Consider the following 228,423-nt stretch of genomic DNA (forward strand, 5'->3'; position numbering starts at 1 on the left):
AGCAGCACGTCGAGGATGAGCCTCTCATAGGCTTCCGGGCTCGCCTCGGTGAAGGCGTGACCGTAGCCAAAGTCCATCGTCACGTCACGCACCTGCATGCCCGCTCCTGGCACTTTGGACCCGAAGCGGATGGTGACGCCTTCATCTGGTTGCACGCGGATTACGAGGGCGTTCTGCCCGAGGGCTGCGGTCTGATCGGCCGCGAAAAGATTTTGCGGCGCCCTCTTGAAGACGACGGCGATTTCGGTGACGCGGCGACCGAGGCGCTTGCCCGCTCGCAAGTAGAAGGGCACCCCTGCCCAGCGGCGTGTGCCGATGTCAAGTCGGATGGCCGCATACGTCTCGGTCGTCGACTCCGGGTTCATCCCGTCCTCTTCGAGGAAACCCTCGACTTTCTGGCCGCCCTGCCACCCTGAGCTGTACTGGCCCCGCGCGGTTGCACTCGCGAGGTCGTCGGGGAGCGTCACCGCAGAGAGGATTTTCTCTTTCTCGGCGCGGAGGTCGCTCGCGTTGAACGACACGGGCTCTTCCATCGCGGTGAGGGCGAGGAGTTGCAGAAGATGATTCTGTATGACGTCACGGGCGGCACCGATGCCGTCGTAGTATCCCGCGCGACCGCCGACCCCGATGTCCTCGGCCATCGTGATCTGCACGTGGTCGACGAAGTGTGCGTTCCACAGCGGCTCATAGAGCTGGTTCGCGAATCGCAACGCAAGGATGTTTTGCACCGTCTCTTTGCCGAGATAGTGATCGATACGGAATACCGAGTCGGCTGGGAAGACGGACTCCACGACGGCATTGAGTTTACGCGCGGTGGTGAGGTCACTGCCGAACGGTTTCTCGATAACCACCCTGCGCCATTTGCCATCGCGCTGCTCTGCGAGGCCGGAGCGGCGAAGCTGCTCCGTGACGACGGGGAACGACTTCGGCGGGATTGAAAGGTAAAAGGCGTGATTGCCCATCGTGCCCCGCTCGCTATCGAGCTCGTCGAGTGTCTGCTTGAGCGTTTCGAACGCGGCGTCGTCATCGAACTCGCCCTGCACGAAGCGGATGCCCTGCGCCAACTGCTTCCAGACGTCCTCGTCGAACGGTGTGCGTGCGTACTGTTTGACCGCGTCGTGCACTTCTTTCTCGAAGTCTTGATCGTCCCACTCCCGACGCGCGAACCCCACGAGGCCGAATCCTGGTGGCAGGAGACCGCGGTTCGCGAGGTCGTACACGGCCGGCATGAGCTTCTTGCGGGAGAGGTCACCCGTGACACCGAAGATGATCAGCGCACTGGGACCGGCGATTCGGTTGAGACGTCGATCGTTGGGGAGGCGAAGCGGATTGAAATCTGGAGTGATCTCGACGGGCATCAGCTGATTGCGTCCACGAGCGTGGCAACGCCGCGCCTCGCATCGGTGAGTGAGAGCGTCAGCACCGGGCGCCCGTGTGATTCGAGCACGGCGGCATCGCCCGCGGCCTGTGCCTGCAGAAGCTGTCCGAATGTGAACGGGCGGTCGGGTATTGCGAGATCCTGCTCACCGGTGGCGACAATCTGAAGGAACACACCGTTCGCCGGGCCACCCTTGTGGTACTGGCCGGTGGAGTGGAGGAAGCGCGGGCCCCAGCCGAAGGTGGTCGGCCGTCCCGTGCGCTCGGCAATAGCGTCGCGCAACGACTCGAGTTCAGCGTGGGCGAATCGGTTGAGGTAGGCCTGGATTGCGATGTACCCGTCACCGGGGACGAGCCGTAAGAGAGCCGACACGACGTCCGGTACGGTCGATCCCACGAGGGCTTCGCTCGATCCACGAACTTCGATGCCGTCGGCCACGAAGGCGGGGGCGCTCGGTTCGGGTCGATCGTCGAGCAACCCGCGAGTGGCGATCTTCGCGGACTCGACGTCAGGCTGGTCGAAGGGGTTGATGCCAAGCAAGCGACCCGCAACCGCAGTCGCATACTCCCAGACGAGCAGTTGCGCGCCGAGGGTGCCGCTGATTTCAATCTCGCCCTCGACCACGTCACGCGTCTCACGGGCGCCCTCGACGAGCCGCACGATCTGCACGTCGTCGGCCCTGGTGGAGAGCTCGGGGGAGTCAATGCCGAGCACGACGGGGAGGATGCCCTTCCCGTCCTTGCCCGTTGATTCTGCGATGAGTTGCTCGGCCCAGTCGGCGAACCCGACAATGTAGGTGCCGTCGGGCACGATCGCGAGCTTGTCGCGGAGCGGGCGGGTTGCGGCCATCGCGGCACCGAGGATGAGCCCGGGGTTGTCTGGGTGGTCGACCGCGAGTCGACCGGCGACGGAGGATGCCTCATCGAGCAGGGCCGCGATGTCGACACCGGCGAGACCGGATGGGACGAGGCCGAACGCCGTGAGTGCCGAGTACCGACCTCCCACGTTTGGGTCAGCATTGAACACGCGATACCCATCGGCGCGCGCGGACTCATCGAGCGGTGACCCTGGGTCGGTGACGATCACGATCCGGCCGACGGGGTCGATACCTGCCTCACGGAATGCGTGCTCGTAGATTCGCTTTTGACTGTCGGTCTCGACGGTCGAGCCCGACTTCGAAGAGATCACGACAGCGGTCGACGAGAGACGGTGCTGCAGCGCGTCGGCGATCTGCGTTGGGTCGGTCGCGTCAAGCACCGTGAGGGGCACCCCGGCCGTTCGCGTGATGACCTCCGGCGCGAGTGACGAGCCCCCCATGCCGCCGAGCACGATGTGGTCGACGCCATTGCCGCGAAGGTGATCGCGGAGGGCGATGATGTCATCGACGAGTCCTTCGGAGACGACGACGGCCTCCGTCCACCCGAGACGGCGTTCGGCTTCCTCTTCAGCGCTCTGTCCCCACAGCGTCGGATCCTGCGCCGTGATGCGTGAGGCGACGAGGTCGCTCACGAGCTGAGGCACAACCCTGGCGACCGCCTCAGCGGCGGCCCCGCTCACGGTGATGTCGAAACTCACCGTGCAGCCTCGAGTGCTGCGCTCACGGTGTCGAGAAGTTCGTTCCACGACACGATGAACTTGTCGACGCCCTCGGATTCGAGCAGCGCCGTGACCTCGTCGTACGAGATGCCGAGCGCGTCGATCTCGTCGAGAACTTCGTTCGCTTCGTGGTAGGCCCCCGTAATGGTGTCGCCTCGAATGACGCCGTGATCGAACGTCGCCTCCATGGTCTTCTCCGGCATGGTGTTCACCACGTTCGGCGCAACAAGTTCGACAACATAAGCGGTGTCCGGCACAGCTGGGTCTTTCACGCCCGTCGATGCCCAGAGAGGACGCTGGATGTTCGCACCGGCAGCGAGAAGGCCCTTCGCGCGCTCGGTGTCAAACGACTGCTCGAACACTTGATAGGCGAGGCGCGCGTTGGCGATGCCGGCTTTGCTCTTGAGCGCGAGCGCCTTTTCCGTGCCGATCTCCTCGAGTCGTCGGTCGATCTCGGTATCGACCCGCGAGACGAAGAATGACGCCACAGAGCGGATGCTCGAAAGGTCGACGCCATTCGCGCGCGCCTGCTCAAGCCCCGTGAGGTAGGCGTTGATGACCTCACGGTAGCGCTCCAGGCTGAAAATGAGGGTGACGTTGACGCTGATTCCGGAGGCGGTGAGCGCCGTGATGGCCTCGAGGCCTTCGACGGTCGCCGGCACTTTGATCATCGCGTTCGGGCGATCGACCTTCTCCCACAGCTCGCGACCCTGAGTGATCGTGCCTGCCGCGTCGTGCGCGAGGCCGGGTTCGACCTCAATCGACACTCGGCCGTCCTGTCCATCAGTGGCGTCGTAGACGGGGCGCAGGATGTCACAGCCGGAGGCGACGTCGTGCGTCGTGATCTCGAAGACGGATGCAGTGACATCCGAACCGCCACGGGAGAGGATGGCGACCTGCTCGTCGTACGCCGCGCCCTTCGCGAGCGCGCTCGCGAAGATTGTGGGGTTCGTTGTCACCCCCACAACGTGACGGTCATCGAGCAGTCGGAGCAGCGCTCCCGACGTGATCCGTTCACGCGAGAGGTCGTCGAGCCAGATGCTCACGCCGGCGGCGGAGAGTTCGGCAAGGGGGCTATTCGTCATGGATTCATCTTCCGCTTGGCTTCTGTACGGGGGGTGGGAACGGCCAGGTTCATATCGTGACCGCTCTGGCGATCAGACTGCGCTGAGTGAGTCGTGCGCGGCGGCGACGGCGTGTTCGGTCGTCATGCCGAACTCGCGGAACAGCGTCTGGTAGTCGGCGGAAGCGCCGAAGTGTTCGATCGAAACGCTGCGGCCTGCATCGCCAAGGTACTGACGCCAGGTCAAGTTGATTCCAGCTTCGATCGACACGCGGGCGCGAACCGACGACGGGAGCACCGACTCGCGGTACTCAGCATCCTGCTCTTCGAACCATTCGAGGCACGGCACCGACACGACACGAGCGTTCACGCCGTCCTTGCGAAGCACCTCGCGAGCCTCGACCGCGATCTGGACCTCGGATCCCGTGGCGATGAAGATGACGTCGGGCGTGCCGCCCGGTGCCTCCGCAAGCACATAGGCACCCTTAGCAACGTTGCGTGCCGAAGCGAAGGTGTCGCCGTCGGCATCGCCGTCACCACGTTCGAACACCGGGATGTTCTGACGAGTGAGCGCGATGCCTGCTGGCCCTTCGCGACGCTGCAGGATCGACTTCCACGCCCAGGCAACCTCGTTGGCGTCGGCGGGACGAACGATGTCAAGGCCCGGGATCGCGCGGAGGGTTGAGAGCTGCTCGATCGGCTGGTGGGTCGGTCCGTCTTCGCCAAGCGCGACTGAGTCGTGTGTCCAGACATAGATGGCCGGTGCCTTCATGAGGGCAGCGAGTCGAACCGCCGGACGCATGTAGTCGCTGAAGATGAGGAACGTGCCACCGAAGGGCCGCGTGTTGCCGTGCAGCACGATGCCGTTCAAGATCGCCGCCATCGCGTGTTCACGGATCCCGAAGTGCAGGACGCGCCCGTAGGGGTTGCCTGTCCATTCTTCGGTCGAGCGGTGCGCTGGCACGAATGATGCGCCGCCGGCGATCGTCGTGAGGTTGGATTCCGCGAGGTCGGCAGACCCGCCCCACAACTCCGGGATGACGGCTCCGAGGGCGCCGAGCACCTTGCCCGATGCCGCGCGGGTCGACACGGCCTTGCCTGCTTCGAAGACGGGCAGAGCATCATCGATACCGTCGGGCAGTTCACCCTTGAGCACTCGGTCGAGCAGCGCTTTGCGCTCGGGGTTCGCGGCGGACCACGCGTCGAAACCGATCTTCCACTCTGCGTGCTGCGCCTGGCCGCGTTCAACGGCCTTGCGGGTGTGCGTGATGACCTCATCGGAGACCTCAAACGTCTTCTCGGGGTCGAAGCCGAGGATCACCTTGGTCGCGGCGAGCTCCTCGGCGCCAAGCGCCGATCCGTGAATCTTGCCGGTGTCTTTCTTGTTCGGTGCCGGCCATCCGATGATGGTGCGCAAGATGATGAGCGACGGCTTCGACCTCTCGGCCTTCGCCGCCTCAATCGCGGCGTTGAGCTCCTCGATGTCCTCGTGGTAGTCGCCGGTCTTCTTCCAATCGACGACCAGCACTTGCCAGCCGTATGACTCGTAGCGCGCGTGGACGTCTTCCGTGAAGGCGATGTCGGTGTCGTCTTCGATCGAGATCTGGTTGCTGTCATAGATCACGACGAGATTGCCGAGCTCCTGGTGGCCGGCGAGCGAGGATGCTTCGCTCGTAATGCCTTCCTGCAGGTCGCCGTCACTCGCGACGACGTAGACGAAGTGATCGAAGGGGCTCTCGCCCGGTGCCGCGTCAGGGTCAAACAGTCCGCGCTCGAAACGCGAGGCGTAGGCGAATCCGACGGCGGATGCGAGGCCCTGCCCGAGAGGCCCAGTTGTGATCTCAACACCGTCGGTGTGGCCGTATTCTGGATGGCCTGGCGTCTTGGAACCCCACGTTCGGAGCGCCTTGAGGTCATCGAGTTCGAGTCCGTAGCCGCCGAGGTAGAACTGCACGTACTGGGTAAGCGATGAGTGGCCCGCCGACAGAATGAAGCGGTCGCGTCCGATCCACTCGTTGTCGCTCGGATCACGGCGCATGACCTTCTGGAACAGCAGGTAGGCGGCGGGCGCGAGCGACATCGCCGTTCCTGGGTGGCCGTTGCCCACCTTTTCGACGGCGTCAGCTGCGAGGATCCTCGCTGTGTCAACTGCAAGGTTGTCAATGGGATCCCATTGGAGAGCTGCCACGTGAATTTGACCCTTCTAACGCAGGTTGCGTGCGCAGTCGAACGATGCGCATCGGTTGTGCAGCCACCCGACAACACCGGGGCTCCGAGCGCGCTGTCTGCCACGTTGCTTCGGAACGATTGGAGTCATTTCGCAGTGGGGGGAGGCTTCACCAAGTATAGGGACAGCGGGTGTATCGACGATGTTGCCAAGACCTCTCTCGCGACGAGCCGCAGTGTGAGTGAACTAGACTGGGGAGTTGGAGACAGCACAGCCGTTAGAGGAGCGATGGACGCAGTCGTAGACACCCCCGTTCGGCAAGAACGGGCCACGGGCATCGCCAAGGTCCGTGCGTACTTCGCTCTCACCAAACCGCGGGTGATCGAGTTGCTGCTTGTGACAACGGCCCCCGTCATGATTCTCGCGGCAGGCGGCATTCCCAACCTGTGGCTCCTCTTCTGGACACTCGTCGGTGGTGCGCTCAGCGCTGGTGCGGCCGGAGCGTTCAACTGCTACATCGATCGTGACATCGATCGCGTCATGGCTCGCACGAGCTCGCGGCCGCTTGTCACGGGTGCGCTCTCCGATCGCGAGGCCCTGGTCTTCTCGTGGGCGCTCACGGTGCTCTCTGTCGCCGTGCTGTGGATTGCTACGAACTGGCTCGCTGCCGCGCTTTCGGCAGCGGCGGTCTTTTTCTATGTCGTTGTCTACACACTGATCCTCAAACGGCGAACCTCGCAGAACATCATCTGGGGCGGTATCGCCGGATGCTTCCCGGTGCTCATCGGATGGGCTGCCGTCACCGAGTCGCTGAGCTGGTCGGCCGCCATTTTGTTTCTCGTGATCTTCCTGTGGACGCCACCGCACTACTGGCCGTTCTCGATGCGCTTCCGCACTGATTACGCGGCGGCGAATGTGCCGATGCTGTCAGTCGTGCGCGGACGGGCGCAGGTCGGCCTCCAGACCATCCTGTACGCGTGGGCCACCGTCGCATGTTCGCTCTTGCTCATCCCCGTACATCCGATGGGCATCACCTATTCGGTCGTTGCCATTGCCTCTGGCGCGTGGTTCATCATCGAGTCACACCGACTCTACGGTCGCGCGATCCGGGGCGAGGAGACAAAGCCAATGCGGCTGTTCCATGCCTCGATTACGTATCTCACCCTCGTGTTCGTCGCCGTCGGCGTCGACCCACTGCTGCCGTTCTAGCGCGTCGAGCCGGGAGCTGCGAGGGCAGACTCGTCGATCGCGGTTGACCGCTTGAGTCGCAGCACTACGACGGTGAGCACCGCCGCCATGACGGCGGCGAGCACCATATGCACGCCAACCGCGATGGGGGGAAGGCCGCTTCTGGCCTGGTACAGCCCAACGGCGATCTGCACGAGCTCAATCAGGAGAAGCCCGACCACCCAGCGGGCGCCGGGCACACGCAGCCGACGTCCTGTGACGACAAGCACAAGCGTGATGGTGAACAGCGCGTAGCTCGGCCACGCATGCACGTGCTGCAGCAGCTCCGCGTCGAACCCGGTGCGGCCTGCGGCCGCGTCGCCGGAATGCGGGCCTGATGCCGTTGTGAGCACACCGAAGACGATCGTCACTGCGGCGGCGAAGCTTGCTGAGTGTGTCACTGCGGCATACCAACGGGGCACGGCGAGTTTCCGAGGTCCTGGTGTCTCGTCGAGCCGCACAAGGAACGCGGCGGTGATGCAGACAAGGCCAATGGACGCGACGTAGTGGAACCCGACTATGAAGGGGTTGAGGCCGGTGAGCACCGTGATGCCGCCGACGATGGCCTGGGCAATCACGCCGAACACGACAATGAGAGCGAGTCGGAAGAGATCGCGGCGCTCGTGACGCAGCTTCCAAACCCTCAGCAAGACAATGAGGGCGAGGATGCCGACGAGCCCCGTGAGGGTGCGGTTGCCGAACTCGATCACCCCGTGAATGCCCATCTCAGGAGTGGAGATGAGGGAGTCGGCAGTGCACTTCGGCCAGGTGGGGCAGCCGAGCCCTGAGCCGGTGAGCCTCACGGCACCACCCGTTGCGATGATGAGCACTTCGGCCGCGAACGAGAGCCATGCGAAGACTCTGGTGGTGCGATCGATGGTGCTCGGGAGCCTCCACCTCGAGCCCGCGATCGTGGTACCTTCGGCGGTCTTCTGGCGGTTCACTGGCAACCTTCCCCAATCAGCAGCCGCACCCTATAGAATTGTCTGGTTCAGGAACACAGCCAATGCCGGGGTGTCAGCGTAGACATTCGGGGGAGTGACCCCCGTTTCCCTGTTCATTCTAGGCAGGCTGCACAGGCATCCGATGCCGGTCAGTCTTCCGAGCGAACGCACCTCGAGCATTGAATTGCGCCTCACCGCGCATCGCGAATCACAGCACAGCAGATCGGGAATGAACGTCCACGCCCATCCGTTGTGGCAAGTGAGGAATAAGAGGTAAGCCATGTCAGAAGTTCTGATCGACCGCCCGGAACTCTCGAGCCTCGGTATCTATGAATTCGGCTGGTCCGATTCCGATATCGCCGGGGCCTCTGCTCGGAGAGGCATCTCACCGGAGGTCGTCGCAGACATCTCCGCGCTCAAGGATGAACCGGAGTGGATGCTCAAGAACCGCCTGAAGGCGCTCTCGCTCTTCTACAAGAAGCCCATGCCGTCGTGGGGAGCCGATCTTTCCGGCATTGACTTTGACAACATCAAGTACTTCGTGCGCTCCACCGAGCAGCAGGCCGCCACCTGGGAGGATCTGCCTGAGGAGATCAAGAACACGTACGAGAAGCTCGGCATCCCAGAAGCAGAGCGCCAGCGCCTCGTCTCCGGCGTGGCTGCGCAGTACGAGTCCGAGGTTGTCTATCACCAGATCAATGAGCAGCTCGAGGCGCAGGGTGTCATTTTCATGGACACTGACACGGCGCTTCGTGAGCACCCGGAGTTCTTCGAAGAGTACTTCGGCACCGTCATCCCCTCCGGCGACAACAAGTTCGCCGCGCTGAACACGTCGGTGTGGTCTGGCGGATCGTTCGTCTATGTCCCTCCGGGAGTCCACGTTGAGATCCCGCTGCAGGCCTACTTTCGCATCAACACCGAGAACATGGGCCAGTTCGAACGCACGCTGATCATCGCCGACGAGGGCAGCTACGTGCACTACATCGAGGGCTGCACGGCGCCGATCTACAAGTCGGATTCACTGCACTCCGCTGTGGTCGAAATCATCGTCAAGAAGAACGCACGGGTTCGCTACACCACCATTCAGAACTGGTCGAACAACGTCTACAACCTCGTAACGAAGCGCGCCGTCGCACACGAGGGCGCAACGATGGAGTGGGTCGACGGCAACATCGGCTCGAAGGTCACCATGAAGTACCCATCGGTCTACCTGGTGGGGGAGCGCGCCAAGGGCGAAACCCTCTCGGTGGCATTCGCCGGCCCCGGCCAGCACCAGGATGCCGGCGCAAAGATGGTGCACATGGCCCCGTACACGCAGTCGTCTATCGTGTCGAAATCCATCGCGCGCGGTGGTGGCCGCACTGGCTACCGGGGGGAGATCCGCATTGCGGCTGGCGCCCATCATTCCGCGAACACCGTGCGATGCGATGCGCTGCTCGTCGACACGATTTCGCGCTCCGACACCTACCCCGTCACCGACATTCGTGAAGACAATGTCACGATGGGCCACGAAGCTACCGTCTCCCGCGTGAGCGAGGAGCAGCTGTTCTACCTCATGTCACGCGGCATGCCCGAGGACGAGGCCATGGCTATGATCGTCCGCGGCTTCATCGAGCCCATCGCTCGAGAACTTCCCATGGAGTACGCCATGGAACTGAACAAGCTCATCGAAATGGGCATGGAAGGATCTGTCGGATAGATGTCAGTTCCCGTAGCATCCGTCCAGACCCCGAGCGCTGCGCCGCTCGAACATTCCAAGATTGGCTCGAGGCAGCACAGCGCTGGCGGCCTCGGTCTCGCCCCGGTGCAGTCGCGCGCTGAGCGGTTCGCATCGTTCGACGTTGCCGACTTTCAGCCCGCAGCGTCGAGCGACATCGAATGGAAGTACACGCCGCTGGCCAAGGTCTCCGCGCTCACCAGCGGTGTGCTCGACGGCAGCGAGTACGAACATGTCGTGCAGTCCGACGGCGTCGCCTCAGTCGACTGGCGCGGTCGCAATGACCCGTCAATCGGCACCGCTGGCACGCCAGAAGATCGCGCAGCTGCCAATGCATGGAGCTCCTTCGACAAAGCCCTCGCGATCACCCTGCAGGGTGAGGATGCATCGGTGACGATCACCCGCGCGGCTTTCGGCACCGCCGCTCGCGCCGCGCACACCGTCATCACCGCGAAGGCCAACACCCGCGGTGTCGTGGTGATCGAGAATACTGGCGATGCACAGCTCGTCGAGAACATCGAGATCATCGTCGAGGACTCTGCGGAGCTGACCGTCGTGACTCTGCAGGAATGGAATGATCAGGCTCTGCACCTCGCAAGCCTGTTCGCGACGATCGGCCGTCAGGCGAAGCTCAAGCACGTGACGGTGACCCTTGGTGGCGACGTCGTGCGCGTCAATCCGACGGCGCTCCTCGGCGCAGAACGCGGTGAGGTCGAGCTCTACGGGCTCTACTTCGCAGATGCAGGCCAGCACATCGAACACCAGGTCTTTGTGAACCACGATGGCCCGCATACGAAGTCGACCGTGACCTACAAGGGCGCACTGCAGGGCGACGGAGCGCACACCGTGTGGATTGGCGACGTGCTCATCGGGCAGCGCGGCACGGGCACCGAGAGCTACGAACAAAACCGGAACCTCCTCCTCTCTGAGGGCGCGCGCGCCGATTCGGTGCCGAACCTCGAGATTGAGACGGGCGACATCCTCGGTGCAGGCCACGCCAGCGCGAGCGGACGATTCGACGACGAGCAGCTCTTCTACCTCCAGGCTCGGGGGATTGCAGAAGAGGAGGCGCGCAGGCTCGTCGTGCGCGGCTTCCTCGGCGAAGTCATCCAGAAGATCGGCATCCCAGAGATCGAGTCACGGCTCGACGCCGCCATTGAAGCCGAACTGGCGGTGAGCTGAGTGACCGTTAGAATTTGTGCGCTCGACGACCTGTCGGTGAGCGCTGCGGTCCGAGTCCTCATCGGCGACACGCCAATCGCCGTTGTCAAGGACTCGTCAGGGGCCGTGCACGCAATCGGCGACACCTGCACTCACGGTGATATCTCACTGGCCGAGGGCTTCGTCGAGGATCAAACCCTCGAGTGCTGGGCACATGGCTCGCAGTTCTCGCTTGCGACCGGCAAGCCGATCACCCTTCCGGCCTACGAGCCCGTCCCCGTCTTCGCCGTCACGATTGTCGATGGCGACGTGTTCATCGACCCGACTCCGACCTTCCCCTCCTGAGCATCCGGTCGGCAACGCCGACCGAAGAGAAAGTAGCGTTGACACAATGTCAGTATTGACCATCACCGATCTCCACGTCAGTGTCGAGACAGAACAAGGCGACAAGCAGATCCTCAAGGGCGTCGACCTGACGATCAAGTCCGACGAGATCCACGCGATCATGGGGCCGAACGGCTCCGGCAAGTCGACCCTGGCATACACCCTTGCCGGTCACCCGAAGTACCGCGTCGACAGCGGTTCGATCAGCCTCGACGGTGAAGACGTTCTCGCGATGAGCGTGGATGAGCGCGCCCGCGCCGGGCTCTTCTTGGCGATGCAGTACCCGGTCGAGATCCCAGGAGTTACCGTCACGAACTTTCTCCGCACGGCAAAGACCGCCATTGACGGCGAAGCTCCCGCCATCCGCGGCTGGATCAAAGACGTGCGTGCCTCGATGTCGAATCTCCGCATGGATACCTCCTTCGCAGAGCGCAATGTCAACGAGGGCTTCTCCGGTGGAGAAAAGAAGCGTCACGAGATTCTCCAGCTCGAGCTGCTGAAGCCGCGCTTCGCCGTTCTTGACGAGACCGACTCGGGTCTCGACGTCGATGCGCTCAAGGTTGTGTCGGAGGGTGTGAACCGGGCGAAAGCCGACAGTGGGCTCGGACTTCTCCTCATCACCCACTACACGCGCATTCTCCGCTACATCACACCCGACTTCGTTCATGTCTTCGTCGACGGCCGCGTGGCCGAGCAGGGCGGTCCCGAGCTCGCGGATCGTCTCGAGAACGAGGGCTACGATCGCTTTCTCACCGGGTCGAACGGAGGCTAGAAGCATGCCTGTCGCACTCGAGCCGAAGCTCTTCGATCAGGTCGAAGAGGCGCTCAAAGAGGTCATGGACCCAGAACTCGGCATCAACATCGTTGATCTCGGGCTCATCTACGACCTGACGTGGGATGAGGAACACGACGCCCTCATCATCAGCATGACGTTGACCTCCGCTGGCTGCCCGCTGACGGACGTCATCGAGGATGAGACGGCGCAGGCCCTCGATGGCGTCGTCGAGCAGTTCCGCATCAACTGGGTTTGGATGCCGCCGTGGGGCCCAGAGAAAATCACGGATGATGGTCGCGACATGATGCGAGCGCTCGGCTTCTCGATCTAGCAAGCCTCAGGCGCCCCGCGCGGGCACCCTAGCCTCGCAGGCTGGTCGTAGTGGGTCTCGGGCCGGCTTCGGCGGCCTTTCGGTGAAGCCTGATGTCGACATGCCACGCTGCTGAGACGAGCGCGGCGGTGACGATCACCTTGACGCCGCCCGCAAACACGAGGGGCGTGACACCATCCTGAAGCGCCCGAAAAAGATCGAAGCCGTTGAGTGTCAGCAGGCGCGCGACGCCGAAGATGTAGACGAGCACTGTGATGAGAGCTGAACAGGCAAGGTTGCTCCAAAAGCGACGGTCCCACCGTCGCCCCGCACACAGTCCGGCAAGAATAGCCGCCGCAACAAAGCCGACAAGATACCCGCCGGTCGGCCCGGCGAAGTGCTCCCAGCCCGACGCACCCTGGTTGAACACGGGCAGACCCGAGAGCCCCATTCCGATATAGAGGATCAGTGCCAAGCCCCCGCGAACCGCACCGAGGGTGTACCCAACAATCAGGACGCCGATGATCTGACCGGTTGACGGTACCGGCCACAGCGGCACCACAAACTGGCCCGCCTGCGCCACGACCGCGGCGCCGCAGAGGATGAGCACAAGATCCATGAATAGGGCGGGGGTGAAGACCCGGTCGGCCAGCGTCTGCGGGCCGACATGGATGCGACGCCGATTCAGCTCGTTGAGGATGCGTCGCACACCGGAGCCCCGTGGGTCGCGTGGGTCACGCATCGTCACCTCTCATCACCCCTGAGAGTCGAGGTGCCAGAACGCAAATATACTAGTGCTTTCCCCTTTAACCATCGCTTCTCTCTTGAAGACATTGAACGGACTCTGCCTGTGCTCAGCGTGCTAGACCTCGAGATCCGCGTAGGAGCTCGCACGCTCATGGAGGGCGTCACCTTCCGTGTCGACCGTGGAGACAAGATTGGCCTTGTCGGCCGCAACGGCGCGGGCAAGACGACCCTCACGAAAACGCTTGCCGGCGAAACCGTTCCGACGAGCGGACGCATCGATCGCACGGGTGAGGTCGGCTACCTGCCACAGGATCCGCGATCAGGAAACCCCGAAGACCTCGCGCGCACGCGCATCCTCGATGCGAGAGGGCTCGGCCAGCTTGTCGTCGGAATGCAGCAGACGAGCGCTGACATGGGCTCAGACGACCCAGCGATCGCCGCCGCAGCGATGAAGAAGTACTCGAGCCTCACCGACCGCTTCGATGCGCTTGGCGGATACGCCGCCGAGGCAGAAGCCGCATCCATTGCGAGCAATCTCAACCTGCCTGACCGCATTCTCGATCAACCGCTCAAGACGCTCTCCGGTGGCCAACGCCGTCGCATCGAACTGGCGCGCATCCTTTTCTCCGACGCCGAGACGATGATTCTTGACGAACCCACGAACCACCTCGATGCCGACTCTGTCGTGTGGCTCCGCGAGTTCCTCAAGGGCTACAGCGGCGGCTTTATTGTCATCAGTCACGATATCGACCTCGTCGGCGAGACCGTCAACAAGGTCTTCTACCTCGACGCGAATCGTCAGATGATCGACGTCTACAACATGGGGTGGAAGCACTATCTGCGCCAACGCGAGGCCGATGAGGAGCGTCGCAAGAAAGAGCGCAGCAACGTCGAGAAGAAGGCGACCGTGCTGCAGCAGCAAGCGGCTCGCTTCGGTGCCAAAGCGAGCAAGGCTGCGGCCGCGCACCAAATGGTGCGTCGCGCCGAGAAGATGCTCTCAGGGCTCGAAGAGGTGCGCACGGCTGACCGCGTCGCAAAACTCCGGTTCCCTGACCCTGCACCCTGTGGCCGCACACCACTCACCGCGAACAACCTCAGCAAGAGCTACGGCTCGCTCGAGATCTTCACGGCGGTCGACCTCGCGATCGATCGCGGGTCAAAAGTCGTCGTCCTCGGCTTCAACGGGGCCGGCAAGACGACGCTGCTTCGGATGCTCGCTGGCGTGGATGCTCCAGACACAGGGCAGGTCGTGCCTGGCCACGGCCTTCGCATCGGCTATTACGCTCAAGAGCACGAGACCATCGATGTGAAGCGCTCGGTGCTTGAGAACATGGTGTCGTCGTCGCCGAATCTCACCGAGACGGAGGCGCGCAGGGTGCTCGGTTCGTTCCTCTTCACCGGGGATGACTCGTACAAGCTGGCGGGGGTGCTCTCCGGCGGTGAGAAGACACGTCTCGCACTCGCCATGATTGTCGTGTCGGGCGCGAACGTGCTCCTACTCGATGAGCCCACAAACAACCTCGACCCGGCAAGCCGAATCGAGATCCTCGATGCTCTCGCGAACTATGCGGGCGCGGTCGTGCTCGTGAGCCACGATGAGGGCGCCGTCGAAGCCCTCAACCCGGAGCGGGTGCTGATCTTGCCCGACGGGGTCGAAGACCACTGGAGCCCCGACTACGCAGAACTCATCTCGCTCGCCTGAGTACACTCGCGTGCACCCAGCGCTGGGTTATCGAACCTCGCAGCGCTATTGAACTTCGCAGCGCTATCGAACTTCGTCGAGCAGTGCATCCTCTTCTTCTGCGTCACTCGGAGCCCGAAGGGCCTTCTTTGCCTCGCGTCGCTCGATCTCGCGCCGCACCCGCTCGTCTTCGGAGTTCACGACGAGATACTCCTGCCTGAGCGCCCAGCCGAGCCCGATGAACGCGAGCAGTGCAAAGACGTACCACTGCAGCGCATAAGAGAGATGCGGGCCCTCATCGGGTTCTGGCTTCGCTTCGACGATCGGCGTCTCGGCAGGTTCCGGTGCCTGTTCCGCCACGAGGCCGTACGCGGCGGTATACGTCGGCAGATCGAGCCTCTCGGCGATCTCCGGCAAATGGATCGTGGCGACCTGGTTGGTGCCGACCGGGGAGCTGCGACCAGGGAGCGTTGGTTCTCCTGCTGTCAGTCTGGCGACGACGGTCACCCTGCCGCTCGGTGCTGCGGGAACGGCATCGGGAGCGTCTTGCTCCGAACCCGTCGGCACCCACCCGCGGTTGACAATGAAGACGGTGCCATCGTCGAGGAGCAGGGGAGTTAGCACCTCGAAGCCTGGGCTGCCCCCGTAGGGGCGGTTGCGCACGAGCATCTCCTCGTCGACCAGATAGGTGCCCTCGAGCACGACGGGCGTCCATTCTTGCGATTCGCTGTAGGCGTCGAGGGAGTCGAGCGCGCGCTGCAGCTCGACCGGTTCACGATCGTAATTAGCTTCAACGAGTGCGATCTCTTGCTGCGACACCGCGCGACGATCGAACTGCCAGTTGCCAAAGCCGACGCTCATGATCGCGAAAACAATCACGAGCGCAAAGTAGCCCGCCCAGCGCCACGTGAGGATAAACCGCCAACCACTCACGACCCGACCCCCGAGGCTTCCCCTTGATCAAATGGCGTCACCACGACGGGGAACTCGCGGGCCTCAAGGTAGTCGCGGAGATAGTCATCGTGGTCGTCACACGCGAGCCAAATCTTGGTGCGGTCGCTGGCGTGAATCTTTGGGTTTCTCCACTGCACGGCACGCGTCGCGGTTTCACGACAGCCAGCCCGCGAGCACGACGGCGGCGCGGTGTCATCAAAACCGATCACGTCGGCGTACCGCCCTCTGGCTCGCGCACGACGAGTGCTCGTGCATCTGGCGCCTCCACGGAGCCGCCGCTCGTCGCCGAAACATTCGCAGCAACGACGGCGACATACGGAAGCACGATGGCACCGATTGCAGGAATGACGAGCCACCATCCCGGCGTGAAGAAGCACGCGATGATGCAGACAAGCCGGATGCTCATAGCGACGCTGTACCGGATCATACGTTCGCGCCGGTCGTCGTCCGGCGACCGGGGGAGCGAGGTGATGGGTTGGGGCTTTGCCATGAGGGATCTGCTTCTAGCCTACGACTAAGATCGTATGAGTTTGCCGGAACCAGGTGGTCCCGCAGATTCGACGACAGGCTGGCCTTCGATCGGCCATGACACGGCAGGAACACGACACGATGACGACAACGAGAACAGTGCTCGTGACCGGGGGCAATCGCGGCATCGGCTTTGCCATCGCCGAAGAGTTCATCGCGCAGGGGCATCGGGTGGCCGTCACGGCACGCTCCGGCGAAGGGCCTGCGGGCGCGCTGACCGTTCGCGCCGATGTCACCGACCCTTCCTCGATCGATGCCGCCTTCACGCAGGTGGAGGCCGAGCTCGGACCGGTCGAAGTGGTTGTTGCGAATGCGGGGATTACAAAAGACACCCTGCTCATGCGCATGAGCGACGAGGACTTCACCTCGGTGGTGGAAACCAACCTCACGGGCGCTTTCCGCGTCGTGAAGCGTGCGTCAAAGGGGATGCTCAAGGCTCGCTTCGGCCGTATAGTGCTCGTCTCGAGCGTCGTTGGGTTGTATGGCGGTCCCGGCCAGGCGAACTACGCGGCGTCGAAGGCAGGACTCGTGGGCTTTGCCCGATCGATCACACGGGAGCTCGGCTCCCGCGGAATCACGGCGAATGTCGTGGCCCCCGGCTTCATCGAGACGGACATGACCGCCGAACTGCCGGCAGAGACACAGGCGCAGTACAAGGCGACAATTCCCGCAGCTCGTTTCGCATCGCCGCAGGAGGTCGCACGAGTTATCGCCTGGGTTGCTGGCGACGATGCTGCCTACATCAGTGGCGCGGTCATCCCAGTGGATGGCGGACTCGGAATGGGCCACTAGCCAGGCCAGTTGCCGACGAGACCTGTCGTCAGCGGGTGGGGGCGAGGCCGATCGCCGGGAGCACCATGGCGAGGTCGCGAATGTCGAGCACGACATCAGCAGCACCTCGGACTGGCGCCTTCGCATCGAATGCGATTGACAGACCGGCGATCTCCATCATTTTGAGGTCGTTCGCACCATCCCCGATCGACACGGTCGCGCGAAGGGGAACCCCGGCATCTGCAGCCCACTCCGCGAGTGTCGCGGCTTTTGCCTCTGCGTCGATGATGACACCCTCGACTCGCCCGGTGAGAACGCCATCGGCGATCTCGAGGCGGTTTGCCCGACAGTAGTCGAGCCCGAGATCCGCAGCGAAGGGGTCGATCACCTCATGGAAGCCGCCGGAGACGACCCCAATCCGGCCACCTGCTGCATGCACCCCCGCGACAAGCTCTGGCACCCCTTTCGTCACCACGACGCGCGACCGCACTGCGGCGATGGCTGCGACAGGGAGGCCCGCAAGCGTCGCGACGCGCTCCCGCAGGCTCTCCTCAAAGTCGATTTCGCCATTCATGGCGCTGAGGGTGACCTCGGCGACGCGATCGAGGCTGCCGGCCTCAGCCGCAAGCAATTCGATCACCTCGTTCTCGATGAGTGTCGAGTCGACATCGAGCACGACGAGAAGTGACATGGCTTGCATCCAAACGGGAGGCCGGAGCGCCACGGGCGCACGGGGATCAGTTGACGACGTGAATGCCCTTGCCAACGACCGTGATGCCGGATTCTGTAACGGTATAGCCGCGGGCCCGATCGGCTGCAGCGTCAACCCCCACCGTCGCACCGGCGTCGACAACGACTTCTTTGTCAAGGATAGCCCGCTGCACGACGGCACCCTGGCCGATCCGCACACCGTCGAAGACGATAGAGTCCACCACTCTGGCCCCGGCATCGATCGTCGCCCAAGGTCCGAGCACGCTGCGCTCAACGTGAGCGCCAGAGAGGAGCGAACCGAGCGAAACGATCGAATCGATCGTCGTGCCGAGGTTGCCGGTCGCATCACGCACAAACTTCGCCGGGGGAGCGTTGAACTGCTGATTGAAGATCGGCCACGTACGGTTATAGAGGTTGAACACCGGCAGCGCCGAAATGAGGTCCCGGTGCGCGTCGTAGTAGGAGTCGATGGTGCCGACATCGCGCCAGTAATACCGGTCGCGATCCGTTGCTCCAGGGACCTCGTTCCGGTTGAGATCGTAGACCGCGGCATCTCCCCGTGACACGAAGTCGGGCACGATGTCCCCGCCCATGTCGTGGTTCGATGACGGTAGCTCCCCGTCACGCAGCACAGCATCCATCAGCACATCGGCGTCGAAAACGTAGTTGCCCATTGAGGCAAGCACCTCCTCGGGAGAATCCGGCAGCCCGATCGGATGCTGCGGCTTCTCATGGAAGGCGTGGATGCGAGTTGGATCCTCCGAGTCGACCTCGATGACCCCGAACTGGTCGGCGAGCGAGATGGGCTGACGGATCGCCGCCACGGTGACACCGGCTCCCGAGGCGATGTGCGCCTCGATCATCTGGCTGAAGTCCATGCGGTAGACGTGGTCGGCACCGACCACAACGACGATGTCGGGCTTCTCGTCGCGCAGGAGGTTGAGGCTCTGGAGGATGGCATCAGCAGATCCCGCGAACCAGCGCTTGCCGAGTCGCTGTTGCGCCGGCACTGACGCGACATAGGAGTTTGTGAGGCCAGAGAGCCGCCAGGTCTGCGAAACATGCCGGTCGAGGCTGTGTGACTTGTATTGCGTGAGCACGACGATCTGCCGAAGGCCTGAGTTGATCAGGTTCGAGAGAGCGAAGTCGATAAGGCGGTAGTTCCCCGCGAACGGGACGGCGGGCTTCGCTCGGTCTGCAGTCAAGGGCATGAGTCGCTTGCCCTCGCCACCGGCGAGCACGATTCCGAATATCTTCTGGGAGGCCATGGCTCCACAGTATGCGCGAACCCCCGGCTGTACTACCGTTCAATCTGTGAGAGTCGACGTGGTCACCCGTGAATATCCGCCAGAGGTCTACGGCGGTGCCGGAGTCCATGTCGCCGAACTCGTTCGTGAGCTCCGCTCGAGTGTCGATGTGCACGTCCGATGCTTCGGTGCCGACCGTGACGAAGGCGGTGTGACCGCGTATCGAGTGCCCGAAACTCTCGTGGCCGCCAATCCCGCGCTCAGCACGCTGGGCGTCGACCTTGCCATCGCCCAAGACATTGCGGGCTCCGACGTCGTGCACTCCCACACCTGGTATGCAAACGGCGCCGGCCATCTTGCATCACTGCTCCACGGCATCCCACATGTCGTGACGGCGCACAGCCTCGAGCCGCTGCGTCCGTGGAAGGCCGAACAGCTCGGGGGCGGCTACCGCGTCTCAAGCTGGATCGAAGAGACCGCCTTCACCGGTGCCGATGCAGTGATCGCCGTGAGCGATGGCATGCGCCGTGACATCCTGCGCAGCTATCCGACGATCGACGCCGAACGGGTGCACGTCGTGCACAACGGCATCGATCTCGAATCGTGGCAGCCCCGGCACGACCCCGATGCACTCCGCGCCCTCGGAATCGACCCCGATCGGCCATCGGTCGTGTTCGTCGGCCGAATCACCCGACAAAAGGGGCTGCCGTATCTCTTGAAAGCCGCCGCGCAGCTCCCGAGCGAAGTGCAGCTCATCCTGTGTGCCGGTGCGCCAGACACACCGGCGTTGATGGCAGAGGTGCGCGCGGCGGTGCAGTCGCTTCAGGATGCTCGCAGCGGGGTGGTCTGGATCGACCGCCAGCTTCCGCGGCCCGAGCTCTGTGCCGTGCTCACCGCGGCGACGACATTCGTCTGCCCTTCGATCTATGAACCGCTCGGTATCGTCAACCTCGAGGCCATGGCGTGTGGCGCACCAGTGGTGGGCACGGCAACCGGGGGCATTCCGGAAGTCATCGATGATGGCGTCACCGGTCGACTCGTCCCCATCGAGCAGGTCGATGACGGCACAGGCACGCCGATCAACCCTGAGCGCTTCATCGAGGATCTCGCGAGAGCCCTGATCGAGACGGTGTCAGACCCCGAGGCGGCGGCGCGAATGGGCGCTGCTGGGCGCCGACGGGCCGAAGAGGAGTTCGGCTGGGATCGCATTGCACGACGCACAGAAGAGATCTACCGAAGCCTGCTCTGAACGCACGCTGTGTCACGGCCTTCGGCGGCACTCCTGAGGGTAGGGTTGATTCATGGCCAGCGTCCTCCAGCTTTCTGATGTTTCCGTGGTGCGCGACGGCAACACAATCCTCGACTCCATCGACTGGACAGTCGAGAGCGACGAACGGTGGGTCATTCTTGGACCGAACGGCGCAGGCAAGACGACGCTCCTGCTCCTCGCCTCAGCCCTGATCCACCCGACATCGGGCGACGCGCAACTTCTCGATGCACGCCTCGGCAGCGTTGACGTATTCGAGCTCCGGCCGAGAATCGGTTTTGCCTCCACCGCGATGGCCCGGCGCCTGCCCCGCAACGAACGGGTGATCGACGTCGTCATGACGGCGGCCTACTCGGTGACGGGTCGCTGGACTGAGAGCTATGAGGAGCTCGATTCGCGTAGGGCCGAGCGCGTGCTTTCTGAATGGAAGCTCAGCCACCTCGCCGAACGCCGCTTCGGCGACCTGAGCGACGGCGAGCAGAAGCGAGTGCAGATCGCACGATCGGTCATGACCGACCCAGAGCTTCTCCTCCTCGACGAACCAGCTGCAAGCCTCGACGTGGGCTCGCGCGAAGAACTGCTGCAACTCCTCAGTGGCTACGCGTCGTCATCCGAAGCTCCAGCGATCGTCATGGTCACGCATCACGTCGAGGAGATCCCTGTGGGCTTCACGCACGCCATGCTGCTCGCCGATGGCGGTGTCCGCGCGACCGGGCCCATCAATGAGGTCGTGACATCAGAGCTTCTCAGCGACACCTTCGGGCTTCCACTCGAGGTGCGCAACGACGGTGGGCGCTTCACCGCGCGGGCCGCCGAGTTTCTGGTATCGTAGACAGCTGGCCGTCGCGACGTCGACGTTTCCACAGTCTTAGATCCTGTTCAACGAAATCCACTCAAGGAATCACCTCATGAAGTCTGGCATTCACCCCGAGTACGCACCCGTCGTCTTCCGTGACCTCGCGTCGGGCGCCACGTTCCTGACGCGCTCCACCGTCGGCAGCGACAAGACGATGGAGTGGGAAGACGGCAACACCTACCCGGTCATTGACGTCGAGATCTCGTCGGAGTCGCACCCGTTCTACACGGGCAAGCAGCGCATCATGGACTCGGCCGGTCGTGTCGAGAAGTTCAAGAACCGCTACAAGGGCTTCGGCAACTAAACAGCTTCACATCGGACCGTGAGTCCGATGGCAACGGGCGGGTGGCTTCGGCCACCCGCCCGTTTTGCGTTCAGCCCGACCGCGCTATCGATGTCTACCGCTGCGGCCAGGCGGTTGACGTCACAAACGACGGGTCCTTCGTGCGTCGCATGTAGTCCTGAAAGCTCTCTGCCTGCTGGGCGTACCATCCGATCTGGGCCTGATGCAGCCCAGCGGCGTCTTCCGGAAGGTCGCTCGCGAAGCGGCGCACAATCGCTTGCGCCACGCGGCCGGCGGCGACCGCGTCGGCGCCAGCATCGTGCGCATCTGTGAGGTCGACTCCGTAGTGCGCGGCCGAGACCTCGAGCGTGCGCTTGCCACGCCGATAGCGGTCGACTGCCTTATCGATGACGAGCGGGTCGACGACGGGAAACGGCTCACCGAGCGGTTCGAGGCCGTAGCGTATCGCCTCGCGGTGCAGCAGAGAGAGATCATAGGGCGCGTTGAACACCGTGACCGGAATGCCGCGAGAGAGCAGCCCTCGAAGGGCCTCAAGAATCTCACTCACGACGTCGACGGCGGGTCTGCCCAGTCGCCGCGCTCGCTCGGTCGTGATGCCGTGCACCGCGGAGGCCCCTGCCGGGATCTCGACCCCTGGGTCTGCCAACCAGAGGTGCTGCTCGACGCTGCCACCGGCCCCGTCGATCACGCCAACGTGGGCGGAGACGATGCGGCTGGTGTCGATGTCGATCCCAGTTGTCTCGAGATCGAATACCCCCAGCACATCAACCCACGAAGTGTTCACTCTTTCACCCTAGAGGTGGCCTCCGACATGCGAACCCACATGCAACCAGTAGAAACTCTGGGTGCCGAGCGTGAGTGTCAGGCTGCCGTCGTCGGTGAACGCCGGGAAGTCTCCGCCGCCGAACAAGTCGACGAGGCCCGCCCCGGCGAGTTCCTCCGCCGTGATGGTCACCGAGACCGGATTGTGGGCGAAGCTGAACACGCAGAGCACCTCTTCTGCCGCGTCACCAAACTGGGTGCCTGAGCCCTCGTACGACCGCACGAATGCGAGCACGGACTCGTGGCTTGTCTGCAGCACGCGAATGCCTCCGAGCCCGAAGACGGGGTGAGCCTTGCGTACGTGGATGACATTTCGCACCCAGTGGAGCAGCGAGCGCGACTGGGCGAGCTGCGACTCCACATTGGTCTGCGTGTAGTGGTACACGAGCGACTGCACCACGGGGAGGAAGAGCTTGCCGGGGTCGGCCGAGGAGAACCCCGCGTTGCGATCGGGCGTCCACTGCATCGGGGTTCTCGACGCATCGCGGTCTGGAAGCCAAATGTTGTCGCCCATGCCGATCTCGTCGCCGTAATAGAGAAACGGGCTTCCGGGCAATGAGAAGAGCAGTGCGTGCGCCAGCTCCAACTCGTCACGGGAGTTGTCGAGCAGGGGAGCGAGGCGACGTCGGATGCCGACATTCACGCGCATCCGGGGGTCGTAGGCGTACCAGCCGTACATCGCCTGGCGATACTCCTCCGAGACCATTTCGAGCGTCAGCTCGTCGTGGTTGCGAAGGAATACGCCCCAGCCGGCGCCGTCAGGAATGTCGGTGGTCTCGCTGAGCACCTGAACGAGTTCGCTCGCATTCTGCGACCGCAGCGAGTAAAAAATGCGCGGCATGACGGGGAAGTCGAATGCCATGTGACACTCCGGCTCTTCTTCAGTGCCGAAGAATGCGGCGACCTCACGCGGCCACTGGTTCGCCTCCGCGATCATGACGCGGCCGGGGTAGTCATGGTCGACCATTGCGCGGAGTCGCTTGATGAACTCGTGGGTTGGCGGCTCACCCTCGCCGTTGCCCTCCTCGGATTCGTAGAGGTAGGGAATTGCGTCGAGCCTGAAGCCGTCGACGCCGAGATCAAGCCAGAACCGCACGACATCGAAAACAGCGTCGTGCACGGCCGGGTTCTCGTAGTTGAGGTCGGGCTGGTGTGAGAAGAAGCGGTGGAAGTAGAACTGACGGCGCTCGGAGTCGAACGCCCAGTTCGAATCTTCGGTGTCGGTGAAGATGATGCGGATGTTCTCAAACTTCTCGTCAGTGTCGCTCCAGACGTAGAAGTCACCGAAGGGGCCGTCTGGGTCTGAGCGCGACTGCTGGAACCAGTCGTGCGCATCCGAAGTGTGGTTCAGCGGGAGGTCGATGATGACCCGCATGTTGCGCTCGTGCGCCTTCGTCACGAGCTCGCGGAACTCGTCGAGTGTGCCGAACTCAGGAAGGATCGCCTTGTAGTCGGCGACGTCATAGCCACCGTCGCGGAGCGGTGAGGTGAAGAACGGCGGAATCCAGAGCGCGTCGACGCCCAGCCACTGCAGGTAGTCGAGCCTGGAGATGAGCCCGCCGAGGTCGCCGGTGCCGTCGCCATTGCTGTCGACAAACGATCGCACCATCACCTGGTAAAAAACGGAACGGCGGTACCACCGGGGGTCGAGGGTCAGCCCTGGCAGCTGGATTGGGGCGGTAAAGCTCACGGGGCTCCTCTCGGGGGCAGAAAACAGACGTGATGAGTCTAAGACGCCAGCGGCACCACCGAGGTGTGAAAGGGCTGACGCACACCGCGCGTTGCCTAGACTGAGCAGGATGAACGTCCAATCCCCGTACGCCGGTTCCCTCGCGCGACTCCCGATCAGCGAATCGACTATTGTCGTGCTCGGCAGCGAGACAAAGTACTGGGTGTATGGCGATCCGGATGCCGCGACCACCGTCGTGCTCACGCACGGCTACCGCGGCGAGCACCACGGCCTCGAGCCTGTCGTCGCCCACCTGCCTGGCGTGCGATTCATCGCCCCCGACCTGCCAGGGTTCGGGGAGTCGACACCAATGCATGGGGTGACACACGACGTTGAAGGGTACGCGCGCTGGCTCGCCGCCTTCATCGCGGCCATCGAGCTCGGGGGTCGTGCCGTCGTCCTCGGCCACTCCTTCGGTTCCATCATCGCCTCCGCCGCGGTCGCCGGCGGGCTCTCGACCCCCGCACTCATCCTGATCAATCCGATCGCTATCGCTGGGCTCAAGGGGCCGCGACCGATTGCCACCGCGGTCACAGTGGCGTTCTACCGCTCGGCACGCTGGCTTCCCGAACGCGCAGCGCGCGCCGCACTTGGGTCCCCGATCATCGTGCAGTTCATGAGTTCTGCACTCGTCAAGACGAAGGATGCGGCGCTGCGGCGCTGGATCCACTCACAGCACCACACCTACTTCAGTCGATTCGCCAGCAAGCGCACCGTCCTTGAGGGCTTCGAGGCATCCGTCACGCGGAGCGTGGGAGAGTTCGCCGCCGACATCTCGATTCCGACACTGCTCGTTGCCGCCGAACTCGACGACATCACGCCGCTCTCGGCCGTCAAGGCCCTCCACACCGCCATCGCGGATTCGACGCTCGTCGTGATCCCGGAGGTCGGGCATCTCATCCACTACGAGACGCCCGCGGCAGCAGCATCCGCCATTGAGGCGTTCCTGGCCACCGTCCGTTCGTGAAGATCGTCTTCGACTGTCGCTACACGCGACTCGAACGCCACGATGGCATCAGCCGCTATACGGCCGAGCTCGTTACTGAACTCGCACGACTCACCCCCGTTACGATGCTCATCAGCGATGAGCGGCAGTTGTCGATGCTGCCAGACCTCCCCTGGATCATGGGCACAGATCCAACGAGCGTGCGTGAGCCGTGGGTCTCGAGAATCGTGAATCGCGCTGCACCGGATGTCGTCTTCACCCCCATGCAGATGATGGGCTCTCTCGGTCGGCGCTACCGCTTCATCCTCACCCTGCACGACCTCATCTACTACCGGAGCCCCACCCCACCGCGGGACCTCTCGTGGCCTGTGCGCGCCGGTTGGCGGATCTACCACCTCACCTATCTCCCGGCGCGGATGCTGCTGCGTCGGGCCGACGCCATCGTCACCGGTTCGTTCACGACCCGCGACGAAATCACGGAGGCCGGCATTACGAAGCAGCCCATGACGGTCGTCCGCAGTGCCGTGAGGCAAGCACCAATCGAACCCAGAGTTGCTCCAACAACACGAACGCTCGTCTACATGGGCTCGTTCATGCCGTACAAGAACGTCGAGACAATCGCCACCGCGATGCAGTCACTGCCCGGATACACGCTCCACCTGCTGAGTCGAATCGGCGCGTCCGATCGCCGCAGGCTCGAGGCACTCGCCCCGAGCGGCACCATCGTGTTCCGCGACGGAGTCAGCGACGAGGACTACCGCGCCGCACTGCTCAGTGCGACAGCGCTCATCTCCGCGTCGCGCGACGAGGGATTCGGAATCCCCCTCGTCGAAGCGATGGCCGTCGGCACACCGATCGTCGTGAGTGACATCCCCGTCTTTCACGAGATCGGAGGTCGCACCGCCGGATACTTCGACCCCGACGACCCTGCCGGACTCGCGGCAGAAGTTCGCAAACTCGAGGCACCGGGGGAGTGGGAGCGACGGTCGGCGCTCGCCCTCGAACAGGCGGCCGAATTCACCTGGGAGCGCTCAGCACGAACGCTCTATGAGCTCGCCACACGGGTCGCATCACAACCGCGTGCTAGCGGGCGGCCTCGCGACGCTCGACGGCGTTCTGCTCGCTGATGTCAGCGGCGCCATCACCGGCAGACTCGAGCTCCTCGTTGAACGAAACAAGCCGCAACGAGCCCTCGACATAATCCAGCATATGCACCGAGCCGTTCGGGATCAGTTCAGTGTGGTGATCACCCTCCCCGGGCTCGATTCGCTTGAGCACCGAGCGAATGAGGCCGCCGTGGCTCACCACGAGGAGCCTGCCACCCTGGTGGGTTTCTGCGAGGTCGATGAGTGCTGGAATGGCGCGCGCCGCAGCATCCGAACGCCGTTCACGGCCCGGCACGGGGCTCAGACCGGGGAATCGCTCCTCGAGGTCAGCGGCCGACAGGCCCTCGGCCTCGCCGTAATGGCGCTCGATCACCGCATCGATAGTCGCCGGCGCCGTGAGACCAAGCCGTCGGGCAACGATCTCGGCCGTCTCGAACGCACGGGAGAGCGGGCTCGAGAACACACGATCCCACGCAACGCCCGAAGCGAGGGCATCGGCAGTCTGCCGGGCCTGTCGTCGGCCGGTCTCATTGAGAGGAATATCGGAGCGACCCTGGATGCGGCGCTCGCGATTCCACTCCGTTTCGCCGTGGCGGATAAAGGCGATTCGGGTCACGCCAGCAGCCTGGTCTCGAGCTCTTGCAGCGTCGGCGATGTCCCCGCGTCAATCTTCAGTGTCGCCCGACCGTCGGCCTTCGTGACCCCACGATTCACGACGATGACGGGGGCCTTGCGCCGAAGCGCCACCTCAAGCAGGCGAATGCCGGAGTTCACGATGAGCGACGACCCCGCCACGAGAAAGACGTCGGCAGCGTGCACGAGCGCGCGCGCCTCTGCGAACCGCTCGACCGGCACAAACTCGCCGAAGAAGACCACGTCAGGTTTGAGTACGCCGCCACAGACCGAGCACGCCGGGACGACGAAGTCGGAGAGACGCTCCGGCGTGACGTCACCATCGGGGCCGAGCTCGACGGGCTCGGCATGATCGAGCCATGGGTTTGACGCCGAGATAGATTCGGCGATCGCCCCGCGAGCGAAGTACTGGCCGCAGTCGAGACAGCGCACGCGGTCCATCGAGCCGTGGAGATCCACCACGCGAGAAGAGCCTGCCCCGAGATGCAAACCATCGACATTCTGGGTCACAACACCGTTGGTGACCCCGGCCGCCTCAAGCGAGGCGAGCGCGCGATGGCCTGCATTGGGGCGTGCTCGAGAGAACGCATGCCACCCGAGATGGCTGCCTGCCCAATACCGTCTGCGATATGGCTCACTCTCGATGAACTGGGAGAAGGTCATGGGCGAGCGCAGGGGTGCGCCTTCGCCTCGATAGTCAGGGATGCCGGAGTCGGTGCTGATTCCGGCCCCGGTGAGCACTGCAAGCGTGCGGCCGCGGATCAAACGCTCGGCGGCGTCGATCATTTCGGGCGGCGCAGCATCCGCGGCGGCCGGCCGCAGGGCGGTGTCTTCTGGCATGCAGCTTCCTCATCGAGAGAACGGGGGAGAAAACCCCTCTCACACCTTAAGCGTTCGCAGCATCCGATATGTTTCACCAGGCCACGAGAATGCGCCGCGACACTGCGAATGGAGTTCGACGATGCCAACGATCAGGGTCGATGATCTCTCCGCGCCAGGGCTCGACGACTTCGCCCGTCTGACCGACGTGGTGCTGAGGCGTCTGCAGGAACCCGCGGGTGGCCTCTACATCGCCGAATCCTCAAAAGTCATTGCGCGTGCCATCGAGGCGGGTCACACGCCGCGTTCATTTCTCGTGCTCGAAAAGTGGCTCGGAGAGGTCGAACACTACGGCGAACGCTTCGACGTGCCGGTCTATGTCGGCGACGACGAAATGCTCACCTCGCTCACCGGATTCAGCCTCCACCGCGGAGCACTCGCATCCATGCGACGGCCACCCCTCGCCGCCGTCGAAGACATCATTGCCAACGCCAGGCGCATCGTTGTGCTCGAAGACCTCACCGACCACACCAACGTCGGCGCAATCTTCCGCGCCGCGGCCGGGCTCGGGGCGGATGCAGTGCTCGTCACCCCTCGATGCGCCGACCCGTTCTACCGCCGAAGCGTGCGCGTGAGCATGGGGAGCGTGCTGCAGGTGCCTTGGACTCGGTTGCCCGAGTGGCCGGCGGCGCGCGACATCCTCAGTGCTGCTGGATTCCATATCGCCGCGCTTGCCCTCACCGACGGCGCAGTCGCGCTCGACACCTTCGCAACCGATCCGCCGGAGCGAATCGCCCTCGTGATGGGGACAGAAGGCGATGGTCTGAGTCGGGCGGCGATTGACGCCGCCGACACCGTTGTGACCATCCCAATGGCGCGCGGGGTCGATTCGCTCAATGTCGCGGCAGCGAGTGCCGTTGCGATGTGGGAGCTTCGCGTGCGCGACTGACCCACCGCGCACGATGCGCGGGACGGAGCCACGCGTCTCCTAGGATTGATCTCGTGCCACCCACCCGAGCCCAGGTCTATCGGCGTCGTCGGCTCGTCGTGTTCGGTGCCGCAGGGGCGCTTCTTGTCGCTGGTTCGTACCTGCCGATGACTCTCTTCGCACCTCTCGATGCAACCACCGCGGCGGTCGCCGAGGTCGAGGCGCCGGCGACCGTCGCGGCCGAACTCGCGTGGCCATCAAGCACCGCCATCGGCATCGGCGCCATCGGTGTAGAGGGTGTGCTCGCATCAACCGGCAGCACCGAGGTGTTGCCGATGGCGAGCATCAGCAAGATCGTCACCGCTCTCACGGTGATTGAACACCACCCGATCACACTCGACGACCACGGGCCCTCCATTGAGCTCACGGCCGAGGATGTCTCGTACTACGCAATGTTCCAAGCGCGGGGTGCCACGGTGAAACCCGTGACTGCAGGCGCGGTGCTGTCCCAATATCAGGCGATGCAGGCAATGCTGCTGCCATCTGCGAGCAACTACACGTACTCGCTCATCAACTGGGCATTTGGCTCTGAGGCGGCGTTCGTCGAGGCCGCGAATACCTGGCTCATCGACAACGGATTCACGCAGACGACGCTGGTTGAGCCGACCGGACTCGACCCCCGCAACAGCAGCACGGTTGCCGAACTGATCGAACTCGGCAAACTCGCGCTGGCCGATCCAGTGATTGCCGAGATCGTCGCGACGCCAACCGTGGACTTGCCGGGCGCTGGCATCCTCGAGAATTCGAATGAGATCCTCGGCACCTACGGTATCGACGGAATCAAGACGGGCACGCTCCCGGAGGCTGGCGCGTGTCTGCTCTTCTCGTCGGACTTCGAGGTCGGCGGTCACACGGTTACGATCGTGGGCGTGGCCCTTGGCGGAGTGCTCCACGACGTGCAATATCCGCAGATCCAATCGCTCGTGCAGACTGTGCAGTCGGGCTTCCGCGACGTCACCCTCGTTGAGCAGGGACAGGTGTTCGCGGAGTACACAACCGAATGGGGCGACTCTGCCTCTGCGGTTGCCGGCGAAGGCGCCTCGGCGCTCGTGTGGAGCGACACGGCGATCTCGCTTGAGGTCGCCACCGATGAGGTCACAACCGCCGCAGAGGGAGAGCGCGTCGGCACCCTGAGCTACTCGGTCGGCACTCAGCGCATTGAGGTAGCCCTCCTGCTCGATGAGAGCATCGATGATCCTGGCGCTCTGTGGCGTCTCGGCAATCCGTCGCTCGTATTCGGATAGACGTTGAATATGCTCGATTGTGCATATTCAACTCTGGGAATATGCCATACTCGCCGTGTAATACTCGCCCGTGTCATAATCACCGCGTAGTCTGATGGGTATCCGTTGTAGCAAGGCGCTTCATCTTTACCCGACTGGGAAGTCAACTGATCGAGGAGATGAATGACAGCCTCAGCCGAGCCCCAGCCCACTGTGACATTCACCAAAACCCGTCCTGGTGGAGATCGCAAGAGCCCGACGACCGAGTACTCATCACTCCTCAATACCGTGCGCGATGCCGGACTTCTTCGCCGCGCACAGTGGTTCTACATCGCCATGTTTGCGGGTATCACGCTCGCCCTCGGCGGTCTGATCACGGGCTTCATACTTCTCGGTGACAGCTGGTTCCAACTCCTTATCGCTGCCGGGCTTGGCATCGTCCTCACGCAGTATGCGTTCCTCGCTCATGAGGCATCGCATCGGCAGATCTTCACCTCTGGCAAGCTCAACGACATCGTGGGCCGCACGCTCGCGAATCTCTTTGTCGGCATCAGCTACCAGTGGTGGATGACGAAGCACTCGCGTCATCACGCGAACCCCAACATCGTTGGCAAAGACCCTGACATCGAGCCCGACTTTGTCGTGTTCCAGGAGGTTGACGCGGCAAAGGCGAAAGGCTTGTACGCCTGGGCGCTCAAGCGACAGGGCTACCTTTTCTTTCCCGCGCTCACACTTGAGGGCCTGAATCTTCACATGCACGGTCTGAAGACCGTGTTCGGCAAAGGCAAGGTTCAAGGCCGTTGGATTGAGATCACGATGATCCTGACCCGCCTTGGCAGCTACCTCGCCGTGCTCTTCATCATGTTGCCGGTTGGCATGGCGTTCGCCTTCCTCGGCGTGCAGCTCGCGGTTTTCGGCGTGTACATGGGCGCTTCCTTCGCGCCGAACCACAAGGGAATGCCGATTCTGCCTCACGACTCGAAGGTCGACTTCTTGCGCCGCCAGGTGCTCACCTCGCGGAACATTCGCGGCGGCTGGTTGATGGACACCTTCATGGGCGGCCTCAACTACCAGATCGAGCACCACCTCTTTCCCAACATGCCGCGCCCGCACCTCAGGAAGGCGAACGAGATCGCCAAGGAATACTGCGCGACGAACAACATTCCGTTCACCGAGACCTCACTTTTGCAGTCCTACGGAATCGTCATCCAGTACCTCAACCGCGTCGGGCTCTCAGCCGGAGGCGACCCGTTCGATTGCCCGGCGTCGACGCAGTTCGGCCGCTAAATTCTTCAACGATTGAGCACCACCCCGTAGCGACCCGGTCAGAACCCGGGTCGCTTCGGCGTTATGCCGTCACCAGACGACTGATGGCGCACGCGCCGCACGACCCAGGGCACAAGATGCTCGCGCGCCCACACCATGTCGTCGGCGCGAGCCTCACGCCATGGCCGAGGCGGCAGCGGTTCCGGACTGAACGGCACGAGCCCATGGTCGACCCCGAGCGCCTCGAGCACCTCGATTGCGATCACATGGTGGCCCATGGGAGAGAAGTGCAGGCGGTCCGAGGCCCACATTCGAGCATCCTGCAGCTCGCGGAGCGACCACATGTCGATGACGACCGCCTCGTGACGCCTCGCAATCCCGCGAATGTTCTCGTTGTAGATGGCGACCTTGCCCCTCAGCCGACGCATGACCGGTGTCATACCGATGTCAGGGCCGTTGAACAGTGCAACGGTCGCGCCGCCGGAGCGAAGGCGCTCAACAGCGCTCTCGAGCCGTACGGCGACCTCATCGGGGTCGGTGTTTGGTCGGATGATGTCGTTGCCGCCAGCAGAAATCGACACGAGGTCTGGCGTGAGCTCGAGCGCTGGCTCAAGCTGTTCATCGATGATCTGCTGCAGCAGCCTGCCACGGATCGCGAGGTTTGCGTACGAGAACGGCTGATGGTCGATCGCGAGAACCTCGGCCACGCGATCAGCCCACCCGCGGTGCCCGCCTGGGCTTTTCGACTCCGGGTCTCCGATGCCTTCAGTGAATGAGTCGCCGAGGGCGACGTAGCGGGACCAAGGGTGGTGCGGTGTCATACCTCAATGCTGTCCCACGGGTGCCCTGGCGGCAAACCGCCCTTACCCCACAAAGCTTGAGATCGCATGGGTTGTCCCCAAATGGGGGTGGTGCCACCATTGTCTCGTGCTCTGCAGTGGAGCACGAAAACTATTTGCAGGAGTGTGAAAGACCATGGGAATCATCGCTTGGATTATTCTGGGGCTGATTGCGGGCGCGATCGCCAAGGCCATTCTTCCCGGCAAGAATGGTGGCGGCTGGATCGCCACCCTGATCATCGGAGTCGTCGGCGCCCTGCTCGGCGGCTGGATCGGCAGCGCCGTCTTCGGCGTCGGTCTTGAGGACTTCTGGTCGATTCAGACGTGGCTCGTCGCCATTCTCGGCGCGCTGCTCGTTCTGGTCATCTGGGGCTTCATCACCCGCGGCAGCCGCAGGGCATAACCTGCGCCGTAGCGCACCGAGACCCCCGTCCCGCTCTCAGCGGCGCGGGGGTCTCGGCGTGTGGTCGCCTGTCGGTGGCGACAGCTACCATTGGATCCAGTGAACACCTCAGCGAACTTCGGCCGGCCAGTCGGCACGTTCGCCGCGGAGCACCTTTCTCCCGCCTTCCCCGAGCGGGCAGCCCGCGGCACAGCCGACAAGCTCAGAGCTTGGCAGCAGGAGGCACTCGATGCCTACCTGTCGGCGAGTCCGCGAGACTTTCTCGCGGCCGCGACGCCAGGCGCCGGCAAGACCACGTTCGCGCTCCGCATTGCGACCGAACTCCTTGCAAGCGGCGCCATCAATCGCATCACCGTTGTCGCGCCAACCGAGCATCTGAAGAGTCAGTGGGCCGAAGCGGCACATCGCGTTGGCATCCGTCTCGATCCAGGGTTCAAGAATGCTGACGGGCATCACGGTCGACACTTCCACGGTGTCGCCGTTACCTACGCGCAGGTGGCAACGAGGGCAGCGCTTCACCGTTCAATGACCGAGAGCGGGCGTTCGCTCGTCATCCTCGACGAAGTGCATCACGGTGGTGATGCACTGAGCTGGGGCGATGCCATCCGCGAAGCATTCGAGCCGGCAGTGCGTCGACTCTCGCTCACCGGGACGCCCTTTCGCAGCGACACATCGCCGATTCCCTTCGTCTCGTATCACCCCGACGAGCACGGCATCCGAACCTCAAGAGCGGACTACAGCTATGGCTATGGACGCGCCCTTGCCGACGGTGTGGTGCGCCCAGTCATCTTTCTCTCGTATGCGGGCAAGATGCGCTGGCGCACCCGCTCCGGCGACGAGATGGAGGCCCGGCTTGGAGAGGGCGACACCAAAGATGTCACGGCGCAAGCATGGCGCACGGCCCTCGACCCGGAGGGCGACTGGATTCCCTCCGTGCTCAAGGCCGCAAATCGGCGACTCACCGAGGTGCGCAACGGGGTTCCGGATGCCGGGGGCCTCGTGATTGCGACAGACCACTACGCCGCTCGGGCGTACGCCGAAATCCTCAAGCAGATCACGGGTGAGGACCCGACCGTGGTGCTTTCCGACGAGAAGGCCGCGAGCGATCGGATCGCCACGTTCGCCGCCGGAACCTCGCGGTGGATGGTGGCGGTGCGGATGGTCTCTGAGGGCGTTGACGTGCCGAGGCTCGGCATCGGCGTCTACGCGACATCCGCCTCAACGCCCCTGTTTTTCGCGCAGGCAATCGGGCGATTCGTGCGCACCAGACGGCGCGGCGAAACGGCCTCGATTTTTCTCCCCAACGTGCCGGCGCTCATGGCCCTCGCGCAGACAATGGAACTCGAGCGCGATCACGCACTCGACCGCGAAGATCGTGATGGCCTCGAAGAGATCGAGCTCGACGATGATGCACTCGACGAAGCGAACCGCACAGAGTCTGCCTCGGCCGACGCTGACCTTTTCGACTTCAAGGCGCTCGCGTCTGAGGCCCAATTCGACCGTGTGCTCTATGACGGGGGCGAGTTCGGCTTTTCTGCCGAAGTCGGCAGCCTCGAAGAGCTCGACTTTCTCGGCCTTCCGGGCCTGCTCGACCCGGATCAGGTGCGGGACCTGCTGCAATCACGCCAGGCGCGGCAGTCGCGCCGCAGTGAGGGGCGCAAGCGCATTGCAGAGGCGTTTGACGCCGAACTTGACGAGGGCCAGCCCCTGCACCGCACGCTCAAGGAGCAGCGCAAGCTTCTCAACAGCCTCGTCGGGATGCGAGCGAAGCGCACAGGCGAGGCACACGCTCTCATCCACGCCGAACTGCGCCGCCGAGCGGGCGGCCCGGCAGTGCCGCAGGCGAGCGTGACGCAGCTTCAGGCACGCATCGACCTGCTGCGGCGCGGAGCCATGCGCACGTAGCGACACCTCACGCGTGCGAAACGGGCAGCGCACGGAGTGGCGACCTGCGCTGCGTTCGGGACGGCGACGGACTCAGGCGGGGAGCTCGTCGGCCGCGGCATCCGGCTCGACCATGCGACGGTGGGTGAGCTCATCGACCGGGCCAAAGAGGGTCGTCACGGCGTCGAAGACGCCGTCGGCCTCGCCCTCGCGGGCGGCAAGACGTGCACGCTCCGATGGGGCGTGGAGCAGCACACCGACAAGATGGCGCATGTCAGCCTCTGATTGGGCGCTCCACGTGCCGCGGCTCTTCGCTCGCTCAATCTCGGATTCGAGCACCGAAAACACCTGTCGACGCATCGTCGCGATCGCGGGCGCCGCGCGACGCTCGGCCTCGCGCGCGTGGAACTCGGTTGCGGCGTCGAGCACGATCTCGTGGGCATCGCTTGTCGCGGTGAGCTCCTCTAGCGGAGCGTGAAGGCGGATGGTCTCGAGGTCGAGCAGTTCGACGCCGTCGACGGTGGCGACAGCCGGGTCGACGTTGCGGGGGAGACCGAGATCGACGATGAGGCGTCGCGAACCAGACCCGACGACCTCGGGAGTCACGACTGGATCTGGACGGCTCGTGCAGGTCACGACAACTCGAGCGTCGGCGAGAGCGTCGGCGAGATCATCCGCCGCTGTGAGGCCAAGTCGCGCAGCGAAACGCGCTGCGCGCCCCGACGGCGAGTAGACGACGATGTCGCGTACCCCGCGATCACGGAGCGCCGCAACGCTTGTCGCCGCGTACGCGCCCGTGCCAATAAGAAGCACCGAGGTCGTTGCCCAATCGGTGATGCGGCTGGAGGCGAGCTGCAGCGCGAGTCGCACAACCGATCGCCCGGCGTGGCCGATCGCGGTGCGGGTTTTGACCCCCCGCGAAGCGGACGATGCCGTCTGAAAGAGTCGCTCGAGATTTGACGTGGCCGTGCCGACCTGGCGTGCAGAATCGAGCGAGCGTCGCACCTGGCCAGCAATCTCATCTTCGCCGATGACGACCGACTTGAGCCCTGCCGACACCGCAAACAGGTGGTGCACGACATCGTCGCCACCGAGTGCTTCGATGGCCGTCTCGAGATCGTCACTCCGGATGCCGGTGGAATCGGCGAGCGCACTCAGGATGTGGGCAGCTGCGGCCTCACGATCGCCGACCTTGTTCTCATCGACGTCAAGATATGCCTCGAAGCGATTGCAGGTCGCGAGCACGACAGCGCCCTGCACAAAATCGTTGTCGCGGACGAAGCGGGGCCCGATGTCTGCGCCACCGGCAGAAAGCCGTTCGAGTACGTCGAAACTCGCACTGGTGTGGTTAGCGGAGAGACAGACGAGCACACATCAATGCTACCTGTCAATAGTGACAGACTTGACGCGTGACCCTTCCTGACCAGCATCCACTCTCGACCGGCCGCACGAGCGATTCGGCCCTCATCCGCAGCTACCGGGGTGAGCGCACCACGCCGCTGCCCGTGTGGTTCATGCGACAGGCGGGGCGTTCGCTGCCCGAGTACCGCGCCCTCCGCGAGGGGACGGCCATGCTCGACTCGTGCCTCACCCCGTCCCTTGCGAGCGAGATCACCCTCCAGCCCGTTCGCCGCCACGGGGTAGATGCCGCAATCTTCTTCAGCGACATCGTGATTCCGCTGCGGCTCGCGGGCGTTGCAGTCGAGATCGTCTCCGGCCGCGGGCCTGTGCTCGATTCGCCCGTGCGCACAGCGGCGGATGTCGCCAACCTGCCAGAACTCGACCCAGAATCGCTCGCCCCCATCACCGAGGCGATCGGCATCACGGTGGCGGAGCTCGGCTCGACCCCCCTCATCGGTTTCGCGGGCGCGCCATTCACGCTCGCGTCGTACCTCGTCGAGGGTGGGCCCTCACGCGAGCAGTTGCGCACGCGTGCGCTCATGCATTCGGAGCCGGAGGTTTGGGCGCGCTTGCTCGACTGGACCGCGGATGTCACCGGTGCGTTCCTCCGCGCCCAGGTGCTCGCCGGCGCGAGCGCTGCGCAGCTCTTCGACTCGTGGGCGGGCTCGCTCTCCCTCACCGACTATGAGACTCGGGTGGCGCCGCATTCGCGTCGTGCGCTCTCGCACATCGCCGATCTCGCGGTGCCGAAGGTGCACTTCGGTGTCGGCACGGGCGAGCTCCTCGCGGCGATGCGCGATGTCGGCGCGGATGTCGTCGGAGTTGACCACCGCATCCCGCTCGATGAGGCGAACCGTCGGCTCGGTGGCGCTGTTCCGCTGCAGGGCAATATCGACCCTGCCCTCCTCGCGGCGCCGTGGCCGATTCTCGAGGCGCACGTGCGCGATGTGATCACCCGAGGCAGCGAGGCGCCAGCGCATGTCGTGAATCTCGGCCACGGGGTTCCCCCCGAGACCGACCCGACCGTGCTCACCCGTCTCGTCGAGTTCATCCACGAGTTCTCGGCCCCGACGGCATGACGACGGTATGACAGCGCACGAGCACGAGGGTGAGCACGAGAATCGCCTCGAGGCTGACGCGTCGGCTCCCCAGACGGTGCCCGATGTCGACTGCATCGTCGTCGGCGGCGGGGTGGCCGGGCTCGTTGCGGCGCGCGTTCTCGTGCTCGCGGGTCTCTCTGTCACGCTGCTGGAGGCATCCGATCGGCTCGGTGGCAAAGTGCGCTCGCATGTGGTCGATGGCTTGACGCTCGATGCGGGCGCTGAAAGTTTCGCGACGCGCCGCGGCACGGTCGCCGAGTTCGCCGAGCGGCTCGGGCTCGCGCACGATGTCGTGCTGCCGAACCCGGTGGGCGCCTGGCTGCAACCGGATGACGCCACAGCCGTGCCCCTGCCGAAGGCAGGCCTGTACGGGATCCCCTCTGTGCCGCTTGCCGCCGACGTCATCGACGTCGTCGGTTTCTTCGGTGCATTGCGGGCGCAACTCGATTCGCTGCTGCCAGGGTTTATTGGCTCGCGCGAGCAGACCCTCGGCGCGTTTGTGCGCCGACGCATGGGCCGACGCGTGGTGGAACGCCTTGTCGCTCCCGTGACGATGGGCGTGCATTCGCGGCATCCTGATGCGCTCGATCTCGACACCGTCGCACCCGGCCTGCGCGCCGGGCTCAAGAGTGAAGAGTCGCTCGCGAGTGCCGTGCGGGCCATGCGAGCGGCAGCCCCAGCCGGGTCTGCCGTAGCGGGATTCACGGGCGGTGTTGCGCAACTCGTCGTGACCCTCGAGGCGGCACTCGATCGCTTCGGCGTCGATGTGCGGCGGTCGACGGCCGCGGTGGCGGTGGATGCGACGGGCGTGACGCTCGGCGACGGGACAAGGATCACGGCCCGCGCCGTGGTGCTCGCAGCCCCGGATGTCGGGCTCACGGAGCGCACGCAGACAGCCGAGCTGAGCCGGGCCGACGTCGTGCTCGCGACACTCGTCGTGCGATCGGCCGCACTCGACGCGGCGCCACGCGGTACGGGGGTGCTCGTGGGTGCGGCGTGCACCGCCGTCACGGCGAAGGCGCTCACGCATGCGACAGCGAAGTGGCCATGGCTCGCAGAGAGAGCGGGGGATCACCGACATGTCCTCCGGCTCTCGTACGATGCCGCCCGCGTCGCCGAGATGGATGACACGGCGCTGCGGGGCCGTGCCCTCGCCGACGCGGCTCGTCTGCTCGAAACACCGCTGCGCGACAGCGATGTCCTCGGGTTCGGGAGAGTGGAGTGGGCGGCAGCAACGATCGACGACCGGCCGGCGATCGACGGCGTGACCCATCTCGGTGAGACCGCCTCCGGCACAGGGCTCGCCGCCGTGATCGCGCACGCCCAGCGGGAGGCGACACGTCTCGCCGCCGAGCTTGCCCCCGCCGCTCCGTGAATGGCGAAGAACCAACCGCTCCGCCCCTGAAGGATTTCGATTCTCAGCGCGCTGAGGGGATGATTGGAGCATGACCTCGAGCCCCCAAGCCCCCATCGTTACCCCCGTCACAGGCGAGACCGAATACACGCTCTGGGCGGTCTTCCGCCGCAACCCCGCAGCGGGGGAGAGCACGGGCGACACTGCGGAGCTCGCAGCGGCGATCGAGCGGGTCGCGGCATCCGGTGTCACGGTGCGCGGCATCTACGACGTGTCGTCGATCCGTGCCGACTCTGACGTCATGCTGTGGCTGCACGGCGTCTCGCCTGAGGGCGTGCAGGCGGGTCTGCGCGAACTTCGGCGCACAAGCATCCTGCGCCCGCTGCTCCCAACCTGGAACACCCTCGGGGTGCACCGCGACGCCGAGTTCAGCGCCAACCACATCCCCGCATTCATGCGCGGCAAAGAGCCGGCCGACTGGCTCACCGTCTACCCGTTCGTGCGCAGCTATGAGTGGTACCTCATCGACCCCGATGAGCGCCGCGCCATGCTCGGCAACCACGGACGGCTCGGCGCACAGTTTCCCAACGTGCTCGCGAACACCGTCGCCTCATTCGCCCTCGGCGACTACGAGTGGATCCTCGCTCTTGAGGCCGACGACCTGCTCGAACTCGTCGACCTCATGCGACACCTGCGGGCCACGGATGCTCGCATGCACGTGCGCGAGGAGGTGCCGTTCTACACGGGTCGCCGCATCGAGCTGAGCGAACTCGCGGACGTGCTCGCGTGAGTGACGTGCGTGGAGCGAGCCCGGCCGCAGCATCCGGTGCACCGCACGTTACCGAACCTGTCACATACGACGCCATCCTGCTCGCCTCGTTCGGCGGGCCGGAGGGTCAGGACGATGTCATTCCGTTCTTGCGAAATGTCACCCGCGGACGCGGCATCCCCGACGAGCGGCTCGAAGAGGTGGCCCACCACTACCGTGCGTTCGGCGGCGTGAGCCCCATCAATGACCAGAATCGCGAACTCAAGGCGGCCATTGAGGCCGAGCTCGCACGGCGCGGGATCGACCTCCCCGTGTATTGGGGCAACCGCAACTGGGCGCCCTTCGTGACGGAGGCGCTGCAGGCGGCCCACGATGACGGCCACCGCACGATCATCGCGATCGGCACGAGCGCGTACAGCTCGTATTCGAGCTGCCGCCAGTACCGCGAAGACTTCGCGCGTGCCCTCGACGAGACGGGCCTCGAGGGCGTCGTCACGATCGACAAGGTGCGTCAGTTCTTCGACCACCCCGGCTTCGTCGAGCCGTTCATGGAGGGCGTGAATGGCGCGCTTGCCGCGCTCACAGAGCAGGGGTTCGCCGACCACGAGATCCAGGTGCTCTTTTCGACGCATTCGATCCCCTCGACGGATGCCGAACGAAGCGGGCCAGCCGAGCGCGGCTTCGGTGAGGGTGGCGCTTACGCCGCCCAGCACCTCGCGGTCGCCGAAGCCATCATGGCCGGCCGGCCGGTGGACTGGACGCTCGTGTACCAGTCGCGCAGCGGGCCGCCCACCCAGCCGTGGCTCGAGCCCGACATCAACGACGAGCTCGAGGCACTCGCCGCGAAGGGCACCCGTGCCGTCGTCATCGTGCCGCTCGGCTTCGTGAGCGACCACATGGAGGTCAAGTGGGACCTCGACACCGAGGCGATGGAAACCTCCGAAGAGCACGGCGTCACGGCGATTCGGGTGCCGACCCCTGGTGTGCACGCCGCATTCGTCTCCGGGCTCGTCGACCTTGTGCTCGAGCGTCGTGACGGTGTCGCCGTCGAGGATCGACCGGCCGTGACCTCCCTCGGCCCCTGGTACGACGTGTGCCGACCGGGATGCTGTGAGAACGTCCGCCTCGGCTTCAAACCTGCCCTTGCGGGGATCGCCCCATGAGCTCAGTGATCCGCATCGGCACCAGGGGGAGCGCGCTCGCCCTCGCCCAGACCGGCCAGATCGCAGAACGCATCACGACCGCATCCGGCCAGGAGGTCGAGATCGTTCGTGTCACGACCGAGGGCGACACCTCCCGCGCGTCACTCTCGAGCCTCGGCGGCACGGGGGTCTTCGCGAGTGCCCTGCGCGAGGCGTTGCTCGCCGAGGAGTGTGACCTCGTCGTGCACTCACTCAAAGACCTCCCGACGACGCCCGCCGACGGGCTGCGGATCGGCGCCGTGCCGAAGCGCGCCGACGCCCGCGACGCCGTTGTCGCCCGCGACGGCGCCCTGCTCTCAGCCCTGCCCGAGGGCGCGAGCGTCGGCACCGGTTCACCCAGACGCGTCGCGCAACTGCTCGCTCGCCGTCCCGATCTTGACGTCCGTGACATTCGCGGCAATATCGACACCCGGCTCGGCTTTGTCGAATCCGGCGAGCTCGATGCTGTCGTGCTCGCCGCCGCAGGGCTCGGCCGGCTCGGCCGCCTCGAAGCCGTGAGCGAGTTCTTCGAGCTGAGCGAGCATCCGTCGGCGCCCGGACAGGGTGCCCTCGCGATCGAAGCGCGAGCGGATGTCACGAAGGAACTCGCCCGCGTGCTCAGCGCGCTCGACCACGCGTCGAGCCGCCACACGACTGCGGCGGAGCGCGCCGTGCTCGCTCGCCTGGAGGCCGGATGCGCGGCCCCCGTCGGCGCCACCGCCCTTATCGACACCGACCTGCTGTTGCTCACGGCAACCGTGTACAGCCCGGACGGCACGCAGTCGCTCACGGCCTCGCACGGCCTCGTACTTGAGGGAACACCTGGCGATCGCGAGCGCCTCGCCGTCGAGCTTGGGGAGCGCGCTGCCGACGAACTGCTCGATCTCGGTGCCGCCGAGTTCGCGCCGCTCAGCTGAGACTGGGCGACCATGACGGGGCTTCCGCTCGCAGGCCGGCGCGTGCTCGTGCCGCGGGGGGGCGAGTTCGGCGAGCGACTCGCGACGCGGCTTCGCTCGCTTGGTGCGGAGCCCATCGTTGCGCCCCTCATCGAGTTCATGCCTCCTGACGACACTGCAGCGCTCACCGCCGCGCTGCAGCGGCTGCGGGATGGCGCGTACGACTGGCTCGCTGTCACCAGCGCGACGACGGTCGATGCACTCGGAGGCGTGGCAGGTGACGCGCTCGCGCACGTCCCGGCGTCGACGCGCGTCGCGGCAGTGGGACCAGCGACGGCGGCGGCGCTGCAGGCCCGCGGCGTGAGCGTCGAGTTTGTGCCCGCGGGCGATCACTCCGCTGCTGGACTGCTCGCAGAGTGGCCTGAGGGCGGCACAACCGTATTGCTCCCGCAATCCGAGATTGCCGCAGCGACGCTCGTCGAAGGCCTGATCGACCGCGGCCTCACGGTCGATATCGTCACGGCCTACCGCACACGAGGGGTCGCTATCGATGAGCGAGTTCGCGACAGCATCTGGGCGGGCGCGGTCGATGCGATACTGCTCACCTCTGGAAGCACGGCGCGGCAGCTCAAGGCGCAGTGTGCGCCGATCCCCACCACGACGGCGATCGTCTGCATCGGCGCGTCGACCGCCGACGCCGCGGCATCCGCCGGCCTGCAGGTTGGCGCCATCGCCGAGCGCAGTGACGGGGAGTCACTCATCGACGCGCTCGTAGACTTGATCGCATGACCTCCGGCCCCGGCATCCGCCCCCGTCGACTCCGCACCAGCCCGGCCATGCGCCGCCTCGTGGCCGAGACCCGATTCCACCCGGCGCAGCTTGTGCTGCCCGTCTTCGTGCGCGAGGGCGCGAGGACGCCGACCCCGATCGGCTCGATGCCAGGGGTGTTCCAGCACTCACTCGAGAGTCTCAAGGGAGTCATCGCTGACGCCGCGGCTGCTGGGCTCGGCGGCGTCATGCTCTTCGGCGTGCCTGAGACGAAGGATGCACTCGGGAGCGGCGCGACGGATGATGACGGCATCCTCAACCAGGCGACGCGCGTCGCCGTGGGGGAGGCTGGCGACGCCCTCGTCGTGCAAACCGACCTCTGCCTCGACGAGTTCACGGATCACGGCCACTGCGGCGTGCTCGACGACCACGGTGCGGTCGACAACGACGCGACCCTCGAACGCTACCGCGACATGGCCCTCGCACAGGCACGAAACGGCTCACAGCTGCTCGGGCTCAGCGGCATGATGGATGGCCAGGTCGCCGCCGTGCGCGACGCCCTCGATGGCGAAGGATTCACCGACACTGCGATTTTGGCCTACAGCGCCAAGTACGCCTCCGCGTTCTACGGGCCATTCCGCGAGGCCGTCGACTCCAGCCTCCAGGGTGACCGCAAGACCTACCAGCAAGACCCGGCGAACCGTCGCGAGGGGCTCCGCGAAGCCATGCTCGACCTCGCCGAGGGTGCCGACATTGTCATGGTGAAGCCCGCCATGAGCTACCTCGATGTGCTCGCGGATGTCGCGGCCGTGAGCGATGTGCCCGTGTGGGCGTATCAGGTCTCGGGGGAGTACGCCATGATCGAGGCCGCCGCGGCGAACGGCTGGATCGACCGTGACCGCGCGATCCAGGAGTCCGTGCTCAGCATCTTCCGCGCCGGAGCCGATGTCACGCTCACCTATTGGGCGCTCGAACTCGCTCGCGGCGCACGCTGACCGCCCTCCGCTCGCGCACCACCGACCTCAACGAACAGGACCGCGAATGCCCTCGAACCTCGAATCCTTTGATCGCGCGAAGTCCCTCATCCCCGGCGGGGTGAACTCTCCCGTCCGCGCGTTCGGTTCGGTCGGGGGCACTCCGCGGTTCCTCGTCTCAGCAACGGGCGCCTATGTGACGGATGTCGAGGGCCGCGAATATGTGGACCTCGTGGCGTCATGGGGCCCTGCGCTGCTCGGCCACGCGCATCCGGAGACCGTCGATGCCGTGCAGCAGGCGGCCGCGCGCGGACTCTCGTTCGGTGCCTCAACGCCGGGGGAGACGGAGCTGGCGGAGCTCGTCATTGCTCGGCTCGCACCAGCGGTCGAGAAGTTGCGGCTCGTCTCGACCGGCACTGAGGCCACCATGACCGCGATCAGGCTCGCACGCGGCGCGACCGGCCGCGATCTGCTGGTGAAGTTCGCCGGCCACTACCACGGGCATTCCGACGGACTGCTTGCGGAGGGTGGCTCCGGCATTGCGACGCTCGCGCTGCCCGGCTCTGCCGGCGTGCCAGCGGCAATCGCCGCGCAGACGCTCGTCGTGCCCTACAACGACCTCGGCGCGATCCGCGCGGTCTTCGCCGAGCACGGACACAACATTGCCGCGGTCATCACCGAGGCGGCCGCGGCGAACATGGGCGTTGTCGCGCCAGAGCCCGGATTCAATGCAGAGCTCATCCGCATCGCCCACGAGCACGGCGCGCTCGTCATCCTCGACGAGGTGCTCACGGGGTTCCGCGTGAGTGACGCCGGCTGGTGGGGCCTCGACGGCAGGCAAGGAGATCATTCCTACACGCCCGACCTGTTCACCTTTGGCAAAGTCATCGGCGGTGGCATGCCGATCGCGGCGATCGGCGGCCCAGCGGCGATCATGGACCACCTCGCCCCCGTCGGCCCCGTCTATCAGGCGGGCACCCTGAGCGGCAATCCGCTCGCGGTCGCCGCCGGCATCGCCACCATGCGCGGTGCGGATGCCACGGTCTACAAGACCCTCGACCGCGCGGCCGACACCATCGCGGCCGCCGTATCGAGTGCGCTCAGCACCGAGGGCGTCGTGCACTCGGTGCAGCGGGCGGGCAACCTTTTCTCCTTCGCCTTCACGGAGTCATCGCCCCGAAACTATGCCGAGGTGAAAGCACAGGAGGCGTTCCGCTACGCGCCCTTCTTCCACTCCATGCTCGACTCCGGCATTTCGCTGCCGCCATCGGTGTTCGAAGCGTGGTTCGTCACCGCCGCACACGACGACGCCGTGCTCGAGCGGATCATCGACGCGCTGCCCGCCGCGGCGCGCGCCGCAGCATCCGCCACCGCGTAGTGCACCTGACGCGGGTTCAGCGAGCGGCAGCGTTGTCGGGTTCAGCGAACTGCACGATCGCCTGCACAGGCTCGTGATCTGAGGGCGCACGCCCGTCGAACCGTGCCGCGTTGATGGCGGCGACAGGCACCTTCACATCGCCCGTCGCGAGGAGCCAGTCGATGCGATGGCCGCCGGCACTTGGCGCTTTGAACCCCGAAAACGTGCCGCCGTTGCGACCGCGTCGCTCGTCGGCGACCAGCCAGGTGTCGCGAAGCCCGGCACTCAGGAGCACGCGATATGGCGGAGTGCCCGGGGCCGTGTTGAAGTCGCCCATGACAATCGTCGGTCGCTCGGACGCCATCACGAGTTGTGTCAGCATCTCGGCCGAGCGGGTGCGGGAGCGCTTCGACAGGTGATCGAAGTGGGTGTTGATCACGGTGAACGAGTCGCCAGTCTCGCGGTCCATGAGGTCGGCAACCACCGCAATGCGCGGCACCATGTTGCCCCAGCCTCGCGAGCCAGGCCGCGACGGTGATGGGGAGAGGGCGAGCTGTGACCAGCGCTCGAGCCGAACGCGGGCCGGGTCGTAGAAGAGCGGGCATCCCTCTCCACGACCGTCGGCGTTGCGGCCGTGGCCGACCCGGTGATACTCCGGCAGCATGGCGCTGATCGCAGTAGCCTGCGACGCCATCGCCTCCTGCACCCCGAGAACGCTCGGCGATTCGGCCCGGAGCAGGCGGCTGACGAGGTCTCGCCGCCCCGGCCAGAAATCCGGGCTCCCGTGACGCACGCCGCGGATGATGCGGCGCACGTTATACGACATGACGTGCAGCCCCGGCGCGGCGGTCGACCCGATGAGCCCCCTCGGCGGTGTGGCCGGGGAATCTGGCGTGGTGCCGAGCGTCATCGCTAGCGACGGCCTCGGCGTCCGGCGCTGCGTGACCCGGTCGAGGCACCGTGGGCGCCGCCGCGACCGGCGGCCGGGCCACCACGTCGTCCGCGCTCGGGGCCGTTCGCCCCCGTGTGCGGGGCTCCGCGCGAGCTCGATGCGGTGCGACCACGCACGATGCCGACGAAGAACTCGACGGGCTCTGTCGTGGATTCGCTCGGCCAGGCGATCGCGATTTCGGTCTCTGCGGCATCCGAAATCGGCACGGCTGTGACGTCTTTGCGGGCGTGGAGCCGCGCGATGGAATGCGGCATGCGTGCGGCACCGGCACCGGCACCGGTCGTGACGATCTCAATCGCGTCGGCCGGAGCCTCTGTGCGCAGCGTCTCACCCTCGAGGTCTGCGAGGGTCACCGATTCGAAGAGGGCAATCGGGTGCTCTTGTGCGACCACGACCACGGGCACCTCGGCATAGAGACGGATGGCCTCAAGCCCGTCGCGGTCGATCGGCAGCCGCACGAAACACGCATCGACCACCCCGTCCGTGAGCGCCGATCGCGCCTCACCCTCCGTCAGCGGCACAACCATGATGGGGGTTTTCGGCCGACGGTCTTTCCACGCCTTGACCCACTTGGTGACGGTGACCCCTGGCACGATGCCGACGCGGAATGGTTCGGTGGGGGAGGTCATGCCTTCAGGTTACGCTGGATGCATGACCGAGCAGACCATGAAACCAGCCACCGCGGCGCAGAAGCTCGGCGTCTACCTCCCTGCGACCCCCGAAGCGTTCCAGTCGACGCCGGTGACGCGAACGCAGCTCAACGAGATGCTCGAGACCCCGCCGGAGTGGCTGGTCGAACTCCGCAGCACCGGTCCGCACCCCCGTTCGGTCGTCGCAGGAAAGCTCGGGGTGTCGAATGCCGGCCTTGCACGCGGGGGCATCGAAGACCCGCTCACGGCCGCCGAAATCGCCGCGCTGCTGCAGTCCCCGCCGGAGTGGCTCGTCCGTGAACGCGCAACTCAGGCCGCCGTGCGCGAGGAAAAGGAGCGGCTGCGCGAGCAGGCGCGCGCCGCGAAGCCTTCCTGACGATGGCGACAGCCCGACAATGACAACAGCGCCACGCATCAGCGTCATCATCCCGTCGCTCAACGACGCGGGCTTTCTCACGAACTGCCTTGCCGCACTCCAGGCGCAAACCCGAGCGGCCGACGAGATCATCGTTGTCGACAACGGCAGCACGGATGCCACGGCACAGGTCGCTCGCGACGCCGGCGCCACCGTGGTGCACGAGGCGGTGCGGGGGCCGCTCAGCGCTACCGCAGCAGGCTTTGATGCCGCGACGGGCAGCATCCTGGCTCGGCTCGATGCCGATTCTGTTCCGGCCCCGGACTGGCTCGAGCGGGTGGAGGCATCCCTCGCGGCAGCAGGCACGCCGGCTGCCGTCACGGGGTTTGGCGAGTTCTACGGTGCGTCAGCCCCCGTGCGCTGGTTCGGCCGACACGTCTACCTCGCCGCCTACTTTCGCCTCATGGAGTTGCTGCTCGGGCATCCGCCGCTGTTTTGCTCGAATCTCGCGATGCACGCCGACGTGTGGTTGGGCATCCGCGAGCGCATGGATCGCAGCGTTCGCACGCTGCACGATGACATGGCGATGAGCATCCAGCTCGAACCCGACGTGCTCGTCGTGGTCGATCGTGGCCTCACGGTGGGAATCTCTGCCAGGCCACTGTCGTCGCCGGCGGCGATGGCCCGTCGGGTCTGGTGGGGCTGCGTCACGGTCGTGCATGGGTACCGCGGCGAGCCGCTACATCGACGGCGCGCACGGTGGCGTGCGGCCGAACGAGTGGCCCGTCGACCGTTGCGTCGTCCCATCCTCGACGCGGGCTGAACCGCGCCGCTGCACGCTGTCAGGGGCGCTGCAAGCTGTGAGGCCGCCGGATGCCGGGTGCCACGGGGAGTGGTTTCGTGGAGTGCAACGGCGCAACAGTGTCGTCTGACGCACGCGAGGGAGCCAGCATGAGCGCACGACACGATGACGACCGCATCGAAAGTGACAGCACCGAAGTCGACGGCAACTCGACCGACAGCCCCCGCAGTGAACGGGAGACCGAAGAGCTGCAGCGGTCTCCGCTGGGCGAGAGCACGGCGGTGGGTAATGACGATGGCGCCGTCGATGAGAGCAAGGTGAACGTGCTTCCCGGCACGGGCGGCCAAGATGACGAGGGCGATGTTGACGTCGATCGCGATGAGATCGACATCCCCAGGATGTCCGGAGCTCGCGAAGACTGACCGGAGGCTACGACTCGAGCGACCCCACGCACTGTCGCAAGAACTTCGCACCGGCCTCATCGTGGATCACATCGCCCATCTCAATGATCGGGTAGGGCCGATCGAGCACGCCGTCTGAGGGGCGCACGTCGACGTGCGCGGTGTCATATCCCGCCGCGTGGGTGTGATCGGCCATGCGGTAGTCGCTGCGCGAGTCTCCAACCGAGCGCCACGCCGGCGGCAGTGGGCCCCTCGCGCTGAAGAATGCGAGGGCCCGCTCTGCCGCATGGTCTTTGTCGAGCCGCACTGACTCGATGTCGGTCGAGATGATGGTGCTGTCGATGCGATAGGGCACGGCACCGTCGGCGTCGCTCGTGCTGCGATCGCCGTAGCGAACCCCCAGGCCGAGGCCGGTGAGCGCATGGTAGGCGGCCAACTCGAACTCCGTCTGCCGCGGCCGGTAGGTGTCTGCTTCGACGTCGGTTCGCTGCTCGACCGAGATCATGGCGCGCTTTGTCTCGTCGAAGAACATCGCGTCGGCGTAGTGCTCGGTGATGCCGCGCACCGCATCGACAGCTGACTGTGCAAACGCGAGTGCGGCATCCGTCTCACTCTCCGACGTTGTCTCGGCGCCGATCTCGAACCACACCGCGCCCTTCTCACAGACGGCGAACATCACGGCATCGGGGTCGAGACCGGCCGCATGGATGGGGGCGACGACCTGCTCCCGCACGAACACATCGGAGCGGCCAGTGATGAAGGCGACCGGGATGCCCGCGTTTGCCAGCGTCACAAGGTCCGTCACGATCTGCGGAATGGCGATCGTGCGGGTCACCGGGCTCGCGATGGGCCCGTCAACATCGAGGAGCAGTCCGAACGGCGGGGGAGTGATGGGCATCGGGCTATTCTCGCATCGGCACCGCCCCAGCAGCACTGCCGGTAACCTTGGCTCGATGATTACGCGACACGAGGCTGCACTCCGGCTCGACATTCCGCTCGAGATGGCCCGGCGCCATGCCCTCCCCACCCGGATGACCGAGGAGGAGTTCGCCAGGTTCGAGTCAGACCCGCCGGCGTGGCTCGTGCAGTCTCGCAGCAACCGACCGTCAGGGGGGCGACCCGTTTGGGTGCAGCTGCGCTGTGACGTGTGCGGATTTGAGGAGTCGGCGCGACCCAAAAAGTGGTGGCCGGCGTTCTCGTACCTCTCGTGTGCCGAGCATTCACCTCTCGATCTACCAACGCCGGGCGACGGTCTCGCTCGCAGCGAGATCGACGGCATCGGCTCGCGCTTCGTCGGCATCGTGGACGGGCGCCCGTAGGTCATCGACCTGCCTAGGATCGGTCATTCTGACCGTCGTGGTCGTGGCCGCGATGGTTGCCCTTGCCCTTGTCGTGTCCCTTGCCGTTGCCCCAGCCCTTGCCATTGCCCGGTGTCTTCTTGACATCGGCGTAGGTGGCCGTGGAGTGTGCGATCGCGTCGGCAAACTGATCGAGGCCCTCCTCATTGATGTTCTCGCGCGTGTCACACGCGCTGTGATAGCAGGCGTCGTACGCCTCCCCGGCGGTCCCTCCAAAGAGGGCTGCCTCCTCTTCGGTCTTGATGCCCTCGGCACCGGAGAACAGCCCACCCGCGGGGATCCCGGCGTCGATGAACGCCTTGTAGTCCGAGCGACCACTGAACTCGGTCGGCGCAGACGCGAGCCCCTGCGACGCAAACCAGTCGGTGAAGAGGGCTTCAATCTCGGCTGAACCGTCTGGCCCGGCCGTGCCGAAAGCATCCCCGTCACCGTCGTAGACGAAGCGCACGAAGTTGGTCGAGCCGACCATATCGAAGTTGAGGTTCGCGGCATGCTGCTCGATCTCGGCGTCAGTCAACTGCGACACATAGTGGGTCGAGCCGAGAAGCCCGTCCTCCTCGCCGCCCCAGAAGGCGAACCGCACGGTGTTCTTTGGCTTGCCCTTTGATTGGGCGAGCTGAATCGCGGTCTCGAGGATTGCGGCGATACCGCTCGCATTGTCGTTGATGCCGGGACCTTCGCCCACGCTGTCGAGGTGTCCGCCGACGACCACCGTCTTGTCGGGGTTGCCGTGCTTGGTGTCGGCGATCACATTGAAGGTCTCAACCGTGCGCACGGATGCTTCGACCTGCAGCCGCACGACAACCTCACCGTCGACGGCCGCGAGCGCGAGTGCCTCGCCGACCGCGAAACTCGTGCCGACCGCTGGTGCCGCCGACTGCGGCGCCGCAAGGGTGCCGGCGAACACCGGGAGGTTCTCCTCAGTGTTGCCCTGGTTGAAGATGATGACGCCGCTCGCACCGGCTGCAACGGCATTCGCCGCCTTCTGGCCAAAAGCACAGGCGCCGCGCTGCATGAGGGCGATGCTTCCGGCGGTGAAGTCAGCGAAGTCCTCGACCTCACACCCGCTTGTGGAGGCACGATCGCCGTCGAGCGCGAGATCGACCGGATCGATCGCCGCAGTGGCGTCCCCAGCGCCCGAGTACTCCATGACGTCGTAATCGCTCTGGTCGACGTAGGTGGTGGGGTTTGGGCTGACCTGCTCGAATGCCGAAGTCCCCTCCACGAACTGGTCGTAGCTGAAGGGCTGACGCACGGGGTCGTACCCCGCGTTGCGCAGCTCTTCTTCGACGTATTCGGCTGCCGCGGTGTATCCGGCGGTGCCGGACTGGCGGTTGCCGCCATTGGCATCCGCGATCGATTGGAAGGCGTCGAGATGCTCAAGGACACGATCGACTGTGACCGCTTCGACAAGACTCTTGTTCTTGCCGTTGCTGTGGCCGCCGCCTTTGCCCCCGGCCGGGAGCGCCCCGGCGGTGAGTCCGACACTCGCGATGAGCCCGACACCGGTCACGATTGCGACCCGGCGCAGCGTTGTGGTTGTTCTCATTCGAATCCCCTTTGATCCACTCGTGACGCCACTCGTCATGCCACACGAAATGCCGTTCGTGATGATCGACGCTAGCCGGGACATCCGTTGCCTGGGCGGTATGTGAGAGCACTCTCATGCGCCCGTCACCTCGGCCGCGTTGCTAGGCTCGCGAGGTGCGCTCAATCATCACTCTGCTCTTCGTCGCATGAGCGCGCCGGATGATGCATCGCCTGGAGCGATGGAAGGAGCGGCCCTCACGGTGCGACCGCACCGCCCGACCGAAGACGGCATCGCCCTCGTCGTTGGTGCAGTGCTTCTCTCGTTTGGCGTCGTGTTGTTGCAGGCCGTCGGCGCCGTCACTGGTGGCCTTGCCGGTGCATCGTTTCTCATCAGCTATGCGAGCGGCTGGCCGTTCGGGCTCGCCTTCTTCGTTGTGAACATCCCGTTCTATGTGCTCTCACTCGTGCGCATGGGGTGGGCGTTCACGGTGAAGACGATCATCGTGGTCGTGCTCGTGTCGGTGTTCACCGAGCTGCACGCCGTGTTCTTCTCGATCGAGCGCATCGAGCCGCTGTACGCGTGCGTGCTCGCGGGTGTGCTCATGGGCATGGGCATGCTCATCTTGTTCCGGCATCGCGCGAGTGCGGGCGGGCTCGGCATCCTCGTCGTGTACCTGCACCAGCGTTTCGGCTGGAGTGCCGGGCTCGTGCAGCTCGCGTTCGACGCAGCGATCGTGCTCGCCGCGCTGCTGGTTGCCGACGTCGCGATTGTGCTCGCCTCCGTCGTCGGCGTCGTCGTGCTCAATCTCATCCTCGCGATGAACCACCGACCCGGCCGTTACCTGGGCTGAGCCATGGACCTCGTGCAGACGCTCTCTCTCCTCGCGGAGGTGCTCACCTATCTCGGCCTCATCGGCGGTGGCATCATGCTTGCGTTCGGTCTCGCGCTGCAAGCCTGGTCTCGACGCTGGATCGCTGCCGATGGGCTCATTGTGCACACCCCAGACGGCGCGGTAGCGCGCTGGTATGACCGGGCCGGCGAAATCCGGGAGGCTGAGCTGCACCCCGATGACGCCGGTTGGCCAGCGGGGGACGTGCCGCTGTGGTTCCACGCGCGTCGACTCAACAGATTTCGCCTGGACTCTCCCGAGCACGACGGCAAGGGTCTTCGCATCCTTGGGCTCACCCTCTGCAGCGTCGGCCTCGCCGCCGCCATCGCCGGAATCGTGCTGATGTTCCTCTAGCCGAGGCAGATCCTCCGCTCGATCGCCACCCCTTCGTCGAATATTTCTCCGCGTATCGCCGCGTTACGAACGTGGTCGTCCGCTCGTGCATGCCTCCGTGATGCCGCCTTAGGCTCCGATGCATCCCCGCCGGGGGTCTTCGCTCGCCGCATCACGAGAGGCACATCCCATGTCCCGAATTTCGTCACCACGTTCCATCGTCGCCCTCAGTGTGGTGGGCATGCTGGTGATGACCGGATGCTCAAACAGCGTTGTCGCGCAACCCGACGCCGACGCACAGCGCGTCGATGGTGGCACAATCATCTACGGCCACCAGCAGGAGCCGGCGTGCGTATATGGGGGCTGGATCGAGCAGGCCTACCTCTCATATCAGGTGCTCGACAACCTCGTGTCGCTCGACGAAAACCATGAGATCGTGTCGTGGCTCGCTGAAACGTGGGAGGTCTCCGATGATCAACTCTCGTGGACCTTCACCCTGAAGGAGGGGGTGTCATTTACGGACGGCTCTCCGGTCGATGCCGAAGCGATCGTCTACAACTTCGAGTACTGGAGTGCGGGTGGCAACGGCACCGCAGCGGTCTGGCTCGACGGGTACTACGATTCGGCGGTCGCCCTTGACGATCTCACCGTGCAGGTTTCGCTCGCGAAGCCGTACCCTCTCTTTGCCCAGAATCTCACGCAGGCGTATTTCGGCATCCAGTCGCAGGTCGCGCTTGAGACCCGCACTGACGAGGAGAACTGCGCGAGCCCGATCGGCTCAGGGGCGTTCACGGTCGGCGAGTGGAACCGGGGCGAGAACATTCTCTTGCACCGCAACGACGACTACACATCGCCGCCGGCGAACGCACAGCACGATGGCCCCGCCTATGTCGAGACGGTCGACTGGAAGTTCATCGGCGACGCCACCACACGGGTTTCGGCGCTTCGCGCAGGCGAGACCGACGCGATCTACGACGTGCCTGCCATCGAGTGGGCCGGGCTCGACGAGAGCGAGTACGAGCTCCACAAGTACATCACCCCCGGTCGACCGCAGCAGATCACGTTCAACACGGCGAAGGGCGTCTTTGTCGATGAGGACCTGCGCAAGGCTTTCGTCTACAGCCTCGACCGCGAGACGATCGTCGAGACGATCGGCAAGGGGGTCATCCCGTACGAGGGGAATGGTGCTGTGAGCCAGGCGACCCCCGGCTACAGCCAGGAGGCTGCCGACACCTACGAGTATGACCTCGACCGCGCCAATGAACTCCTCGACGACGCCGGGTGGACTGAGCGCAACGAGGAGGGGTACCGCGTGAAGGACGGTGCGGTGCTCGAGGTCCGGTTCCCGTATGCCGCTGGGCGCACGATCAACGCCGACGGCGCCGCCATCCTGCAGGGGGTGCAGGAGCAGGCGAAAGACGCTGGATTCAAGGTCGACCTCATCCCGATTCCGGCGAGCGCGGCAGCATCCGGCGAATACTCGGGGGTCGATGGCTATGACATCTCGGTGGGCTACTGGACCTCGGTCAATGCCGGCATCCAGTACATCAACTGGCGACAGGATCTGCCGGATTCCCCGAACCTGTGGAACCAGGCGTTCTACAACGACCCCGAGCTCGAGTCGCTCATCGTGGAGGCGAACTCCGCGGTCGACCTCGATGAGCAGAATGCGCTCTATGGGGAGGCGCAGGAGTACATCGCTGACCGTGCGCTCTCCGTCGGCATCTATGCGCGGCTCAGCACTCTCGCTGTGAACCCGAGCCTGAAGGGCGTCTGGCAGGAGCACTCGCAGGGAGGGCCGGTCTTCCATGACGCGTATTTTGTCGAATAGACGGCTACTCGTTGACAAGATCGTTGGCGCTGCGGTCGTGCTCTTCGGGGCTGCGACTGTCACGTTCCTCGCGCAGATCGCGCTCCCGGGCGACCGTGCCACCGCGATCCTCAATGTGCGCACCGGCAATACGCAGCTGAGAACCGAAGAGGAGCTTGCGCCCATCAATGCGGAGTACGGCCTGGAGAATCCGATCGTGGTGCAATACCTCGACTACATCGCTGGGCTTGTGCGAGGCGACCTCGGCACCTCCTACCAGCAGCACCGGCCGGTGCTCGCGATCATCGCGGAACAGCTCGGGGCGACCCTCACCCTGACCGTCGCCGCGATCGCGATCGCCTGGCTGCTCATGGTGGTCTGGGTGACGCTCACGGCCGGGCGATCACCACGCGTGAGCGCCCTTGGTTCGGCTGTCGACACGATCACGGCGGGGCTGCCGCCCTACTGGCTGGGCATCATCCTGCTGCTCGTGTTCGCGCTCGGTGCTGGCTGGTTTCCCGTGATCGGGGGGACGGGGCTCAACGGTCTCGTGCTCCCGGCACTCACCCTCGCGATTCCGCTCGCCGGGTTCATGGGGCAGGCCACCCGCACCGAGTTCGAACGTTCACTCGCGCAGCCGTTCGTCGTATCGGCGCGGATGCGCGGCATGGGTGACCTCGCAATCCGCGTACGTCACGTGTTGCGCCATGCCGTGCTGCCAGCGGTGACGCTCTCGGGATGGGCGATCGGCGCAACGATCTCTGGTGCCGTCATCGTGGAGACCGTCTTCACCCGTCCAGGGATCGGCCGGGTGCTCATCACTGCGGTCGACTCACAAGACCTCCCGGTGGTCACCGGCGTGGTGGTCATCGTGGCGGCGCTCTATGTCGTCGCGAACCTCCTCGTCGACGCCGCCTACATCGTCATCGACCCGAGGTTGAAGCGCGCATGAGTGTCATCGATACACCAACGACAGCTGTCACGACGCGGACCCGTCGCACCGCGCCCGTCGGGCTCATCGCGGCGGTCACGACGCTCACGGTGTTCGCGATCGCCGCGATCGCCCCCGGCCTGCTCGCCACCCACGACCCGCTTGCGATGGACTATGCCAGCTCGCTCCAGTCCCCGTCGCTCTCGCACTGGTTCGGCACCGACGAATCGGGGCGTGACCTCTATAGCCGCGTCGTGTACGGCACGAGAGAGTCTCTGGCGATCGGCCTGGGTGCTGCGGGGGTGAGCCTTGTGCTCGCGGTGATTCTCGGCGCACTCGCGAGCCTTGGTGGTCGGTTCGTCGCCGGCACCGTAAACCGGGTTATCGAGGTGCTCTTCGCGTTCCCCACGCTGCTGCTCGCCCTGCTGCTCGTCTCCATCCTCGGCGCGTCTGCGACGACCCTCATCCTCGCGGTCGGGGTCGGCAGCGCGCCGGGCTACGCCCGCATGGTGCGCGGTCAGATCCTTGCGGCAAAAGGTTCCGGTTATGTCGAGGCGGCCCTCGCGCTCGGCCACTCGCGTGGCGTCATCCTCAAACAGCACATCCTGCCCAATGCGTTCCGCCCACTCGTCGCCCTCTTCACGATGCTCATAGGGCAGTCAATCGTGTGGGCATCTGGGATGGCGTTCATCGGGCTCGGCGTCGCACCGCCGTCATCGGAGTGGGGCGCCCTGCTCGACGCCGGTCGCAGCTATGTGACGCAGGCGGGGTGGCTCATCGTTATTCCCGGCCTCGTCATCGTGTCGCTTGCTCTGGCGGCGACCACCCTCGGCAAGATCCTGCAACTCAGACTCGAGAAAGGTTCGGCATGACACTCCTCGAACTCGATGCCCCCGGCATCCGCATCCAACGGCCGACACCGGCGGTGCGACTATCGGTCGACTCGCTCAGCGTCGGCTTCCGCGGCCAACACGGCGTCACGCCGGTGGTGCGCGATGTGTCGTTCGACCTCCTGGAGGGCCAGTGCGTCGCCATCGTGGGAGAGTCAGGGTCTGGCAAGAGCGTCACCGCACGCACCCTTGTCGGGCTCACCGGCGCCAATGCGGTGGTGGATGCTGCGGGCCTCCGCCTCGGCAACGATGACCTCAGCACGGTGACACCCAGACAGTGGCGGGCAATCCGTGGCCGCCGCATCGGCTTCGTGCTGCAGGATGCGCTCGTCTCCCTCGACCCGCTCCGGCCCGTCGGCAAGGAGATCGAAGAGTCGCTCGCGCTGCACGGATGGGGTGACCGCACCTCCCGCCGGCGCAAAGTGATCGACCTGCTGCGCAGTGTGGGGGTCCCGTCGCCGGAGAATCGCGCGCGGCAGCGCCCGGACGAACTCTCGGGCGGTCTGCGGCAGCGGGCCCTCATCGCCTCGGCGATCGCGCTCGACCCCGAAATTGTGATCGCGGACGAGCCGACGACGGCGCTCGATGTGACGGTGCAGGCACAGGTACTGACGCTGCTTGAGCAGATGAAGGAGCGCGGGGTTTCGATCGTGCTTATCAGCCACGACCTCTCGGTCGTTGCGCAGCTCGCCGACCACATCCTCGTCATGAGCGGGGGAGTCGTCGTCGAGCAGGGCCGTGCCGAGCAGATTCTCACCGCCCCGCAGCATCCGTATACGAAGCGGCTCATCAGTGCGGTGCCGGGGGCCGACACGAGAGGACAGCGGCTCGCGCCGGAGCCCGCCGTGCGGCCAACCACGGCGGCGCCAGCGACGCCGACCACCACAGAGGGGCCGGTGCTCGAAGCGCGCAACCTTGTGAAGCGGTTCGCGACACCAGACGGTTCTGCCACGGTTGCGGTCGACAACGTATCGTTCACCCTCCAACGCGGGGAGACGCTCGGCATTGTCGGCGAGTCAGGCTCAGGCAAGAGCACCACCGCTCGCATCGCGGCCGCGCTAGAAACCGCAGATGCTGGCGACGTTTCGCTCCTCGGACACGACTGGCTGCGGCTGCCCGAATCGAAGCGACGCCGACTCCGCAACACCGTCTCAGTCGTCTACCAAGACCCCCTGAGCTCGTTCGACCCACGCTGGAACACCGAGCGCATCCTCCTCGACGCCGTCCCAGCCTCGCAGTACCGCACGTCCGCCCTCCGACGCGCCCGGGTGCAGGAGCTCGTCGCGCAGGTCGGGTTGCCATCGACCGTGCTTCAGCGCTTTCCTCTCCACCTGTCGGGCGGGCAACGCCAGCGCATCGCGATCGCGAGAGCCCTCGCATCGTCACCACAGATCATCGTGCTCGACGAAGCAGTGTCGGCCCTCGACGTGTCGATCCAGGCACAAATCCTCGATCTGCTCGTCGACCTGCAACGCGAACACGGGCTGAGCTACCTCTTCATCTCGCACGACCTTGGCGTCATCAGCCACATGAGCGACCGCGTGCTCGTCATGAAAGACGGCCGGGTGGTCGAGCACGGCCCGGCCGAGTCAGTGTTCTCGCACCCTCAGCATCCGTACACGCAGCAGCTGCTCAGCTCACTACCCACCATCGGCGCCCTTCCCACCGGCGCGCTCCCCACCATCAACGACGTCACGAACGATCTCACGAACGAAGGAATCGCATGAGCACCTCACGCCGCCCCCTCCACTTCAACGCGTTCGTCATGAACACGAACTCGCATATCCAGCACGGACAGTGGCGCAGGCCCGACGCCGGTCAGACCGAGTTCAACGACGTGAACACGTGGATCGAACTCGCGCGCATCCTCGAGGCAGCCAAGTTCGACGCCATGTTCTTCGCCGACGTCTCCGGCGTGTACGGCGATTCGGATGCCGACTTCGAGACGTATGTGCGCCACGGTCTCCAAATCCCCAGCAACGACCCCACCGTGCTGCTCGGCGCCCTCGCCGTCTCCACGACGAACATCGGGCTCGCCCTCACGTCGAACGTGATGCAGAATCATCCGTTCAACTTCGCCCGGCAGGTGTCGACGCTCGACCACATCTCGAAAGGGCGCGTGGCCTGGAACATCGTGACGGGCACGCAGGACAACGGCGCCCGCAACTATGGGCTGCCGCGACTCACCGACCACGCCGAACGCTACCGCTGGGCCGAAGAGTATGTGGACGTCACCTACAAGCTGTGGGAGGGCTCGTGGGATGAGGGTGCCCTGCTGAAAGACAAAGAGGCGGGGGTGTATGCCGACGCGTCGAAGGTGCACAAGATCTATCACGAGGGGCCGCGCTACCGGGTGGAGGGCCCGCACCTGCCGTCGCCGTCGCCGCAGCGTACCCCGCTGCTGTTCCAGGCCGGCTCCTCGGGTGCGGGGGCTGACTTCGCGGCGCGCAATGCCGAAGCCGTATTCATCATCGCGGCGAACCCAGGCATTGCGGCAAAGCAGATCGCGGCGACACGCGCGCTTGCGAAGCAGTACGGTCGACGCCCCGAAGACATCAAGTTCTTTCCCGGCCTCAGCTTCATCATCGGCGACACCGAGGAGGAGGCCCAGGCAAAGGCCGCCGAATATGACAAGCACGTGAGCATCGAAGGGTTTCTCGCACACTCGGCGTTCGTCGACAAAACGGGCCGGGTCTACGACGAGAACACGCTGCTCAAAGATCTCGACACCAACACCGCGAAAGGGTTCATCGACTGGGCACCCCTCGCGTTCCCCGACCACGAACCCACCCTCGGTGACCTCGTGCGACTGCGGGCAAACGTGAACCGCGTTGTTGGCACACCCGAGCAGATCGCCGACCACCTCGAAGAGTGGCAGGATGCGGGGGTCGACGGCATCAATGTCATCAACTGGGTGCTGCCCGGCTCCTTCGTCGAGTTCGCCGAGAAGGTGCTGCCGGTGCTTCGGGAGCGCGGCCTCGCGCAGAGCGACTACGCACCTGGCACGCTCCGCGAGAAGCTCTTCGGCAGCGCGCACCTCAACGAGCGGCATCCGGCGGCAGCGTACCGCGGCGCCTTCGCCGACGGGCCAACAACGTGGGAGGAGGCGGATGCGCTGCGCTTGAACGCAGCGACGCCAGCCTAGGGAGGTGGCCAGCGCGACTGGTGCTGCGCCATTCACTCGACGCCAACGCTTCGCGCGCTACCGAGCGGCGATTGCCCCCTGACCATTCGGCGGCCGTCGTCATACGCTGCACGCATGCGCCCTTTTCGAACACCGCTCACGGCGCTGCGCCGGTTCACGATCCTGCCGCGTTGGGTGCGTCGGCTCGACTCTCGCGTTTCTCGCAAGGTCAACGGCCACCGTCATCTGCCGAGCCTGGACCGCGGTTTCGCGCGGCTCTCCCGCAGCGCAGACCGCAGCGTGCTGTGGATCGCAATCGCATTCGTGCTGTACGTCGTCGGCGGTTCGGGTCGCCGTGGCGCTGTCCGCGGTGTGGCGTCGCTCATTGTCGGGAGCGCGCTCGCGAATCTTGTCGGCAAGAAGATCTTCGGCGGCGACCGCCCCCTCCTCAAGGATGTGCCGGTCCCGCGGCGCCTCAAGCGCTTTCCGACTTCCGCATCGTTCCCGTCCGGCCATTCCGCCTCCGCCGCCGCGTTCGTCACGGGGGTCGCGCTCGAGTCCGGCCGGACGGGCGCCGCCCTCGCCCCGCTCGGCGCGGCGGTGGCCTATTCGCGCCTCCACACGGGCGCGCACTGGTTCTCCGATGTGATCGGCGGCGCGGCACTCGGGTCTGCGGTCGCCGTCGTCGGGCGGACGCTCGTGCCCGCCCGCCCCCGCGAGGAGCCCGAGCATTCGGCTCCGGCCGTTGAACTGCCCGCCCTCAGCGATGGCGCGGGCGCGTTTATCCTCGTCAATCCCTCGTCTGGCATTGACCCGCGCCGCCCCGACCCGGTCGAGCTGCTCTCCGAGGAGTTGCCGGGTGCCCATCTGCACATCCTCAGCAAGGGGGACGACATCGCCGAGCTCGTGGGTGAGGCTCTGGCATCGCCGACACCACCACGGGTGATTGGCGTCTGCGGCGGCGACGGATCCGTGTCCGCGACCGCCGATGTCGCACGGCGCGTCGGCCTGCCACTGCTCGTCCTCCCCGGCGGCACGTTCAATCACTTCGCGCGCACCGCCGGCATCCCGACGATCGAGCACGGCATCGAGGCGCTGCGTGCCGGTGCCGGACGGCGAGTGGATGTTGCCGAGCTCGCCATCGACGACGAGGATGCGATCACCGTGCTGAACGTGGCATCCGTCGGCGTCTACCCGGCGTTCGTTGCGGAGCGGGAGACGATGGAGAAGCGCCTCGGCAAGCCCATTGCCGCCGTAATCGCTGGCGTGCGCGTGCTCGCACGGGCTGAGACGATCGAGGTGACGATCGACGGACGGCAGGCGAGGGTGTGGTCGGTCGCGGTCGCAGCGGGGGAGAACTCCTCGGCCTCAATGGTGCCGCTGCAGCGTCGCCGCCTCGACGATGGCGTGCTCGACGTGCGGGTGTTGCACGCGTTCGGCCGGATGTCGCGGCTTCGCGGGCTCGTCGCGCTGGTCTTCGGCCAGCGAGCATCCGCCCTGCTCGACAGGCTGCCCTGGCGTGTGAAGTTCGAGACCATCGAGTCATTCACGAGCGACAGTGTGCACTTCGAGATGCGCCCAAGCGACGGTGACACACCACGCTTCGGCCATGACGGCGAAGTGTCGGAGGCCGAACCGCCACGGCCAGACGGCAGCACGGTGTCGGTGAAGGTTGTCCCGGGAGGGCTCCACATCTACAGTCGCGGGCCGATCACTGCCCTCACGGTGTGTCGTTGCGGTGCGCGAACCGACGGACGGCCTTCTCTGCCTCCACGATGACGAGCACGGTCGAGCCAACCCCAACGCAGATGAGCCATTCGACGGGACTGATCGGCGTGAGGCCGAGCACTGCGGCGCTGGGCGGCCACGTCATGGCACCCCAGTGCACTGCAACTGCGCCCAATGCGGTGAACAGCAGAAGCTTGTTGCTCAGGAGCCGAAGCTGGAACACCGACTTGTATTCCGCGCGTGAGCTAAACACCTGAAAGAAGTTCGACATCACGAACAGTGTGAGCGCGAAGCTTCTCGCATGATCGAGGTCATAGTCGAGCCGCAGTGCCACGACGAAGCCGAGCAACACCCACAGTGCCATCCAAAGCCCGGTGATGCCTGCCCGGAACCACAGGGTGCGCGAGAGCAGCCCCTCGGTGCGGTCTCGTGGCGGTCGTTCGAGTTCGTCGCCCTCACCGGGCTCGAACGCGAGCGCGATGTCTTGCACACCGCTGGTGACTACGTTCACCCAGAGCAGTTGCACCGGCAAGAACAGCAGCGGGGTGCCGGCGAACACGCTGAGCGCGACGGCGACGAGGGCCGCGGCACCGGTCGAAAGGAGATAGTAGGTGGTCTTGCGGATGGCCGAGAACGTCACCCGCCCCTCCCTGACAGCACTCACGATGGTGACGAAGTTGTCGTCCGTGAGCACCAGATCGGAGGCTTCACGGGCAACATCGGTGCCGGAGCGCCCCATTGCGACACCGATCGATGCGGCCTTCAGCGCCGGCGCATCGTTGACCCCGTCTCCCGTGACGGCGACGACGTGCCCCGCCCGCATGAGGCACTCCACGATGCGGAGCTTGTCGTGCGGTGACACGCGCGCGGCGACACTCGTCTGCCGCAGACGCGCGGTCAGAAGATCGTCGTCGAGTTTGCCCATCTCGACACCTGTCAGGGCGGCCTTGCTGGTGTCGAGCCCAAGCCTCTCGGCGATGGCCATCGCCGTCACCGGATGATCACCCGTGATCATCATGACCTTGAGCCCAGCGCGGCGGCACGCGGCGATCGACTCGGCAACGCCCTCACGAGGTGGGTCGGTGAGCCCCTCCAGCCCGACAAAGGTGAGTCCGGATGGTGGCGGAAGCGTGCCCTCGAGGGTCTCGTCGGGCGCGAGCTCGCGGCATCCGGTCGCGATAACCCTGAGGCCTTCTCTGCCCAGATGCTCATTCGCCGCGTGTACGAGGTCGCGGTCGAGTGGCACGTCACCGTGGGGGCCGGCCATGATGATGGATGCTTCGAGCAGTGTTTCGGGCGAACCTTTCACCGAGAGGATGCGTCGCCCCTGCGCGTCGAGATGCACCGTCTGTGAGCAGCGCAGCGCTGGCTCGTAGGGCTGGTGGGCGAGCGGTTCGGCAGACCGCTCCTGCTCGGTGATGGCACCGCACAGCACCGCGACCCGCGCCATCGCGGCGTCGACCGCGTCGCCCGAATACTCGTTCTCTAACTCTGCCGAGGGCGTGGCCTCGTTTGTAAGCGCCCCCACGCGTAGCACCCATTCGGCGAGCTCGCCGTGGTCTCGTTCGTGTGCGCCACGCCCGGTGAGGTCGGTCTCGCCCGCGACCGTCCAAAGCCGTTCGACGGTGAGCCGGTTTTGCGTGAGCGTTCCGGTCTTGTCTGAGCCGATCACATCCGTCGACCCGAGGGTCTCGACGGCCGGGAGCGTGCGGATGATCGCATTGCGCTTCGCCATCCTCGACACCCCAAGACTCATCGCGACCGTGAGCACGATGGGGAGCGACTCCGGGACGGTGGCGACCGCGAGCCCGACCGCCGTGCGGAACATCGTGGACAGGTCGTTGCCGAGCACGAGACCCGCGATGAAAACGAACACGACGGCGGCGAGCACGATGAGGCCAATGCGTCGCTCGAGGGCGTGCGTGAGCGTCTGCAGCGGCGTGACCGTGGCCGGCCCTTGCACAAGGGCATTGATCTTGCCGAGGGCCGTACGCGGGCCCGTCTCGACCACAACACCCCGGCCGCGACCGCTCGAAACGAAGGTGCCCGCAAACGCGATGTTCGTCGCCTCGCTGTCTGGTGTTCCGGCCGGCAGCACGCCGCTGTGTTTCGTAACTGTGAACGACTCGCCAGTCAGCATCGACTCATCGACCTGCAGCGCGTTCGCCACCACCAGGCGCAGATCGGCTGGCACCCGTTCGCCGCTCTCGAGCAGCACCAGGTCGCCCTGCACCAGGTCACGCGTATCGCGCACCTCATCTCGACCATCGCGAAGCACGCGGCAGTGCGGAGTGGTGAGGGTCTGCAGTGCCCGCACGTCTCGCTCCGCCTTGCGCTCCTGCACAAACCCGAGGGAGGCGTTGATGACGAGCACCAGCACGATCGCGACCGAATCCACCCAGTGCTGCTGGAGCAGTGTGATGAGGGCCGCAACCGAAAGGATGCCGATCAGCGGGCTGGCAAACTGGCGCGCGAGCACCTTCCACCACGGGTTCGCCTCGCTGAACGCGAGTTCATTGGGGCCCTGCACCTCGACACGCGCCCTCGCGTCGGCATCTGTCAGGCCGTCAGGCCCCGATTCGGTGCGCTCGAAGGTGTCTGCTTCGTCGAGCAGGTGCCAACCGACAGCATCCGATGGTAGTTCGTCCCCTGCGCGTGCAGTCTCCATACTCGTCAACGCTATCGTCACCGCCTGCTGGGCCGGCTCGATGCTCAGGTCGCGCTCGAGCGAGAGCAGGCCAGAGCCGCGCCGCTGTCAGCCTGCCACTTCGTCGACCCAGGAGTGCGCGGGCCTAAACCCGAGCATCCGCCGCGCCTTCTCGATCGAGAACAGTGACGCGCGTCCCTCCACGGGCGTCTTGCGCTCCAGGTCTGCGAGCGCACCGGTGATGAGTTCCTCGCTCGACCGGCGCATCACGGTGTCGGCGGCAGCGATGATGAATGCCTCGAACCCTTTGAGGTCGCTCTCGATGGCGAGGCGCACTGCCTCGGCGCCGTCGCGCGCGTCGATGTAGCTCCAGAGGTTCCAGGCTCGCTGCGAGGGGTCATCCTGCCACGAGTCAAACGTCGCGTACTCCTCGGGCAGCATGACGTTTGAGAAGCGAAGCCCGATGAGCGAGAGTTCGGGGTCCCAGCGGGTGAAGTGCGCCGCGAGCTCCTCCTCGGCGGCTTTGCCGAGCGAATACGAGGTCTCCGGGCGCACCCGGTACTCCTCATCAACCGGCAGGTACGGGGGAGGGGTCTCGAACGGGAGCCCGAGCACCGTCTCGCTCGATGCCCACACGATCTTCTTGATGCCGACGACGCGCGCCGCCTCAAATACGTTGTGGGTCGAGACGACGTTGTTCGCGAACAGGTGCGCGTTGGTGGTGAGCCCAGGCGCCGGGATCGCGCCGAGATGCACCACGGCGTCGGGCCGACTCCAGCGGTCGTGCACGCCGGTCAGGGCGGCGATGACCTGGCCGAAGTCGGTGAGATCCACGATCGTGCTCGGCACCCCGAGATCGGCAGGCACGCGATCGATCGCGGCGACCTCATGCCCACTCGCATGGAGATGGGAGACGACGACGCGCCCAAGTTTTCCGGCGGCACCGGTGACGACGATTCTCATGCGAGCAACGCTATCCCGCCGGATGCCGCACATCCCTGTGAAGATCCAGGCCCAAAGGACGACCACAGCCCTGGGATCACGCTCTGTGCGCCGTTCCCAAGCGGCTCGGACTGCCTCTTGTGGGACCGGCGACTGGTCGGATACTATCGAACCGGTTCGACGCTTCGAACCGGTTCGATGGAGAATCTGGAGGATGCTGTGGTCAACATCGGCGACGTTGCGCGGATTGCCGGAGTATCCCGGAGCACGGTCTCCTACGCCCTGTCTGGCAAGCGGGCGATCTCGGACGCCGTGCGTCACAAGGTGGAGGACGCGGTCCGCGAACTCGGGTACACGCCGAACGCCGGGGCCCGAGCCCTCGCCACGTCCCAGACCAAGGTGCTGGGCCTACTCGCCCGCTTCCTGGACGATGAGTTCGCACCCGCCATGCTCCAATACATCCTCGGTGTGACCAACATGGCTCGGGAGCTCGGCTACGACACGCTGCTCGTCTCCGAGGAGGATGGCGTACGAGCGCTCAAGCGCCTCTCCGGTTCTCGCATGGTCGACGGGTTCGTACTGCTGAACGTGGCAGAGCATGACGACCGCCTCCAGTCTCTCCGTCACGCCCAGCATCCGGGAGCCCTCGTAGGCCTCCCGAGCGACACCAGCGGCGTCGATGTATTCGACCTCGACTTCACGGCGACCGGGCGCCTCATGGTTGACCGTCTGCACCAGCTGGGGCATCGCGAACTCATCCTGGTGTCACAGCCCGAACACGTGGTCGAACGCGGCGGTGCCTACGTGTGGCGCCTCGCCAATGCGGCCACCGAGCGCGCGGCGGAGCTCGGCGTGACACTCCACACGTACTTCGGCTCGTCGAACCAACCTGAGATCGGCCGGGAAATCAACGCATTCCTCGATGCTCACCCCGCGGCATCCGGGCTGCTCCTCAACAATGAAGCGGCCGCGGCGGCCCTGCCCAGCGTGCTTCAGGCTCGCGGGCTCACGACGCCCGACGACATCTCGGTGATCGGACGCTACTCGGACGACTTCGCCCGCACCTTCTCGCTGCCGTTCTCGGCAATTGACAGCGCGGCCGACCAACTCGGTCGACGCGCCGTCAAACAACTCGTCGACCGCATAGAGGGCCGCGTTCCCGCCGACGGTCCCTACGTCGTCTCCCTCATATCCCCCGTCATCAACGAAAGAGGCAGCACCGCTCCACCATCGCCCGGTCGCTGACCGGATGATCCGTCAGGCCCGTACCCATCGAGCCACTGTTCAAGGAGGAACTATGATCACGAAATCCCTGCGAGGTTCGCTCGCAATCGCCACCGCGGCCGTCGCCGTCGGTGCTCTCGTCGGCTGTTCGACCGGGGGAGACTCCGACGGCGCAGCCTCCAGCACATTCACATGGTGGGACCCATACCCCCAGCACGAGAAGGGATCCGCGTGGGAGGAGCGCGTACAGGCCTGCGCCACTGATGCCGGGGTAACGATCGAGCGCACCGCCTACGACACCACCTCGCTGACCAACCAGGCGCTGCTGGCCGCCCAGGAGGGGACGTCGCCCGACATCATCCTGCTCGACAATCCCGCCGTCTCGACACTCGCGGAGACCGGCATGCTTTCCACTGTCGAGGAGCTCGGCCTCGACACATCCGACATCGACGCAAACTTGCTGGCCGCCGGCGAGCTCGACGGCGAGACATACGGAATCCCCATCGGGGCGAACACGCTCGCCCTCTACTACAACGCCGATATCCTCGCAGCGGCGGGCGTCGACCCCGAGTCGATCACCGACTGGGCCTCGCTGACCTCGGCGCTTGAAGCGGTGTCTGCGGCGGGCAGCCGCGGCATCACCTTCGCCGGCATCAACACGGAAGAGGGGTCCTTCCAGTTCCTCCCCTGGTTCTGGGGAGCAGGGGCCGAACTGACCGACCTCGCATCGCCCGAGGCCGTCGAGGCGCTCGAACTGTGGAAGGGCTGGCTCGACGCGGGCCTCGCACCGAACTCGGTCATCGGGAACTCGCAGAACACCACGTGGGAGGAGTTCCTCACGGGGGAATTCGCCTTCGTCGAAAACGGAACCTGGCAGGTCAACAGTGCCGCGGATGCCCCCTTTGAGACTGGCGTGATCGAGATTCCCGCCCGTGACGGTGGCCCTGCACCGGCGCCGACTGGCGGCGAGTTCATTGTCACCCCAGTGCAGGAGGACGCCGAGCGGTACGACACGACCGTGAAGATCGTGGAGTGCATGACGACGGCGGAGGGCTTCGTGGAGACCGCGACGACGTTCGCGTACTACATCCCGCCAACCGCAGACGGCCAGGACGCACTGCTGGAGCAGAACCCCGAGCTGGAGACGTGGGTCACCGCTGTGCAAGCCGCGAAGGGCCGTACGAGCGACAACCTCGGGACGGACTACCCGCTCATCTCGGAGCAGCTCTGGACGGCAGTGCAGAGTGCCCTCTCCGGGGCGCAGACCCCGCAGGAGGCACTCGAGGCTGCTCAGGCGGCTGCCGAAGCCGAAACCGGCGACTAGCCCGGCAGTGGGGGCGGGCCCATCGGCTCGTCCCCACCGCCAGCACAGGAAGGAAATGATGTCGATCTCGTCCACGCAGGCCATGGTCCCGCCCGCGACCGACACGATGTCCGTCGTGGTTCCGCCCGGCCAGCGTCGCCGCTCGAGCCGGCACGGTTCCCGGTGGGTCGCCGTCGGCTTCGCGGCTCCGCTCATCGCCTACCTTCTCGCTTTCTATGCCTACCCGCTGGTGCGCAGCATCGACCTGAGCCTGCATGACTACACCATCAGGGCGTTCGTGCAGGGGAATGCCGAGTTCGTCGGGCTCAGCAACTACGTCGACGTCATCAGCTCGCCCCTTTTCGGCCAGGCATCGTGGAACACCGCCGTGTTCGTCTTCGGGTCGCTGACCTTCCAGTACGTGATCGGCCTCGCCCTTGCCGTCTTCTTCCGCAGTAGTTTCAGGCTTTCCGGAGTGCTTCGCGCCCTGTTCCTCGTGCCATGGCTTCTCCCGCTCATTGTGTCGGGCTCAATGTGGTCGTGGATGCTCAACAGCGACAGCGGAATCGTCAACTCCTTTCTCCAGGCCTTCGGCATCGGCCAGATCAACTGGCTGACCTCACCAGACACCGCCCTCATCGCGGTGGTCATCGCGAACATCTGGTTGGGCATCCCGTTCAACCTGGTGATCCTCTATTCGGGGCTACAAGGCATCTCGGCCGATCTCTATGAGGCCGCGTCCCTTGACGGTGCCGGAGCGTGGCGTCAGTTCTGGAGTATCACGCTCCCTCTCCTCCGCCCCGTCTCCGCCATTACCCTCCTGCTCGGCCTCGTGTACACGCTTAAGGTGGTCGACATCATCTGGATCATGACCGGCGGCGGACCCGCCAACTCCACGACCACCCTCGCCATCTGGTCCTACCGAGAGGCCTTCGGCACCGGCCAGCCCGATCTGTCGCCCGCCGCAGCCGTGGGGAATCTGCTCATCGTGGTCGCGCTGGTGTTCGGTGTTATCTACCTCCGCATCCAGCGTCGACAGGCGAACTCATGACCACCCGACGCTCCTGGTGGAAGACCGCCCTCGGCATACTTTTCACGGCCATCATGCTGTTCCCGGTCTACTGGATGATCAATGTCTCTCTCACGCGCACCGGGGACCTGCGCGCCAATCCGCCGAGCATCCTGCCGCTTGACCCGACTTTCGACGGGTACGCGGCAGTGTTTCGGCAGCAACTTCCCGCGCTCGGCACAAGCCTGTTGATCGGCCTCGGATGCGTCGTGCTCACGGTGGCGATCGCGGCTCCCGCGGCTTACGCGATCTCGCTGCTCCGCTTGCGCGGCGGGGGAGGTCTCAACTTCATCCTCCTCGTCGCCCAGATGATTCCGGCGGTCGTGATGGCGATGGGCTTCTATGCGATTTATGTGCGTCTCGGCCTGCTCAACTCAGTCTGGGGGCTAATCCTCGCCGACACTACGATCGCCGTGCCCTTCGGGGTCCTCCTGCTCACGGCATTCATGAGCGGACTGCCCAAGGAGCTTCTCCAAGCGGCACGCATCGACGGCGCGGGTGCGTGGCGTAGCTTCATCTCCATAGTGCTGCCCTTGAGCCGCAATTCGGTACTGACAGTGTCGCTCTTCGCGTTCCTCTGGGCGTGGTCGGACTTCATCTTCGCGTCGACGCTCAACCGCAACGGCGACATGACACCGGTGACACTCAGCATCTACGCCTACATCGGCAATAACACGACACAGTGGAACGCCATCATGGCCACCGCCGTCGTCGCATCCATCCCGGCCGCGATCCTCCTTGTGATCGCCCAACGATACGTCGCTGCCGGGGTCACCGCCGGCGCAGTGAAGGACTGAACCGTGACACCCTCTCGTCACCCGGCGCCGGTCGAACCGTCGTCGTCCGCGCGCCGCGGCGCCTCCGTCACCGAGGTGAGCCTCCACCGTGATGGATTCTGGGGCTCCCGCCAAACCGTCAACGCCGACGCCACGATCGGCCACTGTCTCGAATGGATGGAACGCCTAGGCTGGCTCGCCAACTTCGACCGCGTCGCCCAAGATGAGGCGATCACCTGGCATGACGGATGGGAGTTCTCCGATTCGGAGGTCTACAAGCTTCTCGAAGCGATGGCGTGGGAGCTGGCCAGGGAAGACAACCCGACGCTCCGCGCCACCTATGACAGCCTCGTGTCCCGAGTGGCCGCGGCGCAGGATGCCGACGGCTATCTGAACACGGCCTTCGGGCACCCGGGCCTGCCCCCTCGCTACTCCGACATGTCGATGGGACACGAGCTGTATTGCGCCGGACACCTGCTCCAGGCCGCCGTCGCCCGCGCACGCACGTCGGGCGACGACCCCTTAGTGGCGATCGCGCGGCGGGTGGCGGATCACATCTGCTCAGTCTTCGCGCCGGGGGGCACGGAGGCGATCTGCGGTCACCCTGAGGTTGAGGTCGCCCTGGCCGAGTTCGGGCGTGCCGTCGCTGAGCCGCGATACGTGGAGCAGGCGAACGTCTTCATTGAGCGCCGCGGGCACGGGTCCCTCGCGGTGCGGCCCCTCCTCTCTGCCGCCTACTTTCAAGACGATGTTCCCGTCCGCGATGCTGAAGCGCTGAGGGGCCACGCCGTGCGAGCGCTCTACCTTTCGGCAGGCGCCGTGGACGTGGCCGTCGAACGGGGCGACACCGAACTGCTGCAGGTGCTCGAACGGCAGTGGGCTCGCACGGTCGAGCGGCGCACCTATCTGACGGGCGGCATGGGCTCCCGGCACCAGGACGAGGGCTTCGGCGACGACTGGGAGCTGCCCGCCGACCGGGCATACTGCGAGACCTGCGCGGGCGTGGCATCCGTCATGCTGTCGTGGCGTCTCTATCTGGCGACGGGCGATGTCCGTTACTGCGACCTCATCGAGCGAACGCTCTTCAACGTGGTGGCGACATCGCCCCGCACCGATGGCCGTGCCTTTTTCTACGCTAACCCGCTGCAGCAGCGCACGGTGGGCGAGGACGTCTCGCAGGAGGATGTGCACATGCGCGCCGAGGGCGGTATTCGAGCGCCATGGTTTGACGTCTCATGCTGCCCCACCAACGTGGCTCGTACGCTGGCCTCACTTCAGGCGTACACTGCCGCCGTCGAGGACGACGTGCTCTCTATCCTGCAGTACGGCTCCGGTGAAGTGCGCGCTGTGCTGGGCTCGGGGGAGTGCCTCCTGCGAGTCGCAACTGAGTATCCGCATGATGGCACGATTCGCTTCGAGGTGGTCGAGGCCCTGGATACTGCGATGACTCTCCGCCTGCGGGTGCCGCACTGGGCGACCGGCGCCGAAATCGTGACGGCGGACGGCACCCACGCCGTCGAGCCCGGCTGGGCTGACGTCGAGCGGGTGTTCACGCCGGGCGAGACCGTGACCCTGCACCTGGCATTGCAACCCCGGCTGACCTGGCCGGACCACCGCATCGACGCGCTCCGCGGAACGGTTGCGGTCGAGAGAGGACCGCTCGTGCTGTGCCTCGAGTCGACCGACCTCGGCGGCGACATCGAACTCGAGGACGTGGCGATCGATACCGCCTGCGACCCCGTGACGGCGGGCGACGGAGCCACGGTTCGGCTCGCGCTCCGACCTCCCGCCCAGCGCGACGTCGGGCAGCTGCCCTTTGGCGCGGATGCGGCGCCAGCGAATGAGCTCGAGACCCGCACGGTCGCCCTCGTTCCCTATTACCGCTGGGCCGAACGCGGCCCCAGCGCGATGCGCGTCTTCCTCCCCGTCGCGGGATGATCGTCCGCCGGGGTCTCCGGCGGCGTGCGACAAAGCGAGACAAGCAGCGAGGTGACTCAACCATGCCACTGGCCGGACCGCACCCGAGCAACGAAAAAGGCCGGATCCACAGGATCCGGCCTTCAACTGTCTCAACCAGTTGTATTGCGTGTCCGAAGGGGGACTTGAACCCCCACGCCCTATACGGGCACTAGCACCTCAAGCTAGCGCGTCTACCAATTCCGCCATCCGGACAGGATGAATGTTGCTTGCGCAACGAGGTACGACTTTAGCATGACCGGCGACCCTGTTTCGTCCACCTGCACACTCCAGCGGCGGCCAGCATCCGGCCTAGTAGCGTGGTCGCATGACCTCCGATGCCGACCTCGACGAAACAGCCATCATCGCGCGGGATCTCATCCGCTTCGATACGAGCAATTTCGGTGAGGGGCGCTCCAACGGCGAAGCGGATGCCGCGGAGTATGTCGCCCAAAAACTGGTCGCCCTCGGCCTTGAGCCGCAAATGTTCGAGAGCGCGCCGGGGCGCGTGAGTGTTGTGGCGCCGGTGAAGGGGCGCGAGGTTTCGACAAGCTCAACCGACAAACCGAAGGGCAAGCTTGTCGTCCACGGCCACCTCGATGTGGTGCCGGCAATTGCAGACAACTGGTCGGTCGACCCCTTCGAGGGCGTCATCAAAGACGGCATGCTGTGGGGTCGTGGCGCGGTCGACATGAAGAACATGGATGCCATGATCCTCACCGCCCTCGGCGACGTCCTCGGTGCGGGGGAGCGGCCCGCCCGCGACCTTGTGGTGGCGTTCTTCGCCGATGAGGAGGCGGGCGGGGTGCACGGTTCCGGCTACCTGGTGCGCGAGCATCCGGAACTCTTCGACGGCGCCACCGACGCCATCAGCGAGGTCGGCGGCTACTCGATCATGGTCGGCGACCAGCGCGCCTACCTGCTGCAGACGGGGGAGAAGGCGCTCATCTGGGCGAAGCTCGTCGCGCGCGGCACCGCCGGGCACGGCTCCCGCATCCACCCCGACAACGCCATCACCCGACTCGCGGAGGCCGTCGCACAGGTCGGTCGCCTCGAGTGGCCCGTGCGGCTCACCGACACGACCGAGCAGTTGCTCGGCGAAATCGCCCGCATCCTCGGCGTCGACCCGCAGCAGGTCGGCCCAGACGAGCTCGCCCTCGCCACCGGCACCGCCTCAAGCTGGATCCAGGCGTCCCTCCGCAACACCGCGAACCCCACCCAGCTCGCCGCCGGGTACAAGCACAACGTCATCCCCGACACGGCGGAGGCGAGCCTCGACATCCGCGCCTTCCCGGGAGAAGAGGATGCCGTCATCCAGGCGATTCAGGATGCCGTCGGGCCGGGCATCGAGGTCGTCACCTCGTTCCGCGATATCGGCACCGAGACGAGTTTCGACGGTGACCTCGTCGAGGCCGTCAAGGCCACCCTCGAACGCCACGACCCCGGTGCGCCCGTGCTGCCGTACTTCCTCGCCGCCGGCACCGACAACAAGGCGCTGAGCAAACTCGGCATCCGCGGCTACGGCTTCGCGCCGCTCAAGCTGCCGCCCGAGCTCGACTTCCCCGGCATGTTCCACGGGGTCGACGAACGGGTGCCGCTCGACTCGCTCGTCTTCGGTCGGCGCGTACTCAGGGACCTACTGCTGGGATACTGAGTCGACCGGTAGGTTTCGATACGGCCCTGGCGAGATTGCGGTGCCGGGTTTCGATACGGCCCTGACGGGCCTACTCAACCAGCGATCACACAGGGAGTTCCATGAGTTTCATCGAGGCGATCATCCTCGGCCTGGTGCAGGGGCTCACCGAGTTTTTGCCCATCTCCTCGAGCGCGCACCTCCGCATCGTGGGCGAGTTCTTGCCATCGGCGACCGACCCTGGGGCCACCTTCACCGCCATCACGCAGCTCGGCACCGAGACCGCCGTCATCATCTACTTCTGGAAGGACATCACCCGCATCATCGGGCGATGGTTCCGCCACTTCCGCCCCGCCGAGGGCATCGCAAAGAACGACCCCGACGTGCGGCTCGGCTGGCTCATCATCATCGGCACCGTGCCGATCGTGCTCCTCGGGTTCTTCGGCCAGGAATACATCCGTTCGGCGTTCCGATCGCTGTGGCTCGTCGCGATCGTGCTCATCGTGTTCGGGCTCATCCTGGGCCTCGCCGACTGGCTGGGCCGGCGCACCCGCGAGATGAACGAGATGCGCTACAGCCACGGCATCACGATCGGTATCGCACAGGCCCTCGCGCTCATCCCGGGGGTCTCCCGCTCCGGGGCAACCACCACAACCGGGCTCGCCCTCGGTTACACCCGACCGGCGGCCTCCCGCTTCGCGTTTCTGCTCGCGGTGCCCGCCGTCTTCGGCAGTGGGCTTTACGAGCTCTACCACGGTGTCACCTGCGACTCGGCAGTCGAAACCTGCTTCGAGGTGTACGGGCCGCTCGAAACCCTCGTCGCCACCGTCGTCGCGTTTGGGGTGGGTCTCGCCGTCATCGCCTTCCTCATGAACTACATCTCAAAGCACTCGTTCCTTCCATTTGTCCTCTACCGACTGCTGCTCGGGGGCGCTCTCCTCGTGCTGCTGTCCATGGGCGTGCTGCAGCCCACCTAGGCTGGCAGGGTGAAGTCCTGGAGCCACCCCGCCGTTCCCGCCCTGCCCGGCACCGGCCCCATCCCGCAGCTGTTCGACACCGCAACGGGCACCATCAAGCGGGCCTGCTCCACCTCCCACGCCTCGCTCTACGTCTGCGGCATCACGCCCTACGACGCCACGCACCTCGGTCACGCCGCCACCTACCTCGCCTACGACACCCTCGTGCGACTCTGGCTCGACGCCGGCCGCGACGTGCGCTACGTGCAGAACGTGACCGACATCGACGACCCTCTTCTTGAGCGCGCGGCCGCGACGGGGGTCGACTGGCGTGAGCTCGCAGCATCGCAGGTCGAACTGTTTCGCTCCGACATGGAGCGGCTCAGCATCATCCCCCCGCAGCACTATGTCGGCGTCACCGAGGTGATTCCGGATGTCGCAGACGCGGTCGCGACGCTGCTGCAGCGTGGCACGGCCTACCGTGTGCCGAGCGACGATGCCGACGACGACATCTACTTCGACAGTGCGGCCGCCGCCGGTACGGTGTGGACCCTCGGCGACGAAAGCAACCTCGATCGCGAGACGATGCTCGCGCTGTCGGCTGAGCGCGGGGGAGACCCCGAGCGGCCAGGCAAACGTGACCCGCTCGACCCGCTGCTGTGGCGTGCCGAGCGTCTCGGCGAGCCGGCCTGGGAGTCGGTGCTCGGTCGCGGGCGCCCCGGCTGGCACATCGAATGCGCCGTCATCGCACTCGACCGGCACGACGAAACCATCACGGTCAACGGCGGCGGCTCCGACCTCATTTTTCCCCACCACGAGTTCAGCGCCGGGCATGTCGCCGCCCTTATGGGTGCGCCGCTCGCCGAGATCTACTCGCACACCGGCATGGTCGCCTACCAGGGGCAGAAGATGAGCAAGTCGCTCGGCAATCTTGTGCTCGTGTCGCGACTCGTCACCGCCGGGGCTGACCCCCGCGCCATCCGTCTCGCCCTGCTCTCAGAGCACTACCGCAGCGACTGGGAGTGGACCGACGCCCACCTCACCCGCGCCAAGACGAGACTCGCGTCGTGGGTCGCATGGGCTTCGGATGCTGCCCCAGTCGATGCAGACCCACTCATCTCTGTGCTGCGCTCAACCCTGAGCCACGACCTTGCAACGCCGCAGGCGCTCACCATCATCGACGCCCACATCGCCGCGGGGCACGCGGCAACCCACGCGAGCGTCAGCGCGATCGACGCGCTGCTCGGAGTCCGACTGCAGTAGCGCCAGCGTGCCGGTGGTGCGGTGCTAGCCTCGGCCGCCAGCGCCGCCGCGTCCGTCGGCTTTGCCACCGTCGCCGCGACGGCGCAGGTACTTCTCGAACTCTTCCGCGATCGCGTCACCGCTCGCTTCGGGGGAGTCCACTGTGTCGCGCGCCTGCTCAAGCTGGGCGATGTACGAGGCCATGTCGTCGTCTTCACCCGCGAGCGTGTCGATGCTGTCCTCCCACGCCGCCGCTTCAGCAACGAGAGTCTCGCGTGCTGGCTCGACGCCGATAAACTCCTGCAGCTTGTCGAGCAGGGCGAGGGTCGCTTTGGGCGATGGCACACTGTGCACGTAGTGCGGCACGGAGGCCCAGATCGAGAGGGTGCGCACGCCGGCACGCTCACACGCGTCGGCGATGATGCTGAGGATGCCGACCGGCCCCTCATATGTGCTCCGCTCGAGTTCGAGCGCCTGGCGCACGCCGTCGTTCTCGCTCGTGACGAACACGGAGATGGGCCGGGTGTGCGGCACATCGGCGAGCATCGCGCCAAGCAGCACGACGGTCTCGATGTCGCGATCCTCGATGGTTTCGAGCATCTCGGCGGCGAAGGTCTTCCAGTTGCGCGATGGTTCGGTGCCGAGCAGCAGGTAGAGGTTGCTGTCGTCGCTGGGGGCGAAAACGGTGGCGCCCGGCCACTCGATCGACCGTGACCCGTCATCGTCGGTGGCGATCGTGGGTCGGTTGAACTGATAGTCGAAGTAGTCTTCGGGGTCGACGGCGGCGATCGGCTCGACCTCGAGCATGTCCCGCAGCGCCGTGACGGCACCGCTCGCCGCATCACCGGCATCGTTCCAGCCGGCGAAGGCGACGACGAGGGTGCGCCCACTGAGCAATTCGTGCTGCATGCGTGCCCCTTCCTGTCGATGGCGTCCATCAAGGATAGAACGCACGACCGGCCGCGCCGTGCAGGCCGAATAGACTCGACCGATGACCTCTCACCTCCCCGCCGGCGTGTTCTGGGATATGGACGGCACAATCGTCGATACCGAGCCGTACTGGATGCGCGCAGAAGAGGATCTCTTCAGCGAGTTCGGCATCACGTGGACTCATGAAGAGTCGCTTGAGGTCGTCGGCGCCTCACTTTCCTCCGCGGCCCAGCTCTTCCAGCGCCGCGGCGTTGACCTTTCAGAAGACGAGATCATCCAACGCGTGAGCTCGCGCGTTGTCGCGCAAATCCGCACCGCCGTGCCGTGGCGGCCCGGCGCCCGCGAACTGCTCCTCGCCCTCCGCGAGCGAGGGGTCAAGACCGCGCTCGTCACGATGTCGTATCGCGAGATGGCGGAGCTCGTCGCCGACTCGATCGGGTTCCCAGCGTTCGACGCGGTCGTCAGCGGCGATCTGGTGACCCACGGCAAGCCGCATCCGGAGCCCTACCTGCACGCGGCAGCTCTTCTCGGTCTCGACCCGAGCGACTGTGTCGCGATCGAAGACTCCGTCACGGGCGTCACCTCGGCCGTCGCCTCGGGCATGGCCACCATCGGCGTGCCAGCGCACGTCACCCTCCACCCCAGCGACGACTACACCCTGTGGGCGACCCTTGAGGGCCGCAGCGTCGACGACCTCGCCGAGGTGCTTGCCGCCGCCCGCGCGGCCGCGTCAACGAAAGAGACCACCCCATGAGCTTCAGTGGTCCGTTTCGCAGCGGCGACAAAGTGCAGCTCACCGGACCCAAAGCCCGGCTGCACACGATCATTCTCGAGCCCGGCAAAGAGTTCCACTCCCACCGAGGCACCATCAAACACGACGTGCTCATCGACCTGCCCGACGGCTCCGTCGTCACAAACTCCTCCGGCGACGAATACCTCGCCCTTCGCCCGCTCCTCAACGACTTCGTCATGTCGATGCCGCGAGGCGCCGCCATCATCTACCCCAAGGATGCGGCGCAGATCCTTGCGCTCGGCGACATCTTTCCCGGGGCGACGGTCGTCGAGGCGGGTGTCGGCTCCGGCGCCCTGAGCCTCTGGCTCCTCCGCGGCCTCGGCGATGCGGGAACGCTGAAATCGTTCGAACGCCGCGAAGAGTTCGCCGAAATCGCGCAGGCCAACGTCACGAGCTACATGGGGCGACGTCCCGACAACTGGAGCGTCACGGTCGGCGACCTCGTCGAGGCGCTGCCGCAAACGACAGCGCCGGCATCCGTCGACCGCATCATTCTCGACATGCTCGCGCCGTGGGAGTGTCTGGAGGCGTGCGCGACCGCGATGCGCTCCGGCGGTGTGCTCGTCTGCTACATCGCGACGGTGACCCAGCTCTCGCGCGTCGCCGAGGCCATCAGGGCGACCGGCCTGTTCACCGACCCGCAGTCGAGCGAAACGATGGTGCGCGGCTGGCACGTCGAGGGCCTCGCGGTGCGCCCCGACCACCGCATGGTCGCCCACACGGGCTTCTTGCTCACGGCGAGGCGCCTCGCCGACGGCACAGTGTTGCCCCAGCTCAAACGGCGGGTGTCAAAGACTGACTTCAGCGATGACGACGTCGAACTGTGGACCCCTGGGGCTCTCGGCGATCGCACCGGCACCGACAAGAAGCTCCGCAAGACGGCGCGCGCGGCGAGGGCCGGCGCCGATCACGCCCTCGCCGCCGCCGCCGCTGCCGACGCGAAACCGGGTGCTGACGCGAAACCGGATGCTGCCAACGAGCCGGATGCTGCCAACTAGAATTGCTATACCCGTCATGAAAAGAGGATTCGTGCGCACACTGTCCGCGCTGCTCGCCGTCGCCATCGTTGTTCCTGCGCTGACCGCCTGCTCCAGCCCATCGACCGACTGCACGTTCGAATCCGGCGACGCCTCGTCTGTTGTCACTGTCGAGGGAACCGTCGGCTCGGCGCCCTCGATCGACATGCCGACGCCCGTGATCGCCCAGAGCACCGAGGTGAGTGTTGTCACCGAGGGTGACGGCGAACTTCTCACCGATGGACAACCCGCGCTTGTCGAGGTGTCGATCGTCAACGGTGCAAACGGCGAAGTCGTGCAAGACACCGGCTACACGGGCGGCGTGCTGCTCTCGACCGCCTCCGAGACGCTGCCGCCCGCCACGGAGGCGCTCGCGTGTGCGAGCGTCGGCTCCCGCATTGTCGTCGTCGGCACGGCCGAAGAGACCCACAGCGGCGAGGCGATCCCCGATTACGGCGTCGAAGCCGATGACTCGCTCATCTTCATCATCGACGTGCTGCAGTCGTTCCTTCCGCGCGCCGATGGCACGCCCCGTGCAAGCAACAACGGAGACCCCACTGTCGTCCTCGGTGCAGACGGCCAGCCTGGCATCACCATTCCAGAAGAAGAGCCGCCGACAGACCTCGTTACTTCGCTCCTCAAGGAGGGTGGCGGTGACGAGATCGAGGAGGGCGACCAGGTCGTCCTGCACTATTCGGGGTTCCTCTGGGATGGCGAAACCGTGTTCGACAGCACCTGGGAGAGCAGCCAGCCGGCGATCTTCGAGCTGGAGCAGGGCGCATTCATCCAGGGCTTCCTCGACGGGCTCATCGGCCAGAAGGTCGGCTCGCAGGTGCTCCTCGTGATCCCGCCAGACCTCGGCTACGGCGACCAGGCGAGTGACACCATCCCGGCCAACTCGACACTCGTCTTCGTTATCGACATTCTCGGGATCGCCGAGTAGTCGGTGGCAGCAGCGCGCGTTCCGGTCGAGGAAAGGCTATTCAGCCTTGTCCTCGCCCTGCTCGCGACGGAGACCGGCCTCACCAAGCAGGACATTCTTTCGACGGTGCAGGGGTACCGCCAGCGTTATGTCGCTGGCGGCGACAACGCCAACCTCGAGCGCCAGTTCGAACGCGACAAAGACGACATTCGCGAACTTGGAGTGCCACTCGAGACGGTGGAGCCGCTCGGAGATCCCGGCAACAACCAGCATCTCCGCTACCGCATCCCGAAGGGTGCCTACGAGCTCCCGAGCGACGTGCGGTTCACGCCAGAAGAGACAGCGCTGCTCCACCTCGCGTCGATGGTGTGGCGCGAGGGCAGTCTCTCGGCCGAATCCGACCGCGCGCTGCTGAAGCTGCGCTCGCTCGGCCTCGTCCCCGCCGAGCCTGTTCTCGGCTACACGCCGCGGCTCCGCGCTCGTGATGACGCGTTCGAGCCGCTCACGGGGGCGCTCCAGAAGAGCGCCGTCGTGACGTTTGCGTACCTCAAGCCGGGGGAGTCGACACCGGGCACCCGCACGGTCGAGCCGCTCGCGCTCTTTCAGCATGAGGGTCGTTGGCACCTCTATTCGAGGCTGCCAGGCTCCGATACGACCCGCACCTATCTGCTCCGCCGCATTGTCGGCGCGGTAGCGATCACCTCGAAGCGGTTCACCCCACCGGCCGGCGATCAGGCGGCAATCGGCCTCGCCGAACTCGCCGCCGTGTGGAACGCGAACACCGCCGTCGTGCGCGTCACCCCGGGCTCGGATGCCGCGACTCGCCTCCTTCGCAGGCGCGGCACCGTGGCATCCGCCGAGTCCGAACTCACCCTGCACTTCGCTGACACCGCAATCGTCGCCGACGAACTGGCAGAGCTCGGGCCGGAGGTCATCGTGCAGGCACCGGCATCGCTGCGCGACGCTGTCCGCGACCGACTCCGGCGTGTTGCCGCCGATCATGGTGAGCAGGTGCACCGTGGCTGATCCGCAGCGCCGAGCGAAGGCGAAGCCCCCGCAGGCGGGAGACAAACTCGCCTTCTTGCTCGTGCTCGTGCCGTTTCTGATGGAGCGCGAGCGCATCAGCGTGTCGGATGTTGCCGCTCACTTCCGCGTCGAGCCAGAGCAGGTGCGCGAGGCCGTGCGCCTCATCGCCATCTCCGGCATCCCCGGCGACACCGGCACCTACCAGCACGGCGACCTCTTCGATCTGGCCTGGGATGATTTCGACGACAACGACGAGATCCTCCTCACCAACCTCGTGGCAATCGACGATTCGCCCAGGTTCTCGGCGCGCGAAGCAGCCGCCCTCATCGCTGGCCTCCAGTACCTGTCAGGGCTGCCAGAGAACGCCGACCGCACCGCGATTTCGACGCTCATGGCAAAACTGTCGCGCGGTGCATCCGCTGAGCCGAGCCCCGTCGCGGTCGAGGGCAGCGAGTCGAATGCTGTGCTGCAGGTCATCCACGATTCGGTCGAGAAGGGCACCCAGCTCGCCTTCGACTACCTCGATTGGAAGGGCGAGCGCCAGCATCGGCGGGTTGACCCGCTCCGGGTCGAGTCGCTCGACAACGATTGGTATCTCCGCGCGTGGTGCCACCTGCGCGAGTCGGTGCGCACCTTCCGCATCGACCGCATCATCGACCCGAAATCGTCGGCCGACCCGGTCGCCTACCGCGCCCGCGATATCGCCCTCGGCGATTCGCTCTTCGAGGGTTCGCGCGACGACATCACGGTCACCCTTGATGTCGCCCGGGCAGCGCTCCCACTGCTCGCCGATTTCGGCCCGGCCGAGCCGAGCCACTCCGCTGACCCCGATCGCGTGCTCACGACAATCTCAGTTCCACACTTTCACCGTCTCAAGCGTCTCGTCGCCGGGATGTCGGACGTCGTCAGGGTGATCGAGCCTCCTGAGGCGCGCGACGCTGTCCGCCGGTGGGTGAGCGATGCCGATGCCGGATATACGGCCGACTCTCACCCAGTGGCGTAGACTTCCCCTACTGCATCCCCTCTGAAAGAAGAAACTCATGCCCGCAAATCTTGGCGGTTGGACCGGTCTGCTCCTCGTCATCATCGTGCTTGTGCTGTTCGCCGCCCCAAAGCTTCCGCAGATGGCGAAGAGCGTGGCGCAGTCGATGAGCATCTTCAAGAGTGAGATGAAGGCCGGCAAGAACGAGCAGTCTTCGACTGACGACGTCACTTCGGCGCCGGCTGACGAGAAGCCAACAAAGAACTGACCCGCGTGGCTGCGCCGACACGCACGCCGCGAGACCGAGAGGGGCGGATGTCCCTCGGCGAACATCTGCTCGAGTTCCGCCGCCGGCTCTTCATCGCCGCTGGGTCTATCCTGATCGCCGCTGTCGCCGGATTCTTTCTGGCGGAGTGGGTGTGGGGTCAGCTCCGTATTCCGCTCGAGAGCGTCGCTGCAGACCAGGGCAGGACGGCGGATGTTTCGTACACCTATGTGACCGAAGCATTCGACACCCGCATGCAGATCGCGATCGCCGTCGGCATTGTCATCTCAAGCCCAATCTGGTTGTACCAACTGTGGGCGTTTTTCATGCCGGCGCTGCACCGCACCGAGCGACGGTACGCACTCGGGTTTGCGCTCTCCGCCGTGCCGCTCTTCGTCGCCGGATGCTACGTCGGCTGGCTCATTCTGCCGAACATGGTCACCCTTCTGGTCGGCTTCGCCGCCGAGGATGCCCCGACCCTGCTGAAGGCGAAGGACTATCTCGACTTCTCGACGAAGCTGTTGCTCGCAATCGGTGTCGGGTTTGTCTTCCCTGTTTTCCTCGTGCTCGTGAATTTCGTGGGGGTGCTCTCGGCGAAGCAGATCATCAAGGGGTGGCGCGTCGCGGTGGTCGTCATCGCGACCTTCGCGGCCGTCGCAACACCGGCAGCCGACATCATGTCGATGTTCATGCTCATGGTGCCGATGACCCTGTTGTATCTGCTCGCCGCCGGTGTGGCATGGCTCAACGACCGACGACGGTCGAAGCGCGATGCTGCTCTGGTCCGCGAGGCGGAATCCGCCGCATGATCGGGGCGACGGCGTGATCGAAGAGCACCTGACCGCGGCCGAACGTTACGCTGCGGCGAAGCTCCGCCAGGGCACACCCCTCCTCGAGCAGTTCAGGTCAGCGTTGTCGTTTGATCTCGACGGGTTTCAGCTGGAGTCATGCGCTGCGCTCGAGCGCGGAGACAGTGTGCTCGTCGCAGCGCCGACCGGCGCCGGCAAGACTGTTGTCGCGGAGTTCGCTGTGTACCTTGCGATGCAGCAGCGCTCCGCGAAGGTGTTCTACACGGCACCCATGAAGGCGCTGAGCAACCAGAAGTTTCAGGAGTTCGTCGCCGAGTATGGCGCGAGCGAAGTTGGCCTCCTCACGGGCGACACCAACATCAACTCGGGTGCCCGCGTCGTCGTCATGACGACCGAGGTGCTCCGCAACATGCTCTATGCCGACTCTGACCTGCTGCGCGATCTCTCCTTCGTGGTCATGGACGAGGTGCACTATCTCGCCGATCGCTTTCGCGGTGCCGTGTGGGAGGAGGTCATCATCCACCTGCCGCAGTCGGTTCGACTTGTCTCCCTCAGCGCTACCGTGTCCAATGCCGAAGAGTTCGGCGATTGGCTCCAGGCGGTGCGCGGAGAGACGGCGGTGATCGTCTCCGAGGAGCGGCCGGTGCCACTCGATCAGCACGTGCTGGTCAAGGGCAAGCTGCTCGACCTCTTCGATAGCGCGGGCGGGGTGCCAAAGCTTACGGGCGATGCCGCGGCCCATCGCGTCAATCCCGAACTCATGCGTCTCACCTCAGCGGGGGGTCGTGGCGGCGGTCGTCCGCCCGAACGCGGACGCGCCCGTGGTCGCGATCGAAACCGGTACCACGCGCGGCAGTTTGAGGAGGGCAAACTCAATCGGGGCGAGATTGTCGAGCTGCTCGGTTCGAAGAACCTGCTGCCGGCGATCTTTTTCATCTTCAGCCGCAACGGCTGCGATCAGGCCGTTGGCCAGGTCCTGCGATCGGGGGTGCGCCTCACCGCGGAGCACGAGCGCGACGAGATTCGCGCCATCGTCGAAGAGCGCTGCCGCACGATTCGTGATGAAGACCTCGCCGTGCTTGGCTACTGGCAGTGGCTCGATGGCCTTGAGCGCGGTGTCGCCGCCCACCACGCTGGCATGCTTCCGGCGTTCAAGGAGGTCGTCGAAGAGCTTTTTCAAAAGAAGCTCGTCAAGGCGGTCTTCGCCACCGAGACGCTCGCGCTCGGCATCAACATGCCGGCCCGCACCGTGGTGCTCGAGAAGCTTGAGAAGTTCAATGGCGAAGCGCGCGTGCCCATCACGCCGGGGGAGTACACCCAACTGACTGGGCGCGCCGGGCGGCGGCGCATCGACGTCGAGGGACACGCCGTCATCCAGTGGCAGGGCGGGCTCGACCCGCAGGCGGTCGCATCCCTCGCTTCTCGGCGCACCTATCCGCTCAATTCGAGCTTCTCGCCGACCTACAACATGGCGGTGAACCTCATCGAGCAGTTCGGTCGCGAACGCACCCGCGACATCCTCGAGTCGTCGTTCGCGCAGTTCCAGGCCGACCGATCGGTCGTCGACATCGCCCGCAAGGTGCGCGGCCAGGAGGAATCGCTCGACGGTTACGCGAAGGCGATGCAGTGCCACCTTGGCGACTTTGCCGAGTACTACAGCATCCGGCGCGAACTCACCGACCTCGAACGCAAGACCGTGCGCAGCGATGCGGGTTCACGGGGCGAGCGCGACCGTCGGCAGCGCCAACTCACGGGCCTCCGCAAGCGGCTGAAGCAGCATCCGTGCCACAGCTGCAGCGACCGTGAGGCACACGCACGCTGGGCGGAGCGCTGGTCGAAGCTGAAGAAGCAGTCGGATGATCTGCGCCGGCAGGTCAAGACCCGCACCGGCGCCGTCGCCAAAGTGTTCGACCGGGTCACCGATGTGCTGCTCGAGCTCGGCTACCTCGCCCGAAATGAGCATGGGGCCGTCACGGTCGCCGAGGGTGGTCGCATTTTGCGCCGCATTTACGGTGAGCGTGACCTCCTCGTCGCGGAGAGCGTGCGACGGGGCCTCTGGGATTCCCTCGACGTGCCGGGGATGGCCGCCATGGCCGCAGCGATCGTCTACGAGCCGCGACGCGAAGAGCCTGCCGGCGCCGAGCGCACCCTGCCGAAGGGTCCCTTCCGAGCGGCGCTCGACAACACGACCACCCTCTGGGCCCAGCTCGACGACCTTGAGACCGCGCACCGCCTGCCGGGCACCATCCCCGTCGCAACAGGCCTCTCCATGCCCATGTATCGCTGGGCCCAGGGCGCGCAGCTCGATGCGGTGCTGCGCGACGCCGAGCTCGCCGCCGGTGACTTCGTGCGCATGACCAAACAAACCATCGACATGCTTGACCAGCTCTCCGTCGTGGCCGACGCACCGGTTGGGCCGACGGCTCGCAAGGCGCTCGATGCGATCCGCCGCGGCATCGTCGCCTATTCGAGTGTGAGCTGAGCCGTGACAACGACGATCGACCAGACCTCCGACGTGCCCGTTGCGAAGCGCGCGCAACGGCGCCGACCCCTCTGGCAACGGCTCATCGGCAGCGTGATCGGGGGGCTCCTCCTTTCGGCAGCGTTTCCGCCGATTGGGTGGTGGCCCCTCGCAGTCGTCGGCACCGCAATCATCCTGTGGTCGCTTCGCCATACTTCGCTCGGCGGCGCGGCGATTGTTGGGGTGCTCAGCGGTTTCTCGTTTTATGGCACGCACATCTTCTGGCTCACCACCTACCTCGGCGCGGTGCCATGGCTCGCCCTCGCGGGGGTCGAGACGCTGTTTTTCGCGATCGCCGCCGTCATCTTCTCGCTCGCCTGGCGTTGGGGCCTTTCGCTCTCCTCGCACGCGCTGTGGCGTCTCGGAGGCCTCCCCATCATGCTCGCCGGCCTCTGGACGGCTCGGGAGGGCATCACGAGCGTGTGGCCATACGGCGGCTTCTCGTGGGGTCGTCTCGCCTTCTCCCAGTCGGAGGGGGCCCTCGCGAGCCTCGCCGCCTGGCTTGGCGCTGCCGGGCTGAGCTTCGTGGTGGCTCTCATCGCCGCAATGCTGGTGCAGGCGGTGACGGATGCTGCGCGGCCCGTCATTCGCATCACCCCCGTTGTCGCGATCGCTGCGATCGCGCTCCTGTTCCCCGCCTGGCCGGTGGAGTCGAGCGGTGAGGCTCGCATCGCCGCGGTGCAGGGCAATGCCGACGCCGGCCTCTTTGCGCAGCGCGAGCGCGGCGACATCCTCGATGACCACCTCCAGGCCACCATGCCGATCATCGATGAGGAGGTCGACCTGGTCGTGTGGCCGGAGAACTCGGCCGACCTGAATCCTCTCCGCTATTCGCAGGCCGCCGACGTGCTCGACTACATTTCCGACGAGATGGATGCGCCTCTCCTCGTTGGCACCATCACCGACGGTGAAGAAGACTCGACCTACAACAGCATGCTCCTCTGGCAGTCGGGGGAGGGGTCAATCGCGCAATACGACAAGATCCATCCGGTGCCGTTCGCCGAATATCTGCCAGATCGCGACTTCTGGTATCCGCTTGCACCCGACCTTTTCGATCTCATTCCGCGTGACTATTCGGCCGGCGAGCGGTCGAACGTGATGGACATCCCGCTCGATGATGGAACGAGTTTCGCCGCCGGTGTCGCGATCTGTTTCGACATTGTCGATGATGAGCTGCTCCACGAGATGGTCGACGGGGGCGCCGAAATCATCCTCGCCCCGACGAACAACGCTGACTTCGGAGACAGCGCCGAGAGCGTGCAGCAGCTTGCGATCGCCCGCCTTCGCGCGATCGAGTACGGTCGCTCCGTCGTGAATATCTCGACGGTCGGCACAAGCGCGATCATCGCTGCAGATGGAAGCACGATCGCCGAGCTGGAAACGTTCGAACCCGGTGCCATGGTGGAGTCGGTGCCGTTGAGCACGACCATCACCCCGGCATCAGTGGCCGGCCGCGGCATCGAGTGGGCCGTCTCGGGCATTGGCGTGCTCACGCTGGCACTGAGTGGCGCTTTCGCTCTGCGCCGTCGTCGCAGTGGCGCGAGCCCGATGGAGATGCCCCGTGCCTGAGGTGCTCGTGCTGGTGCCCACCTACAACGAGGCTGCAAACATCACCCAGATCATCGAGCGAATCACGACGGCGCTCCCGCAGGCAGACATCCTTGTCATTGATGATGGCTCGCCCGACGGCACAGGTGCGATCGTCGAGTCCATCGCTCGCCACGACGCACGGGTGGCCATCCTCCGTCGGCCCGGCAAGGCTGGCCTCGGGGCGGCCTATCTGGCCGGCTTCACCCACGCGCTCGCGCGCGACTATGCCTTCGTCGTCGAGATCGATGCCGACGGGTCGCACGATCCGGCCGAACTGCCAACGATGCTCGCCGTGGCGCGCGGCGACGGCGCGGGCACCCAAGCAAGCGACCTTGTGATCGGCTCCCGCTGGGTCGACGGAGGGGGAGTGCAGCACTGGCCGAAGCATCGCCTCGCGATTTCACGACTCGGCAACCGCTACGCTCGTGCGGCCCTCCGCTCGCGCGTGCGCGACCTCACCGCCGGCTTTCGCGTCTATCGCTCCAGCGCACTCCGCCGCATCGACCTTGCTGGCGTCTCGTCGCAGGGATACTGCTTTCAGGTCGAGATGGCGTGGCGTCTTGAGCGGGCCGGATGCCGCATCAGCGAGCATCCGATCACCTTCGTCGAGCGCACCAGGGGTCGGTCAAAAATGCATCTCGGCATTGTCCTTGAGGCGCTCGGGCGCATCACGGTGTGGGGAATTGGCGTGCGCTTCGGGCTTCCTGCACGTGCGAGCGAGCACGAAGGCGCCGCGTAGCTGAAGCGTTGCAAACGGAAGGGCCCGCGACGCATCGCGGGCCCTTCGTTACGGTCTCTGACGGCTATGCGCCGATCTTGTGCTCACCTTTGCGAGCGCGGAGAAAGTCGAGTCGCTCCTGAAGGAGCTCTTCGAGCTCGGCGCGTGAACGACGCTCAAGGAGCATGTCCCAGTGCGTGCGTGCGACCTTCTCATCGGCCTGCTGGTGCTCGACCAACTCGCCGTCGGCTGCGACCAGGCGTCCTTCGACGCCGGTCTTGGGCGATTCCCACAGCGTGGGAATCTCTGCGTCGGCCGAAAAGATGACCTCAAAGGTCGATCCGTCTGCCGAACGATATGTACTCTTCGTGCGCGGAGAGAACGTAACGCCCTCTTCACTCTGGAGGCTCTGGGATCCGAGCCTCATGCCGCGCAAACTGCGATCCGCCATTGTGTGGTCCCTCCTCGCGTTGCTCAAAGTATCAACCGTCAAGCTGGGAGATTCATTCCTTACGCGCTCCGGTTCAGCGGGTTCACAGGCAAATACACAATAGTTCGCGTCTCACCGCGCCTTAAGCCGCTTCGCCGCGAGGTCGGCGCGGTCGGTGACGATGCCATCGACCCCCATCGCGACGAGGCGTTCCATGTCATCAGGGTCATTGATCGTCCACACGTGGACCTCCACGCCTGCGGCGCGGAGCATCGCTACGTTGCGCGGTGTCACCAGGCGAATAGCGCCATAGCGTTCTGGCACCTGGACGGCGTCGACCAGCGAGAGGGCCTGGCCGAGGAGGCGCTGAGATCCGACCCGGAGGGCGAAGAAGGCGCGGGCCATGGTTGTGGATGACGCTGATGTGGCGACACCGTCGAGCTGCCCCACCGTGGCGGAGCGTCGCCGCTCATCGAACGACGCAATGAGCACCCGCTCGATGGCGTTTGCGTCGCGAATGGCGGCCGCCGCCGCATCCACCGCCCCCGCCGCCTTGATGTCGATGTTGAAGTTCGCTTCCGGAAACGCATCGAGCGCCTCGGCCAGACTGCAGAACCCCTGACCGGCACCAAGGTCGATGCGTCGGAGCTCAGCCATGGTCAACTGTTCGACCCGGATGTCGCGGCCGGCGATGCGAGCGAGGTCGGCGTCGTGACTGATGACAGCAACGCCATCGGCGGATGCGTGCACATCGGTCTCGAGGTGGGTCGCCCCAGCACTCAGCGCTGTGAGAAACGCGAGGAGCGTGTTCTCGGGGGCGTCACGTGCAAGCCCCCGATGGGCGATGATGCGTGGGGAAGCGGGGGAGAAGAAGCCGGCGCGTGCTCTAGACACCCGAGCGGCCCGCTGACGACCCTCCCGCACCGGACGCCGCGCCGCCGCCGAAGCCGGCCGCGATGCCCTTGAGCGATTCGGTGAGCTCTGACGGGATAATCCAGAGTTTGCTCGCCTCGCCCTCGGCGATCTTGGGAAGGGTCTGGAGGTATTGGTATGCGAGGAGGGGCGCATCCGGCTTGCCGTCGTGGATCGCCCCGAACACCGTCGTGATGGCCTCGGCCTCACCCTGCGCGCGCAGCACAGCCGCCTTTGCCTGACCCTCTGCCTCAAGGATGGCGGCTTGGCGCGAACCCTCGGCCTGCAAGATCGCTGCCTGCTTTGTGCCCTCCGCGGTGAGGATCTGGGCGCGCTTGTCACGCTCGGCGCGCATCTGCTTCTCCATGGAGTCCTGAATCGACAGGGGCGGGTCGATCGCTTTGAGCTCGACGCGGCCCACTCGGATGCCCCACTTGCCGGTCGCCTCATCGAGCACAATGCGCAACTGCCCGTTGATGTTGTCGCGGCTCGTGAGCGCCTCCTCGAGGTTGAGGCCTCCGACGACGTTGCGGAGCGTGGTCGTCGTGAGCTGCTCGACTGCGCCGAGGTAGTTCGCGATCTCGTAGGTTGCGGCACGCGCATCCGTCACCTGGAAGTACACGACGGTGTCGATCGACACGACGAGGTTGTCTTCGGTGATGACCGGCTGCGGGGGAAACGAGACGACCTGCTCGCGCATGTCGAGCAGCGGCCGCATGCGATCGATGAAGGGGACAAGGATGTTGAGGCCCGGCTGAAGGGTCTTGTGATACCGACCGAGCCGCTCGACGACGCCGGCGGTCGCCTGGGGAACGATGCGAATCGCCCGGAACAGCACGACGACGACAAACACCGCCAGCACTATGAGCAGTGCGGCGATGAAGATCTGGCCGATGAAGTCGGACACGTTATCCATTGGGGGTGTTCCTTTCTACTGGGACGACGATGGCCGTCGACCCTTCGATGGCGGTGACGACGACGCTCTCGCCCTCGGCGACGCGGCGATGCGCTGTGAGGGGGGAGAGCCTCGAGGTCCAGGTTTCACCGTTGGCAAGTTTGACCTGGCCCGGATCATCGTCGAGGGCGATCACCACGCGACCGCTCAGGCCAAGCAGGGCGTCGATATTGCTCGGCGTGGTGTCTTCTCCCCGGCGAAGCCTGCGCAGCAGCACGGGCCTGATGAGCAGGATGAGCAAGACCGAAAGGACCGCGGCCACCACAATCTGCAGCCACCACGGTGCGCCGAGAAGATTCGCACCGAGCCCGCCGACACTGCCCGCCGCAATCATGAGGAAGGTGAACTCGAGGGTGACGAGCTCGATGATCACGGCGATGAGGATGACGACAACCCACGCTATCCAGAGGTACTGCGTCAGGTCGATGATCGGCGAATCCATAGACGATCGGCTCCTCAAGATCGGGTTGTCTCCCGAAGCTACCATCCGCCCGCGACAGCCGCCGGAATCAATGGTGGCAGGTCGCTCGACCCGCCCAGAATGCTGCCCTTGATATGGTCGTCTCGGCGCGCGCTCGCCGCCACACGACCCCAGGAGTTCATCAGTGACCAACCCTCTCGCCGCCGGATCACTCGCAGGCAAGCGTGCCCTCGTGACCGGATCATCTCGCGGCATCGGCGCCGACACCGTAGCGATGCTCGCCGATGCGGGCGCCCGTGTCGTCGTCAACTTCAGAAACAAGGAGAAGCGCGCCCTGCAACTCGTCGCCAAGATCGAGGCGGCCGGGGGAGAGGCGATCGCGGTCGGTGCTGACCTCACCGACCCAGCGTCGGTCGACAGCCTGTTCGCGCGCATCAGCGATGAGTTCGGCGGCCTCGACATCCTCGTCATGAACGCTTCTGGCGGCATGGAGGCCGGCATGGCGGATGACTACGCGATGCAGCTCAATCGTGACGCCCAGGTGAAGCTGCTCGAATCTGCGCTCAGCGTGCTCGCTGACGGCGCCAGAGTGGTCTTCGTGACCAGCCACCAGGCGCATTTCATCCACACGGTGCCGACCATGCCGGAGTACGAGCCGGTCGCGTTGAGCAAGCGCGCGGGTGAAGATGCCCTCCGCGCGATGATCCCCACACTCGAGCAGCGCGGAATCGGATTCGTCGTCGTCTCCGGCGACATGATCGAGGGCACCATCACGGCAACGCTGCTCGAACGCGCCAACCCCGGCGCCATCAGCGCCCGCAAAGAAGCGGCCGGCAAGCTCTACAACGTCAATGAGTTTGCCGCCGAGGTTGCCGCTGCCGCGGTCGAACCGGTGCCGGCAAACAACACCCGTTATGTGGGCGACGTCGCGGATTTCACCGGCTGAATTCGCGCTGGCAGGCGCGGCGCAGACATGGCACCATCGGTGCTGTGAATACCGCGCCCGTCGTCGATGAGGAACGGCTGCGCGATCTCATCCGTCTTCGCCGCGTGCGTGATCACATCGACCGTGACTATGCGCACGCGCTCAACGTCGATGCCCTCGCTCGTGTAGCCAACATGTCCGCCGGGCATCTCAGTCGGCAGTTCAAAGCGACCTATGGCGAATCGCCGTACTCGTATCTCATGACGCGGCGCATCGAACGGGCCATGTCGCTGCTCCGACGCGGCGAACTCAGTGTGACCGAGGTGTGCTTCGCGGTCGGATGCTCGTCGCTCGGCACGTTCAGCACCCGCTTCACCGAACTCGTCGGCGTGCCCCCGAGTATGTATCGCCGGCAGGCCGGGGGAGCCACCGCCGGGATCCCCTCCTGCTATGTGCGACAGTTCACGCGACCGATCAGGAATCGAGAAGCATCGGCTGCGGCGACGGTCGTAGATTGAGCCCCATGGACATCACAATTCACTACACCTTCCTTCCGCACACGGGAGCGGATGCCGCGCTCGCCTTCTACCGCGACACCCTCGGCTTCGAGGTGCGCAACGACGTTGGCTACGAGGACATGCGCTGGATCACGGTCGGCCCGCCGAACCAGCCGGGCACGTCGATTGTGCTGACACCCCCGGCAGTTGACCCTGGCATCACCGACGACGAGCGCCGCACCATCCTGGAGCTCATCGCGAAGGGCAGCTTTGCCGCCGTCACGCTGGCGACGGATGATCTCGACGGCCTGTTCGAGAAGCTCCAGGCGAGCGGCGCCGATGTGCTGCAAGAGCCCATTGCGCAGGACTACGGGGTGCGAGACTGCGCCTTCCGCGATCCGGCGGGCAACCTGATTCGCATCAACGAAACCAACTGAAAGCGCCGGGATAACTGAATGACAAGTGCCGATCATGTCGCCGACACCCATGAGGTCATCCGAGTTCAGGGTGCGAGGGAGAACAACCTCAAAGACGTGAGCCTCACGATTCCCAAGCGGCGCCTCACGGTGTTCACAGGGGTCTCCGGTTCCGGCAAGAGCTCGCTCGTCTTCGGCACGATCGCCGCCGAGTCGCAGCGCATGATCAACGAAACCTACAGTGCCTTCGTGCAGGGGTTCATGCCGCGGCTCGCGCGACCAGAGGTCGACATGCTCGAGGGGCTCACCACCGCGATCATCGTCGACCAGGAGCGGCTCGGGGCCAATCCGAGGTCGACCATCGGCACCGTGACGGATGCGAACGCGCTCCTGCGAATCCTGTTCAGCAGACTCGGGCAGCCCCACATCGGCTCGCCCAACGCGTTCTCGTTCAATGTGCCATCGGTGACAGCATCCGGCGCCATGACGGTCGAGCGGGGAGAGCACAAGAAGGCGGTGAAGACCACCTTCACGCAGCTCGGCGGCATGTGCCCGCGCTGCGAGGGGATGGGGCGGGTCACCGATATCGACCTCGCTCAGCTTTTCGACGAGTCGAAGTCGCTCGCGGAGGGTGCAATCACGATTCCCGGCTATGTCGCCGACGGTTGGTACGTGAAGCTCTTCAGCGAGTCCGGGTTTCTCGACGCGAACAAGCCGATCAGTCAGTACACCAAGAAGGAGCGCGACGACTTCCTCTACAAGGAGCCGACGAAGGTGCCGGTCGGCGGCGCAAATATGACCTATGAGGGTCTCGTGCCGAAGATCCAAAAGTCGATGCTGTCAAAAGACAAGGAGGCGATGCAGCCTCACATCCGCGCGTTCGTGGAGCGCGCGGTGACGTTCATGACCTGCCCCGACTGCGACGGGACGAGGCTCTCTGAGCCGGCGCGCTCCTCGAAGATCGCAGGCATCAGCATCGCCGACGCGTGCGCGATGCAGATCACCGACCTCGCTGCGTGGGTCGCCGAACTCGATGAGCCCTCCGTCGCGCCGCTGCTCAAGACGCTGCGGCACACGCTCGACAAGTTTGTAGAGATCGGTCTCGGCTACCTCTCGCTCGACCGCCCGTCAGGCACGTTGTCTGGGGGAGAGGCGCAACGCACGAAACTCATCCGCCACCTCGGTTCGGCGCTCACCGACATCACGTATGTCTTCGACGAGCCCACCATCGGGCTGCACCCGCACAACATCCAGCAGATGAACGATCTGTTGCTCCAGCTGCGTGATAAGGGCAATACGGTGCTCGTGGTCGAGCACAAGCCCGAGACGATCGCGATCGCGGACCACGTGGTCGATCTCGGCCCGGGCGCCGGCACAAACGGCGGCACGATCTGCTTCGAGGGCACTCTCAGTGACCTCCGCAAGAGCGGCACACTCACGGGTCACCATCTCGACTATCGCGCCTCGCTCAAGCAGGAGTTGCGCACACCGAAGGGCCACCTCGAGATTCGCGGGGCGAGCACCCACAATCTCAAGGACGTCGATGTGGATGTCCCGCTTGGCGTGCTCACGGTGGTCACGGGCGTCGCCGGCTCAGGCAAGAGTTCGCTGATCCACGGAGATCTCGCGGGGCGGGAGGGCGTCGTTGTAGTCGATCAGGCGCCCATCAAAGGATCCCGACGGTCAAACCCAGCGACCTACACGGGGCTGCTGGAGCCGATCCGCAAGGCCTTCGCAAAGGCAAATGGCGTCAAGCCAGCACTGTTCAGCGCAAACTCTGAAGGGGCATGCCCAACGTGTAATGGAGCCGGGCTCATTTTTACCGAGCTTGGATTCATGGACACCGTGTCCACGGTGTGTGAGGAGTGCGACGGCAAGCGATTCCAGGCGGCCGTGCTCGATTACACGTTGGGCGACAAGAACATCACGGATGTACTCGCGATGACGGTCGCCGAGGCCGAGCAGTTCTTCAGCGAGGGCGAGGCGAGGACGCCGGCAGCACATGCGGTGCTCGGGCGGCTCGCTGACGTCGGGCTTGGCTACCTCAGCCTCGGCCAGCCGCTCTCAACGCTGTCAGGCGGCGAACGGCAGCGCCTCAAGCTCGCGACTCGCATGGCGGAGAACGGCGGCGTGTACATCCTTGACGAGCCGACGACCGGTCTCCATCTCGCCGATGTCGAACAATTGCTCGGATTGCTCGACCGACTGGTTGATTCCGGAACCTCGGTCATCGTCATTGAACATCACCAGGCCGTCATGGCACACGCCGACTGGATTATCGACATCGGCCCGGGCGCTGGCCACGACGGCGGAACCATCGTCTTCGAAGGCACGCCGGCTGAACTCATCTCCGAGGGCTCAACGGTGACCGCAACGCATCTGGCCAGGTACGTGAGCGCAGAGTGATCCACGCGCTGATAATGCACATTATGTCAATAGAGTCGACAGTGAAGCGCTCTCCCGGCCCGCCGTGACCACCCCGCACAGACCAGAATCTTGAGTGTGACCGACCACGCTCCTCTTGCCCGCCGGCTGAGCACCAATGATGCGGTCGCGATTGGGCTCGGCTCCATGATTGGTGCCGGCATTTTCGCCGCCTTCGCGCCAGCGGCCGCCGCGGCCGGTGCAGGACTCCTCGTCGGCCTCGCGATCGCCGCCGTCGTCGCGTACTGCAACGCGACCGCCTCCGCCCAGCTCGCCGCCGAATACCCCACCTCCGGCGGCACCTACGTCTACGGGCGCGAACGGCTCGGCGACTGGCCCGGCTTCATCGCCGGCTGGGGTTTCGTCGTCGGCAAGACCGCCAGCTGCGCGGCGATGGCACTCACCTTCGCGGCGTATGCGGCACCCACCGGCTGGGAGAAGCCCGTCGCGGGGCTCGCGGTCATCGCGCTGGCGGTCGTCAATTCGTTCGGTGTCACCCGCACCGCGGGCCTCGCTCGAATCATCGTCATCGTCGTTCTCGCGGTGCTTTCGCTCGTCGCCATCATCGGGCTGTCGTCCCCGGCGCATAGCGACACACTGCAGCTGTTCGACCTCACGGGTGTCACGCTCTACGGCATCCTGCAGGCGGCTGGCCTCCTTTTCTTCGCGTTCGCTGGGTTCGCCCGCATCGCCACGATGGGCGAAGAGGTGCGGCATCCGGAGCGCACGATCCCCCGCGCCATCGTCATTGCGCTGGTCATCGTCGTGGCGATCTACAGCGTCATCGCGGTGACGGCACTGCTGACGCTCGGCCCGGAGCGGCTCGCCCACTCCTCCGCCCCGCTCGCGGATGTCGTTTCAGCGGCTGGTGCCGACTGGGCGATCCCCCTTGTTGGCGTCGGTGCCGCGGCGGCGAGCCTTGGCGCCCTCCTCGCGCTGGTCGCCGGCGTCGGACGCACCACGCTCGCGATGGCCCGCAACCGAGATCTCCCGTCGTGGCTCGCTGGCGTGCATCCGAAGTACCAGGTGCCGCACCGTGCCGAGTTCGCCCTCGCCGCGGTTGTCTGCTTCCTTGTGCTCGCAGTCGACCTGCGTGGCGCCATCGGCTTCTCGTCCTTCGGCGTGCTGCTCTACTACTTCATCGCCAACCTCGCGGCTGTCACCCAGGATCGGGAACACCGCCGATTCCCGAAGCCGCTCCAGGCAATCGGGATGATCGGATGTCTTACGCTCGTCGCCACACTCCCACCGGAGTCAATCGCGGTGGGAGTCATCGTGCTGGCCTTCGGCGTTGTCTCCCGGATGCTCCGGCTCCGGTTCGAGGCGCGCCACGAACCGGACTGACAGGCCGTGGTCACGCCCCTAGGTCTTTGTCTGCCCGGTCTCGTTGAGCGGGCCGGGCGGCGGCTGGGCGTACTGGCCTGCGTGGCTGACGGGGCACTCGAACACCGTGTGCTCCTCGGAGTGGTCGACCACGTGCTCCCCCAGCGCGTGACCGCACACCGAGCAGGTCCACGCGGCGAAATGACGATCCGTCACTGCTCGCGCCTCGTCTGGCCGATCGTCAAGCGGCCCGGCCTCATGGTGCTCGAGCCAGTCGAGCAGACGTTCCCTGCGAGCTCCATTGCTGCTGGTGAAACCGTTGTTCTGGTCCATGCCGTGAGGCTACGCCTCCGAACGCCGCCGCACCAGCCTCCTCACGAATGGGTCGCGACGACCCATTCATCAAGCTTCTTGGTCGCTACGCCAGAATCGACTGCCTTAGCGGCAACCGTGAGCTTTGCCCTGAACCGGTCGAGGATCGGCACCTGGGTTTGCGTCGCATCGCGAGCGAGATCCCAGGCGACAAGACCGGCAGCAGCGTTGAGGAGCACAATGTCACGGACGGGGCCAGGCTCGCCGGCGAGCATGGCTCGTGCAATTGCCGCATTGCGCACGCCATCCCCTCCGAGGAGATCCGAGATCTGTGCTGTCTTGATTCCGAGGTCCCGCGGGTCGAGATCGTGCTCGTGCACGTCGCCGCGCGCGACCTCCCAGATGTGACTGTGGCCTGTCGTCGTGAGCTCGTCGAGCCCGTCATCGCCGCGGAAGACGAGCGCAGCGGCCCCCCGCGTGCGGAACACCCCCACAAACAAAGGAACAACATCGAGGTTCGCGACCCCCACCGCTGAAGCTTCGGGCCGCGCCGGATTGCACAACGGGCCGAGGAAGTTGAACACCGTCGGTACACCGAGATCACGGCGCACCTCCCCCGCGTGTCGGAACCCTGGGTGAAACAGCGACGCGAACGCAAACGCGATCCCGGTCTCCTTGAGCACCGCTGCGACCCGCTCGGGAGAGGCATCCAGATTGATGCCGAGTTCTGTGAGCACATCCGAGGCGCCGGATTTCGAACTCACCGCCCGGTTGCCGTGCTTCAGAACGCGAGCACCGGATGCCGCACACACGATGCTCGCCATCGTCGAGATGTTCACAGTCCCGTATCGATCGCCGCCGGTGCCGACAATGTCGAGCACCATCGGATCCACCTCAAGTGGCATCGCGTTCTCAAGAATTGCGTCGCGGAAGCCCACGATCTCATCGACCGTCTCGCCCTTCTGGCGCAGTGCGATGAGAAAGCCGGCGAGCTGCGCGGGGCTCGCCTCCCCCGCCATGACGGTGCGCATCGCCCATGTCGCCTCGCTGATGCTGAGGTCGCGCCCGTCGAGCAAGACAGTGAGGAGCTCGGGCCAGGTCAGCGATGTCGACATTCCAAAATCCTACTCAGCAACCCGCGCACACACCCCCGCATGACAACCCCGGCTCGGAATTTCAGCCATAATGGAGAGGTGACCAGCGCCTCTCTCTCCCATGCCCCCGGAGCTCCTGCCGTGAACAGGCCCAACGTCGTTGCCGTTGGCACGATCGTCTGGCTCGGCAGCGAGGTCATGTTCTTCGCTGGCCTCTTCGCCATCTACTTCACGCTCCGCAGCACGTCGCCAGAACTCTGGGCGTCAGAGACCGCGATCCACAACGTGCCATACGCGCTCGCGATCACGATCATCCTTGTCGCATCGTCGTTTACGGCGCAGTTCGGGGTGTTTGCGGCCGAACGCCTGCAGCCGCGACGCACGGGCACGCTGCTCCAGGTTGGCAAGTGGGGCATGATCGAGTGGTTCTTCCTCACCTACGTGCTCGGTGCCATCTTTGTGATTGGCCAGGTGTTCGAATACGCCACGCTCGTGAGCGAGTACATCGGTCTCAGCTCAAACGCCTACGGTTCAGCCTTCTACATCACGACAGGGTTCCACGGACTCCATGTGCTCGGTGGGCTTATTGCCTTCCTACTCATCATCGGTCGTGCCTACGCCGTCACACGGTTCGGTCACAAGGAGGCCACAAGCGCGATCGTGGTCTCGTACTACTGGCACTTCGTTGACGTCGTCTGGATTGGGCTGTTCCTGATCATTTACGTCCTCAAATAGGCATCCGGAGTTGCCGCCGGTCGGCGTCGCCTCCACCTCCGCAGCGCTGCACCACAACGAATGGGAAGACCACAGCACCATGGGAATTGACTCGACCACACAGGATCGTCGTCGCAAGCGAGCAGGACGCCGTCACCCGCTCGTGAGTGTCGCACTCATCCTTGCGGGCCTCGTCACCACTGGTGGGGCCTACGCGCTCTTCACCTCGACGGCGACCGCTGAGACCGCCGACACGGCCGTCGTGCAGCAGCAGCTCGTCGATGAGGGCGAGGCGCTCTTCCAGGCGAACTGTGCGAGCTGTCACGGCATGAACGCCGAGGGCACCGCGGAGGGCGTGAGCCTTCACGGCGTCGGGGCTGCAGCCGTCGACTTCCAGGTCGGCACCGGTCGCATGCCCATGGCAGCGCAAGGTCCGCAGGCTGAGCAAAAGCCGGTGCAGTTCACAGACGAGCAGATCGAGGCGCTCGCCGCGTACGTCGCCTCGCTGGCACCGGGCCCCGAGATCCCCGACGAGTCGCTCTTCGAGGGTGAGGCAGACCTCGCGAACGGCGGAGAACTCTTCCGCATCAACTGCGCGATGTGCCACAACGTCGCTGGAGCCGGTGGCGCGCTCACCGAGGGCAAGTATGCCCCGAGCCTGTCGGGTGTCGAAGCCAAGCACATTTACGAGGCCATGGTCACAGGTCCACAGAACATGCCCGTGTTCAATGACCTCAACCTGAGCGCACAAGACAAGGCCGACATTGTCGCCTACCTCAAGTACTTCGAAGAGAACCCGAACGTCGGAGGCTTCAGCCTCGGCAGCCTCGGGCCCGTCTCCGAGGGGCTCTTCATCTGGATCTTCGGGCTCGGCGCGGTCGTCGGCGTAACGGTGTGGATCGCCGCACGCGCCAACTAGGCACCGAACCTCCACTCAGTCACTACCGCACCACACAGCGTGCCAATCGAAGGGAAGAGAATGGCAAAGCAGGACAACGGCGAGTCATCCGCCGCTGCCGGCTCGGCTGTCGAGAACCACGGGGCAGCCGTCTCGTCAGGCACGGCCGTCGTCGCCTCGGATTCGTTCGCGAACCCCGGCCTCCCCCCGCACAGCCCGCGCGTCACAGACCTCGACCCCGCGAAGGAGCGGCAGGCGTCGCGCCGCGTCGGTGGGCTGTTCATCCTTTCGATCATCGGCAGCATTTTCGCCATCGTCGCCTACATCGTCTTCCCTATCGTTCCCGGGGACATGATGTCAGTACGACTCAATACGCTGTTCCTCGGTCTCGGCATTACACTCGCTCTGATTCCGCTGGGAATCGGCGCGATCTACTGGGCCAAAAACCTCATGAGCAATCATGAGCAGGTCGAGATGCGGCACCCAACGCGCGGCACTGATGACACCCGCGCCGCCGCGGTGCGCGTGTTCACCCTCGGCAACCAGGAATCGGGCTTCACCCGGCGCAAGCTCATCCGCAACAGCCTCATCGGCGCCCTCGCGGTGTTCCCGTTGCCGGCGATCGTGATGTTCCGCGACCTCGCACCCGCCGCAGACCCCGTCGAACTGTTCAAGCAGACGCTGTGGGAGAAGGGCACCCGCCTCGCGCTCGACCCGTCTGGCGCGCCCATCAGGGCGGCGGATGTCACGCTCGGCTCAGTCTTCCACGTCATCCCCGAGGGCCTCGAAGATTCAGAGCATCCGCTCGACGAGAAGGCCAAGGCCGCCGTGCTCCTGATGCGTCTCGACCCTGCCGACCTCAACGAGACCCCAGAACGCAGTGACTGGTCCTACAACGGCATCGTTGCCTATTCCAAGATCTGCACCCACGTCGGATGCCCCGTGGCGCTCTACGAGCAGCACACACACCACCTGCTGTGCCCGTGCCACCAGTCGGAGTTCGACGTGTCGAACCACTGTGAGGTCATCTTCGGACCGGCCAAGCGTGCGCTCCCCCAGCTTCCTATTGCCGTGGACGCAGAAGGCTACCTGGTAGCCCAAAGCGACTTCCATGAGCCCGTTGGTCCTAGCTTCTGGGAGCGTTCCGCATGACAACCACCACCACTCCCGCTGACTCCACCACGGCGGCAGCCCAGAAGCCGATCGGCAAAGGCATGCGTTTCACGAATGCCGCCGCGAACTACGTCGATGAGCGCACGAGCATCTCCGGCCTGGTCAAAGAGCTCGGTCGCAAGACCTTCCCAGACCACTGGTCGTTCATGCTCGGCGAGGTCGCGCTCTACAGCTTCGTTGTAATCCTGCTCTCCGGCACCTTCCTCACGTTCTTCTTCGACCCGTCGATGTCGCACGTGTACTACGAAGGTTCATACGCGCCACTCAAGGGAATCGAGATGTCGGCCGCTATGGCATCGACCCTCGACATCTCGTTCGACATCCGTGGTGGCCTCCTCATGCGCCAGGTGCATCACTGGGCTGCGCTGCTCTTCGTGGCCTCGATTGGTCTGCACATGCTGCGCGTGTTCTTCACCGGTGCGTTCCGTAAGCCGCGTGAAATCAACTGGGTGATCGGCTTCGTGCTCTTCATCCTCGCGATGGCCGAGGGCTTCACCGGCTACTCGCTCCCCGACGACCTGCTCTCGGGCAACGGCCTCCGCATCATCGACGGCATGCTCAAGGGCTTCCCCGTCGTCGGCACCTGGATTTCTTACCTGCTGTTTGGTGGCGAGTTCCCCGGTCTTGTCGTCATCCCGCGCCTCTTCGTGCTGCACATCATGCTGCTGCCGGCGATTCTCATCGCTGCGCTCGGAGTCCACTTGCTTCTGATGATCATCAACAAGCACACGCAGTTCGCTGGCCCCGGCCGCACCAACGACAACGTCGTCGGTGTCCCCGTCATGCCGGTGTTCGCGGCGAAGGCCGGCGGGTTCTTCTTCGTCGTCTTCGGCATCATCGTGCTCATCGCATCGTTCTTCCAGATCAACCCGGTGTGGAACTACGGACCATACGACCCCTCCCCTGTCTCGGCCGGTACCCAACCAGACTGGTACATCGGGTTCGCCGACGGTGCGCTGCGTCTTGTGCCGCCGGGCTGGGAGTTCGTGCTCTGGGGCTGGACGTTCTCGTTCAACATCCTTGTTCCCGTCGTCATCCTCGGCCTCTTCATCGTTGCCGTCATGATCTACCCCTTCATCGAGGCCTGGGTTACGGGAGACAAGCGCGAGCACCACATCGCCGAGCGCCCGCGCAACGCCCCCACCCGCACCGCCATTGGCGCGGCTGGTGTCACGTTCTACGCCGTCATGTGGGCCGCCGCGAGCTCCGACCTTATGGCGACGCACTTCAGGCTCACCATTGAGGGTGTCATCCACACCATGCAGGCGCTGCTCTTCATCGGGCCGCTTATCGCCTTCATCGTGACAAAGCGCGTCTGCCTCGCACTGCAGAAGAAAGACCGCGAGATTGCGCTTCACGGCTACGAATCTGGCCGCATCGTGCGACTGCCCGGCGGCGAGTACGTCGAGGTGCACCAGCCCCTCGACGAGTACGAGCGCTGGCGCCTGGTGAGCTTCGAGGACTACCAGCCACTCATGCTCCGTCCAAACGAGCAGGGCAAGATCACAACCGGGATGCGTCTGCGTGCAGCATTCTCACGGTGGTTCTTCGAAGACCGCATCTCTCCCGCCACCAAGGGCGAACTCGAGCAGGGCGGCCACCACTAGGCACCGCAGCAACCCTGTTGAACGAATGAGGGCCCCCTCGCAGAATAGCGAGGGGGCCCTCATCGTGCGTGCACAGTGCGCAGCAATGCAATGCAATGCAATGCGCAGCAGTTGCAGTGCGCAGAGCTACTTGCCTACCGCGCAGCGAACTCAACAAAGCCGACTGGCCCGCGCGAGCGCTACGAGAACGATTAGCCGTCGACGCGAAAGACCTTCTTGAGATAGTCGGCCGTAGAGCGATAGTCGAGACGGTCGTAGAATGCGGGCGACCGGCTGCTTGCCACCGTGAGCTGCTCAAGGCCACGGTGAAGGCAGATGTCCTCAACTGCCGAGACTAGGCGACTCCCGATGCCATGACCCCGCAGACGCTCATCAACAATGAGTTCCTGAACTTGCGCGGCGTCATCACGGGTGTAGAGCAAGCGCGCAATTGTCACGAGCACATACCCCGCGACGGCACCATCGATCTCTGCGATCAGCAGCACACACCGGTCAGTATCAGCGAGAGATTCCTCGAAGGCGACATCGAACGCCGCTCGATCAACGTCGGAGCGTTGGCGAAGCTGGGTGACGAGCGCGAAGACGCCGTCAGCATCTGCCGACGACGCCCTGCGCACGATCATTTCAGTGGCTGAAATTGCCGCGGTAGTACTCATAGACCCATCCGACAATCGCGATGAGCGTGAACGCGGCACCGATGTACGTGATCCAGATCCCGACGGCGAGACCGAGCATAATCAGCGAGGCCGAGCCGGCGAGGATGATCGGCCACCAGCTCCATGGGCTGAAATGCCCGAGCTCTGGGTCACCATCGTCGATGTTTGCGTCGAGACGATCCTCGGGCAGTTCACCGCCCTGAGACTTGTGAGACTTGCCGATATAGAACGCGAGGAAGGCCGACAGCACTGCGCTGAGCGCAAGAGCCACAGTTCCCACCCACTCCGGGCCCGCCGCGATGCCGCCCGGGCCAACACGCTGGGCATAGTCGGTGATCTGCTGCTGAGACTCAGCCCACGACCACGCGGCATAGATAACCGCGACGATCGCAAAGAAGACAGTGAGGAGCCAGAAGATGTTGGCGTTGGTTTTCACTCTGGTTACTTCACCTTCTCGTCAGCGGCGTCGTAGACAGGGGCATCTGGCGCGTCCTTCGCTGGACCGATACCAACCGGGATTCCAGCCTCAGGGTGATTGAGGTCGAATGCCGGCGACTCCGAGCGGATGCGCGGGATCGACGTGAAGTTGTGTCGCGGCGGCGGGCACGATGTTGCCCACTCGAGCGAGCGACCGTAACCCCATGGGTCATTCACGGTGACCTTTGGTGCCTTGCGGGCCGTGATATAGACGTTGAGGAAGAACGGGATCATGGATGCTGCGAGCACCATGGCTCCGACCGTCGAAAGTTGGTTCATCCAGGTGTAACCATCTTCTGGCTGATACACGGCATATCGACGCGGCATTCCGACAACCCCGAGCCAGTGCTGGATGAGGAATGTCATGTGGAAGCCAATGAACAGCAGCCAGAAGTGGATCTTGCCGAGACGCTCGTTAAGCATCTTGCCGGTCCACTTGGGCCACCAGAAGTAGAAGCCACTGAACATCGCGAAGACGACGGTGCCAAAGACCACGTAGTGGAAGTGCGCCACCACGAAGTACGTGTCAGAAACGTGGAAGTCAAGCGGCGGCGAAGCAAGGATCACACCGGTGAGCCCACCGAACGTGAAGGTGACGAGGAACCCGATCGCCCACAGCATGGGGGTTTCGAATGTCACCGAGCCCCGCCACATGGTGCCGATCCAGTTGAAGATCTTCACGCCCGTCGGCACCGCGATGAGCATTGTCATGAGCGAGAAGAACGGCAGCAGCACCGATCCGGTCACGTACATGTGATGCGCCCAGACGGTGACCGAAAGGGCCGCGATCGCGATGGTCGCGTAGACGAGAGTCTTGTACCCGAAGATCGGTTTTCGACTGAAAACCGGGAAGACCTCCGAGACGATGCCGAAGAACGGCAGCGCGATGATGTACACCTCCGGATGCCCAAAGAACCAGAAGAGGTGTTGCCAGAGGATCGCTCCCCCAGCATCGACGTTGTATATATGCGCCCCGAAGATTCGATCGGCCGCCAAACCGAACAATGCTGCGGCGAGCACCGGGAAGGCCAAGAGCACAAGAATCGAGGTCACGAGCGTGTTCCAGGTGAAAATCGGCATGCGCCACATCGTCATGCCTGGAGCACGCATCGTGATGATGGTCGTAATGAAGTTCACGGCGCCGAGAATGGTGCCGAATCCGGAGATCGCGAGACCGACCACCCAAAGGTTGCCACCGACACCGGGCGTAAAGGTTGTCGATGAGAGCGGTGAGTACGCGAACCACCCGAAGGATGCTGCACCCTGCGGGGTGAGGAAGCCCGCGACGGCCATAAGGCTACCGAAGCTGTAGAGCCAGTACGCGAAGGCGTTGAGCCGAGGGAACGCGACATCCGGCGCACCGATCTGAAGCGGCATGAGCACGTTGGCGAAGCCGGCAAAGAGCGGGGTCGCGAACATGAGCAGCATGATCGTGCCGTGCATCGTGAAGAGCTGGTTGTACTGCTCTTTGGTCTGCAGCAGGTCGAGGCCCGGTGCGAACAATTGCGCCCGGATGACAAGCGCCATCACGCCGGCGATGCAGAAGTACACGAACGAGCTGATCAGGTACATGTACCCGATCGTCTTGTGGTCGGTCGAGGTGATCCAGTTGACGAGAACGTTGCCCTTGCGGCGTGCGCTCGGCGAAATCGTGTGGCTGGGGGTCACGGCGCCAGCTGCTGGCGTGGCCTCCGGACGACTCTCAGTAGTGGTGCTCATGATCTCGCCTTACTCTCCGCGAACGGGCGCCTCGGTGCCCGGCAAGTTGGTGTTCGTGTTGTACTCAGGTCCGCGGGTGCCAGTCTGGCCGGCATCGACCAGGCTCTGGATGTACTCGTCGTACTCGGCCTGCGAGACCACATTGACCTTGAAAAGCATGAGCGAGTGGTATTCGCCGCAGAGCTCGGCGCACTTGCCGATGTACTCGCCCTCTTCTTGCGGCACGAAGTACATGTAGTTGCTCTTGCCCGGGACGTTGTCTTTCTTGTACAAGAAGTCGACAACCCAGAACGAGTGGATAACATCGCGGCTCTCGAGGACAATCTCGACCTCAGCGCCAACCGGCAGTGTGAGTACGGGGAGCTGGTCATAGTCGATGTACGGCTCTTCGTCGGTCTCCTGAGCCTGGATGCCCTGGTAGTAGACGCCTTCGCCATTCGGGCCCTCGTTGAGGTAGTTGAAGTCCCACGCCCAACGCTTTGCGAAGACCTCGATCTGCACGTCTGGCTCATCGAACGGCTCTTCGATTGCCGCCTGGTCACGCGCTGTGAAAGCGAAGAACCCGAGGACGAGAATGAGCGGCACGACTGTGTAGAGAATTTCAATCGGCATGTTGTACCGCAGCTGCACGGGAAGTCCGGACTGGCCCTTGCGGCGGCGATAGGCGACGGCAACCCAGAGGGTGAGTCCCCACGTGACAAGGCCGACGATCAGCAAGACAATCCACGACGTAGTCCAGAGTCCTGTGATGCGGTCAGTGTGATTGGTGACGCCCGGCTCGCCAGGCAGGAAGCCGCGAAGCTGAGCCTGCGTGCATCCGGCAAGGACGACGACAAGTGAAGCTGCTAAGGGGACGGCAGCCCATCGAAGACGGCGGTTAGAGCGCACCTGTGACCTCTCGGATGACACGGGACTGGGAAGAATCTCAGTCTATTGACAGGGTCCAGCCTATCGCTCCCCGGACGCGTCATCGAACCGGGAAACACCCTTCGAGACGCCGAGAGGGGAAGCCGCAGCGCGACTTCCCCTCTCGAAACCGAGACTTTGGGCAGCTAGTGGAACGAGTCGCCGCAGGCGCAGCTTCCGCCAGCATTGGGGTTGTCGATCGTGAACCCCTGCTTCTGGATCGTGTCCTCGAAGTCGATGCTGGCACCGTCGAGATAGGGCACGCTCATCTTGTCGACAACAACCTCAACACCGTCGAAGTCGACCGTTGCATCGCCGTCAAGCAGGCGCTCGTCAAAATAGAGCTGGTAGATGAGGCCTGAGCAGCCGCCAGGTTGGACAGCGACGCGAAGCCGGAGGTCATCGCGGCCTTCCTGCTCATACAGCGAGCGCACCTTCGCTGCGGCGGTATCGGTCAACAGCACGCCGTGCGCCTGATCGGTCGAACCGGCCGTGGGCTGCGGGGTCTCGAGTGCGGACTCGCTCACCGTGGTGTCAGTCATGCGCTCTCCTCTGCGTTCTCGGGCCCCATTGACGGGGCGCTCCCTTCAAGTGTAAGCACCGGAGGCACGAAAACTATTCCTTCGTCGGCCTACTCACTCCTCGCGTTGAGACGCGCGAGCAACAATGCTTCGGTGAGGATCGCTTTGCGGAACACCCCGAGGTGCAGCGATTCGTTGGGGCTGTGGGCTCGCGTGTCAGGATCCTCCACCCCGGTGACCAAGATTTGGGCGTTCGGGAACTCCTCCACGAGATCCGCGATGAACGGGATCGACCCTCCGACTCCAGTCTGGACAGCCCGCGCACCCCACGCCTCCTCCATCGCTTCCATCGCCTCGGCGACCGCCCACCCGGAGGTGTCGACAAGGAAGGGACTGCCGAGATCTGGTGCGCTCATCGTGACGTGGGCGCCAAACGGTGTGTGTGCCTCGATGTGTCGCTGCAGTGCAATGAGCGCGTCATCGGGGCTCTGCCCCGGGGCGATGCGAACGCTCACGCGAGCCCGGACCATGGGCGACAGGGTGTTCGAAGCATTCGCAATACTCGGGGCGTCGATGCCGGTGACGGTAATCGCCGGCTGCGCCCAAATCCTGCTCAATATCGTGCCGTGGCCGATGGGCGTGACACCGTCGAGCAGGCCGGCCTCCTCTCGCAGTCTCGCGAGGTCATCGGCCGGAGTCTCGAGTGATGCCTCTGTGAGTCCATCGACGGCAACGCCGCCATCGTCGCCGTGGAACGAGGCGAGAAGCCGCACGAGCGCCATCATCGCGTCGGGCACGGCCCCACCGAACATGCCGGAGTGTGAAGCGTGGGCGAGCGTGCGGACCTCAAGCTCGAAGGTCACATTGCCTCGCAGCGACACCGTGAGCGAGGGTGTCTCGGTGTCCCAGTTGTCGGAATCTGCGACGACGATGACGTCGGCGGCGAGTTGCTCCCGGTGTTGACGCAGGAAGTTGCCGAATGAGGGCGAGCCAGCTTCTTCCTCCCCCTCGATGAAAACGGTGAGGCCGAGTGCGAAGTCGCCACCGAAGGTCTCGGTGAACGCCCTAATAGACGCGACGTGAGCCATGACGCCAGCCTTGTCGTCGGCCGATCCTCGGCCATAGAGACGTTCACCGCGCAGGGTTGGCTCGAAGGCGGGCGACTGCCATTCGGCGTCGCCTCCCGGAGGCTGCACATCGTGATGGGCATAGAGGAGCACGGTCGGGCGCCCATCCGAAGCCGCCCGCGTTGCCAGCACGGCAGGCTTGCCCAGCCTGGACCCATCGGCGACCTGAGCAGTCGAAACCTGGACAGAGTCGAAGACTCCGAGACCCTCGAGCAACGCTGCCACGGCCTGAGCGCTCTCATCAACATGCACCTCGTCGAAGGCCGGCCACGACACGGATGGGATGCGCACGAGCCGTGAGAGATCGGCAACGGCGGCGGGGAAGCCCGACTGCACCGCGGCCCTCAGTGCGTCAGAAGATTCGATGGCTGCGGCATCCGGATTCGCGTTGGAGGTCATGGAGGTAATCTTAAGCAGTCCCCAACGCAAGGAACCCCAATGGCTAAGCCCGCACACGACCCTCAACCTGAGCCCATGGTCGATGCCGACCTCGCTCAGGGCAAGGGACGACCAACGCCGACCCGCAAGGAGCGTGAGGCAGCGAATCTGCGGCCTCTCGTGTCGAACGACCGCAAGAGCGCCAACCGCGAGTCGAAGGCCAAGTACAACGAAGCTAGAGAGCGCGCTCGCATCGGCATGGCGAATGGCGACGAGAAGTACCTGCCTGCCCGAGACAAGGGGGCCCAGCGCCGGTATGTGCGCGACTACGTCGATGCCCGCTTCAGCATGGGCGAGCTGATGATCCCGATCATGCTGCTCGTTATCGTGATGACCTTCGTGCAAGACGACATGGTCGCGATCTTTAGCGTGCTTGTCCTCTGGGGCTTCTTCATTCTCGCGGTCCTCGACTGCATCATCGCCGGTCTCTTGGTTTCGCGGCGCCTAGCGGCGAAGCATGGAGGCAAAGAGCAGGTGCAGAGCGGCACTCGCTGGTACACCGCGATGCGGGCACTGCAGATGCGTCCGATGCGCCTTCCGAAGCCGCAGGTCAAGCGCGGGCAGTATCCGGCCTGAGGCATCCCTCGTGCGCGAGCTTCGCCAGCTCGCGGTTGATGCGTCCCGCCCAGAGCGGACCCTCGTAGACAAACGCCGTGTACCCCTGAACGAGCGTCGCCCCCGCGCGAAGCCGCTCAGCAACGTCGTTCGCGTTTTCGACCCCGCCGACTGAGATCAGGCACATCGATGCGGGAAGCGCGGCTCGCAGCCGACGCAGCACCTCGAGCGAACGCTGCTTGAGCGGCGCGCCGGAGAGGCCACCGGCGCCGATCCGGTCGAGTTCGGCGGCACTCGCAGCGAGCCCGTCTCTCGCGATGGTCGTGTTCGTTGCGATCACACCAGCGAGCTCAAGCGATACAGCGAGCTCCGCAATCCTGTCGACCTCTTCGTCTGAGAGATCAGGCGCAATCTTCACGAGCACAGGGGTGCCGGATGCCGCATCCCGCACCGCGCTGAGCAGTGGAGCAAGCCGATCGAGCTCCTGCAGCCCGCGCAGCCCTGGGGTGTTCGGCGAACTCACATTCACAACAAGATAGTCGCTCGCCGGAGCGAGAAGACGCGTGCTTTCGAGATAGTCATCGACCGCGGCATCCACGTCAACGATGCGGCTCTTGCCGATGTTGACACCGATGACAGGTCGCCGACGGCGACGACGCTCGGCAGCAAGTCGTGGCGCGGCCTCGGCTGCTCCGTGGTTGTTGAACCCCATGCGGTTGATGAGGGCCCGATCTGCGACGAGCCGGAACATCCTGGGCTTCTCATTGCCCGGCTGTGCCCGCGCGGTGAGCGTGCCGACTTCGACATGACCGAACCCGAGCTGTCCAAGGGCTCGGATTGCGAGGGCCTCTTTGTCGAACCCTGCGGCGAGCCCAAACGGCGAAGCGAAGCGAAGCCCGAGAGTCTCGACCGCGAGCGTCGATGAAGGCTTTGACCAAGCCCGGGCGATCGCGCCGAGGCCGATGTACGGGAGCATCCGGATCACACGGAATGCGAGACCGTGTGCCCGCTCAGGGTCGATTCGGGTCAGGAGAGTTGAGAAGAGTACGCGATACATGCCATGGCAACCCTAGCGCCAGCGCGACACGCAGGTGTCGTCAGGAGGCGGTGTCGGCGTTGGGGTCGTGCTCGCTCCGAAGCTGTGTGATGGCGGATTCGAAATCGTCGAGTGACTCGAAGGCCTGATAAACGCTCGCGAACCGGAGAAATGCCACCTCGTCGAGTTCACGGAGTGGCGCGAGAATCGCGAGACCGATGTCGTTCGCCTCGATCTGGGATGCACCAGTGGCCCGGATCGACTCCTCGACCCGTTGGGCGAGCAACGCAAGATCAGTATCGGTGACAGGCCTGCCCTGGCAGGCCTTGCGCACCCCCGCGACAACCTTCTCGCGACTAAAAGGCTCTAGGACACCGTTTCGTTTCACAACACTCAGGCTCGCGGTTTCGGTCGTGCTGAAGCGACGGCCGCATTCAGGGCATTGACGACGACGACGGATCGAGAGCCCGTCATCACTCGTGCGGGAGTCGATGACACGGGAGTCTGGATGACGACAGAAGGGGCAGAACATAGTGCCCCAAGGATAGGCCAGCCGACGCCGGGCTCGTCACACGAAGCGGGCCGTGACTGCAGCGGCGTGTGCGGGCAGGTCTTCTGCCGTGGCGAGTGACACGATCCGGTGCTCGACGGCGCGGAGGCCCTCACGATCGTACTGAACCACCTGCTGCGGGCGGAGGAACGTGTAGGCGCCGAGCCCCGAGGCAAATCGCGCCTGACCACCCGTCGGAAGCACGTGGTTTGACCCGGCGAGATAATCACCGAGGCTCACGGGCGAATACCGCCCGACGAAGATCGCGCCAGCGCTTTCGATGCGCTCGAGCAGTGCGTCCGATTCGTCGACCTGGAGCTCGAGATGTTCGGGCCCGTAGGCGTTGCTGAAATCCGCTGCAACCTCGAGATCATCGACCAACACGATCGCCGACTGCTCACCGCGCAGTGCCTCTGCGACACGCTCCCGGTGCGCCGTGAACGGGGCGATGCGATCAAGCTCCGTGCGCACGGCCTCGGCCAACTCGACGGAATCGGTGACGAGCACAGCGGAGGCGAGCTCATCGTGCTCCGCCTGGCTGATGAGATCGACCGCCACGATCGTTGCATCGGCCGAAGCATCGGCGATGACGAGAATTTCGGTCGGGCCGGCTTCGGCGTCGATGCCCGCCTGACCGCGCACGAGACGCTTCGCCGCGGCGACGAACACATTGCCGGGGCCCGTGATGAGCTGCACGGGCTCAAGATCGAGGTCTGCGACACCGTAGGCGAGCGCGCCGATGGCACCAGCGCCCCCCATCGCATAGATCTCATCGACACCGAGCAATCCGGCGGCGCCAAGGATGGTGGGGTGCACAGCACCGCCGAAGTGTTGCTGTGGGGGCGAGGCGAGGGCGACCGAGCCTACGCCGGCGACCTGTGCCGGCACGACATTCATCACCACGCTGGACGGATAGACGGCCTTGCCGCCGGGGACATAGAACCCGACACGACGGATGGGCGCCCACCGCTGTGTGACGACGGCACCGGCCCCGAGGGTCGTCGAGACGGGCGCCGGCACCTGGGCAGCGCTCGCCTGCCGCACGCGGTGAATTGCCTCCTCGAGCGCATCGCGCACGTCAGCGTCGAGCGATCGAACAGCTGCGGCGATGTCGGCAACGGGCACGCGAACAGAGGGAGGACGCACATTGTCGAGACGCTCCGCCTGTTCGAGGAGCGCGGCACTCCCCTGGTGCCGTACATTGTCAATGAGCTGCTGAGCGATCACCGACGCAGCAGTGACATCCGTGTGCGAGCGCGGGATGAGCGCGAGAAGTTCGGTAGCGCTTGGGCGCCGACCGCGAAGGTCAATGGTCTGGATCATGGCCACACCACTCTAGCTTCCGGCCGCGATCACCCAAGGCACGCGGGTCCGAGCAGCGACTTGAGTTCCCCGTAGAGATCGGCGGTCACCGAGACGGGATACGGCACCTCAAACATGCGTGCAGTGCTGCCCTTGATGAGTTTGAGCCGCACCTCGGTGTCGCCAGCGTGGCGGATGAGCACGTCGCCGAGCGCTGCCACGACATCGGTCGTGGCGCGGAACTCTGGCACAGAAATCAGGAGAGGCCCTGAGCCAAGACTCGCGCCCGTGTCTGGGATGAACATGCTGTTCGCGTGGAGGTTGACGCCGTCGTCGCGTTGGCTCACGCGAGCCCGAACGACGACGATCGAGTCGGCGACGAGCGCCGGCGAGAACTCCTGATACGTCTTGCCGAGGAACATCACCGTGATCTCGCCGCCGAAATCCTCAACCGTCACGAGGCCATACTGATTGCCGGAGTTGCGAGCCGTGCGATGCTGCACCGACGTCACGAGCCCCGCGATCGTCACGGTCTCGCCATCGTGCACCGACTCGCCGCCGAGAATCTCGGCGACCGTGACGCTCGCGTGCTTCGCAAGCTGCAACTCAAGTCCAGCCAACGGATGGTCGGAAACATACAAACCGAGCATCTCGCGCTCGAAGGCGAGCTTGTCGCGCTTTGACCACTCCGGGCGGTCTGGCACCGCCTGCGCCTCCTGTGGCTCATCCCACAGATTGTCGAAGTCAAACCCGACCTGGCCGTTCGCCTCGGCACGTTTGTCGCGCACGGCCGACTCCGCGGCATCCTCGTGAATCTCATAGAGCGCGCGACGAGTGTGCCCGAGCGAATCGAAAGCGCCGGCCTTGATGAGCGACTCGATCGTGCGCTTATTCGTCACCGAGATTGGAACCTTCTTGAGGAAGTCATTGAACGACGCGAATCGATCCTTCTCTTCACGGGCTGCCTTGATCTGCTCTACGACCGCGTAGCCAACGTTGCGTACGGCCCCGAGGCCGAATCGAATGTCGTCTCCCACCGCGGCGAAGAAGCCGATGGACTCGTTGACATCGGGCGCGAGCACCTTGATGCCCATGCGGCGACACTCATTGAGGTAGACCGCAAGCTTGTCCTTCGAATCGGCGACACTCGTCAGGAGTGCCGCCATGTACTCGGCCGGATAGTGCGCTTTGAGGTACGCCGTCCAATAGGAGATGACACCGTATGCGGCCGAATGAGCCTTGTTGAAGGCGTAGTCAGAGAACGGCAGAAGAATGTCCCACAGCGTCTTGATGGCGTCGGCAGAGTATCCGCGCTCCATCATGCCCGCGCTGAAGCCCTCGAACTGTTTGTCGAGCTCGGACTTCTTCTTCTTGCCCATCGCGCGGCGCAAGAGGTCGGCCTGCGCGAGCGTGAACCCAGCGAGCTTCTGGGCGATCGACATCACCTGCTCCTGATACACGATGAGGCCGTACGTGCCGCCGAGCACATCTTGCAGAGCATCCGAAAGTTCGGGGTGGATGTAGTCGATCTTCTGGAGGTTGTTCTTGCGAAGCGCGTAGTTCGTGTGAGAGTCGGCACCCATCGGACCAGGTCGATAGAGGGCCAACACCGCCGAGATGTCTTCGAAGTTGTCGGGCTTCATAAGTCGCAGCAACCCTCGCATGGGACCGCCATCGAGTTGAAATACCCCGAGCGTGTCGCCGCGGGCGAGCAGCTCGTAGGCGGGCATGTCGTCGAGTTCGAGATCTTCAAGGACAGGTCGGTGGCCACGGTTGGACTCGATGTTGTCGAGCGCGTCGTCGATGATCGTGAGGTTGCGCAACCCCAGGAAGTCCATCTTGATGAGCCCGAGCGCCTCGCATGCCGGGTAGTCGAACTGCGTGACGATCTGGCCGTCTTGCTCCCGCTTCATGATGGGGATGATGTCGATGAGCGGCTCGCTCGACATGATCACCCCGGCGGCATGGACGCCCCACTGGCGCTTGAGGTTCTCAAGACCGAGCGCCGTGTCGAAGACGGTCCGCGCCTCCGCGTCGCTCTCGACGACCGCGCGGATGTCCGCCGCCTCTTTGAAGCGCGGATGCTCCTTGTCAAAGATCCCCGTGAGCGGGATGTCCTTGCCCATGATGGGTGGTGGCATCGCCTTTGTCAGCTTCTCCCCCATGCCAAACGGAAACCCGAGAACCCGCGACGAGTCTTTGAGGGCCTGCTTCGCTTTGATGGTGCCGTAGGTCACGATCTGGGCGACACGTTCGTCGCCATACTTTTCGGTGACATAGCGGATCACCTCACCGCGGCGACGGTCGTCGAAGTCGACGTCGAAGTCGGGCATGGAGACACGCTCTGGGTTGAGGAAGCGCTCGAAGATGAGGCCGTGCTGCAGCGGATCGAGGTCGGTGATGCGCATGGCGTAGGCGACCGTCGAGCCTGCACCAGAGCCTCGGCCGGGACCAACCCTGATGCCGTTGTCTTTGGACCAATTGATGAAGTCGGCGACGACGAGGAAGTAGCTGGGGAAGCCCATCTGCACAATGACCTGCTTCTCGTACTCGGCCTGTGTGCGCACCTCCTCGGGGATGCCGCCGGGGTAGCGATAGTGCAGCCCCTTCTCGACCTCCTTGAAGAACCAGGTGTCTTCGGACTCGCCCTCGGGCACCGGGAACCGCGGCATGTAGTTCGCGCTCTCGTCGAACGACACATCACAGCGCTCAGCGATGAGCAGGGTGTTGTCACACGCTTCAGGGTGATCGCTGAAAAGGCTGCGCATTTGATTCGCGGACTTGAGGTAGAACTCGTCGGCGTCGAACTTGAATCGCTTCGGGTCGTCGAGGGTTGTGCCGGACTGCACGCAGAGAAGCGCGGCATGGCTCGTTGCATCGTGGGCGTGCGTGTAGTGCAGATCGTTGGTTGCAACGAGGGGCAGGTCGAGGTCTTTTGCAAGGCGCAGCAGATCCGACATGATGCGTCGCTCGATGCCAAGCCCGTGATCCATGATCTCGGCGAAATAGTTCTCACGGCCGAAAATGTCACGGAAGTCGGATGCTGCCCGCTTCGCCTCCTCGTACTGCCCGAGTCGGAGCCGTGTCTGCACCTCGCCACTCGGGCATCCCGTCGTGGCGATTAGCCCCTTGCCGTACTGCGACAGGAGTTCACGATCCATGCGAGGCTTGAAGTAATACCCTTCGAGCGAAGCCTTCGACGAGAGCCTGAAGAGGTTGTGCAGCCCCTCGTTTGTCTCGCTCAAGAGCGTCATGTGCGTGTACGCACCTGAGCCCGAAACATCGTCTCCCCCGCCGTCGCCCCACCTGATGCGCGTCTTATCGGTGCGATGCGTGCCCGGCGTGACGTATGCCTCTGTGCCGATGATGGGTTTGATGCCGGCCGCCGTTGCTGTCTTCCAGAAGTCGTAGGCGCCGAAAACGTTGCCGTGGTCGGTGACCGCGACTGCGGGCATTCCCTGCTCCACAGCGGCATCGATCAACGGTTTGACGCGAGCCGCGCCATCCAACATCGAGTACTCACTGTGCACATGCAGGTGCACGAAGGAATCGCTGCTCGATGGCACTACTTCTCCGTCTAGCTCGGGGTGGTCTCTTAGTCTACGGCCGGCCACCGGCACTCGAATCGAGCGACAGGCGAGAGCACCGGAACGATGTGATTACGCGCGGAGGATGTCGAGTGCGTGCTGAAGATCAGCCGGATATCGCGATGAGAACTCGACCGCCTCGCCGCTTGAGGGATGCGTGAATCCCAGTCGCATCGCGTGGAGCCACTGCCGGCTGAGCCCCAGCTTCGCCGAGATCGTCGGGTCTGCCCCATACATGGCGTCGCCGACACACGGATGCCGCTGCGCCGCCATGTGCACCCGAATCTGGTGCGTGCGTCCCGTCTCGAGATGCACCTCAAGCAGCGACGCTGCAGGAAACGCCTCAAGCGTTTCGTAGTGGGTCACGGAATCTTTGCCGCCAGCAACGACCGCGAACTTCCACGCCGATGATGGGTGGCGCCCGATCGGAGCGTCGATCGTGCCACGGAGTGGATCGGGATGACCCTGCACAACGGCGTGGTACACCTTATTGACCTCGCGGTCATGAAACGCGCGTTTGAGCTCGGTATAGGCCCGCTCCGACTTCGCAACCACCATGAGGCCGCTCGTGCCAGCATCGAGCCGGTGCACAATGCCTGCGCGCTCGGCGGCACCCGAGGTCGAAATACGGTACCCAGCCCCAGCAAGCGCTCCGAGCACGGTTGGTCCGGTCCATCCGACTGAAGGGTGGGCCGCGACACCGACAGGCTTGTCGATCACAACGATGTCGTCGTCATCGTGGACGATGTCAAAGCCAGGCACGAGCATTGGCTCGATTGTGGGCGCCGTCTTCGGTGTCCACTCGATCTCGAGCCAAGACTCGGCACGAAGACGATCGGACTTCGACGCCTGCACGCCATCCACCGAGACGCCGCCCGCATCGATTACGTCGGCGGCGAAGGTGCGCGAGAATCCCATGAGCTTCGACAGCGCCGCATCGACGCGTTCGCCGGCTAGCCCATCGGGCACCGGCAGGCTCCGTGACTCCACGGTCAGCTCCTGGTGTCGGCTGCGCCGGTGTCGTCGGCCGCAGGCTCTGCATCAGTGGTCAGTGCCTCTGCCTCAGCTGACTCCGTGTCACGGTCGGGCACATCTCGCGTGCCGTCGAACCGCACGCCACGCAGCGTCAGGATGATGAAGAGTCCCATGCTCGACACGACAAAGATGTCGGCGATGTTAAAAATCGCCGGGAATCCCCAGACCTGGATGAAGTCGATCACATGACCGAGGCCGAAGCTCGGTTCACGAACGAAGCGGTCTGTCAGGTTTCCGAGCACGCCGCCCAGCAGCATCCCGAACACCAGCGCCCATCCGATCGAGCGGATGCGACGAGCGAAAACGATGATTACCACCGTCACAACTGTGGCGGCGATCGAAAAGATCCAGGTGGCACCGCTGGCCAGCGAGAAGGCAGCCCCAGGATTTCGCACAAACGTGAACTGCAGAAGTTCACCGATCACCGGGGTGCTCGCGCCCTCCGTGAGAGTGCTTACGACCCAGTGCTTGCTCCACTGGTCTGCGCCGTAAATGACGGCGGCGACGCAGACCAGTACAGCGAGAGCCCTCGGGCTGAAACGTGACGCTGGCGACTCAGGGCTAGGCGCTGCCGGCTCAGTTGCCGACAAAGCCCTGGAAGTTCGCCGGGGGCTGGTTGGCTGGCACGCCATAGTCACTGCCGAAGTTGCCGGCCGACGGGGCGTTGTCGCCAGAGTTCACCGAGTTCGCGGAGTCGAGGTCGCGAAGCTGGCCCTCGATGTAGCTCTTGAGGTTTGTGCGGTACTCGCGCTCGAAGGTGCGAAGCTCTTCGATCTGCGACTCCAGCGCCGAGCGCTCCTGCTCAAGCTCGGCAACCTTCTGGCCCTGCTCGGCCTCAGCGTCGCTCACAAGACGCTGCGCGGTGGCCTGGCCTTCGGCGATCAGCGCGTCGCGCTTCTCGATGCCCTCGCGGACATGCTCCTCGTGCAAACGACGGGCAAGCTGGAGAAGGTTGTTGGTGCTGCCGGTCTCGTCGAGGCCCGGCGTCGTCTCGGGCGCCGGTGCGGCAGCGGCTGGCGCTGGCACGGGCTCGGCGACGGGAGCGGCAACTGGCTCGGGAGCTGCGGCTGCAGCGGCAAACTGCTCGCCGCCACCGTTGCGCTGGAGCTCGGCGATGCGCGAATCGCTCGCGACAAGCCGCTGGCGGAGCTCTTCGTTCTCTTGACCGAGACGGCGCAGTTCGACAACGACCTCGTCGAGGAAGTCGTCTACCTCGTCCTGGTCGTAGCCCTCCCGGAACTTCGTCGGCTGAAACCGCTTGTTGACTACGTCTTCAGGCGTAAGGGCCATTCTCGTCACCTCTGAACATTCTCTATCGATCGAAACTGCCGTCAAGCGGGACGCTAGCAAAGCCCGCTGTTCGCCCACTGGGCGGACCAGTTGAGGCACCGGATGCTGACTAGATTACAGGGAACCTGCGAATTGGCGACCCCAAGAGACGACATAAAGTAACACCAACACCACGAGCATCACGATGCTCCAGGCGAAATCGAGCGAAATCCCGCCAAATCTGATGGGCGGGACGAGGCGCCTGGTGAAGAGCACGGGGGGATCTGTGAGCGTATACACACCCTCCGCGGCCACCAGCGTGGCACCCTGTGGCCGCCAGCGCGGCACGAATGCAGTCACGAGCTCGAGCACGAATCGCGCCCACATCACCATGAAGTACACGAACAGCGCGAGGTAGAGCAGCGTGAGAAGAACGACAAGGATCATGAGGTCACCTGGAGGGGATGCGCGCCGGGCGAGCAGCCGCACGGCCGAAGCTCGGGCAGGCGACTGCACACCGACGACTGGGCTGGGCTCAGTGCCCGTCGGAAGAGAAGCTAGCGATCAGTCTACGACTGGCCGAACAGCGACGATTCCACCTCGTCAGAGTGGCCCTGATCGCCACTGATGGCGACATGAGCGGGCGAGAGCAAGAACACCTTCGAGGTGACCCGCTCAATCTTGCCGTAGAGCCCCTGCGACAGGCCGCTCGCGAAGTCGACGAGTCGCCGAGCATCCGGCTCGCTCATCTGCGAGAGGTTGATGATTACGGGGATGCCCTCGCGGAAGCTCTCGGCGATCACCTGAGCGTCCTTGTATTGGCGCGGGTGCACGGTGAGGATCTCGTTCATCTCGGTGGGTCCAACTACTCGGGCTGGCGTCGGACGACGCAGTGGCGTCACCGGTGCGCGCTGGGCGGAATTCTGGGTGGCGACGGGGGCTGGAGCGGCGTGCTGGACCTGAGCCGGCGCTGCCGTCGACTCGTTGTAGTCGAACTCCTCGTCGGCAAGGCCGAGATACACCATCGTCTTGCGGAGCGGGTTAGCCATGATTACTGAGCCTCCTGGTCGTTGCGGTTCTCGTCTTGACATTAACCCGGCATCGCTCGGTTTCCCGTGATTGCCGACCCGATGCGGAGGTGTGTCGCGCCCTCGAGAATCGCATCGGCGAAATCGTGGGACATGCCCGCCGAAATGCGATCGGCGTGCGGCGCGATCGCACGAACACGCTCAGACGCCGAACGCACCCGTGCGAAGGCGCTCCTCGCCTCTTCGTCGAGCGGCGCGACCGCCATCACCCCGAGCAGTCGAAGGCCCTCCGCACTGATCACGCGCTCGACAAGGGGCTCGAGGCCCGCGTCATCGACTCCGCCGCGATTGGGGTCATCCGTGAGGTTGAGCTGGATGAAACAGTCGATCGGCTCAGGCGACGGTGACGCAAGCGCGGAGACCAGCGACGCGCGGTCGAGCGAGTGCACAACGCGCGCATACTCCCGCACGGCCTTCGCCTTATTGCTCTGGAGCTGCCCGACAAAGTGCCAGGTCGCCCCGAGGTCCGCGAGTTCTGCGGTCTTCGCCTGAGCCTCTTGGTGCCGGTTCTCGCCGAAATCCGTCACGCCGAGCGCATGCAACTGCCGCACCAGGCTCGCGGGATGGAACTTTGTCACGACGATGAGGGAGATGTCATCGGCGTTACGACCGGCGATGGCCGCGGCATCCGCTATTCGTGCACGGATGCTCGCGAGCCGGTCACCGAGCGCAGTGTCGGGCTCGGCGGGGTTGCCGCTGCCCGTGCGCGTCACTTCAGGAAGTCGGGGATATCGAGGCTGTCGTCGCTCTCGTCGAACACGGGGTCGCTCGGCGCCTTGGGCAGCTCGGGCTCTGAGGACCACGCCGACTGCTCGGCACTCTCTGCAGACCCTGCAGCGAGCGGAGCTGCGGCAACAGCGGCGACCGGGGCGTCGTCGGGGTCAACGAAGTTCGAGCGGTGGCCCTGGCGCTTGACGACGGGCTCACCGCCATCGAAGCCTGCCGCGATGACTGTGACGCGCACCTCGTCGCCGAGCGTGTCGTCGATGACGGCACCGAAGATGATGTTCGCCTCGGGGTGTACGGCCTCCTGCACCAGCTTGGCGGCGTCGTTGATCTCAAAGATGCCGAGATTCGATCCACCTTGCACTGAAAGCAGCACCCCGTGGGCACCGTCGATGCTCGCCTCGAGCAACGGTGATGCGACAGCGAGCTCCGCGGCCTTGATCGCGCGATCCGCCCCTCGCGAGGAGCCGATCCCCATGAGCGCCGAACCGGCACCCTGCATGACCGACTTGACGTCGGCAAAGTCGAGGTTGATCAGGCCGGGTGTCGTGATGAGATCCGTGATGCCCTGCACACCGGCGAGAAGGACCTGGTCGGCGGTGGCGAAGGCCTCAAGGAAGCTGATGCCGCGATCGCTGATCTCGAGCAGGCGGTCATTTGGTACGACGATGAGGGTGTCGACCTCGCTCTTGAGCGCGGCGATGCCGACCTCGGCCTGGGCAGCGCGGCGCTTGCCCTCGAAGCCGAACGGGCGGGTAACGACACCGATCGTGAGGGCACCGATCGACTTGGCGATGCGGGCAACGACAGGCGCGCCGCCCGTGCCGGTGCCACCGCCCTCGCCGGCCGTGACGAAGACCATGTCGGCACCAGCGAGTGCCTCTTCGATCTCGTCGGCGTGGTCTTCAGCGGCGCGACGGCCAACTTCGGGATCGGCACCGGCGCCGAGGCCTCTTGTGAGCTCGCGACCGACGTCGAGTTTGACGTCGGCGTCGCTCATGAGGAGCGCCTGAGCGTCAGTGTTGATGGCGATGAACTCGACGCCGCGCAGGCCGAGCTCGATCATGCGGTTGACCGCATTGACCCCGCCACCGCCGATGCCGACGACCTTGATCACGGCGAGGTAGTTCTGGTTTGTTGACACGTCCGGCCTCCGCTGGTGAACCTTCAACTTCAAGTCGAAGCTTAAAGTTATGCTCAGTATGTATTTCCTGTGACTGACGGTAAGCGCAGGCTTGCCAGACGCGCTCCAATGTGGCGGGCGTGTCGGATACCGAGTCGTGAACTCGCAGGAATTAGAGAGGTCGAACGACGGCGCTGAGCGGAGCCGTGACGTCGAACTCCACCGGTGTCGCCGGGTCGTGCACCGCCATGAGCTGTTCGAGCACGCGCGCCTTCAGCTCCGAACGATCGGCACTCCCCCACACAACACGCTGCCCAGCACCTGTAAACACCAACGTGACATCGTCGAGCGTTGATGCCGACACCTGGTCGACCTGAGCGAGCAACGACGCTGGCAGTGCAAGGAGCACCTCGACGATTGCGTCGAAGACATCGCCATCGACCTCATCCTCGGTGAGATCGAGCATCGGGACCCCCACCGGGCGTGTCTCAGACCGCTCGATCTCGATGCCTGCAGGATCAACAAGAAGGTACCCATCATCGACGAGCACTGAGGCAACCGGCTGCCGCTCGGAGATATGAATCACGAGCGTGTGCGGCGGCACTGTCTCGGTCACGTAGCTGCGGATGAGTGAAAACTCTGAGAGCTCCGAGGTGAGCCGATCGAAATCGACAAGTGCCAGCGGCGTGCCGAGCTGACCGTCGATCGCATCGTGCACCTCGGCCGCATCGAGTCGGGACGTGCCGGTGATCTGGATCTCATCGAGCGAAAGGAGGGGTGAGTACACCGCCGTTGCAATGAGAACGCCGAGCACCGTCACCACTCCCCCGGCGCTCAGCCACGCGACGCGGCGATTGCGGGCGCGACGAGTGAAGCGCCGAACCTCCGCGCGCTCAAACCTTCGCCGCTCGCGCTTCGCCCGCCGAGCATTCGCCTTGGCCACCCTGGCCTGGTCGCGCGCGGACCGCGCCGCGAGTTCAGCCTCGCTCGGAGCGGGCTTCTGTCGCACGGGGCGGGCTGGGCGCACAGACTCCGACGAGCTGGGTGATTTGGGCGAGCTGGGTGATGTGGGCGAGCTGGCAGATTTGGAGGGTTTCGGAGGCTTCGGCGCCGACGGGGGCTTCGCGGCACCACGACGGGGTGCATGCGCCTCGGGCTGCGGTGGATCGGCGCGCCCCGAGTCGAAGCCCTCAGGACGTTTCATCCACCGACTGGTTCCGTTCGAGCGCTGCGAGCAGCTGCGGAATGATGAGGTGGATGTCGCCACCACCCATGGGGATCACGAGATCGCCTGGCTCTGCAATCGATGCTGCGGAGTCGACGGCATCCTGCCAGTCTTCGATGTAGCGTCCGGAAGCCGGTTCCGTGAACCGCTCCGTAATGAGCTCCCCGGTGACACCGGGAATCGGATCCTGTCGTGCAGCGTAGATCGGCACGACGATGGAGACATCGGCGAGCCGCTCAAGCACGTCTGCGAACTCCTGCGCCATGTCCAGCGTGCGCGTATAGAGGTGCGGTTGAAAAATGGGGATGAGACGGCCGGTGCCAGCGACACCGCGCGCGCCCGAGAGCGCGGCCTCGACCTCCGTGGGGTGGTGCGCGAAGTCGTCGAATACTCGAATGCCCCTGACTTCGCCGCGGAACTCGAACCGCCGCTCGGCACCCGAAAACTCGGCCAGGGCCGCGACCGAACTCTGGGCGTCAAATCCGAGACCGACGAGCACCGCGAAAGCGCCAGCCGCATTCAGCGCATTGTGTGCACCGGCCACGAGGAGGGTCACGGGATGCTCAGCGTGGTCCCACGCAATCGAGAAGGAGACACGGGGACCGGTGTCGACCGCGTGAATACGAACATCGGCGTCGGGACTCATTCCGAACGTGATGACACGTTCAGCGGTGAGCCGGCTTGTGATTGCAACGGCTCCAGGGTCATCGGCCGAAATCACGACGAGCTCGCGGGCCGCGTCGGCAAAGCGCACGAACGCGTCTTCAAACGCCTCACGCGATCCGAAGTGATCGAGATGATCGGGATCGACATTCGTCACCAGCACGACCGAGGTGTCGTAGAGCAAGAAGGAGCCGTCGGACTCGTCGGCTTCGACGACGAAGAGCTCGCCTTCGCCGTGGGCCGCGCTCACACCAAACTCGCGAATAACACCACCGTTGACGAAACTCGGATCAGCCCCAAGGCGGCGCAACGCTGTCGCGAGCATCGCCGTCGAGGTGGTCTTGCCGTGCGCACCAGCCACCGCGATGAGACGGGTGGCGCTGGTGAGCCAGGCGAGTGCCTGGGCACGGTGCAGGGCAGGGATGCCAGCGGTTCGGGCCGCGACGTACTCCGGATTGTTTTCGGAGATCGCGCCACTCACCACGAGCGCGTCGACCGCGCCCACATTCGCGGCATCGTGGCCGACAGAAACACGGATGCCCCGCTCACGAAGTGCCTCGATCGTGGCACCGTCGCGAGCATCAGAGCCCGTAACGACGATGCCCTTGTCATGAAAGAGAACGGCGATGCCGCTCATCCCTGCGCCACCAATCCCCACAAAATGGACAGAGGTGAGCCGCTCGGGAATGGGGGTGGAGAAATCGGACTTGATCATCGCGTCTACCGTATCCCGACTGCCTCATGAACAAGCTCGACCATGCGACGCGTCCCGTCGCGGAAACCGATCGTGCCTGCAATAGCGCGCATGCTCGCGACTCGAGCCGGGTCGCGCATGATCGGCACAAGAACCGATGAGACCCACGCGGGAGTGAATTCGGCATTGTCGACCATGATGGCGGCACCAGCAGCGACGGCGCTTCGCGCATTGAGGCGTTGCTCGCCGTTGCCGATCGCGAGCGGCACATATACGGCGGGGATTCCCAGGGCCGACAGTTCCGACACCGTCGCAGAACCCGCCCGCGAGACGGCGAGATCGGCAAGAGCGAGGGCGAGGTCCATGCGATCGCAGTAGTCGATCACAGTGAAGTGCTCGTGATTCGATGACGGCTGCTCGTCGCGGGTTCCCGTGATGTGGAGCACCTGCCAGCCCGTGTCGAGCAGCGACTCTGCCGACGCCGTCACCGTGGCGTTGATGCTCCGTGCCCCGAGCGAGCCGCCCGTGACGAGCAACGTGCTGCGCGCTGGATCAAGGCCGAAGAACTCGAGTGCCTCCGCGCGGGACGCTTCACGGTCAAGTGTCTCGATCTCGGTGCGGAGCGGCATCCCGACCACTCGGGCATGACGGAGAGGGGTTCCCTCGAACGTGATGCCGACGTGTCGGGTGAGGTAACTCCCAAGTCTGTTGGCGATGCCGGGACGAGCGTTGGCCTCGTGGAGCGCAATCGGCACACCGGCCCGCCGGGCGGCAAGATAGGCGGGCGCCGCGACATAGCCGCCAACACCAACAACAACATCGACACCGCGCGATGTAATGAGTGTTTCGATCGAGCGAATCAGCCCCAACAGCCGGCCGGGAAACCTGAGAGCAGCACGGTTTGGGCGACGCGGAAATGGCAGCTTGTCGACCGTCACCAGTTCGTAGCCTCGCGCCGGCACGAGCCTCGATTCGAGCCCCTCCTCCGTGCCGAGCACAATGATGGCGGCATCCGGCTCATCACGGCGGATGCGGTCAGCGATTGCAAGGAGCGGGTTGACATGGCCAGCCGTGCCTCCGCCACTCAGAAGGTAGGTGGTCATGACGTGGCGGCCCGAGCAGGTCGACCAGCGCCGTCGACAGGTCGGCGGGCGAACGACAGCACAATGCCGACCGCGATCATGCTGGAGATGAGCGCCGTGCCACCAGCCGAGAAGAATGGAAGAGGCACCCCGAGCACCGGCAGAAGGCCAAGTACTACCGCAATATTCACGAATGCCTGCCCGATGATCCACACCATTGCCGTGCTCACTGCGATGCGTGCGAAGGGGTCTGAATTGGCCCGGATGATGCGGACGAACGCGATAAGCATCACCACATACAGTGCGAGCACGATGATGGCGCCGAGCAGGCCAAGCTCTTCGCCGACGATAGCAAAAATGAAGTCGTTGTCTGCCTCTGGCAGCCAGTTCCACTTCGATTTGGAGTTTCCGAGCCCGACGCCGAAGATTCCGCCTGAGGCCAGCGCCCACCAGCCGTGCAGCGTCTGCCAACAGTTGCCCGAGTAGTCATCGGAGGACGTGCAGCCCGCCTGCCATGCAGCGATACGGCTCAGTCGCGAAGAGTTGCCCCACGCGAGGAGCAGAACGCCGAAGGCCAGCACCAGCACGGCGAGCGCGAGGTGACGGAGCCGCGCTCCAGCGAAGAAAAGTGTGCCAAGCACCATGAGGGTGAGGATGATCGCCGTGCCGAGGTCACCGCCACCCATGACCATACCCACCGCGACCACCGTGACCGGGGCGACCGGCATGAGCACCTCGCGCCAATCGCCGATCACTCGCTGCTTGCGCGAGAGTACGAGAGCGAGCCACACCACCAGCGCGAGCTTGATTGTTTCCGAGGGCTGAAAGCTGAATGAACCGATCTGGATCCAGTTCTGGTTGCCGTTGACTGAGTACCCCAGCGGCGTCGCCACGGTCAAGAATTGCAACGCGGCCGCGCCGATCAGCGTAATGGGGGCCCACTTCTTCCAAAACACGGATGGCGCCCGAGACGCGAGCAGCATGAGGGGCAAGCCGATCGCGGCGAACAACGCCTGGCGTTCGAACCCGCCGAAGAACTGCTGCGACTCCGTGTATGACGTCACCGATGACGCCGAAAGCACCATAACGAGACCGAACGCGACCAAGAAGAGGGTTGTGCCAAGCAGAAGGAAGTAGTTGCCGGTCTCTGCGCCGAACAACCGCCGCACGGCCACAACGGCGGCAGCGCCCCGAGGCGCATCGGCGCTCACGTTCTGGGGCTGACCCTCGTTGAGGTCGGGCTGCTCTCGCTGGGAACGGGGTGGAGTGCGTCGGGGTGGTGTTACCGGCATCCGGTGTCCTCCTCCCCCAGTGTCACGTCTCTAGTCTCGGCTACCGCGTGGTGATCGGACGCGTCGGCTCCGCGTGTCGCTCAACGTCGCTCAGCTGTCGCCGCCCGCGACGCCGAGTGCAACCTGGACCGCGCCGACCGGCACACCGTACGAGCGCGCAAGGGCTGCCGCGGCGAGGACATCGGCGACACCATCGACGGTGGCGAGGCCGACCGTCGCAAGCTGCTCGACCGTCGCCAGTTCGAGCGCCGATGAGCTCCGCTCCTCGTGAAACGCGCGATCACACAGGATGCCATCGACAACGCCGAAATCGCTCGGTCCGGGAACCCCGAGCCCGAAACCAATCGCGCGAGCACCCTCGACAACCTCGGCCTCCTCGACCATGTGCATGGTCGCGGCATCGTCACGGTTATAGATGCAGGCCACCTGGGCGCGGGCGTACACCGCCGCAAGATCGGCGTCTCCGTCACCCGACGCGGCGTCGATTGGACCGTCTGCGGACTGGTCGGCAGACGTCGAGGCGAGGCACGCAGCGGCCCACGCCGAGAGCGAGGTGGTGAAATGCAGTGCCGCTGGCGTCACCGAGACGACGAGGCACTCCCACCCCTCAGGCACGCGAATGGCATCAAGCACGGGCACACCGGCCGGCGTTTCGCCGCATGCCATCGCTCTCGCTCCCGATGCGAGCAGCATCGCCTCAGCAAGGTGCGCCGTTCGACCGGCGGTCGCGCCCCCGGTCACGACGAGCCACGGCGCGAGGGAACCCGCCTTATCGCGCACTCGCCACGCAAGCTCGAGGTCACTCCACACGGCGATGTTGGCCTCGACCGCCCAGGCGACGAGCGGATGCCGCACACCAACGCCGGGCGTGACGATGACGAGCTCTGGCCGGAGAGCGGAGAGCACACCCACCTCGGACTGCCCGGAGGTCTGCACCGCAAGGGCCACCCCGATGACGGAGAGAAGGTCTTCTCGATCGGCGGCATGGGCACCGTCAGAAATGACCGTAACCTCGGCTCCGAGTTCGGCGAGGGTGTCGGCGACCGAGAATCCGATCGCGTCGAGCCCGAGCACAGCGACCCTCAGACCCTTCCAATCGGCATGCCAGCTCACGAGATCGTCGAGGCGACCGCTTACCACGGGGTCAGGGCCAACCACTCGACATAGAAGAGGAAGATGCCACTCGCGACGAAGAGCCCGGCAATGAGCCAAAAACGCACGACGATCGTGACCTCAAGCCAGCCGAGCATCTCAAAGTGGTGGTGGAGAGGGCTCGCACGCCAGATGCGCTTGCCTCTCGTTGCCTTGAAGTAGAGACGCTGCACGATCACCTGACCGGTGACGATCACGAAGAGTCCGCCGATGAGCACGAGCAAGAGCTCGGTGCGGGAGAGGATTGCAAGCGCGACGAGGGCGCCTCCGAGCCCAAAGGAGCCGGTGTCGCCCATCATGATCTGCGCCGGCGAAGTGTTCCACCAGAGGAATCCGATGATCGCCCCGACGATCGCTGCCGCAATGACCGCGAGGTCAAGGGGGTTCGAGACCGTGTAGCACTGGTCCGCAACGGCAGGGTCAAGCCTGACCGCGAAGCACGATTGGTTCTGCTGCCAGAACCCAATGATGATGTACGAGCCGATGGCGAAGATCGACGATCCCGCCGCGAGCCCATCGAGGCCGTCCGTGAGGTTGACAGCATTGGAGACGGCCGTTGTGAGGAATGCGTGCCACGCAATCACGAGGATGGTGCCGAGCCCCACACCGAAGATCGCGACGAGGTCAAGAAACGGGAGATCGCGCACGAGTGAAATCGCCGTCGATGCCGGGCTCACACCATTGGCGTCGCGATATCCGAGTGCGAGGAGTGAGAAGCCGACAGACACCACGATCGTGCCAACAATCTTGGCCGGACCGCTGAGCCCAAGGCTGTTCTGGCGCGTGACCTTCATGAGATCGTCGATGAACCCGATGAGGCCGAGCCCGACCATCATGAAGATGACAAGAAGCCCCGCGACCGACGGTGGTTCTTGCCCGACGAGGTTGCCAACAAAGTAGCCAACAACAGCGGCGAGGATGAAGACGACCCCACCCATTGATGGCGTGCCGCGCTTAACGACATGGGTCGTCGGCGTGTCAGCCCGAATGAACTGACCAAGGTTCATGCGCCGGAAGGTTCGCGCAAAGAGCGGCGTCAGGAGAAGCGAGAAGACGAGCGAGACCCCCGCAGCGACGAGCAGGGCGATCATCGGATGCTGCTCCGCTCGAGTCGTTCGACGAACTCACCCGCGTGCGTCGCCGCGAATTTCACCAGCACCACGTCACCTTCTTCGAGTTCGTCACGGACCTGATCGTAAGCCTCGTCGAGGCTCTCGACGAGTACCGACTCTCCGTTCCACGATCCTTCGAGCCCTGCCGCATTGTGGATGTGACGTGCATCGCGGCCGATGACGACAAGCTGTCCGACGTTGAGCCGAACCACGATGCGGCCGATACGATCGTGGGCTTCTCGGTGACGCTCGATCGCCTCGGGACTGAGGTCGTCGCTGTCTCCGAGCTCGAGTGCCCCCAGGATCGCTACGGTGCGGCGGCCTTCAGTTCCGAACATCGCCAGCGCCTTCAGCGCGGCCACCACCGATTGAGACGACATCGAGCGAGTGTCATCGATCACGAGCGGTCCGCCGGGCACCCGCCGGGGAGCCATGATGCCGGGGCCGAGCATGTCGAGTGCCTCGAGTGACGTTATCGCCACCGCAGGATCAACGCCGGCCGAGACGGCCGTGGCCAGGGCTGCAATCGCATTCTCAGCGAGATGCTCACCGAGCAGTGAGAGCTGCACCGGATACGCCGCGTCCCCGACGACGAGCACGAATGCCGTCCCCGTCGATCGAGCAACGATCGTGTGCGCCGACACGTCGGCGCCGACATCGATGCCTGCGGTCATGACCCGACACCCGGTGAGCCGTGCCGCATCCGCGAGCCGAGGATCATTACTCGGCGCGATGATCGTCGTGTCGTCGGCAACCCTTGAGAGGACCTCGCTCCACGAGCGTCGGGGTTGTCCCGATGCGACCAGCTCATCGCCGCGCGAGAGCAGCACGACAGTCGGTGGCCAATCGGTGACGCCGGATGCCGCCGCGATCGCGTCGATCATGCGCGCAGTGGAGCTTCGACCCGCGGTGCCAACGATCGTGACGCGCGGTGGGAGCGGCCCGGGCACTACGCCCAGCCCGCCTCGCGGAGAGCGTCGCGGGCGAGCGCGCGTGCGGAATACGGCGTCCTGACGCCTCGAATGTCGCGATAATCCTGGTGCCCTGGGCCCGCCCAGAGCACGGAGTCGCCCTCCTCGGCGAGAGCGATGACGTGACGAATTGCGTCTTCGGGGGGGCTCACCTCGTGCAGTTCTGCTTGATGCTCGGCGAGAGCCGCGCCTTCGATGAGTGTGCGCCGAATCGAGGCTGCATCTTCGAACCGTGGGTGATGATCGGTGATCACGAGGACATCTGAATACTCGGAGGCGATGCGTCCCATCTCGTGACGCTTGGTCGCATCCCGATCTCCGTCGGCACCGAACAGCATGATGACGCGCCCTTTGGTGAAGGTGCGAACGGCTGAGAGTGTGTTGAGGAACGCGTCTGGACTGTGTCCGAAGTCGACGAACACCGCCGGACCGCGATCGCCAGAAACACGTTCGGTGCGGCCGGGAAGGGTGGCCTCGATCCTGCCCTGGACTGCGTGACCGATCGCCTCGAGTTCGAAGCCGGCCTCAACGAGCATCACAATCGCGAGCGCCGCATTCGCTGCCATGTGACGCCCGATCAGCGGCACGCTCGTCTCGATGGCGCGATGCTCGGGCCCCGTGAGTCGGAACGAGGTGAACTCAGCACGCTCCTCAAGGATCTCAACCACCCACTCAGCATCCACCCCCGGTGATGATGAGACGGTGGTCACGGGGATGCGTGAGGCCGCGACGACGCGCTCACCCCACGACGTGTCGAGAGAGACCACCCCGCGACGGGCGCGGTCGGGGTCGAAGAACGCGAGCTTCGCCTCGAAGTACTCCTCCATGTCGGCGTAGTCGTCGAGGTGGTCGTGACTGAGGTTCGTGAACGCCACGACATCGAAGCTGATGCCGTCAACGCGGTGACGGCTCAGCGCCTGCGCACTGACCTCAAGCACGACGGCGCGCACCTCGCTCTCACGCATCCGAGCGAGGAGTGCATGAATCTCGCTTGCCTCCGGTGTCGTGAGCCGGCTCACAACGGTGAGGTCGCCAATGTGGCGTTCGGCGGTCGTACTGAGTCCTGTGACGAGCCCAAGCTGACGGAGGATGCCCTCCAGGATGTACGAGGTCGAGGTCTTGCCGTTCGTGCCCGTCACACCGAGCGTGAGCGGCGGGTGCTCGTTCGTGCGATAGAGCCACGCCGAGAGCTCGCCGAGGGCCGCGCGTGGTGAGTCGACAACAACGATGGGCATGTCGGCGTTGGCGCCGATCTCGGCACCGCGTTGGTCTGTGAGCAGCGCGACCGCGCCCGCCTCGCGAGCGGACTCTGCGAACTCGGCCCCATGGGCCGCGGCACCGGGCACACCGACGAAGAGGTCGCCCGGCTGCACCTCGTTCGATCGAAGTGTGATCCCGGTGAGCTCGACACCGTCGAGCGAACCGCGGTAGTCGAGTCCGAACTCACTGACGAGACCGGCGAGGGATCTCGCCGACGGATGCTCCGGTCGGAGGACCGGGGGGATCCGATCAGGCAATTCGTCCTCTTTCTACCAGGTGGTCGGCAGACTCGGGGCCGGCTCGGTGGATGGCTCAACGCGGAACGTCTTGAGCACCTGGGTCATGATCTTCTGGAAGGTGGGGGCGGCGGCCGCAGAAGTCTTAATAGTATCCGGCTTGACGTAGCTGACGATGACGACGTACTCGGGATCTTCGGCTGGTGCGAGGCCGGCAACGGAAACCACACGCTCGGATGTGTATACCCCATTCTCTGCAAGCTGGGCCGTTCCCGACTTCGCCGCCACCCGGTATCCGGGGATCTGCAGCGAGGTTGCGAGCTCGCCGCCTTCGACGACGGACTCCATCATGGCGATGACCTGGTCCGCGGCGGATTCGGAGACGACATCCACCGGATCGCCCGAATCCGTCGGGATCACGGTGCCATCGGGCTGGGTGCAGCTCTCAACGAGGGTCAGGGGCATTCGAACTCCCCCGTTGCCGAGCGCCTGGTATGCCCCAGCAAGCTGCGCAAGCGTGCTGGCGACGCCCTGGCCGTAGGCGACGTCGTACTTCTGCTGCGTGTCCCAATAGTCAGAAAGGATGCCGTCGGCCTCGCCCTGAAAGCCGACTGCGGTTCGCTCACCCATTCCGAACTTCTTGAGGTAGTCGTAGCGCACGGAGTTCGAGAGCTGCCCCGAGAGCATCGAGATGCCGACGTTAGAAGAGTTCTGAATCACTCCGGTGAGTGTGAGGTTCTGGGTCGGATGAGGAAACGCGTCACGGACTTGGCCGCCTTCTGGCGTCTGCCACTCGTAGGGCACGGTGAGCTGAGTCAGCGGGGTCGCGACACCCTGATCGAGCAGCATCGCCGCCGAGAGCGGCTTGAACGTGGAGCCTTGCTCGTAGGACGCGGTGAAGCCGGCCGCCCCGAGGTATTCGACGGGCGTCGCATCGACATCGTTGGGGTCGACGGCTGGCCAGTCCGCCATCGCCATGATGTGACCGTCATCGACTCGAACCACGATGGCCGAAGCCGACTCGGCGCCGATCTCAGTCGCCTGTTCGGCGAGACGCTGCAGCACGAACCACTGCAGGTCGCTGTCGATTGTGAGGGTGACCGTGCCGCCATCAACCGCTTCCTCGGTGACAACGGTGCTGCCGGGGAGACGGACACCATCCACCCCGCGCTCGTAGGTGGAGGTGCCATTCGTGCCGGCAAGGCAATCGTCTTCAGTGACCTCGAGACCGTTTTGTGGGCCATCCGTACCCTCGAATCCCACGAGATTCCCCGCGACGGCGCCGTTGGGATAGGTGCGATCGGGCGTTGACTCGAAGTAGAGCCACGGGATATTGAGATCGCGCACCTCGCGATACTTCTCCGTATCGAGACCCTTTGCGAGAATCTCGTAGTTTGAGTCGGGATTCGACGTGATCAGCTGGTACATCTCCGCAGGATCACCGCCGGTCACGGCAGCGATCTCCTGGAGGGCCTCCAGCGTCGTCACTGTCTCGGTCTCATCACTGTCTTCGCTGATCGCTCGATCAAACGATTCGCCGACGATCGTCGGTGCCACCGTGACGTCGTACCGCAGCACGGTATCTGCGAGCACAGTGCCGTTGGTGTCGAGGATCTGACCGCGAATGCCGTAGGTCGTTGTCTGCACGGCACGCTTGTTCGCGGAGGCTTCATTGAGCTCGCTCGCCCGCACCACCTGAAAATCGACGAGACGCACCACGAAGACTGCGACGATCGCCAACGTCATGAGGATCGCGATAGCGAGCCGCCTGCTGTTCATGCGTCTGTCGTTCACTGCGCGTCCTTGCTGATGGCTCTCGGTGTCTCAGCGCTCATCGATCAGTGCTCTCGGTCAGTGCTCATCGCTCGGCTACTACCGGGTGACTGGGGCCGGAATGCCATTCGGGTACGACGCTACCGACTGGCTTGTCGCATCCGTCGTCGCCACGCCAGTGGTGGCTGCACTGTCAGCAACTGCCGCGTCGGCCTCTGCAGCGCTCGCCTGTGCAGCGAGCAACCCGCCCATATCTGGAACCTCCGGCATGAGCGCGTTGGACACGAGGAGGCTGCCGTTTTCGCCGATGACACTGCCGGCGGTGGCGTTCGCGGCGACCGGCGCACCCATGACGGCGCCGGTGGCGAGGTCGAGATACACGGCGCTCTCGTTGCTCACCATGCCGAGCGATTCCGCACGAGCGGCGACACTCTGCGGCGAATTGAGCACATCGAGCTTCTCCGTGAGGATCTGCTCATCTCGGCTGAGCTCTTTGCGTTCAGCCTGCAACGCCGCGATTTCGTAGGCACCATCGGCGAGGGCGATGCTCAGCAGCAGCTGCGACACCAGCACGGCGAAGAGTCCGCCGACGACGATCATCGCGTATGCGAGGCGCGGCCTGGCGCGGCGCTGATCGCGGCTCGGCGCGATTCCGATGTACCGCGGCGGTGCCTCGCGCTTGGGTGCCGGGTTCGGGATCGGGAGGGCCTCGGCAAGTGATGCGCTCATGCGGCGTCCCTGATTCTCTCGGCTGCGCGGAGTCGCACGGGAATGGACCGCGGATTCCGGTCGCGCTCGTCGTCTGAGGCAAGCTCCGCGCCACGCACAAGCAGCTTCAGCTCGGGGGCGTGCTCCGGCAACTCAACGGGCAGCCCCGCCGGCGTGCTCGAGGTTGAGTGAGCGGCGAAGTACCGCTTGACGAGCCGATCTTCGAGCGATTGGTAGGCAAGCACGACCACACGGCCACCAACTGCCAGCGACGCCACAGCGGCCGGGATGGCACCCTCGAGCGCTGCGAGCTCCTGATTCACCTCGATGCGCAGGGCCTGGAAGACACGTTTTGCCGGGTGGCCCTTGCGCTGAATGGCAACAGGGGTTGCTTCAGTGATGATGCGGACGAGCTGTGCCGATGTCGTCAATGGCTCGAGCGTGCGAGCCTGCACGATGCGCTGTGCGTAGCGGGGCGCCAAACGCTCCTCGCCGTAGTCGCGGAAAATGCGACGGAGGTCAGCCTCGGCGTACTCGGCAAGCACCCTCTCCGCGGTGAGCGGCGAGGTGGAATCCATCCGCATGTCGAGCGGCGCATCCTTGGAGTACGAGAATCCGCGCTCGACTCGATCGAGCTGGAGCGACGACACCCCGAGGTCGAAGAGGATCCCGTGCACGCGACTGATTCCGAGAGTAGCGAGCGCATCAGCGAGCTCGTCATACACGGTGTGCACCAGGTGGACCCGATCACCGAACTGCCGCAGCCGTTCGCCCGCAATCTCGAGAGCGTCGGTGTCGCGGTCCAATCCCACGAGCGTCAGTTCTGGAAACCGAGTAAGGAGCGCGTGCGCATGGCCACCCATGCCGAGGGTTGCATCGATTGCAATGGCACCCGGAACCTCAAGGGCGGGCGCGAGCAGCTCGATCGTGCGTTCGAGCATGACTGGGGTGTGAATCTCTGCGGTGTCGTCCATGGTTGTGATCGGGTGGCCCCCTGAGCCTGATCCCCATCCGATGCGACCTGCCGCCGGGGAAGTGCGGCAGGGCGTTCGGCTGGGAGTCAGATCCAGGGCGCTAGAAGAGTCCCGGAATCACCTCCTCCGTGGTGTCGGCGAACGCGCTTTCTTGCTCGGCGTAATACGTCTCCCAGGCAGCGGAATCCCAAATCTCGGCCCGGTTGCCCACGCCAATGACGGTGAGTTCACGGCCGAGGCCGGCGTAGGCCCGGAGCGCGGGAGGAATGGTGACGCGGTTCTGACCGTCCGGGTGCTCCGAGGTCGCACCTGAGAGGAAGAGACGCATGTAGTCGCGCGCCTGCTTGCCGGTCACGGGCGCCTGCTGCATCTTGACGGCGAGCTCTTCGAAATCGCGCGTGCTGAAGACATAGAGACAGTGCTCCTGGCCGCGGGCAATAACGACGCCGTTCTCGAGCTCTGGCCGAAACTTCGCCGGCAGGATGACACGCCCTTTGTCGTCGAGCTTGGGCGAGTAGGTGCCAAGAAACATGCTCGGCACCCCCTTCCGACTCCGGCCCAGCTTCAGGTATACCCCACTTTACTCCACTATCCACCACCAATCAAGGAAATCGGAGGGATTATTCGACTCGCAGTGCGCTTGACCCCCGCCATTACTGGGAAGTGATGCGTGGAGGAAGGTGGAGGAAAATTTTACGTGGATGCCACATTTGGGCACAAAAAAAGGGCCGACCCGAAGGTCGACCCTTGAACTCCGCGCGCAGCGCGCCCGGATGGAACTCTTAGCGGCCGCCCTGGCGACGGTCCCACCGCTCGTTCATGCGGTCCATGAATCCTGCCTGTCGCGGCTGGCGGGGAGTGGTCGGCATCGGATCTCGCGGCGCGTCGGTGCGGCGAGGAGGCGTCAGGGCGAGCAGGGCCCCGCCGAACACAACGATGAAGCCAAGCACGCCGACCACCGGCTGCTTGATGACGACGCCGACAATGATGGCTGCGATGCCGGCGAGGGCGATGAGCGCTCCGATTGCAAGCATGCGGTAGTTGGGGCGACCGCGGCCCGGGTTGACCGTCGACACGAAGTCGGCATCGTTTTGATAGAGGCTGCGCTCCATCTCGTCGAGAAGACGCTGCTCACGTTCGGACAGCGGCATGATGACTCCTCCCGGCGGATCAGATGAACTGCCACAACAATTGTATGCCCGCCACGCTGGCTAGGCTATATCCGTGACTGAGAGTAAGCGGTTAGTTGACCGAGTACAGGCGACCATCGACCGAGTTCTCGACGAACAGGGCGCACATCTGAGCGAAGTCTCCCCCGACCTTGATCCGTTCATCGCGTCGTCGCACAGCCTTCTCTCGGGGGGAAAGCGCTTTCGCGCGCTCTTCTGCTACTGGGGATGGCGCGCAACAGGACACGAGGCTGACGCAGACATCACCGCCATCGTGATGGCGTCGACAGCGCTCGAGTTCTTTCACGCCGCTGCCCTCGTCCACGACGACATCATCGACAACTCCGACACTCGACGCGGTCGCGCGGCAGCCCACCGGCAGTTCGAGTCCCTTCACTCCACGAGCGGCTGGACGGGCGATGCAGGCGCCTTCGGCAGATCAAGCGCCATACTGCTCGGCGACCTGCTGCTCGGATGGAGCGACGAGATCCTCGATGAGGGTCTCCTCGCCCTCGACGATCCCGCTGCCGCCAGATCGGCCCGGCGCGAATTCAATCGCATGCGCACCGAGGTGACGGCCGGCCAGTACCTCGATGTGCTTGAAGAGCACTCCTGGCGGTCGCGCCCAGACGAGGCACTCATTGAGCGCGCCCAGCGGGTCATCGTCTATAAGTCTGCGAAGTACAGCGTCGAAGCCCCCCTGCTCATTGGCGCGAGCCTCGGCGGAGCGAGCCTTGAGCAACTCGGTGCGCTCCGCGAGCTCGGGCTCCCCCTCGGCATTGCCTACCAGCTTCGCGACGACCTGCTCGGGGTCTACGGCGACCCGAAAGAGACCGGCAAGCCATCGGGCGATGACCTCCGCGAAGGCAAGCGCACCGTGCTCATCGCACAGGCGCGACGCCGAATGCCAGGCCCGGCCACGCGTCTCCTCGATGAGCTGCTCGGCGACCCAGAACTCAGCGACGAGCAGATTCGTTCACTCCAGGCCACGCTGCTGCAAAGTGGCGCGGTTGACGACGTCGAGCGTGCAATCCAGCGCCATGCGGACGCCGCGAGCCGCAGCATCCGTGCGGCCCCGCTCGACCCGGAGGCGCAAGACCAGCTCCTCGCGCTCGTGCGCTCCGTGACCCAGCGAGTCATCTAGCAACGCGAGCGCTCAGGCGAGCGCCTGCGCAACCCTGCGGACTTCGGCCTTTCGCCCAGCCCGCAACGCGTTGATCGGTGACGAACCGAGACTCTCATCTGGCGTGATGAGCCAGTCGATCGCCTCGTCATCACTAAATCCTGCGTCGCCGAGCACGATGAGTGTGCCGCGAAGCTCGGAAAGAGGCTCACCGTCGCGGATGAACAGCTCAGGCACCTGCCAGATCCCGTCGATACGTCGAGCGGCGAGGCTTCGGTCCTCGATGAGGCGCCGGACCTTGCTCACGCCAAGCCCGAGGGCTTCAACGAGCTCTGGAATAGTCAGCCAGCGGATGTCGGGAGCGGTAGTCACGAGAAAAGCCTGTCAGATTTTCGGAGAATGCGGGGAATCACACGTACCTCCGAGTGTCGAGCGACCATCCGAAATATTACGGACAGATTAACTGTATTCACATCAGCAACAATTGTCTCGGTAATTGACACCGATACTGTTCTGTGACAGTTTTGGGCCACGTCGCAGCATCGGCAGTACTCGACCAGGGGAACGTCATGACCACCACATTCGAACGACTCACTCGCGGTCGTCCCCTCCGCAACCCCGCGCGCATTGCAAGGGCCACCCTGTCGACCGTGCCCATCGTCATCGCCTCGTCGCTCGCAATGAGCATGAACCTCAGCGGCCCAATCAATATCGAACGCGAACACAGCCCAGAGCACGACGACGATGCCACGCCGTCGGAGCTTCGTGAGAATGTGCGTGCAGCATTCGCAAGCGCCGAGCAGGATTCGGATGCCGTCGATACCACTCCGGCCGGCAATCTCACGGTCGCCGCCGCTCCGTCGACCTACACCGTGCAGGCCGGCGATTCAATCAGCGGAATCGCGGGACGCTACGGACTCTCGACAGCATCAGTGCTCGCCCTGAACGGCCTTGGCTGGAAGTCAATCATTCACCCCGGCCAGGTACTCGTACTGTCGCAGTCGGCAACCCAGGCGGCCGCCCCCGCGACGACCGCGGCCAGCACCGCTGGGGCCTACACGATTGCCTCCGGCGACACCATCAGTAGCGTCGCCACGCGCTTCGGAGTGAGCACCGATGCGGTCCTCAGTGCCAACGGACTCACCGCCAACTCGATCATCTACCCCGGCCAGCGCATCGTGATTCCAGCAACCACGACCGCATCGGCGACCGGATCCGCCCAGTCGCAGACCGGTGCGTCGCACTACACGATCGCCTCCGGCGACACCGTGACGTCGATCGCGACCAAGCTCGACGTCACCGTCGACGCACTGCTCGACGCCAACGGGCTCACCGCGACCAGCACGATCTTCGCCGGCAAAACGATCGTCGTGCCGGCGTCCCAATCGACGAGCTCAGCCGCGACGGCGACCGTCGCAATACCAGCATCCGCCGACGACATCGTGCCGATGACGGCCGAGATGGAAGGTCACGCCCGCACGATCGTGTCGGTTGGACGCAGCCTCGGTGTCAGCGACTACGGACTCGTAATCGCGCTTGCCACCGCCGCCCAGGAGTCGACCCTGCGCAACCTGACATGGGGCGATCTCGACTCCGTCGGCCTGTTCCAACAACGTCCGAGCGCCGGCTGGGGCAGCGTCGCGCAGCTCACAACGCCCGAATATGCCGCGCTTCTGTTCTTTGGCGGGACGAGCAACCCCAACGCTGGCAACACCAAGGGTCTGCTCGACATCGAGGGTTGGCAGACGATGAGCGTGACGGATGCGGCGCAGGCCGTGCAGATCTCCGCCTACCCCAACGCATACGCCAAATGGGAGAGTTCGGCTCGCGCATGGCTCGCGCAAATCGGCTGAGAATCCTTCGGCGGAGAGGCGTTTCACAGCGGGGCGCTGACTGCTCGCTCTTTAGACTTGTGCGGTGAGCACTGTGAGTTCTGACCCGATGATCGGCCGTCTTCTCGACGGCCGGTATCAGGTGCGCTCGCGCATTGCCCGCGGCGGCATGGCAACGGTGTACCTCGCGACCGATCTCCGACTCGAACGGCGAGTCGCCATCAAGGTGATGCACGGCCATCTCGCCGACGATGCGGATTACAAGGCGAGATTCATCCAAGAGGCGCGCTCCGCCGCCAGACTGGCGCATCCCAACGTCGTGAATGTGTACGACCAGGGCCAGGACACCGAGACTGCCTACCTCGTCATGGAGTACTTGCCTGGCATCACCCTTCGCGATCTGCTCAATGATCACCGAGTGCTCACAACCGAGCAGGCCATCGACATCATGGAGGCCGTGCTCAGCGGGCTCGCCGCCGCCCACCGCAGCGGCATCGTGCACCGAGACCTCAAGCCAGAGAACGTGCTGCTCGCCGACGATGGTCGCATCAAGATCAGCGACTTCGGGCTTGCGCGTGCAGCATCCGCCAACACGGCGACCGGCAACGCGCTCCTCGGCACGATCGCCTACCTCTCCCCCGAGCTCGTCACCCGCGGTGTCGCCGACACTCGGAGCGATATCTATGCGGTCGGCATCATGCTGTACGAGATGCTCGCCGGCGAGCAGCCCTTCCAGGGCGAGCAGCCGTTCCAGATTGCCCAGCAGCACGCCAACGACACCGTGCCAACGCCGAGCACGAAGAACCCGCGGGTTCCTGCCGAACTCGACGAGCTCGTGCTCTGGGCGACGGCACGCGACCCTGAGGAGCGACCGCGAGACGCGGGAGCCATGCTGGCGCAACTCATCGAGACGCAGCGGCTTCTTGCCGGCAGTGACGGCAGCGCGAACACCATGCAGCACACCATGGTGATGCCCATGGCGGTGGGCAACGGCACCGATGCCACTCAGGTGATAGCGCCGGTGCAGGCGAAGCAACAGCAGTCCACCCTCGGCCCCGCCGTCGACACCCTCACGCGCAAGAGCGACCGCCGACGGGCACGCGGGGCCTGGCTCGTCGGACTCGTCCTCGTGCTTGTCGGACTCGCCGCAGGCACCGGATGGTACTTCGGAGCCGGACCGGGCTCGTCGATCACCGTCACCAACGTGGCTGGTCTCGATGTGGCATCCGCCACCGAGGAGCTCGAAGCACAGGGACTCACCGTTGCGCCCGAAATCCAATCGGTGTACGACCCCGAGGTTGCCGTCGACATCGTCGTCGGCACCGACCCGCCTTCAGGGACCGCGATCGAACCGGGTGGCTCGGTAGCGATCATCGTCTCACTCGGCGCAGAGCAGCTCGAAGTGCCGCAGCTGGTTGGGCTCGCCGAAGCAGCCGCCCTCGACACCATCGAAGCGGCCAGGTTCACGACGACCACCTCACGCACCCTCTTCAGCTCCGAGGTCGCGGAGGGAATTGTCATCCAGGCCCTCGGCGTCGGTGCCGACGGTGTAGAACTCGACCTCGCGACCGTGCAGACCTACGGCGAGCAGCAGCCCATTACCCTCGTCGTCTCACTCGGACCGATACCTGATGTCGCAGGCCGCACCGTCGACGACGCGAATACGACCCTCTCAGGCGTTGGCCTCACCGGAGTTGAAAGCATCGAGGAGTTCAGCAACACCATCGAAGCCGGGCTCGTCATCAGAGCACAACTGCAAGACGGTCAGGCCGCTGTGAGCGAAGGTGGCACCGTCGACCTCATCATCTCGAAGGGAATAGAGCAGGTAGAGGTTCCCAATGTCGTCGACATGACCTGGCAGGAAGCGAAGCCCATCCTTGAGGCTGCGGGCTTCGTGCTCGACTACAACGGCCTCGCCGATACCTTCCCCGGCTCAGTCGTCACCAAGACGACGCCCGACGCCGGCACGATGGCAGATAAGGGCTCAACGGTCAGGGTGAACGTGAGATTTGAGCTCTAGCCAGGCACCGTCGCGTAAGGCACCATCGCGTCAGCTCGCGCTGAGCTCCTCCGCCACAAGGAACGCGAGCTCGAGCGACTGCATGTGGTTGAGACGCGGGTCGCAGAGTGACTCGTACCGAGTCGCCAGCGTTGCCTCGTCGATGAACTCTGAGCCACCGAGGCACTCGGTGACATCGTCGCCCGTGAGCTCGATGTGGATGCCACCGGGATGCGTGCCCGCCGCGCGGTGCGACTCGAAGAAGCCCTTGACCTCATCCATCACGTCGTCGAAACGACGCGTCTTGTAGCCGTTCGGCGTCGTGATGCCGTTGCCGTGCATCGGGTCGGTGACCCACAGCGGATTCGCGTCCAAGCCCTTGACCGCGTCGAGCAGCGGCGGCAGCGCGTCGCGGATCTTGCCTGCACCCATGCGGGTGATGAAGGTGAGACGACCGGGCTCACGGTTGGGGTCGAGCTTGTCGATGATCTGCTCCATGACCTCCGGCGTCGTGCTTGGCCCCAGCTTGATGCCGATCGGGTTGCGCAGACGCGAAAAGAAGTCGATGTGCGCCCCGTCGAGATCGCGCGTACGCTCCCCGATCCACAGAAAGTGTGCCGAGGTGTTGTACGGCGTGCCCGTGCGCGAGTCGATGCGGGTCATCGGCCGCTCGTAGTCCATGAGGAGACCTTCGTGGCTCGAGTAGAACTCGACACGCTTGAGCTCGTCGAAATCGGCACCGGCGGCCTCCATGAAGCGGATCGCCTTGTCGATATCGCGCGCGAGCACCTCGTAGCGCTTGTTTGCCGGGTTCGCGGCGAAACCCTGGTTCCAACGGTGCACCTCGCGAAGATCCGCAAAACCACCCTGCGTGAATGCGCGGATGAGGTTGAGGGTCGACGCGGCCGTGTTGTAGCCCTGCACGAGACGGCGCGGATCAGCCGCGCGCGACTCCGGCGTGAAGTCGTAGCCGTTGACGATGTCACCGCGGTAGGCGGGCAGCGTGACATCCCCCCGAGTCTCGGTGTCGCTCGAGCGTGGCTTGGCAAACTGCCCAGCCATGCGTCCCATCTTGACGACAGGCATGGAAGCGCCGTACGTCAGGACGACTGCCATCTGAAGGATGGTCTTGACCCGATTGCGGATCTGGTCGGCCGTAGCCCCAGCAAACGTCTCGGCGCAATCACCGCCCTGCAGAAGGAATGCCTTGCCCGCTGCCGCGTCGGCGAGCCGGGAACGGAGCTGGTCGACCTCGCCCGCAAACACAAGCGGCGGCATCGAAGCGATCTCAGCGGATGCGGCGCCAACGGCATCGGCGTCGGCCCACTGAGGCTGCTGCTTGATCGGGAGCGTGCGCCAATAGTCGAGACCGGCGACCACGGAAGGATCAGCGAGCACGACGGTTTCTTCTGACGACTTGGCCACAGGGGTTCCTCTTCGGGGTGAGCGTGATACCGAGCACGACGGCCCAGTCGAGGCAAGTTTAGTGGACGCACGCAGCCTGGTCGTCCACGACGGAAGCCGAGCGGTCAGCGACTCAGGCTGCCGTGCTTCTCTTTGACAGACGACGCGTAGACATCCGCGTACTCCTGCTCACTGAGACGCATGAGCTCGTACATGATCTCGTCGGTGATGGCCCGGAGGATGAAGCGGTCACCCTCCATGCCCTCGAATCGCGAGAAGTCGAGCGGGCGACCAATGATCACCCCGATGCGTCGCACCTTCGGAATGCGACTCCCGATCGGCATGACCTTCTCGGTGTCGACCATGACAACGGGGACGATAGGAACCCCGCCCTCGAGGATCATGCGGGCAACGCCTGTGCGACCGCGATAGAGCCTGCCGTCGGGGCTGCGCGTTCCCTCCGGGTAGATGCCGAGCACCTCGCCGCGGGCGAGCACGCCGAGGCCGGTGTTGAGCGACGCCTCCGAGGCTTTGCCCCCCGAGCGATCGATTGGGAGCATGCCCGTCGCGGTAAGGAAGTTCTTGATGGCCCAGCCCTTGAGGCCCCGAGCCGTGTAGTAGTCGCTCTTCGCCAAGAAGCTGATGCGTCGATCCATCACGAGCGGCAAGAACACAGAGTCGATAAACGAGAGATGGTTGCTCGCGAGGATGACACCGCCGGACTTCGGGATGTTCTCATGGCCGTCGACCCACGGGCGAAAGACGGTGCGCAGAATCGGACCGGCAACCAGGTTCTTCATGAACCAATAGAACATCGAGACCTCTTTACGGAATCTGCTTGGGCCAGCCTAGCGCGAGCGCCAGTGCAGCCGCGCGAGGTCGGCGGCACCAACAACGCCAGCGTTGTTGACGAGCTCCGCCGTCACGAACTTCGGCTCCGGATGGTACCCGCGCGCTGGCAGGTGAGCGAGGTACGCCTCGTGGATGGGCTCGAGCAGCAAATCGCCGGCCGACGCGACCCCGCCGCCAAAGACGAAGAGGCGCGGGTCGAGCACGGCACTGAGCGAGGCGCACGCCTGTCCGAGCCAGCTTCCGAGCTCCCGCAGTGCCTGCAGCGCTCCAGCATCCTCAGCAGTGATGAGCTCTGCAATGTGCTCCCCCGTGAGCTGTCCGTGCTGTTCGCGCAGGCGTGCGAGTGGCAGTCCGATGCCGCCGACGTCGGCGATGTCGTTCGCCATGCGCAAGAGTGCACGACCCGAACCGTATTGCTCGATGCATCCGCGGGAGCCGCAACCACATGGCAGCCCGCCCGGCACAACCCTCAGGTGGCCGAGCTCGGCGCCGGCGCCGAAGCCACCACGCAGGAGCTGGCCTCCAGCAACGATCGCTCCCCCGACTCCGGTGCCGATCGTGAGCATGGTCATGTCGGAGACGCCTCGCCCCGCGCCGAATCGGTATTCGGCCCAGCCTGCGGCATTCGCGTCATTGTCGATCGTGATGTCGAGGTCAAGCTCAGCCAGCAGGCGGTCCCGGAATGGCTCATTGCGCCAGCTGATGTTCGGCGCGTAGTAGACCGTCGACTGCTGGTCGTCGATGAAGCCGGCTGCCGCGACACCCGCCGCGACAACCTCCTGCCCCTCGGAGAGCCGCGTGATCATCGCGACAACGCCGCTCACGATCGCCGAGGGGTCGCCCGCCGGGGTGGGAATGCGATCGGTGCGGATGATCGCCCCGTCCTCGGCCACGAGGGCGCCAGCGATCTTGGTGCCACCGATGTCGATTCCGACAGCGTGCATCAGTGTCCTCGCTTCACAGGGGGTCAGGGATGTGGGGTCCGCCGCACATGCCATGCGCGATAAGGGGATTCGACGGATGCCTCCGACCAAGTGTAGGGAATCAACAACTACCACGGGGCGTCGGGGCGCAGCCGATAGTCTTGATCGAATACCCGCACCCTCTGAGGTACCGAAGGAGTTGCCGTGAAAGAGTACAGCGTGCCCGCAGTGGTCGAGGCTGACCCGAATGCGAACACCACCGATCTGTTGGTTGATCGCGTCAAGCAGACCCCCGACAAAGCATTGTTCGCCCTGCCGCAGAGTGACGGCAGCTGGAAGGATGTGACGTCTCGCGAGTTCGAGCGTCAAGTGATCGGCCTCGCCAAAGGTTTCGTCGCGGCCGGCATCGAGCCCGGCGACAAGATCGCCCTTATGGCGAAGACACGCTATGAGTGGACCCTCATCGACTTTGCGGCCTGGTATGCGGGAGCCATTCTCGTGCCGATCTATGAGACCTCGGCCCCGGCGCAGATCCAGTGGTACCTGAGCGACTCCGGCGCCGTCGGCTTCATTGCCGAATCCGCAGACCACTTCGCCCGATTCGATGAGGTGCGAGCCGACCTCCCCCTCGTGCAAAACGTGTGGCAGATCGATCTCGGCGACATCGCCAAGCTCACTGCTGCGGGCGCCGCCGTCACCGACGAGGAGATTGAACGTCGCCGCACGCTCGCAAAGGCGGGCGATATCGCGACACTTATCTACACCTCCGGCACCACGGGCAAGCCCAAGGGGGTTCGCCTCAACCACTCGAACTTCTACGAACTCGCGCGCAACGCCCGCGCAAGCATGACCGAGGTCGTGCACGAGAACTCGAGCACGGTGCTGTTCATCACGCTCGCGCATGTCTTCGCCCGCTTCATCTCCGTGCTCAGCATCCATGGTGGTGTCAAGGTCGGCCACGAGCCTGACACGAAGAAGCTGCTGCAGGCGCTCGGCAGCTTCCGCCCCACCTTCCTCCTCGCGGTGCCACGCGTGTTCGAGAAGGTCTACAACGCATCGGAGCAGAAGGCCGAGGCAGGCGGCAAGGGCAAGATCTTCCACGCCGCCGCGACCACCGCGATCGCATACTCAAAGGCCCTCGACACCGGTTCGGTGCCGCTCGGCCTCAAGCTCAAGTTCGCGGTGCTCGACAAGCTTGTGCTGTCGAAGCTTCGCGATGCCATGGGCGGGCGCGTCGAGTATGCCGTTTCGGGCTCTGCTCCCCTCGGCCTCCGACTCGGACACTTCTACCGGGCCCTCGGCCTCACGATCCTCGAGGGCTACGGTCTCACCGAGACCACTGCGCCTGTCACGGTCAACCGCGTGCAGAAGTTCAAGATTGGCACTGTTGGCCTTCCCGTACCGGGCAACGCCATCCGCATCAGTGCAGACGGCGAAGTGCAGGCGCAGGGTGTCAGCGTGTTCCCCGGCTACTGGAATAACGAGGAGGCGACGCGCGAGACCTTCGATGGAGACTGGTTCAAAACCGGCGACATCGGCGAGCTCGACAGCGACGGCTACCTCGTCATCACGGGGCGCAAGAAGGAGATCATCGTGACGGCGGGCGGCAAGAATGTCGCTCCGGCCGCCCTCGAAGACCCGATCCGCGCGAACCCGATCATCGCTCAGGTCATCGTAGTAGGCGACCAGAAGCCGTTCATCTCGGCACTCATCACGCTCGATGAGGAGATGCTGCCCGTCTGGCTCAACAACATCGGCGAAGACGCCAAGATGACGGCGGTCGACGCCGCGAAGCATCCGAAGGTCATGGCAGAGGTGCAGGGCGCCATCGACGCGGCCAACGCGAACGTGTCGCGAGCCGAGTCGATCCGCAAGTTCACGATTCTCGAGCACGACCTCACCGAGGCGGGTGGCCACCTGACCCCGAAGCTCTCGATCAAGCGCGATGTCATCCTCCGCGACTTCGCAGGGGCCATCGAGGGCATGTACGACGAGTCCCCCGCGACCGAGGGCATCTCAGTCACCGGCTGATTGCCCGCACCGCACACGAGGGGCCCGCATGCCAAACATGCGGGCCCCTTCGCCTGCGGCTGCTGGCCGCTAGAACCAGTCGGATTCGCGGATGCTGCGCATCGCCTCACGCTTCGTCGGCTTGTCGAGCCCATCAATGTAGAGCTCACCGTTGAGGTGGTCGGTCTCGTGTTGGAGAGCCTGTGCCATCGTGCCGTGTCCGCTGAGCTCGATCGCCTCACCGTCGAGATCGGTGCCTCGCACACGTGCGAAGGGATAGCGCAGCCGCGGAAAGAAAAACCCCGGCACCGAGAGGCAGCCCTCATCGACGAGCTCTGGCTCACCGGAAACCTCGACGAGTTCGGGGTTGATGATGTAGCCGATGCGTCCATCGACGTTGTAGCTGAACGCGCGAAGGTTGACGCCGATCTGCGGGGCTGCAACGCCCGCGCGGCCTGGGATCTTCACCGAGTCGATGAGGTCTTCGATCAGCCCATGCACATCGTCATCGGGGCCGACCGGGTCGGAGACGGTCTTGAGAACGGGGTCTCCGAAAAGTCGGATCTGTCGCGCGGTCATAGCTCTGGGGCTCCAGGGTCAGTCGTTGCGTCGCGTCGGCAACCCGTCCATGACCACGGCGGCGAGGCGGCGGGCCGCATCCTTCGTGAGCGGACGGAGTCCGCCGTAGTCGATGACGGAGCCCGCAGCGAGCTGGGGGTCGTAGGGAATACGAACAATCTCACGCACGCGCGATTGGAAGTGTGACTCGATTTCGTCGAGCTTGACGAGGTTCGTGCCTTGCGTGGCTGTGTTGAGCGCGACGACGGCGTTGCGCACGAGCGCGGCGTAGCCGTTGGACTCCAGCCATGTGAGCGTCTCAGAGGCGAGGCGCGCCTCATCGACGCTGCCGCCGGAGACGATGACGAGCGAATCGGCCCGCTGGAGGGTCGCGCGCATCACTGAGTGCACGATGCCGGTGCCACAGTCGGTGAGCGCGATCGAGTAGAACCGTGCGGCCAGATCGGCGACGACGTTGTAGTCGTTCTCATCGAAGGCCTCGGAGAGCAAGGGATCCGTGTCGGAGGCGAGGATGTCGAGCCGGGTGTCATCGCGCGACACCATGGTGGAGAAGTCGCTAAAACTTGTGATCGAGGCGGCCTGCGTGACGACGTCGCGCACGGTCGAACGCGTCTGCTTGTTGACCCGCTCAGCGAGTGTGCCGCGGTCGGGGTTTGCATCGATTGCGATGATGCGATCTTCACGCACATCAGAAAGCGCCATGCCGAGCAGCGCCGTCACGGTGGTCTTGCCAACACCACCCTTGCGCGTGAGCACGGGGATGAATCGGGTGCCACCATCGAACTGCTTGTCGATGCGGGCATTCATTTCTTTGCGGGCGCGCGCACGCGGCGAGTCGCCAAGATTGACCAGGTGAAGCGTTGCGCCGTAGACAAAGGCGCGCCACGCTCCCTCTGGCGCCGGGCGCTTGCGCTTTTTGACGTCGATCAGGCGATCCGCTGTCAGCATGTTTGCCGACTCCGGCGAGGAGGAGACCTGGCCGCGCATGCGATCGCGGCGGCTTTGCGGGTCGTGAACGTCAGGCTCATCACGATCGGGCAGCGGAGGCACGACAGCCGCCTCGTCGAGCGCGGCAGCGTCGTCGTGGTGATCGAGGAGCGCGGGGTCGACACTGATCGAGAGATTCGTCGCATCCACCCCAGCGAGAAGCTCGGGGCTGACCGGCTCGGCGCTGATCGAGACCGCGAGCTCATCGTCGGGCACCGTGCGCACTTGCGCCGGGAGGTCGACGCTCACGCTGATCGGCTCTGAGAGTTCGTCCGCGTCGAGTTCGTCGTCAGCACTCGGCACATCACGTTTGATCGTCACAGAACGATTCCTTTCACCGAAACACCAACTCTCCAGCGTACCAAACGGTTACTCAGTTCCGATTTCGAGCAGCAGGTCACCGCCCTCGACGGGCGATGTCGCCTTGACGGCGAGCCTGCGCACGACGCCCGAGATGCCGGCCGTGATCGCCGCCTCCATCTTCATGGCCTCGATCGTCGCGACCGCCTGGCCGGCCTCGACCTTGGCGCCCTCCTCGACCTGCAGCGTCACGACACCGGCAAAAGGCGCGGCGACATGACCAGAATTCGCTGCATCCGCCTTCTCAGTCGCTCGCGTCTCGACCTTGATGCGGCGGTCACGCACAAAGACGGGACGCAGTTGACCGTTCATCGTCGTCATGACCGTGCGCATGCCCCGGTCATCCGCGTCGCCGATGGCCTCAAGCCCGACATACAGGCTCACACCCTTCGTCATCTGCACGATGTGTTCCTCGCCCTGGCGAAGCCCGTAGAGGTAGTCGACCGTGTCGACAATCGAAAGATCGCCGTACTGCTCACGCACCTCTGCGAATTGGGCAGTCGGTGCCGGAAAGAGCAAGCGGTTGAGCGCATCACGACGCTCGGCCGATGACCCAGCGAGTGCGGCCTGATCGTCGCTCGACACCTCGTTGACACCGATACGCACCGTGCGGCCCTCAAGCACCCGGCTGCGGAACGGCTCAGGCCAACCCCCCGGAAGGTCGCCGAGCTCGCCCGCCATGAATCCGATCACCGAATCGGGAATGTCGTACTTCTGCGGATTCGCCTCGAAGTCGGCGGGGTCAGCGTCAGCCGCCACCAGCGCGAGCGCAAGATCGCCAACGACCTTCGACGACGGAGTGACCTTCGGCGGGCGGCCAAGAATGACGTTCGCCGCCGCGTACGCGTCCTCGATGCGCTCGAACTGGTCTCCCAGCCCAAGGGCAATGGCCTGCTGTCGCAGGTTGCTGAGCTGGCCACCAGGGATCTCGTGGTGGTAGACGCGACCCGTCGGGCCCGGCAGACCGGACTCGAACGGCGCGTACACCTCGCGCACCGCCTCCCAGTACGGCTCGAGATCGGAGACCGCCTCGAGCGAGATGCCTGTGTCGCGCTCCGTGTTCGCGAGAGCGGCGACGAGCGCAGAGAGGGACGGCTGGCTCGTCGTGCCAGCCATGGGGGCGGATGCAACATCCACCGCGTCGGCACCGGCACGACTCGCGGCGAGCAGGGTCGCGAGCTGGCCTCCGGCCGTGTCGTGAGTATGCACGTGCACTGGCAGGTCGAAGCGGTCACGGAGCGCCGTGACGAGCGTCTCGGCGGCGCCGGCACGAAGGAGCCCAGCCATGTCTTTGATCGCGAGAATATGCGCACCCGACTCGACGATCTGCTCGGCGAGCTTGAGGTAATAGTCGAGCGTGTAAAGGTCCTCTGCAGGGTTGAGCAGGTCGCCCGTGTAGCAGAGGGCGACTTCGGCGACCGAGGTGCCCGTCTCAAGCACCGCGTCGATCGCCGGGCGCATCTGCGAGACATCGTTCAGCGCGTCGAAAATACGGAAGATATCGACGCCGGTTGACGCCGCCTCGTGCACGAACGCGGTCGTCACCTCGGTCGGGTACGGCGTGTATCCGACCGTGTTGCGCCCGCGGAGAAGCATCTGGATCGCGACATTTGGCAGCGCCGCGCGCAACGTCGCAAGGCGCTCCCAGGGGTCTTCGCCGAGGAACCGCAGGGCGACGTCGTAGGTCGCGCCTCCCCACGCCTCGACCGAAAGCAACTCTGGTGTGAGCCGCGCAACGTGCGGCGCGACCGCCGCAAGGTCACGGGTGCGCACCCGCGTTGCGAGCAGCGACTGGTGTGCGTCGCGGAACGTCGTCTCAGTGACAGCGAGAGCCTTCTGCTCACGGAGGGCGGAGGCGAAGCCTGCCGGGCCGAGCTCGAGCAGTCGCTGCCGGGAACCAGCGGGCGGCGCGACGTCGAGGTCGATCGACGGGAGCTTCAGCGAGGGATTGGGCGCACCGGCTCCGGCGCCGTTCGGCTGGTTGACCGTGACATCCGCGAGCCAATTGAGGATCTTGGTGCCACGGTCCCGCGACGGGTGCGCGTGGACGAGGTGCGGGCGCTCCTCAATGAACGCCGTGCTGACATCTCCTGCGATGAACTGCGGATCTTCGAGCACCGCCTGGATGAACGGGATATTCGTCGAGACACCACGGATGCGAAACTCGGCGAGCCCGCGGCGAGCCCGGCCAACCGCCGAAGCGAAGTCGCGACCGCCGCACGTCATCTTGACGAGCATCGAGTCAAAGTGAGGGCTGATCTCCGAGCCCGTCGCTACTGTGCCGCCATCGAGACGGATGCCGCCACCGCCCGGTGAGCGATACGTCGTGATCTTGCCGGTATCTGGACGGAAACCCTGGGTCGGGTCTTCGGTCGTAATGCGGCACTGCAGGGCGAACCCGTGGAGACTCAACTGCTCCTGGCGCAGCCCGAGCTGCTCGAGCGTCTCCCCCGCGGCGATGCGCATCTGCGCCTGCACGAGATCGACATCGGTGACCTCCTCGGTGACCGTGTGCTCGACCTGGATGCGCGGGTTCATCTCGATGAAGACGTGCTGGCCCTTGCGCTCCCCCTCGGTATCGAGCAAGAACTCCACCGTTCCCGCATTGACATACCCGATCGACTTCGCAAACGCCACGGCGTCGCGATACAGCGCCTGCCTGATGCCCTCGTCGAGATTCGGGGCCGGAGCGATCTCCACCACCTTCTGGTTGCGGCGCTGAATGGAGCAGTCACGCTCGAAAAGGTGCACCGTCTCACCGGTCGCGTCGGCAAGGATCTGAACCTCAATGTGGCGAGGGCGCAACACCGCCTGCTCAAGGAACATGGTGGGATCACCGAACGCGCTGTCGGCTTCGCGCATCGCCTCCTCAAGCGCGGGACGCAACTCCGCCGGAGTGTTGACGCGGCGCATGCCGCGGCCACCGCCGCCAGCGACAGCCTTGGCGAAGACGGGAAACCCGACCTCCTCGGCCGAAGCGATGAGCAGGTCGATATCGGTCGTCGCCGGTGAAGACTTGAGCACGGGCACGCCGGCCGCGATCGCGTGCTCCTTCGCGGTGACCTTATTGCCCGCCATTTCGAGCACGTTGTTTGCCGGACCAATGAAGGTAATGCCTGCGGCAGCGGCCTCACGGGCAAGCTCTGGATTCTCGGAGAGGAAGCCGTACCCGGGATAGATCGCATCGGCGCCACTCTCCCGAGCGACACGAATGATCTCGGAAACATCGAGGTACGCCCTGACCGGGTGCCCCTTCTCGCCAATCTGGTATGCCTCATCCGCCTTCTGGCGGTGCAGCGAGTTGCGATCCTCATAGGGATAGACCGCCACCGTCTTGGCGCCGAGCTCATAGGCGGCTCTGCACGCACGGATGGCGATCTCACCTCGGTTAGCCACGAGAATCTTCGAGAACATCCTGCCCCTTTCGGCACGGCACTGCACACGGGTAACCCACATCGGCGCCGACGACGGATGCAACGGATGGCCGCGCCGAATGTGGAGGCTCCCAGCCTACTGAAGGTATGGTTTCTTGTTGTGCATGTACTTAGCGTGAGCTCACTCAAGGGGGGCGTCGGCAAGACCACCGTCACGCTCGGGCTCGCGTCCGCAGCCTTCGCCAAGGGATTGCGCACGCTCGTGGTCGATCTCGACCCGCAGTCTGATGTGTCGACCGGCATGGACATCAACGTCGCGGGCCACCTCAACGTTGCCGACGTGCTCGCCTCTCCCAAAGAGAAAGTCGTGCGCCAGGCCATCGCGCCGAGCGGCTGGACAAAGGGCCGCCCGGGCAAGATCGATGTGATGATCGGTAGCCCCTCCGCGATCAATTTCGACGGACCGCACCCCAGCATCCGCGATATTTGGAAGCTCGAAGAGGCCCTCGCAAACGTCGAAGACGACTACGACCTCGTGCTCGTCGATTGCGCCCCCTCGCTCAACGCGCTCACCCGAACTGCCTGGGCCGCGAGTGACCGTGTCACCGTCGTCACCGAACCGGGACTCTTCTCCGTCGCCGCCGCCGACCGTGCGCTCCGAGCGATCGAAGAGATCCGGCGCGGGCTCAGCCCACGACTTCAGCCGCTCGGCATCATCGTCAATCGCGCCAGAGTGCAGTCGCTTGAACACCAATTCAGGATCAAAGAACTGCGCGACATGTTCGGCCCGCTCGTGCTGAGCCCGCAGCTGCCGGAGCGCACCTCGCTGCAGCAGGCGCAGGGAGCCGCAAAACCCCTCCACGTGTGGCCCGGCGAGAGCGCTCAAGAAATGGCGCGCAACTTCGACCAGCTGCTTGAGCGCATCATGCGCACGGCCGGTCTCTCGTAGGCAGGTTTCGATACGGCGCTAGCGCGCCTACTCAACCGGCGAGAAGCGCGGGGCTGGCGCTCAGGAGGCGCGGGTCGCGCGGCGAGCAGCGAGCTCGTCCATCGCATCCGGCTTATCTGACTCGAGCTCGACGAGGCTCGACTCCACCTCGCGCAGCACCTTGCCGACGGCAATGCCGAAGACACCCTGGCCGCGATTGACGAGGTCGATGACCTCATCGTTGGAGGTGCACAGGTACACGCTGGCGCCGTCGCTCATGAGGGTTGTCTGGGCAAGGTCGTTGACGCCGGATTCGCGAAGCTGATTCACGGCGGTGCGGATCTGTTGAAGCGAGATGCCGGTGTCGAGCAGGCGCTTGACGAGCTTGAGCACAAGGATGTCGCGGAAGCCATAGAGGCGCTGCGAACCTGAACCGGCGGCGCCGCGGACGGTTGGCTGCACGAGCTCGGTGCGAGCCCAGTAGTCGAGCTGGCGGTAGCTGATGCCGGCGGCGCGGGCAGCCACCGCCCCGCGATAGCCAGCGGCGTCATCGAGATCGGGAAGCCCATCGGTGAAGAGGAGCCCGAGGTCGTAGCGAGAGTCCTCATTTCGACTGGTGAGTTCGCTCATCTCGCTGTGCCTTCCACGATGGGGATTTGGTGCCTCATGATCGGCGGGAATGACATCCCGTCAACGTTCAATGTTTGGTTGAACTTGATCCTGCATCAACGGTACGAGGGGTTGCCGTGCGAAGTCTGCATTGACTCACGACGAACTCGGCGTGTCGCCCTGATGCCGGATGTGATCACCCAATCTTAGGGGTCGAGACGCGAAAGCGCACCGCGGATGAGGCTGCTGCGCACGATTTCAAGCTGGCCGGCGATCTCACGCGCCAACTCCCCCGCCTTCGCCCGGCTCGACGCATCCTTGCGGCGCGAGACAGGCATGAGGGCACTCTCGATGAGACCGAGTTCGCGCTCGGCGGCCGCGCGAAATCCGCGAAGATGCCGCGGCTCGATGCCGGAGCGCTTGAGCTCAACGAGTGCGGTGAGCACCCGAAGAGCATCGTCACCATAGACATCGGCAGCGACGACAAGCGACGACGACACAGCATCAGAGAGTAGCTGTGGAGTGGCTCCGGCCTCGCGCACGAGCTCGTCGCGACTGAATCGCCGCTCGGTCGACAGCATCGACGTCGTCTGCACGGTCGTGCCGCCTGGCAGCTCCGGCTGACGGCCAGCGTCAAGGTCGTCGAGATACCCCTTGATGACCTTGAGCGGAAGGTAGTGATCGCGCTGCATTGTGAGCACAAGCCGCAGGCGCTCGACGTCGTCGTGCGAGAACTTGCGATAGCCGGATTCGGTGCGCGCCGGAAACACGAGGTGTCGCTCCTCGAGAAAGCGAAGCTTCGACGGCGTGAGATCGGGGAACTCGGTCGTGAGCCGGGCAAGAACCTGCCCGATGCTGAGAAGTGCCGCCGAGGATGCTGCCGGGGCCTGTGCGTCAGAAAGTGACTTGACCTGGGCTGCGGCCCGCCCCACTTAGCTTCCCGCCCGCGGAGCGAGATCCAGTCGGGACGCGTAGAACGTGAGGCGGAACTTGCCGATCTGCACCTCGGAACCATCGGTGAGGGCGGAAGAGTCGACTCGCACCCCATCGAAATAGGTGCCATTGAGCGAACCGAGATCGCGGATCTCAAACGCGGTCCCCGACCGCACGAACTGTGAATGCTTGCGAGACACCGTCACATCGTCGAGAAAGATATCGGCCTCGGGATGCCGACCCACCGTCGTGACGTCTGAATCGAGGAGAAAGCGAGCCCCGATGTTTGGCCCGCGCCGCACAATGAGGAGCGCCGAGCGGGACGGCAGAGCACCAACGGCCTCGAGCTCTTCTGGCGAAACATCCCCGCTGAGTGCGGCGAGCTGTGCCTCGAACTCTGGCCCGAAGTGGGCAGTCGTGTCGGTCGCACTTGCGACCGGTCGATCGACCGCGACGGTGTCACTCGAGACCGGATCGCCCGACGGGGCTCCGGTCGAAAAGGGACGTCCGGCGGTCGGGTCGTGCTGCGATGGCGCCTGATCGACCATGTGAACCTCCCTAGCTCGTTAGCGATCCAGCGTATCGGATTCCGAGCCCGCGACGGGAGACGAAATTGCGATCACCCTGGCCGCTTCTCGTGCATACACGACCGCCGCCCACCAGTACAAGAACGCGCCCCACAGCCCAAACGCCCAGCCCAGCGGGTCGGCGACCGGCGCGGCCGCCGGCACAGCCTGCCCGAGCATGAGAAGCGGGAAGGCGTAGAGCAGACAGAACGTCGCGAGCTTTCCCAGATGATGCACGGGAAGAGGCCCGAAGCCGTGGTTCGCGAGCACGACCCCGATCACCGCGAGAACGACGTCACGGGCGAAGACGATCCCAACGAGCCACCACGGCAGCACATCGCGCATCGCCAGACCGAGAAGCGCGGCAAAAATGAATAGGCGGTCGGCGGCGGGGTCGAGAAGCTGGCCGAGGCGGGTGATAAGCCCGAAACGCCGGGCAATAACCCCATCAAGAAAGTCGGTTGCACTCGAGACCGCCAGCACCACGAGCGCTGCGACATCGTCGCCCCGCACCACAAATACGAGGAAGACCGGCACCATCAGCAGGCGAAACATGCTGAGGAGATTTGGGATCGTGAAAATCCGGTCGCTCACAGCGTCTCGCGCCTCACTCTCCACGCGCATGAGTCTACCGATGTGGCATCCGGATGCGGCGGCGCGCGTGGCATCTGCGGAACCAACGGATTCGTCGGAGTACCCTCGAAGGCATGTCGTGCATCCGCTTCAACACCCCGGCCCAGCGCCAGGCGATGCGAGCGCACGCCCCAGCCATGATCACCGCCGAAGAAGCCGCTCGCCTGCACCCGGCACCACCCGTGACCGAGAGCAAGATTCGCCGCCTGCGGCTGCTCGCCGCTGACCGCAACCCCCGCATTCGAGAGAGTGCCGCGAGCAGTCACCACACGCCCGCCGACGTCTTTGCGGTGCTCGCGCGCGACCCAGACGACGGCGTTCGTAGCAGCGTCGCCCGCAACGAGCACACGCCGTGCGATGTGCTGAGGAGCATGGCCGACGATCGTTCAGAGACCGTGCGCGGCTGGCTCGCCGTCAACTACTTCGTTCCGAGCGATGTCATGGAACGCCTTGCCGAAGATCCCAGCGACACGGTGCGCAAGCTCGTGCGTTGGAAAGGCACCCTCATCGACGCCTAAGCGCGCCTACCCTCACCTTCGAGTGCCATCGAAACGACGAGTTCCATTGAAACGGATGTGGTTCGGGATCGCGCGGATTATCGCGGCGATCACCGCCGTCATCGCGCTCATCGGCGACATCAACTTCACCATCGGCACCAGCCCGTTCGCTATCACCAACTTCTTCAGTTACTTCACGGTGCAGAGCATGATGCTCACGGTCGTGGTGCTCGTGATCGGCGCCGTGAATGCGCTGACAACGGCGCGCGACCCCGTTTGGCTTGACCAGGCGCGGGCACTCGCAACCACCTACGTCACGGTCTCTGGAATCGTCTTTGCGCTCATTCTTGTGGAGGGCACAGCCCGCGGGGTGCCCGTGTGGTCACCGTGGTCGAGCCAGCTCCTCCACTTTGTCATCCCCGCGTATGCGCTCCTCGACTGGTGGCTCGCACCCGGTCGAGAGGTGCCGTGGAAGACCCTCGCGTTCGTCATGGTCTTTCCCGGCGCCTGGGTCATCTACACGATGGTGCGGGGTGCCGAGGTCTATTGGTACCCGTACTTCTTTCTCGACCCGGCCATCGTGGGAATCCCGATCGAGCTCGGGCTCTACCTGCTCGCCGTCGTCGCCGTCTTCACAGCAACCGTCTCAGCGCTTATCGCAGTCAGTCGTCGGCATCACTCGCGGGCGACGGCGAAACGAACGACTCGTCGAGGAATGGCTCCAGGCTCGCGAGAGCCGCATCGAGCAACTCCTGATCGTCGTACTCGGCGAGATGCGCAGCAGCCTCGCCCCCAATGATGCCAAGGAGGATCGGCTCGCCCGTGTGCGGCATGAGGTTAATCCAGAGCGGAAAATCGGTGTCGCCGTCGATGACCGACCAGACCGTGGCATCCGTCGACCAGAACGGCGTCTCGAACCGCACGACCACCTTGTCTTGTAGGCCCATGCCGAGCGCATTCACCGCGCCACGATGCGAGAAGGGCAGCGGGGGCTCGAACTCGATCGAACCTGCCTTGAGCACTCCGAGCGGCGCCGTGACAATCACACGGTCGGCCGAGTAGGACTCGCCCCGAACCAGCCTGAGGCTCACCCCGCGCTCGGTCGTCTCGATGTGTGACACGGTGCTCGACGGCAGGATGTCAATGCCGTCGAGCTCCCGTGTCACGAGCTCATCGAAGCCCCCCGTGACCAGCTCATCCCCCTCCGAAACCACTGGTAGTGGCTCGGTGAACCATGACGACAACTCGTCGGCATCGGCGCCCCCTCCGAGAGCGACATCGGAGAGCACGTGATTCTCAAGAAGATCGGCATCAGAGATGCCAAGGTCTGACGGCGACGAGCTCACATCGCCCTCGCCGGAGGCGACAATCGCGTCGGCAATCGAGAGGTCGGAGAGCTGAGCGGATGCCCACTCTCGCGCCGCAGCGACGGCGTCGGCCGCCAGCGCACTCGGTTCGACCACGGCACCGGCGGCCGTGCGTCGCTCAACAAGTGCGGCACCTGAGTCGACGGAGACGGTGGTGATTCCCGCAGCAGCGAGAGCGGTGGTCACCGAATTCGTGCCTGCATCATGCACGACCCCGGCGCCGAGCTCAATGGGGATCGGCCAGCGATCGTCGCTGATGGAGTGGATGCGCCCGCCGGCGCGATCCCGGCCCTCGATCACGACGACATCGAACCCTTGATCGGTGAGGATGCGGGCGGCAGTCGCGCCAGCGAGGCCGGCACCGACAATCGCAATGCGCTCACCCGGCTCTGCCCGCTCGACAATGTCGAACGCGGCGCGACGACCGGACACCCTGGCGCCCTGCACGGTGCCGGCGCCGACGATCGCCGTGTGCTCGCCAGCGAAGAAGAGCCGATTGTCGACCGGTTCGCACAACACCTCACGGTGCTCATCCGTTGATCCGACGGCCTGGTAGCTAAACGAACCCCGCGACAGCGGATCGGTGCCCCACGAGGTGCGTTCGAAGGCAAGCGGCTGGGGCACCCGAGACTGCGTCGGTGGCACCGTCGGCGTCGGCTGCGGTGCCGGTTCAGAGCACGCCGATACCGCGAGTAGTGTCAGCCCGGACACCGAGCCGACGATGAACGTGCGCCGCTTCATTGTCATCCTGCCGCCACTGTATCGCCGCCCGATGCGAAGCTCCAGCGAGCCACGCGGCTACGCTGGGTTGCGTGGAGTCAGCAAGCGCACGGGTCGACAGCTGGCTGTGGGCCATCCGGGTGTATAAGACGCGATCGGCCGCGACCTCCGCATGCCGCGCGGGACACGTGCGGGTCGGCGGGGAGCGTGTCAAGGCAGCACAGTCAGTGCATCCGGGCGACGAAGTGCGGGTGCGCATCGCAGGATTCGATCGCACCTTCATCGTGCGTCGCCTCATCGTCAAGCGAGTTGGCGCCCCCGAGGCAGCCACCGCCTATGACGAAACGACCCCGCCACCCCCGCCCCGCGAGGAGCGGCCACTCGCCCCCGTACGCGATCGCGGTGCCGGTCGGCCGACAAAACGCGAGCGCCGCGAGCTCGAGCGCCTGCGTGGCCGACTCGACGAGCAGACCGCCCCGGAACCCGACTAGCTTGCTACGACAGCAGTGCGCTCCGGGAACACCAACGGGTGATTGCCGGCGATGGTCTCGAGCACGCGGATGACCTGACGGCTGTAGCCGAACTCGTTGTCGTACCAGACATAGAGCACGAGATGCTTCTCGGTGCTCAGGGTCGCAAGCCCGTCAACGATGCCGGCGCGGCTCGTGCCGACGAAGTCGCTCGATACGATCTCCGCCGACTCGACATAGTCGATCTGCTGGCGCAGCACTGAGTGCTGAGCGAGATCGCGGATGTAGTCGTTGACCTCATCGCGTGGCGCCTCCTGTGCGAGCGTCAGGTTGAGAATCGCCAGCGACACATTGGGGGTCGGCACACGGATCGCGTTGCCCGTGAGCTTGCCTGCGAGCTCGGGAAGCGCCTTTGCGACGGCTTTGGCGGCACCAGTCTCGGTGATGACCATGTTGAGTGACGCCGCACGGCCACGACGATCGCCCTTGTGGAAGTTGTCGATGAGGTTCTGGTCGTTCGTGAACGAGTGCACTGTCTCGACGTGCCCATGTACGATGCCGTAGCGGTCGTTCACGGCCTTGAGCACCGGCGTAATGGCATTGGTCGTGCATGATGCGGCCGACAGGATCGTGTCGTCCGGCGTGATGGTGTCGTGATTGATGCCATGCACGATGTTCTTGAGCTCGCCCTTGCCCGGTGCGGTGAGGAGCACCCGCGCAACACCGGGGCTCGCGAGATGCTGTGAGAGCCCCTCGGCATCGCGCCACCGGCCCGTGTTGTCCACGACAACCGCGTTCGTGATTCCGTAGGCGGTGTAGTCGACCTCGGACGGGCTATCGGAGTAAATCACCTGGATGAGCGTGCCGTTGGCGAGGAGCGTATTGTGCTCCTCATCGACCTCAATGGTGCCCTCGAAGGGGCCGTGCACCGAGTCCCGCCGAAGCAGGCTCGCGCGCTTCAGCAGGTCATGCTCTGAGCCTCGCCGCACGACAATCGCACGGAGTCGCAGTCCGCTCGCTCCCCCACCCTGGTGGGCGATGAGGATGCGAGCGAGCAGCCGACCGATGCGCCCAAAGCCATAGAGCACCACATCGACCGGGTCTGCAGCATCCGTCGCACGGTCGCCGACGACAGGCGCCAGCTCGTTGCGGAGGAACTCAAGCAGTTCACCGCCCTGCCGTTCGTGGCGCACCAGCAGGCTCGCGATATCGATCGACGCCGGGCCGAGCTCAAGCGTCGTGAGCGCCTCGATCACGGGCAGCGTGTCTTCAACAGAGAACTGTGTGCCCTGACGGCTGAGATTGTGGGCCTTGAGCACGCCGATCGCGGACTTGTTGATGAGCCGCCGACCGTGAATCGAGGTGACGACCCCGTTATCACGATAGAGGCGACCGACCAGCGGAATGATCGCCTCGGCGATCGTCTCCCGCTCGCTCCATCGCTGCAAGTGCTGGTCGGAATCGTGGCCCATCGTGTCCCTTCAGACATGGAGAAAGGACGGGCCACAGCGGCCTCGACGCCCCCCAATATTCTAGGGGCGGAATGAAACCACTGAGCTACGCAGCTCGCACGATGGCGAAGGAGTGCGCGGCGAGCGTCAGCCCGCTCGCATCGACGGATGCCGCGGCATCCGTCGGCACCGGCGCGAAGCCGAACACCACTTCGCCGGGCAGGGAGGGCAGGGTGCGCGCTTCGTCCGCGAAATTCATCGCCACCGAGAGTTCGCCGCGGTGCAACACGAGCCACCGCGCCTCGGCGTCGAACTCGACGCGCACACGGTCGAGGCGCGGATCAGTGAACTGCGGATGCCGCCGCCGCAGCACAGCGAGGTCACGGTAGAGCTCGAGCATCCTGACGTGTTGCGGATCGTCGAGTTCACTCCAGCGGAGTTTCGAGCGTGCAAACGTCGCGGGGTCTTGCGGGTCGGGCACGACCGACTCATCCCACCCCATGCGGGCAAACTCACCGATGCGGCCCTTCGCGGTCGCCTCGCCAAGCTCAGGCTCAGGGTGCGAGGTAAAGAACTGCCACGGCGTGGAGGCCGCCCACTCCTCGCCCATGAAGAGCATGGGGGTGAACGGCCCGAGCAGCGTGAGTGCCGCCGCAATGCCGAGCTGGCCGGCGTCGAGCTGCGCCGTCAGCCGATCACCGATCGCGCGATTGCCGATCTGGTCGTGGTTCTGCGAGGCCACGACGAGGCGCCAGGCCGGCATCCGCTCGACATCGATCGGCCGACCGTGCGCCCTGCCCCGGAATGACGAAAACGTGCCATTGTGAAAGAACCCGTGCCTGAGCACCTTGGCGAGGGCGTCGAGCGGCGCGAAGTCGGCATAGTAGCCACTGGTCTCGCCCGTGAGCGCGACATGCACGGCGTGATGGAAGTCATCGCTCCACTGGGCGTCGAGCCCCATACCGCCAGCGACGACCGGCGTGATGAGCCGCGGATCGTTGAGGTCGGATTCGGCGATGAGCGTGAGCGGTCGCCCTGCCGCGGCGCTGAGGGCAGCGACCTCGCCCGCGAGCTCCTCAAGCAGGTGCACCGCGCGATGATCGACGAGGGCATGGACGGCATCGAGCCGCAAACCATCGACGCGATAGTCGCGCAACCACATGAGCGCATTGTCGATGATGTATCGCCGCACCTCGTCGGAGTCGGGACCGTCAAGATTGACGGCGCTCCCCCACGTCGTGCCCGCCTCGCTGAGATACGGACCGAACTCCGGTAAGTAGTTGCCGCTCGGGCCGAGATGGTTGTAGACGACATCCTGGATGACGCCGAGACCAGCACGATGGCACGCATCAACAAAGCGCTGGTAGGCGGCGGGGCCGCCGTAGCCATCGTGCACCGCGAACCAGCCCACGCCGTCATAGCCCCAGTTGTGCTCGCCGTTAAAGGCGTTGACGGGCAGCAACTCGACAAAATCGACGCCGATCGACACGAGATGGTCAAGGCGCTCGAGGGCGGCATCGAGCGTGCCCTCCTCAGTGAAGGTGCCGATGTGGAGCTCGTAGATCGTGGCACCCGCGAGCTGGCGACCTGACCACGCGGCATCCGCCCACTCGTGCGCAGCCGCGTCAAACACCCTGGAGAGGCCGTGCACGCCGTCTGGCTGATGCCGTGACCGCGGGTCAGGAAAAGGCCCGCGACCATCAATGCGAAAGCCATAGTCGAGCGTGTCGACCGGGGCCTCCGGATGCCACCACCCGCCATTGCCGCGCACCATCGCCGCCGCGCCGCCGGGATGCACGAGCTCGACCCGCGCTGCCTCGGGAACCCACACCTCGAACGCGTTCTTGCTCACCGTCATCGCGCCTCCCCCGCAGGCCAGTCACCGGCCGGACGCAGCAGCGCGACCGGATACCTGGCGAACAGAGTATCGAGCCGCACGGTGCCCCCGTGGTTGGTGCCCGTGAACTCATCGACGAGGCCATCCGGGAGGGTGATCGTCGTGTCACCCCATCCGCCGAGAGCCTCGAGCCCGAGCGGGAGCCGCATCGCGACCGTGACGGCACCGCCGCGGTCAAACGCGAGGACATGCGCGGCCGCCACACCATCGGCGAAGAGCGGCTCGTACCCGGTAAAGAGCTCCTGACGGTGCCGACGCAGGCGGAGTGCCCGCGAGGTCACGAGCAGCTTCGCCGCCCCCGAATCGTCGATCACCGGCCGCTCGCCCTCATCGAGCCGAGCGAGCAGCGCACGACGGGCTGCGAAATCGACGGGACGACGGTTGTCGGGGTCGACGAGTGAGTGCTCCCAGAGTTCGCTGCCCTGATACACGTCGGGCACGCCCGGAATCGTGAGCTGCAGCAGCTTTGCCGCGAGAGCGTTGCTGCGGCCGGGGGGCGTGAGACGTGCCACGATTCCGCCGACAATCGCCGAAACCTCGGCGTCATCGAACGCCGCATCGACCAGGGCGTGCATCGACGACTCGAACGCGGCATCCGGTGCCGTCCACATCGTCGAGGTGCCCGCCTCACGCGCCGCCTTCTCTGCGTAGGCGTGGAGGCGCTCACGCGACGCCGGCCACGCGCCAACAATTGCCTGCCAGAGCAGATTCTCGAACGGCGCGTCACCGAGGGGCGCGAGCTCGCGCAGACGCGAGAGCGCGGCATCCCACTCCTCGGGAATCTCGGCGATGACATCGATGCGCGCCCGCACATCTTCACCGCGCTTCGTGTCATGCGTCGACAGCGTCGTCATGGAGCGCGGATGCGACGCCAACCTCACGGCCTGACGCGCGTGAAACTCCTCCGCCGTGATGCTGAAATGCCCTGGGTCGCCGCCCACCTCGGCGAGCGAGGCGAGCCGGCTGAAGCGATAGAACGCGGTGTCTTCAACACCCTTCGCCATGACCATGCCTGAGGTTTGCTGGAAGCGAATGGCGGCCGGATGCTCGGGGTCGCCGAGCACGGGAGCGAGCGCATCGATCGCGAGCCCCAGATCTGGGCGACGACGACGCGCCTCGGCGAGCGCGGCATCGAGCTGATCGCGCCCGCTCGGCAGGTAGGAACGGTAGACGGGAAAGGTGGTGAGCACCTCGGCGAGCGCATCGGGATCTGCCCCAGGGATGAGCCGCGCCAGCCGCAACACCTCGGAACGCAGGATGCCGTCGGCGATGCCACGCTTGCCATCGTGGACCAGCTCGGACCAGGCAACCTCGCGCCCCTGGAGCCGCGCTTCGAGCGCATCGAGCGCCGGTCGCCCGGCAGGGTCGACCAGCACGCGGTCAATGTCGCCAAGCGCGTCGTAGCCGGTCGTGCCGTCAACAGGCCACTCCGCTGGCAGCGACTCGTCGCCCTCGAGGATCTTCTCGACGAGCAACCAGACATCGCCTGACGCCCGGCGCAGCCGCTCGAAATACCCGAGCGGGTCGGCAAGCCCGTCCGGATGATCGACCCGAAGCCCATGCACGAGCCCCTCCCGGACCCAGCGCAAAATCTCGCGGTGCGACTCGTCGAACACCCACGGCACCTCGACACGAATGCCAGCGAGCGAATTCACGGCGAAGAAGCGACGGTAGTTGAGTTCAGCATCAGCACGACGCCAGTGCACAAGCTCGTAGTGCTGGCGCGCATGCACCTCACGCGGGTCATCGCCCTCAGTGCCAGGATCGACCGGGAACTCGTGCTCGTGATAGCGCAGCACCCCGTCGCCCAGCGTGAGCGCCGAAAGCCCGTCCCCCTCTGGTCCATCATCGCCGAGCACCGGAATGCGGATCCGGTCGCCGCCCGCAGCCCAATCCACGTCAAACGCCTCGGCGTAGAGCGAATCCCTGCCGTGGGTCAACAGATCCCACCACCAGGCGTTCTGCCGCGGAGTGGCGACACCCACATGGTTCGGCACGATATCGACGATGATGCGCATGCCGCGGGCTGCGGCATCCGAAGCGACGGCGGCGAGCGCTGCGGCATCGCCCCTGGCCGGGTCGACCCTGCTGTGGTCGACAACGTCGTACCCGTGGTCGGAGCCAGGCTCGGCGACGAGCAGAGGCGACAGGTAGAGCCAATCGACGCCGAGGGTTTCGAGATAGTCGGTCACCCCGCGAACCGCGTCGAGATCGAACGACGGCCGCACCTGCAACCGGTACGTCGAAGTTGGATGCTGCGGCTCGGTCACCTGGCCACCTGCGGGATTGGCGCCGTCACCGCGGCCGCGAGTGACGCAGCCACCGAGTGGTCCGGTCGCTCCGTCGGGGCGCTCCACGCGCGCATGACGACGAGCGAGCGCGCTGCAACGCTCTGGCGGGCACCGGCCGGACGCGCGATGGAGTCGACCTCTTCGCCCGCCGTGTCGACGACGATCTCCCACTCGGGCGAATACTCCTCGGCGGGCAGCGTCACCTCGACATCCTCACCGGCGGCGTTGAAGTACACGAGAAAGTTGACGTCGCTCACACGGCGGCCCCTGGCATCCCGCTCTTTGATGCCGTGCCCGTTGAAGAAGACGCCGACGCTGCGATTGAGCGTCTCGTCCCAGTCCTCCGGCTGCATCGGTTCACCCTCCGCACCGAGCCACACGAGGTCAGGCAGGGGTTCGCCCTCACCGCGGCGCACCGGCCGGCCATGGAAGAAGCGACTGCGACGGAACACGGGATGATCGTGACGGAGCCTCGATACCGCCGCCGTGAATGCGACGAGCGGCTGGTCGGCCTCCTCCCAGTGCATCCAGGTCAGCTCCGAGTCTTGCGCGTAGCCGTTGTTGTTGCCCCGCTGTGTGCGGCCCATCTCGTCGCCGTGCGAGAGCATGGGAACCCCCTGCGAGAGCAGCAGGGTGGCAATGAAGTTGCGCTGCTGGCGCGCGCGGATGGTGAGCACCGCTGGATCGTCGGTCGGGCCCTCCACTCCGCTGTTCCATGAGCGGTTGTGCGATTCACCATCGTTGTTGTTCTCGCCGTTCGCACCGTTGTGCTTCTCGTTGTACGACACGAGGTCGGCGAGCGTGAAGCCGTCATGCGCTGTCACGAAGTTGATGGATGCGACGGGGCGGCGGCCCGAGTGCTCGTAGAGGTCTGCCGAGCCGGTGAGGCGCGACGCGAACTCACCGAGCGTCGACACTTCGCCCCGCCAAAAGTCGCGCACCGTGTCGCGGTATTTGCCGTTCCACTCGCTCCACTGGGGCGGGAAGTTGCCCACCTGGTAGCCGCCAGGGCCGATATCCCACGGCTCGGCGATGAGCTTGACCTGCGAGACCACCGGGTCTTGCTGCACGAGCTCGAAAAACGAGGAGAGACGGTCGACGTCGTAGAACTCACGCGCGAGAGTCGCCGCGAGATCGAAGCGAAACCCATCGACGTGCATCTCGGTGACCCAGTACCGCAGCGAATCCATGATGAGCTGCAGCGAGTGCGGTTGGCGCACGTTGAGACTGTTGCCGGTGCCCGTGTAGTCGGTGTAGTACCGCTTGTCGTCTTCTTCGAGGCGGTAATACGTCTCGTTGTCGATGCCCTTGAAGCTCAGCGTCGGCCCGAGATGGTTGCCCTCCGCCGTGTGGTTGTAGACGACGTCGAGGATGACCTCGATGCCGGCGGCGTGAAGATCGCGCACCATGCCCTTGAACTCCTGCACCTGCTGCCCGGAGTCGACCGTCGCCGCATATTCGCTGTGCGGGGCGAAGAATCCGATCGTGTTGTAGCCCCAGTAGTTGGCGAGGCCCTTCTCCTGCAGCGTGCCGTCGTTGATGAACTGGTGCACTGGCATGAGCTCGATCGCCGTCACACCGAGGTGTTTGAGGTGCTCAATCACGGACGGGTGTGCGACGCCCGCATACGTGCCGCGCATCGCCTCGGGGACATCAGGATGCAGCATGGTAAGCCCCTTGACATGGGCTTCATAGATGAGGCTCTGGCTGTAGGGGGTGCGCGGATGCCGGTCCCCGCCCCAGTCGAAGAAGGGGTTGGTGACGACGCTGAGCATGGTGTGCGGTGCCGAGTCGTCGTCGTTGCGGCTGTCTGGGTCGCCGAAGTTGTAGGCGAAGAGGGCCTGGTCCCAGTCGATGGTGCCGTGGGTGGCCTTGGCATAGGGGTCGAGAAGGAGCTTGTTGGGGTTGCAGCGCAGGCCCTCGCTCGGGTCCCACGGCCCGTGCACGCGGTAGCCGTAGCGCTGGCCAGGCTGCACATCTGGCAGGTAGCAGTGCCAGATGTGCGCGTCGACCTCAGTGAGTTCGACGCACGTCTCCACCCGGGCGTCGTCGAAGAGACACAATTCGACGCGATCGGCGACCTCGCTAAAGATCGCGAAATTCGTGCCACTGCCGTCGTAGCTTGCGCCGAGTGGATATGCCGAACCGGGCCAAGTCTCCATGCGCTCACGCTATTCGCTCCCGGGCCACGCCCACAGTGCTCGCGGCAAACTCGCGGTGAATGGCGTTTGCCACCTGCTATATGCGATCCCGGCGCGGCCCCACCTGTCAGGAGGCGAGCGATGCGATGAGATCAAAGCCGTAGCGGTCGACGGATGCCGAGGTCGCCGAGAGCACGATGACGGCAGTGCCAGCCTCACGGTCAAGGCCCATCCAGCTGCGGAACCCCCCGGTGCCACCGTTGTGCCACGTCACGAGGCGACCCTTCGACTCGATCGTGAGCCAGGCAGCCCCGATGCGCACCGCCGGGCCCGTCATGTTCATGACCGGGTCGAGCGCCGCGACACCGGGGGCGGTGCCGTCGAGGAGAGCGACCGCGAGTGTCGCCATGTCGTCGAGCGTCGAGCGGATGCCCCCGGCCGGACCAACGGCCTCGCCCGTCCACGCCTCCCGCGGCTGGCCACGCGCTGCGCGCCCGAGGAGATCGTGCTCGCCAAGCTCGGCTGGAGACCCAAGGACACCGAACGAGGTCGTGCCCAGTCGCTCGGAGAGACGCTCCCGTAGCAGTGCCGAGTAGCTCATGCCCGCGGCCGCGGCGACCGCGTGCCCAAGCAGTTCGAACCCGAGGTTCGAGTAGTTCGGCCTGCGGGTCGGCTTCGCCTCGGCCCGGCGCGCATCGACGAGCAGCTCCTCGAGCGACTCGCCATACGGGTTTGTGCCATGCCGCCAGAGATCGATGCTCCGCTTCAGCAGCCCGGGCGCCGGCGCGAGACGCGGCAGGCCGGAAGTGTGGGTGCTCAACGAGGCGAGCGTGACCCCGCCGGCCGGGCTGCCCTCGAGCGGCAACAGCGCACCGAGCCGGGTCTCCGGGGCGATATCGCCGCGCTCGACCGCATCGACATAGAGCAACCCGGTCACACCCTTCGAGATCGACCCGATCTCGAAACGGGATTCCAAAGGTGCGCCGAGCACCGCGGTGCTTTTCACCCCGCCGGTGACCGTCGCGACCGCCGCGACCGGATGCCGCCGCCCGAGCCGCGAACGCAGGAGCTCGGCGAGCGCCGGGTCGCCCGCGGCATCCGGAGTCTGCCCCATCGATGGCCTCAGTAGATGAAGATCGGCAAGAAGGTGCGGTCATGTGCGTGCACGAGCGCGAGGAAAAGCACGAGATCGAACAGCAGGTGCACCGAGACGACATACGTAAACGACTTGGTGAGGCGGAACGTGTAGCCCTGCAGGAGCGCGAAGGGGAAGGTGAGGAGCGGGCCCCACGCCTCGTAGCCGATCTCCCAGAGGAACGACGAGAACATGACCGCTGTAAGCACGTTCGCGAGCCACACCGGGAAGTGCCTGATGAGCAGCGTGAAGACGGTGCAGATGAAGAACAGCTCATCCCAGATGCCCACCGCGTTGACGCCGATGAACAGGCGCCAGAAGATCGTGGGATCGGAGGAGGCATCCGGCCAGTTCTGGTAGACGCCCGTGCTGATGAGGTAGACGGGCAGGATGAGGTAGCCGAGCACGACAACGCCGAGGAGGTAGAGCCTCGCCGTGAGCGACCACTTCTGACCCGTGAACATGGGGAACTTGATGATGCGCTCTTTGTAGACGTAACGCGAGACCACCCACGGCACAATGACGGCGAGCGCGAGCACCGTGCCCATCGCCGCCATGTGCCCCAGGCTGAGGTCGGCATTGAGCGGCACCGTGCTGATGATGAGCAGGCCGGCCGCGATGAGCGTGAGGTGTTTGAGGAGCTCGCGGTCGACGGCGAGCGCCGTGAGCAGGCCGGCCGCGATCGTCGCGTAGCCGAACGGGGTTTGCACACCGAAGAGCAGCAGCGCCGAGATCGAGATGAGGGCGGTGGGCAGAAGCTTGCGGGCGTATGGCCCTCGCTCGGTCTCGATGGTGGTCACCGTTCCAGCATGCCCTACCCGAGCATCCGAAGTCCTTGCCGGGCTTCGCGAATGAGGTGTTTTCGGCGAGATGACCCCGCCGCGGCAGGCTCATCTTGCCGAAAACCCCTCATCGCCGCGTGCGCCGGGCTGGGAAACGCCCCAGCGAAGTTGAGCCGTTCTTTCTGTTGCGTTGTTCGAACATATGTTCGAAACTTGCAGCATGACCCTGCTCGCCGATGCCCGCCCCACCCCGATGCCCGCCGCGGTATCGGAGCTGCAGGCGCGCATCCGGCAGATGCAGGCCACCAAGCTCGCCGAACGCTCGCTGCCCATGCTCGAGGCGGTGCGCGCGATCCTCCCAGAGGGGCTGCGACCTGGCGGCACCTACTCCGTCACAGGGTCGACGAGTCTCGCCATCGCCCTCATCGCCGGCCCGTCCCGGCAGGGCGCATGGTGCGGTGCGCTTGGCCTGCCCACCCTCAGCACGGAGGCCGCCGCCGAACTCGGCATCGACCTCGATCGTCTCGTGCTCGTGCCCAGCCCCGACACGCGCTGGATGGCGGTCGCGGCCGCCATGACCGATGTGCTCGACATCGTCATCGCCGCTCCCCCGGCCCGCATGGCTCCCACCGAGGCGGCGAGGCTCGCCGCGAGGCTGCGCCAGCGCGAGAGCACCCTCGTCGTGCTCGGCGACTGGCCCCACGCCGACGCGACCCTCCGCGCCACCGCGAGCACCTGGTCGGGGCTCGGGGCTGGCCACGGGCACCTCACCACCCGACGGCTCCGCATCGAGGTCACCCCGAGGGGCGGGCGGGAACGCACGCGAACCCTCACGCTCCCCATCGCCACCGACACCACGGCACACCATGACGAGCCGAGCCCGCAGGGGCTGCGCCTCGCCCCAGAACTCGCGGGCTGACCATGCACGAGCCCTCGACCATGCACGAGTCGACCATGCACGCGCACTCGACCATGCGCGCCATGGTGACCTGGTTCGCCGACTGGCCGGTGGCCGCCGCGAGGGCGAGCGAGGGGCTGCCGCCGACGGCCCCCGTCGCCATCATCGACAAGGGCCTCGTCATCGCCTGCTCGGCCGAGGCCCGCAGCGAGGGGGTGCGCCGCGGCCTCCGTGTGCGGGAGGCCCAACTGCGATGCCCAGAACTCACCATCACGTCCTATGACGAGACCGCCGACGCCCGCGCCTTCGAACCGGTGCTCAGCTCCATCGAGCAGATCATCCCCGGCGTCGAACCCCTCCGGCCAGGGCTCTGCATTGTGCGGGCGCGCGGTGCCGCGCGCTACTACGGCGGCGAGCGCCAGGCGGCCGCCGCCCTTCTCGACCGCATGCTCGACGATGACCGCCCCACCGCATCGATCGGCATCGCTGACAGCCGCTTCGCCGCCGAACAGGCCGCCCACCTCGCCACCCCCGGTGCCGACGGGCACCGTGTGCTCATCGTGCCGCCAGGGGCCTCCCCCGCCTTCCTCGCCCCCATGCCCATCGAAACCATGGGCGAGCCCGAGCTGAGCCCACTGCTCCGTCGACTCGGTGCCCGCACGCTCGGCGACTTCGCGGCCCTCGAGCCCTCTGATGTGCGAGCCCGATTCGGCGAACAGGGTGCGCTCGCCCATGCACGCGCCGGCGGGCTCGACCACCAGCCGATCGTGCCGCGCGTGCCGCCCCGCGACTTCGACGCCGCCATCGACTTCGAGCCGCCCCTCGACCGCATCGACCAGATCGCGTTCGCACTCCGCACGGTCGCCGAACGGTTCGCGGGAGGATTCACAACCGCCGGGCTCGTCTGCACCGGCATCCGGGTGCAGGTCACGACCGAACGCCACGCCGTCTCTGATCGCGAATGGAGCCACCCGCGCTATTTCACGCCGGCCGACGTGGTCGACCGTGTGCGCTGGCAACTGCAGGGCGACGGCACCGACACGGGACTCGATGCGCCCATCGCCCGCGTGCGTCTCAGCCCCTCCCAGGTCGACGCGATCGGCAATCACGAGGACGGGCTCTGGGGTCGCAGCCCCGATGAACGCATCCACCACGGTCTCTCCCGCATCCAGAGCATGCTGGGGCACGAGTCCGTGCTCACCGCCGTGCCGGGTGGCGGTCGGCTGCTCACCGAACGGCGCGTGCTCGTGCCGTGGGGCGACGCGCCACCCTCCGCAGCCCGCCTCGCCGCCGACCGGCCATGGCCGGGAAGCCTGCCCGCCCCGGCCCCCGCGACCATCTACGAACCGCCGCGCGCCGCGAGCGTGCTCACGGCGGAGGGTGTGGCTGTCGGCGTCGACCGGCGAGGCCGCGTGAGCGGTACCCCCGCCTGGCTCACGTTCGAGCCACCCGCCAGGCGTCGCGTCACGGCGTGGGCGGGGCCGTGGCCCATCCGCCAGCGCTGGTGGGACCCGGTGCGGGCGCGGCGGCTCGACCGGTTCCAGGTCGTCGACGATCACGGGGACGGCTGGCTGCTGCTGCTCGAACAGCAGCGCTGGGTCGTCGAGGCCCGCTACGACTGACCGACACCGACACCGACACCGAGAAGAGGGATGAGAAATGGGGTGGAGCAACCCGCCGGTGACCTGGGCTGAGCTCGAGCGCGCACTCTCCGGCGAGCGCCTGCCGCAGACACGGGTTGCCGCCGCGCCGGTGGCCGAGGCATCCGTAGCGCTCGACGCGCCCTTTGAACCGTCGGTCCCCTACGCCGAGCTTCACGTGCACTCCCACTTCAGCTTTCTCGACGGCGTCTCCTCCCCCCAGCAGCTCGTCGATGAGGCCGTGCGGCTCGGGCTCCACGGGCTCGCCCTCACCGACCATGACGGCTTCTACGGCATCGTGCGTCTCGCCGAAGCCGCCGAGGGCACCGGCCTCGCGACCGTGTTCGGCGCCGAACTCTCGCTCGGCCTCAGCGCGCCGCAAAACGGTCACGCCGACCCGGAGGGCGAACACCTGCTCGTGCTCGCGAGGGGCGAAGAGGGCTACCATCGGCTCGCCGGGGCCATCACGACCGCGCAGCTCGACGCCGAGGCGGAGAAGGGCCGCCCCATCTACGACCTCGACGAGCTCGCGGCCACGGCCGACGGCCACTGGGTCGTGCTCACCGGATGCCGCAAGGGCTCCGTGCGGCAGGCGCTCGTCGCCGAGGGTGAGGCTGGGGCGACACGTGAGCTCGACCGGCTCGTCACCCGCTTCGGGCACGACAACGTCATGGTTGAACTCTTCGACCACGGCGGCCCCCTCGACACGGAACACAACGACACCCTCGCGCGCATCGCCGCCCGCAGCGGCCTGCCGACCATCGCGACCAATGCGGTGCACTACGCGACGCCGGAGGAACATCCGCTCGCCGCCGCCGTCGCCGCCGTGCGCGCCAGACGCAGCCTCGACGACATGGATGCCTGGCTGCCGTCGAGCGACGGCGCCCACCTGCGGAGCGGGGCCGAAATGGCGGAACGGTTCGCGCGCTACCCCGGTGCCGTCGCCCGCACGGTCGAGCTCGCCGAGCAGCTCGCGTTCCCCCTCCGCGCCGCGCGGCCCAAGCTGCCGAAGCAGGACGTGCCCGACGATCACACCCCCATGTCGTGGCTGCGCGAGCTCGTGCGGCTCGGCACGCTCGAGAAATACCCGAACGCCGACGAGTCGGTGCACGAGCGGCTCGAGCAGGAGCTCCGTGTGATCGAGGCGAAAGACTTCAGCGGCTACTTTTTGATCGTGCACGACATCGTGCGCTTCGCGAAGGGCCGCGGCATCCTCTGCCAGGGTCGTGGCTCGGCCGCGAACTCGGCCGTGTGCTACGCGCTCGGCATCACGGCGGTCGACTCGATCTTCTACGGGCTGCCCTTCGAACGCTTCCTCTCGAGCCTGCGCGAGGAGGAGCCCGACATCGACGTCGACTTCGACTCCGACCGGCGCGAGGAGGTCATCCAGTACGTCTACGAGAAATACGGTCGCCGCAACGCCGCCCAGGTCGCGAACGTCATCAGCTACCGACCCAAGAATGCCGTCCGCGACATGGCGAAAGCGCTCGGCTTCAGCCAGGGGCAGCAGGATGCCTGGTCGAAGCAGGTCGAACGCTGGCACGACATCGGGGGCGGCCACGACATCCCCGCCCCCGTCGTGGACCTCGCCGAACGGATGCTCAAGGCCCCCCGCCATCTCGGCATCCACTCCGGCGGCATGGTGCTCACGGAGCGGCCCGTCGGCGAGGTGTGCCCCATCGAGCACGGCCGCATGGAGCGTCGCACCGTGCTGCAGTGGGACAAAGATGACTGCGAGTGGATGGGGCTTGTGAAGTTCGACCTGCTCGGGCTCGGCATCCTCGCCGCCATGCAGTACTGCTTTGACCTCATCGACGAGCGCCTGAGCGATGAGCATCACAGCGAGCGGTGGACTATCGAGACGCTGCCGCGCGAGGAGCAGGGGGTCTACGACATGCTGTGCCGGGCCGACGCCATCGGGGTGTTCCAGGTGGAGAGCCGCGCGCAGCTCGCGACACTCCCCCGGCTCAAGCCCCGCTGCTTCTACGATCTCGTCGTCGAGATCGCGCTCATCAGGCCGGGCCCCATCCAGGGCGGGGCCGTGCATCCGTACATCCGTCGCCGCACGGGCGAGGAAGCCGTCACCTACCTGCATCCGCTCGTCGAACCGGTGCTCAGGCGCACCCTCGGGGTTCCCCTGTTCCAGGAGCAGCTCATGCAGATGGCGGTCGCGGTCGGGGGCTGCTCGGCGGAGGACGCCGACCTGCTGCGGCGCGCCATGGGGTCGAAGCGCGGCATCGAGCGCATCGAATCCCTCAAGGCCAAGCTCTATGCGGGCATGGCGGGCAACGGCATCACGGGCGCGACCGCCGACGATGTGTACGCCCGCATCGAGGCTTTCGCGAACTTCGGGTTCGCGGAGTCGCATTCGCTGAGCTTCGGTGTGCTCGTCTACGCGAGCTCGTGGCTCAAACTGCACTACCCCGGCGCGTTTCTCGCGTCGCTCCTCCGCGCCCAGCCCATGGGGTTCTACTCACCCCAGACACTGGTGGCGGATGCACGGCGACACGGTGTCACGGTGCTGCGGCCCGACATCCTGCACTCCCTCGCCGAGGCGACGCTCGAACCGCTCGGGCCGGATGCGGGCGGTACCAATACAGCGGCGACGGGCTCTGACGCCTGCCTCCGTTTCGAGCAGCCACCCGTCGAGCCCTTCGATCGGGCACGCCCCGACCCCATTGACCATCGCCGCGATGGGGCCTTCGCGGTGCGGCTCGGGCTGGCCGGTGTCACGAGCATCGGCGCGAAGCTCGCGGAGCGCATCGTCACAGAACGCGACGAATCCGGCCCGTTCCGGGATCTCGCCGACCTCGCGCGGCGGGTCGGGCTCACGAGTGAGCAACTCGAAGCCCTCGCCTCGGCCGGTGCGTTCGACTCGCTCGGCATGTCACGGCGCGCAGCCCTGTGGGATGCGGGGGCGGCCGCGCAGGAACGACCAGACACCCTCGAGGGCAGCGGCCTAAGCATCCAGCCACCCCTGCTGCCCATGCTCTCGCCAGCCGAACAGGTCGCCTACGACCTGTGGGCGACCGGCATCTCGACCGATGACCACCCGGTGCGTCACATCCGAGGCCACCTCGAGGCGCGCGGGGTGCGGTCGATCGCGCAACTCGGCGGCGAAGAGTCGGGGCGCCGGGTCGAGGCGGGCGGCGTCGTCACCCACCGGCAGCGGCCGCGCACCGCGAGCGGCATGACCTTCCTCAACATCGAGGATGAAACGGGCATGCTCAACGTCATCGCGAGCAAGGGCGTGTGGGCCCGCTATCGCCGCGTGGCGAGGGAATCGCCGGCACTTATCGTCCGCGGCATCCTCGAGCGTTCACCAGACGGGGTCGTCAACCTCGTCGCCGACCGCTTCGAGACGCTCACGATGCCCGTGCGCACGTCGTCGCGCGACTTTCGGTGACCGGTCGCAGAAATTCAGCGGATCCCACGCAGAACTCAGTCGACGGGGGTACCGTCCACAGCGTCACGACCAGACACCACCGTCTTAGGAGACACCATGACCACCCACGAAACCCCCTTCGCCACTGAGGAGGACCTGAAAACGATCGCGGAGATCGTGCGCGAATCGAAGGTTGCCCTGCTCACGACCATGAGCGCCAATGGCCACCACCACAGTCGGCCCCTCGCCGTGCAGGACTTCGATTTCACGGGCGAACTCTGGTTCTTCACGCAGGACCCGAGTGACAAAGTCGATGACATTCGTCGCCATCCCCAGGTGAACGCGGCCTTCCAGTCAGGCAAAGGCTTCTTGTCGATCGCCGGCACCGCCGAGGTCGTGCACGACCTCGGCCGAATCGAGGAGTACTGGAGCCCCGCCGTCGAGGCCTGGTTCCCGGAGGGCAAAACCGACCCGACGCTCGCCCTCCTCCGCGTGCGACCCGAATCGGCCGAATACTGGCACACGAACGACCCCGGCCTTGTGTCGGCCTTCAAAATCGTGAAGGCCGTCTTCACTGGCGACCGGCCGGATGTCGGGGAGAATCGCACCGTCGAACTCTGAACACCGTCGCGCGCGGATACGCGGTGCGGTCAGCCGACGCGGGTACGCTCAGCCCATGACCCAGCCAGCGACTCCCCCGCACCGCACCGTGCTCATCGGCGGCGCATCCGGCTTCATCGGTGCCGAACTTGTGCGTCAACTTCAGACCGAAGGGCACACCGTGCGACGCCTGGTGCGGCGAGCAACCGAGCGCAGCGACGAAGTCGAGTGGCACCCTGAGACCGGGCGACTCGCCCCCGAGGCACTCGATGGTGTTGATGCTGTGGTCAACCTGTCGGGAGCATCGCTCTCGCGGCTGCCATGGACGTATCGCTACAAGCGGCAGATTCTGCAGTCGCGGGTCCACGCGACCGAGACCCTTGCGCGGGCCATCGCGGCAGCACCGACGCCGCCCGCCGTATTTGTGAGTGGCTCGGCCGTTGGTTTCTATGGTGATCGGCCGGGCGAGCTCCTCACAGAGCAGGCACCTCAGGGCGACGGCTTTCTGCCCCGCGTCGTCGCCTCCTGGGAGGGCGCAACGGCGGCCGCCGACAACGCAACACGCGTCGTCCATGCACGCACCGGGCTCGTCATCGGCGAAGGTGGAGCCCTCGCCCCCCTCCGGCTGCTCACGAACCTCGGGGCGGGAGGGCCGCTCGGCACGGGCGAGCAGTGGTGGCCGTGGATCAGCCTGCACGACGAGGCGGCGGCCATCCGTCACCTCATCTTCGAGTCTGTGCTCGCGGGCCCGGTGAACCTTGTCGGGCCGACGCCGGCGACGGCTGCGACGATCGGGCGGAGTCTCGCTCGCGAACTCGGCCGACCCTACTGGCTGCCGGCCCCGCGGTGGGCGCTCATCGCGGCCCTCGCCGACGCGGGCCGCGAATTGCTCCTCGCAGACCAGCGCGTGGTGCCGCAGCGGCTGCTCGACGATGGCTTCACCTTCCGTGACGCCACCGCCGAGCTCGCGGTCACTGCGTCGGTGTTGCAGCCTTCTTCGTCGTAGCGCCCTGACCCGAGGCACCCTGACCCGTCGCGCCCTGGCCCGAGGCGCCGGCGAGAGCAACGCCAACGGCTTCGCCCGTCGCTCGGCCCGTGACGATGTCGGCAATGTCGATACCGACAAGATCCTTGATGATCTGCGTTGACGTCGCGAGCTGACCGGCAACACTCTGGCCGAGCTGCGTGGCACCGTCGCCCGAGATCACCGTCATGTTCGAGATCGCCGAGAGTGGTTCGGATGCTGCCCGCACAATCTCAGGCAGCTTCTCGATGAGCTGCTGCCGCAGGAGTTCGGTGGCACGCTCCTCGAGGGCTTCGGCGCGTGCCCGCGCTGATTCGGCCTCGGCGGAACCCTTCGCACGGATGGCGTCGGCCTCAGCGTCACCCTCCGCACGGAGTGCTTCGGAGGCCGCGATGCGGCGATTCTTCTCGGCGATGCCCTCGGCCTCGACGGCCTGCGCGGCGAACTGGCGCGAGTTCTTTTCGGCGACGGACTCGGCCTCGACGGCCTGGGCGGCCGACTTGCGCGCATCTCGTTCGGCGTCGGCCTTCGCGACTGCGGCACCAGCGGCGGCTTCAGCGTTCTTCTGCACCGCATAGGCTTCGGCGTCGGCGACCGCACGGATCTCGGCGTCAAGCTCTTGCTTGCGCAGGCCGACCCGCTTCTGCGCGGTGAGCTCCTGCTGCGAGATGACTTCCTGCTGTGAGATGGCTTCGGCGAGCGGGCGAGCCGCATCTGCCTCGGCACGCGCCTTGTCGGTCTCCTTCTGGATTTCGGCGTTGCGCAGGTCGAGCTTGCGCTGTTGCTCTGCGACCGCCTGCTCCGCCGCGATGCGGGCCTCCTCTGAGGCCTGGCGCGAGACGGATTCGGCAATCTCGGCGACCTGCTTCACGCGGGCCGCCTCACCACGCCCGAGGTCGCGGATGTAGCCGTGGTCGTCGTCGATCTCCTTGATCTGGAGCGTGTCGATCTGCAGTCCCTGCACGTCGAGCGACTCCCGCACGGCCTCAAGCACCTGGCCCTGCAGGGCCGAGCGGTTCGTAATGATCTCGGTGACGGTGAGCTGGCCGACGATCGATCGCACCGATCCGCTCAGCACCTCTTCGGTCGAGGTCTCGATCTGATCTTGCTGGTTGAGGAATCGCTGAGCGGCCGCGCGCACCATTGCCTCAGAGCCACCCACCTTCACCACCGCGACGGCGTTGACTTTGATGGTGATGGCGTCGCGGGTCTGCGCCGTGGCCTGCACGTTGAGCTGCCGGCTGCGCAGGCTGAGCTTGAAGTGCGCTTCGACAATGGGCTTGACGAAGACGCGAGACCCGAAGACGACCTTCTGGCCGGCATTCTCAAACTCGCCACTCGCCGCCCGCGCTCCCTTCTGCCGCGAGGTGACGATGATCGCTTCGTCGGGCTTGGCGATCTTGATGCCGCGAAGCGTGATGAAGAGCAGCACCAGAACGATCACGGCGGCGACGCCGATCAGCACCGCACCAATCAGGTCGAAGGGGAAGAGCATGCGGGGCCTTTCGCGCGAAATGTCCGGGGCGCTGATTCAGCGCACCGGGAGCGTGGCGAACAGTGTTCGCTGTGCGTCGGGTTCGAGTATGTCTGAGGTGGTCGCCGACGCGCCAGGCCCATCGAGCGCTCGGTGTGATTGTCGGGGGAATACGAGAGACTGTTCTTGGCGTTGACCCATCGTGCAGCAAGCGCTCCGTTCACGCACGATGGGACCCAATGACAGAACAGATCACGCAGACCGGGGGCATCACCCGCCCGAGCACCGGTGCAGTCTCGACGACGAATCCGGCGCTGGATGATGCGGCGCTCGCCTCTCGTAATCGGCTCGTCATCGGTCTCCTGCTGGTGTCGGCGTTCGTCGTCATCCTCAACGAAACCATCATGGGGGTCGCACAGCCGCGACTCATGGAAGACCTGGGCATCACGTATAGCTCGGTGCAGTGGCTCACGACAGCGTTCCTGCTCACGATGGCGGTCGTCATTCCGACGACCGGATTCTTGCTCAAACGGTTTAGCACCCGCACGATCTTTCTCACCGCCATGACGCTCTTCTCCGTCGGCACGCTCATCTGCGCCACGGCACCGGGGTTCGGCATGCTGCTCGCCGGGCGCATCACACAGGCCAGCGGCACCGCGATGATGATGCCACTGCTCATGACGACGGTCATGACGCTTGTCGCACCCGCCGCGCGTGGCCGCACGATGGGCAATATCTCGATCGTTATTTCTGTCGCGCCGGCCATCGGCCCCACCACCTCCGGCCTCATCCTCAATGTGCTCGACTGGCGCTGGCTCTTTTGGCTCGTGCTGCCGATCGCGCTCGCGTCGCTCATCCTGGGCGCCGTCAAGGTGCGCAACGTCTCAGAGCCGCGCAGCGTGCCGCTCGACCTTGCATCGGTCGTGCTCTCGGCGCTCGCCTTCGGTGGGATCATCTACGGTCTCAGCAGCCTCGGCGAGGCAGCGCAGGGCACCGTGCCCCTGCCGTTGTGGATTCCCTTTGTGGTTGGTGGCACCGCGATGGTTGCCTTCGTGCTGCGCCAAACCCGACTGCAGCGGTTCGACCGGGCACTGCTCGACCTGCGCACGTTCCTCAGCCCCGTCTTCACGCTGGCGACCGCCCTCCTCGTCATCTGCATGGCCGTCCTGTTCGGCGTCATCATCGTGCTCCCGATCTACACGCAGGACGTGCTCGGGCTCGAACCGCTGCAGACGGGCCTCATGCTGCTGCCCGGCGGCATCCTCATGGGGGTGCTTGCGCCCTTTGTCGGCCGCATCTTCGACCGGCTCGGAGCCCGCGCCCTCGTCATCCCTGGTTCGATCATCACGAGCGCAGCGCTGTGGAGCATGACGCTGCTCCGCGCCGATTCGCAGTTTTGGGGGGTTCTCGTCGCCCACCTCACCCTCAGTGTTGGTCTCGCGCTGCTCTTCACTCCTCTTTTCACGTCGGCGCTCGGCGCGCTCACGCCAGATTTCTATCCGCACGGCAGTGCGATCATCGGCACGGTCCAGCAACTCGGTGGGGCGGCGGGCACGGCACTCGTGGTCACGCTCATGACCACGCGCGCGGTCGAACTGCTCGCGGGCGGCTCGAGCGATATCGCGGCGACCGCCGAGGGCATCAATGTCGCCGTGACGGGCGGAGCGATTCTGTCGCTCTTCCTGGTGTTCGGGTCGTTCTTCATCCGCACACCGTCTGCTACTCCGAGCGGTTCGGCGGGGCACTGACGACATGATCACAGGGTTCGCGGAGGGCGTCGGCATCCTCGTTCGTGGGTTCCGCGCGTGGGGCACGTCGCCACGGGCCATGCTCATCGGGCTCGTGCCCGGCATCATCACCTCGATCATCTTCGGCGCGGCGATCATCGCGCTCGTGGTGAACCTCGACCGAATCACCGTCGCGCTCTCCTGGTTTGCGGTCGACTGGGACGAGTTTTGGCTCAGCGCCCTCCGCATCGGTATCGGCATCGCCCTGCTCGGGGTCAGCGCACTCATCGTCGTCTACACGTTCACAGTCGTCACCCTCGCAATCGGCGGCCCCTTCTTCGAGAAAATCTCCCACGCGGTCGACGATCGCATCGGCCCCGTCACCGAGGGCGAGCCGGTGCCCATGCTGCGGGGCATTCTGCGCGGCATCGGCGAGGCGATCGGTGTGCTCGCCCTCACCATCGCGATCGGCATCGGGCTGTTCGCGCTCGGCCTCGTGCCCGTGATCGGCTCGATCACCGCCGCCACCATCGGAGTGTTCACGGGCGGGTGGTTTTTGTCGCTCGAGCTCACTGCGACCGCATTCGAGCGCCGCGGCATCCGGTTCGGTCAGCGCCGACGCGTGCTCGGGCAGCGCCGCTCGGTCACCCTCGGGTTCGGCGTGGCGACCTTCCTACTGTTTCTCGTGCCGCTCGGTGCGGCCCTGTCGATGCCGGCCGCGGTCGCGGGTGGCACCCTGCTCACCCGCAAGAGCCTCGGCGAGCCGACAACGCCAGACGCCGTCAGCCCTCGCTGATCGCCCGCTCGAGGCGGTCGAGCTTGCCCTCGAGCTCGCCCGTGTAGCCGGGGCGGATGTCGGCCTTCAGCACGAGCGAGACGCGCGAGCCGAACTCGCCGACGGCCTCCGTGGCGGCTTTCACGACCGCCATCACCTCATCCCACTCGCCTTCAATGGTGGTGAACATCGCGTCGGTGCGGTGTGGCAGGCCCGAATCTCGCACGACCTTGACGGCTGCGGCGACCGCATCGTGCACGGACCCATCGGTGCGGCCGGTGCCGCCTGGCGAGACAGAAAAGGCTACGAGCATGCGCCCAGTGTAGAGCGGCCCCTCGCACAGCTGGTTCATAGGTGACGTCGAGGGTTGCCGCAGACTTGCGCCGATACGCTGATCTTCTCTCGACACGAAGGCGGACCCATGGCGAAACTCTCCACGCGCGCAAAGGTGATCATCGCCGCGGCTGCGGTAGTCGTGCTCGGCGCAACCGCGGCAGTCGCGGGGCCAATCATCTATCGCGATTTCATCGCCGCCCCCGCTGCCGACACCCCGAGCGCCGCACTCGAAGCCGATGAGAGCCTCGAGGCGAGCACCCTCGATGAGGATGCTCTCGCCGGCGAGTGGGTGGTGACCGACGGTTCGTACGCGGGGTATCGCGTCGACGAGGTGCTCAACGGCACGGATGTCACGGTCACGGGCCGCACAGAAGAGGTGAGCGGAACCGTCACGACGACCGACACTGAGGTCACCGAGGCCGTCGTGAACGTCGATGTCGCAAGCATCGCGACCGACTCGTCGAGTCGCGACTCCTACTTCAGGGACACTGCCCTTCGGGTTTCGGAGCACCCGACCGCGACCTTCGAACTGACGAGCCCCATCGCGGCCCCCTCGGATGTGAGCCTCGATGAGCAGCAGACGGTCTCGGCCACCGGCATCCTGACCCTCGCTGGCGAAAGCGTTGAGGTGACGGCGGAGCTCGCGGTCGTCGTCTCTGGCGACACCGTTCGCATCGCAGGGTCGGTGCCGATCACGTTCGCCGATTTCGGCGTCGAGGCACCGAATCTCGGGTTCGTGCAGGTCGAACCGACCGGCTTTGTGGAGTTTCTCGTCGTCGTCACGCAGTCCTGACGCTCGGAGCGCTTCCGGCCTCACGCCGCCCTTCGTCGATGATGAGGTCGGCGAGGGCGCGCGGCCGCTCCCGCTCGATGAAGGCATCCTCCTGGGCCGCCCACCGGTCCCAGTGCGGGGCGTAGCCGTCACCGTCGCGGGCGAGGGCTCGTGCCTTGCGGGTCGCGGCGTCGAGCTCGACCCACACGGCTAGGGTGGCGTGGGCGCGTGATGCGCGGCTGAGGGCGCCGCATCCTTCGATCACGAGCGGCGTCGCCGGGTCGAGGTGATTCCAGCCCGCCGGCCGCTCGCGCGCCCAGTCCCAGGTGCGCCACCCGGGCTCGTGCGGATGCAATACGTCATCGACGACCATGCGGCTGCCGGCAGCGAGACCATCCCAGCCGGGGTAGAAGTCGTCGAGCCGCACGAGCTGCGCCGCGTCGATCGCGGCGGTGAGGGCTCGAGCCAGTGTGGTCTTGCCTGAGCCGGAGCGGCCATCGATGAGGATGATCGGGCGCGGCAGCCCCGCAACAGCATCGACGATGTGTGGCACGGCGACGACGATCGTTGCCGCAGTGGCGGGGGCTCGACGAGGTTCGGCGTCGGGGCTCGGGCGGATCATGTGCGAGCCCCGATGAAGTTCCAGTGTCCGGTCGCCACCGAAACCCCGACCGCGGTCACCGCGATCGCGACACCGATGGCGATGAGGGCGACTTCGCTGGCGCCGAAGTGCGATGGGCGCGCCCAGGTGCGCGGGGTGTCACCGCCGAACCCTCGCGCCTCCATCGCCGTCGCGAGTTTGCTGCCGCGGCGGATGGCGATCACGAGCAGCGTGAAGGCTTGGCCCGGCAGCCGGCGAATGCGCCCCTGATCGGCAACACCGCGGGCGCGACGACCCAGTTCGATGCTTCGCCAGTCGTCGAGCAGCAGCCCGACGAGCCGGAGTCCGGCGAGCCCGCCGAGCACGAAACGACTGGGTAGGCGGGCGACCTGCGCGAGCCCGTCGGCAAGATCGGTGGGATCGATCGTGACGAAGAGTACGACCGCGGGGATCCCGATCGCGAGGATTCGCAACACGGTGGCGAGCGCAAGGGTGAGCGAGCCGTCGCTCACGTGCACAAAGGCCCACTGCCAGTGGGTCTCGCCCGATGCTTCACCGTAGAGCGCAATCGTGATTCCGGCGAGTGGGGCGAGCATCCAGACGGGCATGGTTCTGAGCGCGAGGGTGCGCGCGCTGAGGCCCGCAAAGGCGACGAGCACGAGTTCGAGGGCGAGCGCGACGGTGGCCGACACCCAGTCGATCGTGAGCACGAGCACGCCGGCGATGAGGATGGCCGTCGCGAGTTTTGCCACCGGGTTCACGCGGTGGATCGCGAGGTCGCCGCGCACCGGGGTCATGACGCTCACGGTGCGGTCACCTCGTCCGCACTCGTCACCCGGAGGGCGCTCGTGGCGACGGCATCGACGAGCGCCTGATCGTGCGTCGCCATGACGATCGCGCTGCCCTCGTCGAGGAGGTGCGCGAGCATGGCGATGAGCTCCTCCCACGTGCGGGAATCCTGGCCGAAGGTCGGCTCGTCGAGCACGAGCACGGGCGGGCGTGTTGCGAGCATCGTGGCGACTGAGAGCCGTCGCTTTTCGCCGCCCGAGAGGGTGAAGGGGTTGGCATCGGCAAGGTGGTCGAGCCGCAGCCGATGCAACAGCTCGTCGACCCGCCCTTCCGCGAGCGTCTTTTCGAGCTTCAGCGCACCGAGCCCGACGCCAAGCTCGTCGCGTACCCGCCCGGTGAGCAGCTGGTGTTCCGGATCTTGAAACACTGTGCCGATCCGCGTCAACAGCTGCTTCGAACGCCACGTGATCGGATGTGGTCCTGCGCCCGCCGCGAGCGCTTCAGCGGCGACGACGGCCCCCGCCTCGGGCGGCAGGAGCCCAGCAAGGGTCAACGCGAGGGTCGACTTGCCTGCACCGTTCGGCCCCACGATCGCGATCGCCTGCCCGGCGGCGATCTCAAGATTCACATCGCTCTGCACGGGGGTGCCGCGCGTGCGGGCGACGCTGAGCCCGTCTGCACTCAGCAGCAGCTGATTGCTCGGGTCGGTTCGGCGCACGGGGTGCGCTGGAGGATGCGATGGCACCCAGATTCCGGATGCCGCGAGCGCCTCCCCCTCGTCGGTGAGTACCCGCGCGGGGTCGCCGTCGGCGAGCACGCACCCGTCGGCCCCGAGCACAATGACACGGTCGACGAGGTCACGCCAGACCTCAACCCGGTGTTCAACCACGACAAGGGTCGCCCCCGTTTCGTCGAGCAGGCGGCGCGTGGCATCCCGCACTTCGATGACACCGTCGGGGTCGAGATTCGCTGTGGGTTCGTCGAGCAGGAGCAGTCGCGGTTGCATCGCGAGGACCCCGGCGAGTGCGAGCCGCTGCTTTTGGCCGCCGGAGAGCGCCGAGGTGGCGTGGTCGAGCTGGAGGTCGAGGCCGACCGTGTCGAGTGCGTGCGCGACTCGCTGCCAGATTTCGTCTCGGGGCACGCCGAGGTTTTCGCAGCCGAAGGCGACATCGTCACCAACTCTGGCGAGGATGACCTGGGCATCCGGATCTTGCAGCACGAGCCCGACGGTGCCCCGTTGGCTCTCGGTCGGAGCCCCGTCGAGGTCGAGCGTGCCGGTGCTTTCGCCCTCGTCGTCGCCGCCGAGCACACCGGCGAGGGCGTGCATGAGGGTCGACTTGCCCGAGCCGGAGGCTCCGAGCAGCAGCACGCGCTCGCCGGGTGAGATGTCGAGGTCGAGTGCCTGCACCGCCCAGGTCTCGCGTGCGGCGTGACGCCAGCCCCACCCGCGGGCGCTGATGCGAGCGCCCGCGGTGGTGCCTGGCGTGTGCGCGTTCAGCGTCGCACCGTTGCTTCCCTGCCGGCGGCGAAGCGGCTCAGCGCTCCGGTTCGTGCGAGACCGCGAACGGCGAGCCACGAGAGGAACCCCGCGATAACGGCACCGGAGACAATGGCTGAGACGGTGTAGACAGCGACGAAGGTGGGGGCGGCACCCGGGTACCAGAGAGTGAGGTCGGTGATCGCCATCGCGAGTCCTGCACCCATTCCCGCGAGCACGGCGCCGCTGAGGCGCCAGTTGAGGTAGAAGAACAGGGCGAAGACGAGTTCGGCGCCGAGCCCCTGCATCAGCCCAGAGACGAGCGTGAGGGCGCCCCACTGGTTGCCGACGAGCGCCGACACGGTCGCGGCGAGCACCTCGCCGTAGATGGCAGCCCCGGGCTTGCGCACGATGAGCGCCGTGAGCACCCCGGCGAAAAGCCAGCCGCCGCCGAGCAGCGCCGAGAGCCCTGGCAAGAAGACGAAGACGTTGCTGAGCGGCTCGTACGCGACGTTCCAGGCGAGAAAGATAAGCCCGGATGCGACGCCGATGACACTGGCGACGACAATGTCGACGACACGCCATCGCAGGACAGGCTTCTTCTTCGCGGGGGCTGCGGTGGTGGTTTCAGATGTGGTCATGGTTCCTTCTTCTGCCTCGCGGCGGTCGGCGGGATGACCTGGGCGGGCGGGCGCCCGGCATGCGTGCGCGGCGAACCCGTGGTGGCGCGCGCGACGGCGCGAACCCTGTGGGCTCTCAGAAGTGTGTCAACCGACATTCGGTTCCCTCCCTGCGCTGGCATGATCCAGATCAGGTTCGACGGTCGAAGCTTGGAGTAGCTTCCTCTCAGCCCGGCTCACCGGACTCCCGTGTGTACGCAGAACAGCATAGCGCTCTCGCTGGGCGCACGCCGTGCATGCATTAGCTCTGGGCGGATGCTCCCCCGCGCGCCTTGAGCATTGCGTCTTCTGCCGCGACCCACGCGAGCATCGCGCACTTCACGCGCGCGATGTATCGCGAGACCCCGCCGAGCGCGGCGGCATCGCCCAACAGATCTTCATCGGGCTCGATTGTGCCGCGCGACCGCATCGCCGTGCGGAACGAGTCGATGCGGAGGGTGAGCTCGTCAACCGTGAGCCCTTCGGCCGCCATCTCGCTGAACAGCGATGCGGAGGCCTGCGAGATGGCGCAGCCGTGTCCCTCCCAGTGCACGCTCGCCACGCCGGCATCATCGATGTCGATCTCGAGGGTGATCTCGTCGCCGCAGGTCGGGTTGAGCTGGTGGGAGCTGCCGGCGGCGGAGCCGGTGAGTCCGTAGCCGATCGGCTGGCGGGAGTGGTGGAGGATGATCTCCTGGTAGAGCGACTGCAGTTCAGAGGAGGTCATTTCGGCGCTCCGAAGAAGTCGATGGTGTCGGCGACGGCCGCGACGAGCTGGTCGATCTCGTCCTCCGTCGTGTAGAGGTAGGCGCTCGCTCGGGTTGATGAGGTGATGCCGAGCCTGCGGTGGAGCGGCTGCGCACAGTGGTGGCCGACGCGCGCCGCGATGCCGCGGTCGTCGAGAAACTGCCCGACGTCATGCGAGTGGATGCCCGCAACATCGAAGCTCGCGAGGCCAACCCGTTCGGCTCCCGCCGCAGGCCCGAGCACTCGCACGCCGTCGATCGCGGCGAGCCCGTCAACGAGTCGCTGGCCGAGGGCGGACTCGTGCGCCGCGATGCGATCGAGGCCGACTGTCTCGAGGTAGCCGATCGCGGCGGCGAGGGCAACCGCCTGCGATACACGCTGCGTTCCCGCCTCGAAGCGCTGCGGTGGCGGCAGATATTCGGCCTTCTCCATCGTCACGGTTGTGATCATCGAGCCACCTGTGAGGAAGGGCGGGAGGGCATGCAGGAGCGCACGGCGGCCGTAGAGCACCCCGATGCCGGTCGGCCCCAGCATTTTGTGCCCAGAGAAGGCGGCGAAATCGACATCGAGGCGAGCGAAATCCGTCACCATGTGCGGCACCGACTGGCATGCGTCGAGCACCGTGATCGCACCGACCGCCTTCGCGCGGGCGACGAGCAGGTCAACTGGGCTCACGCTGCCGAGCACATTGGAGACGTGGGTAAACGCGACGATGCGCGTGCGCTCTGTGATGATGTCGTCGAGACCATCGAGCACGAGGGCACCCTCATCATCGACGGGGATGTGGCGGAGTGTCGCGCCGGTGCGCGCCGCAAGCTCGATCCATGGGATGAGGTTGGCGTGGTGCTCCTGCTCGGTGACGACGATCTCGTCGCCGGGGGTGAGCCGCACGGCCGGGTCGCCGCCGAGCAGGCTCGCATTCGAGATCGCGTAGGCGACGAGATTGATGGCTTCGGTCGCGTTCGAGGTCCAGACGATTTCGTCGTCGGCCGCGCCGATAAAGCGCGCAACACTTGCGCGGGCGTCTTCGAACTGCTCTGTCGCGAGGGCGGCGAGCGTGTGGGCTCCGCGGTGCACCGCCGAATTATGCCGCTCGGCGAACTCGCGTTCAGCATCAAGCACCTGCGTGGGCCGCTGCGAGGTCGCCCCCGAATCGAGGTAGACGAGCGGATGCCCGTTGATCTCCTGGTGAAGGATCGGAAAATCGGCGCGAATTGCCGTGAGTTCAGCCGGGCTGAACGACGTGGCGACGGGGGCTGCGGTGCTGATGGGGGAACCTGCTCTCGAGAATGCTCCCAGCCTAGAACGCGTGCGGGGAATGCGGCATTCCGTGACGGACAGGTTTCATTCATTGGGCAATTGCTTCAGGCGTTTTCAAATTGAGACATTCGCGCAATTTGCCCCGCCAGGAGCGCGATCGGGCCGCACGTCGATCACCGCGAAGGCGCGTCGAGGTCGATCCCGCCTGGAGAAGCGATGGGCATCGTGCCTACGGTGGTGGTCCATCACAATCTCGATACAAGACGGTGACACGCTCTGACCACACTCATCCGGCCGCCCCGCATGGGCGACGGCGCCGACATCTGGCGCGTCGCCCGTGACGCCCACACCCTCGACCTCAACTCCTCGTACGCGTACGTGCTCTTCGCCCGTGACTTCGCGGTGACCTGCCGCGTCGCCGTCGTTGATGGTGAAACCGCCGGATTCGTCATCGGTTACCTGCGGCCGCAGCATCCGGAGTGCGTCTTCGTGTGGCAGGTCGCGGTCGACGAGCGGTTCCGTGGGCTCGGGCTGGCCGGGCGGATGCTCGACAGCCTTGTCGAAGACGGTGTCGCTGGCGGCACCGTGCGCAGTGTCGAGACGACCATCACCGACGACAACGCGGCCTCGCAACGGCTCTTTGCCTCGTTTGCCAAGCGCTGGGGCGGGGCGGCCGTCACGGTGCGGCCGCTCATCGAGGACTGGCACTTTCCCGAGGGCGAAGGCCACGAGCCGGAGCCCCTCTACGAGATCGGTCCCCTCGCTCCGCGCGAGAGCACCGACTGACAGAACACCGCCCACCCATATTTCGCGTGCACCCGGCACGCCACCAATCAGGAGGAACACATCCGAATGACAGATTTCACGCACCTCGAATCACAGGTCCGCAGCTACTCCCGCTCCTGGCCGGTCGTCTTTGACCGCGCCGTCGGCAGCACCATGTTCGATGAAGACGGACGCGAGTACCTCGACTTCTTCGCCGGCGCTGGCGCCCTCAACTACGGGCACAACAATCCGAAGCTCAAGACGACGCTCATCGACTACCTCAGCGACGACAGGGTGGTGCACTCGCTCGACATGTTCACGAGTGCACGCCGCGACTTTCTCACCACCTTCTCGGAGGTCATCCTGAAGCCGCGCAGTCTCGACTACAAGGTCGTCTTTCCCGGCCCCGGCGGCGCCAATGCCGTCGAGGCTGCGCTGAAGCTCGCGCGCAAAGTGACCGGCCGCGAGTCGATCATCAACTTCACGAACGCGTTCCACGGCATGACCCTTGGCGCCCTCTCCGTGACGGGCAACTCGCTCAAGCGCGGCGGTGCCGGAGTCCCGCTCGTCCACGCGACCCCGATGCCGTACGACGACTATTTCAACGGCGACTACCCCGACTTCTTCTACATGGAGCGCCTGCTCGATGACAGCGGCAGCGGACTCAACATGCCCGCCGCCGTGATCGTCGAGGCGGTGCAGGGCGAGGGCGGCATCAACGCCGCTCGGGCCGAGTGGCTCCGCGCCCTCGCCGCGCTCTGCAAGGCGCGCGACATCCTGCTCATCCTCGACGACATCCAGATGGGCTGCGGCCGCACGGGTGACTTCTTCAGCTTCGAAGAGGCCGGCATCGTGCCCGACATCGTGTGCCTCTCCAAGTCGATCAGCGGCTACGGCCTCCCCATGGCGCTCACCCTCGTGAAGCCAGAACTCGACATCTGGGAGCCCGGCGAGCACAACGGCACCTTCCGCGGCATCAGCCCGGCCTTCGTCACCGCCACCGAGGCGATCCGCATCTACTGGACGGATGACACGCTGAAGCAGTCGACGCTCGCAAAGGGCGTCAAGGTCGAGAGCCGGTTCAACGGTCTCGTCGCACGCTTCCCCGAATACGAACTCATCGCGAAGGGCCGAGGCCTCGCACGGGGCCTGCAGTTCCCGAGCGGTGACCTCGCCGATGCCGTCTGCCGCGAGGCATTCGAGCGTGGGCTCCTCATGGAGACCTCTGGCCCCGAGGGCGAGGTCATGAAGATCCTCCCGGCCCTCACCCTCACGGATGACGAACTTGAGCGTGGCCTCGCCATCATCGAAGCATCCGTCGCCGCCGTGCTCGAGACGGCCGCACCGCCGGTATCGACGGTAGAGAAGTCGAAGGCGGAGAAGGAGACGACCGCAGCATGATCGTTCGCACCATCGATGAAATCACCGACACCGACGCCGACATCAAGACCGCGAACTGGCGCAGCAAGCGCATCGTGCTCGCGAAGGAGGGCGTGGGCTTCTCCGTGCACGAGACGACGCTGTATGCGGGCACCGTCAATGAGTTCTGGTACGCCAACCACATCGAGGCGGTCTTCATCGTCGAGGGTGAGGGCGAAATCACCGACCTCGCGACGAACGAGACGCACCAGTTGCGCCCCGGATCGCTCTACCTGCTGAACAACCACGACAAGCACGAGGTGCGCCCGCGCACGCAAATGCGCACCGTGTGCGTCTTCAATCCGCCCATCACTGGCCGTGAGGTCCACGACGAGCACGGGGTTTACCCGCTCGTCGTCGAACCCGCCTGAGCGGCGTTCGAGCATCGAAGCACGACCGAAGGAGGAAAGAATGACCATGACCACGACAACCGCCGAAGACCTGTTCCCCACCAGGCTCGATGCCCCGAGCCCCTTCATCGCCCGGGAGCAGCCGGCCGTGTGGGGCTCCCCCGCCGATGGCCCATTCTCGGCATCCGAACTGAGCTCGCACGAGGACCGCGGATTCACAATTCTCGACGACTTCATCGACGCCGACGAGGTGCAGCTCTACAGTGACGAACTCGACCGTCTCGCGAGCGACGAATCACTCACGGGCGACCCCCGTGTTGTCACCGAGCGGGCGACGGGCGCGGTGCGCTCCGTGTTCCAGGTCGAGGCGCTGAGCGACCCCATCGCGGCGCTCGCTCGCAACCCGAAGGTGCTCGACCGCGCGCGCCAGATCCTCGGCACCGAGGTGTATCTGCACCAGACGCGGGTCAACTACATGCCAGGGTTTACGGGGACCGGGTTCTACTGGCACTCTGACTTCGAGACCTGGCACGCGGAGGACGGCATGCCCATCCCCCGCGCCGTGAGCCTCTCGGTCGCCCTGACCGACAACTACGCGTACAACGGTGGGCTCATGGTGATGCCGGGCTCGCACCAGACCTTCGTGCCGAGCGTCGGGGCCACCCCCGACGACAACTACAAGGAGTCGCTCAAGGCGCAGGAGGCCGGCGTGCCGAGCCAGGAGGCCATCACCGAGCTCGCCCGGCAGCACGGCATCGAGCAGTTCACCGGCGCGGCAGGCTCGGCACTGTGGTTCGACTCGAACATCATGCACGGCTCCGGCAGCAACATCACGCCGTACCCGCGCTCGAATGTGTTCATGGTGTTCAACAGCGTCGAGAATGCGCTCGTCGAGCCCTTCGCGGCCCGTTCACCGCGCCCGCTCCACGTCGCGAACCGGGACTTCACGCCCGTGAGCTGATCACTCGGCCTCGATCGCCGCCGCGGCGGCCGGGTCTGAGTCCGCAAGGAACTGCGCGAGGCGCTCCACCTCGGGGGTCTCGCCGATGGCCTCGGCGCCGCGGCGTAGGGCGTAGAGCGCCCGCAACACGCCGCGGTTCGGCTCGTGCGACCACGGCACCGGGCCGTGGCCCTTCCAGCCGGCTCGGCGCAGGCTGTCGAGCCCGCGGTGGTAGCCGACCCGCGCAAACGCGTACGACTCGAGCGCACGCCCATCGGCGAACGCCTCGTCCGCGAGCAGGGCCCACGCGAGCGACGAACTCGGGAACGCGATGACAACATCGGATGCCGCGAGTGACGCATCAGCGATGGCGGCGAGCACCTCGGGCTCTTCTGGCAACAGGGTGGGCTCGGGGCCAAGCAGGTTTGTGGTCATGGCTCCACGCTAGCCGCTCCCACCGCTTGCCAGACGGCGGCGGACTGCGCCGAGACCTCCGGGTCGTGCGTCTGCTGCCAATTGCGGCCCCCGCGGGAGAAGGTGTGTTGCACCGCCGGAGGCACGTCGCGCTCAGGCACCGGCCTCGACGCCCAGTGGCACGGGCGCACATGGACGAGATCGACGGCCGCAGCATCCGGTGACGCGTCATAGCTCCAGGCTCCCCCGAGACGGCCGAGGTAGGTGCTGCCGTCGACATCGCGCGTCCATACAAATGCACCCTCGGGCGCCGCCGCGAATCGCTGCACCCGATGCGCCACGCGCTCGTCATGCTCAACGGCGAGCGCCGTGACCGCGTCGCTCAGCGTCGCGGGCGGAGCGCTCAGGGTGCCCCCGAGGCCGCAGACCCCGCGCTCGAGGGCTCGCTCCACCGCGACACCCGCGGCGATATCGTCGCGCCGAGAGCGCATTGGCGCACGGTAGACGGGTGGGTGAGGCATCCGTCTAGTGTTGTCGGCTCCGCCACACCCCACAACCGATGGCGTGCACGACGGGCATTGCTACGCTTCCCCCATGAAGTCACGATGGCTTGATCGGGCAGTGGGGCTCGTTGTCATCGTCGTGATCAGTGTCGCCGCGGTACTGCTGTGGCTCGCGGTGTCGTGGACGCATCCCGCGGCAACACAGCGGCCCACCGAAGGCGTCCTGTTCGGCGTCTGGGAGCTCTTCTACGTCACCTCGGCCCCTTCGACGCGCATCTTGCTCGCCGCCGTTGGTCTCGCGCTCGCAACGGCTGGCATTATCGCGCTGCTCGAGCGCCGAGCCACGACCCATGCGCGCCGCTCTCTCGATTCGGTCGCGAACCCGCTCTCGGCGAAGGTCATCATGGCCGAAACCCACGGCCGGTTCGACGGGCCAGTCACCATCACCGTGCTTATCCCGGCACACAACGAAGAAGCATCGATCACCGCCACGCTCACGTCGTTGCGCTCCCAAACGCACCGACCTGACCGCGTCATCGTCGTTGCAGACAACTGCAGCGATGCGACGGTGTCGCTCGCACGGGAGCAGGGCGTCGAGGTCTTCGAGACGAAGGGCAACACGCAGAAGAAGGCCGGAGCACTCAACCAGGTGCTCCAGGAGGTGCTGCCGAGCCAGGGCAACAACGACATCGTCATGGTGATGGATGCCGACACGACGCTCAATGAGGGATTCCTTGCGGCGGCGGTGTCGGCCTTCACCAACGATCGTGCACTCATGGCAGTCGGGGGGCTCTTCTACGGCGAGGAGGGCTCCGGTATCCTCGGGCAACTCCAGCGCAACGAGTACATCAGGTACTCGCGCGAGATCAGACGACGGCGCGGTCGCGTGTTCATCCTCACCGGCACGGCATCGATGTTTCGGCCCGTTGCCCTGAAAACGGTCGCCGAGCTTCGCGGCAGTGCGTTGCCGGGCACCCACGGCAACGTCTATGACACGGCGGCCCTCACGGAGGACAACGAGCTGACCATCGCGCTCAAGTCGCTCGGCGCACTCATGATCTCTCCCCAGCAGTGCACGGTCGTGACCGAGGTCATGCCGACCATACGCATGCTGTGGCGCCAACGTCTGCGATGGGAGCGGGGTGCCCTCGAGAACATCGGCGCGTATGGCCTCCGACCGCAGACCCTGCGCTACTGGGCGCAACAGCTGGGGCTTGGCTACAGCGTGTTCGCGTTCACCCTCTTCATCGTGTTCATGGCGCTCACGATGCTCGCGGTGAACACCTGGATTTGGTTTCCGTTCTGGCTCAGCATGGGGCTCATCTTCGTCATCGAGCGCATCGTGACGGTGTGGCGGGGCGGGTGGCGCGCTCGGCTGCTCGCCCTCGCGTTCGTTCCCGAGCTGCTCTTCGACTTCATGCTCAACGTGATTTATGTGAAGGGCATCATCGACATTTCGCTCGGCCGGCAGGCCGGCTGGGCGCACCTCAAACGCACCGCGGCGGATGCTGCACAAGGGAGACCGCATGCCTGACCTGCGCACCGGCATCCTGCTGCCCGAGTCGCTTCTCTACTCGGATGTCTTCGCCGTCATGTCGACGGTGGTGGCCATCAACACGATCATGTATGTGGCGCTGTCGCTCGCGAAGATCTTGCCCAAGATCTACCTCAGTGACGTTGCGACGAGCCGCAACCGTCGCACAGAGACTCGCAACATCTACCCCGACGTTTCAGCCTGACGCTGCCGACTCGTCACTCGGGCCAGGCGATCTCAGGCAGGCTCTCGAGCCCGGGCTTCGCCAGCAGATACCCCTGTAGCGGTTGCGCTCATCGACGTTGGCGCTGTGTCGGCCTGCGCTCTCAGTTCACCCTACGTGGGCGCATTGCCCCACAACGCACGAATGCCCCCGGACTCGCCGAGGGCATTTGCACTGCACACGCGGTCTGCGCGCGTGCTACATCAAGTGAAGATGCTGACACCACCGGGGCCAACCAGCAGGCCGAGAACAATGAGGACGATTCCCCACAGCATCTGCCGACGGAAGAGTGCCACGATTCCGGCAATGACGAGTACGACAGCGATGATCCAAAGGAGGGTAGCCATGCTGGTCTCCGTTCCACTCGCGACCGCGGCATCCGGGCGTGGATGCCGAGCTGAGCGAGTATCTGTTTTGTCGGACGCTACCCCTCTGACCGCCGTGCCGTTGAGACGTTCAGGCAATCGTCAGGTTGTGCGGTGCCCGTCGCCCCGCACGTGCGACCGGTCGTGGAGAATGGAGGCACCATGAAGACCACCGACGACATCAACGACTGGCTCTCCGAGCTCAAGACAGAGCGACGCGGCGGGCTCGTGACAAAGCAGATGGTGCTCGGCAACACCGGAGCGATCAGCTCGCTCACGTGGGTGCTCAAGACGAAGCCGGACGACGATGCGGTGCGTCTCAAGATCAACGAGCTGCAGGTGAAGCGCAACGAGACAATGACCGACGAGATGGCGGGCGTCGGTTATGGGGCGATGATCGAGGCACTTAAGTGGGTGCTCCGCGCCGACTGACCAGCGGCTTCGGTCACGGCACGACGGTGCGACCTTCGTCCCACGGCACCGACCACCCCAGCTCATCGAACATGCGCGAAAGCACGATGGCGGTAAAGCCCCACACGAGCGTGTCACCCACGGTGAACGCTGGGCTTGAGACGCTCCGCAGCCGGCCGTCACCGAGTCGGTGCACGACGCTCGCGCGATTGGCGGGGTCGAGCAGGTCGGCCACTGGCACCCGAAACACCTCGACCGCCTCGCGGTGATCGACGGCCGCGACATCCGAGGTCCGCGTCCACCACGCCGGCACGGGGGTGACGATGTTGTTGCTCACCGGCAGCGGCAGGGGCGGCAGCGCGCCGAGGATCTCGACGCCGCTCGGGTCGAGCCCCGTCTCTTCGACGGCCTCGCGCAGGGCCGTCGCCGTGATGTCGGCATCGGATGCTTCGGCTCCCCCACCGGGGAACGCGACCTGCCCCGCATGGTGCCCCATGGTGGCAGCGCGCCGGTGCAACAGCACATCGAGGTCTCGCGCCACCCGGGCGGCGGAATCAGCTGGGTGATCGTCGAGCACGCCAAAGAGCACGAGCACCCCCGCCTGGCGGGCGCGCGTCGGGTCCAGCGCGAAGCGTGCTGGGTCAACCCCCCAGTCGAGCCCGCGGGCGCACAGCGCGGCGAGCTCGGCGCGAGCATCAGCGGCGGGCAGGGACATGCCCGAAGCCTACCGAGGGAGAAACCGCGCCTGCTCCTGCAGGCCGCCCGTAGCTGCAAGTTTGCTCCGCGTGAGGAGTGCCCCGCGAGAGTAGCGTGCGCTGCACAGTCCGCCACGGTGCGAAGGGATCGATTCGATGCGAGCAATGGTGTACCGAGGGCCGTACAAGGTGCGGGTCGAGGAGAAGGACATCCCCAAGATCGAGCATCCGAATGACGCGATCGTGCGGGTGACGCATGCCGCCATCTGCGGCTCGGACCTGCACCTCTACCACGGCATGATGCCCGACACTCGGGTGGGCACGACGTTTGGGCATGAGTTCATCGGCGTCGTCGACCAGGTCGGGCCGTCAGTGCGCAACCTCGCGCCGGGCGATCGCGTCATGGTGCCGTTCAATGTGTATTGCGGCTCGTGCTACTTCTGCGCACGCGGGCTCTACTCGAACTGTCACAACGTGAACCCCAACGCGACGGCGGTCGGCGGGATTTACGGGTACTCGCACACCAGCGGCGGCTATGACGGCGGACAGGCCGAGTTCGTGCGCGTTCCCTTCGCCGACGTCGGCCCCTCGATCATCCCCGATTGGATGGACGAGGAGGATGCCCTGCTTCTGACTGACGCGCTCGCCACGGGCTACTTCGGGGCACAGCTCGGTGACATCGCCGAGGGTGACACGGTCGTCGTGTTCGGTGCAGGCCCGGTAGGGCTCTATGCGGCGAAATCGTCCTGGCTCATGGGCGCGGGACGGGTGATCGTCGTCGACCACCTCGACTACCGCCTCGAGAAGGCCCGCACCTTCGCGCACGCCGAGACCGTCAACTTCAACGAGTACGACGACATCGTCGTCCACATGAAGAAGACGACCGATTACCTCGGGGCGGATGTCGCGATCGACGCGGTCGGCGCCGAAGCCGACGGCAATCTGGTGCAACACATCACCGCGGCCAAACTGAAGCTGCAGGGCGGATCGCCTGTCGCCCTGAACTGGGCCATTGACTCGGTGCGCAAAGGCGGCACGATTTCGGTCATGGGTGCCTACGGTCCGCTGTTCTCAGCGGTCAAGTTCGGAGATGCCATGAACAAGGGGCTCACCCTGCGCATGAACCAATGCCCGGTGAAGCGTCAATGGCCGCGGCTCTTTGAACACATCCAGAACGGCTACCTCAAGCCCAACGACATCGTCACGCACCGCATCCCGCTCGAGCACATCGCCGAGGGGTATCACATCTTCTCGGCGAAGCTTGATGACTGCATCAAGCCCATCATCGTCGCTGGCGCGAGTTGAGAAGGAGAGCGATCATGCCGAACACGCCGTACACCGCACAGGCACCGACTCGTCGTGAGACCAATGACGAGCTCAGGGCGCGCATCCCCGGCTGGGGCGCGGACCTCGATCCCGCCGACCGCCCGGCCGTGCCGAAGGAGCGGTTCGCCCCCGAGGTCACAGGGGCACACTGGGACTTCCCCGAGCGGCAGGAGCAACTGGTGCCCCGCGAACGCTCCATCGAACACCGCTCCGTCACGCCCGTCTTCGGAACGTCAGCCCCCCTGCACGGCGTCTCTGGCGGCATCCGCCGGTTCGCCTACGCGAGGTACAGCGAGGGTCGGGCTGCTCACTGGCTCCTCCTTATCGTGGGAGACCGAGTGGATGCGGTGGGCAGCCACCTGCGCTCCTTCCTCACCCTGCGCCCGGACAATCCGCTGAGCGAGACCGGGGTGGTGGCCGAGTTCACGCACGGCGGCGTGCGGTCCCGACTCGGGCGAGGTCGTGCCGACACGCGGCACACCTGGATCGACCCGATCCTCATCGCCGGGCCATGGATACTCGCGGGAATCATCGCCGTGCGGGTGGGCAAAGCACTGCTCGTCCGACGGCCCTAGGCCGAACGTGATTCAGGGGTGCGATTCAGGCGGCAGTGAGCGAGGCGGCGGGAGCGGATTCGCTCCAGTACTCACCTTCAACTCCGGACCACATGCATTCCGGCTCGGCGCACTCGTAGACGGCGACGAGCGCATCCGACTCGCACCACATCGCGATGCCGACACGCACGGTGTCAGCGGCACACTCGGGGCAGTTCCAGATCTCCATGTCTTGAGAGTAAGCGGCACCACCGACACTGCCCGCGTTGACCGCGGCGTGGCGCGGGCGTGCGCCTGGAGGCTCAGCGGGTGAACTCCGAGTCGGGGTCTGCGGGCATCGGCCACAGGGGCGCCGAGAACTCGGACTCACCCCCGAATCGTGTGTGCTGCATCTCCCCGATCGCCGAGAAATAGCCCGGGACCTCATGACCGATGAGGTGCGCCACGGCGAGGGTGATCGAGCCGTAGTGGTCGCCGTCCTCAGCATGATCGGAGTGTGGCACCCGCACCACGACCTCGCGCTCGCCATCGGGACGCGCACGCAGTGTCACGGTGGGCTCGGCGGCGAGGGCGAGACGAGCTTCGGCAAGTGCAGCATCCTCTCTCGCTCGCTGCGCCGCGACCTTCTCCTCATGCTCCTGGAGCAGGTCCGCCGCACGGTCGGGCGTCTCGAGGATTTCGGCGATGCGCTTGAGCGAGAGCCCGGCGCGGCGCAGGGCGGAGATCCTGGCCGCGCGGAGCACCTGCCACGGCGAGTAGGCGCGGGCCTGAGTCTCACCGTCGATCTGCTCGGGAATGAGAATGCCCTGCTCGTGGTAATGCCGGAGCGCCTTGACGGAGAGGCCGGTGAGTTCGCTGAAGGGGCCGATCGGGATCATGGTTCCAGTGTGGGGGCTCCCCCGATGGGAGGTGCAAGCGCGGCTCCCGCGCCCGCGCGGTACCGTTGACGTATGACGCCTCACACTGCAACCGATTCGACCGAGGCAGTACCCTCCGCCGACGACACCATCACCACCTTCTCCGACCTCGGTCTCAGCGATCAGGTTCTCAAGGCGGTGCGGGATGTTGGCTACGAGATCCCTTCGGCCATCCAGGCCGCCACCATCCCGACCCTGCTCTCGGGTCGCGACGTGGTGGGCCTCGCGCAGACCGGCACCGGCAAGACGGCGGCGTTCGCGCTTCCGATCCTGTCGCGCCTCGATGTGCACCAGAAAACCCCGCAGGCCCTCGTCCTCTCCCCCACCCGTGAGCTTGCCCTGCAGGTGTGTGAGGCGTTCGAGCAGTACGCCGCGCACCTCAAGGGCGTCCACGTGCTGCCGGTCTATGGCGGCCAGGCCTACGGCGTGCAGCTTTCGGCGCTGCGCCGTGGCGTGCATGTCGTCGTCGGCACCCCCGGCCGCATCATGGATCACCTTGCGAAGGGCACGCTCGACCTCTCCGAGCTGAAATACCTTGTGCTCGACGAGGCCGACGAAATGCTCAAGATGGGCTTTGCCGAGGATGTCGAAACGATCCTCGCCGACACGCCAGACGACAAGCAGGTCGCCCTGTTCTCCGCGACGATGCCGGCGCAGATCCGCCGCATCTCCAAGAAGTACCTCAACGATCCAGAAGAGATCACGGTCAAGGCCAAGACCACGACGTCTGCCAACACCACCCAGCGCTACCTCGTGGTCTCATACCCGCAGAAGGTCGACGCCCTCACCCGCATCCTCGAGGTCGAGAACTTCGAGGGCATGATCGTGTTCGTCCGCACCAAGAACGAAACGGAGGCGCTCGCCGAGAAGCTCCGCGCCCGCGGCTATTCTGCGGCGGCGATCAGCGGCGATGTGGCGCAGGCGCAGCGTGAGCGCACGGTCGGCCAGCTCAAGTCGGGCAAGCTCGACATTCTGGTGGCGACGGATGTCGCGGCCCGCGGCCTCGACGTCGACCGCATCAGCCACGTGGTCAACTTCGACATCCCCGTCGACACGGAGTCGTATGTGCACCGCATCGGCCGCACGGGGCGTGCCGGCCGCAGCGGTGCCGCGATCAGCTTCATCACCCCGCGTGAGCGGCGCCTACTGCTCGCGATCGAGAAGGCGACCAGGCAGCCGCTCACCGAAATGCAGTTGCCGAGTGTCGAAGACGTCAATGTGACCCGTCTCGCGCGCTTCGATGATGCAATCACGGCGGCGCTGAGCCAAACGGACCGTATTGCTGCGTTCCGCGACATTGTTGGTCACTATGTGAAGCATCACGACGTGCCTGAGGCCGATGTCGCGGCGGCCCTCGCGGTTGTCTCGCAGGGCGAGACCCCGCTCCTGCTTTCGCCAGAAGAAGTGCGTGCACAGCGCTTCGACCGCGACCGTCCTGAGCGTGGCGAGCGTGAACCCCGTGGCGAACGGCCGGAGCGCCGTCAGCGTGGGGGCGGCAAGCCTATGGCCGCGTACCGCATCGAGGTTGGCAAGCGTCACAAGGTGGAGCCGCGCCAGATCGTTGGAGCTCTCGCCAACGAGGGCGGACTGAGCCGCGAAGATTTCGGGGCGATCAAAATTCTGCCCGACTTCTCGATTGTCGAGCTGCCGGCCGATCTCCCCCGCGATGTGCTCGGGCGCCTCAAGGGCACCCGCATCAGCGGCAGACTCATCGAGATCGCACCCGACCGCGGCCGCCGCCCGAACCGCGAACGCTCGTAGCGTCGCGGCTCGGGCGAACGGATATCGGTCAGCGGCCGGTCATGCGGCGTTGGCTGCCGGTCAGTACCAGCCGACCGCCTGGGACTTCGCCCACGCCCCGCACGGGGTGCCGTAGACGGCCTCGATGTAGTCAAGCCCCCAGGCGATCTGCGTCGTCGGGTTCGTCTGCCAGTCGGCACCGTGACTTGCCATCTTTGAGCCGGGCAGCGCCTGCGGGATGCCGGTGGCACCGCTGGAGGCGTTGAGGGCGTCGACGCGCCAGCCCGACTCTTTCTGCCAGAGGTTGATTAGGCAGCTGGCCTGATCTTCGCCCCAGCCAAACTTGCTCGCCATCATTTCGCGGGCGATCGCCTGAGCACCGGCCGGGGTTTTCGCGGCGGCGGCAGCTGCGGCAGCGGCAGCCTCAGCAGCAGCCTCTTCGGCGGCGATGCGGTCAGCTTCGGCAATCTGCGCTTCCACGACAGGGATGCTGGCCTCCGCCTCAATCACGAGGTCGAAGATTGGCCCTGCTGAGAGCTCCGGAAACTCGGTGAGTGCTTCGACGGTCGCAGCGAGCTCTGAGACATCCGCCTTGCCTGCTGCGGCTGAGATGACCGGTGTCGCCGCGGCGATTGCCGCTTCAGCACGCTCGGCCGCGCGAGCATCGAACTCTGCCTGGTGCTGCTCGAGCCGTTCGGCGGCCGCCTCAGCGACTGCCGCGCGCTCGGCCTCGGCAACCGAGACTTGGACGGCAACGCCCGCACCGGAGAGGACAGCGGCCGCAGCGATCGCGCCGACGACGAGGAAGGCTCTGCGGCGACGCTTGCGCGGGGCGCGTGCGGCGGTGGGAGAGGTGGCGGGTGCGGTGACGGGTGATGAAGTGTTCGTGGGCATGACTTTCTCGCGGTCGAACGCAGACAGTAAGGCGTTCGATGAGGAAGGGCGTCGCGGGTGGACGCGCCGGGGACATGCCAGTGTTCGATGTGAATCTGGGCGAGCCGTGCGAATAGTGGTCACTTTCCCGCCGCGAGCCCGATATTTCAGTACTTTGCCAGGGGTTTTGCACTGAACGGCCAGACAACGGCTTTTGGGTGTGCAAGTGCCTGCGTGACACGGGTGAGGTGAGCGCGTAGGTTGACCTCATGACCCCGCTCCGGAGCATTGCTTACCTCGTCAGCGGCTTGATCGCTGCCGTCGTCGGCGTGTGGACCACGATCGTCGGGGTCGCGAGTGGCCAGCCGGTGACCCTGCTCGGAGGCGTCGCGCTCGCTGTCGTCGGAGGCGTGCTCATCGCGACGTTCGTGCAGCTGCGGACCCGCCGCGGTCTCCGCCAGCCCGCACCCGGCGATCGCGCCCACCTCAGGGGATCAGTGGGTTCCGGCGAAGCACAACGCTCCGGCGGTTCAGGCAGCGGGTTCTTCGGCGACGCCTGACGGTCTACCGAGTCGCGGGTTCGTCGGGCGCTGACTCGTCGGGCGCTGACTCGTCGGGTGCTGACGGCTCCGCCGCCGTCAACACATCGGCCTGCTCATTCTGGCGGCGGCTCGCGAGCAGCAGGGGCACTCCGATGAGTTCCACGAGGCCACCGATCGCGAGCGAAGTGCCGTAGCTCCAGACATCCGCAGCCCTGCCGAGTGCCGGCTGGATGACGACGCCACCGAGACTGCCAAAGAGCGAGTCGAACGAGAGCACGGTGGCGCGCTGCTTCGAGGGGATGAGGTCGTTGAGGTATGCCTGCCGCACCGGGCCTGCGACCGCGAAGACGAAACCCCACACGACAAGCAGCACGACGGCGAACCAGAACACGGTGTTGAGCCCGAGGATCACGAGCACGATCACGCTGGCGATGGATGCCCCGATCACGGTCGTCGTGCGCCGCCGGAACATGCCGCGCAGCCGTGGCGCGAGCAGCCCGCCCCCGATCTGCGCGAGCGAAAGCATGGCGGCGGCAAGACCCGCGACGGAGTATGCAGTGCTGTCGCCGTAGAGCTCAAGCAGGTACGGCTGCAGAGCGTAGAACGCGTAGAAGCCGACGCCCGAGGCGAACGGGGCCGAGAGGATGATGTAGCGCACCGCGCGGCGTCGAAGCCCGTGATCGATCGACTGCGTCAGCACGTTGCGCGTTGCCGCGATGGGCCCGCGAGAGCGGTCGGGGGTGAAACCGAGGTCGCGCATCACGATCAGGGCGAGCACAAACATGAGCACGAGGATGCCGGCACGCAGCAAGAAGGGCACCCCAAGGTCGGTCCACTGGGCGATCACACCGCCGAGCACTGAGCCGACGAACATTGCGATGCCGCCGACGATGAGCCCACGGCCGAACACCGCCTCGAGGCTGCCGGTGTAGCCGGTGAAATGCAGCGCATCCACGAGCCACGCCTGCACAGCGCCCGAGAAGAAGGTGAAGCCGAGCCCGAGCAGCAGCGAGACGAGCGCCCACCAAATGAACGGGGCAGACCACAGCCAGAGCCACCAGTACAGCGCCGTCGTGACCGCGAGCGTGATGGTGCCGAGCAGGTAGGAGGCTTTGCGCCCCACCGTGTCGGCGAGCACCCCGGTCGGGATTTCGAAGATGACCATGCCGACCGTGAAGAAGGCGTTCGCGGCAAACGCCTCGAAGTTGGTGAGCCCTGCGTCGAGCAAGAAGAGAGTGTTGATGCCCCAGATGAGCGAGGCCGCGAGCGTGTTGCCGGTCTCGAGGGTCAAATAGACGCGCTGCACTCGACGCGACGCCGGGTTCACGACGCGCGACCGCCGGATGCGAACCTGCCCGTCACAGCAGCAATCATGAACCCCGCCGCGGCGATGCGCAATCCGCGCTGCTACCGCGCCACGTACACCGAGTTCGTCGAGGTGCCACGGGTGAGAGCGTTGGCGAACTCCACGACGTGGGACTCGACCGAATCGAAGACCTCACCGAGGGTGGCGATGAACTCCGGATGCGGCGGATCATCCGACCACAGGGCGAATGCACCGCCGGGGGCGAGGTGGTGCCGAAGCCTGCGCAGGCCGTCACCCGTATAGAGGTCGGCGTGACTGGGGTCGAGGTGGTGCTCTGTTGAGTGGTCAATGTCGACGATGATCGCGTCGTAACGTCGGTCGACCGTATCCGCCCGCATGAGGGCAAAGAAGTCGGCGACAGTGAGGGTCGTCCGCGGGTCGGCGGTGAGCTCGGTCGAGACGGGCAGCAGCCCGCGCTCGTGCCAGTCGACAACCACATCGATTGCCTCGATCACGGTGAGCGACTGCACCCGCTCGTGTGTCAGCACGGCTTGGGCCGTGTAGCCGAGGCCCAGTCCGCCGACCAGCACGTCGAGCCCTTCGCCCTCGACGGCGGCGAGCCCGAGGTGTGCGAGCTCGATTTCCGCGACCGTGAAGTGGCTCGACATGAGGTGCTCGTCGCCGAGGATTACCTCGAAGACATCCTTCTCGAGCACGAGGTCGAAGCGGCGCCGCAGCGTCAGCTCCCCCATGGGTGTTTGCTGCCAGTCGAGTTCGGCGAATCGTGCGCTCATCCGGTGCCCTGCCTTCCGCCCTTCGGGCACGGTCAAGCCTAAGCGCTGGACACAGTACAGCCAACGCTGTATTAATAGTTCCGTGCTCACCACCTCCGACCGCCTCGATGTCATGCACCGGCTCGGCCGCGCGATGGCCGACCCCACCCGATCCCGCATCCTCATGACACTGCTCGATGGTCCGGCCTACCCCGCTGCGTTAGCCGAAAGCATGCAACTCACCCGCCAGAACGTCTCGAATCACCTCGCATGCCTTCGCGACTGCGGCATCGTCGTCGCCGAGCCGGAAGGTCGCCAGGTGCGCTACAAGATCTCCGACCCGCACCTCACCCGAGCCCTCGGCGACCTCGTCAGTGTCGTTCTCGCTGTCGACGAATCGGCTGAATGTCTCGACAGCGAGTGCACGGTCGCCGGATGCTGCGAGCCGAGAGCGTGAGCGTCAACGCCATCGCCCCCGCACGCAGGGCCACACTGCAGCGGCGCATCCGCCTCATCGTGGCCGCGACCATCACGTACAACGTCATCGAGGCAGTCATCGCGATCGCCGCCGGCACTGTCGCATCCTCGAGCGCGCTCATCGCTTTCGGTCTCGACTCCGTTCTCGAGGTGGTCTCGGCGGCTGCCGTCGCCTGGCAGTTCACCCGCCAGAATCCGGAGCGCTACGAGCAACCAACACTGCGTGTCATCGCCTTCGCGTTCTTCGCCCTCGCCGCATATGTCACGGTCTCGTCGCTACTGTCCCTTATCGGCGCGGTGGACGTTCGCCACTCGACCGTCGGCATAGTGCTCGCCGCCGTCAGCGTGGTCGTCATGCCGGTCCTCTCGCTGGTCGAGCGCCGCACAGGGCAGCAACTCGGATCGGCTACCGCGATCGCCGACTCGAAGCAAACCCTCATCTGCACGTACCTCTCGGCCACCGTCTTGATCGGTCTGCTGCTCAACAGCACGCTCGGCTGGAGTTGGGCAGACGGCATCGCGGGTTTCGTCATCGCGGCGTTCGCCATCCGAGAGGGCGTCGAGGCGTGGCGTGGCGACACATGCGCGACCCCGATCGGCATGCTCCTCGACCAAGATTGACGCTCACGCTGTAACCGATCGGCTCATCCGGACATGATGAAGCATGGACATGCTGCCGCCGAGCGATCGCACGCTGTGGGACGCCGTGCTCGTTGGCGATGGCGAGAGCTTCGGCATACTCTTCGATCGGCATCGTGACCGCGTGTTCCGCCATGCGCTTCGAGCGGTCAGTGATGTCACCGACGCCGAGGATCTCACCGCGTTCCTTGAATTGTGGCGGCGCCGCGCTGCGGTGCGAATTATCGATGACTCCATCCTCCCGTGGCTTCTGGTGACAGCGAACAATGCCGCGCGAAATGTCCGTCGGACTCGTCGCCGTTACGCCCGCCTGCTGGCGCGCATCCCGCGACCAGAACACGCCCCAGATGTGAGCGTGACGTCGGACGAGCGCATCGACAACGCCGACGCCTTCGCGGCTCTCGCAAAGGCCATCGAGGCTCTCCCCCGCCTGGACCGCGACCTGTTGACGCTGACCGCCCTCGAAGGATTCACACTCCAGCAGGCGAGTGAAGCGTTGGGCCTCTCCTACGGTGCCGCGAAGACCAGGATGTCGCGGGCACGCCGTCGACTCAGCGGCCATGCTCCGTCGTCCCGCACCACGCTGACCTCCACGAACACGGAAGGAGCCGCGCCATGACCGAAGACCCCACGCCGACCGAATTTTCACCGGAGCGGAGCGCCGCGATCCGCGGCGAGCTTGTGCGCTCGGTCGAAACGACGATCCGCAAGACCACCGCGCGCCGCGCGCGCTGGGCCCCCGCTCTCGGCCTCGTCCTCGGAGGCGCCCTCCTCGGAGGCGGATTGTCCGCAGCCGCAGTTGCACTCACACAGAATCCTGGCGTTCCTGCGCCGCCCGGGGTCGAACCTGGCGGCGCGATCGTCACGGAACTCGGCACCATCGAGTCATTCGATATTTCGGGCAGTCGCGACATCCCGCTCACCGACATTCCGGCGGGAGCGACCCATGTCCGCGTTGCCGTGATGTGTCTCAGTGCTGGCGTGACTTCGTGGGGGCTCGACGAAGCAGGCAACAACCCCACCTCCACATGCGACGACAGCGATGTGCTCGCCAGCAGCTGGTACGACTTCGCTCTCGCCGAGGGCGATGTGCTCTATGTCGACGTCTCAGATGGTGCCGAGTCGCGTGTATCGCTGCGATACCTCGACAGCGTCGAGACGGCGTGGGGCGTCAACGAGTTGGGTGAGACCTACGGAACACACCGGGAGAGCCTTGGGTCACCCGATCTCACGGCGGCGATCGGGGTGGGGCCGGACGGGGAGCAGGTGGCCGGATATGTGCGAACCGCGTCGCTCGACGACTTCAGTCCCGATCACACAGCGGCACCGACCGACCCCGAGCAGGTCGTGGAAATGCAGGCGGAACGGGAGGCGAAGTATCCGAACGGATGGGATATCCCCCTCTATGCGTCAGACGGGGTGACGCAGCTCGGAACCTTCAGAGTGGGCGGCTAACCAGCAGAACACAAACGGGGCCCAGGTCTCTCGACCGGGGCCCCGCGTGTCACTGCGAGCTGAAGATCAGGCCTCGCTCATGGCCGTCTTCTCAGCCTGACCTTTGGCCGCGTAGAACGCGGCGCGCGCGGCGATGCGGCGCTCCTGCTCAGCCTGGCCGGCATCGAGCACGTCCTGCGGCACCTCCACGTTGGGCACGCGGCTCTTGCCGTTGTACTTCTCGATGTACGCGTCGAGCTCTGGGCCGGACTCCCACGAGGTGATGAGGCAGTAGCGCGGCTCGGTGCCGACGTGGGTGGCGGCGTGCCACAGACGCTGAGTGTCGATGATGAGCTGGGCGCCGGCGGGCAGCGCGATGCGGTATTCGACACTCGGGTCGGTGCGGTTATCGCGGAGGACGAAGAAGCTGTCCTTGTCGTCGGTGAGGTTGAAGAATGCCCGAACAACCCAGCCGGTGCCGTCAGGGTTGAGGCGGTTGTTGTCATCCTGGTGCAGGTTGTACAGCGTCTCGCCGTAGGGGGTCGGCTGCAGTTCGATAACGCGGCAACGGCCGACATTCGATCCGGGCTCCAAGGCACGGCGTGTGAGGGTCGGTGCCTTCTCGACCTGGGAGTCGATCCAGACACCGTCTTTGTCGGTGCGCGGCGGCTTGTGATTCCAGAAGCCGTTCACCTCGATCTCGCCCTTCGCACTGGCGAGCGGTGCGAAGCGGGTCTCTCCGGAGGACTTCCAATCGACGTACTCGATGTCGAGCCACTCCTTGGGGTCGAGCTCCTGGTCATAGCGGTCGAGTACTACATAGCCGGTCTCTTCGAGCGCGGCGGACTTGATGTAACCCATAAGGCGGATCATTCCCTTTCTTTGGGGGCCAGCACGTTTTAACAGGCCCTACTTAGGTCAGCCTAACATCGGCACCCCGCCATACACTGGAGGCTGGATTAACAAGGAGTGAAACCACGCCGATGCACACCGCCACGAACGTCGATGCGACCGCAGTGAACACGATTCGTTGGCTCTCCGCCCCAGATGTGACCATCGTGGTGCCCGTCTACCAGCGCCAGTATCGCTGGGACATCGACGGTTGCGAGCAGCTGCTCGCCGACATCCGTGCGGTCGCCGACGGTGACGACCTGCACACCCACTTCCTCGGTTCAATTCTTTCGACGGCGAGCACGGAGGGTGTGTCGCGCGAGCTCGTGCTCATTGACGGGCAACAGCGCATCACGACCCTCATGCTGCTGGTCGCGGCCCTACATCACACGGTGCTGCAGCATCCGGAGTCGGTGACGGATGCCACGCTCGCCTCGCAGCTCGAGACGGTGCTGGTGCGCGCCGACGACCGTGATCGCACGAAGCTGCGCCCCCATCGCGCGTGGGCAGAACTCTACGAGAGTGTTGTGCTCGCCCGTCGGGCCCCCGGTGAGCTGCGCGATTCACGCTTCGACGACAACTATGCGTTCTTTCGCAGCCAGATCCCCGCCGACGAGGTGCCCCACATCTGGCGCGGCCTCCAACGTCTTGAGCATGTCGCGATCGCTCTCGGTGAGGATGCGAACGCCCAGCAGATTTTCGAGAGTCTCAACTCGACGGGCGCACCGCTGCGTGACCACGAACTCATCCACAACTACGTGCTCATGGGGCTCTCGCATGGGGAGCAGCGCGAAATCGAGGATGCCTTCTGGCTGCCCATCGAGCAGAACACGGGCGATGCGATCGGCGACTTTTGGCGCTACTACCTCATCGCGAAGACGGGGCTCGAGGTTGATGTCGCGATCCCGCGCGCTGTGTACGACGCGTTCCGTCACGAGTTCCCTCGGCTCGACGTGGAGACCCTGCGGGCCCACGCCACGGAATGGCGGGAATTCTCGCAGATCTTCCGCACCCTGTTGCATCCGGCTGACGAGCCAGACACCGAGATCGCTCGACACCTCACGCACCTCACCACGTTCGGCCGAGGGATGCTCCCCCTCGTCATGCAGGCGTACCGCGACTACGCGGAGGGTGTGCTGGCGCGGGATGCCCTGGTCGAGGTGCTCGAGCAGGTGCAGTCGCTGTTGCTGCGTCGTTCGGTCGTCGGCCTGCCCACGAAACGGCTTGTCGCCCGCATGTGCCGCGCTCGCCGTGAGGGGGCGCAGTCGCTGCAGCACGCGCTCGCGCGGGTCACACCGTCGGATGCCCGGGTGCGGGTTGCCCTGAAGTACGGCACGCTCCCCCACGCCGCCTACGTGCTGGGTCGTATCGCGGGGGCCGACACGCTCGACGGTCTCGCGGTCGACCACGTGATGCCGCTCGCCCCGAGCGACACCTGGAGCGGTGGTGGGGAGCGGGCGTGGGGCGACTTCAGCGAAGACGAACAGAACAGTCATCGCGCGCTGGCACCGACCCTCGGCAACCTCACCCTCATCGAGGATGACCTCGCCGAGCGTGTCATCGACGCGCCATTCGGCCAGAAGCGAGCCACCTACGGTCGGAGTGCGGTCGCGCTCACGAGCGAGCTTTCTCGCGTCGACGCCTGGGCGACGACCACGATCTCGGAGCGCACGGCGCGCCTCACCGCCGAGTTTCTCCGCATCTGGCCGACGCCCGCGACCGTGCTCATCGACGACGATGGGCTCACACCCATCCTCGATGCGCAGCGCCGGAGTGGCTGGCCGCGCGGGTGGCAGCGCGAGTTCGAGTATGTCGAGTACCGCGGCGAGCACTGGGAGGTCTACGACGTCAAGTACCTCTTCAACCGGGTGTTCAAACGACTGTGGGCGGATGATCGTGCCGCCGTCGAGGCGTTCAGGGCGCACCGCAGCGGGCCGATCTTCGATGAGCAGGCGTGGAACGGGCACTGGGACCAGCTCGATGACGCCAACTTTCTCTACATGGGCTGGGATTCGAAGTACATGCTCACCGCGCTGCAGGGGCTGCTCGATGAGGCCGGGCTCGCCTCCGAGGTGTTCGTGAAGTACTCCTACATCGGCGACGCGATGTAGCGAACACGCATCGGCGGTCGCACGCCGGCGCACCGGACTGACCGTCGCAGTTGTCCGGCGTGGGCTCTGCGCGATCCTAGACTCGGCAGAGTGAGCACCGACGAGCCGCTCGACCCGCAGACCGACGAGGTGGCCGCCGACCCCGAACGTATTGCTGACGATCCGCCCACACACACCTACCTGTGGGTCCTCCTTTCGGGCTGGGTGCTGGCGACGGAGGCATGGCTGCGGTCACACGGCGACAAACGCCTGCGGCGAGGCATCCGGGCATTCTGGAGTGTTGTGGCGGTTGGTGGCGTCGTGCTGCTCTTCGGCCCGGTCATCAACCCTCCGCTCACGCTGGAGGACATCACCTCGTCGGCCTCGACGGCCACCGACACTTGGATCGCCCGAGACTTTGCAGTCGAGTACACGGTCGATCTGGCCGACGACGGCACGCTTCACACCGAGGTGGAGGAGCGCATCACCGCGTTCTACGGTGATGACGTCACCGAGCGCGGCATCGAACGGGTCATCGCCATTGACTACGAAGGTCACGATCTCGAGCCCTCAGGTGTTTCGGCGACGTTCAACGGCGAGCCGATCAACGTCACGCAGAGCGCTTCAGCGACCCAGCTCACCCTCGAGATCGACACGGGTGAGCAACTTCAGGGAGATCACGAGTTCGTGCTCCGCTACTCACTTGAGCACCTTGCCTACGACACGGTCGATGACGCGACCGGCGAGCCGGTGCAATTGCTCGAGTGGGATGTCTTCGGCCCGTCGTGGCCGCACGCCGTCTCTGGGCTCGAGGTGCGCGTGAATGTGCCCGAGTCGCTCGATGAACGTCTTGTGCGCGAGCCGCGTGGCGTGATCGCCTGGTCGATCGTCAGCGCCGGGGACTGGTTGACCGCCGAAGCTGACAGTCCGGATGGTCGCAGCGTCTACGAGTTCACCAACAGTCAGAATCTTCCGCCGAATGCCGCGGCGTGGTTCTCACTTGTGCTCGAAGCAGACACGGTGGTGCTGCCGCCACGCTCGCCCCTGTATTGGGTGCAAACGTTCGGCCCGTTGGTGCCGCTCGCCTTCCTGGCGCTCACGCTGCTCCTGTCGATCGCCGCACGCGCTGTCGCGTGGAGCGACGCTCGCGGTCGCCCATGGTTTGTTTCGCAGTCGACGCCACCAAAGAACATCACGGTGGGTATGGCGGCACACATCCTGCAGTCGAGGCACACCCTCGAACTTGCCACCACACTGCAAGAGATTCCGACCGACCGACGTCGGCGTCGGGACAACCAGGGCATCCCGAAGGAGCGCCTCCTCGCCATCGGTCGCGCCGCACAACGAACAGGACGGCTTGGCAACCTGCCGCGCGCGCTGGGCAGGTATCTCGGCGCGAATGAGAGCTCCCAGCAATACAAGAACGGTTTGCGTCGGGTGCCGACAGGGTTTGTGCGCGACACGTTCATCGCAGCGCCCCTCGCTCTCACCCTCGTGCAGTGGGGGCTCGTGCGGCAGCTTTCGTATCAGGCACCGCTCGCGATCGTCTGGTGGCCCGTCGCCTTCGTCATCGTCTCCTCAATCATCGCCGTCATCGTGCTCTGGATCACCCTCGGCGCGAACCCGCTCACGCGCAAGGGTGCACTCGTCAAGCAGCACCTGCGAGGCATCCAGGTGTTTGCCGAGCGAACGTTGTTGCTCGAACGTGGCACGCTCCGTGACGAGGTGCTCCCCTACGCCGTGATTTCGGCGGCGCCCCGCGAGGCCGGCGCGGCGATTGCGGAGCGGGTCGAGCAGGAGCTCGGCGGGCGCATCCCTCGGCGCAGCTGGCATACCGCCGACTACCTCACAGTGCCCCGTTTGGCCATCCGTGCGCTCGCGCTGCTTGTGATTGCGGGGGCGATTGTGGTGGCATCCGTCGTGAGCAACCCGCTTGAAGACGATGAGCGGTATCTCGCCTACCGAGGGGATGTGCCCGGCTCGCTCTGGACCCAAGTGGAGTCGTTCAACGCGACCGCCGAACTGGGGCGAGGCGACGACGACCGTGCGCAATTCACCGCGACCGAAACACTCGATGTGCTCTTTGAGGAGGGCGGATCCCTGCCCCCGCAGGTCGTGCGGCAGTGGCTCAACACCGTCGATGGGCAGGCGCTCGACGTAAGCGTGCAACGGGTGCTGATCGATGGGGAGCCGGTTGACTATGTGACTGAGCTCGATGGCGACACCCTCGTCATGCGCACGACCATGGCACAACCCCTCGCCGGCAACCATGAAGTTCGCATCGAATACACGGTTGGTTCTGCCGCCATCGCGGCCGTCGATGGCGAGAGCGGCAACGTTGTCGACCGGATCCGTTGGGCGGCGCTGCTCGACGGGTGGAAGTACGACTACGGCAACAGCGACGGATTCCTCGACCCGCTGCTCATCGAGATCTCGGTGCCAGAAGACCTGTTCGCTGAGGCGACGCAGGCGGGATGGATCACCCTCGACACGGACTCGGCCGAGGATGCCCGTGACTGGCACGACTCGGTGATCCCGTTCGGCGAGACACCTGCCGACCGCGAGGCCGAGGCGCTCGATGAACAGAGCGACACGGTCGACGGGGTGCGCACGTTCACCCTCGAGATTGGGCAGACAGAGAGCGAGAGCTACCCGCGGCTCGCCACAATCGACGATCTCGGGGTCATGTTCGACTTCACGGCTGGCACCTTTGCCGGTCCCGACGATGACGCGCTGCGTGGGGCGCAGGCACAAACCGTCTGGCCGCCGGTCTCCGTGGTCGCGCTTGGCGTGCTCGCACTGCTCCTCGCCCTCTACGGCCTCGTCAGGGTCGGCACCGGCCGCGCGTCAGTCGGCACTCACGGCCCACTGCGAGACCTGCTGCGCTGGCTCGTGCCAGCACTCGCGCTCGCCACGTGCATCCTGTTTGTCTGGCTTTCGGCGAACATTCCCGCGAGCCATTCGTCACTGCCGCCTACCGGCATCGCCACACTGGCTGCGCTCGTCGGCGCCACCATCGCCCTCGTGGTCGGCTGGCGTACGCCAAAAAGGACCTCAGCTGCGCAGGTGTGACGCGCCGTTGAGGTCGAGGATGGCACCGGATGCCCACGCTGCAGCCGGCGAGGCGAGATACACGATCGCGTCGGCAATCTCCTCGGGGGTGCCGACCCGCCCGAACGGGCTCTGACCACGGAGGTCGTCGCCGCGGGCGCCCGCCAGTACGCCCTCCTGACGCTCGGTCGCGGTGAACCCCGGTGCAACCGACGTCACAGCGATGCCGTAGGGTGCGAGCGTCAGCGAAATCGACTGGCCAAACGCGTGCAGCGCGGCCTTCGTGGCGGCGTATGCGGGGTGGTCGGGTTCACCACGGAAGGCGCCGCGCGAGCCGACATTCACCACCGCACCGGGTTCGCCGAGTGCGATGAGCTGCCGCGCAAACGCCCACGTCACATTCGCGGGGCCGACCAGGTTCGTGCGGGTCATCGTGTCCCACGCGTCGCCCCACTGTTCCCACCCGACTTGGTCGATGCGGTGAATGTTCTCCGTCGATGGCGCCATCGCGGCATTATTAACGAGCACCTGCAGCGGCCCAATCGCGGCGACAGCGTCGTCGACCAGCTGCTTCGCCTGCGCCGGGATGCTGAGGTCGCCCCCGACAACAGCGTGCCCGGCACCGTCGAGCGCCGCCACAGTGCGGGCTGCCTCGTCGGGCCGACTCCGGTAGTGCACCGCAACCCGGTAGCCCTGTCGTGCAAACGCGATCGCCGTCGCGCGCCCGATGCCGCGCGACGCGCCCGTCACGAGCACGCCCCGGCTGGTGGCATCCGTCATGGTGGTCCTCCCCGGTGCCGCGCGGTTACGCCCGTCGGGACTGCCGATCTGTTTCTAGCGCGGGGAGATCAGCGAACGACAGCCACGGGGCATTGGGCACTCTGCAGTACTGACTGCGTGACCGAGCCGAGCAGCAACGCGCTGATCGGGCTGCGGCCTCGAGTCCCGATTACCAAAAGGTCGGCTTCGCGGCTCGCTTCAGCAAGTTTCTCGGGCGCAGCACCCCGCACATGCTCAACATCGACACCCACCTCGCCGCCTGCTGAGATCGACGCGAGCGCTGCTTCGACCTTCTCGTCGCCGGCCTCACCCTTCTCATTGTGAACATGGAGCGCGCGGACACGGCCCCCGGTCGCCTTCGCATGCCGCTGAGCAAATGCCAGTGCCTTGAGGCTGTGCTCAGAACCGTCGATTCCAACGATGATCAGGCCCGTCCGTGCCGTGTGCTGTTCGCGAATGACCACCACGGGTCCGGGGGCGTGTCGGGTCACATACTGGCTCACCGAACCGTTTACCATGCTCTGGAGCGGCCCCTGAGTGCGAGCACCGAGCACCGTGAGGTATGCCGTCTCCGCCTCATTCACCAGCGCCTCACCGGGTGAGCCGAGCACCGTAACTACAGAAGTTGCTGGTGCCTTCGCCGATTCGAGAATTCGCTCGAGTTCATCCGTGACAAAGCCCGCTTGGTGCTCCCTCGGCACGTCGGGCACATCGGCCACATAGAGGGCCGAGACGAGAACGTGGAGCGGCAAAGAGAGTTGAGCGGCCAGGTTATCGGCCCAGGTCAAGGCAATTTTGCTGTGTTCAGATCCACCGTATCCAAGAAGCACAGCGTTCGCAGGCGTAGTCATGGCTGCACACTAACACGACGTGAAGGTTGCACATTGGTGACCTCTCTATTGCTTAGCGCTGCAGGAGGGCGTCGAGGCCGACGGCCATGGCAGCGGCGAGCCTGAAGTCGATGCGGGCGTCGGGCACGGTGACGGTGTAGCGATCGCGGAGCGACATCTGGCGTTCGCTCGACATGACGATCTGGCCGCTGCCCTTGTCGGTGAAGTCGAAGTGGAAGGCGAACGGCAGGTCGACGAAGCGGCGAATGATCGCGATCGCCTGATTGCGTTCCTGTCCGTGGGCAGCAATGCCGGGGGCCCCGAGGTTGAAGCTGGAGCGCAGCAGGCTCGCCGCGAAGTCTTTCTGGAACCAGCCGATCGGGTTGCCTGACGCGTCGAAGACGTCGTAGACCGCCGCCAGGTCGAGCGCCTGTCGTGCCTTGAACGAGAACACCGGCTGAGTGCGAGCCTCGTCGGCAAAGAAGGTGACCTGCTCTTTGAACGCGAGTCGCTTCTGCTGCGCGATCGCGATGATCGCCCCCTCACTGCCGTCGGCGTTCGCGGCACGGATCTCGTAGCGGTTCACCATCATGGTGATCTTCTGCTTCACGAAGAACCGCGGGCGGTGGTCGATTCCCCCGGCGGGGGTCGACAGCGGTGCGGGAGGAGTATCGGTCATGCGGCGAGTCTAGGGGCGGCGTTTACTGCGAGTGTTTAGTCCCGGCTCCGACCCGGCTGAGGATGGCGATTCCCCGCTCCAAGGGGCCCTGCCCGAGCGTCGCCCTCCAGACGGATGCGAGCACGAGCGTCACGATCGTGAAGATCGTCCAGGTTGTCGCATCCGGCGCCCACCCGACCGGGTCGAGCACATACCAGCCTGCAAGCACGAGCACGTGCACGGTGTAGACCGTCAGCGGCATGGCTCCCGCAGCCGCGAGGGGATACAGCACGCGCCCGATCACCGCGCCCGCTGCGCCAATTCGATCGGATGTCGCCCACACCAGCGCCGCGACGGTGACAGCCGCACACCCGAGCGCGGAGAGCTGGTTCGCCAGCGCTCCGGGCCACGTGTCAAGCGTTCCACTGGGATCGAGCGCACCCACGACTGCGAGCCCACCGACGAAGACGACCGATCCCGCTCCCGCCATCCATGCCTGCGTGAGCGGTCGGGTGAGGTCGAGCCGGGCCAGCACGAAGCCCGCCGCGATCGCCGGCAGCCAGATGACGAGCGGATACGATCCGGTGAACAGCCAGCTCAGTGTTTGCCCGACCACGACCCGCGCCGTCTCGCTTTCGTTGCCGGTCCACGCAGGAGGGCGGCCGATGCCCTCCGCAAGGGCGACATGGCCGGCGACGATCCCGACCGCCGCGCCACCGACGAGCCATCCGCTGCGCACGAACAGCAGGGGAATCATGAGAAGAAACAGCAGCCCCCACTCGTCGATCACGATGCTCACGCCGGAGAAGAAGGTCTGGAGCAGAAGCCCGAGACCGAGCAGCACGATGCCGCGGATCGCGATCTGTCGTCGAACCTCCATGCGCTGAGCACCGGATGCACGGGGCGCACGTGCCACGAGCAACCCCAGCGAGATCCCGCCAACGAGGGCGAAGAGCATCCGCGGCCGGGTGCCGCCAGCCAGTTCGTCGAGCACAACAAACGCACCCTCGGGGTCGCTCACCGAGATGGTGTGCGCGGTGAACATCCCAAGCACGGCGATGCCACGGGCGATATCGAGCCCGCGGATGCGCGTGTCGGGTGTTCGCATCACCCCAGTCTCACTGATTGCTCGGCCCCGCAGAAGATTTCCGCAGCGACATGCGCGGGGTCTTCATACAATGATTTCAGCGGTCTCCGTTGGACTCTTTCTGGTGCTTCTTGCGGCAGCCGATCACCCTCAGCTGGCGACGCTGAGCGCACCCAGAAAGGGCGGCGGCCATATGAGCAGCACAGACGACATGCGCGGCGCTGACGAAGAAGCGCTCTCCGCACCCCCGAAGCCCGTCGAAACACCGGCGGGCGGTCCGCGCACGTTCGCGCAGGTGCTGGTGAACACTGCGGTCGCCAACGTGACGACGAGCTTCCTGTGGTTCGCCCTGACGTTCTGGGTCTACCTTGAGACGCGCTCGGTGCTTGCTACCGGCATTATCGGTGGCGCATACATGTTGTTTGTCGCACTGTTCTCTATGGCATTCGGCACCATCGTGGACCGGCATCGCAAGCATCCGGTGATGGTGTTCGCGGGCGTGGTCACCCTCATCGCATTCGGCATCAGCGGCGCGCTCTACTTCGCGTTCCCTGAGTCGACCCTGCTCGACATCGGTGGGCCAATGTTCTGGCTGTTCACCGGGATCATCCTTTTCGGGGCCGTCATCGAGAACATGCGCAACATTGCGCTCTCGACGACCGTGACCCTCCTTATCCCGGTTGAGCGGCACGCCAATGCGAACGGGCTGGTCGGCACGGTGCAGGGGCTCGCCTTCATGGTGACGAGTGTGTTCAGCGGGCTCGCGATCGGGTTGCTCGGCATGGGATGGACGCTCCTGATCGCCATCGCCCTCTCCGCGGCGGCCCTCGTGCACCTACTCTTCCTCCGAATCCCTGAGGAGCAGCCACACGACGATGGCGAGCGGCGACCCTTCGTCGACCTGCGGGGCAGCATCACGGCAGTGCGCGCCGCAACAGGGCTCTTCGCGCTCATCATCTTCTCGACGTTCAACAACTTCATCGGCGGCGTATATATGGCGCTCATGGATCCGTATGGCCTCGAGCTCTTTCCCGTCGAGATGTGGGGCATTGTGCTCGGCATTACCTCCACGGGATTCATTGTCGGTGGTCTGTTGATCGCGAAGTTCGGTCTCGGACGCAACCCAATTCGCACGATGCTGCTGCTCGTCATCCTTATGGGTGTCATCGGCGCGCTCTTCACGATTCGCGAATGGTGGTGGCTCTACGTCGCGGGCATCTGGATCTACATGACGCTCATCCCCGCCGTCGAGGCGTCAGAGCAGACGGTGATTCAGAAGGTGGTGCCGTTTCGCGAACAGGGCCGCGTGTTCGGCTTCGCTGCTGCGTTCGAGTCGGCGGCGGCCCCCATCACGGCATTCCTTATTGCGCCGATCGCCGAGTTCTTCATCATCCCGTTCATGAATTCGGATGCTGGGCGTGAGAGTCTCGGCTGGTTGCTGGGCGACGGCGTGGCCCGAGGCATCGCGCTAGTGTTCCTCGTTGCGGGCGTCTTGATGGTGCTCGCAGCGATCGGCGCGTTTTTCACGAAGTCGTACCGTCGCATCTCGGCGCAATACCTCGACCAGGCCGAGTCGGTTCCTGACGAAGACCTCCCGGACATCCCGGCGAACGCTCAATTGCGGGGGTAGTTCGCGCGTCAGCGTGCAGCCGCATTTGAGCGGCTGAGGATTCAAGAAACAGCGCGCGTTTCGTTTGCGCAACATCTGCAATGCACAGTACAGTACAGTGCGTTCAGGTAGTCCTGAGGAGTGCACGGTTGCGCACCTCGCGATGACCGCGTCGTAGGCCCGAACGCACCGATCCTGCTTTGCATCTACGATGCATCCAGCACCACCCGACCTCCGCAGTGCATGTGCGCTTCGGAAACCAATGAGGAGTTTCAATGAAGAGGCTTAGATTCACAGTCACGTCAGCAGTCATCGTCGGCGCACTTGCGCTCTCGGGCTGCTCAGGCGATACCGGCACGACCCCGGACGACAGCACCAGTCCGGCTGAGGGTGGTGAGGTCGCGTTCTTCAGCGTCTCAAGCCAGATCCCGATCATCCAGACCCTGGCAGATGAAGTGACCGAGTACCTCGGCACCAAGGGGTACGAGGTCACCGTGTATGACGCGGAATTCGACCCGGTGACGCAGGCCCAGCAGATCCAGCAGGCGATCGACACCGGCACGGTCGACGCGGTGTGGATCTTCCCAGTCGCCGCGGAGGCACTGTCCACCAGCCTTGAGGCACTGTATGACGCCGGCATCCCGGCGGTTCTTGAGGCCGACCCAGAGTCCTTCGGTTTCACCGAGGAGCAGCCGGGCATCATTTTCGACGCAGCATCGTTCGCCGACTTCGGCACAGCGCTTGCCGAGACCGCGAACGAATGCGTTGAGCGCGAAGGTGGCACCGAGACCATGCTGCTCGAGGCCTCAGCAGTAGCCGCCGGTGCCGACGCGTCGCACGCGGCGATCATGGAGCTCTACACGGGCGCCCCCATCGTCGCCAACGCTCAGGCAGAAGACCCCGCTGGCGCACAGACGACCGCGTCCCAGCTCCTCATCGCCAACCCTGACATCGATGTGGTCATCGCCGCCTCAGACGAGACGACGCTCGGAGCAATCGGCGCATTCCAGGCCGCTGGCAAGACCCCCACGTGCTTCATCGCAGGTGGAGGCGGGCCAGACACGATGGCTGCCTTCGAAGCCGGCGACATCGACGCCGTCGTTGCATGGGATTACAGTGCCTCATCCAAGGCAGCGGGTGACGATCTTCTCGAACTGATCGAGGACCCGACGCAGCTCGGCAGCATCAACTCGACCGCCATCGTCGTTTCGGAGTAGAACCACTCGTGACTGTCACCGCAAGCATCCAGCAAGTATCACCAGGCAAACTGCCCAGTAACATCCGCGCGTTGCTCTTTGTCCGCGACCAGGGGCTCCTCGTGCTCTGGCTCGCGATCATCCTGATCTTCGCGTTCTGGGGTGCACCGCACTTCTTCACCGTCTCCACGGGGATTTCTATCCTCAACTCCGCAGCGATCGCAGCGATCTATGCGGCCGGCGTCGGTGTCGGTGTGATGACCGGAGTGCTGGATCTTTCGGTGCCAGCTACGGCTGCCTTTTCGGGGGTCGTCACCGCACTGTTGCTCCAAGATGGAGTACCTGTTGCGGTGGCGATCCTCGTGGGCCTCGTTGCCGGCGTCGCCGTCGGCATCGTCAACGGCCTCATCGTCATTCGTGGGTTCAACGGGTTGATCGTGACGATCGCGATGCTCACGTCGCTCAGTGGGGTCTCCCTACTTTTGGCGGGCAACACCAATATCTCGCAGCTCACAGAGCTCCGCTTTTTGGGCACACAGACCTACCTCGGCATTCCCGCGCCGGTCTACATTGCACTGATTCTCTTCATCGCCCTCACGATCTTTTTGCGTGCGACTCGCCACGGCATGCGATTGCTCGCCGTTGGCGGCAATGTCGAGGCAGCCCGTCGGGTCGGAATTGCCGTCGACCGCTACCGCGTCGCCGGCTTCGCAATCTCCGGGTTCTGCGCCGCTGTTGGTGGCATCGTGACCGCTGCATATATCTCCACTGCGGTACCGGGTCCAAGCATCGGCGTCGTCTTCGCCGCGATGACTGCGGTCGCGCTGGCGGGTATCCCCTTCACCGGTGGTCGCGGCAGCCTGCCGCGAGTCGCCCTCGGCGCCATTGTGATCGCAACGATCTCCGCTGGGCTGCTCCTCGCCAAAGTTTCGAGCAACTGGGCAGACATCGTCACTGGCGCATTGCTCATCGGCGGGCTCGGGCTCAACATGTGGACCACGCAGAAGACCTCAGCCCTCCTCGTCGCAGGGGAAGACGCATCGAAGAAGAGGAAGTCACGCTGATGGACAACACGCCAGCACTCGAACTCAATGACATCTCAGTTCACTACGGTTACGCACGCGCCCTCGAGCAGGTGAGCCTCACGGTGGGCCGCGGCGAAGTTGTCGCCCTCCTCGGCGACAATGGCGCGGGCAAGTCGACCCTGCTCAAGGTCATGTCCGGCGTTCACCGGCCGACCAGCGGCACCGTGAAGGTGAATGGCGAGACCAAGGATTTCCGCTCTCCGCGCGACGCCGGAACCGCGGGCATCCAGATGGTGTACCAGGATCTGGCGCTCGTGGATGCCTTCGATATCGCCGCAAACCTCACGCTCGGCCGCGAAAAGATGATGAAGGGCCCGCTCGGGTGGCTCGGCTTTCTTGACCGCGCGGCAATTCGACGGGAGTCTCAAGAAGAACTCGATGCTCTCGGAGTGCGCACTGCCCCGGTGACGCGACCGGTGGAGATGCTCTCGGGCGGACAACGCCAGGTCGTCGCGATTGCACGAGCAGCAGCCCGCCTCCCCGCCAATGGCGTGCTCCTCATGGATGAGCCCACCGCCGCGCTGGGTCACGAACAAGCCGAGCTTGTCGAGGCGCTCATCAAGTCGCTTGCCGCCCGCGGCACGTCCATCGTGCTCGTGACACACAACATCCCGCTCGCGTTCGCCGTCTGTGACCGCACCGTCGTCCTCAATCGGGGTCACAAGGTCGCAGACATTGCGACCAAGGTTCCCGACAAAGACCTCGTGGTCAGCTGGATCACGGGTGCCAGCGTGCAGGAAGGGCTTCACATCCCTGCCAGGCACGGTGGCGTGGTCCCCAGCTAGAACTCCGGGATGAGGCCCACACGGGTCTCACCGCTGCACGTCTCACAGCGAGGCGCACCCACTGGGTGCGCCTCGCTTTGTTGCATGGCACGGACTTCGTTGAATGGCATGGACACGTACCGGGTCGCTGGTCGCGAGGAGTGTTCAGGCTTCGGGAGTGTTCAGACTCCGAGGAGCCCCCCACGAGGCCGGATGATTCCGGTCCGGATGAACGCGAGATAGAGCTGGCACCCGAGGCACAGGCCGAACGCCGCGTTGAGGAACGCTGCGACGAAGGCCGCGGCACCGGCAATCGGCAGCGCCCACGGCGTGCCAGCGAGGTGCAGGACGAGACCGATCGACACGACCAAGAATCCGACGACCTGCGCGAATCGCGGTGGCCGCGGGTCTTCGAGGTCTGATGGTGGCTCCAGTCGCGGGCGTAGAACCCGTCGGAATGCCACTCCCCACGGCGCCGTCTGCGGCGAAGCAAAGCCCCACACAAAAAGGACGTCCACTATGGCGAGCACGATGAACCCTGGGTCGGCCAGCCGCTCACGAAGGGTCGTGCCAGCCTCTCCTGCTGGGCCAATGAGCGCGAGAAACGTGCCAACGAGGAGGAGCCCAGCCGTAATGGATGCAGCGAAGCGGGGTCCCCGAGGGTCAATGCCGTGAGGGCTGAAGGCGGAGTCACTACGAGACGAGTCGGACATCGGCATCCTTTGTGAGGGCAGCTAGATCAGTGCGAATGGAAGCGAGTGGCACCCCGCCGGTGTACCGCGCAGCGACGCGGCCAGCAGCGTCAACGACCAGCACCGTCGGCGTTTGCATCACCTTGAACCGTGTCGCGAGCTGTGGAAGGTGGGTGAGATCCACATCGGTATACGCAACGCCGTCGTGGCCTTCGAGCTCACGGTTGAGAGCGCGGCGAACTCCGGGGCACCGCGAGCAGAATTCGGTGCTGAACTGCACGACGGTTGCCTGCGTGCCGAGCTCGACAAGGTTCACATCGGCGGCCGTGACGTGAGCGACCCGGATTCGACGGCGCTGGCCGGAGCGACGCTTCAAGAAAAGACCGATCGCGAGCGCTCCAAGCACCAGAACGGTGACTGTCGCGGCTGCCAGAAGCGGGTCCATCACTCCAGACTAAATCTGTCGCGTCCCCTGTGTTGGCTGCGCGTCACAGTTCGTCGCAGAGCGCGACCGCAGTGCCGCACGAGTAGACGAGGTTCCGATGTCACGCCTCGAGTGGGCGGGGCGGCTGGGCGCTCACTCGGGAGACGGCGGCCACCGCGGCAACAACCACGAACGCACCGACAACCATGAACCCGAAGTAGGTCGTATCGATCGGCAGCGCGAGGTCCAACGAGGTGGCCTGGCTGAGAATTTCGGAGAATCCCACGCTCGCGACGAGGAGTGCGGCGGCGACCGAGAGTGAGGTGACGACGAGGTTGTAGCGAAAATTGCGTTCAGCGTGCTGAGCGGCCCACCCGTAGAGGCGTGCCATGAATGCACCGTCGAGGGTGTCGAAGAGACTCATCCCGGCGGTGAACAGCAGCGGGAGGGCGAGAGCGAGAGCCCAGGAGACCTGGAATGACGCGACCCCGGTCGTGATGAACAGTCCGATGGTAGCGGCGGTGTCGAAGCCGAGCCCGAACAGTAGACCCAGTGGGTACATGCGCCTCGGACGGTCGACGAGGTTAGCAACCGGGCGAAAGACACTGAAGAGCGGCCCAGTCGGCCCCTCGCGGGTCGCGGCCGCGTCGGTGCTCGCCGCTGACCGGTGCCGTTTCACGAGCCTCACCAACGAGTGGAGGTTCATCATGCCGAATGCGAGCACAAACAGCACCGAAATGCTGACGCCCCACAGCCCAGCAGCGTGACGAATGGGAGAGGTGTCGTCTTCGATTGCCGTGACCAAGAAATGTACCCCCGCCGCAAGCAGGATGACGGTGCCGACCACGACCGTGGAGTGGCCAAGCGAAAACCAGAAGCCGACCGCACTGGAGCGGGTTGTGGGCCCACTCAGCCTGCGGGTTGCATTGTCGATCGCGGCGATATGGTCGGCGTCGAACGCGTGACGCACCCCGAGCAGGTAAGCGGTCGCCGCCAGTCCCAGCACCAAGAGCCCGTTGCTGCCCATCGCGATAGCGACAATGGGGAGACCCCAACCGAGCAAGTGCAGACTCGCGATCGTGACGATGATGCCGAGCGTTGCAGCATCCGGGGCTCGCAGGGCAGATTTCATGTCGTGAGTCCTCTCTAGGGTGCGGATACTAGGGCGCGTGGTGGCGCGATCGACTCGCTCGCCGGCTCGGTTCCATCGCTGGCGGCGTGCATCGTGAGCGCGTGTGCGCACCACTCGTCCCACACGGGCGACAAGACCGAACGATGGGCATCATGCTGCAGCGAGCGAGCGATGCTGGCCGTGCCTTCAAGCTCCAACACTTCTGTCGATCCGAGGGCAACGGGTGCCGCCGTCGGAGCGACGGACGCTGCCGGGGACCGAGCGCCGAACAGCAGCACCGAATCGAGCACCCGGTTGTCACCGAGCTGCCCCGGGACCGGCTCGGCGCCGCGCACCGTGAGGTGTTCGACAAACAACGCCTCGGCAGTGCCGCGGTGGCTCTGTTCTGTCACCGTAGTGCGCAGATCGATGGTGCCGCCACGTTCACCCGTGCGTCCCAGCACAATCGTTTCGCGCAGACAGGCCATCGCGCCGGAGCCGCTCAACGTGAGGGTGGTGTGTCGATCGACGTTCGCTCCGTCGGCGACGACGAAGGGCAGGCCGTGCCAGATCAACAGGGCGTTTGGCTCCACGACGGCATCAACGACCCATTCGGATCGCACCCCGTCGGCGTTGTACGCGACGGTTCCGCCGATGTCCTCGAGCTCGAGCACGCAGCCGGTGCCAACCGTGATCGACAGGCGCACGCTGTCGCCGCCGAGCAAGAGGGCACCGCCGGCCACAATTGCTACCCGTGCATACGCGGGGCCGGCGGCGATGACGCGCGGCACAAGCGCCCCAGCACCACACGCCAGGCGGGCTCGACCGGGGGCCGCGCTGAGGCGAATGTGCGTTGCGGATGCGTGCATGGGCGTTGCCTACTGGTGCGAGTGGGCGGGCTGGTCGTCGTGGGCGTGCTCGGCTTCATCGTGGGTGTGCATGAACCCGCCCTCTTCGTCGGCGTGAAAGTGGGGTGCCATTGGGCCGGGGTCTTGCGGGGTGTGGGTTCCGGCTCGGTGCTCAACCAGCAGGCCGCGGACCCAGGCGGCGAGCGTCTCGACGCTGGCCGCGTCGGTGCGCGACAGTGCGAGCACCTGCCGACCCTCTCGGGCGGTCTCGGCGTCGGCGACCATGGTCGGAACATCCACCCCGACATACGGCGCGAGGTCGGTCTTGTTGACGACGAGCAGGTCGGCGCGGGCAATGCCAGGGCCTCCCTTTCGAGCGACGTCTCCCCCGCCGGCGACATCAAGCACGAAAATCTGGGCATCCACGAGGGCGGGCGAGAACGTTGCGGTGAGGTTGTCCCCGCCAGACTCGATCAGCACAACATCGAGCGGGCTGAAGTCGCGCTCCAGGTCTTCCACCGCGAGCAGGTTCACGGTGATGTCGTCGCGGATGGCCGTGTGCGGGCATGCTCCGGTCTCGACGGCGCGGATGCGTTCCGGATCGAGCACCCCGACAGAGCGAAGGAAGCGAGCATCCTCGTCGGTGTAGATGTCGTTCGTGACGACGCCGAGGCGCAGCTCGGTGGCGAGTGCGCGGCAGACGGTGGCGATGAGGGAGCTTTTGCCGGTTCCCACAGGGCCGGCAACCCCGATGCGAAGGGACCGCGCTGGGGCGCTGACGGATGGCGTTGAATTCTCAAGCACGAAATAGCCTTTGTGTTGTTCGAGAGTGGGCTTCAGCCCACCCTTCGCTTTCGGGAGCTCCCAGCGCCGGGATGGCGTCGGCAGAAGTCAGGGTGGCAAGGTCGGTGACGAATTCCTCCGCTGCGGCACAGGCGGCGAGCACCCATCCTGGCGGGGTGGCCGGGTCGAGTGGCTCGAGCTTGAGCATGGCTGCAGCGATGGTCTGCGCGTCGTCGTAGATGACGAGTCGCACAAGGCTTTCGGCGTCGAGGCCGGCCGCCGCCGCAATGATCCCGAGCACGACCGGGCGCGAGAGCGGCGGCTGCGACAGCGTAGGACTTGACGCCCTCCCCACAGATCCGGCAGCAGTGACAGCCGGATGCTCGGCCCACAGCGTGCTGGCGAGCCTCAGGTACCCCCGCGCGAGTGACCGCGACACGTCACGCACCGCACGACTCGGGGTGCGGGCCGCCCAGGCACGATCCACCGCGGCAAGGGCGAGCGCCAACTGCTGCTCGATGCCGAACGGATCCTGCCGCGCTCCGTGCAGGGCCGTGTGGCGCGCCACCACAGCGGTGCCAGCCTCAACCAGGGTGACCGTGCGCGCTCGGCCCAGCATGTAGGCGGGAACCCTGGTGGGAGACATCCCCCCGGCCAATGCGGGCTCAAGCCCCGCGGAGTGCACGTGGCCGCCAACCGGGAGCCTGGCATCGGCGAGCATCATGGCGATCGTCGCCGGTGACAGCGTCGGCGAGGGCACTGTCGTTGCCGCTGCGGAGAGCGGTTTTGGCATCACGGTGGTGGTCATGGTCGGTCGCCTAGAACATGGTGTACAACTGCGCCAGCGGCAGGCGCTCGGCTGGTGCCGGCGCCACCGGGTCACCATCGATGGAGATCGCGAACGTATCAGGGCGGATGTCGATGCGAGGGAGCACATCGTTGTTTTTCATGTCCGCCTTGCCGATGTCGCGGGTGGGGGCCACGGCGGCGAGTCGACGGCGCAGACCAAGTCGCTCGACGATGCCATCGTCGAGCGCTGCGGGCGACACAAACGACACCGACAGGTCAGCACCGATGGCATCGGTGAACGCTGGGCGCATGAGCACGGGCTGCGGGGTGGGAATCGATGCATTGGGGTCGCCGAGCGCGCCCCAGACCAGGCCGCCACCCTTGATGATGACGGAGGGGCGGATGCCAAAGAACTTGGGTTCCCAGAGCACGAGATCAGCGAGCTTGCCCGCCTCGACAGAACCAACCTCCCAGTCGATGCCGTGCGCGACCGCCGGATTGATGGTGTACTTCGCAACGTAGCGTCGGGCGCGCTCGTTGTCGGCGGGGAGCGCGGTGGAGAGCGACCCGCGGCGGGCCTTCATCACGTGGGCGACCTGCCAGGCGCGGGTGATGACCTCGCCGATACGACCCATCGCCTGCGCGTCAGAAGAGACGATCGACAGTGCGCCCATGTCGTGCAGGATGTCTTCGGCCGCGATGGTGGTCTCCCTGATGCGGGATTCCGCGAACGCGAGATCCTCAGGCACCGACGGGTTGAGGTGATGACAGACCATGAGCATGTCGAGGTGCTCGGCGACCGTGTTGACGGTGTGCGGCAGGGTCGGATTGGTCGAGCCCGGGATGATGTGTGGCAGCGAGGCGATGCTGAGGATGTCGGGTGCGTGCCCGCCGCCCGCGCCCTCAACGTGGAAGGCGTGAATCGATCGGCCATCGATTGCACCGACTGTCGACTCCACGAATCCGGACTCATTGAGTGAATCCGAATGCAGGGCAACCTGCAGGCCGAACTCCTCAGCCGCCTTCAGGGATGCGTCAATGGCGGCAGGGGTGGACCCCCAGTCTTCATGCACCTTGTAGCCTGCCGCCCCAGCGAGTGCCTGCTCGCGGAAGGCTTCGACCGAGACCGTGTTGCCTTTGCCAAGCAGCAAGAAGTTCACCGGCAGCGCATCGAGCGAGCGGTGCATGGTCTCGAGATGCCAGGCGCCGGGGGTCACCGTCGTGGCCTTCGACCCCTCGGAGGGTCCGGTACCGCCGCCGACGACGGTGGTGATGCCGGTCGCGAGGGCCTCATGTATCTGCGACGGCGACAGCAGGTGCACGTGGGAGTCGATGCCTCCGGCCGTGAGAATCTTGCCTTCACCGGAGATGACGTCGGTGGATGCGCCGATCGCGAGACTCGGGTGGACCCCATTGGCGATGTCGGAGTTGCCAGCGCGACCGAGGGCGACGATGCGTCCGTTGCGGATGCCAACGTCGGCGCGGACGATGCCCCACCAGTCGAGCACGATCGCGTTGGTGATAACGGTGTCAAGGGCGCCGTCGGCGCGGCTGGTCAGCCCCTGCGCCATCGACTCACGGATGGATTTGCCACCACCAAAAACGGCTTCTTCACCACCGACAGTGAGGTCGCGTTCGATCTCGATCCAAATGTCGGTGTCGCCAAGGCGAATCTGGTCGCCCGCCGTGGGGCCATAGATGGCTGCGTAGCGTTCCCTGCTGATCTCAGCCATCGAGCGCCTCACTCCCCCGGTTACGAAGTTGGAGCCCTGGCACCCGTCGTTCACCGAGCAACGCCACCGCGTCAAGCTCGCGTGATGCGCCGGGCTCGAACCGCTGAGAGGTGCCAGAGGGGATGTCGAGGCGGAAGCCGCGGGTGGCCACGCGATCGAACTGCAGAGCTGCGTTCGCATCCGGCAGATGCAGGTGAGATCCGATCTGGATCGGGCGGTCCCCCGTATTGAGAAACACGATGGTGAGCCGCTGCTCGGGCGTGCGGTCGCCATTGAGGACAACGGTGCCGGGGCGCACACGGATGGCTCCAGGGCCAGACGAGCTATGACCTGCCACGTTCGCTCCTCCTAAATGATCGGGTTGTGGATGGTGACGAGCTTGCGCCCGTCGGGAAAGGTGGCTTCGACCTGAACGTCAGAGAGCATCTCGGCGACCCCCTCCATCACCTGCTCCCGGCTGAGCACAGTGCGGCCCTCCAGCATGAGTTCGGCGACGCCGCGGCCGTCGCGGGCTCCCTCGATCACCCAGGTGCTGAGGAGGGCGACGGTTTCGGGATAGTTGAGCTTCACGCCGCGGCCGAGCCGATCGCGGGCCACCATCCCGGCCACTGCGAGCAGAAGCTTCTCATTGTCTGCCGGCGTGAGATGCACGCTGCCCCTTCCCTCTGCAGTGCTGGTTCACTGACGTTGTTCCCGGTGCGCGCACCGGTGGACTGATGTCAAAAGTCTGTCATACACGACCCACCTGCGCATCGCAGCCAGCCCCGTGGCGTCGCAGTAGGCGAGCCTCTTTGCCGAGATTTCAGGGGTGTAGCCGAAGAGAGTTTACAAACGTGACATGTCACAGAAATGGCAGTGCAATGCCAACGCTCGATGGTGAACATCAGTCGATAGCACACCCCGGTCGACAGTGTTCTGACAGCACCGAACGCACCACGAGCAGTCCTCACCGGCGATTCCGCCACATCACATCGAATGGAGTACTACATGCCCATTTCCAGCAGGAGGCGCGTCAAGACGTTCTTGGCCGCGAGCGCGCTCGCTACGTCGACAGCGCTCATCCTTTCCGGTTGCGGTGCCCGCGCCGACAGCACCGAGACCACGTCTTCGGCCGCCGCGAGCTGTGTCGACACGTCTGGCGACACCATCAAACTCGGCTTCCTCAACTCCCTCACCGGCGGAATGGCGATCTCCGAAAAGACGGTCTCGACCGTGCTGCAGATGGCAGCAGACGAAATCAACGCCGACGGCGGCATCCTCGGCAAGCAGATCGAGTATGTGCAAGAAGACGGCGCCACCGACTGGCCGACCTTCGCTGAGAAGGCCGAGAAGCTGCTCACGCAGGACTGTGTCGGAGCGATCTTCGGTGGCTGGACGTCATCGTCTCGCAAGGCCGTCAAGCCGGTCGTCGAAGAGCACAATGGTCTCTTCTTCTACCCCGTGCAGTACGAGGGCCTCGAGTCGTCGCCGAACATCTACTACACGGGCGCGACCACGAACCAGCAGATCCTCCCGGCAATGGAGTTCCTCGCCTCTCAGGGGGTCGAGACGCTCTTCTTGGCAGGCTCTGACTACGTGTTCCCGCGTACCGCCAACGCGATCATCAAGCTGTATGCGGCCGAACTCGGCATCGAGATTGTCGGCGAGGAGTACGTGCCGCTCGACAAGGACGACTGGACGACCCAGGTGGCGAAGATCGTCGAAGCCGATCCAGACTTCATCTTCAACACCATCAACGGATCCTCGAACGTCGGCTTCGTCAAGGCCTACTACGACGCCGGTCTCACCGCGGACACGACCCCGATCATCTCGGTGTCGATCGCTGAGGAGGAAGCACCGTCGATGGGTCACGAGGTCACCGGCCACTACGCATCCTGGAACTACTTCCAGTCGATGGACACCCCGAACAATGCGGAGTTCATCGCGAACTGGCAGGCCTACCCCGGCAGCAGCGGGGTGACCTCCGACCCGATGGAGGCGGCATACATCTCGCTGTATCTCTACAAGGAGCTCGTCGAGGCGGCCGGTTCGTTCGATGTCGATGCGATCAACGCTGCCGCTGCGGAAGGCGGAATCACCGTCGATGCACCGGAGGGTGTCGTCACGCTTGACGGCGAAAACCACCACATCTCCAAGCCGGGCAATATCGGCAGGATCAACGCCGAGAACCAGTTCGACATCGTGTGGTCTTCGGACGGCGTGATCGAGCCGGACCCCTACCTGGAGGAGTACAGCTGGTTCCCCGACGACGTTCGCGATGCTCTCGTCGCCGCCGCCGGATAGCAGTCCCTCTCGTCGCGGGGTTCCATGCCAGCAACGGCATGGAACCCCGCGCACCTCTCCACCTCCCACCCCGCACAGAGAGTGACCGCACGTGGAAGCACTCATACCGCCGCTCCTGAACGGCACCGCACAGGGTGCGCTGTTGCTGCTCGCAGCACTCGGGCTCACACTCACCTTCGGTCAGATGGGGGTGATCAACATGGCGCACGGCGAGTTTCTTATGGCTGGCGCCTTCGTTGCCTACCTGACCCAGCAGTTCATCNCAGCACTCGGGCTCACACTCACCTTCGGTCAGATGGGGGTGATCAACATGGCGCACGGCGAGTTTCTTATGGCTGGCGCCTTCGTTGCCTACCTGACCCAGCAGTTCATCTCCTCCAGCGATATCTCAATCCCAGTGGCACTGCCACTCGCGTTCCTCATCGCCGGACTTCTCGGCCTCCTGCTTGAGGTCAGCATCATTCAATGGATGTATCGACGACCGCTCGACACGCTGCTCGTCACGGTTGGGGTGAGCCTGATCTTGCAGCAGGCCGCGCTGCAGATCTTCCCTTCGCAAGGAGTCCCAGTTGAGAAGCCAGGCTGGCTCGATGGGCAGCTCACCATTCTTGGCTACGGCTGGCCCCTCCGACAGGTGTTCACGATCGCGCTCGCGGTCCTCTGCGTGGCGGCACTCACCGCATGGCTCAAGTACACACCCTTTGGTCGCCGGGTGCGAGCGACAGTCCAAAATCGGGATCTCGCCGAGACCAGCGGTGTTCCCACGCGCTCCGTTGACCGCCTAACGTTCTTCATCGGATCCGGTGTCGCCGGGGTTGCTGGCGTGGCCGCATCCCTCATCGGTGGCACCAATTCTCAGATGGGCGCGCAGTACATCATCCCGGCGTTCCTCGTGGTCGTGGCCGGCGGCATCGGCCAGATCAAGGGCACCGTCATCGCCGCGTGGGTGGTCGGTGTCGGGATGGCGTTCTTCGCAAACTGGACGACCGGAAGCCTGGCACAGGTGCTCGTCTTCGCGCTCGTGGTGGTATTCCTGCAGTTCCGCCCAATGGGCCTATTCACAGTCCGTACCAGGGGGTTAGCATGACGAAATTCACAGCATGGCTCCCCCTCATCGGCATCGGAGTCTTCGCCATACTGCTCTTGGTTGTCGCCCCACTCGTGCTGTCGACGCACTGGATTGGCAACCTCGGCAAGTACTGTGCCTGGGCGATCGCAGCGGTGGGCATCGGCCTGGCATGGGGAAGAGGCGGCATGCTTGTCCTCGGCCAGGGAGTGTTCTTCGGGCTCGGCGCCTATGCCATGGCGATCCACCTCACGCTCGAGACCGCGGGGCCAGACAGCCTTCCCGTCTTCATGATCCTGTATGACCCGCTGGCGGGTCTTCCGGCGTTCTGGGAGCCGTTCCGCAGCGAAGTGTTCACGCTGTTGGCCATCGTGCTGCTCCCCGTGATCGTCGCGTCGATCCTCGGCTACGCCCTCTTCAAGCGCCGTGTCAAAGGCGCATACTTCGCGATTCTGAGCCAGGCCCTCGCGGTGGCCCTCGCGGTGCTCATCAGCTCGACGATCCGCGAGACCGGCGGTGACACCGGGCTCAGCGGCTTCAAGTATTTCTTCGGCTTCATGCTGAACGACAGCGCCAACAAACTGATGCTGTACATCATCGCGGCCACCATTCTCATCGTCTGCCTCCTGGTGGTGTGGCAGCTCAACCGCAGCCGCTTCGGAGAACTGCTGGTTGCCACACGCGACGCCGAAGAACGCGTTCGGTTTCTCGGGTACGAACCCGCCAACGTCAAACTGTTCGCCTATGTGATCGCCGCTGTGATGGCGAGCCTCGCAGGGGCAATCTTCGTGCCCATCGTCGGCATCATCACGCCGCAGGAGATCGGAGCGGCCGCCTCGATCCTCATGATTGCTGGCGTGGCGTTGGGTGGCCGCGCGTCGCTATTCGGCCCTGCGCTCGGGGCGATGGCGATCGGATGGGGGCAGTCGAGTCTCGCTTCGAGCTGGCCCAGCGGGTGGATCTACATCCTCGGCCTGCTCTTCATCGTGGTGACCCTCTTCCTCCCCCTGGGCTTGTCATCGCTCCTCGGACGGGCAAAGGGCCTCATCTGGCGCCCGCAAAAACCGCCCGCCGCTGTGCTGGCATCGAATGGGGTGATGAAATGACCGCCGGCGAGGGTTCGCTGGTCGTCACCGATCTGCGCGTCGAGTTTGACGGCTTCGTTGCCGTCGACAGTGTGTCGTTCGATGCTCACCCCGGCGAGGTCCGGTTTCTCATCGGCCCGAACGGTGCGGGCAAGACAACCTGTATCGACGCCATCACGGGCCTGTCCAAAGGGAGCGGATCGGCGAAGCTCGGCGACCAGGAGCTGCTGCGCAAACCCGTCCACAAGATCGTCCGGCTCGGAATCGGCCGTACCTTTCAGACGGCGAGCGTGTTCGAGGCGCTCACGGTGCTGCAGAACCTCGACATCGCCGCAGGCCTGCTCCGCTCCCCGCTCTCCATGCTCAGGGCACGACGCGGCGTCGATCCCGCCATCGATCGCGCGCTGGAAGAAACCGGTCTGAGTCAGGAGCGTGAGACGCCAGCAGGCATCCTCTCCCATGGCCAAAAACAGTGGCTCGAGATCGCAATGCTGCTCGTGCAAGATGCAAAAGTGCTGCTGCTCGATGAGCCTGTTGCCGGAATGAGTCACGACGAGCGCACCGCCACCGGCGAGTTGCTCGGGCGGCTCGCCAAGAATCGCACCGTCGTCGTCGTCGAACATGACATGGACTTCATGCGACGGTTCGCGACGCGAGTGACGGTGCTGCATCAGGGCCGCGTGCTGAGCGAGGGTTCGGTTGCCGAGGTCCAGGCCGATTCGCGCGTGCAAGAGGTATACCTCGGCACCGCGGGGGCACCATCCATCACCGCCGTCGTCGTAGAGGGAGACAGCTGATGCTCGAAATCATCGACCTTGACGCCGGGTATGGTCGCACCAGCGTGCTCCATGGGGTTTCTATCGCTGGCTCGGCGAACCTTGTTGCCGTGCTCGGACACAATGGTGCAGGCAAGACCACGCTGTTGCGGGCGACGATCGGCCTCATCCGCCCGACCAGTGGCAAAGTAATATTCGATGGCGACGACGTCACCCACCTCGCACCGAACCGCCGTGTGAAGCGCGGCATGGCGTATGTGGCGCAAGGACAGCAGGCCTTTGGGCAGCTGACGACGATGGAGAACCTTCAGCTCATCGCCGATGGCCGGCGCAACGGCAAGGAGAAGATCGCCGAGATGCTCGAGCGATTCCCGGCGCTCGCGCAGTTCGCGACGCGAAAAGCCGGGCTGCTCTCCGGTGGACAGCGACAGCAGTTGGCCATCGCCCGAGCGCTGATCACCGAGCCGAAGCTGTTGATTCTGGACGAGCCGACCGAGGGCATCCAGCCGAGCATTGTGGCCGAAATCGAGAGCACCATCATCGGGCTCGCCGAGGGCGGACTCAGTGTGCTGTTGGTCGAGCAGCACATCGGATTCGCTCTCGAGGCCGCCGATGAGTATGTGGTGCTCGCGTCTGGCCGAGTGGCGCAGGCGGGGCCCGGCGGGAGTGCCTCCATGGGCGCGGTGCGTGAGGCGATGGCGATCTGACACAGATCGAATCCGTGCGGCAACGCGCGCGAAACATGTCATCGGCAGAATGTGCACATCGTGAGTGCGTTGGAGGTGAGGCAGGTGGCCCGAGCCGGAGACGCGCGCGCCGCCGCCGAAGATAGCCTCGAAGATTACGCCTTCCGCTACGTGCCGCGGTCGTTCAGACGCTGGAGTGCCCTTTCAATCGGCGGCACGGCACTCGGTTCGATCGCTTTTCTTGCCGACTTCGCTATCGGGGCGAGCATTGGCCTCCAGCACGGCACAACGAATGCCGTGCTCGGAATTCTCCTCGCCTCAACCATCATCTTTGTCGTCGGGGTGCCGGTGGCGTTCTACGCGGCGAGATACAACCTCGACCTCGATCTCATTGCTCGCGGCTCCGGCTTTGGCTATTACGGCTCGATCATCACGACCGTCGTCTTCGGCGGCTTCACCTGCATCTTTTTTGCGCTCGAGGGAGCCATCTTGGCGCAGGGACTCGAGGCCACCCTCGGCATCCCGCTGCCAGTCGGTTACGTCTTGTCGACCGTGGTGGTGATCCCGATCGTCATACTCGGGATGCGGGCCCTGGAGCGCCTGCAATTCTGGACGACACCGCTCTGGCTCGCGCTCGCATTGGCGCCGCTGGTCTGGATTGTGTTCACCCAGCCCGACGCCGTCACCGATTTTCTCGGATTCCCCGGCGAATCGGGTGGCACTGTCACGTTCAGCGCGATCGTCGCGAGCGCGGCGGTGTGTTTCGCACTGACGCCGCAGCTGGCGGAGCAGATCGACTACATCCGGGTCATGCCCCCGCGGACTGCCGCGAACCGAAAGTCGTGGTGGACGGCTTTCTTGTTCAGCGGGCCAGGCTGGGTGTTGTTCAGCGGCACGAAGCAAGTCATCGGTGTGTTCCTCGCCGTCTATCTTGTGATGAAAGTCGACCCCACGATTGGCGACCGAGCGGTGGAGCCGGTCAAGCAGTTCGTCGGCATGTATCAGTCGCTCCTGCCGGACTGGATCGCCCTCGGCCTCGCGCTCATCCTGATCGTGATTGCGCAGGTGAAGATCAACGTCACAAATGCCTACTCGGGCTCGCTCGCCTGGTCGAACGTCTACACGCGGGTGCGCAAGCGCTACCCCGGCCGCACGGTGTTCGTGATTTTCAACCTCGCCGTAGCCCTCGCGCTGATGCTGATGGACGTGTTCAGCCTCATCTCATTCGTGCTCAGCCTCTACGCGAATGTCGTGATGGCGTGGCTGGTCACCATCTCGGCGGACATCACCATCAACAAGTACCTGCTGAAGCTCTCGCCCCGGTACCCCGAATTCCGGCGAGGGATGCTGCACAACTGGAACCCGGTCGGCATCACCTCCGTCGGGCTCGCCTCCGTGCTCTCACTCGCCTGCTTCGCCGGCCTGTTCGGCGCGGCGATGCAGCCCTTCTCCGTCATGATCGCGATCGGAGTCGCTATCGTCGTCACACCACTCATGGCGATCGTCACGCGCGGCAAGTACTACCTCCGGCGCAGTGGTGACGGAATCCCGTCGCCGATCCTGGACGAAGACGGGAACCCGTCTGGGGAACGACTCCGCTGCCATGTCACTGGCTACATGTTCGAGCGACCGGATATGGTGGTTTCAGGCGAGCGGGGGCCGCGTGGAGAAGTTCAATTTATCTCCTCGCTCGCGCTCACACTCGATGATTCCGGCCGATATGTGCTTCCGCCGGAGCCCGCCTAGCGTGTTGGCGCCGGGCAAGAAGGAGGGGTGATGGAGAAGCCAGTCGACAGCGAGGTCGCAATCCTCGAAAGCGCGGTCGCGCTGCTGCGCGAGCACACCTTCGAAGACATCTCCTACCTCGATCTCGCCGAAGCCACCGCGCTCTCCGAGCGCACGATCTACCGCCGCTTCCCGACCCGGTCGCACCTCTTGGAGGCGCTGGCGAGCTGGATCGAGGCCGAGCAGTTCCCGCTCCCCGATTTCTGCACGCCCGAAGAGTTCCGGCAGGCGGTGCGCGATCGTTTCC

General features: G+C 65.3%; 218 protein-coding genes, 1 tRNA gene, 1 pseudogene and 1 riboswitch (2 of these 221 cut by a window edge). Of the genes and pseudogenes, 110 read left to right on the top strand and 110 right to left on the bottom strand.

The genetic code is table 11. The annotated features are described in order from the left end of the window. From zwf to tkt, 4 genes are all read right to left on the bottom strand, one after another. On the bottom strand, nucleotides 1-1,358 hold the 5' portion of the coding sequence (gene zwf, locus ACY48M_RS04320) for a glucose-6-phosphate dehydrogenase (protein WP_462818994.1). Its footprint begins 181 nt before the window's first position; the window shows 1,358 of its 1,539 coding nt (coding positions 1-1,358); the start codon lies at nucleotides 1,356-1,358; its stop codon lies off the left edge, out of view. Further along, nucleotides 1,358-2,953 (bottom strand): glucose-6-phosphate isomerase, encoded by a 1,596-nt coding sequence (locus tag ACY48M_RS04325; protein ID WP_462818995.1) that lies wholly within the window; start codon nucleotides 2,951-2,953, stop codon nucleotides 1,358-1,360. Before ACY48M_RS04325 ends, zwf begins: the two co-directional genes overlap by 1 nt. Then, nucleotides 2,950-4,059 carry a transaldolase gene (gene tal / locus ACY48M_RS04330; RefSeq protein WP_462818996.1) on the bottom strand — a complete coding sequence of 370 codons (1,110 nt, stop codon included), beginning with the start codon at nucleotides 4,057-4,059 and terminating at the stop codon, nucleotides 2,950-2,952. The genes ACY48M_RS04325 and tal overlap by 4 nt, the downstream gene beginning before the upstream one ends. Before the next feature lie 72 nt (nucleotides 4,060-4,131). Then, complete coding sequence (gene tkt / locus ACY48M_RS04335) at nucleotides 4,132-6,225, bottom strand: transketolase (protein ID WP_462818997.1); 2,094 nt, start codon at nucleotides 6,223-6,225, stop codon at nucleotides 4,132-4,134. 267 nt (nucleotides 6,226-6,492) lie between these two features. Here tkt and ACY48M_RS04340 point away from each other — a divergent pair, with 267 nt between their 5' ends. Then, nucleotides 6,493-7,413, top strand: coding sequence for a heme o synthase (locus ACY48M_RS04340; protein ID WP_462818998.1), 921 nt, complete (start codon nucleotides 6,493-6,495; stop codon nucleotides 7,411-7,413). Here ACY48M_RS04340 and ACY48M_RS04345 read toward each other — a convergent pair. Continuing rightward, the gene (locus tag ACY48M_RS04345) at nucleotides 7,410-8,375 is read right to left on the bottom strand and encodes a COX15/CtaA family protein (RefSeq protein ID WP_462818999.1); all 966 of its coding nucleotides are present in this window, start codon (nucleotides 8,373-8,375) and stop codon (nucleotides 7,410-7,412) included. The two genes, ACY48M_RS04340 and ACY48M_RS04345, sit on opposite strands and share 4 nt — an antisense overlap. Before the next feature lie 280 nt (nucleotides 8,376-8,655). On the opposite strand from ACY48M_RS04345, the gene sufB reads away from it, so the two are divergent. Genes sufB through ACY48M_RS04370 form a run of 5 tightly spaced genes read left to right on the top strand, consistent with a single transcriptional unit; the run spans nucleotide 8,656 to nucleotide 12,743 of the window. Then, nucleotides 8,656-10,074, top strand: a complete 1,419-nt coding sequence (gene sufB, locus ACY48M_RS04350) for a Fe-S cluster assembly protein SufB (RefSeq protein WP_462819000.1) — start codon at nucleotides 8,656-8,658, stop codon at nucleotides 10,072-10,074. Continuing rightward, nucleotides 10,075-11,274 (top strand): Fe-S cluster assembly protein SufD, encoded by a 1,200-nt coding sequence (gene sufD / locus ACY48M_RS04355; RefSeq protein WP_462819001.1) that lies wholly within the window; start codon nucleotides 10,075-10,077, stop codon nucleotides 11,272-11,274. After that, complete coding sequence (locus ACY48M_RS04360) at nucleotides 11,275-11,598, top strand: non-heme iron oxygenase ferredoxin subunit (protein ID WP_462819002.1); 324 nt, start codon at nucleotides 11,275-11,277, stop codon at nucleotides 11,596-11,598. 46 nt (nucleotides 11,599-11,644) lie between these two features. Next, nucleotides 11,645-12,409 (top strand): Fe-S cluster assembly ATPase SufC, encoded by a 765-nt coding sequence (gene sufC / locus ACY48M_RS04365; protein ID WP_462819003.1) that lies wholly within the window; start codon nucleotides 11,645-11,647, stop codon nucleotides 12,407-12,409. A 4-nt stretch (nucleotides 12,410-12,413) separates the two neighbouring features. Continuing rightward, a complete protein-coding gene (locus tag ACY48M_RS04370; protein WP_462819004.1) occupies nucleotides 12,414-12,743 on the top strand; it encodes a metal-sulfur cluster assembly factor in 330 nt (109 codons plus the stop codon). A 28-nt stretch (nucleotides 12,744-12,771) separates the two neighbouring features. On the opposite strand, the gene ACY48M_RS04375 is transcribed toward ACY48M_RS04370, so the two are convergent. After that, a complete protein-coding gene (locus ACY48M_RS04375; protein WP_462819005.1) occupies nucleotides 12,772-13,464 on the bottom strand; it encodes a biotin transporter BioY in 693 nt (230 codons plus the stop codon). 108 nt (nucleotides 13,465-13,572) lie between these two features. Here ACY48M_RS04375 and ACY48M_RS04380 point away from each other — a divergent pair, with 108 nt between their 5' ends. Beyond that, nucleotides 13,573-15,171, top strand: coding sequence for an ABC-F family ATP-binding cassette domain-containing protein (locus ACY48M_RS04380; protein WP_462819006.1), 1,599 nt, complete (start codon nucleotides 13,573-13,575; stop codon nucleotides 15,169-15,171). A 63-nt stretch (nucleotides 15,172-15,234) separates the two neighbouring features. On the opposite strand, the gene ACY48M_RS04385 is transcribed toward ACY48M_RS04380, so the two are convergent. The 3 genes from ACY48M_RS04385 to ACY48M_RS04395 all read right to left on the bottom strand — a co-directional run bounded on the left by ACY48M_RS04385 (nucleotide 15,235) and on the right by ACY48M_RS04395 (nucleotide 16,594). After that, a complete protein-coding gene (locus tag ACY48M_RS04385) occupies nucleotides 15,235-16,083 on the bottom strand; it encodes an SURF1 family cytochrome oxidase biogenesis protein (protein ID WP_462819007.1) in 849 nt (282 codons plus the stop codon). Further along, entirely contained in the window at nucleotides 16,080-16,241 is a 162-nt protein-coding gene (locus ACY48M_RS04390; protein WP_462819008.1) for a hypothetical protein, read from the bottom strand. Before ACY48M_RS04390 ends, ACY48M_RS04385 begins: the two co-directional genes overlap by 4 nt. A 68-nt stretch (nucleotides 16,242-16,309) precedes the next feature. Then, on the bottom strand, nucleotides 16,310-16,594 hold the full coding sequence (locus ACY48M_RS04395; RefSeq protein ID WP_462819009.1) for a DUF3099 domain-containing protein: 285 nt from the start codon (nucleotides 16,592-16,594) through the stop codon (nucleotides 16,310-16,312). Between the two features lie 119 nt (nucleotides 16,595-16,713). On the opposite strand from ACY48M_RS04395, the gene fabG reads away from it, so the two are divergent. Beyond that, on the top strand, nucleotides 16,714-17,424 hold the full coding sequence (fabG, locus tag ACY48M_RS04400; protein WP_462819010.1) for a 3-oxoacyl-ACP reductase FabG: 711 nt from the start codon (nucleotides 16,714-16,716) through the stop codon (nucleotides 17,422-17,424). Between the two features lie 28 nt (nucleotides 17,425-17,452). Here the strand turns inward: fabG and serB are convergent, their stop codons facing one another. Both serB and glgC read right to left on the bottom strand, forming a co-directional pair. Next, nucleotides 17,453-18,103, bottom strand: a complete 651-nt coding sequence (serB, locus tag ACY48M_RS04405; protein ID WP_462819011.1) for a phosphoserine phosphatase SerB — start codon at nucleotides 18,101-18,103, stop codon at nucleotides 17,453-17,455. Nucleotides 18,104-18,140: 37 nt separating this feature from the next. Continuing rightward, the gene (gene glgC / locus ACY48M_RS04410; RefSeq protein ID WP_462819012.1) at nucleotides 18,141-19,382 is read right to left on the bottom strand and encodes a glucose-1-phosphate adenylyltransferase; all 1,242 of its coding nucleotides are present in this window, start codon (nucleotides 19,380-19,382) and stop codon (nucleotides 18,141-18,143) included. A 46-nt stretch (nucleotides 19,383-19,428) separates the two neighbouring features. On the opposite strand from glgC, the gene glgA reads away from it, so the two are divergent. The 3 genes from glgA to ACY48M_RS04425 all read left to right on the top strand — a co-directional run bounded on the left by glgA (nucleotide 19,429) and on the right by ACY48M_RS04425 (nucleotide 21,788). After that, nucleotides 19,429-20,610, top strand: coding sequence for a glycogen synthase (gene glgA / locus ACY48M_RS04415; protein ID WP_462819013.1), 1,182 nt, complete (start codon nucleotides 19,429-19,431; stop codon nucleotides 20,608-20,610). A gap of 52 nt (nucleotides 20,611-20,662) precedes the next feature. After that, nucleotides 20,663-21,460, top strand: coding sequence for an ABC transporter ATP-binding protein (locus ACY48M_RS04420; RefSeq protein WP_462819014.1), 798 nt, complete (start codon nucleotides 20,663-20,665; stop codon nucleotides 21,458-21,460). Between the two features lie 76 nt (nucleotides 21,461-21,536). Continuing rightward, nucleotides 21,537-21,788 carry a type B 50S ribosomal protein L31 gene (locus ACY48M_RS04425; protein WP_462819015.1) on the top strand — a complete coding sequence of 84 codons (252 nt, stop codon included), beginning with the start codon at nucleotides 21,537-21,539 and terminating at the stop codon, nucleotides 21,786-21,788. Nucleotides 21,789-21,882: 94 nt separating this feature from the next. On the opposite strand, the gene ACY48M_RS04430 is transcribed toward ACY48M_RS04425, so the two are convergent. Together ACY48M_RS04430 and treS are read right to left on the bottom strand one after the other, a co-directional pair. Further along, nucleotides 21,883-22,572, bottom strand: a complete 690-nt coding sequence (locus tag ACY48M_RS04430; protein ID WP_462819016.1) for an exonuclease domain-containing protein — start codon at nucleotides 22,570-22,572, stop codon at nucleotides 21,883-21,885. A 9-nt stretch (nucleotides 22,573-22,581) separates the two neighbouring features. Continuing rightward, nucleotides 22,582-24,300 carry a maltose alpha-D-glucosyltransferase gene (gene treS, locus ACY48M_RS04435; RefSeq protein ID WP_462819017.1) on the bottom strand — a complete coding sequence of 573 codons (1,719 nt, stop codon included), beginning with the start codon at nucleotides 24,298-24,300 and terminating at the stop codon, nucleotides 22,582-22,584. A 109-nt stretch (nucleotides 24,301-24,409) separates the two neighbouring features. Here treS and ACY48M_RS04440 point away from each other — a divergent pair, with 109 nt between their 5' ends. Both ACY48M_RS04440 and ACY48M_RS04445 read left to right on the top strand, forming a co-directional pair. Next, complete coding sequence (locus ACY48M_RS04440; protein WP_462819018.1) at nucleotides 24,410-25,306, top strand: alpha/beta fold hydrolase; 897 nt, start codon at nucleotides 24,410-24,412, stop codon at nucleotides 25,304-25,306. Then, nucleotides 25,303-26,412 (top strand): glycosyltransferase family 4 protein, encoded by a 1,110-nt coding sequence (locus ACY48M_RS04445; protein ID WP_462819019.1) that lies wholly within the window; start codon nucleotides 25,303-25,305, stop codon nucleotides 26,410-26,412. Before ACY48M_RS04440 ends, ACY48M_RS04445 begins: the two co-directional genes overlap by 4 nt. On the opposite strand, the gene ACY48M_RS04450 is transcribed toward ACY48M_RS04445, so the two are convergent. Together ACY48M_RS04450 and ACY48M_RS04455 are read right to left on the bottom strand one after the other, a co-directional pair. Beyond that, nucleotides 26,369-27,007: a histidine phosphatase family protein gene (locus tag ACY48M_RS04450; RefSeq protein ID WP_462819020.1), complete on the bottom strand. Its 639-nt coding sequence runs from the start codon at nucleotides 27,005-27,007 to the stop codon at nucleotides 26,369-26,371. The genes ACY48M_RS04445 and ACY48M_RS04450 overlap by 44 nt on opposite strands. Next, nucleotides 27,004-27,864 (bottom strand): Sir2 family NAD-dependent protein deacetylase, encoded by an 861-nt coding sequence (locus ACY48M_RS04455; RefSeq protein WP_462819021.1) that lies wholly within the window; start codon nucleotides 27,862-27,864, stop codon nucleotides 27,004-27,006. Before ACY48M_RS04455 ends, ACY48M_RS04450 begins: the two co-directional genes overlap by 4 nt. A 121-nt stretch (nucleotides 27,865-27,985) precedes the next feature. Between ACY48M_RS04455 and ACY48M_RS04460 the strand changes: the two genes are divergently transcribed. The 3 genes from ACY48M_RS04460 to ACY48M_RS04470 all read left to right on the top strand — a co-directional run bounded on the left by ACY48M_RS04460 (nucleotide 27,986) and on the right by ACY48M_RS04470 (nucleotide 31,341). After that, complete coding sequence (locus ACY48M_RS04460) at nucleotides 27,986-28,792, top strand: TrmH family RNA methyltransferase (protein WP_462819022.1); 807 nt, start codon at nucleotides 27,986-27,988, stop codon at nucleotides 28,790-28,792. A gap of 53 nt (nucleotides 28,793-28,845) precedes the next feature. Then, nucleotides 28,846-30,075 (top strand): D-alanyl-D-alanine carboxypeptidase family protein, encoded by a 1,230-nt coding sequence (locus ACY48M_RS04465; RefSeq protein ID WP_462819023.1) that lies wholly within the window; start codon nucleotides 28,846-28,848, stop codon nucleotides 30,073-30,075. A 162-nt stretch (nucleotides 30,076-30,237) separates the two neighbouring features. Beyond that, nucleotides 30,238-31,341: a fatty acid desaturase family protein gene (locus ACY48M_RS04470; protein ID WP_462819024.1), complete on the top strand. Its 1,104-nt coding sequence runs from the start codon at nucleotides 30,238-30,240 to the stop codon at nucleotides 31,339-31,341. A 38-nt stretch (nucleotides 31,342-31,379) separates the two neighbouring features. Here the strand turns inward: ACY48M_RS04470 and ACY48M_RS04475 are convergent, their stop codons facing one another. Next, nucleotides 31,380-32,141, bottom strand: coding sequence for an SGNH/GDSL hydrolase family protein (locus tag ACY48M_RS04475; RefSeq protein ID WP_462819025.1), 762 nt, complete (start codon nucleotides 32,139-32,141; stop codon nucleotides 31,380-31,382). Between the two features lie 154 nt (nucleotides 32,142-32,295). Between ACY48M_RS04475 and ACY48M_RS04480 the strand changes: the two genes are divergently transcribed. Both ACY48M_RS04480 and ACY48M_RS04485 read left to right on the top strand, forming a co-directional pair. Continuing rightward, nucleotides 32,296-32,562 (top strand): GlsB/YeaQ/YmgE family stress response membrane protein, encoded by a 267-nt coding sequence (locus ACY48M_RS04480; protein ID WP_462819026.1) that lies wholly within the window; start codon nucleotides 32,296-32,298, stop codon nucleotides 32,560-32,562. Between the two features lie 99 nt (nucleotides 32,563-32,661). Next, entirely contained in the window at nucleotides 32,662-34,467 is a 1,806-nt protein-coding gene (locus tag ACY48M_RS04485; RefSeq protein WP_462819027.1) for a DEAD/DEAH box helicase, read from the top strand. A 72-nt stretch (nucleotides 34,468-34,539) separates the two neighbouring features. Here ACY48M_RS04485 and ACY48M_RS04490 read toward each other — a convergent pair whose 3' ends face one another. Beyond that, on the bottom strand, nucleotides 34,540-35,817 hold the full coding sequence (locus ACY48M_RS04490) for a glutamyl-tRNA reductase (protein ID WP_462819028.1): 1,278 nt from the start codon (nucleotides 35,815-35,817) through the stop codon (nucleotides 34,540-34,542). A gap of 38 nt (nucleotides 35,818-35,855) precedes the next feature. Here ACY48M_RS04490 and hemE point away from each other — a divergent pair, with 38 nt between their 5' ends. From hemE to hemL, 8 genes are all read left to right on the top strand, one after another. Beyond that, complete coding sequence (gene hemE / locus ACY48M_RS04495) at nucleotides 35,856-36,926, top strand: uroporphyrinogen decarboxylase (protein ID WP_462819029.1); 1,071 nt, start codon at nucleotides 35,856-35,858, stop codon at nucleotides 36,924-36,926. 7 nt (nucleotides 36,927-36,933) lie between these two features. Next, a complete protein-coding gene (locus ACY48M_RS04500; protein ID WP_462819030.1) occupies nucleotides 36,934-38,322 on the top strand; it encodes a protoporphyrinogen/coproporphyrinogen oxidase in 1,389 nt (462 codons plus the stop codon). A gap of 70 nt (nucleotides 38,323-38,392) precedes the next feature. Continuing rightward, entirely contained in the window at nucleotides 38,393-39,091 is a 699-nt protein-coding gene (gene hemQ, locus ACY48M_RS04505) for a hydrogen peroxide-dependent heme synthase (protein WP_462819031.1), read from the top strand. Nucleotides 39,092-39,096: 5 nt separating this feature from the next. Then, nucleotides 39,097-40,233: a ferrochelatase gene (locus ACY48M_RS04510; protein WP_462819258.1), complete on the top strand. Its 1,137-nt coding sequence runs from the start codon at nucleotides 39,097-39,099 to the stop codon at nucleotides 40,231-40,233. Beyond that, complete coding sequence (hemC, locus tag ACY48M_RS04515; RefSeq protein WP_462819032.1) at nucleotides 40,230-41,168, top strand: hydroxymethylbilane synthase; 939 nt, start codon at nucleotides 40,230-40,232, stop codon at nucleotides 41,166-41,168. The genes ACY48M_RS04510 and hemC overlap by 4 nt, the downstream gene beginning before the upstream one ends. Before the next feature lie 12 nt (nucleotides 41,169-41,180). Beyond that, entirely contained in the window at nucleotides 41,181-41,936 is a 756-nt protein-coding gene (locus tag ACY48M_RS04520; protein ID WP_462819033.1) for a uroporphyrinogen-III synthase, read from the top strand. After that, complete coding sequence (gene hemB, locus ACY48M_RS04525; RefSeq protein WP_462819034.1) at nucleotides 41,933-42,910, top strand: porphobilinogen synthase; 978 nt, start codon at nucleotides 41,933-41,935, stop codon at nucleotides 42,908-42,910. Before ACY48M_RS04520 ends, hemB begins: the two co-directional genes overlap by 4 nt. Nucleotides 42,911-42,956: 46 nt before the next feature. After that, the gene (hemL, locus tag ACY48M_RS04530) at nucleotides 42,957-44,267 is read left to right on the top strand and encodes a glutamate-1-semialdehyde 2,1-aminomutase (RefSeq protein WP_462819035.1); all 1,311 of its coding nucleotides are present in this window, start codon (nucleotides 42,957-42,959) and stop codon (nucleotides 44,265-44,267) included. 16 nt (nucleotides 44,268-44,283) lie between these two features. Here the strand turns inward: hemL and ACY48M_RS04535 are convergent, their stop codons facing one another. Both ACY48M_RS04535 and ACY48M_RS04540 read right to left on the bottom strand, forming a co-directional pair. After that, on the bottom strand, nucleotides 44,284-45,156 hold the full coding sequence (locus tag ACY48M_RS04535) for an endonuclease/exonuclease/phosphatase family protein (RefSeq protein ID WP_462819036.1): 873 nt from the start codon (nucleotides 45,154-45,156) through the stop codon (nucleotides 44,284-44,286). Nucleotides 45,157-45,158: 2 nt separating this feature from the next. Further along, a complete protein-coding gene (locus ACY48M_RS04540; RefSeq protein ID WP_462819037.1) occupies nucleotides 45,159-45,827 on the bottom strand; it encodes a LysR substrate-binding domain-containing protein in 669 nt (222 codons plus the stop codon). Between the two features lie 22 nt (nucleotides 45,828-45,849). Here ACY48M_RS04540 and ACY48M_RS04545 point away from each other — a divergent pair, with 22 nt between their 5' ends. The 3 genes from ACY48M_RS04545 (at nucleotide 45,850) to ACY48M_RS04555 (ending at nucleotide 47,427) form a co-directional block, all read left to right on the top strand. After that, on the top strand, nucleotides 45,850-46,224 hold the full coding sequence (locus tag ACY48M_RS04545) for a DUF5997 family protein (protein WP_462819038.1): 375 nt from the start codon (nucleotides 45,850-45,852) through the stop codon (nucleotides 46,222-46,224). A gap of 19 nt (nucleotides 46,225-46,243) precedes the next feature. After that, nucleotides 46,244-47,026 (top strand): glycosyltransferase family 2 protein, encoded by a 783-nt coding sequence (locus ACY48M_RS04550; RefSeq protein ID WP_462819039.1) that lies wholly within the window; start codon nucleotides 46,244-46,246, stop codon nucleotides 47,024-47,026. 128 nt (nucleotides 47,027-47,154) lie between these two features. Further along, on the top strand, nucleotides 47,155-47,427 hold the full coding sequence (locus ACY48M_RS04555) for a hypothetical protein (protein WP_462819040.1): 273 nt from the start codon (nucleotides 47,155-47,157) through the stop codon (nucleotides 47,425-47,427). A gap of 7 nt (nucleotides 47,428-47,434) precedes the next feature. Here the strand turns inward: ACY48M_RS04555 and ACY48M_RS04560 are convergent, their stop codons facing one another. Then, on the bottom strand, nucleotides 47,435-48,304 hold the full coding sequence (locus ACY48M_RS04560) for a Cof-type HAD-IIB family hydrolase (RefSeq protein WP_462819041.1): 870 nt from the start codon (nucleotides 48,302-48,304) through the stop codon (nucleotides 47,435-47,437). Nucleotides 48,305-48,359: 55 nt separating this feature from the next. On the opposite strand from ACY48M_RS04560, the gene ACY48M_RS04565 reads away from it, so the two are divergent. Then, complete coding sequence (locus ACY48M_RS04565) at nucleotides 48,360-48,725, top strand: hypothetical protein (protein WP_462819042.1); 366 nt, start codon at nucleotides 48,360-48,362, stop codon at nucleotides 48,723-48,725. A gap of 13 nt (nucleotides 48,726-48,738) precedes the next feature. On the opposite strand, the gene ACY48M_RS04570 is transcribed toward ACY48M_RS04565, so the two are convergent. Further along, the gene (locus tag ACY48M_RS04570) at nucleotides 48,739-50,313 is read right to left on the bottom strand and encodes a M28 family metallopeptidase (RefSeq protein WP_462819043.1); all 1,575 of its coding nucleotides are present in this window, start codon (nucleotides 50,311-50,313) and stop codon (nucleotides 48,739-48,741) included. Between the two features lie 187 nt (nucleotides 50,314-50,500). Here ACY48M_RS04570 and ACY48M_RS04575 point away from each other — a divergent pair, with 187 nt between their 5' ends. The 8 genes from ACY48M_RS04575 to ACY48M_RS04610 all read left to right on the top strand — a co-directional run bounded on the left by ACY48M_RS04575 (nucleotide 50,501) and on the right by ACY48M_RS04610 (nucleotide 60,051). Next, complete coding sequence (locus tag ACY48M_RS04575; protein ID WP_462819044.1) at nucleotides 50,501-51,145, top strand: YitT family protein; 645 nt, start codon at nucleotides 50,501-50,503, stop codon at nucleotides 51,143-51,145. Nucleotides 51,146-51,148: 3 nt separating this feature from the next. After that, a complete protein-coding gene (locus ACY48M_RS04580) occupies nucleotides 51,149-51,538 on the top strand; it encodes a sortase (RefSeq protein ID WP_462819045.1) in 390 nt (129 codons plus the stop codon). Between the two features lie 169 nt (nucleotides 51,539-51,707). Further along, nucleotides 51,708-53,348, top strand: coding sequence for an ABC transporter substrate-binding protein (locus tag ACY48M_RS04585; RefSeq protein WP_462819046.1), 1,641 nt, complete (start codon nucleotides 51,708-51,710; stop codon nucleotides 53,346-53,348). After that, entirely contained in the window at nucleotides 53,338-54,279 is a 942-nt protein-coding gene (locus ACY48M_RS04590) for an ABC transporter permease (protein ID WP_462819047.1), read from the top strand. The genes ACY48M_RS04585 and ACY48M_RS04590 overlap by 11 nt, the downstream gene beginning before the upstream one ends. Continuing rightward, a complete protein-coding gene (locus tag ACY48M_RS04595) occupies nucleotides 54,276-55,130 on the top strand; it encodes an ABC transporter permease (protein ID WP_462819048.1) in 855 nt (284 codons plus the stop codon). Before ACY48M_RS04590 ends, ACY48M_RS04595 begins: the two co-directional genes overlap by 4 nt. Further along, nucleotides 55,127-56,875, top strand: coding sequence for a dipeptide ABC transporter ATP-binding protein (locus tag ACY48M_RS04600; protein WP_462819049.1), 1,749 nt, complete (start codon nucleotides 55,127-55,129; stop codon nucleotides 56,873-56,875). The genes ACY48M_RS04595 and ACY48M_RS04600 overlap by 4 nt, the downstream gene beginning before the upstream one ends. Beyond that, nucleotides 56,872-58,293, top strand: coding sequence for an NtaA/DmoA family FMN-dependent monooxygenase (locus tag ACY48M_RS04605; protein WP_462819050.1), 1,422 nt, complete (start codon nucleotides 56,872-56,874; stop codon nucleotides 58,291-58,293). The genes ACY48M_RS04600 and ACY48M_RS04605 overlap by 4 nt, the downstream gene beginning before the upstream one ends. A 114-nt stretch (nucleotides 58,294-58,407) precedes the next feature. After that, the gene (locus ACY48M_RS04610) at nucleotides 58,408-60,051 is read left to right on the top strand and encodes a phosphatase PAP2 family protein (RefSeq protein WP_462819051.1); all 1,644 of its coding nucleotides are present in this window, start codon (nucleotides 58,408-58,410) and stop codon (nucleotides 60,049-60,051) included. On the opposite strand, the gene ACY48M_RS04615 is transcribed toward ACY48M_RS04610, so the two are convergent. Further along, nucleotides 59,993-62,668, bottom strand: a complete 2,676-nt coding sequence (locus ACY48M_RS04615) for a cation-translocating P-type ATPase (protein ID WP_462819052.1) — start codon at nucleotides 62,666-62,668, stop codon at nucleotides 59,993-59,995. The genes ACY48M_RS04610 and ACY48M_RS04615 overlap by 59 nt on opposite strands. 87 nt (nucleotides 62,669-62,755) lie before the next feature. Beyond that, complete coding sequence (locus ACY48M_RS04620; RefSeq protein ID WP_462819053.1) at nucleotides 62,756-63,610, bottom strand: NAD-dependent epimerase/dehydratase family protein; 855 nt, start codon at nucleotides 63,608-63,610, stop codon at nucleotides 62,756-62,758. Between the two features lie 177 nt (nucleotides 63,611-63,787). Here ACY48M_RS04620 and ACY48M_RS04625 point away from each other — a divergent pair, with 177 nt between their 5' ends. From ACY48M_RS04625 to ACY48M_RS04645, 5 genes are read left to right on the top strand one after another with little or no spacing between them, the layout of a single operon-like run. Then, nucleotides 63,788-64,834, top strand: coding sequence for a LacI family DNA-binding transcriptional regulator (locus ACY48M_RS04625; protein WP_462819054.1), 1,047 nt, complete (start codon nucleotides 63,788-63,790; stop codon nucleotides 64,832-64,834). Between the two features lie 52 nt (nucleotides 64,835-64,886). Continuing rightward, entirely contained in the window at nucleotides 64,887-66,137 is a 1,251-nt protein-coding gene (locus ACY48M_RS04630) for a sugar ABC transporter substrate-binding protein (protein ID WP_462819055.1), read from the top strand. Between the two features lie 58 nt (nucleotides 66,138-66,195). Beyond that, on the top strand, nucleotides 66,196-67,167 hold the full coding sequence (locus ACY48M_RS04635) for a carbohydrate ABC transporter permease (RefSeq protein ID WP_462819056.1): 972 nt from the start codon (nucleotides 66,196-66,198) through the stop codon (nucleotides 67,165-67,167). Further along, nucleotides 67,164-67,982, top strand: coding sequence for a carbohydrate ABC transporter permease (locus ACY48M_RS04640; RefSeq protein ID WP_462819057.1), 819 nt, complete (start codon nucleotides 67,164-67,166; stop codon nucleotides 67,980-67,982). The genes ACY48M_RS04635 and ACY48M_RS04640 overlap by 4 nt, the downstream gene beginning before the upstream one ends. Nucleotides 67,983-67,985: 3 nt before the next feature. Continuing rightward, complete coding sequence (locus tag ACY48M_RS04645) at nucleotides 67,986-69,899, top strand: glycoside hydrolase family 127 protein (protein WP_462819058.1); 1,914 nt, start codon at nucleotides 67,986-67,988, stop codon at nucleotides 69,897-69,899. Nucleotides 69,900-70,048: 149 nt separating this feature from the next. Here ACY48M_RS04645 and ACY48M_RS04650 read toward each other — a convergent pair. Next, a tRNA-Leu gene (locus tag ACY48M_RS04650) sits at nucleotides 70,049-70,133 on the bottom strand. A 112-nt stretch (nucleotides 70,134-70,245) separates the two neighbouring features. On the opposite strand from ACY48M_RS04650, the gene ACY48M_RS04655 reads away from it, so the two are divergent. The 3 genes from ACY48M_RS04655 to mshC all read left to right on the top strand — a co-directional run bounded on the left by ACY48M_RS04655 (nucleotide 70,246) and on the right by mshC (nucleotide 73,769). After that, nucleotides 70,246-71,571 (top strand): M20/M25/M40 family metallo-hydrolase, encoded by a 1,326-nt coding sequence (locus tag ACY48M_RS04655; protein ID WP_462819059.1) that lies wholly within the window; start codon nucleotides 70,246-70,248, stop codon nucleotides 71,569-71,571. A 101-nt stretch (nucleotides 71,572-71,672) separates the two neighbouring features. After that, nucleotides 71,673-72,527, top strand: a complete 855-nt coding sequence (locus tag ACY48M_RS04660; protein WP_462819060.1) for an undecaprenyl-diphosphate phosphatase — start codon at nucleotides 71,673-71,675, stop codon at nucleotides 72,525-72,527. A 9-nt stretch (nucleotides 72,528-72,536) separates the two neighbouring features. Continuing rightward, entirely contained in the window at nucleotides 72,537-73,769 is a 1,233-nt protein-coding gene (gene mshC / locus ACY48M_RS04665) for a cysteine--1-D-myo-inosityl 2-amino-2-deoxy-alpha-D-glucopyranoside ligase (RefSeq protein ID WP_462819061.1), read from the top strand. A gap of 24 nt (nucleotides 73,770-73,793) precedes the next feature. On the opposite strand, the gene ACY48M_RS04670 is transcribed toward mshC, so the two are convergent. Next, entirely contained in the window at nucleotides 73,794-74,657 is an 864-nt protein-coding gene (locus ACY48M_RS04670; RefSeq protein ID WP_462819062.1) for a PAC2 family protein, read from the bottom strand. Nucleotides 74,658-74,739: 82 nt separating this feature from the next. On the opposite strand from ACY48M_RS04670, the gene ACY48M_RS04675 reads away from it, so the two are divergent. The 10 genes from ACY48M_RS04675 to ACY48M_RS04720 are packed head-to-tail and all read left to right on the top strand — an operon-like array spanning nucleotide 74,740 to nucleotide 85,341. Continuing rightward, the gene (locus tag ACY48M_RS04675) at nucleotides 74,740-75,432 is read left to right on the top strand and encodes an HAD family hydrolase (protein WP_462819063.1); all 693 of its coding nucleotides are present in this window, start codon (nucleotides 74,740-74,742) and stop codon (nucleotides 75,430-75,432) included. After that, the gene (locus tag ACY48M_RS04680) at nucleotides 75,429-76,469 is read left to right on the top strand and encodes a tRNA (adenine-N1)-methyltransferase (RefSeq protein ID WP_462819064.1); all 1,041 of its coding nucleotides are present in this window, start codon (nucleotides 75,429-75,431) and stop codon (nucleotides 76,467-76,469) included. The genes ACY48M_RS04675 and ACY48M_RS04680 overlap by 4 nt, the downstream gene beginning before the upstream one ends. Nucleotides 76,470-76,500: 31 nt before the next feature. Continuing rightward, nucleotides 76,501-77,430: an FKBP-type peptidyl-prolyl cis-trans isomerase gene (locus tag ACY48M_RS04685; RefSeq protein ID WP_462819065.1), complete on the top strand. Its 930-nt coding sequence runs from the start codon at nucleotides 76,501-76,503 to the stop codon at nucleotides 77,428-77,430. Between the two features lie 3 nt (nucleotides 77,431-77,433). After that, nucleotides 77,434-78,435 carry a helix-turn-helix transcriptional regulator gene (locus ACY48M_RS04690; RefSeq protein ID WP_462819066.1) on the top strand — a complete coding sequence of 334 codons (1,002 nt, stop codon included), beginning with the start codon at nucleotides 77,434-77,436 and terminating at the stop codon, nucleotides 78,433-78,435. Beyond that, entirely contained in the window at nucleotides 78,428-79,438 is a 1,011-nt protein-coding gene (locus ACY48M_RS04695; protein WP_462819067.1) for a helix-turn-helix transcriptional regulator, read from the top strand. The genes ACY48M_RS04690 and ACY48M_RS04695 overlap by 8 nt, the downstream gene beginning before the upstream one ends. A 37-nt stretch (nucleotides 79,439-79,475) precedes the next feature. After that, nucleotides 79,476-79,685 carry a twin-arginine translocase TatA/TatE family subunit gene (locus ACY48M_RS04700; protein ID WP_462819068.1) on the top strand — a complete coding sequence of 70 codons (210 nt, stop codon included), beginning with the start codon at nucleotides 79,476-79,478 and terminating at the stop codon, nucleotides 79,683-79,685. 47 nt (nucleotides 79,686-79,732) lie between these two features. Beyond that, on the top strand, nucleotides 79,733-80,491 hold the full coding sequence (tatC, locus tag ACY48M_RS04705) for a twin-arginine translocase subunit TatC (protein ID WP_462819069.1): 759 nt from the start codon (nucleotides 79,733-79,735) through the stop codon (nucleotides 80,489-80,491). Next, nucleotides 80,454-82,973: a DEAD/DEAH box helicase gene (locus ACY48M_RS04710; RefSeq protein ID WP_462819070.1), complete on the top strand. Its 2,520-nt coding sequence runs from the start codon at nucleotides 80,454-80,456 to the stop codon at nucleotides 82,971-82,973. Before tatC ends, ACY48M_RS04710 begins: the two co-directional genes overlap by 38 nt. Before the next feature lie 3 nt (nucleotides 82,974-82,976). Beyond that, nucleotides 82,977-84,581 (top strand): apolipoprotein N-acyltransferase, encoded by a 1,605-nt coding sequence (gene lnt, locus ACY48M_RS04715; RefSeq protein ID WP_462819071.1) that lies wholly within the window; start codon nucleotides 82,977-82,979, stop codon nucleotides 84,579-84,581. Continuing rightward, a complete protein-coding gene (locus ACY48M_RS04720) occupies nucleotides 84,574-85,341 on the top strand; it encodes a polyprenol monophosphomannose synthase (protein WP_462819072.1) in 768 nt (255 codons plus the stop codon). Before lnt ends, ACY48M_RS04720 begins: the two co-directional genes overlap by 8 nt. A gap of 64 nt (nucleotides 85,342-85,405) precedes the next feature. Here ACY48M_RS04720 and ACY48M_RS04725 read toward each other — a convergent pair whose 3' ends face one another. The 4 genes from ACY48M_RS04725 to ACY48M_RS04740 form a co-directional block, all read right to left on the bottom strand. Next, nucleotides 85,406-85,771, bottom strand: coding sequence for an RNA polymerase-binding protein RbpA (locus ACY48M_RS04725; RefSeq protein ID WP_462819073.1), 366 nt, complete (start codon nucleotides 85,769-85,771; stop codon nucleotides 85,406-85,408). A gap of 111 nt (nucleotides 85,772-85,882) precedes the next feature. Continuing rightward, nucleotides 85,883-86,644 (bottom strand): glycerophosphodiester phosphodiesterase family protein, encoded by a 762-nt coding sequence (locus tag ACY48M_RS04730; RefSeq protein WP_462819074.1) that lies wholly within the window; start codon nucleotides 86,642-86,644, stop codon nucleotides 85,883-85,885. Continuing rightward, complete coding sequence (locus tag ACY48M_RS04735; protein ID WP_462819075.1) at nucleotides 86,637-87,578, bottom strand: SPFH domain-containing protein; 942 nt, start codon at nucleotides 87,576-87,578, stop codon at nucleotides 86,637-86,639. Before ACY48M_RS04735 ends, ACY48M_RS04730 begins: the two co-directional genes overlap by 8 nt. Further along, nucleotides 87,571-88,059 (bottom strand): NfeD family protein, encoded by a 489-nt coding sequence (locus ACY48M_RS04740; RefSeq protein WP_462819076.1) that lies wholly within the window; start codon nucleotides 88,057-88,059, stop codon nucleotides 87,571-87,573. The genes ACY48M_RS04735 and ACY48M_RS04740 overlap by 8 nt, the downstream gene beginning before the upstream one ends. Before the next feature lie 163 nt (nucleotides 88,060-88,222). Here ACY48M_RS04740 and ACY48M_RS04745 point away from each other — a divergent pair, with 163 nt between their 5' ends. The 5 genes from ACY48M_RS04745 to ACY48M_RS04765 all read left to right on the top strand — a co-directional run bounded on the left by ACY48M_RS04745 (nucleotide 88,223) and on the right by ACY48M_RS04765 (nucleotide 93,644). Next, nucleotides 88,223-88,984 (top strand): SDR family oxidoreductase, encoded by a 762-nt coding sequence (locus tag ACY48M_RS04745; RefSeq protein ID WP_462819077.1) that lies wholly within the window; start codon nucleotides 88,223-88,225, stop codon nucleotides 88,982-88,984. A gap of 44 nt (nucleotides 88,985-89,028) precedes the next feature. Continuing rightward, nucleotides 89,029-89,481: a helix-turn-helix transcriptional regulator gene (locus ACY48M_RS04750; protein ID WP_462819078.1), complete on the top strand. Its 453-nt coding sequence runs from the start codon at nucleotides 89,029-89,031 to the stop codon at nucleotides 89,479-89,481. A gap of 5 nt (nucleotides 89,482-89,486) precedes the next feature. Beyond that, nucleotides 89,487-89,897, top strand: coding sequence for a VOC family protein (locus ACY48M_RS04755; protein ID WP_462819079.1), 411 nt, complete (start codon nucleotides 89,487-89,489; stop codon nucleotides 89,895-89,897). 18 nt (nucleotides 89,898-89,915) lie between these two features. After that, nucleotides 89,916-92,282, top strand: coding sequence for an ATP-binding cassette domain-containing protein (locus ACY48M_RS04760; protein WP_462819080.1), 2,367 nt, complete (start codon nucleotides 89,916-89,918; stop codon nucleotides 92,280-92,282). Nucleotides 92,283-92,378: 96 nt separating this feature from the next. After that, nucleotides 92,379-93,644 (top strand): APC family permease, encoded by a 1,266-nt coding sequence (locus ACY48M_RS04765; protein ID WP_462819081.1) that lies wholly within the window; start codon nucleotides 92,379-92,381, stop codon nucleotides 93,642-93,644. An 18-nt stretch (nucleotides 93,645-93,662) separates the two neighbouring features. On the opposite strand, the gene ACY48M_RS04770 is transcribed toward ACY48M_RS04765, so the two are convergent. Both ACY48M_RS04770 and trpD read right to left on the bottom strand, forming a co-directional pair. After that, the gene (locus ACY48M_RS04770; protein WP_462819082.1) at nucleotides 93,663-93,956 is read right to left on the bottom strand and encodes a hypothetical protein; all 294 of its coding nucleotides are present in this window, start codon (nucleotides 93,954-93,956) and stop codon (nucleotides 93,663-93,665) included. A 41-nt stretch (nucleotides 93,957-93,997) separates the two neighbouring features. Next, nucleotides 93,998-95,050, bottom strand: a complete 1,053-nt coding sequence (gene trpD / locus ACY48M_RS04775; protein ID WP_462819083.1) for an anthranilate phosphoribosyltransferase — start codon at nucleotides 95,048-95,050, stop codon at nucleotides 93,998-94,000. 39 nt (nucleotides 95,051-95,089) lie between these two features. Here trpD and ctaE point away from each other — a divergent pair, with 39 nt between their 5' ends. The 4 genes from ctaE to qcrB all read left to right on the top strand — a co-directional run bounded on the left by ctaE (nucleotide 95,090) and on the right by qcrB (nucleotide 99,421). After that, entirely contained in the window at nucleotides 95,090-95,764 is a 675-nt protein-coding gene (gene ctaE / locus ACY48M_RS04780) for an aa3-type cytochrome oxidase subunit III (RefSeq protein WP_462819084.1), read from the top strand. A gap of 79 nt (nucleotides 95,765-95,843) precedes the next feature. After that, nucleotides 95,844-96,662, top strand: coding sequence for a cytochrome bc1 complex diheme cytochrome c subunit (qcrC, locus tag ACY48M_RS04785; protein ID WP_462819085.1), 819 nt, complete (start codon nucleotides 95,844-95,846; stop codon nucleotides 96,660-96,662). 60 nt (nucleotides 96,663-96,722) lie between these two features. After that, the gene (qcrA, locus tag ACY48M_RS04790) at nucleotides 96,723-97,793 is read left to right on the top strand and encodes a cytochrome bc1 complex Rieske iron-sulfur subunit (protein WP_462819086.1); all 1,071 of its coding nucleotides are present in this window, start codon (nucleotides 96,723-96,725) and stop codon (nucleotides 97,791-97,793) included. Next, nucleotides 97,790-99,421, top strand: a complete 1,632-nt coding sequence (gene qcrB / locus ACY48M_RS04795; RefSeq protein ID WP_462819087.1) for a cytochrome bc1 complex cytochrome b subunit — start codon at nucleotides 97,790-97,792, stop codon at nucleotides 99,419-99,421. The genes qcrA and qcrB overlap by 4 nt, the downstream gene beginning before the upstream one ends. Nucleotides 99,422-99,612: 191 nt before the next feature. Here the strand turns inward: qcrB and ACY48M_RS04800 are convergent, their stop codons facing one another. From ACY48M_RS04800 to ACY48M_RS04825, 6 genes are all read right to left on the bottom strand, one after another. Then, a complete protein-coding gene (locus ACY48M_RS04800) occupies nucleotides 99,613-100,077 on the bottom strand; it encodes a GNAT family N-acetyltransferase (RefSeq protein WP_462819088.1) in 465 nt (154 codons plus the stop codon). Beyond that, nucleotides 100,046-100,513, bottom strand: coding sequence for a cytochrome c oxidase subunit 4 (locus ACY48M_RS04805; RefSeq protein ID WP_462819089.1), 468 nt, complete (start codon nucleotides 100,511-100,513; stop codon nucleotides 100,046-100,048). The genes ACY48M_RS04800 and ACY48M_RS04805 overlap by 32 nt, the downstream gene beginning before the upstream one ends. 5 nt (nucleotides 100,514-100,518) lie before the next feature. After that, nucleotides 100,519-102,273, bottom strand: a complete 1,755-nt coding sequence (gene ctaD, locus ACY48M_RS04810) for an aa3-type cytochrome oxidase subunit I (protein ID WP_462819090.1) — start codon at nucleotides 102,271-102,273, stop codon at nucleotides 100,519-100,521. A gap of 9 nt (nucleotides 102,274-102,282) precedes the next feature. Then, the gene (gene ctaC / locus ACY48M_RS04815) at nucleotides 102,283-103,161 is read right to left on the bottom strand and encodes an aa3-type cytochrome oxidase subunit II (RefSeq protein ID WP_462819091.1); all 879 of its coding nucleotides are present in this window, start codon (nucleotides 103,159-103,161) and stop codon (nucleotides 102,283-102,285) included. 164 nt (nucleotides 103,162-103,325) lie between these two features. Then, the gene (gene erpA / locus ACY48M_RS04820; RefSeq protein ID WP_462819092.1) at nucleotides 103,326-103,721 is read right to left on the bottom strand and encodes an iron-sulfur cluster insertion protein ErpA; all 396 of its coding nucleotides are present in this window, start codon (nucleotides 103,719-103,721) and stop codon (nucleotides 103,326-103,328) included. Between the two features lie 89 nt (nucleotides 103,722-103,810). Continuing rightward, a complete protein-coding gene (locus ACY48M_RS04825; protein ID WP_462819093.1) occupies nucleotides 103,811-105,226 on the bottom strand; it encodes a M20/M25/M40 family metallo-hydrolase in 1,416 nt (471 codons plus the stop codon). A 39-nt stretch (nucleotides 105,227-105,265) separates the two neighbouring features. On the opposite strand from ACY48M_RS04825, the gene ACY48M_RS04830 reads away from it, so the two are divergent. After that, nucleotides 105,266-105,841, top strand: coding sequence for a DUF3043 domain-containing protein (locus ACY48M_RS04830; RefSeq protein WP_462819094.1), 576 nt, complete (start codon nucleotides 105,266-105,268; stop codon nucleotides 105,839-105,841). Here ACY48M_RS04830 and ACY48M_RS04835 read toward each other — a convergent pair. The 24 genes from ACY48M_RS04835 to ACY48M_RS04950 all read right to left on the bottom strand — a co-directional run bounded on the left by ACY48M_RS04835 (nucleotide 105,816) and on the right by ACY48M_RS04950 (nucleotide 131,829). After that, nucleotides 105,816-106,877, bottom strand: a complete 1,062-nt coding sequence (locus ACY48M_RS04835; RefSeq protein ID WP_462819095.1) for a quinone-dependent dihydroorotate dehydrogenase — start codon at nucleotides 106,875-106,877, stop codon at nucleotides 105,816-105,818. The genes ACY48M_RS04830 and ACY48M_RS04835 overlap by 26 nt on opposite strands. Nucleotides 106,878-106,917: 40 nt before the next feature. Further along, nucleotides 106,918-107,388, bottom strand: a complete 471-nt coding sequence (gene nrdR, locus ACY48M_RS04840) for a transcriptional regulator NrdR (RefSeq protein ID WP_462819096.1) — start codon at nucleotides 107,386-107,388, stop codon at nucleotides 106,918-106,920. A 36-nt stretch (nucleotides 107,389-107,424) separates the two neighbouring features. Continuing rightward, nucleotides 107,425-108,729, bottom strand: a complete 1,305-nt coding sequence (gene hisD / locus ACY48M_RS04845) for a histidinol dehydrogenase (protein ID WP_462819097.1) — start codon at nucleotides 108,727-108,729, stop codon at nucleotides 107,425-107,427. Between the two features lie 29 nt (nucleotides 108,730-108,758). Next, complete coding sequence (dnaE, locus tag ACY48M_RS04850; protein WP_462819259.1) at nucleotides 108,759-112,220, bottom strand: DNA polymerase III subunit alpha; 3,462 nt, start codon at nucleotides 112,218-112,220, stop codon at nucleotides 108,759-108,761. 147 nt (nucleotides 112,221-112,367) lie between these two features. Beyond that, nucleotides 112,368-113,285 (bottom strand): RluA family pseudouridine synthase, encoded by a 918-nt coding sequence (locus tag ACY48M_RS04855; RefSeq protein ID WP_462819098.1) that lies wholly within the window; start codon nucleotides 113,283-113,285, stop codon nucleotides 112,368-112,370. Between the two features lie 2 nt (nucleotides 113,286-113,287). After that, nucleotides 113,288-113,845 carry a signal peptidase II gene (lspA, locus tag ACY48M_RS04860; protein ID WP_462819260.1) on the bottom strand — a complete coding sequence of 186 codons (558 nt, stop codon included), beginning with the start codon at nucleotides 113,843-113,845 and terminating at the stop codon, nucleotides 113,288-113,290. A 61-nt stretch (nucleotides 113,846-113,906) separates the two neighbouring features. Further along, the gene (locus tag ACY48M_RS04865; RefSeq protein WP_462819099.1) at nucleotides 113,907-114,620 is read right to left on the bottom strand and encodes a DivIVA domain-containing protein; all 714 of its coding nucleotides are present in this window, start codon (nucleotides 114,618-114,620) and stop codon (nucleotides 113,907-113,909) included. Nucleotides 114,621-114,734: 114 nt separating this feature from the next. Continuing rightward, the gene (locus ACY48M_RS04870; RefSeq protein WP_462819100.1) at nucleotides 114,735-115,046 is read right to left on the bottom strand and encodes a YggT family protein; all 312 of its coding nucleotides are present in this window, start codon (nucleotides 115,044-115,046) and stop codon (nucleotides 114,735-114,737) included. A 122-nt stretch (nucleotides 115,047-115,168) separates the two neighbouring features. Further along, a complete protein-coding gene (locus ACY48M_RS04875) occupies nucleotides 115,169-115,648 on the bottom strand; it encodes a cell division protein SepF (protein ID WP_462819101.1) in 480 nt (159 codons plus the stop codon). Nucleotides 115,649-115,689: 41 nt separating this feature from the next. Beyond that, the gene (locus ACY48M_RS04880) at nucleotides 115,690-116,400 is read right to left on the bottom strand and encodes a YggS family pyridoxal phosphate-dependent enzyme (protein ID WP_462819102.1); all 711 of its coding nucleotides are present in this window, start codon (nucleotides 116,398-116,400) and stop codon (nucleotides 115,690-115,692) included. Further along, nucleotides 116,397-117,557 carry a cell division protein FtsZ gene (ftsZ, locus tag ACY48M_RS04885; protein ID WP_462819103.1) on the bottom strand — a complete coding sequence of 387 codons (1,161 nt, stop codon included), beginning with the start codon at nucleotides 117,555-117,557 and terminating at the stop codon, nucleotides 116,397-116,399. The genes ACY48M_RS04880 and ftsZ overlap by 4 nt, the downstream gene beginning before the upstream one ends. Nucleotides 117,558-117,708: 151 nt before the next feature. Continuing rightward, nucleotides 117,709-118,545, bottom strand: a complete 837-nt coding sequence (locus tag ACY48M_RS04890; RefSeq protein ID WP_462819104.1) for an FtsQ-type POTRA domain-containing protein — start codon at nucleotides 118,543-118,545, stop codon at nucleotides 117,709-117,711. A gap of 181 nt (nucleotides 118,546-118,726) precedes the next feature. Next, complete coding sequence (gene murC, locus ACY48M_RS04895) at nucleotides 118,727-120,139, bottom strand: UDP-N-acetylmuramate--L-alanine ligase (protein WP_462819105.1); 1,413 nt, start codon at nucleotides 120,137-120,139, stop codon at nucleotides 118,727-118,729. A 5-nt stretch (nucleotides 120,140-120,144) separates the two neighbouring features. Beyond that, nucleotides 120,145-121,221 carry a UDP-N-acetylglucosamine--N-acetylmuramyl-(pentapeptide) pyrophosphoryl-undecaprenol N-acetylglucosamine transferase gene (locus ACY48M_RS04900; RefSeq protein ID WP_462819106.1) on the bottom strand — a complete coding sequence of 359 codons (1,077 nt, stop codon included), beginning with the start codon at nucleotides 121,219-121,221 and terminating at the stop codon, nucleotides 120,145-120,147. Next, on the bottom strand, nucleotides 121,218-122,492 hold the full coding sequence (gene ftsW / locus ACY48M_RS04905) for a putative lipid II flippase FtsW (protein WP_462819107.1): 1,275 nt from the start codon (nucleotides 122,490-122,492) through the stop codon (nucleotides 121,218-121,220). Before ftsW ends, ACY48M_RS04900 begins: the two co-directional genes overlap by 4 nt. Before the next feature lie 90 nt (nucleotides 122,493-122,582). Then, nucleotides 122,583-123,632, bottom strand: coding sequence for a Mur ligase family protein (locus ACY48M_RS04910; protein ID WP_462819108.1), 1,050 nt, complete (start codon nucleotides 123,630-123,632; stop codon nucleotides 122,583-122,585). After that, nucleotides 123,626-124,735: a phospho-N-acetylmuramoyl-pentapeptide-transferase gene (gene mraY / locus ACY48M_RS04915; protein WP_462819109.1), complete on the bottom strand. Its 1,110-nt coding sequence runs from the start codon at nucleotides 124,733-124,735 to the stop codon at nucleotides 123,626-123,628. The genes ACY48M_RS04910 and mraY overlap by 7 nt, the downstream gene beginning before the upstream one ends. After that, nucleotides 124,732-125,640 carry a glutamate ligase domain-containing protein gene (locus tag ACY48M_RS04920; protein WP_462819110.1) on the bottom strand — a complete coding sequence of 303 codons (909 nt, stop codon included), beginning with the start codon at nucleotides 125,638-125,640 and terminating at the stop codon, nucleotides 124,732-124,734. The genes mraY and ACY48M_RS04920 overlap by 4 nt, the downstream gene beginning before the upstream one ends. A 65-nt stretch (nucleotides 125,641-125,705) precedes the next feature. Further along, nucleotides 125,706-127,244: a Mur ligase family protein gene (locus ACY48M_RS04925; protein WP_462819111.1), complete on the bottom strand. Its 1,539-nt coding sequence runs from the start codon at nucleotides 127,242-127,244 to the stop codon at nucleotides 125,706-125,708. Between the two features lie 12 nt (nucleotides 127,245-127,256). Then, on the bottom strand, nucleotides 127,257-129,017 hold the full coding sequence (locus tag ACY48M_RS04930) for a peptidoglycan D,D-transpeptidase FtsI family protein (RefSeq protein WP_462819112.1): 1,761 nt from the start codon (nucleotides 129,015-129,017) through the stop codon (nucleotides 127,257-127,259). Between the two features lie 78 nt (nucleotides 129,018-129,095). Continuing rightward, the gene (gene ftsL / locus ACY48M_RS04935) at nucleotides 129,096-129,725 is read right to left on the bottom strand and encodes a cell division protein FtsL (RefSeq protein WP_462819113.1); all 630 of its coding nucleotides are present in this window, start codon (nucleotides 129,723-129,725) and stop codon (nucleotides 129,096-129,098) included. After that, a complete protein-coding gene (gene rsmH, locus ACY48M_RS04940) occupies nucleotides 129,722-130,678 on the bottom strand; it encodes a 16S rRNA (cytosine(1402)-N(4))-methyltransferase RsmH (protein ID WP_462819114.1) in 957 nt (318 codons plus the stop codon). Before rsmH ends, ftsL begins: the two co-directional genes overlap by 4 nt. 100 nt (nucleotides 130,679-130,778) lie before the next feature. After that, on the bottom strand, nucleotides 130,779-131,210 hold the full coding sequence (gene mraZ / locus ACY48M_RS04945) for a division/cell wall cluster transcriptional repressor MraZ (RefSeq protein ID WP_462819115.1): 432 nt from the start codon (nucleotides 131,208-131,210) through the stop codon (nucleotides 130,779-130,781). 250 nt (nucleotides 131,211-131,460) lie between these two features. Next, complete coding sequence (locus tag ACY48M_RS04950) at nucleotides 131,461-131,829, bottom strand: DUF3040 domain-containing protein (RefSeq protein WP_462819116.1); 369 nt, start codon at nucleotides 131,827-131,829, stop codon at nucleotides 131,461-131,463. 73 nt (nucleotides 131,830-131,902) lie between these two features. On the opposite strand from ACY48M_RS04950, the gene ACY48M_RS04955 reads away from it, so the two are divergent. Continuing rightward, nucleotides 131,903-132,991 carry a polyprenyl synthetase family protein gene (locus ACY48M_RS04955; RefSeq protein WP_462819117.1) on the top strand — a complete coding sequence of 363 codons (1,089 nt, stop codon included), beginning with the start codon at nucleotides 131,903-131,905 and terminating at the stop codon, nucleotides 132,989-132,991. Nucleotides 132,992-133,003: 12 nt separating this feature from the next. Here the strand turns inward: ACY48M_RS04955 and ACY48M_RS04960 are convergent, their stop codons facing one another. Continuing rightward, a complete protein-coding gene (locus ACY48M_RS04960; protein ID WP_462819118.1) occupies nucleotides 133,004-133,342 on the bottom strand; it encodes an Rv2175c family DNA-binding protein in 339 nt (112 codons plus the stop codon). Between the two features lie 197 nt (nucleotides 133,343-133,539). On the opposite strand from ACY48M_RS04960, the gene ACY48M_RS04965 reads away from it, so the two are divergent. Beyond that, a complete protein-coding gene (locus tag ACY48M_RS04965) occupies nucleotides 133,540-134,823 on the top strand; it encodes a LysM peptidoglycan-binding domain-containing protein (protein ID WP_462819119.1) in 1,284 nt (427 codons plus the stop codon). A gap of 64 nt (nucleotides 134,824-134,887) precedes the next feature. Next, a complete protein-coding gene (gene pknB, locus ACY48M_RS04970) occupies nucleotides 134,888-136,822 on the top strand; it encodes a Stk1 family PASTA domain-containing Ser/Thr kinase (RefSeq protein ID WP_462819120.1) in 1,935 nt (644 codons plus the stop codon). A gap of 30 nt (nucleotides 136,823-136,852) precedes the next feature. Here the strand turns inward: pknB and ACY48M_RS04975 are convergent, their stop codons facing one another. The 3 genes from ACY48M_RS04975 to ACY48M_RS04985 form a co-directional block, all read right to left on the bottom strand. Beyond that, a complete protein-coding gene (locus ACY48M_RS04975; RefSeq protein WP_462819261.1) occupies nucleotides 136,853-138,181 on the bottom strand; it encodes a class II 3-deoxy-7-phosphoheptulonate synthase in 1,329 nt (442 codons plus the stop codon). A 149-nt stretch (nucleotides 138,182-138,330) separates the two neighbouring features. Then, entirely contained in the window at nucleotides 138,331-139,020 is a 690-nt protein-coding gene (locus tag ACY48M_RS04980) for a lysophospholipid acyltransferase family protein (RefSeq protein ID WP_462819121.1), read from the bottom strand. Between the two features lie 33 nt (nucleotides 139,021-139,053). Then, entirely contained in the window at nucleotides 139,054-140,001 is a 948-nt protein-coding gene (locus ACY48M_RS04985) for an ROK family glucokinase (protein WP_462819122.1), read from the bottom strand. Nucleotides 140,002-140,184: 183 nt separating this feature from the next. Between ACY48M_RS04985 and ACY48M_RS04990 the strand changes: the two genes are divergently transcribed. Next, on the top strand, nucleotides 140,185-142,011 hold the full coding sequence (locus ACY48M_RS04990) for an AMP-dependent synthetase/ligase (protein ID WP_462819123.1): 1,827 nt from the start codon (nucleotides 140,185-140,187) through the stop codon (nucleotides 142,009-142,011). A 69-nt stretch (nucleotides 142,012-142,080) separates the two neighbouring features. Here ACY48M_RS04990 and ACY48M_RS04995 read toward each other — a convergent pair whose 3' ends face one another. Genes ACY48M_RS04995 through ACY48M_RS05005 form a run of 3 tightly spaced genes read right to left on the bottom strand, consistent with a single transcriptional unit; the run spans nucleotide 142,081 to nucleotide 147,330 of the window. Continuing rightward, nucleotides 142,081-142,569, bottom strand: coding sequence for a peptide deformylase (locus tag ACY48M_RS04995; protein WP_462819124.1), 489 nt, complete (start codon nucleotides 142,567-142,569; stop codon nucleotides 142,081-142,083). 18 nt (nucleotides 142,570-142,587) lie between these two features. Further along, nucleotides 142,588-143,877 (bottom strand): MinD/ParA family ATP-binding protein, encoded by a 1,290-nt coding sequence (locus ACY48M_RS05000; protein ID WP_462819125.1) that lies wholly within the window; start codon nucleotides 143,875-143,877, stop codon nucleotides 142,588-142,590. Between the two features lie 48 nt (nucleotides 143,878-143,925). Beyond that, nucleotides 143,926-147,330 carry a pyruvate carboxylase gene (locus ACY48M_RS05005; RefSeq protein WP_462819126.1) on the bottom strand — a complete coding sequence of 1,135 codons (3,405 nt, stop codon included), beginning with the start codon at nucleotides 147,328-147,330 and terminating at the stop codon, nucleotides 143,926-143,928. A gap of 120 nt (nucleotides 147,331-147,450) precedes the next feature. On the opposite strand from ACY48M_RS05005, the gene ACY48M_RS05010 reads away from it, so the two are divergent. After that, a complete protein-coding gene (locus tag ACY48M_RS05010) occupies nucleotides 147,451-148,239 on the top strand; it encodes a ParA family protein (protein ID WP_462819127.1) in 789 nt (262 codons plus the stop codon). Nucleotides 148,240-148,299: 60 nt separating this feature from the next. Here the strand turns inward: ACY48M_RS05010 and ACY48M_RS05015 are convergent, their stop codons facing one another. The 4 genes from ACY48M_RS05015 to ACY48M_RS05030 form a co-directional block, all read right to left on the bottom strand. Next, nucleotides 148,300-148,848, bottom strand: coding sequence for a MerR family transcriptional regulator (locus ACY48M_RS05015; protein WP_462819128.1), 549 nt, complete (start codon nucleotides 148,846-148,848; stop codon nucleotides 148,300-148,302). Nucleotides 148,849-149,033: 185 nt separating this feature from the next. After that, nucleotides 149,034-149,681: a transcriptional regulator FtsR gene (gene ftsR / locus ACY48M_RS05020; RefSeq protein WP_462819262.1), complete on the bottom strand. Its 648-nt coding sequence runs from the start codon at nucleotides 149,679-149,681 to the stop codon at nucleotides 149,034-149,036. A gap of 78 nt (nucleotides 149,682-149,759) precedes the next feature. Continuing rightward, nucleotides 149,760-150,308 carry an FHA domain-containing protein gene (locus tag ACY48M_RS05025; RefSeq protein WP_462819129.1) on the bottom strand — a complete coding sequence of 183 codons (549 nt, stop codon included), beginning with the start codon at nucleotides 150,306-150,308 and terminating at the stop codon, nucleotides 149,760-149,762. 18 nt (nucleotides 150,309-150,326) lie between these two features. Next, on the bottom strand, nucleotides 150,327-150,920 hold the full coding sequence (locus ACY48M_RS05030) for a CDP-alcohol phosphatidyltransferase family protein (protein WP_462819130.1): 594 nt from the start codon (nucleotides 150,918-150,920) through the stop codon (nucleotides 150,327-150,329). A gap of 113 nt (nucleotides 150,921-151,033) precedes the next feature. Here ACY48M_RS05030 and ACY48M_RS05035 point away from each other — a divergent pair, with 113 nt between their 5' ends. Then, nucleotides 151,034-151,477, top strand: coding sequence for a hypothetical protein (locus ACY48M_RS05035; protein WP_462819131.1), 444 nt, complete (start codon nucleotides 151,034-151,036; stop codon nucleotides 151,475-151,477). Nucleotides 151,478-151,667: 190 nt separating this feature from the next. After that, nucleotides 151,668-152,063: pseudogene (locus ACY48M_RS05040) on the top strand (Pr6Pr family membrane protein); the annotation flags it as partial. A gap of 55 nt (nucleotides 152,064-152,118) precedes the next feature. Here the strand turns inward: ACY48M_RS05040 and ACY48M_RS05045 are convergent. Then, nucleotides 152,119-153,570, bottom strand: coding sequence for a flavin monoamine oxidase family protein (locus ACY48M_RS05045; RefSeq protein WP_462819132.1), 1,452 nt, complete (start codon nucleotides 153,568-153,570; stop codon nucleotides 152,119-152,121). A gap of 65 nt (nucleotides 153,571-153,635) precedes the next feature. On the opposite strand from ACY48M_RS05045, the gene ACY48M_RS05050 reads away from it, so the two are divergent. Further along, nucleotides 153,636-154,034 carry an RNA-binding S4 domain-containing protein gene (locus ACY48M_RS05050; protein WP_462819133.1) on the top strand — a complete coding sequence of 133 codons (399 nt, stop codon included), beginning with the start codon at nucleotides 153,636-153,638 and terminating at the stop codon, nucleotides 154,032-154,034. On the opposite strand, the gene ACY48M_RS05055 is transcribed toward ACY48M_RS05050, so the two are convergent. The 6 genes from ACY48M_RS05055 to ACY48M_RS05080 form a co-directional block, all read right to left on the bottom strand. Next, entirely contained in the window at nucleotides 154,031-155,485 is a 1,455-nt protein-coding gene (locus ACY48M_RS05055; RefSeq protein WP_462819134.1) for a glyceraldehyde-3-phosphate dehydrogenase, read from the bottom strand. The two genes, ACY48M_RS05050 and ACY48M_RS05055, sit on opposite strands and share 4 nt — an antisense overlap. Before the next feature lie 85 nt (nucleotides 155,486-155,570). Continuing rightward, nucleotides 155,571-157,322: a malto-oligosyltrehalose trehalohydrolase gene (gene treZ / locus ACY48M_RS05060; RefSeq protein WP_462819135.1), complete on the bottom strand. Its 1,752-nt coding sequence runs from the start codon at nucleotides 157,320-157,322 to the stop codon at nucleotides 155,571-155,573. Further along, nucleotides 157,319-159,631, bottom strand: a complete 2,313-nt coding sequence (treY, locus tag ACY48M_RS05065; RefSeq protein ID WP_462819136.1) for a malto-oligosyltrehalose synthase — start codon at nucleotides 159,629-159,631, stop codon at nucleotides 157,319-157,321. The genes treZ and treY overlap by 4 nt, the downstream gene beginning before the upstream one ends. Next, complete coding sequence (gene glgX / locus ACY48M_RS05070) at nucleotides 159,628-161,814, bottom strand: glycogen debranching protein GlgX (protein ID WP_462819137.1); 2,187 nt, start codon at nucleotides 161,812-161,814, stop codon at nucleotides 159,628-159,630. The genes treY and glgX overlap by 4 nt, the downstream gene beginning before the upstream one ends. Nucleotides 161,815-161,920: 106 nt before the next feature. Next, nucleotides 161,921-162,907, bottom strand: a complete 987-nt coding sequence (locus ACY48M_RS05075) for a serine hydrolase domain-containing protein (protein ID WP_462819138.1) — start codon at nucleotides 162,905-162,907, stop codon at nucleotides 161,921-161,923. 8 nt (nucleotides 162,908-162,915) lie between these two features. Further along, entirely contained in the window at nucleotides 162,916-163,719 is an 804-nt protein-coding gene (locus ACY48M_RS05080) for a CPBP family glutamic-type intramembrane protease (protein WP_462819263.1), read from the bottom strand. Nucleotides 163,720-163,930: 211 nt separating this feature from the next. Here ACY48M_RS05080 and ACY48M_RS05085 point away from each other — a divergent pair, with 211 nt between their 5' ends. The 5 genes from ACY48M_RS05085 to ACY48M_RS05105 all read left to right on the top strand — a co-directional run bounded on the left by ACY48M_RS05085 (nucleotide 163,931) and on the right by ACY48M_RS05105 (nucleotide 171,239). Continuing rightward, entirely contained in the window at nucleotides 163,931-164,629 is a 699-nt protein-coding gene (locus ACY48M_RS05085) for a hypothetical protein (RefSeq protein ID WP_462819139.1), read from the top strand. Nucleotides 164,630-164,649: 20 nt separating this feature from the next. After that, a complete protein-coding gene (locus ACY48M_RS05090) occupies nucleotides 164,650-166,230 on the top strand; it encodes a DNA polymerase Y family protein (protein ID WP_462819140.1) in 1,581 nt (526 codons plus the stop codon). Nucleotides 166,231-166,267: 37 nt separating this feature from the next. Then, complete coding sequence (locus ACY48M_RS05095) at nucleotides 166,268-169,654, top strand: error-prone DNA polymerase (protein ID WP_462819141.1); 3,387 nt, start codon at nucleotides 166,268-166,270, stop codon at nucleotides 169,652-169,654. A gap of 96 nt (nucleotides 169,655-169,750) precedes the next feature. Continuing rightward, nucleotides 169,751-170,254: a pyridoxamine 5'-phosphate oxidase family protein gene (locus ACY48M_RS05100; protein ID WP_462819142.1), complete on the top strand. Its 504-nt coding sequence runs from the start codon at nucleotides 169,751-169,753 to the stop codon at nucleotides 170,252-170,254. A 55-nt stretch (nucleotides 170,255-170,309) separates the two neighbouring features. Beyond that, a complete protein-coding gene (locus tag ACY48M_RS05105) occupies nucleotides 170,310-171,239 on the top strand; it encodes a TIGR01777 family oxidoreductase (protein WP_462819143.1) in 930 nt (309 codons plus the stop codon). Here the strand turns inward: ACY48M_RS05105 and ACY48M_RS05110 are convergent. Next, nucleotides 171,205-172,752, bottom strand: a complete 1,548-nt coding sequence (locus tag ACY48M_RS05110; protein WP_462819144.1) for an SPFH domain-containing protein — start codon at nucleotides 172,750-172,752, stop codon at nucleotides 171,205-171,207. The two genes, ACY48M_RS05105 and ACY48M_RS05110, sit on opposite strands and share 35 nt — an antisense overlap. A gap of 218 nt (nucleotides 172,753-172,970) precedes the next feature. Between ACY48M_RS05110 and ACY48M_RS05115 the strand changes: the two genes are divergently transcribed. Together ACY48M_RS05115 and ACY48M_RS05120 are read left to right on the top strand one after the other, a co-directional pair. Next, nucleotides 172,971-174,479: an MDR family MFS transporter gene (locus ACY48M_RS05115; protein ID WP_462819145.1), complete on the top strand. Its 1,509-nt coding sequence runs from the start codon at nucleotides 172,971-172,973 to the stop codon at nucleotides 174,477-174,479. 4 nt (nucleotides 174,480-174,483) lie between these two features. After that, nucleotides 174,484-175,254, top strand: coding sequence for an EI24 domain-containing protein (locus ACY48M_RS05120; protein ID WP_462819146.1), 771 nt, complete (start codon nucleotides 174,484-174,486; stop codon nucleotides 175,252-175,254). On the opposite strand, the gene ACY48M_RS05125 is transcribed toward ACY48M_RS05120, so the two are convergent. Continuing rightward, nucleotides 175,241-175,546, bottom strand: coding sequence for a thiamine-binding protein (locus tag ACY48M_RS05125; protein ID WP_462819147.1), 306 nt, complete (start codon nucleotides 175,544-175,546; stop codon nucleotides 175,241-175,243). The genes ACY48M_RS05120 and ACY48M_RS05125 overlap by 14 nt on opposite strands. Before the next feature lie 108 nt (nucleotides 175,547-175,654). Here ACY48M_RS05125 and ACY48M_RS05130 point away from each other — a divergent pair, with 108 nt between their 5' ends. Next, a complete protein-coding gene (locus tag ACY48M_RS05130; RefSeq protein ID WP_462819148.1) occupies nucleotides 175,655-176,362 on the top strand; it encodes a YceI family protein in 708 nt (235 codons plus the stop codon). On the opposite strand, the gene ACY48M_RS05135 is transcribed toward ACY48M_RS05130, so the two are convergent. The 6 genes from ACY48M_RS05135 to ACY48M_RS05160 all read right to left on the bottom strand — a co-directional run bounded on the left by ACY48M_RS05135 (nucleotide 176,349) and on the right by ACY48M_RS05160 (nucleotide 181,883). After that, complete coding sequence (locus tag ACY48M_RS05135; protein ID WP_462819149.1) at nucleotides 176,349-176,963, bottom strand: AAA family ATPase; 615 nt, start codon at nucleotides 176,961-176,963, stop codon at nucleotides 176,349-176,351. The two genes, ACY48M_RS05130 and ACY48M_RS05135, sit on opposite strands and share 14 nt — an antisense overlap. Then, on the bottom strand, nucleotides 176,960-177,739 hold the full coding sequence (locus tag ACY48M_RS05140) for an energy-coupling factor transporter transmembrane component T family protein (protein ID WP_462819264.1): 780 nt from the start codon (nucleotides 177,737-177,739) through the stop codon (nucleotides 176,960-176,962). The genes ACY48M_RS05135 and ACY48M_RS05140 overlap by 4 nt, the downstream gene beginning before the upstream one ends. A 5-nt stretch (nucleotides 177,740-177,744) precedes the next feature. Continuing rightward, nucleotides 177,745-179,307, bottom strand: a complete 1,563-nt coding sequence (locus ACY48M_RS05145; RefSeq protein WP_462819150.1) for an ABC transporter ATP-binding protein — start codon at nucleotides 179,305-179,307, stop codon at nucleotides 177,745-177,747. Beyond that, entirely contained in the window at nucleotides 179,226-179,849 is a 624-nt protein-coding gene (locus ACY48M_RS05150; protein WP_462819151.1) for an ECF transporter S component, read from the bottom strand. Before ACY48M_RS05150 ends, ACY48M_RS05145 begins: the two co-directional genes overlap by 82 nt. Nucleotides 179,850-179,978: 129 nt before the next feature. After that, nucleotides 179,979-180,089, bottom strand: a riboswitch (TPP riboswitch). A 40-nt stretch (nucleotides 180,090-180,129) separates the two neighbouring features. Continuing rightward, nucleotides 180,130-180,594, bottom strand: a complete 465-nt coding sequence (sufU, locus tag ACY48M_RS05155; RefSeq protein WP_462819152.1) for a Fe-S cluster assembly sulfur transfer protein SufU — start codon at nucleotides 180,592-180,594, stop codon at nucleotides 180,130-180,132. After that, the gene (locus tag ACY48M_RS05160; protein ID WP_462819265.1) at nucleotides 180,591-181,883 is read right to left on the bottom strand and encodes a SufS family cysteine desulfurase; all 1,293 of its coding nucleotides are present in this window, start codon (nucleotides 181,881-181,883) and stop codon (nucleotides 180,591-180,593) included. The genes sufU and ACY48M_RS05160 overlap by 4 nt, the downstream gene beginning before the upstream one ends. 279 nt (nucleotides 181,884-182,162) lie before the next feature. Here ACY48M_RS05160 and ectA point away from each other — a divergent pair, with 279 nt between their 5' ends. The 4 genes from ectA to thpD all read left to right on the top strand — a co-directional run bounded on the left by ectA (nucleotide 182,163) and on the right by thpD (nucleotide 185,369). Beyond that, entirely contained in the window at nucleotides 182,163-182,660 is a 498-nt protein-coding gene (gene ectA / locus ACY48M_RS05165) for a diaminobutyrate acetyltransferase (protein WP_462819266.1), read from the top strand. A gap of 66 nt (nucleotides 182,661-182,726) precedes the next feature. Beyond that, complete coding sequence (gene ectB, locus ACY48M_RS05170) at nucleotides 182,727-184,040, top strand: diaminobutyrate--2-oxoglutarate transaminase (RefSeq protein ID WP_462819153.1); 1,314 nt, start codon at nucleotides 182,727-182,729, stop codon at nucleotides 184,038-184,040. Then, nucleotides 184,037-184,429: an ectoine synthase gene (locus ACY48M_RS05175; RefSeq protein WP_462819154.1), complete on the top strand. Its 393-nt coding sequence runs from the start codon at nucleotides 184,037-184,039 to the stop codon at nucleotides 184,427-184,429. The genes ectB and ACY48M_RS05175 overlap by 4 nt, the downstream gene beginning before the upstream one ends. Nucleotides 184,430-184,469: 40 nt before the next feature. After that, entirely contained in the window at nucleotides 184,470-185,369 is a 900-nt protein-coding gene (gene thpD / locus ACY48M_RS05180; RefSeq protein WP_462819155.1) for an ectoine hydroxylase, read from the top strand. Here thpD and ACY48M_RS05185 read toward each other — a convergent pair whose 3' ends face one another. Further along, a complete protein-coding gene (locus ACY48M_RS05185) occupies nucleotides 185,370-185,783 on the bottom strand; it encodes a DUF3151 domain-containing protein (RefSeq protein ID WP_462819156.1) in 414 nt (137 codons plus the stop codon). Beyond that, nucleotides 185,780-186,253, bottom strand: a complete 474-nt coding sequence (locus ACY48M_RS05190) for a GAF domain-containing protein (protein ID WP_462819157.1) — start codon at nucleotides 186,251-186,253, stop codon at nucleotides 185,780-185,782. Before ACY48M_RS05190 ends, ACY48M_RS05185 begins: the two co-directional genes overlap by 4 nt. Nucleotides 186,254-186,356: 103 nt before the next feature. On the opposite strand from ACY48M_RS05190, the gene ACY48M_RS05195 reads away from it, so the two are divergent. Both ACY48M_RS05195 and ACY48M_RS05200 read left to right on the top strand, forming a co-directional pair. Then, nucleotides 186,357-187,799 (top strand): glycosyltransferase family 2 protein, encoded by a 1,443-nt coding sequence (locus tag ACY48M_RS05195; protein ID WP_462819158.1) that lies wholly within the window; start codon nucleotides 186,357-186,359, stop codon nucleotides 187,797-187,799. After that, nucleotides 187,792-188,004, top strand: coding sequence for a hypothetical protein (locus tag ACY48M_RS05200; protein WP_462819159.1), 213 nt, complete (start codon nucleotides 187,792-187,794; stop codon nucleotides 188,002-188,004). Before ACY48M_RS05195 ends, ACY48M_RS05200 begins: the two co-directional genes overlap by 8 nt. 221 nt (nucleotides 188,005-188,225) lie before the next feature. Here the strand turns inward: ACY48M_RS05200 and ACY48M_RS05205 are convergent, their stop codons facing one another. Next, on the bottom strand, nucleotides 188,226-188,369 hold the full coding sequence (locus ACY48M_RS05205) for a GPGG-motif small membrane protein (RefSeq protein WP_462819160.1): 144 nt from the start codon (nucleotides 188,367-188,369) through the stop codon (nucleotides 188,226-188,228). A gap of 180 nt (nucleotides 188,370-188,549) precedes the next feature. Here ACY48M_RS05205 and ACY48M_RS05210 point away from each other — a divergent pair, with 180 nt between their 5' ends. Continuing rightward, on the top strand, nucleotides 188,550-188,819 hold the full coding sequence (locus ACY48M_RS05210) for a hypothetical protein (RefSeq protein WP_462819161.1): 270 nt from the start codon (nucleotides 188,550-188,552) through the stop codon (nucleotides 188,817-188,819). 13 nt (nucleotides 188,820-188,832) lie between these two features. Here the strand turns inward: ACY48M_RS05210 and ACY48M_RS05215 are convergent, their stop codons facing one another. After that, nucleotides 188,833-189,513 carry an NUDIX hydrolase gene (locus tag ACY48M_RS05215; RefSeq protein WP_462819162.1) on the bottom strand — a complete coding sequence of 227 codons (681 nt, stop codon included), beginning with the start codon at nucleotides 189,511-189,513 and terminating at the stop codon, nucleotides 188,833-188,835. A 136-nt stretch (nucleotides 189,514-189,649) separates the two neighbouring features. Here ACY48M_RS05215 and ACY48M_RS05220 point away from each other — a divergent pair, with 136 nt between their 5' ends. After that, the gene (locus ACY48M_RS05220) at nucleotides 189,650-190,798 is read left to right on the top strand and encodes a zinc-dependent alcohol dehydrogenase (RefSeq protein WP_462819163.1); all 1,149 of its coding nucleotides are present in this window, start codon (nucleotides 189,650-189,652) and stop codon (nucleotides 190,796-190,798) included. A gap of 14 nt (nucleotides 190,799-190,812) precedes the next feature. Next, nucleotides 190,813-191,394, top strand: coding sequence for a hypothetical protein (locus ACY48M_RS05225; RefSeq protein WP_462819164.1), 582 nt, complete (start codon nucleotides 190,813-190,815; stop codon nucleotides 191,392-191,394). Nucleotides 191,395-191,419: 25 nt separating this feature from the next. Here the strand turns inward: ACY48M_RS05225 and ACY48M_RS05230 are convergent, their stop codons facing one another. After that, nucleotides 191,420-191,602 carry a hypothetical protein gene (locus ACY48M_RS05230; RefSeq protein WP_462819165.1) on the bottom strand — a complete coding sequence of 61 codons (183 nt, stop codon included), beginning with the start codon at nucleotides 191,600-191,602 and terminating at the stop codon, nucleotides 191,420-191,422. Between the two features lie 73 nt (nucleotides 191,603-191,675). Then, nucleotides 191,676-192,251 carry a MerR family transcriptional regulator gene (locus ACY48M_RS05235; protein ID WP_462819166.1) on the bottom strand — a complete coding sequence of 192 codons (576 nt, stop codon included), beginning with the start codon at nucleotides 192,249-192,251 and terminating at the stop codon, nucleotides 191,676-191,678. A 72-nt stretch (nucleotides 192,252-192,323) separates the two neighbouring features. Here ACY48M_RS05235 and ACY48M_RS05240 point away from each other — a divergent pair, with 72 nt between their 5' ends. Next, nucleotides 192,324-194,051: a DEAD/DEAH box helicase gene (locus ACY48M_RS05240; protein ID WP_462819167.1), complete on the top strand. Its 1,728-nt coding sequence runs from the start codon at nucleotides 192,324-192,326 to the stop codon at nucleotides 194,049-194,051. 60 nt (nucleotides 194,052-194,111) lie between these two features. Here ACY48M_RS05240 and ACY48M_RS05245 read toward each other — a convergent pair whose 3' ends face one another. Further along, a complete protein-coding gene (locus ACY48M_RS05245) occupies nucleotides 194,112-194,924 on the bottom strand; it encodes an aggregation-promoting factor C-terminal-like domain-containing protein (RefSeq protein ID WP_462819168.1) in 813 nt (270 codons plus the stop codon). A 248-nt stretch (nucleotides 194,925-195,172) separates the two neighbouring features. Between ACY48M_RS05245 and ACY48M_RS05250 the strand changes: the two genes are divergently transcribed. Further along, nucleotides 195,173-195,463 (top strand): hypothetical protein, encoded by a 291-nt coding sequence (locus ACY48M_RS05250; RefSeq protein WP_462819169.1) that lies wholly within the window; start codon nucleotides 195,173-195,175, stop codon nucleotides 195,461-195,463. Between the two features lie 4 nt (nucleotides 195,464-195,467). Here ACY48M_RS05250 and ACY48M_RS05255 read toward each other — a convergent pair whose 3' ends face one another. Further along, nucleotides 195,468-196,772 carry an MFS transporter gene (locus tag ACY48M_RS05255; protein WP_462819170.1) on the bottom strand — a complete coding sequence of 435 codons (1,305 nt, stop codon included), beginning with the start codon at nucleotides 196,770-196,772 and terminating at the stop codon, nucleotides 195,468-195,470. Nucleotides 196,773-196,852: 80 nt separating this feature from the next. Then, nucleotides 196,853-197,545, bottom strand: coding sequence for a spermidine synthase (locus ACY48M_RS05260; RefSeq protein WP_462819171.1), 693 nt, complete (start codon nucleotides 197,543-197,545; stop codon nucleotides 196,853-196,855). A gap of 82 nt (nucleotides 197,546-197,627) precedes the next feature. Here ACY48M_RS05260 and cmtR point away from each other — a divergent pair, with 82 nt between their 5' ends. From cmtR to ACY48M_RS05280, 4 genes are read left to right on the top strand one after another with little or no spacing between them, the layout of a single operon-like run. Then, nucleotides 197,628-197,981 (top strand): Cd(II)/Pb(II)-sensing metalloregulatory transcriptional regulator CmtR, encoded by a 354-nt coding sequence (gene cmtR / locus ACY48M_RS05265; protein ID WP_462819172.1) that lies wholly within the window; start codon nucleotides 197,628-197,630, stop codon nucleotides 197,979-197,981. Then, complete coding sequence (locus ACY48M_RS05270) at nucleotides 197,960-198,622, top strand: cation efflux transmembrane domain-containing protein (RefSeq protein ID WP_462819173.1); 663 nt, start codon at nucleotides 197,960-197,962, stop codon at nucleotides 198,620-198,622. The genes cmtR and ACY48M_RS05270 overlap by 22 nt, the downstream gene beginning before the upstream one ends. 43 nt (nucleotides 198,623-198,665) lie before the next feature. Then, entirely contained in the window at nucleotides 198,666-199,259 is a 594-nt protein-coding gene (locus ACY48M_RS05275; RefSeq protein ID WP_462819174.1) for an RNA polymerase sigma factor, read from the top strand. Beyond that, nucleotides 199,256-200,095 carry a hypothetical protein gene (locus ACY48M_RS05280; RefSeq protein ID WP_462819175.1) on the top strand — a complete coding sequence of 280 codons (840 nt, stop codon included), beginning with the start codon at nucleotides 199,256-199,258 and terminating at the stop codon, nucleotides 200,093-200,095. Before ACY48M_RS05275 ends, ACY48M_RS05280 begins: the two co-directional genes overlap by 4 nt. Nucleotides 200,096-200,161: 66 nt before the next feature. Here the strand turns inward: ACY48M_RS05280 and ACY48M_RS05285 are convergent, their stop codons facing one another. Further along, on the bottom strand, nucleotides 200,162-200,935 hold the full coding sequence (locus tag ACY48M_RS05285) for a hypothetical protein (RefSeq protein ID WP_462819176.1): 774 nt from the start codon (nucleotides 200,933-200,935) through the stop codon (nucleotides 200,162-200,164). A 122-nt stretch (nucleotides 200,936-201,057) separates the two neighbouring features. Here ACY48M_RS05285 and ACY48M_RS05290 point away from each other — a divergent pair, with 122 nt between their 5' ends. Continuing rightward, a complete protein-coding gene (locus tag ACY48M_RS05290) occupies nucleotides 201,058-203,076 on the top strand; it encodes a DUF262 domain-containing protein (RefSeq protein ID WP_462819177.1) in 2,019 nt (672 codons plus the stop codon). 90 nt (nucleotides 203,077-203,166) lie between these two features. After that, nucleotides 203,167-206,127, top strand: a complete 2,961-nt coding sequence (locus tag ACY48M_RS05295) for a DUF2207 domain-containing protein (protein WP_462819178.1) — start codon at nucleotides 203,167-203,169, stop codon at nucleotides 206,125-206,127. On the opposite strand, the gene ACY48M_RS05300 is transcribed toward ACY48M_RS05295, so the two are convergent. From ACY48M_RS05300 to ACY48M_RS05315, 4 genes are all read right to left on the bottom strand, one after another. Continuing rightward, nucleotides 206,110-206,886, bottom strand: coding sequence for an SDR family NAD(P)-dependent oxidoreductase (locus ACY48M_RS05300; protein ID WP_462819179.1), 777 nt, complete (start codon nucleotides 206,884-206,886; stop codon nucleotides 206,110-206,112). The genes ACY48M_RS05295 and ACY48M_RS05300 overlap by 18 nt on opposite strands. 68 nt (nucleotides 206,887-206,954) lie before the next feature. After that, entirely contained in the window at nucleotides 206,955-207,737 is a 783-nt protein-coding gene (locus ACY48M_RS05305) for a universal stress protein (RefSeq protein WP_462819180.1), read from the bottom strand. A gap of 52 nt (nucleotides 207,738-207,789) precedes the next feature. Continuing rightward, nucleotides 207,790-208,395, bottom strand: coding sequence for an LURP-one-related family protein (locus ACY48M_RS05310; RefSeq protein ID WP_462819181.1), 606 nt, complete (start codon nucleotides 208,393-208,395; stop codon nucleotides 207,790-207,792). Between the two features lie 22 nt (nucleotides 208,396-208,417). After that, a complete protein-coding gene (locus ACY48M_RS05315) occupies nucleotides 208,418-209,482 on the bottom strand; it encodes a DUF418 domain-containing protein (protein WP_462819182.1) in 1,065 nt (354 codons plus the stop codon). 172 nt (nucleotides 209,483-209,654) lie between these two features. Here ACY48M_RS05315 and ACY48M_RS05320 point away from each other — a divergent pair, with 172 nt between their 5' ends. The 4 genes from ACY48M_RS05320 (at nucleotide 209,655) to ACY48M_RS05335 (ending at nucleotide 214,136) form a co-directional block, all read left to right on the top strand. After that, nucleotides 209,655-211,091: an MFS transporter gene (locus tag ACY48M_RS05320; protein WP_462819183.1), complete on the top strand. Its 1,437-nt coding sequence runs from the start codon at nucleotides 209,655-209,657 to the stop codon at nucleotides 211,089-211,091. Nucleotides 211,092-211,345: 254 nt separating this feature from the next. Continuing rightward, on the top strand, nucleotides 211,346-212,287 hold the full coding sequence (locus ACY48M_RS05325) for a sugar ABC transporter substrate-binding protein (protein WP_462819184.1): 942 nt from the start codon (nucleotides 211,346-211,348) through the stop codon (nucleotides 212,285-212,287). An 8-nt stretch (nucleotides 212,288-212,295) separates the two neighbouring features. Further along, the gene (locus ACY48M_RS05330; RefSeq protein WP_462819185.1) at nucleotides 212,296-213,330 is read left to right on the top strand and encodes an ABC transporter permease; all 1,035 of its coding nucleotides are present in this window, start codon (nucleotides 212,296-212,298) and stop codon (nucleotides 213,328-213,330) included. Next, a complete protein-coding gene (locus ACY48M_RS05335) occupies nucleotides 213,330-214,136 on the top strand; it encodes an ATP-binding cassette domain-containing protein (RefSeq protein ID WP_462819186.1) in 807 nt (268 codons plus the stop codon). The genes ACY48M_RS05330 and ACY48M_RS05335 overlap by 1 nt, the downstream gene beginning before the upstream one ends. A 161-nt stretch (nucleotides 214,137-214,297) precedes the next feature. Here the strand turns inward: ACY48M_RS05335 and ACY48M_RS05340 are convergent, their stop codons facing one another. The 9 genes from ACY48M_RS05340 to ACY48M_RS05380 all read right to left on the bottom strand — a co-directional run bounded on the left by ACY48M_RS05340 (nucleotide 214,298) and on the right by ACY48M_RS05380 (nucleotide 221,146). Beyond that, nucleotides 214,298-214,828, bottom strand: a complete 531-nt coding sequence (locus tag ACY48M_RS05340) for a DUF4395 domain-containing protein (RefSeq protein ID WP_462819187.1) — start codon at nucleotides 214,826-214,828, stop codon at nucleotides 214,298-214,300. Continuing rightward, the gene (locus tag ACY48M_RS05345) at nucleotides 214,809-215,252 is read right to left on the bottom strand and encodes a thioredoxin domain-containing protein (RefSeq protein WP_462819188.1); all 444 of its coding nucleotides are present in this window, start codon (nucleotides 215,250-215,252) and stop codon (nucleotides 214,809-214,811) included. The genes ACY48M_RS05340 and ACY48M_RS05345 overlap by 20 nt, the downstream gene beginning before the upstream one ends. Before the next feature lie 100 nt (nucleotides 215,253-215,352). Further along, a complete protein-coding gene (locus ACY48M_RS05350; RefSeq protein ID WP_462819189.1) occupies nucleotides 215,353-216,363 on the bottom strand; it encodes a HoxN/HupN/NixA family nickel/cobalt transporter in 1,011 nt (336 codons plus the stop codon). A gap of 14 nt (nucleotides 216,364-216,377) precedes the next feature. Next, nucleotides 216,378-217,211, bottom strand: coding sequence for an urease accessory protein UreD (locus ACY48M_RS05355; protein ID WP_462819190.1), 834 nt, complete (start codon nucleotides 217,209-217,211; stop codon nucleotides 216,378-216,380). A gap of 9 nt (nucleotides 217,212-217,220) precedes the next feature. Continuing rightward, nucleotides 217,221-217,994, bottom strand: a complete 774-nt coding sequence (gene ureG, locus ACY48M_RS05360) for an urease accessory protein UreG (protein ID WP_462819191.1) — start codon at nucleotides 217,992-217,994, stop codon at nucleotides 217,221-217,223. Beyond that, nucleotides 217,987-218,781 (bottom strand): urease accessory protein UreF, encoded by a 795-nt coding sequence (locus ACY48M_RS05365; protein ID WP_462819192.1) that lies wholly within the window; start codon nucleotides 218,779-218,781, stop codon nucleotides 217,987-217,989. Before ACY48M_RS05365 ends, ureG begins: the two co-directional genes overlap by 8 nt. Before the next feature lie 10 nt (nucleotides 218,782-218,791). Further along, on the bottom strand, nucleotides 218,792-220,495 hold the full coding sequence (locus tag ACY48M_RS05370; protein ID WP_462819193.1) for an urease subunit alpha: 1,704 nt from the start codon (nucleotides 220,493-220,495) through the stop codon (nucleotides 218,792-218,794). Beyond that, nucleotides 220,488-220,832, bottom strand: a complete 345-nt coding sequence (ureB, locus tag ACY48M_RS05375; RefSeq protein WP_462819194.1) for an urease subunit beta — start codon at nucleotides 220,830-220,832, stop codon at nucleotides 220,488-220,490. Before ureB ends, ACY48M_RS05370 begins: the two co-directional genes overlap by 8 nt. Before the next feature lie 11 nt (nucleotides 220,833-220,843). Continuing rightward, on the bottom strand, nucleotides 220,844-221,146 hold the full coding sequence (locus tag ACY48M_RS05380; protein ID WP_462819195.1) for an urease subunit gamma: 303 nt from the start codon (nucleotides 221,144-221,146) through the stop codon (nucleotides 220,844-220,846). 336 nt (nucleotides 221,147-221,482) lie between these two features. Between ACY48M_RS05380 and urtA the strand changes: the two genes are divergently transcribed. From urtA to ACY48M_RS05415, 7 genes are all read left to right on the top strand, one after another. After that, nucleotides 221,483-222,778, top strand: a complete 1,296-nt coding sequence (gene urtA / locus ACY48M_RS05385; protein WP_462819196.1) for an urea ABC transporter substrate-binding protein — start codon at nucleotides 221,483-221,485, stop codon at nucleotides 222,776-222,778. 91 nt (nucleotides 222,779-222,869) lie between these two features. Next, a complete protein-coding gene (gene urtB, locus ACY48M_RS05390; RefSeq protein ID WP_462819197.1) occupies nucleotides 222,870-223,865 on the top strand; it encodes an urea ABC transporter permease subunit UrtB in 996 nt (331 codons plus the stop codon). Then, a complete protein-coding gene (gene urtC / locus ACY48M_RS05395) occupies nucleotides 223,862-224,950 on the top strand; it encodes an urea ABC transporter permease subunit UrtC (RefSeq protein ID WP_462819198.1) in 1,089 nt (362 codons plus the stop codon). The genes urtB and urtC overlap by 4 nt, the downstream gene beginning before the upstream one ends. Beyond that, entirely contained in the window at nucleotides 224,947-225,726 is a 780-nt protein-coding gene (urtD, locus tag ACY48M_RS05400) for an urea ABC transporter ATP-binding protein UrtD (RefSeq protein WP_462819199.1), read from the top strand. Before urtC ends, urtD begins: the two co-directional genes overlap by 4 nt. Beyond that, nucleotides 225,726-226,412 carry an ATP-binding cassette domain-containing protein gene (locus ACY48M_RS05405; RefSeq protein ID WP_462819200.1) on the top strand — a complete coding sequence of 229 codons (687 nt, stop codon included), beginning with the start codon at nucleotides 225,726-225,728 and terminating at the stop codon, nucleotides 226,410-226,412. The genes urtD and ACY48M_RS05405 overlap by 1 nt, the downstream gene beginning before the upstream one ends. Nucleotides 226,413-226,496: 84 nt before the next feature. Next, a complete protein-coding gene (locus ACY48M_RS05410; protein ID WP_462819201.1) occupies nucleotides 226,497-228,137 on the top strand; it encodes a purine-cytosine permease family protein in 1,641 nt (546 codons plus the stop codon). Nucleotides 228,138-228,167: 30 nt separating this feature from the next. Continuing rightward, nucleotides 228,168-228,423: the beginning of a TetR/AcrR family transcriptional regulator gene (locus tag ACY48M_RS05415; RefSeq protein ID WP_462819202.1), read on the top strand. 308 nt of this gene lie beyond the right edge of the window; 256 of the gene's 564 nt are visible here — the first part of the coding sequence; it begins with the start codon at nucleotides 228,168-228,170; the stop codon falls past the right edge of the window.

This window comes from Homoserinimonas flava (genome assembly GCF_054969005.1).

Coding starts and splice junctions, on each gene's coding strand:
- ACY48M_RS05245 (WP_462819168.1), bottom strand. CDS start 194,924: ATGCCCACGAACACTTCATCACCCGTCACCGCACCCGCCACCTCTCCC.
- glgX (WP_462819137.1), bottom strand. CDS start 161,814: ATGGAGACTTGGCCCGGTTCGGCATATCCACTCGGCGCAAGCTACGAC.
- ACY48M_RS04625 (WP_462819054.1), top strand. CDS start 63,788: ATGGAGAATCTGGAGGATGCTGTGGTCAACATCGGCGACGTTGCGCGG.
- ACY48M_RS05250 (WP_462819169.1), top strand. CDS start 195,173: ATGACCCCGCTCCGGAGCATTGCTTACCTCGTCAGCGGCTTGATCGCT.
- ACY48M_RS05285 (WP_462819176.1), bottom strand. CDS start 200,935: ATGGGTTACATCAAGTCCGCCGCGCTCGAAGAGACCGGCTATGTAGTA.
- ACY48M_RS05045 (WP_462819132.1), bottom strand. CDS start 153,570: ATGACAATGAAGCGGCGCACGTTCATCGTCGGCTCGGTGTCCGGGCTG.
- ACY48M_RS05235 (WP_462819166.1), bottom strand. CDS start 192,251: ATGATCCCGATCGGCCCCTTCAGCGAACTCACCGGCCTCTCCGTCAAG.
- ACY48M_RS05340 (WP_462819187.1), bottom strand. CDS start 214,828: ATGTCCGACTCGTCTCGTAGTGACTCCGCCTTCAGCCCTCACGGCATT.
- ACY48M_RS04835 (WP_462819095.1), bottom strand. CDS start 106,877: ATGTATCGCGTACTCTTCTCAACTCTCCTGACCCGAATCGACCCTGAG.
- ACY48M_RS04755 (WP_462819079.1), top strand. CDS start 89,487: ATGGACATCACAATTCACTACACCTTCCTTCCGCACACGGGAGCGGAT.
- ftsL (WP_462819113.1), bottom strand. CDS start 129,725: ATGAGCGCATCACTTGCCGAGGCCCTCCCGATCCCGAACCCGGCACCC.
- sufC (WP_462819003.1), top strand. CDS start 11,645: ATGTCAGTATTGACCATCACCGATCTCCACGTCAGTGTCGAGACAGAA.
- hisD (WP_462819097.1), bottom strand. CDS start 108,729: ATGATCCAGACCATTGACCTTCGCGGTCGGCGCCCAAGCGCTACCGAA.
- ACY48M_RS04605 (WP_462819050.1), top strand. CDS start 56,872: ATGAGCACCTCACGCCGCCCCCTCCACTTCAACGCGTTCGTCATGAAC.
- urtA (WP_462819196.1), top strand. CDS start 221,483: ATGCCCATTTCCAGCAGGAGGCGCGTCAAGACGTTCTTGGCCGCGAGC.
- trpD (WP_462819083.1), bottom strand. CDS start 95,050: ATGTCGACATCGCTGACCTGGCCCGAGCTCCTCACTGTCTTGCTCGAC.
- ACY48M_RS05215 (WP_462819162.1), bottom strand. CDS start 189,513: ATGTCCCTGCCCGCCGCTGATGCTCGCGCCGAGCTCGCCGCGCTGTGC.
- ACY48M_RS05115 (WP_462819145.1), top strand. CDS start 172,971: ATGACAGAACAGATCACGCAGACCGGGGGCATCACCCGCCCGAGCACC.
- ACY48M_RS05035 (WP_462819131.1), top strand. CDS start 151,034: ATGTCGTGCATCCGCTTCAACACCCCGGCCCAGCGCCAGGCGATGCGA.
- ACY48M_RS05230 (WP_462819165.1), bottom strand. CDS start 191,602: ATGGAGATCTGGAACTGCCCCGAGTGTGCCGCTGACACCGTGCGTGTC.
- ACY48M_RS04680 (WP_462819064.1), top strand. CDS start 75,429: ATGAGCTTCAGTGGTCCGTTTCGCAGCGGCGACAAAGTGCAGCTCACC.
- ACY48M_RS04735 (WP_462819075.1), bottom strand. CDS start 87,578: ATGGATAACGTGTCCGACTTCATCGGCCAGATCTTCATCGCCGCACTG.
- ACY48M_RS04550 (WP_462819039.1), top strand. CDS start 46,244: ATGACAACAGCGCCACGCATCAGCGTCATCATCCCGTCGCTCAACGAC.
- ACY48M_RS05005 (WP_462819126.1), bottom strand. CDS start 147,330: ATGTTCTCGAAGATTCTCGTGGCTAACCGAGGTGAGATCGCCATCCGT.
- ACY48M_RS05090 (WP_462819140.1), top strand. CDS start 164,650: ATGCACGAGTCGACCATGCACGCGCACTCGACCATGCGCGCCATGGTG.
- ACY48M_RS04340 (WP_462818998.1), top strand. CDS start 6,493: ATGGACGCAGTCGTAGACACCCCCGTTCGGCAAGAACGGGCCACGGGC.
- rsmH (WP_462819114.1), bottom strand. CDS start 130,678: ATGGACGACACCGCAGAGATTCACACCCCAGTCATGCTCGAACGCACG.
- ACY48M_RS04800 (WP_462819088.1), bottom strand. CDS start 100,077: ATGAGTACTACCGCGGCAATTTCAGCCACTGAAATGATCGTGCGCAGG.
- ACY48M_RS05365 (WP_462819192.1), bottom strand. CDS start 218,781: ATGACCACCACCGTGATGCCAAAACCGCTCTCCGCAGCGGCAACGACA.
- mraY (WP_462819109.1), bottom strand. CDS start 124,735: ATGATCGCCCTGCTCGTCGCTGCGGGGGTCTCGCTCGTCTTCTCGCTT.
- ACY48M_RS05105 (WP_462819143.1), top strand. CDS start 170,310: ATGACCCAGCCAGCGACTCCCCCGCACCGCACCGTGCTCATCGGCGGC.
- ACY48M_RS05355 (WP_462819190.1), bottom strand. CDS start 217,211: ATGCACGCATCCGCAACGCACATTCGCCTCAGCGCGGCCCCCGGTCGA.
- ACY48M_RS04640 (WP_462819057.1), top strand. CDS start 67,164: ATGACCACCCGACGCTCCTGGTGGAAGACCGCCCTCGGCATACTTTTC.
- ACY48M_RS04770 (WP_462819082.1), bottom strand. CDS start 93,956: ATGGACCAGAACAACGGTTTCACCAGCAGCAATGGAGCTCGCAGGGAA.
- ACY48M_RS05405 (WP_462819200.1), top strand. CDS start 225,726: ATGCTCGAAATCATCGACCTTGACGCCGGGTATGGTCGCACCAGCGTG.
- ctaE (WP_462819084.1), top strand. CDS start 95,090: ATGACAACCCCGGCTCGGAATTTCAGCCATAATGGAGAGGTGACCAGC.
- ACY48M_RS05370 (WP_462819193.1), bottom strand. CDS start 220,495: ATGGCTGAGATCAGCAGGGAACGCTACGCAGCCATCTATGGCCCCACG.
- hemQ (WP_462819031.1), top strand. CDS start 38,393: ATGACCTCGAGCCCCCAAGCCCCCATCGTTACCCCCGTCACAGGCGAG.
- ACY48M_RS04615 (WP_462819052.1), bottom strand. CDS start 62,668: ATGGAGACTGCACGCGCAGGGGACGAACTACCATCGGATGCTGTCGGT.
- ACY48M_RS05190 (WP_462819157.1), bottom strand. CDS start 186,253: ATGCGCTCTCGGCGCGACGATATCGCCGCGGGTGTCGCGGTGGAGCGA.
- qcrC (WP_462819085.1), top strand. CDS start 95,844: ATGGGAATTGACTCGACCACACAGGATCGTCGTCGCAAGCGAGCAGGA.
- glgC (WP_462819012.1), bottom strand. CDS start 19,382: ATGGCCTCCCAGAAGATATTCGGAATCGTGCTCGCCGGTGGCGAGGGC.
- urtC (WP_462819198.1), top strand. CDS start 223,862: ATGACGAAATTCACAGCATGGCTCCCCCTCATCGGCATCGGAGTCTTC.
- ACY48M_RS04710 (WP_462819070.1), top strand. CDS start 80,454: ATGCTGCTCTGGTCCGCGAGGCGGAATCCGCCGCATGATCGGGGCGAC.
- ACY48M_RS04570 (WP_462819043.1), bottom strand. CDS start 50,313: ATGAGAACAACCACAACGCTGCGCCGGGTCGCAATCGTGACCGGTGTC.
- hemB (WP_462819034.1), top strand. CDS start 41,933: ATGACCTCCGGCCCCGGCATCCGCCCCCGTCGACTCCGCACCAGCCCG.
- ACY48M_RS04395 (WP_462819009.1), bottom strand. CDS start 16,594: ATGGCAAAGCCCCAACCCATCACCTCGCTCCCCCGGTCGCCGGACGAC.
- ACY48M_RS04545 (WP_462819038.1), top strand. CDS start 45,850: ATGACCGAGCAGACCATGAAACCAGCCACCGCGGCGCAGAAGCTCGGC.
- ectB (WP_462819153.1), top strand. CDS start 182,727: ATGACAGATTTCACGCACCTCGAATCACAGGTCCGCAGCTACTCCCGC.
- ACY48M_RS05320 (WP_462819183.1), top strand. CDS start 209,655: ATGAGCAGCACAGACGACATGCGCGGCGCTGACGAAGAAGCGCTCTCC.
- ACY48M_RS04480 (WP_462819026.1), top strand. CDS start 32,296: ATGGGAATCATCGCTTGGATTATTCTGGGGCTGATTGCGGGCGCGATC.
- ACY48M_RS04425 (WP_462819015.1), top strand. CDS start 21,537: ATGAAGTCTGGCATTCACCCCGAGTACGCACCCGTCGTCTTCCGTGAC.
- ACY48M_RS05150 (WP_462819151.1), bottom strand. CDS start 179,849: ATGACCACATCTGAAACCACCACCGCAGCCCCCGCGAAGAAGAAGCCT.
- ACY48M_RS05315 (WP_462819182.1), bottom strand. CDS start 209,482: ATGCGAACACCCGACACGCGCATCCGCGGGCTCGATATCGCCCGTGGC.
- ACY48M_RS05015 (WP_462819128.1), bottom strand. CDS start 148,848: ATGAGCGAACTCACCAGTCGAAATGAGGACTCTCGCTACGACCTCGGG.
- serB (WP_462819011.1), bottom strand. CDS start 18,103: ATGCAAGCCATGTCACTTCTCGTCGTGCTCGATGTCGACTCGACACTC.
- ACY48M_RS05085 (WP_462819139.1), top strand. CDS start 163,931: ATGACCCTGCTCGCCGATGCCCGCCCCACCCCGATGCCCGCCGCGGTA.
- qcrA (WP_462819086.1), top strand. CDS start 96,723: ATGGCAAAGCAGGACAACGGCGAGTCATCCGCCGCTGCCGGCTCGGCT.
- ACY48M_RS04560 (WP_462819041.1), bottom strand. CDS start 48,304: ATGCCCATCACTCCCCCGCCGTTCGGACTGCTCCTCGATGTTGACGGG.
- ACY48M_RS05195 (WP_462819158.1), top strand. CDS start 186,357: ATGAAGTCACGATGGCTTGATCGGGCAGTGGGGCTCGTTGTCATCGTC.
- ACY48M_RS04420 (WP_462819014.1), top strand. CDS start 20,663: ATGGCCAGCGTCCTCCAGCTTTCTGATGTTTCCGTGGTGCGCGACGGC.
- ACY48M_RS04455 (WP_462819021.1), bottom strand. CDS start 27,864: ATGCCAGAAGACACCGCCCTGCGGCCGGCCGCCGCGGATGCTGCGCCG.
- ACY48M_RS04985 (WP_462819122.1), bottom strand. CDS start 140,001: ATGCACGCTGTCGGAATCGACATCGGTGGCACCAAGATCGCTGGCGCC.
- ACY48M_RS04660 (WP_462819060.1), top strand. CDS start 71,673: ATGAGTTTCATCGAGGCGATCATCCTCGGCCTGGTGCAGGGGCTCACC.
- ACY48M_RS04760 (WP_462819080.1), top strand. CDS start 89,916: ATGACAAGTGCCGATCATGTCGCCGACACCCATGAGGTCATCCGAGTT.
- ACY48M_RS04535 (WP_462819036.1), bottom strand. CDS start 45,156: ATGACGCTCGGCACCACGCCAGATTCCCCGGCCACACCGCCGAGGGGG.
- ACY48M_RS04875 (WP_462819101.1), bottom strand. CDS start 115,648: ATGGCTAACCCGCTCCGCAAGACGATGGTGTATCTCGGCCTTGCCGAC.
- sufD (WP_462819001.1), top strand. CDS start 10,075: ATGTCAGTTCCCGTAGCATCCGTCCAGACCCCGAGCGCTGCGCCGCTC.
- ctaD (WP_462819090.1), bottom strand. CDS start 102,273: ATGAGCACCACTACTGAGAGTCGTCCGGAGGCCACGCCAGCAGCTGGC.
- ACY48M_RS05130 (WP_462819148.1), top strand. CDS start 175,655: ATGGCGAAACTCTCCACGCGCGCAAAGGTGATCATCGCCGCGGCTGCG.
- ACY48M_RS04565 (WP_462819042.1), top strand. CDS start 48,360: ATGATTACGCGACACGAGGCTGCACTCCGGCTCGACATTCCGCTCGAG.
- ACY48M_RS05220 (WP_462819163.1), top strand. CDS start 189,650: ATGCGAGCAATGGTGTACCGAGGGCCGTACAAGGTGCGGGTCGAGGAG.
- ACY48M_RS04900 (WP_462819106.1), bottom strand. CDS start 121,221: ATGACCACCTACCTTCTGAGTGGCGGAGGCACGGCTGGCCATGTCAAC.
- thpD (WP_462819155.1), top strand. CDS start 184,470: ATGACCATGACCACGACAACCGCCGAAGACCTGTTCCCCACCAGGCTC.
- ACY48M_RS05290 (WP_462819177.1), top strand. CDS start 201,058: ATGCACACCGCCACGAACGTCGATGCGACCGCAGTGAACACGATTCGT.
- ACY48M_RS05305 (WP_462819180.1), bottom strand. CDS start 207,737: ATGACTACGCCTGCGAACGCTGTGCTTCTTGGATACGGTGGATCTGAA.
- fabG (WP_462819010.1), top strand. CDS start 16,714: ATGACGACAACGAGAACAGTGCTCGTGACCGGGGGCAATCGCGGCATC.
- treZ (WP_462819135.1), bottom strand. CDS start 157,322: ATGACGGTGAGCAAGAACGCGTTCGAGGTGTGGGTTCCCGAGGCAGCG.
- ACY48M_RS04585 (WP_462819046.1), top strand. CDS start 51,708: ATGTCCCGAATTTCGTCACCACGTTCCATCGTCGCCCTCAGTGTGGTG.
- ACY48M_RS04610 (WP_462819051.1), top strand. CDS start 58,408: ATGCGCCCTTTTCGAACACCGCTCACGGCGCTGCGCCGGTTCACGATC.
- nrdR (WP_462819096.1), bottom strand. CDS start 107,388: ATGTTCTGCCCCTTCTGTCGTCATCCAGACTCCCGTGTCATCGACTCC.
- ACY48M_RS04540 (WP_462819037.1), bottom strand. CDS start 45,827: ATGACCTCCCCCACCGAACCATTCCGCGTCGGCATCGTGCCAGGGGTC.
- ACY48M_RS04520 (WP_462819033.1), top strand. CDS start 41,181: ATGACGGGGCTTCCGCTCGCAGGCCGGCGCGTGCTCGTGCCGCGGGGG.
- ACY48M_RS04575 (WP_462819044.1), top strand. CDS start 50,501: ATGAGCGCGCCGGATGATGCATCGCCTGGAGCGATGGAAGGAGCGGCC.
- ACY48M_RS05350 (WP_462819189.1), bottom strand. CDS start 216,363: ATGAAATCTGCCCTGCGAGCCCCGGATGCTGCAACGCTCGGCATCATC.
- ACY48M_RS05210 (WP_462819161.1), top strand. CDS start 188,550: ATGAAGACCACCGACGACATCAACGACTGGCTCTCCGAGCTCAAGACA.
- ACY48M_RS05185 (WP_462819156.1), bottom strand. CDS start 185,783: ATGACCACAAACCTGCTTGGCCCCGAGCCCACCCTGTTGCCAGAAGAG.
- urtD (WP_462819199.1), top strand. CDS start 224,947: ATGACCGCCGGCGAGGGTTCGCTGGTCGTCACCGATCTGCGCGTCGAG.
- ACY48M_RS04670 (WP_462819062.1), bottom strand. CDS start 74,657: ATGCAGCACGAATTGCTCAGTGGGCGCACCCTCGTCGTCGCCTTCGCC.
- ACY48M_RS04620 (WP_462819053.1), bottom strand. CDS start 63,610: ATGAGAATCGTCGTCACCGGTGCCGCCGGAAAACTTGGGCGCGTCGTC.
- ACY48M_RS05095 (WP_462819141.1), top strand. CDS start 166,268: ATGGGGTGGAGCAACCCGCCGGTGACCTGGGCTGAGCTCGAGCGCGCA.
- ACY48M_RS05300 (WP_462819179.1), bottom strand. CDS start 206,886: ATGACGGATGCCACCAGCCGGGGCGTGCTCGTGACGGGCGCGTCGCGC.
- sufB (WP_462819000.1), top strand. CDS start 8,656: ATGTCAGAAGTTCTGATCGACCGCCCGGAACTCTCGAGCCTCGGTATC.
- ACY48M_RS05275 (WP_462819174.1), top strand. CDS start 198,666: ATGGACATGCTGCCGCCGAGCGATCGCACGCTGTGGGACGCCGTGCTC.
- dnaE (WP_462819259.1), bottom strand. CDS start 112,220: ATGTTGGATGGCGCGGCTCGCGTCAAACCGTTGATCGATGCCGCTGTG.
- ACY48M_RS05310 (WP_462819181.1), bottom strand. CDS start 208,395: ATGACCGATACTCCTCCCGCACCGCTGTCGACCCCCGCCGGGGGAATC.
- ACY48M_RS05025 (WP_462819129.1), bottom strand. CDS start 150,308: ATGGTCGATCAGGCGCCATCGCAGCACGACCCGACCGCCGGACGTCCC.
- ACY48M_RS05270 (WP_462819173.1), top strand. CDS start 197,960: ATGCTGCGAGCCGAGAGCGTGAGCGTCAACGCCATCGCCCCCGCACGC.
- ACY48M_RS05335 (WP_462819186.1), top strand. CDS start 213,330: ATGGACAACACGCCAGCACTCGAACTCAATGACATCTCAGTTCACTAC.
- ACY48M_RS04600 (WP_462819049.1), top strand. CDS start 55,127: ATGACACTCCTCGAACTCGATGCCCCCGGCATCCGCATCCAACGGCCG.
- ACY48M_RS04865 (WP_462819099.1), bottom strand. CDS start 114,620: ATGGCCCTTACGCCTGAAGACGTAGTCAACAAGCGGTTTCAGCCGACG.
- ACY48M_RS04635 (WP_462819056.1), top strand. CDS start 66,196: ATGTCGATCTCGTCCACGCAGGCCATGGTCCCGCCCGCGACCGACACG.
- ACY48M_RS04980 (WP_462819121.1), bottom strand. CDS start 139,020: ATGTTCTATTGGTTCATGAAGAACCTGGTTGCCGGTCCGATTCTGCGC.
- ACY48M_RS04460 (WP_462819022.1), top strand. CDS start 27,986: ATGCCAACGATCAGGGTCGATGATCTCTCCGCGCCAGGGCTCGACGAC.
- erpA (WP_462819092.1), bottom strand. CDS start 103,721: ATGACTGACACCACGGTGAGCGAGTCCGCACTCGAGACCCCGCAGCCC.
- ACY48M_RS05205 (WP_462819160.1), bottom strand. CDS start 188,369: ATGGCTACCCTCCTTTGGATCATCGCTGTCGTACTCGTCATTGCCGGA.
- ACY48M_RS04500 (WP_462819030.1), top strand. CDS start 36,934: ATGACAGCGCACGAGCACGAGGGTGAGCACGAGAATCGCCTCGAGGCT.
- ACY48M_RS04920 (WP_462819110.1), bottom strand. CDS start 125,640: ATGATCGACGCGATCGCGGCGGCATCCGGCGTCACCGATTGGCCACCG.
- ACY48M_RS04630 (WP_462819055.1), top strand. CDS start 64,887: ATGATCACGAAATCCCTGCGAGGTTCGCTCGCAATCGCCACCGCGGCC.
- sufU (WP_462819152.1), bottom strand. CDS start 180,594: ATGACCTCCTCTGAACTGCAGTCGCTCTACCAGGAGATCATCCTCCAC.
- ACY48M_RS05140 (WP_462819264.1), bottom strand. CDS start 177,739: ATGACCCCGGTGCGCGGCGACCTCGCGATCCACCGCGTGAACCCGGTG.
- ACY48M_RS05055 (WP_462819134.1), bottom strand. CDS start 155,485: ATGGGCCACGATTCCGACCAGCACTTGCAGCGATGGAGCGAGCGGGAG.
- ACY48M_RS05110 (WP_462819144.1), bottom strand. CDS start 172,752: ATGCTCTTCCCCTTCGACCTGATTGGTGCGGTGCTGATCGGCGTCGCC.
- mraZ (WP_462819115.1), bottom strand. CDS start 131,210: ATGTTTCTTGGCACCTACTCGCCCAAGCTCGACGACAAAGGGCGTGTC.
- ACY48M_RS04950 (WP_462819116.1), bottom strand. CDS start 131,829: ATGCCGCTGTCCGAACGTGAGCAGCGTCTTCTCGACGAGATGGAGCGC.
- ACY48M_RS04580 (WP_462819045.1), top strand. CDS start 51,149: ATGGACCTCGTGCAGACGCTCTCTCTCCTCGCGGAGGTGCTCACCTAT.
- ACY48M_RS04555 (WP_462819040.1), top strand. CDS start 47,155: ATGAGCGCACGACACGATGACGACCGCATCGAAAGTGACAGCACCGAA.
- ACY48M_RS04475 (WP_462819025.1), bottom strand. CDS start 32,141: ATGACACCGCACCACCCTTGGTCCCGCTACGTCGCCCTCGGCGACTCA.
- hemC (WP_462819032.1), top strand. CDS start 40,230: ATGAGCTCAGTGATCCGCATCGGCACCAGGGGGAGCGCGCTCGCCCTC.
- ACY48M_RS05175 (WP_462819154.1), top strand. CDS start 184,037: ATGATCGTTCGCACCATCGATGAAATCACCGACACCGACGCCGACATC.
- ACY48M_RS04595 (WP_462819048.1), top strand. CDS start 54,276: ATGAGTGTCATCGATACACCAACGACAGCTGTCACGACGCGGACCCGT.
- ACY48M_RS05200 (WP_462819159.1), top strand. CDS start 187,792: ATGCCTGACCTGCGCACCGGCATCCTGCTGCCCGAGTCGCTTCTCTAC.
- ftsW (WP_462819107.1), bottom strand. CDS start 122,492: ATGCCGGTAACACCACCCCGACGCACTCCACCCCGTTCCCAGCGAGAG.
- ACY48M_RS04965 (WP_462819119.1), top strand. CDS start 133,540: ATGACCACCACATTCGAACGACTCACTCGCGGTCGTCCCCTCCGCAAC.
- ACY48M_RS05075 (WP_462819138.1), bottom strand. CDS start 162,907: ATGGGGCAGACTCCGGATGCCGCGGGCGACCCGGCGCTCGCCGAGCTC.
- ACY48M_RS05260 (WP_462819171.1), bottom strand. CDS start 197,545: ATGAGCGCACGATTCGCCGAACTCGACTGGCAGCAAACACCCATGGGG.
- ACY48M_RS04655 (WP_462819059.1), top strand. CDS start 70,246: ATGACCTCCGATGCCGACCTCGACGAAACAGCCATCATCGCGCGGGAT.
- ACY48M_RS05125 (WP_462819147.1), bottom strand. CDS start 175,546: ATGCTCGTAGCCTTTTCTGTCTCGCCAGGCGGCACCGGCCGCACCGAT.
- ACY48M_RS04470 (WP_462819024.1), top strand. CDS start 30,238: ATGACAGCCTCAGCCGAGCCCCAGCCCACTGTGACATTCACCAAAACC.
- ACY48M_RS05345 (WP_462819188.1), bottom strand. CDS start 215,252: ATGGACCCGCTTCTGGCAGCCGCGACAGTCACCGTTCTGGTGCTTGGA.
- ACY48M_RS04700 (WP_462819068.1), top strand. CDS start 79,476: ATGCCCGCAAATCTTGGCGGTTGGACCGGTCTGCTCCTCGTCATCATC.
- ACY48M_RS05120 (WP_462819146.1), top strand. CDS start 174,484: ATGATCACAGGGTTCGCGGAGGGCGTCGGCATCCTCGTTCGTGGGTTC.
- ACY48M_RS04870 (WP_462819100.1), bottom strand. CDS start 115,046: ATGATCCTTGTCGTTCTTCTCACGCTGCTCTACCTCGCGCTGTTCGTG.
- ACY48M_RS05225 (WP_462819164.1), top strand. CDS start 190,813: ATGCCGAACACGCCGTACACCGCACAGGCACCGACTCGTCGTGAGACC.
- ACY48M_RS04675 (WP_462819063.1), top strand. CDS start 74,740: ATGACCTCTCACCTCCCCGCCGGCGTGTTCTGGGATATGGACGGCACA.
- ACY48M_RS04740 (WP_462819076.1), bottom strand. CDS start 88,059: ATGGATTCGCCGATCATCGACCTGACGCAGTACCTCTGGATAGCGTGG.
- hemL (WP_462819035.1), top strand. CDS start 42,957: ATGCCCTCGAACCTCGAATCCTTTGATCGCGCGAAGTCCCTCATCCCC.
- ACY48M_RS04995 (WP_462819124.1), bottom strand. CDS start 142,569: ATGACCGCGCGACAGATCCGACTTTTCGGAGACCCCGTTCTCAAGACC.
- ACY48M_RS05280 (WP_462819175.1), top strand. CDS start 199,256: ATGACCGAAGACCCCACGCCGACCGAATTTTCACCGGAGCGGAGCGCC.
- ACY48M_RS05135 (WP_462819149.1), bottom strand. CDS start 176,963: ATGATCCGCCCGAGCCCCGACGCCGAACCTCGTCGAGCCCCCGCCACT.
- ACY48M_RS04375 (WP_462819005.1), bottom strand. CDS start 13,464: ATGCGTGACCCACGCGACCCACGGGGCTCCGGTGTGCGACGCATCCTC.
- ACY48M_RS04825 (WP_462819093.1), bottom strand. CDS start 105,226: ATGACCTCCAACGCGAATCCGGATGCCGCAGCCATCGAATCTTCTGAC.
- ACY48M_RS05325 (WP_462819184.1), top strand. CDS start 211,346: ATGAAGAGGCTTAGATTCACAGTCACGTCAGCAGTCATCGTCGGCGCA.
- ACY48M_RS04440 (WP_462819018.1), top strand. CDS start 24,410: ATGAACGTCCAATCCCCGTACGCCGGTTCCCTCGCGCGACTCCCGATC.
- ACY48M_RS05100 (WP_462819142.1), top strand. CDS start 169,751: ATGACCACCCACGAAACCCCCTTCGCCACTGAGGAGGACCTGAAAACG.
- ACY48M_RS05240 (WP_462819167.1), top strand. CDS start 192,324: ATGACGCCTCACACTGCAACCGATTCGACCGAGGCAGTACCCTCCGCC.
- qcrB (WP_462819087.1), top strand. CDS start 97,790: ATGACAACCACCACCACTCCCGCTGACTCCACCACGGCGGCAGCCCAG.
- ACY48M_RS04725 (WP_462819073.1), bottom strand. CDS start 85,771: ATGGCGGATCGCAGTTTGCGCGGCATGAGGCTCGGATCCCAGAGCCTC.
- murC (WP_462819105.1), bottom strand. CDS start 120,139: ATGATCAAGTCCGATTTCTCCACCCCCATTCCCGAGCGGCTCACCTCT.
- tatC (WP_462819069.1), top strand. CDS start 79,733: ATGTCCCTCGGCGAACATCTGCTCGAGTTCCGCCGCCGGCTCTTCATC.
- tal (WP_462818996.1), bottom strand. CDS start 4,059: ATGACGAATAGCCCCCTTGCCGAACTCTCCGCCGCCGGCGTGAGCATC.
- ACY48M_RS04830 (WP_462819094.1), top strand. CDS start 105,266: ATGGCTAAGCCCGCACACGACCCTCAACCTGAGCCCATGGTCGATGCC.
- ACY48M_RS04370 (WP_462819004.1), top strand. CDS start 12,414: ATGCCTGTCGCACTCGAGCCGAAGCTCTTCGATCAGGTCGAAGAGGCG.